Genomic DNA, 228,202 nt, shown 5'->3' with positions numbered 1-228,202 from the left:
CCCCGTCGGGAGGAGAGCCCGGCGGGGCCCCGCGGCCACAAACCTGAACACAGTGCCGCGGCACCACCGCTGAACTGCGCAAACAAGCCGCAAGAACGCGAGTTGTCAGCCGCGGTCCGTGGGCCCACGATCGAGGTATGGACATCGACCAGTACGCCGCGTTCCTGCCCGCCGCCCGTCACCACGCCACGGTGCCGCCCGAGTCGACGTGGTTGCCGTGGCGAGGCCGCCGGGTCCACATCGCCCGCGCGCTCGACCCGACGGCCCCGATCCGGATGATCGTGGTGCACGGCGGCGGCGGGTATTCCGGCGCGCTGTGGCCGCTGGCTCGGTTGGTCGCCGAGCAGGGCGTCGAGGTGCTCTCGCCGGACATGCCGCTCTACGGGTACACCGAGGAACCCAACCCGGGGGCGGTGCGCTACGGCGACTGGGTCGACCTGCTCTGCGACATCGTGACCGAGGAGCATCGCCGCGACGACCGGCCACTGGTGTTGTTCGGCGCGAGCATGGGCGGGATGCTGGCCTACGAGGCCGCGGCCCGCACCGGCGACGTCGCGGCGGTGCTGGCGACATGCCTGCTCGACATGTCCGACCCGGCCGCGCTGTCGGCGGCCTCGCGCTGGAAGGTCAGCGGTCGCCTGAGCGCCGCGGCGCTGCGAATCGCCGGGGCCGCACTGGGTTCCGTGCGTGTCCCGATCCGCTGGATCGCCGATATGTCCGCGATGAGCAACAACCCCGCGCTGGCGAAGCTGTGCGCCGACGACCGACGCGGCGGGGGCGCCAAGGTGCCGCTGGGGTTCCTGTCGAGCTGGGTGAACTACCCGCACACGGCTCCCGAGCAGTACCGCGGGGCGCCGGTCACGCTGGTGCATCCGGCCGCGGACGCCTGGACCCCACCGCAGCGCAGTATCGCCTTCCTGCAACGGATCTCGGCGCCCACCCGCACGGTCCTGCTGGACAACTGCGGGCACTACCCGATCGAGGAACCCGGACTGACCCAACTCGAACAGACCGTCCGCGACACCCTCACGGCGGTGGCGGAGCAAGCCGATCGAAGATGAGCCGCAGCTGCGCGGTGGCATCCGGGCCGTAGCCGTGCCGGGGCAGCACCCGGTGCACCTGCGCGTCGACGGCGTGCACGATGGTCCGCGCGGTCAACTCGGGATCCCCGCCGCCGCGGTCGCACCGCTCGAGGTGGAAGGCCACCTCGGCGACGATCCGGTCCTCGAAGCCCACCAGTTCGTCGACGTCCCCGGCGGCGGTCGCGACCCGATGCAGCAGCGCGTGCAACCGCGGCCGGTCGCTGTGCAACTGCACCACCAACTCCAGCACCTCGGTCATGGCGTCGTCGAACGGCGGTTCCTCGCGGCGCAGTCGGTCGAAGACCTCCGTCAGCCGCTGCTCGGCGGTGTGCAGATGCCGGCCGGCCACTGCGCGTAGCAGCGCGTGCTTGTCGGGAAAGTACTGATACAGCGTGCCCACCGAGACCCCGGCGCGCTCGGCGATGCGGTTGGTGGTGGCCGCGATGCCCTCCCGCGAGAACACCTGGGCCGCCGCCTCGATCAGTAGGTCGAGGGTTTCCCGGGAGCGCTCCTGGCGGGGTTTTCGGCGTGACGTAACGATGACGCCATTGTCGCCCAGGCCGCGGTGTTGACCAAGTGCGTTGCGGGCGGCCAAGAGTTCCGACAGGCTGGACTCAACCGTCACGACCCGTGCCGAACTCGCCGACCAGGAGGTTGACCATGACCGTGTACGCACACCCGGGCGCCGAGGGCGCGGTGATGTCGTTCGAGGCCCGCTACGACAACTACATCGGCGGCCAGTGGGTGGCGCCGACGGCGGGACGGTACTTCGAGAATCCCACCCCGGTCACCGGCGCGGTGTTCTGCGAGGTGGCCCGCTCGGATGAGGCCGACATCGACAAGGCCCTCGACGCCGCCCACGCCGCGGCCCCGGCCTGGGGCAAGACCTCACCGGCCGAGCGCGCCCTGATCCTCAACAAGATCGCCGATCGCATCGAGGAGAACCTCGATTCCATCGCCGTCGCCGAGTCCTGGGACAACGGCAAGCCGGTCCGGGAGACGCTGAACGCCGACATCCCGCTGGCGGTCGACCACTTCCGGTACTTCGCCGGCGCGATCCGGGCGCAGGAGGGGGCGCTGTCGCAGATCGACGACGACACCGTCGCCTACCACTTCCACGAGCCGCTCGGGGTGGTCGGGCAGATCATCCCGTGGAACTTCCCGATCCTGATGGCCGTGTGGAAGCTGGCCCCGGCGCTGGCCGCGGGCAACGCGATCGTGCTCAAGCCCGCCGAGCAGACCCCGGCCTCGATCCTGTACCTGATGTCGCTGATCGGTGACCTGCTGCCCGCCGGTGTCGTCAACGTCGTCAACGGATTCGGGGTGGAGGCCGGCAAACCGCTGGCGTCGAGCCCGCGGAGCGCCAAGATCGCGTTCACCGGCGAGACCACCACCGGCCGGCTGATCATGCAGTACGCCAGCCAGAACCTGATCCCGGTGACGCTGGAACTGGGCGGCAAGAGCCCCAACATCTTCTTCAACGACGTGCTGGCTGCCAACGACGACTACCAGGACAAGGCGCTCGAGGGCTTCACCATGTTCGCCCTCAACCAGGGCGAGGTGTGCACCTGCCCGTCGCGCTCGCTGATCCAGTCCGACATCTACGACGACTTCCTGGCCTTGGCCGCCGTGCGCACCAAGGCCGTGCGCCAGGGCGACCCGCTGGACACCGAGACGATGATCGGGGCGCAGGCCTCCAACGATCAGCTGGAGAAGATCCTGTCGTACATCGAGATCGGCAAGAGCGAGGGTGCGACGGTGCTCACCGGCGGCGAACGCGCCGAACTCGGCGGCAAGCTCAACGGCGGCTACTACGTGGCGCCGACGATCTTCACCGGCAACAACAAGATGCGGATCTTCCAGGAGGAGATCTTCGGTCCCGTCGTCGCGGTGACGTCGTTCTCCGATTACGACGAGGCCATCAACATCGCCAACGACACCCTCTACGGCCTGGGTGCCGGGGTGTGGAGCCGCAACGGCAACACCGCCTACCGCGCCGGCCGTGACATCAAGGCCGGCCGGGTGTGGACCAACTGCTACCACCAGTACCCCGCGCACGCGGCGTTCGGCGGGTACAAGCAGTCCGGCATCGGCCGGGAGAACCACGCGATGATGCTCGACCACTACCAGCAGACCAAGAACCTGCTGGTCAGCTACAGCGAAAAGGCCCAGGGCTTCTTCTGACCGGCCCGTGACGCAACGCGACAAGGAGAACGTCACGTGAGGTTCCACCAACAGGTCGCGGGGGTCAACTACACGTTCGACGGCCTGGTCGAGGTGCTGGCCAAGGCCACTCCGCTGCGCTCCGGCGATCAGCTCGCCGGGTGCGCGGCCGAACACGACGCCGAGCGGGCGGCCGCCGCCTGGGTGCTGGCCGATCTGCCGCTGGACACCTTTCTCAACGACGTCGTGGTGCCCTACGAGACCGACGAGGTCACCCGGCTCATCATCGACGGCCACGACCGGGAGGCGTTCTCGGCGATCTCGCACCTGACCGTCGGCGGATTCCGGGATTGGTTGCTGGAGAACATCTCCGGGGACGACGGCGCGCAGCGGATCGCGGCGGTGGTGCCCGGGCTGACCCCGGAGATGGTGGCGGCGACCTCGAAGCTGATGCGCAATCAGGACCTGATCGCGGTGTCGGCGGGGTTGCAGGTGTCCGCGGCGTTCCGCAGCACCATCGGCGTCCCCGGGACCATGGCGACCCGCCTGCAGCCCAACCATCCGACCGACGACCCGCGGGGCATCGCCGCGGCGGTACTCGACGGTCTGCTGCTGGGCTGCGGCGACGCCGTCATCGGGATCAACCCGGCCACCGACTCCCCGCACGCCACCCGCGATCTGCTGCACGTGCTCGACACCATCCGGGAGCGCTACGACATCCCGGTGCAGTCCTGCGTGCTGTCGCACATCACGACGACCATCGGCCTGATCGAAGAGGGCGCACCCGTCGACCTGGTGTTCCAGTCCATCGCGGGCACCGAGGGGGCCAACAAGGCCTTCGGGGTGGATCTGGCGCTGCTGCGCGAGGGCAACGCGGCGGCGCGGTCGCTGCGGCGCGGGACCGTCGGCGACAACGTGATGTACCTGGAGACCGGGCAGGGTTCGGCGCTGAGTTCCGGTGCGCACCTGGGGGTGGGCGGCAAGCCGGTGGATCAGCAGACCCTGGAGGCCCGCGCGTACGCGGTGGCCCGCGACCTGGAACCGCTGCTGATCAACACGGTGGTCGGCTTCATCGGCCCGGAGTACCTCTACGACGGCAAGCAGATCATCCGCGCGGGACTCGAGGATCATTTCTGCGGCAAGCTGCTGGGCCTGCCGATGGGGGTGGACGTCTGCTACACCAACCATGCCGAGGCCGACCAGAACGACATGGACACGCTGCTGACGCTGCTCGCCGCGGCGGGGGTGGCGTTCGTGATCACGGTGCCCGGCGCCGACGACGTGATGCTGGGCTATCAGAGCCTGTCGTTCCACGACGCGCTGACGACGCGGCGCACCCTGGGCCTGCGGCCGGCACCGGAGTTCGAGGCGTGGCTGCAGACCGTGGGCATGATCGACGACGCGGGTCGCCTGACCCCGTTTGACACGCGCCGCTCGCCGCTGCGCGCGCTGGCCGCCCCCGGAGCGGAGCCGGCATGAGCACCGAAGACGTTGCCGTCCAGGAGTTCTGGGACGAACTGCGCAAGACCACCCGGGCGCGGATCGGCCTGGGCCGGGCGGGCACCGCGTTGTCCACCCACGCGGTGCTGGAGCTGTCCACCGCGCATGCCGCGGCCCGCGACGCGGTCCACGAGCCGCTGGACGTCGAGCGCCTGATCGCCGATGTGCGCGGCTGCGGTCTGGGCGAGCCCACGGTGGTGGCCAGCCAGGCCGCCTCGCGCGCGGAGTACCTGCGCCGGCCCGACCTGGGCCGGCTGCCCGCGGAGTCGACGTCGGTGTCGACCGGCGATCACGACATCGGCGTGGTGCTCGCCGACGGGTTGTCGCCGCTGGCGCTGGCCCGGCACGGCGCGCCGCTGCTGAGCGCCCTGACCGACCAGCTGGGGTCGCGGTACACGCTGGCGCCGCCGGTGATCGCCACCCAGGCGCGGGTCGCGCTCGGCGACCACATCGGCGAGCGCGCCGGGTTCCGGACCGTGCTCGTCATCATCGGCGAACGCCCCGGCCTGAGCTTCGCCGACAGCCTGGGCATCTACCTGACCCATCGGCCGCGGCCCGGCCGCACCGACGCCGACCGCAACTGCGTCTCCAACATCCACCCGCCGGACGGGCTGGGATACGCCGACGCCGCCCGGATCACCGCAGGCCTGCTGACCGGCGTGCTGGCGCTGGGCCGCTCCGGGGTCGACGTCAAGGACACCTCGCGGATGGCGCTGGACCCTGGCGCGGCGGGCCCGGAACTGCTCGGGTGAGCTCGGCGCGCCCGGCGCCGAGACCATCGTCACGGCTGTGCTCGGGCCCGCCCCGCAGCCCGCAGGGCATTTTCGACGGAGGCGACCCGGTCGGGGGCATTTTGACCTGCACGGACGTCGGCCGGTAAGCTCCTCCGTTGGTGTGCAACCGCCCCGGTGGGGCGCAGAACCCGGGTCAATGTCGGTCGCCGGAATTCATGAGTTTGCACATTGACCGGCACCCGGTCCATTCCGGGATCCATTCTCCGGGCTCCCCGCCCGGATAACCGAGAGGTAAGCGCTGTGCCTACGTACACGCCCAAGGCGGGTGACACCACGCGTCAGTGGTACGTCATCGACGCCACGGATGTGGTGCTCGGCCGCCTTGCCGTTGCAGCAGCCACCCTGTTGCGCGGCAAGCACAAGCCGACGTTCACCCCCAATGTCGACGGCGGTGACTTCGTCATCGTCATCAACGCCGACAAGGTCGCCATCAGCGGCGACAAGCTGCAGAAGAAGTTCGCTTACCGGCACTCGGGTTATCCCGGCGGCCTGCGCAAGCGCAGCATCGGCGAGCTGATGGACAAGCACCCGACCCGCGTGGTCGAGAACGCCATCCTCGGCATGCTGCCCCACACCAAGCTGGGTCGCCAGATCCAGAAGAAGCTGAAGGTCTACGCGGGCCCGGATCATCCGCACGCCGCGCAGCAGCCGATCGCATACGAGATCAAGCAGGTGAGCCAGTGAGCGAGACCGACGTGACCGAAGAAGTCACCGAAACCACCGAGGCCCCCGCCGCCGAGGTCGTGGAGACCACCGAGACCTACGAGACGGTCGCCACCGACGAGTCCGCCCCGCGCGAGCCCGTCTACATCGACCGCCCGATCCAGACCGTCGGCCGCCGCAAGCAGGCCGTGGTCCGGGTGCGTCTGGTGCCCGGCACCGGCAAGTTCATCCTGGACGGCCGCACGCTGGAGGACTACTTCCCGAACAAGGTGCACCAGCAGCTGATCAAGGCCCCGCTGGTGACCGTCGATCGGCTGGAGAGCTTCGACGTCTACGCCCACCTCGACGGTGGCGGACCCTCGGGACAGGCCGGCGCGCTGCGTCTGGCCCTGGCCCGGGCGCTCATCCTGGTGTCGCCCGAGGATCGTCCCGCGCTGAAGAAGGCCGGCTTCCTCACCCGCGACCCGCGTGCCATCGAGCGCAAGAAGTACGGCCTCAAGAAGGCCCGTAAGGCTCCTCAGTACAGCAAGCGCTGATACTGCGAGCAGGTCACTTTCTGGTCGCGAGCGTGCGTCGTTCCGCTGTTGCGGTCGCGTGTCGCACCGCGGACGCGCACGCTCGCGCCGGAAAGTGGAAACCGACCATCAAACCGGGAGGTTTGTCTGTATGGGTCGCCTGTTCGGCACCGACGGCGTTCGCGGCCTGGCCAACCGCGAGCTGACTCCGGAACTGGCCCTCGCGCTCGGGTCGGCCGCCGCTCGCCGCCTCGCGCGCACCGGCCCGGCGCGTCGCCGGGTCGCGGTGGTCGGGCGCGACCCACGCGCCAGCGGCGAAATGCTCGAGGCCGCGGTCGTGGCCGGACTGACCAGCGAAGGTGTCGACGCCCTTCGGGTCGGTGTGTTGCCCACCCCGGCGATTGCCTATCTGACCGGCGCCTATGACGCCGACTTCGGCGTGATGATCTCCGCCTCGCACAATCCCATGCCGGACAACGGCATCAAGATCTTCGGCCCCGGCGGCCACAAACTCGACGATGCCACCGAGGACCGCATCGCCGAACTCGTCGCCGCGGGTCCCGGTGAGCGCCCGGTGGGCGCCGACATCGGCCGTGTGGTCCCCGCCGAGGACGCCCTGGAGCGCTACCTGCGCCACGTCGGCAAGGCCGCCACCACCCGCCTCGACGGCCTGACGGTCGTGGTCGACTGCGCGCACGGTGCCGCCTTCGAGGCCGCCCCGCAGGCCTACCGGGCCGCCGGCGCCACCGTGGTGGCCATCAACGCCGAGCCCGACGGGCTCAACATCAACGACAACTGCGGTTCCACCCACCTCGACGAGGTCCGGTCCGCGGTGCTCGCGCACGGCGCCGACCTGGGCTTGGCGCACGACGGCGACGCCGACCGCTGCCTGGCCGTCGACGCGACCGGCGCGGTCATCGACGGCGACGCCATCATGGTGATCATGGCCCTGGCGATGCGGGAGGCCGACGAACTGGCCTCCAACACGCTGGTCGCCACCGTGATGAGCAATCTCGGGCTGCACCTGGCCATGCGCGAGGCCGGAATCACGGTGCGCACCACCGCCGTTGGGGACCGCTACGTGCTCGAGGAGTTGCGCGCCGGAGAGTTCACCCTCGGCGGCGAACAGTCCGGGCACATCGTCCTGCCGGCCTTCGGCACCACCGGCGACGGCGTGGTCACGGGCCTGCGGCTGATGTCCCGGATGGCCCAGACCGGGTCGACGCTGGCCGAACTCGCGGCCGGCATGCGGTCGTTGCCGCAGGTGCTGATCAACGTCGCGGTCGCCGACAAGACCACCGCGGTGCAGGCCCCGGCCGTGCAGACCGCGGTGCTCGAGGCCGAGGCCGAGCTGGGCGACACCGGCCGAATCCTGCTGCGGCCCTCCGGAACCGAACAGCTGGTGCGGGTCATGGTGGAGGCCGCCGACGAGGACACCGCGCGCCTGGTGGCCGGCCGGGTCGCCGAATCCGTCAGCCGACAGCAGTAGATTTTTCTTCCCCCACGGAACCGATGCCGTCCCGGCACCGTCTGAGTAGGCATGGGACGAGATGGGGTGCGAGTCGATGCCGCCGAATTGCGGGCGGTGGCCGGGAACTTCGAGCGGATCGCCGAGACCGTGGCGCGCGCCGCCCGGGTGCCGCTGAGCTTCGGGGCGGCGGTCGCCGGCCGCGACCACGGCGGCGACGGGGACGCGGTGCGGCGCGGGCTGGACCGCCTGGGCACCGACCTGACGCTGTGGGCGCGCGCGGCCGCGGAGATCGCGGCGGGTCTGCGCGCGGGTGCGGACCGCTACACCGACTCCGATCGCGGCGTCGCCGCGCGGCTGGGCTGAGCGGTGGACCACGACGTGGCGGCGCGGCTGGCCGACGGGCGGGCCGCGCTCGACGACGCGCAGACCTACGCCTCGGCGGCCCGCCCGCACACCTACGACGACCTCGAGACGTGGTACGGCGGCGAGCGTGGGCTCGAGCTGCAGCGGCTCGACGCCGACCGGGCGGCGCTGGAGGCCGCGGCCCGCTCCGCGGCCGACGCGCTCGAGTCGGCCCGCGCGCAGCTCGCGGCGCTGACCCGCGCATGGGACGGCCCCGGCGCCCGGGCCGCGTCGGATTTCGTTCGGCGGCACTGTGATTCGGCGATGGCCGTCGTCGACGCGCTGACGTCGGCGACGCAGGGCTGCGCCGATCTGCGCGACGAGCTGTGGGCCGCGGTCGACGCGAGGGTCACCGCGACCACGGCCATCGCCGACCGGGTCGGCGCCCACCGCGCGACCTGGCTGCCCGCATCGCGGAGCGTGTTGTCCGGCGCACCCGACGAGGCGGCCGCGGCCGTGGTGGCCGAGCAGGTGGCGCCGTTCGTGGACACGGCCATCGGCGGCGACTGGCTGCGCGCCATGCGGAGCACCGCCGACGCCGCGCGGCAGGCCTACCGCCACGCGATCGAACGACTCGACGCCTGGCCCGGCGCGCGCTTCGAGGTGCCGGGCGACCTCGGGCCCGCACCGGCCGTCCAGGTGCCCGCCCCGACACCGGTGACGACCGCCCCGCAGGCCGCCCCGGTCCCGGCCGATGTGCTCGCTGCACCGCCGGTCGCTGCGGCGCCGTCCGTTGCTGAGGTGCCGCCCGTTGCTGAGGTGCCGCCCGCGGCGGCGGTCTCACCCGTCGCCGAGGCTGCGCCGCCGCCCATAGCCGCCTCGCCCGGCCCCGCTGCGCCCATGCCCGCTGCGTCCCCACCGGGGGCGGGCCTGCCGAACCTCGGCGAGGCGCTGGGCGGACTGTTCGACGGTGTCGTGGGCCCGGCGCCGGGGGAGCCCTCGGGCGCGGTGCCCGATATCGCACCGCCGGACCTCGAACCGCCGGCGCTCGATGAGCCCGATCCGGCGGGGCTGGAGGGCCCCGAAGACCTCGAGGAACCAGCGGAAGGCTCCGAGGAGGACCCCGAGGAACTCGACGGGCCCGAAGAAGAAGCCGACGAAGGGCTGGATCCCGCGGAGCCCGCAGACGAACCCGCCGAACCCGGACAGTCCGAACGCACCGAAACCGATTCCCCCGCAGCCGAACTGGTGGAGGACGAGCCCGAACAGATCACCCCGCCGCCCACGCCCGAACCGGACTGCGCGACACCCGCGCCGCCACCGCCGCCGGAAGCGACACCGTGCGAGATGGCCGCCGACGAGCTACCGCAGGTCGGCGAGTGATCAGCGGGTCAGGGCGACGAGTTCCTCGACATAGGCGAGCGACTCGCGCTCGTTGCCCAGTGGATGGACCAGCAGGGTGGTGACACCGGATTCGGCGAACGCCGCGATCCGCTCCTTGACGTACCCGCGGGGACCGACCAGCGAGACGCTGCGCACCAGGTCGTCGGGGACGGCCGCGACGGCCTCCTCCTTGCGGCCCGCGAGGTAGAGGTCCTGAATCCGGTCGGCCGCCTCGCCGAACCCGTAGCGGGTGGCCAGGCTGTGGTAGAAGTTCTTGCCGCGCGCACCCATGCCGCCGAGGTACAGCGCGAGTTGTGGCTTGGCCCAAGCCAATCGGTCCTCGACGTCGTCGCCGATGGCCAGGCTGGCCGACACCATGATGTCGAGGTCGCCCAGGGCGGGGTCGCGCTTGGCGAACCCCGCGCGCAGCGCGTCGCCCCAGACCTCGTCGGCCTTCTCGGGTGAGTAGAACACGGGCTGCCAGCCCTCGGCGATCTCGGCGGTCAGCTGGACGTTCTGCGGCCCCAGCGCGGCGATGGTGATCGGAATCCGCTCGCGGACAGGGTGATTGATCAGCTGCAGCGGCTTACCCAGGCCGGTGCCGCGGTCGGCGGGAAGCGGCAGCTGGTAGTGACGCCCGTCGTAGGTCACCTTCTCGCGGCGCCACACCTGCCGGCAGATCTCCACGACCTCGCGGGTGCGGCCCATCGGCGCGTCGAACGGCACGCCGTGGAACCCCTCCACCACCTGCGGGCCGGACGTGCCGATGCCCAGCCGGAACCGGCCGTCGGACACGTAGTCGACACCGGCCGCGCTCATCGCCAGCAGCGACGGCGTGCGGGTGTAGATCGGCACCACGCCGGAGCCGAGCTCGATGGTCTCGGTCTTGGCGGCCAGGTAGCCGAGCTGGCTGATGGCGTCGAAGGAGTAGGCCTCCGGCACCAGCGCGATGTCGACGCCGAGCTTCTCGAACTCGACCACCTGCTCGGCCGCCTCGCGAAACCCGCCCGCATATCCCAGAAAGATGCCTGTGCGCATGGTCCTCAGTTATACCACCAACCAGTTGGTTGGAGTAGGCGGCCCCTAGTACTCGAACAACGATACCGGTGCGGCAAATGGCGCGGCCCCGCTATATTGAAATGCGAATAGAACACCGTAGCGGTGAACACAACAATGGCGGCGTGGCCGACGAATTTCACCGACGGTAATTCTCCAGAACCTGTCGGGCGGGAGTGGAAATATGAAACTGCGAATTGTCGTCGCGGTCACCGCACTGGGGGCGGTCCCCGCGATCGCGGGGACCGCGATCGCGACCGGCGACCCGGGTGCGCCCTGCGAGGCCTTCCACCCCGTCGGCGAGACCATCACCGGGGTCAGTCCAGATCAACTGGGTCACTGGACAGTTCGATACCAACGGGTCGCGGGCGGGAACCCCGCGATCGCGGACGCGATCAACGGGGTCATCGACGCCGAGGCCCGCGGGCAGGTGGCGACCTACGAACCGAGCGCGAGCAAGACCACCGCGTGGACCCTGGATGTCGACGGCAAGGTATTGCAGCGTCCGGTCACGATTTCGACGGTGTTCACCGGTGAATACGGCACGGATCTGCCGAATATGCCAATTCATGCGGTGGCGACCAGGGTATTCGACTGCCGCAGCGGAATTCTGATCGACTGGGACAATCTCTTCGTCGACAAAAAGGCCGGGCTGGCCCGCCTGTCCGAGCAGACCGCCAAGATCCTGCCCACCGTCTACGCGCCGCCGTCGAATCCGGGGCGGTGGCAGTTCGGCAGCGAGATCGCGCCCGTCGACGCCAACTACCGCTACTGGGTCCCCACCGGTCAAGGCATCGAACTGCACTTTCCGGACGGGCAGTTCGGCCGCGGCGTGGCGGTGATCACCGTGCCGTGGCCGGAACTCCGGGACCTCATCGCCCCGGAGTTCCAGGCGATCGCCGGGTAGCCGGCGATCAGTGCGGCCGGCCCACCCGCGGTGTGTAGCAGCCGTGGAAGGTCAGCGGCAGATGGTGGTTCAGGGTGCCGGTGTAGACCGGCCCGGCCTCGATGTCCCGGGCGTCGAACACCGACAGGTTGGCGATATTCGCGTTGCCGTCGAGGACCGGCCCCAGCAGCCAGCCGTCATCTTCGGCGGTGGCCCCCGGACGTTCGGCGAACACCACCTCGTGCGGGAGGAAACCGTCCGGAAAGCGGTAGACGGTTTCCTTCTCGGTCTCGTTGTCGATCTTGACCAAGCCGTTGGGATAGACGTTGCCGTCGAGGCCGGCCGAGAGGTAGGTGTACCGGTTGGGCCTGGCCATGTATTTGATGTTGTACATCGGGAATTCGCCCTGCCGATCGGAGAACTCCTCGATGCCTACGGATCCCGACGGGGAGATGCGCAGCCGGGTCGGCACGCCGCCGTACGGCATCGTCGAGGTCTCCAGCAGATCCTCGACGGCGGACAGCTGACCGTTGAGCTGGTCCCAGGTCGCGTGATAGTTGAGCAGATCGACCACCACATCCTCACCGTCGTCGTAGGAGTTCGACAGATGCAGGTGCAGCAGCGGATCGGTGTGGATGATCCGGGTCTTGCCGCCGTCGCGGGGGACCAGCGCGATCATCGTGCCGAGCGAAGCGTGGTGCTCGATGGCGTCGATGTAGTTGTTCAATCCGAACGCCGCCCCGAAGAACTTCTTCAGCGGGAACACCAACGGCGGGATGACGAACACCATGTACCGCTTCGTCAGGCCGACGTCGTGGTTGAACATCGGCCCGGGCAGTCGCACGCTGCCCAGCCGCTTCATCTTCCCGGCCCGGTCCACCCGGTAGCAGATCAGCTTCGGCACCGGCGCCATCGCCATCCCGAAGTTGAACATCTCGCCGGTGTCCCAGTCCCGCTTGGGATGTGCGGAGAAGGCGCCGAGCCATTTCAGCTCGCCGTCGAAGTCGTACTCGCCCCTGGTGCGCAAGGTATCCGGGTCCACCCGGGTGGGCCGGCCGCCCTCCCACAGCGCGAGCAACTTACCGGCATGCAGCACCACGCCGGTGTTGGCGACGTTGGCCGGGAACCGCAGCGCGTTGGCCAGCACGCCGCCGGGCCGCATCGTCCCCAACGCCCGGTAGGGGGCGGCGTCGGAGATGATCGACTTCTGGTAGTGCTTGGTCTGGATGAACCGGTTGCGGAAGTGCACGGCGCCCTCGGACATCGAGAACATCGACAGCATGCCGTCGCCGTCGAAGAGGTGGCCGAGCTTGGTGCCGCCGGCCTCCATCTTGCCCGGTCCGTTGCGGTACAGCGTGCCCCGCAGGTCCGCGGGCAACTCGCCGCTGACCTTCTCGATGGGGTAGTCGTACTCGTCGTAGAGCGGGGTGTAAGCCTTGATGCCGCCGCCGGAAACACTGGCGCTGCTCATCGGGGAACTCCAATCCTCTGGGGGTCAGTGTGCCCTGCGAACCCGCAGGGTGCAGGAAAGTCCGGGCAGGTGCGGATCGAACTCGAGCGGCATCGGACCCTCGGCGTGGAAAACCTTCTCGCAGGCGGCCTTGCAGCCCATCAGGCACGAATTGTCCTGAGTGGGAGTGGTTTTGGCCACCACATGCATGGCGCACTCCGGGATCTCGTAGACCAGGGTGCCGTCGGGATCCGTACCGGTCCGATGGATGGGCCCGACCAGGAACGTCGACATGCTCACGCCCAGGTCCATGACGGGCGCATACCAGCGCCGCGGCACGATCTTGACCGCCTTGAACGCCGGCAGCAGGAACCGCAGCCAGCGGCGCAGCCGCCCGGAGATCGCGTCCGAGACCAACTCCGAGACCGACTCGAACGGCAGATCCCGCAGCAATTCGCCCACCACCCACTCCAATTCGCGGACGAACTGCCCGTACTGGCGTTCCCAGGAGCTTCGGGGGCTCTCCAGCAGACCGCGGCGCCGACGCGAGGCGGCCACCGCGGCCCACCCCGCCTCGACCGCGGCGCGGTCGTCGCTGACCAACCGCAGCACCGGCAGGAACACCGTCTCGGGCAGGTCGCCGACACGTTTGAGCATCGAGTGGGTGAGCAGCTCGTCGCGCAGCGCCACCGGAAGCGGCGCCGGCCTCGTCGTCGTTCCTTGCATGCTGCTCCTCATCTCAGTACCGCCCACCTTGCCGGATGGGCTGCGACTCCGGCGGCAGAACCGGGCCGCCGTAGGGGGTGCGGATGGTGTGGTCGGTGATCGGGGTGGGGTCGGCGCGCCGCAGGGTGTCCAGGCCCTCCGGCGGCACAGCGGTGTCGTCCCCGGGGGGCCGCGGAGCGTTGCGCGCCCCGCGCACCAGCAGGTTCGGATCGTCGTTCTGGCAGTACGTGTACAGGTAGGGCTCGGGATAGTTCGGGATGAACGGCACGTCGCGCGGATGCGGATAGTCGCACAGCGGGCGCGGGTAGATGTCGGCGATCGCCCAGATGGCGCCGTCGTGCATGAGCGAACGGATGCCGTCGAGCAGCGGGGGTCGTTCGTCGTTGAACATCCGGTCCAGCGCCGGCACCCGCACATAGGACAGCTCGGCGACGGTGGTCAGATCCCCGAGCAACTGCACCATGGTCGGTGAGTTGTCGGCGATCACCTTGTCGACCGTCGTCAGGACTTGCGGTGTCTGGTCGAGCAACTGTCGGATACCGGCGTCCTTGGCACCGATGCCCTGCAGCGTGCCACCGAGATTCGCCGCCATCGCGTGCAGACCAGCCGACGACTCGTCGAGGATCCGGAACACTGTCCGGCTGCTGCGCAGCAAGGTCATGGTCTGCGGCAGCACCCCGTCGAGGGTGGACAACAGCATTTGCGCACCGTTGAACAGGTCCCGCAGCTTCTCCGGGCCCTGCTCGCTGACCCCGAGTTCGTCGATCACCGCGGAGATCTGCGCGGGGTCGGCCTGGGCCAGCACCCCGTCGACGTTCGTGAGCAGGCGCCACAGCGGGACCGGCGTCTCGGTGCGGTCCCGACCGATGATCGTGCCGTCCTCGATGAACGGCCCGTCGCTGCCGCGCGGGCTGAAGTCCAGATACTGTTCGCCCGCCGGGGACAGGGCCGACACCCGAACCGCGGTGTCGGCCAACGGGATCCGGACGTCACCGTCGATCAGCGCGGTGGCCAGCACCCCGTCGCCGGTGACCTCGACGGACTGCACGCGGCCCACCGGGATGCCGCGCAGCGTGACGTCCTGGCTGGCCAGCAGCCCGCCGGACTCGTCCAACTGCACCTGGACGGCCATCTGGGTGTCGAACGGGTTGACCCGCAGCGCGCCGAAAGCCAGGTAAGCGACCCCGACCGCCACCAGGGTCAGCTGCCCGACGATGGACAGCAGCAACCGGCGCGAGCTGGCGAAGCGCACCGCCCGGATCGCCGCGGCGGCAACCGGTTCGAACAGCCCGCTCAGATTCATTGCGGCGGCCCCCAGATCCGGCCGCGGTCCGGTCCCCACACCCGGTCGCCGAGTTGGGTGATCACGAACCGGATGGAACCGACCATGTTGTCCCAGTTCTCCCATTTGGGTCCGGTGAAGCCGGGGTCGGCCGCGTGGTTCATGTCCGGGATGTGACCGATGGCGATCTGCTGCAGATCCACATCCGCGGCCGCCGCGTTGGAACCGAACAGTTTCAGCGCCGCCGGCAGGAACCGCATGATGTTCGCCATCGTGACCCGCGGGTCGGTGGCGGTCTCGTTGAACGCCGACGACAGCGTGTTCAGATCTCGGATCCAGCTGCGGGTGTCGGTGCCCTGGATGGCCGGGAACTTCTGCAGCTGATCGGTCACCGCGCCGAGCTGGTTCACCAATTCGACGATGGCCGCGGTGTTGTCGGCCAGGGTCAGCAGCGCCGGCGCCGAGGAGTCCAGCAGATCGTTGATGGTGCCGCGGCGACTGTTGAGATCGTCGGCCAGCGCGGCGGTCCGCTCGAGCATGTCGCGGATCTCGTCGGAGCGGTCGGCCATCGTCGACACCAATCCGCGAGACTCCTGGATCAGGCTCGACAGGCCCTGACCGTCGGAGCCCAGCGCGCTGCCGACCCCGTTGAGCACCCGGGTCAGGTTGCGGATCACGCCGCCGTTGACGATCAGCGACGTGGTGGCCAGCACCTGCTCGACGGTGGCCGCCGCGGCCGTCGCCGCCAGCGGGATGACCGCGCCGTCACCCAGCATGGCCGTGTCGGCGGCCGGTAGTTCGGCGGGCGGGGTCAGCGCGACGAACACATCGCCCAGCGGGGTGGCCGACCGCAGCTCGGCGGTGGTGCCCGCGGGCAGCCGCACCCCGTCGAGGATGCGCATCTGCACCACCGCGGTGTACTCCTCGGCGGTCATGTCGACGACCTCGCCGACGTCGGCGCCCCCGACCCGGACCTTGGCCCGGTCCGGCAGGTTCAGCGCGTTGGCGAACTCGGCGGACAGTTCGTAGGTGGGCCCGCTGAGCCCGGGCGCGGGCAGCGGCAGCTGCTCGACACCGGCCGAGCAGCCGGCCACGACGGACGCGACGGTCGCGGCCAGGATCGGCGCAATCATCCGGTGGGTCCTGCCCATTCGCCGCGCGGTCATTCGCCCAACCTCGTCATCGCCTCGAGCACGGTGGTGACCCCGAAGTCCGGTCCGAGGTCGCGGATCGATCCGGTGCGGCAGCCCAGCTGGCGCAGGCCCAGGATGTTGCAGACCTCCTTGGTCATCGAACTGTCGAAGAACACCGAGTCGAAGTGCGCCCCGACGCGCAGCATCCCGTTCTCGGAATCGATTGCCGCGGCGGCGTTGTCGATGGCCAGCGGCGCGACGTCGAAGACCTCGGCGAGCTCGCGCCGGTAGTCGACCAGCGCCCGGGCCAGCCGCGAGGTGCTGCCCAGGGTGGCCTGCAGGTGCCCGCCGTTGTCGTCGAGCAACTCGTTGACCCGGGAGAGCAGGCTGTTGAGTCGCGCTCCGGTGCTACCCCGGCCGATGCCCTGTTCGTTCAGCAGGTCGGTGAGTTGACGGACGTAGCTGCCGAATTCGCGAACCTGGCCCTCGTTGCGGGCGGCGGCGTCCATCAGGCTGCTCAGGTTGGTGATGATGGTCTGGATGTTCTCCCGGGTGGCCGCCCCGCCGTCCGCACCGGTCCGCAGCGCCTCGGACAGCTTGCTCAGCGCCGTCTTGATCTGCGGACCGCTGGTGGAGGTGATCGCCGAGGTGGCCGTCATCAGATCGGTCACCGGGCCACCGCCGTGGCCGTCGCCGCCCATGGCGGTCCCGAGTTTGTCGACCATCTTCAGCACCCGGTCGAACTCGACGGGGGTGCGGGTGGACTCCGCGTCCAGCACCGCGCCGTCGGGCAGCATCGCCCCGCCGGTATAGGGCGGGGTCAGCTCGATGTGGCGGTCGGTGAGGATCGACGTGCCCACCGTGACGGCCGTGACGTCGGCGGGCACCTTGGTGCCGGCCGTCAGCTCGATGCCGACCAGGACGTGATCCCCGCGGGAGTCGATCGAGGTCACCCGGCCTACCGGCATGCCCAGCACGGACACGTCGTTGCCGACGTAAAGTCCGATGGCGTTGTCGAACTGGGCGGACAACCGCGTCGGCGGCGGGCTGCCCGGGCGCAACAGGTAGGCGCCGCCGACCACCAGCGCCACCGCCGTCAACAGCGCCGCCAGCGCGACGGTTCTCCTGGGCACGCGCATCACTCGCAATCCTTGAAGTACTGGTAGCGCTCGGGCCACTTCCACTGCTCGGCGCGGCCGCTGATGGCGCACATCCAGGAATCGACCATCAACCCGCCGGGCAGCATGAAGTCCAGGAACGGGCCCGTCCCGGTGGCGTTGGCCGCATTGCGCATGGCCACCGGCATGATCTGGAACAGGTTGCGCAGCAACGCATCGTGGTCGCCCAGCATCGCGGTGACCTCGCGCATGTCGGTCATCATCTGATCGAGATGGACGTGATCGGCGCCGCTGACCTCGTCGGCGGTGGTGATCAGGTTGGTGGCCGCGGCCAGCAGTCGCTCCACCGCGGCACGGCGGGCGACGATCTCGCCGGTGAGTTCCCGGCCCTGGGTGATCAGCGCGGCCAGATCGTCCTGCTGATCGCCGAGGACCGTGGCCACCGTGGCGGTGCTGCGCAGCAACTCCGCGATCTGATCCCGCCGGTCGGCGATCACCGTGGCCAGGTCCTCCACGTTGGCCAACGCCTCCGGCAGCACCGACGGCACGCCGTGCAGTTGTTGCGACAGCGTCACCATCGACTCGGCGAACCGCTCGGCGTCCACGTCCTCGAACGTCAGGGTCGAGTCGGTCAGCAGCTTCTGCAGGTCGTAGGGAACCGTGGTGTTGGCCAGCGGAATTCGGTCGTCGGCCAGGTGGCCTTCGCCCTGCGGGCGCAACTCCACGTACCGGGAGCCCAGCACGGTGGTCAGCTTGATGGCAGCCCGGGTTCGATCACCCAGCCGCACCCCGCCGTCGAGCTTCATGGTCACCAGCACCCGGTCGCCGGTCAGGTCGGTGGCGCTGACCGTGCCGACCGGGATGCCGGCGATGCTCACCTCGTCGCCCGGGCGCAGGCTGGCGGCCTGCAGGAACTCGGCGGTGTAGGAGCGCTTGCCCAGGTGCAGCGAGCTGAACACCGTCAGCGCCACCACCAGGGCGACCAACGACACCAGCGCCAGGGTGCCCAGCCACGCCTTGTTGAGGTCCTCCAAAACCCTTGGCCGCCGTTGCGTTTCGCTGACCTGCTTCACGTGCTTCACCTGCACTTCGCCGTGTATTTGCGCTTGCCGCCGGGGGTGGCGGCGTCGACGATGGTCGGGATGATCGGCTTCAGGAAGTTGAACAGGGTGAAGTTGAAGTCGCACGGCATCGCGCTCATCGCGGTGGAGTCACCGGTAATGCGGGACAGCCCCTTGAGCACCAGCGGCAGGTTGGACCCCAGGGTCGCCCAGCCCTCGCGGTTGGCGACCATCGAGGCCAACATCCCCGGCTGCCGGCGCAGCATCTCCTGGAAGTCCGGGCTGGCCTCGGTGGAGATGGCCGACAGCCGCGAGATCACCGTGTTGATCGAACCGGTGGAGTGCACCAGTTCGTCGCGGCGCGCGTTGAGGCCGGCGACCACCGTGCGCAGTTGGACCAGGGTGGACTCCAGCTGGGAGCCGCGGTCCGCCAGGTTCGCGGTGACCGCGCCGAGGGATTCGATGACCTCGCCGAGCACCTGATCCGGTCCGGCCATGGTCTGGGCCAGCCGCGAGGTCTCCGAGATCAGCACCACCACCGACTCCTGGTCGCCCTGCAGCGCGTTGATCAACGCGTTGGACAGGTTGCCCCGGTTGGTCGGATCCAACAGGGTGAACATCGGCTCGAAACCGTTGAGCAGGTTGGTGACATCGAACGACGGTTCGGTGCGTTCCACCGGGATGACCGCGCCGTCCGGCAGCCGTTCGGGTGCGCCGAAATCGGCCAGCGACAGCCCGATGTAGCGCTGCCCGATGATGTTCTGGTAGACCACCGAGGCCTTGGTGTTGCCGTAGAGCGGTTGTTCGCGCTCGACCCGGAACCGGACCTTGGCCAGTTCGCCGTCCAGCTCGACCGAGTCCACCCGGCCCACCCGCACCCCGGCCACCCGGACATCGGAGCCGGCCCGCAGCCCGGTGACGTCGGTGAACATCGCGGTATAGGCGTACGCGGGCCCGGACACCTCCCGGCGCAGGGTCACCAGGATGGTCCAGGTCAGGCTCAGGCAGACCACCAGGAAGACGGCCAGCCAGGCCAGCAGGCGGGCGCGGGCGATCATGGCGCCCCCGGGATGAACTCGACTGGCGGCGGCGGTGTTTCGAGCACGCCGAGAATGACCTCGTCGGCCGGGTTCGCCGCGGTGGGCAGGGTGATCCCCGGTGGCGGCGCATACGCGCGCGGGTCGGGCAGGCCCCGGGTCTCGACGACGGGGATGCCCTCGGGTGCGGTCTCGCAACTCGGTCCGCGCAGCGGCCCGTAGACCGGGCAGTCGGCCCGGTTGTACAGCCGCAGCGGCGTCAGCGAGACCACCAGCTTGAACGTGAAGGTCACCTTCTGGTCGGTGCGGGTCCACATCTCGTTGAAGAAGCCGTCGACGACGTTGTTCAACCCGACCGCCACGGCCGGGAACTTGGCCGAGCGATCGGCGAGCACCCCGATCACCGGCGTGAGGTTGGTGGTGATGCCGACCAGGTTGTCGGTGTGGTTGTCCATCGCCTTGCGCAGCGTGCCCATCGTGTGAGTGCCGCCGGTGAGCAGATTGCCCAGTGCGGCATGCTGTTCGGCGACGGTGCGCATCGGCTGCACGGCGTTCTGCAACGAATCCAACAACTCCGGGGCGGTGCTGCCCAGCGCGGTGATCGCCGAGGTCCAGGTCTGCAGGGTCGGCGGGCCGGACTCCTCGACCCGCAGCGCGTTCATCTCGGCGACGATCCGGTTGAGGCCCTGGGCGGCCGCGGTCAGTTCCGGTCCCTTGCCGGCGGTGGCGTCGGCGATCGTGCGCATGATGCCCAGGGTGTGGTCGGTCTCCGGACGCCCGGCCGCGTCGACCAACTCGCGCAGCTTGGCCAGGGTGGTCTGGAACAGCTGGGTGGGCAGGGTGGCGTCCTGCTCGATGACGTCGCCGGAGCGGATCGGCGGACCGCCGGCCCCGTCGTCGACCAGCTGCACCGTGGACACCGCGAACGCGTTGCCCGGGACGATGCGCGCGGTGACCGAGGCCGGGATGTTGTCGACGTACTGCGGCCGCAGATCGATCTGCACGATGTTGTCGCCGCCGTGCAGCGCGGGCTGCACCGAACGCACCATGCCGACCAACACCCCGCGGTACTTCACGTCGGACTTCATCGGCAGCCCGTCGCCGACGCTGGCCAGCTGGGCCACGACCGGCACCCGGGCGTCCAACGTGCCGTTGGACTTGGCGAACATCAGCGCCGCCGCGACGGCACACACCGCCAGGAATGCGATGCACGTCAGGATCAGCGAGCGGGTGGACGGTCCGCGGCCGTCGAGTTCGAACTGATTGCCCATCAGCCGCCGAGCCTTCCGCCGGAGTCGATGCCCCAGAACGCCATGGTGAGCATCATGTTCGTGATGACCATCAGGGTGATGCTGGCCCGCATCGCCCGGCCGGCGGCGATGCCGACCCCGCGCGGACCGCCGGTGGCGTAGAACCCGTAGTAGCACTGCACCGTCGACATGATCGCGACGAACACCGCGACCTTGATGACCGCGAAGATCATGTCGCGCCCGGACAGCATCAGGGTGAAGTAGTGCAGGTAGGTGCCGGTGGCCTGACCGCTGGCCAGGAACACCACGAACTGGCAGACCAGGAAGTTCAGCGCCAGGCAGACCACGAACAGCGGCACCACCGCCAGCGCGGAGGCCAACACCCGGGTGGTCACCAGGTAGGGGATGGGCCGGATGGCCACCGCGTCCAGCGCGTCGATCTCCTCGGAGATCCGCATGGCGCCGAGTTGGGCGGTGAACCGGCACCCGGCCTGGATCGCGAAAGCCAGCGCGGCCATCAGGGGCGCGAGTTCGCGGACCGTGGCCAGCGCGGTCAGCAGGCCGGTGGCCGGCCCCAGACCCAGAAGGTTCAGCGCGTTGTAGCCCTCGATCGCCACCACCGCGCCGGCCGCGGCGCCGACCACCAGGACCACGCCGGCGGTGCCGCCGCCGACGACGATCGACCCGTTGCCCCAGGTGACGTCGGAGGACAGGCGCAGGAATTCGCGCGGGTACCGCTTGAGCACGGTGGGGATGCCGGCCAGGGTGCGGAAGAAGAACGCGACCATGTGGCCGATGCGGGCCATCTGGAAGCCGGTGGACTCCGCGGCGTTCTGCACGGGACGCACGCCGCGGGGCAGGTAGACGCTGACGGCCATCGGTCAGAAACTCGTCTTCGGGAACAGCACCAGATACATCTGGCTGATCAGCACGTTGGTCAGCAGCAACAGCAGGATCGACTGCACCACAGCCGCATTCACCGAGTTGGCCACCCCGGCGGGTCCGCCGCGGGTGTCCAGTCCCTTGTAACAGGCGATGATCGCGACGATCATCCCGAACACGACCGCCTTGATCAACGTCAGGATCAGATCGTCGACGGTGGCGAAGGACGAGAAGGTCGCGGTGTAGCTGCCCGGCGTGCCGCCCTGGAGCATCACCGTGAAGGCGTAGCCGGCCAGGAACCCGATGAAGCACGTGAAGCCGGTCAGCGCGACCGAGATCACGACCGCGGCGGCCAGGCGCGGCACCACCAGCCGGCGGATCACCGAAACCCCCATCACCTCCATGGCGTCGGTCTCGTCGCGGATGGTGCGCGAACCGAGGTCGGCGCTCATCGCCGAGCCGACGGCGGCGGCCATCAGGATCGCCGCGACCAGGGGGGCGCCCTGCCGGATCACCGCCAGCCCGTTGGCCGCCCCGGCCAGCGCCGTGGCGCCGAGTTGTCCGGCCAGCAGGCTGAACTGCACCGCCAGGGTGATGCTGATCGGCACCGCGATGAACAGTGTCGGCACCACCGCGGTGCGCGCCATGAACACCGCCTGTTCGACGAACTCCCAGAACGGGAATCGGCCCCGCACGATGTCGCCGATCAGGTGCTGGAACACCCGCACGGCCAGCACACACTGACCCCCCACGGTGCGCAGCGAGGTCACGGGGTGGCGGTCGAGATATCCCCGCCACCACTGCGTGACCTCCTGTGTGGCAGTCATTCTCGCCGGCCCCCTCGGCTTGCCCCCCGCACGCTCAGTCGGCCTCGAACACCAGGGACAGGCGGGTGAAGCCCCGCAGCATGAAGCTGGGTTCGTAGGCGAAGTCGTTGTCGGGCCCGAACTGCACCGTCCGGAAGCGGCCGGCCAGGTTCGCCAACGCGATCCGGGCCTGCAGTCGCGCCAGCGGCGCACCCAGGCAGGCGTGGATGCCGGCGCTGAACGCCAGGTGGTTCTTGGCGTTGGTGCGCAACGGGTCGAACTCCTCGGGTTCGACGAACTGGGTCTCGTCGCGGTTGGCCGAACCGAAGTTGAGCACCACCATCGAACCGGCCGGGATCGTGGTGTCGCCGAGCGTGACGTCGGCCTTGGTGATGCGGAACATGCTCTGGACCGGGGTGAGGAACCGCAGCCCCTCCTCGACGACGGCCGCGGCCCGCTCGGCCGGGCTCTCCCGCAGCCAGTCCCACCACTTCGGTTGTTCCGCAAGCTGATACAGCATCCCGGTCATCAGCTTGGTCGAGGTCTCGTTACCGGCGATGAGGATCTGCTGGATGATGCTCAGCGCCGCGCCGGTGCTCAACGGTTCATCACCGTCGCCGACCTCGGAGGCCTGCACCAGTCCGGTGATCAGGTCGTCCTGGGGCGCGGTGCGGCGTTGCTCGAGTTGGTCGGCGAAGTAGCGCTGGTACTCCAGCAGGCTGCGGGCCTGTTCCAGCGCCCCGGCCTCGTCGATCTCGGCGCCGATGGTCAGCGCGAACTGATCCGACCAGCGCTTGAAGTCGTCGATGCGGTCGTCGGGAACGTTGAGGGTGTGGGCGATGATCCGCAGCGGCAGGGGCGCGGCGAAGGCCGAGACGAACTCCACCGGCGTCCCGATCGGGAGTTGCTGGGCAAGATCTTCGACGATGGCGTGAATGGCGGCTTCGCGCTGGGCGACGAAGCGCGGCGTGAACGCCTTGGCCACCATCCGGCGGTAGTAGTGGTGCTCCGGCGGGTCGGCCGTGAGCAGGGTGGGCACCGGGGGCCAGCCTTCGGCCGCGATGGCAGCAACCTCGGCGGCCACCGATTCCGGCGGCGGTAGCTGCGGCACGCCGAAGGCCGAGGAGAACACCTCGTGGTTGGTCAGCGCCTCGGTGACCAGCTCGCGCGACGTGACGAACCACATGCCCCGGCTCGCGACGAAGTGCACCGGGGCCTCCGCGCGCAGCGTCTGGTTCCACGGATGCGGGTTCTGCATGGTGTCCGGTTCGAGCGGATCGAACGCGTCGACTGGGTAGGTGGTGCGTTCGGTGGTGGTGTCGCTCAAGGGGTGACTCCCAGCTGCTCGTCGCGCTTGACTAATTAGTGGACTAATATAATAGTGAGCTAGATCATATGCAACCACGAGATCCGACGACGTCGGGATTGGGGAGGCGCAGTGCCGACTGCGGTGGTGACCGGTGCCGGAAAAGGTATTGGACGTGCGGTGACGCAGAAGTTAGCGGCGGGCGGCGCCACGGTGGTGGCCGTCGACCTCGACGGCGAGGCCGCCGACGCCGTCGCCCGGGAGGTGGGCGCGCGGGCTGTCCAGTGCGACATCACCGACCCGTCGGCGGTGGCGGAACTGGCCGCGAGTCTCGACTCGGTGGACGTCCTGATCAACAACGCCGGCATCTGGCGGTCCCAGACGCTGGCCGACTCCACGGTCGAGGACGTCGATGCGGTCTTGCGGACCAACGTGCTCGGCAGCTGGCTGGTCACCCGGGAGTTGGCGCCCAAGTTCGGCCCGACCGGCGGGGCCGTGGTCAACCTGACCTCGGTGCTGGCCGAACTCGGGGGAGCGGGTCGCGGCATCTACCCGGCCTCCAAGGCCGCCCTGGTGGCGTTGACCAAGCAAATGGCCACCGAGTACGCGCCGCGCCGCATCCGGGTCAACGCGGTGGGGCCGGGGCTGATCCTCACCGACGGTACGGAACCCGAGTTCGCCGATCCGCGGCTGCAACAGGCGATCGGCGAGGCGATGCCGCTGGGGCGCCTGGGCAAACCCGAGGACGTTGCTGAGGCGGTGGCCTTCCTGGCGTCCGACGCCGCGGGCTATGTCACCGGTCAGGTGCTCTACGTCGACGGCGGTTGGGCCATCAACGGCTCGGCGTTCATCGCGACCGCGGTCGGCACCTACCTCGAATCGCTCGCCACGGCCTGAGGCCACTAGGAGGACGAAGATGACGAATACAGTCGACCGCCCGGTGCAACCGGGTGAGGCACGTTCTGCGGGCCCGACCGTGCAGAGCCTGCTGGCCACCGACAGCCGGGAGGTGCCCACCCCGCTGCGGGAGGAGTCCTACGAGTACCTCGGCTCGGCGGACATCGACAAGGACCGCTACCTGACCCACGAATTCCACCGCCTCGAGGTGGAGAAGGTGTGGAAGAAGGCCTGGCAGTTCGCCTGTCGGGAGGAGGACATCCCCGAGGCCGGCGACTACCTGGTGTACGACGTCGCCGACCTCTCCCTGATCGTCGTGCGGACCGAGGGCGGCGACATCAAGGCCTACCACAACGCGTGCCTGCATCGCGGCACCCGGCTGTGTGACGACAGCGGCCACGCCAACCAATTGCGTTGTCCCTTCCACGGTTTCACCTGGAGCCTGGACGGCGCGCTGACTGACGTGCCGTGCCGGTGGGATTTCCCGCACGTGCGGGCGGAAGAGTTCGGGCTGCCCGAGGCCCAGACCGGCCTGTGGGCCGGGTTCGTGTTCGTCAACCCGGACCCCGGCGCCGAGTCGCTGGAGACCTACCTCGGTGACCTGGACAAGCACTTCGCGCCGTTCGCGTTGCAGGACCGCTTCAAGGCCATCCACGTGGCCAAGGTCATCGACTGCAACTGGAAGGTCGGCATGGAGGCCTTCCTGGAGTCCTACCACGTCATCGCGACCCATCCGCAGTTGCTCGAGTACCTCGGCGACTCGAACACCCAGTACGACGTGTACTCGCGCGCCGACGGGTTGCCCGGCTTCAACCGGATGATCACACCGCAGGCGACCAGCAGCCCGCACCTGGAACCGCTGGAACCCCAGGACGTCCTCGACGCGATGTTCCGGGACTTCTATCCCGACGGGGTGGGCACCTTCGAGGTCCCCGAGGGCGCCTCGGCGCGCCCGATCGTCGCCGAGGCCATGCGCGCGAACCTGGCCGCGGCCACCGGCGCGGACCTGTCGGGGGCCAGCGACTCGGAGATCTTGGACGCCATCCAATATTTCGTCTTCCCGAACATGGTGCCGTGGGCCGGCGTCGGGGCGCCGCTGACGTATCGATTCCGGCCCTACGGCAACGACCCGGATCGCTGCATCTTCGACATCATGATGCTCACACCGCTGCCGGCGGGCGTGCCGAAACCGAAGACCGGGCCCGTGCATTGGCTCGGGGCCGACGAGGATTACAGCGCCGCACCCGAACTCGGCGGCCTGTGCGCGGTGTTCAACCAGGACCTGGCGAACCTGCCGCGCATCCAACGCGGGCTCAAGTCGATGACCAAGCCGGGCGTGACCCTGGCGAACTATCAGGAGATCCGGATCCGGCAGTTCCACCAAGATCTCGACGCCTACCTTGACCGCTGAGGCGGACCCCCTGCTTGCGCTCGTGCGCGATGATAGGGGGGTGAGTGAAAACAAGGTGAGCAGGCCCGGGCCGGGACGTCCGGCCGGAATCGACAGCGTCGACACCCGGCAGCGAGTCATCGACGCAGCGTGCCGCTGCTTCGCGCAGTACGGCTACGGGCCGGCCACCAACAACCTCATCGCCGAAATGGCCGGTGTCACCGCGGGATCCGTGTACTACCACTTCGGCACCAAGCGCAAGCTGTTCGACGCGGTCTGCGACGACGTCTACGGCAAGATCGTCGCGCGGTCCTCGCAAGTGATGGCCGGTGCCCACACCGTGCGCGGCTTGTTGCGCGCGGTGCTCACCGAATCGATGCGGATCAACCACGAATCGCCCGAGTTGGCCGGCTTCGTGGCGACCGCGCCGATCGATGCGCGCCGCCACGAGGAACTGTCGGAGGCGTTCGGCAAGCAGGCCGCAACGATGGCCGAGGCCCTCGCGGGTGCCGTCGCCACCGGCCAAGAGGGCGGGCTGATCCCGACCGACCTGGATCCGGTCGAGGTCGCGGGCATGATCAGCGCCATCGTCGACGGCTTCGCCCACGCGGCGGCCTCCCACGATGCCGCCGCGATGGACCGGATGAACCAACTGATCGACACCCTGCTCCTGGAACCCGGCGCGGACCCGCCGGCCGACCCCTGAGGACCGAACACCATGGCAAGCACGGCGTTTCGCGAGAGCCCCTTCCTGACCGGCCATCACCGTCCCAACCGGATGGAGGTGGAGGCGCCCGACCTGTTCGTCGAGGGCGAACTGCCTGAGGATCTGGCGGGGGTGTTCTACCGCAACGGCGCCGAGCCGCTGTATCCGCCGACCCACGAGGACTACCACTGGTTCGACGGCGACGGCATGGTCTACGCGTTCTACCTCGCCGAGGGGCGGGTGGCGATGCGCAACCGATGGGTCCGCACCGACAAGCTGCTGCTGGAGATGAAGGCCGGCCGGCGCCTGTTCGGGGTGCACGGCAACCCGATGACCAGTGATCCGCTGGCCGCCGGCACCCGCTACAACACCGCCAACACCAACGTGATCCTGCACGGGGGCAAGCTGCTGGCGCTGATGGAGGGCGCCCCGCCGGTCGAGATGAACCCGCACACCCTCGAGACCGTCGGCGAACACCACTACGGCGGGGTGATCACCACGACGTTCTCGGCGCATCCGACCGTCGACCAGCACACCGGTGAGCTGATCAACATCGGCGTGCTCGCGCGACACGGCGGGCAGGCCCCCGAAATCCGGTACGACGTCATCGATTCCGCCGGCAACCCGACCAAGACCGAGTACATCCCGATCCCGCATCAGACGATGATGCACACGTTCTTCGTCACCGAGAACTTCGTGGTCTTCCCGGTCACCCCGCTGGACGTCAGTGTGCAGCGCGCGATCTCGGGTGGCCCGATGGTGGCCTGGGACACCGAGCGGCCCACCAAGCTGGGCGTCATGCCGCGCGACGGCGGCGCGGCCGACGTCCGGTGGTTCGAGGCCGAGCCGCGGCACATGATGCACCAGGCCAACGTGTGGGAGGACGGCGGCCGGATCGTCGCCGATGTCGCGGCCGCGGAGGGGACCGCGCTGTTCCCCGACATCGACGGCCGGCGCCGCTCCCACCGGGAGACCCGACAGAGCCTGCGCCGCTGGACCATTGACCCCGCCGCGCCCACCGACGTACTGCGCGAGGTCATCCTCAACGACCGCGACATCCAGTTCCCGCGCCCCGACGACCGATTGATGACCCGTCGGAGCCGGCACGCCTTCGCCAACTCCAACCTGAACTCCGTCGACGGCCGCGCCGACGGGATGGATGCGGTCGTGCGGGTGGACACCGAGACCGGGGCCGAGGACTTGTACCACTTCGGCGACGGGGCCGCGGCCGGCGAGCTGATCTTCGCGCCGCGTCTCGGCGGCACCGACGAACTCGACGGGTACGCGCTGACGCTCGTGCACCGGGCGGGGGAGGCCGAGACCGAACTGGCGGTGTTCGAGGCCGCCGCGCTGGCCGTCGGCCCGGTGGCGCGGGTGAAGGTTCCGTTCCGGATTCCCAGCGGATTTCACTGCAACTACTACAGCAGTGACAGCCCGCTGTATCGCCAGGCGCTCGGGGTGGGCTGAGGAATCCGTCAGTCGGGCAGCTTGATGACCGAGGTGTACATCTCGATCACCGGGCGGTAGAGATCGATGCCGTCGAGTTGGCTGCCCAGGATCACCGAGTCGCTGGTGGCCACCAGGGTCTCGGCGAAGAGCAGCGGCGGGATCGACAGCGTGGCGCCCAGCTTGTCCATGCTCTCGACGATGAAATCGGCGAGCTTGGTGACGACCTCGGAGCGTTTCGCCGCCACCCGGTCCCTGGCGTCGGGGTTGCGATGCAGATACAGCGTGAACTCCAGCCCGAGCGCGGCCTGCTGGGCGCCGCGGTCGAGGCTGAGCTGACGCCAGCGCTCGGCGATCTGGTCGAGTTCGTGGGCACCCACCCGGCTCGCCGAGGACATCACCTCGGCGAAGCTGTCGAAGTAGCGCCGCCAGTACCGGTCGCTGACCGCCAGGAACAGGTCTTCCTTGGTGGAGAAGTGCTTGTAGATGGCGCCCTTGGTGTAACCCGCCGCATACGCGATGTCGTCGAGAGTGGCTGCGGTGAAGCCCTTTTCGCCGAAGACCGCCTCGGCGGCATCCAGCAGCAGGGAGCGGGTGTGCTCGAGTCGCCGCTCCCGGGTCCAGCGCTCCGCCATGCGACGAGTCTGCCACAAGTTTCCAAGAAACCATTGAGTCACTGAGATACTTGTCGGTATATTCACGCTCCGTGAGTGAACTGGCGAACCAAAAGCCCGCGAAAACCGAGTCCCTGAGCAGCGTCGGCCGACTCGACGCGCCGGCGGCGCGGTCATCGAGACGGGTCAAGATCTGGGCGACCGCCGGCGGCATCATCCTGGCGTTCCAGATCTACGTGTGGATCCGGTGGATCACCGGGCCCTACTTCCAGCGGGTCGATCCGGGGCCGACGGATCCGCCGACCTTCATGAAGGTCGCCCTGATGGCCTGGCAGATCGGCTCGCCGGTGCTATTCCCGGTGGCGATCTGGTGGTTCATCATCCGGCCCTGGCGGCGCGAACGACGGATCACCCTCGACGGCATGATCATGGTGTCCACCGGGTTGTTCTTCTTCCAGGATCCGCTGCTGAACTACATCAACACCTGGTGCACCTACAACGCGTGGGCGTTCAACATGGGCTCGTGGGCCCCGTACGTGCCGGGCTGGATGTCGCCGGAGCGGCCCGGCGCGCAGGTGGCAGAACCGTTGGGCATCAACGTCTCCGGGTACGCCTACGGGGTACTGCTGTGCACGATCCTGGGCTGCTGGGTCATGCGCAAGGCCCAGCAGCGCTGGCCCAACCTGGGCACCAAGGGGCTGATCGCCGTCGCGTTCGCCTGGGGGTTCGTCTTCGACTTCGTGATGGAGGGCCTGGTCCTGATGCCGCTGGGGATGTACACCTTCCCCGGTGCCATCCAGTCGCTGTCGATCAACGCCGGCACCTACTACCAGTGGCCCATCTACGAGGGGCTGATGTGGGGCGGCGTGCAGGCCGCGCTGTGCTGTCTGCGGTTCTTCACCGACGACCGCGGCCGCACCGTCGTGGAGAAGGGACTCGACAACATCCGGGGCGGCTTCGCCAAGCAGCAGTTCGTCCGCTTCCTGGCGATCTTCGCCGCGGTCAGCGCCTCCTTCTTCGTCTTCTACATCATCCCGGCCCAGTTCATGGCGACGCACGCCGACCCGTGGCCCGAGGACGTGCAGAAGCGCTCGTACTTCACCTCGGGACTGTGCGGCGACGGCACCGACCGGCCGTGCCCCGACCCGTCGCTGCCGATCCCCACCCGGCACTCCGGCTACGTCAACGTCGACGGCGAACTCGTCCTGCCCGACGGGGTGGACCTGCCACCGGTGGTGCCGCACGAAGGGCGGGAGTGACCGTGTCGGACAACGGCGCCGGGACGCTCGAACAGACCCTCGAAAAACACTCTGCCGCACCGTTCTACCGTGCGGTCGGCGACGAGGTGGAGGTGTTCCGCGCGGCGGCCCGCCGCGGGTTGCCCGTGCTGCTCAAGGGGCCGACCGGGTGTGGCAAGACCCGCTTCGTGGAGGCCATGGCGCACGAACTGGGCCGTGATCTGGTCACGGTCGCCGGCCACGAGGATCTGACCTCGGCCGATCTGGTGGGCCGGTTCCTGCTCGAGGGCGGCGACACCGTCTGGGTGGACGGGCCGTTGACCCGGGCGGTGCGCGGCGGCGGCATCTGCTACCTCGACGAGGTCGTCGAGGCGCGTCAGGACACCACGGTGGTCATCCACCCGCTCGCCGATCACCGGCGGGAGTTGCCCATCGACCGCCTCGGCACCACGCTGGCCGCCGCGCCGGGATTCCAGTTGGTGATCTCGTACAACCCGGGCTATCAGTCGGTGTTGAAGAACATCAAGGAATCCACCCGGCAGCGGTTCGTGGCCATCGAACTGGACTTCCCGCCTGCCGCAGTGGAGACCGAGATCGTCGCGCACGAGGCCGGCGTGGACGCCGACACCGCGGCGGTGCTGGTGCGGATCGGCAATGCGATCCGCAACATCGACGGCTCACCACTGCGGGAGGCCTCGTCCACCCGGATGCTGGTGCTGGCCGGCGGACTGATCGCCGAGGGGCTCAGCGTGCGCCGGTCGGTGCAGGCGGCGATCGTCGAGGCGCTCTCCGACGACCGCGAGGTGATCGGCGCGCTCGGCGAACTCGTCGACGCCATCCTGCCGCGGACGTGACCGAGCCGGAAAGCCCCGGGCCGCAGCGGCTCCGGTTGCTGGCCGGTTATCTGGCCGGCCGCGCCGTCGACGTCGCCGAAGCCCCCGCGGGCCAGCCGGCGCACACCGACGGTCAGGTGGTGTTCGTCTCCCCGGGCGCCTCGGCCGAGCGGCAGCGCCGCGAGGTGCTGGTCCAGGCCGGGCTGCTCGGCGCCGGCAGCCTCGACCCGGCGCTGCTGCGCTCGCTGCGGGGCCGCGGCGGGACGGCCCGGCGCTATCTGTCGGTCGAGGGCCGGCGGGTGTTGGCCGAGCTGGCCCACCGGCTCCCGCTGGCCGCCGAGTGTTGTCCCGGCGGCGCCCCGCACAGTTCGTCGGCCGCAGAGTCACTTCAGATTGCCCGCAGCCGTGCGAAAGTCGACGATCCACCGCCGTGGTTCGGCGTCCTCAAGCCGTTGCGGGTGACCGGTCCTGCGGCTCCGGCCGGTACGCCGGCATCGGAGCAGGACCTGCACTTCGAGATCACCGCCGACGCCGACGCCGATGACGACGCCCCGGACGACGACGAGGGGCCCTCGGAGGAGAGCAAGATCCTCAAGCTCTTCGACAACCCGTTGTTCAACTCCGAAGCGGTGGGCGACTTCCTGCGCAAGCTGCTGGGTAGCTCGTCGGGGTCCGCCGACAACAAGTCCGGCGGCGGGGGACTGCGGGCGCGCGCGGCGCGTCAGGGCCGCGCGGCCGGGCCCCAGGCGCGCCCGCTGCCCACCCGCATCCGTTTCACCGATCAGGCCAATCCCGCCGCCACCGTCGGGGTCGGCGGCGCGCTGCACCCCGAATGGGATGCCGACAACGAGCGCTACCGGCCCGACTGGTGCCGCGTCATCGACTACCCGTTCACGGCGCCCGCGGAGTTCTCGGCCGCCGCGATCACGCCGGACGACGTGCTGCGGCGGCGGCTGTCCCGCATCGGGCTGGGCTTGAAGGCGTTGCGGCGCAGGCCCGATGGCGACGAACTCGACACCGAGGCGCTGGTGGAGATGTCCATCGACCTGCGCTCGGGGTACTCTGCGCCCGAACACATCTACGTCGAACACCGAAAGTCCGCGCGCAACCTCGGAGTCCTGATCCTGCTGGACGCCTCCGGTTCCGTCACGGACACCGACCCCGCCGGCCTGGCGGTGCACGACCATCAGCGTCGCGCCGCCGCGACCATCGCCGCGACACTCGAGGAACTCGGCGACCGGGTCGCGGTGTACGCCTTCTGGTCCAAGGGCCGCTCCGCGGTGCATCTACCCGCGCTCAAGACCTTCGACCAGCGGTTCACCGCGCTGAGCCGGGCTCGGCTCAACCAGCTTCAGCCGTCGAACTACACCCGGTTGGGCGCGGGTATCCGCGGCGCCGGCGAGATCCTGAAAACCCAAGCGGGCACGCCCAATCGGTTGCTGCTCGTGCTCTCCGACGGCCATCCCTACGACCACGGCTACGAGGGCCGCTACGCCGAAGCCGACGCGCACAAGGCACTCGACGAGCTACGGCGAGACGGCGTCGCGTGCCTGTGTCTGTCGGTCGGAGCCGACACCGACGGCGACGCGCTGGAGCGGGTCTTCGGGTCGGCCAGCCATGCCGGCGCCGCGACGCTGGCCGAACTGTCGCCGCGCATGGACGAGTTGTTCCTGGCCTCGCTGCGCGAACTGGCCGCACCGACGCCACGGGCCTGATCGGCCGCGGCTCAGAGCCGGAACATCTCCCGGGCCATCGCCGACTGTTCGAACACCGCGTCGCGCTGCGGGCCGTAGTACCGCTTCTTGGGCCTTTCCGGTGGCTGCTGCCCGACCCGCTCCATCGGCACCGCGAAGGTGCGCGGTTTGAACCAGCGCAGTAGCGCCGTCAGCGATCCGACTCCCGATATCGATCCCATGATTCACCTCTTCTCACGGACGGTGTGTCCACGATTCCGAATCTAACATAAGAAATAGAAGTGAAAAGTAGATAGTGAAGTTCGAAAACCAAACGGAAGTGAGGTGGGTACGATGTCGGGTATGGCCACGCGACGGAGTTACGGACAGTTCTGCGGTCTGGCGCATGCCCTCGATGTCGTCGGCGAGCGTTGGACGCTGCTGATCGTGCGCGAGCTGGCAATCGGCCCCAAGCGCTACACCGAGTTGGCCGACGCGCTGACCGGCATCGGGACCAGCCTGCTGGCAACCCGGATGCGGCAACTCGAGGCCGACGGCGTCATCGAACGCCGGCTGGCCCTGGACAAGCCGGGTTCCTCCGTCGTCTACGACCTCTCCGAGGCCGGCCGCGAACTGGCCAGAGCCGTCATCCCGTTGGCGATGTGGGGGGCGCGCCACCAGATGGCCGATGTCGAGTTCGACGAAGAGTTGTTCCGGGCCGAGTGGCTGTTGGCGTTCCTGGCCGCCGATGTCCGCAACGACCTACCTGAGGGCCTGGATGCGGTCTACGAGTTCCGCATCGGTGCCAGCGTCGCCGCCCTGCATCTGCACGCCGGGGGCACGCGCGTCACGCCCGGCCCCACCGAGACACCCGCCGACGCGACGATCGCCGCCGCCCCGGAGACGGTCGCCGCGCTGGTGGGCGGGCGCCTCGAACTGGGGGAGGCCCTCACCCAGGGCCTGCTGCAGGCCGACGGGGACTCCGCCGCCGTCGCCGCGTTGGTCGGTGTGATCGAGAAACGGCTCCGCGCGCTGGTCCCGGCCTGATTACCGTAAGAACATGTCAGACCAATCAGCCGCCATCGACGTGGCGCACCCGCCGGAACTCCTGATCAAAACGCTGAACCCGATCCTCGGCCGGATCCTGCGCACCCCGCTGGGCCGCCCGCTCGGCGAGTTCATGCTGGTGCGGTTCACCGGACGAAAATCGGGCCGCTCGTTCGCGGTGCCGGTCAGCGCCCACGAGCTCGACGGTGACCTCTACGCCGTGCTGGAGGCGCAGTGGAAGTTCAACTTCCGTGACGGCGCCGACGCCGTGATCCATCATTCGGGTCGGCGCCGCGAGCTGCGCGGGCGGCTGATCGCCGACCGGGCGGCCGTCGTGGACATCGTCAACCGGTTGGCCGTCGGGTATGGACCCAAGAAGGCGCAGCGCACCATGGGCATGGGCTTCCGCGACGGCCAACTGCCCACCGTGGCCGACTGGGAGGACGCGGTCGCGCGGTTGAACATCGCGGCGATCAAGTTCACACCGCGCCCCTGACCTCGTAGTCGGCACCTCGATCCACCCGGCGAATGGGGCTAGGCTAGCCTTTCCTAACTTGGCTACAGGCGTTGCACAGGCCGCGCAAAGGTGGAAGGTAGGGGCACGGTGGTTGCAGTCGGTGCCGCCCAGGGTGAGCAACCCGCCGCCGGAGCCCCGTCGCACCCGCACCGCCGCCTCGACATCCAGGGGCTGCGCGCGGTCGCGGTCCTGGTGGTCATCCTCGACCACGTCGGGATGCCGGGATTCCCAGGCGGTTTCGTCGGCGTCGACGTCTTCTTCGTGATCTCCGGCTACGTGATCACCCGCATGCTCCTGCACAAGCCCACGCGACCGCGCAGTGCCTGGTTCCTCGACTTCTACGCCAAACGCGCGCGCCGGATCGTCCCGGCCGCCACCGTCGTCATCGTCCTCACGGTGATCGCGACTTTCGAGCTCACCAACTTCCTGCGCGGCGCCCGGGTGCTACCGGATGCGACGGCCACGTCGCTGTTCCTCGCGAACTTCCACTTCATCGCGACCGGTACCGACTACGCCCGGCTCGGGGCCGATCCCTCTCCGCTGCAGCACTATTGGTCGCTGGCGGTCGAAGAGCAGTTCTACCTGGTGTTGCCCCTGGTGATCATCCTGGCGATCGCCGTGGCGGCGCGGCTGCGCCGAGCCACGACGGCGCAGGTGTTGGTCGGGCTCCTGGTCGCGGTCGTCGTCGCCAGTTATCTGTATTCGATTCTGTTGACCGCCGTGAACGGCACCGCGGCGTTCTTCTCGCCCCTGACCCGGGCCTGGGAACTGGCGATCGGCTGCCTGATCGCGGTAGCCGGGCCGTGGTTGGCCGCTCGGACCTCGGCGGCCACGGCGGCCACGGCGGCGGTGCTGTGCTGGTTCGGAATCGCGGCCATCGCCTGGTCGGTCGCCTTCCTCGACGACACCAGCAGTTTCCCGGGTTCGATCGCCGCAGTGCCGGTGCTCGGCGCCGCGGCGATCCTGATTGCCGGGGCGCGCTCGGAGCGCACGCTGCCCGCCGCCGTGCTGGGTAGCCGCATACCCCGCTACATCGGTGACATCTCCTACTCGCTGTACCTCGTGCACTGGCCCGTGTTCACGATCACCGCCGAAAGGAGGCGGTCGGTATGCCGTCGTGCGCACACATCTTGACCCCGCGCCGGGGCGCATCCGAGGGCTTCCAGCACGCCCAGAGCGACCGATCTGGATTGCCGGCACCAACCACTGGGACGGTGGCCCCGCCTAGTCGACGGCGCGCTAAGCGGCGCGCATGTGCCCGGCGCTTCCAAGGTTCGTATCTCGGCTCGGCCGCAGGAGGGCACCGGTCAGCTCGCGGCCAGACAATGCCGCGCCCCTTCGGCGTGTTGTCGACCCTTCGAACGCGCTGTGCGCGCGCACGGCGTGCAGTACCCGTTGATCGCGTGCCCGATCGTCTGGGGCGACCCGGCAGCAAGTCTGCGGGTAACTGGCAGAACTGCAGCTTTATTGGCAGGGGCGACAGTTGCTGGCGTGGTTCGCGTTGGCTGTCGGGTGGTTACCACAGTGCAGGAGCCGTCGAAGACGCCGAAATCGGCGATCGGCTACCGGGGAGCCGCAGTGCGATAACAAGATGGCGTCAAGTATCCGAGACGCGGGAGAGGTTCGCATCCGCTGTTAGTGTCAGCGCATTGTGACGTCGACCGCTAACGTAACTCGCGCGACGCACAGTGCCGCCATCGCGGCGCTGGCGCTGGCGCTGGGGTTGTTGGTAATGGTGATCGGCGTCGGGTGGGCATCGGGGAGCGCTGAGCCGTCGGGGTCTCATGGCCCGCACGCGACGGTCGCCGGCCCCTACGGCGAGTTTGCTGTCGCAGCTGACCATCCGCACTTCGAAAACGGGTCGCTGCCGGTGGTGCCTGACATCGTCGCCGAGGCCGTGCTGCCCCGAGCAGCAACCGCACTGGTGGCCCTGGGTCTGGCTGTCGCGATCGGCCTGGTGGCCTTGCTGTGGCGCCCCCGACTATGGCGGGGAGTGCGAGGGCCACCTCGCGGCAGGGGCGCCGTGTGGAGCGGTCGGCAGAGGTTGACCCGCATGTGCATCGCGCGCCGCTGACGGTGTCGCGCCAGATCGCCTTGCCTATCCGGCAGGGCCGTCGGTGACCGCTGCCAGTACCCGCAGCCGCGTCCCAACACATGCCGCGGCATCCTTTCGGAAGCGACGAAACCATGAACCACATTCTGTCCGCTCAGCCCCCACATCTGCACGCCTCCCGCCACCATTTCCTGGGCCGTTGCGACCGGCCTGCCACGATGGTCGGCCGGACTCCGGTGCTGCGCTTTGGCGCCCCGTTCACCACCGATGGCCGTGGCTTTTGGGCCAAGCTCGAAGGCTTCAATCCCGGCGGCATGAAGGACCGCCCGGCGTTGTACATGGTCGAGCGGGGCCGGGCTCGCGAAGAACTGCGACCCGGGGCGCGCATCATCGAATCGACCAGCGGCACCCTGGGATTGGGCTTAGCGCTGGCCGGCACGGTGTACGGCCATCCGGTCACGCTGGTCACCGACCCCGGATTGGAGCCCATCATCGCTCGGATGCTGACGGCTTTCGGTGCCCAGGTCGATGTGGTGAGCTCGCCCCATCCCGAGGGTGGGTGGCAGCAAGCACGGCGCGACCGGGTCGCCGAGTTGCTGGGCGCCGATCCGCACGCTTGGTACCCCGATCAGTACACCAACCCCGACAACGTCGAGGCGTACCGGCCGTTGGCGCTGGAATTGCAGGCTCAACTCGGCCACATCGACGTGCTGGTGTGCTCGGTGGGCACCGGTGGGCATTCGGCCGGGGTGGCACGGGTGCTGCGCGAGTTCAATCCCGAGCTGCGGTTGATCGGGGTGGACACGGTCGGATCGACGATCTTCGGACAGCCGTCCGGCACCCGGCTGATGCGCGGGCTGGGCTCGAGTATCTACCCGCGCAATGTGGATTACGCGGCGTTCAGCGAGGTGCACTGGGTGGCGCCGGCCGAGGCGGTGTGGGCCTGCCGCACGCTGGCGGCCACCCATTACGCCAGCGGTGGGTGGAGTGTCGGAGCGGTCGCCTTGGTAGCCGGCTGGGCGGCACGCACGCTGGGACCCGACGCCACCATCGCTGCGATCTTCCCCGATGGGCCGCAACGCTACTTCGACACCGTCTACAACGACGACTACTGCCGCGCCCACGGCCTGCTCGGAGTCGTCCCGCCTCCTGAGCCGGCCGTCATCGACGATCCGCGCATCAGAATTGTGTCGTCGTGGACCCGTTGCACCCACGTCGTCGACCCGGTGGCGGTGATGGGGTGATCGGCATTCTCACGCAGTTCCGCAGCTTTGGCTGGCCGAGCCGACTGTTGATGATCAACCAGTTCGGGATCAATCTCGGGTTCTACATGCTCATGCCCTATCTGGCCGGCTACCTCGCCGGCCCACTAGGGTTCGCCGCGTGGGCGGTGGGACTGGTGCTCGGCGTGCGCAACTTCTCCCAACAGGGAATGTTCATTATCGGGGGCACCCTGGCCGATCGGCTCGGCTACAAGCCGCTGATCGTGGCCGGCTGCCTGTTGCGCACAGCCGGTTTCGGGTTGCTGGTCATCGCCGAGTCGCTGCCGGGGCTGCTTATCGCCTCGGCGGCCACCGGATTCGCCGGTGCGCTGTTCAACCCCGCGGTTCGGGCCTACTTGGCCGTTGACGCCGGGCCGCGCCGCGTGCAGGCGTTCGCGGTGTTCAACATCTTCTACCAGGCCGGCATCCTGGCCGGCCCGCTGGTGGGGCTGGCGCTGATGATGCTCGATTTTCGCGTCACTGCCGCAGCGGCCGCGGTCGTATTCGCACTGTTGACCATCGCCCAACTGTTCGCACTGCCCCAGCACAGCACCGACGTGCCGGCAGGGACAACTTCGGTGTTGGTCGACTGGCGCACCGTGGCAGCCAACCGGTCATTTATATTGTTCGCCGCGGCGATGATCGGCTCCTACGTGCTGTCATTCCAGGTCTACCTTGCTTTGCCGCTGCAGGCCGGGATACTCGCCCCGAGCGACCAATCGCTCATCGTGGCAGGGATTTTCGTCGTATCAGGTGTGGTGGCTGTCTTTGGGCAAATGCGCATCACCCGCTGGTTCGCCGCACGCTGGCGGCCGGGGCGATCCTTGGTGGTCGGGTTGGCGGTCTTGAGCGCGGCGTTCATCCCACTGATGGTGATACCCGACAGCGAGCGCCTGGGCCACGGCGCGGCGGTGGCCGCGCTGCTGGTGGCAGCGGGGCTGCTGGCGGTCGGTTCCGCGGCGGTGTTTCCGTTCGAGATGGACACCGTCGTGTCGCTGGCGGACGGTCGCTTGGTCGGCACCCACTACGGCTTCTACAACACCATCGTCGGGATCGGAATCCTCGCCGGCAACCTTGCGACGGGATCGCTGATGCACGCTGCCCACCTCGCCGGCGTCGACGAACTCGTGTGGGTAGGGCTCGCACTGATCGGACTACTGTCCGCGACTGCTCTCTACCGACTCGACCGCACGGGCCGCCTGCAACCTCTACCGGCCACCGGACCCATCGCGACAGCAGACTGACCGCCTCCGACCGCCCGGTACAGCACTCCCATTGCGTCCTGACGACAGCACTTTGCTCTCAGCAGACTTGACACCGTTGTGCTTGCTTCCATCGTGCGCCGCACGGGCCGCGGCAGTCGTCGGTCCATCCGGTCCGGGCTCCGATCGCGCAGATCCCACGGCTTGAGCCTCCGCCGCTGAGCTGAAAAACGACGCCGACCAGCGAGGCCGGACGATTTGCGCCAGGTCACCGATGCCCTGGCTGGTGCGGCGACTCGGCGCTGCCGTCCTCGTCGGTCACGGCGGCAGGTGCAGGGAGGTCCAGCGCAACCGTGGGCGTGCTGGATCCCGGCGTTCGCGGTGAGTAGCTGATGCCGTTGGGTCCCTCGCCGACCGGGATGGTTACCGACACCGTCTGGCCGGCCAGGTCGACGACCGAGACGCTGTTGTCGTAGCTGTTGGTGACCCAGGCCAGCGTCCCCGCGGGGTCGATCACCACACCGTGCGGCCCAGCACCGGTCGCGACGGTGGTACGCACGGTCATCGTGGCCGTGTCGATCAGTGATACCGCATGCCCGGGGGCATCCGGGGTGCCCTGGTCAGCCGAGACCACCGTCGCGTTGTCGGGCGTGAGGTAGACCTGCACCGGGGCCGCCGACACCGCGACGCTGCCGGCCACCGTGCGCGCGTCGAGATCCACCTTCACCACCGCCGCCGGCTCGGTGATGCCGGTATAGGCGTAACGTCCGTCGGCGCTGACCGCTACCTGCGCCGGCCCGTCGCCCACCGGCACGGAGAACTGCATCTGATCGGTCTGGGCGTCGATCACATCCAGCGCCCCGGTCATGTGATTGGCGACGACGATCACCGAGCCGTCACTGGCCGCGCGTAGACCGTGCGGCATCCCACCCACCTCGATCAGGCCCAGCGGCTGCAGGCTTTGACTCTGGAATATCGACACCGTGCCGTCGTCGGCGTTGGCCACATAGACCTTGCCGTTGGGCGCCTCGATCACATGCGCCGGGTGGTGCCCGGTCTGGCCGGTCGCCCTGACCTGGTAGGTATCGGCGTCGATAGCCACCACGGTGTCGGTTCCGACGCTGGTTGCATACACCGTGGCGGCGTCCTGCCCGACCTGGACGTTGTGCGGTCCTTGGATGCCGGTCAGGGTGGTCACCACCGTGTTGGCCGCCGCATCGAGGACCGTCAGACTGTTGCCGATCTCGTCGGCAACCCACACCGACCCCGCTACCGGGGTCGGCTCCGGTGGGACGGGACTGGTTGGTGACTGCCCGGCCTGCCCGGTGTCACCACCAGAACAGCCCGCCAAAACCGCGGCCAGCAGCACTGTGGACAGAACGGCGATGAGTGTGGTGCGCGCCGACCCAGCCCGCCACCAGCCACCGCCCGGTGGCCGGATCCCAGACGACGTCGTAGTGGTGACCGATGACATGACCCGACCATACCCCCGGCAGGTATGTGCCCAAGCGGGGATTTGCGATGGCATACTGAACCCTTAGCTGACCGGACTGCTTCACTCAGTTGCGCGCGCTGATCCGCAGGAGGACCGCAATGCCACGGATGCACCTCGACCTCGACAACCTGGAATCGGCGTTGGCTCTCAAACCCATTGCCCTAGTGCACTTCTGGTCAGTGGGAAGCCCCGGCGGCGATGGTTTTGAACTGATCTACGACCGCTCGGCACGACGACATCCCGCGGTGCTGCACGCCGACGTCAATACCGATCAGCAACAGCACCTCGCTCAAATCGCCGGAGTAGCCGACGTTCCGACGACGCTGGTATTTCGTGACGGCGTATTGATCTATCGGGAACCGGGCGCGCTGTCGGCTCGCGTGCTCGAGGAACTTATCCAGCAAATCAAGCTGGTGGATATGGATAAATTGCGTGCCGCGACCGCCGTCCGGGATCCCAGCTCGACGCCACGTCCCTGGACTTGACCCTTCGATGTATAGAGTGCCAACGGCAGTTCGACCGACAGCCGACTGGTTCGGCAGTACCTGCTGACGGTACGTGCCGCTGACAGCGCCGGCCATGTAACCCGGGGTGGTCGAGTCGCACCGTCGCCGTCTTCGCTACGCGCGGCCGCCGCCGGTGCCGTCATTGAACATTTCAGTAAGTCCAACCAACTGCTTATTTGGTTATGCTGCTGCGAGTGTAGGTCGCCGAACTTGTCGAATCTGCGTTCCCGCGCCTGGGGTTTCTCAGAAACGCGTCGACCGGGTGATTCTCGCTACGAAGGAAAGCGGGCATCCATGTGTCCGCGCTGGCCGAATGGTCCCTGGATAAGATCCGTTAGCGGCAGCCGTTGGTTTCGCGAGTCTTTGAAGAGTTCCGAAGTCCGCACCGAATTCGTCTCCGCGACAGGGGCTTTCAACCTTTCCTTGAGGGCTGTCGGGGATGGTGTGCTACGCCGGTTTCGGTTGGCTTTCACGCCCGAGGACGCGCCAAACTGCGCGATGTGGCGCCACTACGCCCGGGGAGTGCCGGTGATGGGCAGGTCGATGGTGAACCGTGCGCCGTGGCCGGGGCCGTCGCTGTCGGCGCTGATCCGGCCTCCGTGGGCTTCGACCAGCGCGCGGGTGATCGTCAGACCGATGCCGCTGCCGCTGTGGCGACGGCTGCGGGCGAGGTCGGCTTGGTAGAAGCGGTCGAAGATGTGGCCGAGGTGTTCGGCGGCGATACCTTCTCCGGTGTCGGCGACCACGATCTCGGCGTGGGTGGGGTGGGTCTGCTGGCAGGTGATGGTGACGGTCCCGCCGGTGGGGGAGTGGCGCAGCGCGTTGTCGAGCAGGTTGCCCAGTACTTGCCCGAACCGGTCCGGGTCGACGGTGACCGGCACGGATCGGTGGATGCGGGCCTCGATGGTGACGCCCTTCTCGTCGTAGCGTGTCCGAACGGAGTCGACGGCGGCGGTGATCAGGGTTGTGGTGGTGGTGGGTACCGGGAGGATGCGGGTGAGATGTTCTTCGGCGCGGGAGACGGCGGTGATGTCCTCGGCGAGGCGGTCGAGCCGGTGGGTGGCGGCACGCAGGATCTGTACGGTGTCCTCGTCCAGGCTGCGGACGCCGTCTTCGAGGGCTTCGAGGTAGGAATCGAGGGTGGCGATCGGCGTGCGCATTTCGTGACCGAGGTCGGCGAGCATCCGGCGCCGGGTACTTTCGGTGGCTTCGAGGCGGCGGGCAACTTCGTTGACGGTGACGGTGAGTTCGTCGAATTCGCGGCCGAGTCCGGGGCTGTGTATGCGGGTGTCGTAGCGGCCTGCGGCGATCCGTGCAGTTGAGGTGGTCACGGCGGTCAGAGAGCGTTGCACCCGCCGGGTGATGTACCAGCTCACCGCCAGTGCCAACAGCACCGCGATCGCGACGGCCAGCCCCCACGCGAGGACGATCGACCAGGTGAAGGCTTCTTCAACGTGACTGGCCTGGCTGGAGTTGTGGTCGATGCCGGCCTGCCCGAGGTGATCTTGGAAGATTCCGGGCGCGAGTGCGGAGGCCACGAGCCAAGCACTGACGGCGCAGCCGATCACCACCACGGTCAGGGCGAGAAACAATCGGGTACCAAAGCTCGACCCGGCGAAGGTGCGCCGCACTGATCCTCGCGTAGCGGAGATCGGGGAGTTCATGTGCCGGTGCCCATCCGGTAGCCGACGCCGCGGACGGTGCGCACATAGCGACCGCGGGTGGCGTCGTCGCCGAGTTTGCGGCGCAGGTGACCGATGTGCACGGCGACAAGGTGTTCGTCGCTGATCCAGTTCGGCCCCCACACCGCGTCGATCAGCTGAGCGCGGGTGAGCACCACGCCGGGATCACGTGCCAGCGCCGCGAGAATGTCGAATTCGGTGCGGGTCAGGGCGACCGGCGTCCCGCCGACGGCGACCTCGCGGCCGTCGACATCGAGGCTCAGGTCACCGAAGGTTCGGGTGGGGAGGGCACCCGCAGGCCAGCCCGGTGCGGTGGTGCGAGGGCGAGGGCGGCGCAGCATCGCCTGGACGCGGGCCATCAGTTCGCGGGGACTGAACGGTTTGCTCATGTAGTCGTCGGCGCCGACGGACAGCCCGATGAGGGTGTCGATCTCCTCGGTGCGGGCGGTGAGCATCACCACGTACGCATCTGAGAACGTCCGCAGTTGCCGGCACACCTCCACCCCGTCCAGGCCCGGCAGTCCGAGGTCGAGGACGACCACGTCGGGATCGACCTGTCGGGCGAGAGCAACGGCGTCGACCCCGTCTGCGGTGATCGTGACCTCGAAGCCGTCGCGTTCGAGATATGAGCCGACCAGGTCTGCCAGCGGGGTTTCGTCTTCGATGATCATCGCCCGCAAGCCGGTGGGTGGGCGCTGCGCCGTCGCCGGGTCGCCGATCGGTGCGGGTATGCGAGCGGAGGAGGTCATGGCGTCCATCATCGCCAGCACCGTCCCGTCCCGGCGTCGGGACGGGCTTCTTGAGCAAATCTTCATACGACCTCCATCGAATCCTTGGGGTGGGCGCTCGAAGCTGAAGACACGAATCGAGGATGGAGGCGACGATGATGGCCTGGGTCGGTGACATCGGCTGGGCGGGATGGGCCGTCATGGTCGGGTGCATGCTCGTGTTCTGGATGGTGGTGATCTACCTGATAGCCACGATGTTCCGCACCGACCGCGCAGACGGTCCTGCTCGCCTCGGGCGACAGGGTGATCCGCTGCGGGGGCTCGAAGAGCGGTTCGCCCGAGGCGACATCGGCGCCGAGGAGTTCGTCGGCCGCCGACAGGTCTTGACGCAGATCGGCAACCCCGCTGCGAAAGCCGATCGGCGAGGGCAGGTTCGTGGTTAGGTTGCCCCGGCGCTCTTTTCTGATCGGTTCGTTGCTTGCCGGTGCTGGGGCGCTGGCGGCCTGCTCCGGGCCGGGAGCGGCCGCCGGTGCGCCGGTACGCGCAACATCACCCGTGGTGCGTCGGCTTGAGCAACAGCGCCGCACCCCCGGCCAGCAGGTGGTTTCGGCGCGGTTGACGTCGCGTCCGGTCGAGGTGGACTTCGGCGGCCGGATAGTGACTACCTGGGGATACGACGACTCTCTGCCTGGTCCGCTGCTGCGCGCCCGCGCCGGGGATCTGCTGCGAGTGGAGGTAGACAACCAACTGCCGGTGGAGACGAGTGTGCACTGGCACGGGCTTGCGTTGAGCAACGACATGGACGGGGTGCCTGGGCTGACACAGGACCCGATCGCCGCCGATGGTCGGTTCGTCTACGAGTTCACCGCCCCGGACGCGGGCACGTACTTCTACCACTCCCATTCGGGCGTGCAGCTCGATCGTGGTCTGTACGGCGCTCTGATCATCGACGATCCACACGAGCCGGGGGATTACGACCACGAATGGGTCGTGGTGCTCGACGACTGGCTCGACGGCACCGGCCGCACCCCCGACGAGGTGGCCCGCGAACTCGGAATCGGCGCCGGGAGCGGTGACGGTGCCGAAGACCTGGGCGGGATGGGCCACGGCAGCATGGGTGAGATGGGCCACGGCACCATGGGCGAGGAAACAATGCTCTCCCGACTGCTCGGTGGCGCAGGGGACGTGAGCTATCCCCATTTCCTGGTCGGCGGGCGCGTGCCCGACGATCTGATGGTCTTCACCGCGACACCCGGTCAGCGGGCAAGGGTCCGATTCGTAAATGCCGGCGCGGACACCGCTTTCAGGGTCGCATTGGGTGGGCATCGGATGACCGTCACCCACACCGACGGCTTCCCGGTCGTGCCGCAGGACACCGACGCGCTGCTGATCGGTATGGGCGAACGTTTTGATGTGCTCGTGACCCTCGGCGACGGCGTGTTCCCGTTGTTCGCCCAGGCCGAAGGCAAGACCGGGCACGGACAGGCCCTGGTGCGCACCGCCACCGGCGATCTTCCACCTCAACCCCGGCCGCGTGAGCTGGACGGGCGGGTGCTGCTCGGCACCGATCTCGCGCCCCGCGACCATGTGCGGTTGGCCGAGCAGGATCACGATCTTTATCACAGCGTCGACATGGGTGGAACCATGTCGCCCTACCGGTGGACCCTCAACGGCCGCACCCATCCGGACGTCCCGCCACTGAACGTCAACGCGGGACAACGGGTGCGCATGCGGATGCGGAACATGTCCGACATGTTCCACCCGATGCACCTGCACGGACACACCTTCGCGCTGACCGACACCGGACTGCGCAAGGACACCGTCACCATCAGGCCGATGCGCACCGTGGAGATCGAATTCGACACCGACAACCCCGGGCAATGGGCGCTGCACTGCCATAACGCCTACCACCAGGAAGCCGGAATGATGACCACCGTGTCCTACCTGGCCTGATCCCGGCAGTCGCCCAGCGGCGACCGGACTCGGTCGTCCCGATACCCGTAATTGTTCGAGAAAGGAACACACCCGATGAACAAGAAATGTCTCGCCGTCGGCGCCACCGCCCTGGCCGTGGTGTTCGCCGCCGCTGCCTGCAGTAACTCCGACACCGAAACCACCGCGGCGAGTTCCCCCGCGTCGCCCTCGGTGAGCACCTCTGTCGAGGAGGCGGCGGCGCACAATGACGCTGATGTGATGTTCGCCCAGATGATGCTCCCACATCATGCCCAGGCGATCGAGATGAGCGACATGATTCTGGCCAAAGAGGACATCCCCGTCGAGGTGACCACGCTGGCCGGGCAGATCAAGGCCGCCCAGGGTCCGGAGATCGAGCAGCTCGAGTCCTGGCTCGAACAGTGGGGTGCACCCACGTCGATGCCCGAGGGGCATCACGACATGCCCGGCATGGACGAGGAATCGGGCATGGGCGGAATGAAAGGGATGATGAGCGCAGAGGACATGCAGGCCCTCTCGCAGGCCCAGGGCACCGACGCTGCCCGCCTGTTCCTCGAGCAGATGATCGCCCACCACGAAGGCGCCGTCGAGATGGCGCAGACCGAGGTCGACGATGGGCAGTTCCCCGACGCGGTGGCGTTGGCCCGCAGCATCATTGATACCCAGCAGCAGGAGATCGAGACGATGCGTCAGCTGCTGAGCAGCCTGTAACGCCCCAGCTCACCACCGTCGGTCCGCCACAGTCAGGAGCTTTCGATGTCACACCCGGAACACGGACCCCCCCACTGGGAGCTGGCCGAACACGATCACGGTATCCCCACACAGAGCCCGCCCACCGACGCCCACGATGCACATGCCGGGCACGGGGAGCACCTCGCCCACCTCGGCGGGTCCGCAGAGCACGGCGGCCACGACCGGCACGCAGGACACGGCACGCACGGGGAGATGTTCCGCCGCCGCTTCTGGGTGTCGTTGATCCTGTCGATACCGGTCGTGGGTTTCAGCCACATGGTCGCCGAACTGCTCGGCTACCACATACCCGACTTCCCCGGCGCCATGTGGATTCCGCCGGTGCTGGGCACGGTGATCTTCGTCTACGGTGGCATGCCGTTCCTTACCGGCGGCTGGGCCGAACTCCGCTCACGCCGGCCAGGGATGATGCTGCTCATCGCGATGGCCATCAGCGTCGCGTTCCTCGCCTCGTGGGTCACCACCCTCGGCCTCGGCGGGTTCAATCTGGACTTCTGGTGGGAACTGGCGCTGCTGATCGTGATCATGCTGCTCGGGCACTGGCTCGAAATGCGCGCCCTCGGCTCGGCATCCGGCGCACTCGACGCGCTGGCGGCGATGCTTCCCGACACCGCCGAGAAGATCACCGACGACGGCACTCAGGAAATCTCGTTGTCGGAGTTGGCCCTCGACGACGTGGTGCTCGTGCGGGCCGGGGCTCGGGTCCCCGCGGACGGCACCGTTGTCAACGGGCGCGCCGAAGTCGACGAATCGATGATCACCGGCGAATCCAAGACCGTCACCCGCGAGGACGGTGACACCGTGGTCGCCGGCACCGTCGCCACCGACAGCGCCCTGCGCGTGCGGGTCACCGCCATCGGTGAGGACACCGCCCTGGCAGGCATCCAACGCATGGTCGCCGCCGCCCAGGCCTCCTCTTCGCGGGCGCAGGCGCTGGCGGACAAGGCTGCGGCGTTCTTGTTCTACTTCGCCGCCATCGCCGGTCTGGTCACATTCGTGGTGTGGGCGCTGCTCGGCAACATCGACGAAGCGGTGGTGCGGACGGTCACCGTGCTGGTCATCGCCTGCCCCCACGCCCTGGGATTGGCGATCCCGCTGGTGATCGCGCTGTCCACCGAACGCGCCGCCAAAGCCGGAGTACTGGTCAAGGACCGTCTCGCGCTCGAACGCATGCGTACCGTCGGGGTGGTGCTGTTCGACAAGACCGGCACCCTCACCCAGGGCCGACACCAGGTCACCGGCATCACGACCGCCCACGGGATCAACGAGTCGTATCTGCTGGCTCGCGCCGCCGCGGTCGAAGCCGACAGCGAACATCCCGTCGCTCAGGCGATCGTGGCCGCTGCCGAGGACCGCGTCCCGGCGACCGATCAGATCACCGCCACCAACTTCCGATCACTACCCGGACGAGGAGTACGCGCAGTCGTCGACGGCAGCGAGGTGACCGTCGGCGGCCCCGCCATGCTTACCGCGCTGTCGTTGTCGGTCCCAGCCGAGGTCACCGCGATCACCGAGCAGTGGGTGCGGCGAGGCGCCTCGGTCCTACACATCGCCGAAGGCGATCAGGTGCTCGGCGCGGTCGCGCTTGAAGACGCAGTCCGCGAAGAATCCCGCCAAGCGATCGACGCCCTGCACGCCCGCGGAGTCAAAGTCGCGATGATCACCGGCGACGCTCGGCAGGTCGCCGACGCGGTGGCCACCGATCTCGGCATCGACGAGGTATTCGCAGAGGTGCTGCCCGAACACAAGGACGCCAAGGTCACCGAGCTACAGCAACGAGGCCACAAGGTCGCCATGGTCGGCGATGGCGTCAACGACGGCCCAGCCCTGGCCCGAGCCGACGTCGGAGTGGCAATCGGGGCCGGCACCGATGTGGCGATCGAATCCGCCGGGGTGGTGCTGGCGGCGAACGATCCACGGGCGCTGCTGTCGATCATCGAACTCTCCCACGCCAGTTACCGGAAGATGTGGCAGAACCTGGTGTGGGCGACCGGCTACAACATCCTCGCCGTCCCACTGGCCGCGGGTGTGCTCGCCTTCGCTGGCATCGCGATCTCCCCGGCCGTCGCCGCAATCCTGATGTCCATCTCCACCATCGTGGTCGCCCTCAATGCCCAACTACTGCGCCGCCTCGACCTCGACCCGAACCGCCTGGCCCGTACCTGACCGATCCGAAACGAGTTCCGTATTTTGATGGCGAAAGTTCTCCTGCGCCGGTTGACGCCCGTCCTCGTCGCGGCTACTGCGGCGGCTGTGCTTGTCGGGTGCTCAACCAGCGAACCACCCACCACAACCGCCGAGTCGGTCTCGGCCACCGAGTCAACCGCGCCCAGTGTGACGTTGACCCCGGCACTCGATCACCTGCACGGCCTGCACCTCGGCGCCGACGGCACGGTACTGGCCGGCAGCCACACCGGCCTAGTCGCCATCGCCGCCGACGGGCGCACCACCCGCATCGGCACCTCTGACGATGACTTCATGGGACTGGCTGGTGTGCCCGGCACCGATCACCTGTTCGCCTCCGGCCATCCCGGACCGTCGAGTTCGGCCCCTAACCCGTTGGGGCTGATGGACAGCACCGACGGTGGCCACACCTGGACACCGACATCCTTGACGGGAGAAGTGGACTTCCACGCTCTGGCCACCGACGGGAAGGTGCTCGTCGGTTTCGACGGGACTACCGGGCTGTTGGTCTCCACCGATGTCGGCGCCAGCTGGAGCGCCGGAGCCCCACTGGCCGCAGCGGCCTTCGCCGTCACCGACGGTGGCGTCTGGGCGGCCACCGCTGAGGGGTTGCAGCACAGCACCGACACCGCTCGCACCTTTACCGCCGTACCCGGTGCCCCGAGATTGACGTTGCTCTCGGCCGCCAGTGACGGGTCACTGTGGGGTGTCGACAGTCACGGCGTCGCCTGGTGCAGCCGCACCGGGCAAACCTGGGTCCAGCACACCGTCGTCGGCCCCGTCGAAGCGTTACTGGCCGTCGATGCCGACACCGCCTATGCCGCCACCTCGCGACAGCTCTACACCATCGAATGACCCATGGCCAGGGATGGCGACACTGCACCGTCTCGTTACCGTGGCGGATCCGCCACGCTTCCGCCAACCCAAGTGAGATTCCGCCACGCCTACTGGGATCCCACAGCCGGGGCATTGACAGCGATCGTGACGGCTGTTACTAATTAATTATCTAGCCGACTAATACTGGGAGACGCCAATGACGTCCACCGCGGACGCCGCCGTCGGTCTCGGGGTTGCCGAGTTGACCGCGATCTTCACCACCGCAACCCGGATCAAGGTGTGCGACGAGAAGTTTCGCTCGCTGATCCTCACCGGTCAGGTCAGCGCGCAGTACTATTCGCCGCGCGGCCAGGAGATCATCTCCGCGTCCATCGGCGCGCTGCTCGAGCCGACCGACTACGTCGTCACCACCTACCGTGGCCTGCACGATCAGCTGGCCAAGGGTGTGCCGCTGCGCGAGTTGTGGGCCGAGTTCTTCGGCAAGGCGACGGGCACCTGCAAGGGCAAGGGCGGCCCGATGCACATCACCCATCCCGAGTCCGGCCTGATGGTCACCACCGGGATCGTCGGCAGCGGCCTGCCGATCGCCAACGGCCTGGCGCTGGCCTCGCAACTGCGGGGCGACGGCCGCGTCACCGTGGTCAACTTCGGCGACGGCGCCACCAACATCGGCGCCTTCCACGAGGCCTGCAACCTGGCCGCGCTGTGGAAGCTGCCGGTGGTGTTCTGCTGTCACAACAACCGGTACGCCGAACACACCTCCTTCGAGGGCGGCACCAGCGTGGACCGGGTCGCCGACCGCGCCGCGGCCTACAAGATGCCCGGCGTGCGGGTGGACGGCAACGACCCCGTCGCGATGTACGAGGCCGCCCGGCAGGCCATCGAACGGGCCCGCAACGGGGAGGGACCAACATTGTTGGAGGCCATGACATTCCGGTTCTTCGGCCATCAGATGTCGGATCAGAACGAATACATGCAACCCGGCGAGCTGGAACGGGAACGCGCGGCCGATCCGGTGCTGCGGTTCCGCGCCTGGCTGATCGACAACGATGTGCTCTCCGAGTCGGCCGTGGAAACCATTGAGGCGCAGGCCAAGGCGGACGTGCAGGACGCCTTCGAGTTCGCCGAAGCCAGTCCGGTGCCGGACCTGGCCGAGGGCTTGACCGACGTCTACGAGGAGGCACTGGCATGACCCAGACCCAGGTGGAAACCCAGCCGATGCTCGGCTTCCAGGCGATCGGCAGCGCACTCGACGACGCGTTGGGCCGCGACCCCTCGGTGTTCCTGCTCGGCGAGGACATCGCCGACCCCAGCGGTGGCGTGTTCAAGGTGTCCGCCGGGCTGTCCACCAAGTACGGCGCCGACCGGGTGCGGGCCACCCCGATCAGCGAACAGGCCATCGTCGGTGCCGCCGTCGGCGCGGCGGTCGCCGGAATGAAGCCGGTCGCCGAGATCATGCTGATGGACTTCCTGGCCGTGTGCATGGATCAGGTGTCCAACCACGCCGCCAAGCTGCGCTATATGTCCGGCGGGCAGACCACGGTGCCGCTGACCATCCGCTGCGCCGCCGGCGCCGGGATGCAGTTCGGGGCCCAGCACTCCGAGATGCTCGAGGCCTGGCTCACCCACATCCCCGGCCTCAAGGTCGTCGTACCCAGCAACCCGGCCGACGCCAAGGGCCTGCTCACCGCCGCGATCTTCGACCCCGACCCCGTGGTCTTCGTCGAGCAGAGCCTGCTCTACTTCGCGCCGCCGCAACCGGTCCCGGTCGGCCACCACGTGGTCCCGCTGGGCTCGGCGGCCACCGTCCGGGAGGGTGCCGACATCACGCTGATCAGCTACGGCCGGCAGGTGCACACCGCGCTGGCCGCCGCCGAGCGGTTGGCCCAGGACTCGATCGAGGCCGAGGTGATCGACCTGCGCACGCTGGTGCCACTCGACGAGCGCACCGTGCTGGAATCGGTGGCGCGCACCCGCCACGCCGTGGTCATCCACGAGGCGGTGCGCCGCAACGGATTCGGGGCCGAACTGGCCGCGCTGATCACCGAGCACCTGTTCGACGAACTCGGTGCGCCGGTGCAGCGCGTCGCCGGGCCCGACACCCCGATCCCGTACGCCAAGGTGCTCGAGGATGCGTTCGTGCCCGGCGAGGACGACATCGTGGCGGCCGCCAAGCAGGCGCTCTCGCGGTCCCGGGTCGGCGCCGGATCGAACGGCTAACCTTCGTGGTTCACGCGATCGAGCAGTACGCTCGCGAGGATCCCGGCGCGGTCGCACTCTTCGACGGCGCCACCTCCTGGACCTGGCGCCAACTCAACGACCGCCTCAACCGGGCCACCAATTGGCTGCTGGCCCAGGAGATTCCCGCGGGCCGACGGGTGGCGGTGCTGGGCGCCAACAGTGTGCACGTGGTGCTGGCGCACCTGGCCACCACGTACGCCGGGCTGTCGACGGTGCCGGTGAACTACCACCTGACCGCCGACGAGATCGGCTACATCCTGCGCGACGGCGCCGTGCACCTCGTGCTGTGCAGTCTCGACACGGCCGCCACGGTGCGCGCCGCCGACCCGGACGTGCAGGTGGTCTCCTGGCCGGAGTGGGACACCGTGCTGGCGGCTCACCCCGACACCGAACCGTCGGCCGACATCGCCCCGGCCAAGCCGCTGTACTACACCTCCGGCACCACCGGCCACCCCAAGGGCGTCGAACTGCCCGACCAGATGTTCCCCGGCGGGGCCTCGATGGTCGAATACGTGCAGCGCGTGATCGATTCACCGATCCGCACCCCCGGCAAGCACCTGGTGGTCGCACCCATGCACCACACCGGGCCGATGGCGGGGGTCCGCGGCATCCTGGCCGGCCAACCGCTGGTGATCCTCCCGCGCTTCGACGCCGAACAGGTGCTGGCCACCATCGACCGCGAGCGGATCCAGGCCACCATGATGGTGCCCACCCACTTCTCCCGGCTGCTGCAACTGCCCGCCGCTGTGCGCGACCGCTACGACGTCAGCAGCATGGGCAGCATCGTGCACACCGGCGCGGCCTGCCCCGTCGAGGTCAAGCGCGCCATGATCGACTGGTTCGGCCCCATCCTGATCGAGGCCTACGGCTCCACCGAAGCCGGCACCGTCACGCTGATCACCTCGCCGGAATGGCTCGAGCACCCCGGCTCGGTCGGCCGGGCCATGCCCGGCTACGAGCTGACCATCCGCACCGAAGACGGCGACGTACTGCCCACCGGCACCGAAGGTTTGGTCTGTGTGCGCTCCACCACCGGGCACCGGCCCGCCTACCACGGCGACCCGGAGAAGACCCGACGCAGCTACGTCGCCGACGGGGTCTTCGCCGTCGGCGAGATCGGCTACCTCGATGCCGACGGCTACCTGTTCCTCACCGACCGGGCCTCCGACATGGTGGTCAGCGGCGGGGTCAACATCTACCCGGCCGAATCCGAAGCCGTGCTGCGGGCGCACCCGGCCGTCGCCGACGTGGCGGTCATCGGGATTCCGCACGACGACCTCGGCGAGCAACTGTGCGCGCTGGTGGTCAGCACCGACCCGGACCTCGACCCCGCCGAACTGGTGACCTGGAGCCGGGACCGGCTGGCGCACTACAAATGTCCCCACCTGGTCGAGCTCGTCGATTTCGATCTGCGCTCGGTGATGGGAAAACTGAACAAGCGGCAACTGCGGACCCGGTACCTGGCCCGTCGCGACGCCGCAACGATGCCGGCAGGGAGGCCCTGATGGACACCGCCGAACTGACCCGCGACGCGCCCGCGGAGTTCGCGTTCACCGACGAACACACCGCGCTGCGCGGCATGCTCGCCGAGTTCTTCGTCGACCCCGGCGAAACCGGCTGGCGCCGAATGCTTTCCGAGGTCGGCGCCGACGAGATCGTGTTCGACACCGGTAACCCGGACGCCTCGGCCACCGCGATCGACCTCGCCATCCTGGCCGAGCAGGCCGGTGCCGCACTGTTCGGCGGCCCGCTGCTGCCCAGCGTCGCCGCGGGGGTGGTGGGCGGCGCCGTCGGCGACGCTGCACTGCTGGCCTGGCTGCGCGACGGGACGTGCACCGCCGCGTTGGCCACCGGCGCCTCGATGAGCACCAACGCCGCCGGCATCGACGTCACCGTCGCACCGGTGTGGCACGCCGCCGACGCCGACGTCGTCGTGGCCGCCGGCACCCTCGACGGGGCACCGGCGGTGGCGCTGTTCACGGACCTGGGCGGCGGCCTCGAGGTGCGGGACGGGCTGGACCTGTCCCGGTCGATCGGGCGACTCAACCTGCGCGGCGCGCGTCCCGCCGTCCTGTTGAGCGGTCCGGATGCCGCTGCGGTGCACACCGCGCTGGGCCGCCGGATCGACCTGGTGACCTCCGCCGAACTGCTCGGCGTGGCCCAGCACGTGCTGGACGGGACCGTCGAATACGTCGACAAGCGCATCCAGTTCGGCCGCAGCATCGGTTCGTTCCAGGCGGTCAAGCATCGGCTGGTGGATCTGCTGGCGGCCGTCGAACTGGCCCGCTCGGCGGTGTACGGGGCCGCCTGGCGGCTGGCCGGGGCGCCGCACGCGCTGGGCACCGACATCGACCTCGCCGTGGCGGCGGTGCTGTCCCGTAAGGCCGCGCTGGCGGTCACCAAGGCAGGCGTCCAGCTGCACGGCGGCATCGCGATCACCTGGGAACACTGGGCGCACCACTACCTGCGCCGCGCCAATTCGGTTGTCGCGCTGACCGGCTCGCCCGCCGAATACCGGCGCCGGCTGGCCGAGCTGATCGATCGGCGGGACGCATGACATCTTCCGACCAACTGCGCACCCAGGTCGACCGCTGGGTCGGCGAGCACTTCCCGGCGAAATTCCGCGGCGCGGGCGGTTCGGCGCTGCTGGCCGACATCGACCCGGCCGCGGCCGCGGGCTGGTACGCCGCGCTGGGGGAGCGCGGCTACACCGTGCCGCACTGGCCCCGCGAACACGGCGGACTGGACTGCACCGAGGAACAGGCCGCCGCGATCCGTTCGGTGCTGGCCGCCCACGGCGCCGGGCTGCCCGACCACTACTTCGTGCCGCTGATGCTGATCGGCCCGGCCATCATGGACTGGGGAACCCCGGAGCAGCAGCGGAAGTACCTGCCCGGCATCGTGTCCGGGGCCGACATGTGGTGTCAGCTGTTCAGCGAACCCGGCGCCGGTTCGGACCTGGCCAGCCTGGCCACCCGGGCCGTGCGCGAGGGCGCGTCGTGGCGGATCAACGGCCAGAAGGTGTGGAGTTCGTTCGCCACCGACTCGCGCTACGGGATGCTGTTGGCCCGCACCGATCCCGAGCGGCCGAAGAACGCCGGCATCACCTGCTTCCTGGTCGATATGGCCTTACCGGGCGTGACCGTGCGCCCGCTGCGCCAACTCACCGGCGACGAACACTTCTGCGAGGTGTTCCTCGAGGACCTGGTGCTGGGCCCCGAGACCATCCTCGGCGAGGTCGACGACGGGTGGCGGGTGGCGATGTCGACGCTGAACGCCGAACGCTCCGGGCTCTCGGAAACCTCGAGCGCCAGCGGCGTCCCGTTGGCCCCGGTGCTGGAGTTGGCCCGGCGCACCGGAGCCTGGGCGGATCCGGTGATCCGGGATCGGCTGGTCGACCTGTTCGCCGTCGAGCACGCGCTGGCGCTGACCAACCTGCGCTCCATCGCCGAGTCCCGCAACCCCGGGGGATCGCCGACCGGCTCCATCACCAAGCTGGTGCTCTCCGAATTGTCCCAGGAGATCAGCGAACTCGGGTTCGAGATCGGCGGGGCGGAGGCGGCTTACTGGGACGAGGAGATGCCGCCCGAGACCCACAACCTGCTCGACAGTCGCCGGTTCACCATCGCCGGCGGCACGTCCGAGGTGCAGCGCAACATCGTCGGGGAACGGGTGCTCGGCCTGGAACGCGAGATCGATCCGGGCCGGGGCAAGCCCTGGCGTGAGCTGCGGCGCAGCTGACATGCCGACCGTCACCGTCCAGCCGTCCGGGATCACGTTCGCCGCGGCGCCGGGCCAGACGGTGATGGCGGCCGCGCAGGCCGCCGGGCTGCGCTGGCCGACGGTATGCGGCGGCAACGGCGACTGCCTGGTCTGCCACGTCAGCGTCCTGGCGGGCCCGCAGCGGTTGTCGGAGCCGTCGGCGGCCGAGGCGGCGGCGGTGCGCAACCTCACCGGCAGCCAGGGCGGGCGCGGCGAGCACGTGCGGCTGGCCTGCCAGGCGGGGGTGCGCGGCGACGTGGTGGTGGAAAAACGTGGGGTGCGCAGGAAGCGAATCCCAACAGGACAGGAGGAGCCGGGTGGCTGAGGTCATCGATCCCGACATCATGGAGGTCAGCGACGGCCGGTTGCGGCTCATCGGTGGCCGCTGCGGTGCCTGCGGCGAGGTCGAATTCCCGCGCAAGCCGTCGTGTCGGGACTGCGGCGGTGCGGACATCAGCGCGATGCCGCTGGCCGATCGCGGGGTGCTGTGGAGCTGGACCGTGCAGCGCTTCCCGCCGCCGAGCCCGCCGTACTTCGGTGCTGCCGACGAGTTCGAGCCGTACGGGGTGGGCTACGTGGAACTGCCCGGCGAGGTGATCGTCGAGGCGCGGCTGACCGAATCGGACCCGCGACGGCTGCGCATCGGGATGCCGATGACGCTCACCACCGTCGACGTGGTCACCGAAACCGGGGAGCACAAACCGACTTTCGCCTTCGCGCCGGAACAGGAAGGGGATCGATGATGTCCGTGGCGAATTCCGTGGCGATTGTTGGCGTCGGCTGCCGGCCGTTCGGCCGCTACCAGGACACCACCGTGCGCACCGAGGCGGTGGCCGCCGCGCGCGCCGCGCTGGCCGACGCGGGCGTGTCCTGGCCGCAGATCCAGTACGCCGTCGGCGGCAGCATGGACGGCGGACCGGCCGACACCCTGGTCGCCGACCTCGGCCTGACCGGCGTGCCGTTCGTCAACGTGTTCAACGGCTGCGCCACCGGCAGCAGCTCGCTGATCTCGGCCGTGCACACCATCAGCTCCGGGGCCGCCGATCTGGCGCTGGTCATCGGGTTCGACTCCCACCCGCGCGGCGCCTTCGCCATCGACCCGACGGCGATGGGGCTGGGGCAGTGGTACGGCAGCTCGGGGCTGGCGCTGACCTCGCAGTTCTTCGCGTTGAAGATCCAGCGCTACCTGCACGAGCACGACCTGTCGCCGCAGCTGCTGACCAAGGTCGCCGCCAAGGCGTTCCGCAACGGCTCGCTGAACCCCAACGCCTGGCGGCGAAAGCCGCTGACCGAGGCCGACATCGAGGCCTCGATGATGCTGTCGGACCCGCTGCGCCAGTACATGCTGTGCTCACCGGGCGACGGCGCCACCGCGTTGGTGCTCTGTAATGCCCAGCGGGCCAAGGAGTTCAGTCCGCACCCGGTGTACGTCGCCGCGTCGGCGGTGCGCACCCGCCGGCCCGGCTCGTTCGAGGTGCTGGCCCCGTCGCTGTCGGTGCGACGCGGGGTCAGCCCGTCCGTCGACGCCGCCGCGGCGGCCTTCGAACTGGCCGGCATCGGACCCGCCGACGTCGACCTGGCGCAACTGCAGGACACCGACGCCGGCGCCGAGATCATCCACATGGCCGAGACCGGCCTGTGCGCCGACGGCGAACAGCAGGCGCTGATCGAGGCCGGCGAGACCGAACTGACCGGGCGGTTACCGATCAACACCGACGGCGGGGTGCTGGCCAACGGGGAACCGATCGGCGCCTCCGGTCTGCGGCAGATCCACGAGAACGTCCTGCAGTTGCGCGGCACCGCGGGGGAACGGCAGGTGCCCGGGCGACCCAAGGTGGCGTTGTCCCACGTCTACGGTGCCCCGGGCCTGAGCGGCTGCACCCTCCTGACGCGGTGAGGGCGGCGGCATGAAAGTGCGGGTGAACCCCGACCGCTGCGTGGGCAACGGGATCTGCGAGGCCGTCGCACCGGAGCTGTTTATCGTCGAAGACGACGGTCAGGCAAGGCTTTTGGTCGACGACATCCCGGCCGCACAACACGAACTCGCCACCGAGGCGGTGCAGTCCTGCCCGGCCCAGGCGCTCGACATCCTCGACACCGAAAGGCGACCCTGATGGAAATCAAGATGCCCAAGCTCGACGTGACCATGACCGAGGGCACCTTCCTCGGCTGGCTGGTGCCCGACGGCACCGCGGTGGACGAGGGTGAGGACCTCTACACCGTCGGCACCGACAAGGTGTCCACCGACATCCCCGCCCCGATCGCCGGCACGCTGCGCTATGGGCCGGTCGCCGAGGACGAGACCTACCCCGTCGGAACCACTTTGGGCACCCTGGACGCCTAGGTTCAGCCCCGCAGCAGGGCCACCACCCGTTCCTCGGCCGAGGCCGGGACCAACTCGAGCGGCAACTCGTCGGTGCCGGGCAACCGACCGTCGGGGTCGGCGAACTCCTGATAGGTCTTGTCACCGGTGAGCGCGAACAACAGGAAGCCGGTCAGCAGCGCGCGCACCGACTTCTGGGTGCCGCGATCCGAACCACCCGCGCCGACGAACTTCGCCAGCTTGCGCCCCTCGGCCAGGCCCGTCGACTCGGCCTTGCTGAGGATGTGCAGCGCGGAGTTCGGCCAGGCGCGGGCCAACTCGACCGCGTTGGACCGCAGATCCGTGCCGTCGCGCGGGGCGGTGAACACCACACCGGGCACTTTGAGGCCGGGGGCCGGTTCGGTGGCGTTGGGCTTGGTCACCGACGGGAACAGGGCCGCGACGGCCCTCGGCGGGGTGGGCGAGCCGCCCAGGCCGGCGGCCGCGAAGATCGCCGCCGCGGCGCCGAAGCCGTGGCCGACCAGGCCCAGCTTGCCCGGGTGGACGCTGATCTCCCCGGCGCCCAGCCGCACCCCGGTGACGATATCCAGGGTGGTGCCCAGGTCGAAGCCCAGGTTCAGCACCGACGGGGCCAGGCCGCGCTCGGTGTCCGGCGCGGCGGCCACAATGCCCCAGGACGCCAGATGCTCGAGGGTTCCGGAGTAGCGGTCGGCGCCTGTGACCCAGTCGTGCCCGAACGCCACCGCCGGCAGATTGAACCCGCTCGCGGGGGTGTAGACCAACCCCGGCAGGCCGGCAAACGCCAGGTCACCGCGGAGAACGCGGTGTGGACCCCGGCGGCTCAGCTTTGACACGAGCTTCTTGATACTGGCCACCCGATGACGTTAACTCACATCCGCCGACGAGGGTTCTTGCGGCGCTCTCCACTACCCTGATTACTCATGTGCGGAATCGTCGGTTATGTCGGGCATCGTCCTGCCCGTGGCATCGTGGTCGACGCGCTGCGCCGGATGGAATACCGCGGCTATGACTCCGCGGGCGTAGCGCTGCTCGACGGCAGTGGCCAGATGACCGTGCGGCGCCGCGCCGGGCGGCTGGCCAACCTCGAAGAGGCCCTGGCCGAGACCGATGACGCGGCCCTGGCCGGCGCCACCGGCATGGGCCATACCCGCTGGGCCACCCACGGGCGTCCCACCGACCGCAACGCGCACCCGCACCGCGACGCCGCGGGCAAGCTGGCCGTCGTTCACAACGGCATCATCGAGAACTTCGCCGTCCTGCGCGAGGAACTCGAGGCCGCCGGCGTGGAGTTCGCCAGCGACACCGACACCGAGGTCGCCGTGCACCTGGTGTCGCGGTCCTACAAGGACGGACCCACCGCCGGGGACTTCCTGGCCTCGGTGTTTTCCGTGCTGGGCCGGCTGGAGGGGCACTTCACCCTGGTGTTCGCCCACGCCGACGAACCGGGCACCATCGTGGCCGCCCGCCGCTCCACCCCGCTGGTCGTGGGCATCGGCGACGGGGAGATGTTCATCGGCTCCGACGTCGCCGCGTTCATCGAGCACACCCGGCACGCGGTGGAACTCGGTCAGGATCAGGCCGTCGTGATCACCGCCGACGGCTACCGGATCACCGACTTCGCCGGCAACGACGACGCCGCCAACGCCCGCGAGTTCCAGATCGACTGGGATCTGTCGGCCGCCGAGAAGGGCGGCTACGAGTACTTCATGCTCAAGGAGATCGCCGAGCAGCCCCAGGCGGTCGCCGACACCCTGCTGGGCCACTTCGTCGACGGCCGCATCGTGCTCGACGAGCAGCGGATGAGCGATCAAGAACTGCGCGAGGTCGACAAGGTCTTCATCGTCGCCTGCGGCACCGCCTATCACTCCGGGATGCTGGCCAAGTACGCCATCGAGCACTGGACCCGGCTGCCCGTCGAGGTGGAACTCGCCAGCGAGTTCCGTTACCGCGACCCCGTGCTGGACCGCAGCACGCTGGTGATCGCCATCTCGCAGTCCGGCGAGACCGCCGACACCCTCGAGGCCGTGCGGCACGCCAAGGATCAGAAGGCCAAGGTGCTGGCCATCTGCAACACCAACGGCAGCCAGATCCCGCGCGAATGCGATGCGGTGCTCTACACCCGCGCCGGGCCGGAGATCGGCGTCGCGTCCACCAAGACGTTCCTGGCGCAGATCGCCGCCAACTACCTCGTCGGGCTGGCGTTGGCGCAGGCCCGCGGCACCAAGTACACCGACGAGGTGGCCCGCGAGTACCAGGAACTGGAGGCGATGCCCGCGCTGGTCGCCGAGGTGCTCACCCGGATGGACGCGGTGGCCGCGATCGCCGGCCAGTTCGTCGCGTCGCCCACCGTGCTGTTCCTCGGCCGCCACGTCGGCTACCCGGTGGCGCTCGAGGGTGCGCTCAAGCTCAAGGAGCTGGCCTACATGCACGCCGAGGGCTTTGCCGCCGGCGAGCTCAAGCACGGCCCGATCGCGCTGATCGAGGACGGCCTGCCGGTGATCGTCGTGATGCCCTCCCCGAAGGGCACCGCGATGCTGCACTCCAAGCTGCTGTCCAACATCCGCGAGATCCAGGCGCGCGGCGCGGTGACCGTGGTGATCGCCGAGGAGGGCGACGAGACGGTGCGGCCCTACGCCGACTACCTCATCGAAATGCCCGCGGTGTCAACGCTTCTCCAGCCGCTGCTGTCGACCATCCCGCTGCAGGTGTTCGCCGCCGCGGTGGCCCAGGCCCGCGGGTACGACGTGGACAAGCCGCGCAACCTGGCGAAGTCGGTCACCGTCGAGTAGCCCAAGAGCGTAATGCCACCCGATCTCGCCGTCCCCGCCGTCAACATCGGCGGCGACCGCGAGCTCGGGCATTTCCGCAGTGCCGAGGGGTTCGAGGAGTACCTGCGGCTCTACCGCGCCGGCATGGCGGCGCTGCCGCCGTTCACGTTCCAGGACGTCGCGACGACGTTCGGCACCGTGCGGACCTACCGGTTCGGCGGGCCCGACGGCACCCCGGTGCTGCTGCTGCCCGGCCGCAACGCGTCCACCCCGATGTACGGGGGCAACCTGCCGCCGCTGCTCGCGCACCGCACGGTCTACTGCGTCGATCTGCTCGGCGAGGCGGGTCTATCGGTGCAGCGCCGCCGCATCACCGGCGCCGAGGACCAGGCCCAGTGGCTCGACGAGACGCTCGCCGGGCTCGGGCTGGACCGGGTCCATCTGCTGGGGGTGTCGTTCGGCGGCTGGAGCGCGACCAACGCCGCGGCCCGTCGGCCCGGGCGGGCGGAGTCGCTGGCGCTGCTGGATCCGGTGCTGACCTTCGCCCGGTTGCCGATCACGACCGTCCTGGCCTCGGTGCCGATGGCGGTGCCGGGGGTGCCCGAGGCGCTGCGCCGCCGGGCCCTGCGCTGGATCTCCGGCGGGGCGGAGCTCGAGGACGCCGAGCCGGTGGCCTCACTGATCGCCTCCGGCGGAAGAGATTTCGTGCTGCGCACCCCGATACCGCGCCGCATCCCCGACGATCGACTCCGCGGGCTCGACATCCCGGTGCTCGCCCTGATCGCCGGGCGCAGCGTGATCCACGACGCGCACCGGGCCGCCGAGCGCGCCCGGAAAGTGCTGGCGCGCGGGCAGGTCGAACTCTGGCCGCAGGCCTCCCACGCCATCAACGGCGAATATCCAGACGAGATCGCCGAAGTGGCCTCCACGTTCTGGGCGAAAACTGCCGGCTGACGACGCCGCCGATCGACCGCGATGGCCCGGCCCGGGGCGTTCGTCAGCCGAGTCGGGGCCCAAAGGCCCTGGTGAACGGGGCGCTGGGCGCCGACAATGAAGGCGCCACACCGGCACGCCCGTGTGCCGGACGGCTCGGACACGTGAAGGTGTGAGGAACATGTTCACCAACCGCGCGATGATCGCCGCTTCGGCCGCTCTGGCGCTGACGTCAGCGCTCGCCGTCGGGGGGTTGACCGCCGGCGCCACGGCCGACATCGCCGCACCGGTGACGGCGATCTCGATGAGCAGCGGTGTGCATCCGACCCACCCGTGGGGTCCCCAGTGCTGGGGACCGGACGGCACCTGGAACCCAGATTGCGGCCCGGCCCACGAACCGGGAATGGGGCACGGACAGTGGGGGCCGGGAATGGGGCACGGCCATGGTGGTCCCGGCATGGGACACGGCCACTGGGGGGCGATGGGTTGGTGACGGCCGAAGCCGCAGTCAACCCGTAGCCTGACTCGGATGCGGCACTACTACACCGCCGAGGTGATCCGCGACGCCGAGGCCCCACTGCTCGCCGCGCTGCCCGACGGCGCGCTGATGCGCCGCGCCGCCTACGGTTTGGCGGTCGCGACCGCCCGCGAACTGCGCGCCCGCACCGGCGCGGTGGCCGGGCGCCGGATCTGCGCCGTCGTCGGCTCCGGCGACAACGGCGGCGACGCGCTGTGGGCCGCGACCCTGCTGCGTCGCCGGGGCGTGGCCGCTGACGCGGTGCTGCTCAACCCGGACCGCGCCCACCCCGCGGGGCTGGCGGCGTTCCGCGCCGCCGGCGGCCGCGTGGCGCAAAGCATCGCCCCGACAACCGATCTGGTGCTCGACGGCGTGGTCGGCATCGGCGCCACCGGCCCGCTGCGCCCCGACGCGGCCGCGGTGTTCGCGGGCACCGACGCGCCCGTCGTCGCCGTCGACCTGCCCAGCGGCATCGACGTGCACACCGGGGCGCGCCCCGGACCCGCGGTGCAGGCCGCGCTGACGGTCACCTTCGGTGGGCTCAAACCCGTACACGCACTGGCCGATTGCGGACGTGTCGAACTCGTCGACATCGGTTTGCAGTTGCCCGACACCGACCTGCTCGGATTCGAGGCGGGCGACGTCGCCGCCCGCTGGCCCGTCCCGGGCCGCCGCGACGACAAGTACACCCAGGGCGTCACCGGGGTGCTGGCCGGCTCGCAGACCTACCCGGGGGCGGCGATCCTGTCCGCCGGCGCGGCCGTGGCCGCCCACTCCGGCATGGTGCGCTACGCGGGAAGCGCTGCCGCCGAGGTGGTTTCACACTGGCCCGAGGTGGTCGCCGCGCCCACCCCGGAGCAGGCCGGCCGGGTGCAGGCGTGGGTCGTCGGCCCGGGCCTGGGCACCGACGCGACCGCCGAGCAGACCCTGCGCTTCGCGCTCTCGGCCGACGTGCCGGTTCTTGTCGACGCCGACGGGCTCACGCTGCTGGCCCAACACCGCGAACTGGTGACCGACCGCGCCGCGCCGACCGTGCTGACCCCGCACGCCGGCGAATTCGAACGGCTCGCCGGGCGAGGACCGGGCGAGGATCGGGTGTCCGCGGCGCGCACACTGGCCGCCGAACTGGGCGCCGTCGTGCTGCTCAAGGGCCACGTCACCGTCATCGCGGCGCCGGACGGCCCGGTGTATCTCAACCCGGCCGGCGGATCCTGGGCGGCCACGGCCGGATCCGGCGACGTGCTCTCCGGGATCATCGGCGCGCTGCTGGCCGCCGGTCTGGCGCCGGTGGAGGCCGCCGCCGCGGGGGCCTTCGTGCACACCCGCGCCGCCGAACTGTCCGCCGCCGATCCCGGCCCCGCGCCCGTGCCCACCTCGGCGGCGCGCATCCTGTCCCATATCCGCTCAGCGCTGGCCCGCATCCTCTAGAAAGGTCGTTATGCCCAACGTGTCGCACACCTCGTCCCTGGAACCCGCCTACACCGGTCGCCTGTCCGCCGCGCCGGTGCCCGCGCTGCGGCTGCCCGATGAGGCGATGACGCCCGATCAGGCCTACCGCTTCATCCACGACGAGCTGATGCTCGACGGCAGCTCCCGGCTGAACCTCGCCACCTTCGTCACCACCTGGATGGACCCCGAGGCCGGTCAGCTCATGTCGGAGACGTTCGACAAGAACATGATCGACAAGGACGAGTACCCGGTGACCGCGGCCATCGAGCAGCGCTGCGTGTGCATGGTCGCCGACCTGTTCCACGCCGAGAACCTGCGCGACGACGACCCGTCGACCGCCATCGGGGTGTCCACCGTCGGTTCCAGCGAGGCCGTCATGCTCGCGGGCCTGGCGATGAAGTGGCGCTGGCGCCAGCAGGTCGGCGACGACCCGAAGACCGGCTGGAAGACCCGCACGCCGAACCTGGTGATGGGCTCCAACGTGCAGGTGGTGTGGGAGAAGTTCTGCCGCTACTTCGACGTCGAAGCCCGCTACCTGCCGATGGAGGACGGGCGCTACGTCATCACCCCGGAGCAGGTGACCGCCGCCGTCGACGAGGACACCATCGGGGTGGTCGCCATCCTGGGCACCACCTACACCGGCGAACTGGAGCCCGTCGCCGAGATCTGCGCCGCCCTCGAGGAGTTGGCCGGTGGGCAGGGCCCCGACATCCCGGTGCACGTCGACGCCGCCAGCGGCGGATTCGTGGTGCCGTTCCTGCACCCGGACCTCAAGTGGGACTTCCGGCTGCCGCGGGTGGTGTCGATCAACGTCAGCGGCCACAAGTACGGCCTGACCTACCCGGGCATCGGGTTCGTGGTGTGGCGCAACGCCGAGCACCTGCCGGAGGAACTGGTGTTCCGGGTCAACTACCTCGGCGGGGACATGCCCACCTTCACGCTGAACTTCTCCCGGCCCGGCAACCAGGTGGTGGGGCAGTACTACAACTTCCTGCGGCTGGGCCGCGGGGGCTACACCACGGTGATGCGGGCCCTGGCGGACACCGCGCGGTGGCTGGCCGCCGAGATCGCGGCGCTGTCGGTGTTCGAGCTGATCTCCGACGGCACGGCCATCCCGGTGCTGTCGTTCAAGCTCAAGCCGGGCGTCAAGTACACCGTCTTCGACATCTCGGCGATGCTGCGCAGCTACGGCTGGCAGGTGCCGGCCTACACCATGCCCGACGACGCCTCCGACGTCGCGGTGCTGCGCATCGTGGTGCGCGAGGGCTTCTCGGCGAACCTGGCCCGCGCGTTGCGCGACGACCTGGTGGAGGTGCTGGCCAAGCTGGACAAGGTCGGCGTCGGTGGCTTCTCCGACGAGGAGCATTTCGCGCACTGACCGCGCGCCTGGGACAATCGACCGCGGTGATCACAACATGAACCGTCCGGCCGCCGTCGTCGACCTGGGTGCCATCGCGCACAACGTCGTCAAGCTGCGGGAATGCGCGCAATCGGCACAGGTGATGGTCGTCGTGAAGGCTGACGGCTACGGGCACGGCGCCGCCCAGGTGGCGCGCGCCGCGCTGGGCGCCGGCGCCGCCGAACTCGGTGTCGCCACCGTCGAGGAGGCCCTGGCGCTGCGCGCGGCCGGCATCACGGCCCCGGTGCTGGCCTGGCTGCACCCACCGGGCACCGACTTCGCCCCGGCCGTGGCCGCCGATGTGCAGATCGGGGTGTCCTCGCGGCGCCAGCTCGACGAGGTGCTGGCCGCCGCACGTCAGACCGGCACCAGCGCCGCGGTGACGGTCAAGGCGGACACCGGACTCAACCGCAACGGCGTGGCCCCCGCGGATTTCCCGGACCTGGTCGCCGCGCTGGGCCGCGGGGTGGCCGAGGGCGCGCTGCACGCCCGCGGCATCATGTCGCATCTGGCCTGCGCCGATGAGCCCGAACATCCGACCAACGACCTGCAGGCCAAGTGCTTCACCGAGCTGATCGCGCTGGCGCGCCGCGAGGGGGTGGCGTTCGATGTGGCGCACCTGGCCAATTCCCCGGCCACGCTGACCCGACCCGACCTGGCGTTCGACATGGTCCGGCCCGGCATCGCCGCCTACGGCCTGAACCCGGTGCCGCAGCACGGCGACATCGGCCTGATTCCGGCCATGACGCTGACCGCGCCGGTGTCGATGGTCAAGAAGGTGCCCGCCGGCGCCGGGGTGTCCTACGGCCACACCTGGATCGCCGAGCGCGACACCACCGTGGCGCTGATCCCGCTGGGTTACGCCGACGGCATCTTCCGCTCGCTCAGCGGGCGCTTCGAGGTGGCGATCCGCGGACGGCGGCGCCCCAGCGTGGGCCGGGTCTGCATGGATCAGTTCGTCGTCGACCTGGGCCCCGGACCCACCGACGTCGCCGAGGGGGACACGGCGATCCTGTTCGGGCCCGGGAATTCCGGGGAGTTGACCGCCGCGGACTGGGCCGAGTTGCTCGGCACCATCCACTACGAGGTGGTGACCAGCCCGCGGGCCCGGGTCACCCGCGTCTACACCGAGGGCGAGGCGCAGTGAGCGCACGACGCTGGCTGGCCGGGGTCGCCGGCCTGGGCACGGTGGGTGCGGTGGCCGGGGTGTCGACCGCGCGTTCGCTGACCCGGCGCACACCCCGCGAAGATCCCTATCTCGGTGAGGATTTCACGCTGTTCGACACCGACCGCAGCAGCGTGGTCACCACGCCCGACGGCGTCGACCTCGCGGTGCGCGAGGTGGGGCCGGCCGACGCGCCGGTGACGGTGGTGTTCGTGCACGGCTTCTGTATGGGCATGGGCTCCTTCTACTTCCAGCGCCGCGACCTGGCGCCGCTGTGGGGCGATCAGGTCCGGATGGTGTTCTACGACCAGCGCGGCCACGGCCGGTCCGGGATCGCCTCCTACCGCACCTACACCGTCGAGCAACTCGGCCAGGACCTCGACACCGTGCTGACGCTGCTGGCGCCCACCGGACCCGTGATCCTGATCGGGCATTCGATGGGCGGCATGACGGTGCTCTCGCACGCCCGCCAGTTCCCACAGCACTACGGCAAGCACATTGTCGGCGCCGCGCTGATTTCTACTGCCGCCGAAGGGCTCTCGCGCTCACCGATCGGCGAGATCCTGCAGAACCCGGCGCTGGAGATGGCCCGGTTCGCCACCCGCTACGCCCCGAGCCTGCTGCACCGCGGCCGCGGCGCGGTGCGCACGGTGCTGGCCCCCATCCTGCAGGCCGCCTCGTTCGGTGACGACGAGATCAGCCCCACCGTCGCCCGCTACACCGAGGCGATGATCCACGACACCCCGGTGAAGACCATGGTGGGATTCCTGCACGCGCTGGGCACCCACGACGAGGCCGACGGCCTGACCACCCTGGCCGGCCTCGCGACCCTGGTGGCCTGCGGTTCCGGCGACGTGCTGACCACCCCGGAGCACTCCGCCGAGATGGCCGCGGTGCTGCCCAAGTCCGAGCTGTTGGTCATCGGGGACGCCGGTCACCTGGTGCAACTGGAGGAGCCCGAGGTGATCAATGACGCGTTGGCGCGGTTGGTCGACAGGGCCACCCCCGGCAAGCTGGTGGCGATGACCCGCCGGCTGCGTGATCGGGCCCGGTCCCGTGGCTGACGACGGACGGCTGAGCGCGGGTTCGGCCACGCTGGAGACCGCGCAGGACACCCTGGCGCTGGGGCAGCGCCTCGGGGCGCAGTTGCGCGCCGGGGACGTGGTGGTGCTCTCCGGCCCGCTCGGGGCCGGAAAGACCGTGCTGGCCAAGGGAATCGCGGCGGCCATGGACGTCGACGGACCGGTGACCTCACCCACGTTCGTACTGGCCCGGCTGCACCGGGCGCGGCGAGCCGGTGCCCCGGCGATGGTGCACGTCGACGTCTACCGCCTGCTCGATCACGCCGCCGCGGACCTGCTGGGCGAACTGGACTCGCTGGACCTCGATACCGATCTCGACGACGCGGTGGTGGTCGTGGAGTGGGGCGAGGGGCTGGCCGAGCGGCTGTCGGACCGCCACCTCGACATCCGGCTGGAGCGCGGGGTCGACTCCGAGGTGCGCACCGCGACGTGGACCTGGAGTGCGCCGTGACCAACGTTCTGGTGATCGACACCGCCACCCCCGCCGTCACCGCCGCGATCGTGGCCGACGGCGTCGTGCTGGCCGAGCGGGTGACGCGGGACCCCCGCGCCCATGCCGAATGCCTGACCCCCAATGTGCTTGGCGCGCTGGCCGATGCGGCGCTGACCATGGGTGACCTCGACGCGGTGGTGGTGGGCTGCGGGCCGGGACCCTTCACCGGCCTGCGAGTCGGGATGGCCACGGCCGCGGCCTACGGGCATGCGCTGGACATCCCGGTGCACGGGGTCTGCAGCCTGGACGGCATCGGCGGGCAGACCGCCGGTGAGGTGCTGGTGGTGACCGATGCGCGACGGCGCGAGGTGTATTGGGCGCGCTACCGCGACGGTCTGCGGGTGGCCGGGCCCGAGGTGGCCGCCCCGGCCGATGTGGCCCTCGACGGTGTGGTCGCGGTCGCGGGCTCGCCCGAGCACGCGGCCCAGTTCGGGCTGCCGGTGAGCGGCCCGGAGTATCCGATGCCGGTGGCGTTGGTGGCCGCGGTGCCGAATTGGGATGGCGTGCCCGAACCCTTGGTGCCGTTGTATCTGCGCCGGCCCGACGCCAAGACCCTGGCCGAGCGGGGACTGCAATGACCGGCGAGGTGGAGGCCGTGGCCATCGACGCGCTGCGCAGCGCCGACGCCGACCGCTGCGCGCAACTGGAAGCCGAGCTGTTCCCCGGCGACGACCCGTGGCCGGCGCGGGCCTTCCGGCATGCGGTGGCCTCCCCGCACAACCACTACATCGCCGCGCGCGCCGACGGTGGGCTGGTCGGCTACGCCGGGATCACCCGGCTGGGTCGGCGGGCGCCGTTCGAGTACGAGGTGCACACCATCGGCGTCGACCCGGCCTGGCGGGGCCGCGGGATCGGCCGCCGGCTGCTCGACGATCTGCTGGCCTTCGCCGACGGCGGCGTGGTCTTCCTGGAGGTGCGCACCGACAACGAGGCCGCCATCGGGCTGTACGAGAGCGCCGGCTTCGTCAGAATGGGAGTGCGTAAGCGTTACTACCCGGGCAGTGGCGCCGACGCCTACACCATGCGACTGGGACCGGGGGAGCCACGATGACCATTATTCTCGCGATCGAGAGTTCCTGCGACGAGACCGGAGTGGGCATCGCGCGCCTCGACGACGACGGCACGGTGACGCTGCTGGCCGACGAGGTGGCTTCCAGCGTCGACGAGCATTCCCGGTTCGGGGGCGTGGTGCCCGAGATCGCCTCCCGCGCACACCTCGAGGCGCTGGGCCCCACGATGCGCCGCGCACTGGCCACCGCCGCGGTGGCGCGCCCCGACGTGGTGGCCGCGACCATCGGCCCCGGACTGGCCGGGGCGCTGCTGGTGGGGGTGGCCGCGGCCAAGGCGTACGCGGCGGCCTGGGAGGTGCCGTTCTACGCGGTCAACCACCTGGGCGGGCACCTGGCCGCCGACGTCTTCGACCACGGTCCGCTGCCCGAGAGCGTCGGGCTGCTGGTGTCCGGCGGGCACACGCATCTGCTGCATGTGCGCTCGCTCGGCGAGCCGATCGTCGAGTTGGGCAGCACCGTCGACGATGCGGCCGGGGAGGCCTACGACAAGGTGGCCCGGCTGCTCGGGCTGGGTTATCCCGGCGGCAAGGTCCTCGACGACCTGGCCCGCACCGGGGACCGGGAGGCGATCGTGTTCCCGCGCGGGATGACCGGGCCGCGGGATGCCCCGTACGCGTTCAGCTTCTCCGGGCTCAAGACCGCGGTGGCGCGCCATATGGAAGCCCACCCGGACGCCTCGCCCGCCGATGTGGCCGCCGGTTTCCAGGAGGCCGTCGCCGATGTGCTGACCCGCAAGGCCGTGCGCGCGGCCACCGACCTCGGGGTCTCGACGCTGATCATCGCCGGCGGGGTGGCGGCCAATTCCCGGCTGCGGGAACTCGCCGAGGAGCGGTGTGCGGCAGCCGGTTTGACGTTGCGGGTGCCGCGACCCCGGTTGTGCACGGACAACGGCGCGATGATCGCCTCGTTCGCGGCCCATCTGATCGCCGCCGGCGCGCCGTCCTCGCCGCTGGGGGTGGCCAGCGACCCGGGCCTGCCCGTGGTGCAGAGCCAGGTCGCATGAGCGCCGGGGTGGCTGATCGTCTGGCCATCGCCGAATTGCTCTACCGCTATGCCGAATTGATCGATGCCGGCGACTTCGACGGCGTGGGACGGTTACTGGGCGGGGGCGCGTTCATGGGGGTGACCGGCGCGGAGCGCATCGCCGAGCTGTTCGCCGCCACCACCCGTCGCTTCCCCGAGCACGCCAACACCCCACGTACCCGGCATCTGGTGCTCAACCCGATCGTCGAGGTGGACGGCGCCGCGGCGGGCGCGCGGTCGACGTTCTGCGTGGTGCAGCAGACCGAGTCGGTGGCGCTGCAGCCCATCGTCGTCGGGCGCTACGCGGACACCTTCGCCCGGGACGAGGACGGGTGGTTCTTCACCGACCGCACCGTGGTGATCGAGATGCTCGGCGATGTATCGGACCATCTGCTGATCGATCCGAGCCAGTTCGGCTAGAGCGCCAGTCTGTTTAGAACGGTGGGGGTTTGGTGCGTTCGGCGACGTGGGCGTCGTTGAGTGCGCGTTCGGTTTTGATGCGGTAGGCGCGGGCTTTGGCGCGGGTTTGTGTGCGGCGCGGCATTTTCAGGGTCCGCCCGGGTGAGTCTTCCGGCGGTGGTGGTGGGGCCGCGGGGTCGGTGGGTGGTGCGGGGGTGTGGGTGTTCCAGTCGGGGAACAGCAGTGCGGCACCGGGTTTGGACCGGTAGGTGTGGCCGGTGGGGGTGGTGATGACGATGGTGCCGTCGGGCAGTTGTTCGTCGTGCCAGCCGGGCCAGAAAGTCTTGGCCAGGTGATGTTTTCGGCAGTAGCAGCCGAGGTTGGCGGGGTGGGTGGGGCCGTGTGGGTAGGGGCGGGTGTGGTCGATGTCGGTGGCGAAGGCCGGCCGTGGGCAGCCGGGGAAGCGGCAGGTCAGGTCGCGCAGGCGCACGAAGGTGGCCAGCGCGGCCGAGGGCCGGTAGCGGGGTTCGGCCGCGGTCGGGGTGGGCACGGGGCGCACGCGGGCGCCGCGGGCGATCAGGTCCTGGAGCAGCGGGGCGGGGATGATGCCGCCGCGGCCTTCGACGAGCAGGGCCGGCTTGGGCCGCGGCCCCGAGGGTGCCGGAGGGGCCGGGGGCGCTGGTTCTGGCTCGGCGGGTTCCTCGCCGTGCAGACTTTCTCCGGCATCGGCAGGGGTGGTGAGGGTGGCGTGTTCGGCGACGACGTGGACGATCACGTTGGTGGCGCGGCCGTCGTCGGCGGTCGCGGGGCACTCCGGCGACCCGCACAGGCAGGCGAGGTGGTCGGCCTTGTTAGCCAGGGCGCCGAGGGCATCGGCGCGGCGTTGGGCCACGGTGCGGGGGTCGCCGGTGCAGACGGCGGTGGCCATGGCGGTCAGGCGTTTGTCGAGGGCGGCGGCGTCGGTGGCCAGCAGCCGTCCCCATAGGGCGGTGGTGCCGCTTTGTTCGTCGGGGTCGGCGATGGTGATGTCGCGGTGGCGGGCGTTGCCGGTGGTGCGGCGGAGCGCGCCGGGGTCGATCTCGTCGACGAGCATGTCGAGGGATTGGATGAGTTTGTAGTCCGACAGTGGGCCCCAGGTGTGGGCTTGGTCGGCGATGCGGGCATCGAGGGTGGCGATGGCTTCGGGGTTGAAGACCAGGTAGGTGCGGTCGGCGATGAGTTGGGCGGTGTGGGCGGTGATGGCCCCGGCCAGGACCAGGGCCCCGACTTTGGGGAAGCGTTCGCGCACGGTGATGGCCAGGTTCATCAGGGTGGTGGCGCGGTGGTGGCTGATGTTCAAGGCGGCGGCGATCTCGGCGGCGGTGGCGTCCCAGTCGTCGCAGGCCCAGTCGGGGTGCTCGTCGGTGCAGCGGCGGGTGACGAATTCGGCGACCGCGGACAGTCGTCGTCCTTCGGCGGCCGCCGCAGCGGTCGACCAGCCGCGAATGGCGTCGATCAACCCGGCATCGGGACACGCGCGTAGCGCCCCAGGCTCCGGAAACGACCCATCGAACATATGTGCGAGTCTAGGTCGCGAAGGGCGGGGTCGGGGCTCGAAAGCTGGGCCCCTGTGGGTGAAGGTCCAACTGTGGATAACCGGGACGGTCCTTGTTCGCCGGCAGCGATTTCTTGCATAGGCACCAGGGCACCCTTGAGTGCTAGCACTCTCGTGTATAGAGTGCTAGGCGGCAGTCGGACCGCCTCGAGTCGGCACCCGCGACGACGGCGCGAGGGCAGGAACGAATGCCGACCACACATCAGAGTGAAACATGAGTGAAGGGGCTCCATCGTGGCGAGCGTGAACATCAAGCCACTCGAGGACAAGATCCTCGTTCAGGCCAACGAGGCCGAGACCACGACCGCATCCGGTCTGGTCATCCCCGACACCGCCAAGGAGAAGCCGCAGGAAGGCACCGTCGTCGCAGTTGGCCCCGGCCGCTGGGATGAGGATGGCGAGAAGCGGATTCCCCTGGACGTGTCGGAGGGTGACGTCGTCATCTACAGCAAGTACGGCGGCACCGAGATCAAGTACAACGGCGAGGAGTACCTGATCCTGTCGGCCCGTGACGTGCTGGCCGTCGTCTCCAAGTAGCGATAAGTGTGCCGCCCCGGAGGTCCCCAGAACTGGGTGATGTCCGGGGCGGTGCGCGTCGAGTGGGAATGACCCGTTAGGGAAAGACATCTATGAGCAAGCAGATTGAGTTCAACGAAACCGCGCGCCGCGCCATGGAGGCCGGCGTTGACAAGCTCGCCGACGCGGTCAAGATCACGCTGGGCCCGCGCGGCCGACATGTCGTGCTGGCCAAGGCCTTTGGCGGGCCCGCCGTCACCAACGACGGTGTGACCATCGCTCGCGACATCGACCTCGAGGATCCCTTCGAGAACCTCGGTGCGCAGCTGGTGAAGTCGGTGGCGACCAAGACCAACGACGTCACCGGTGACGGCACCACCACGGCCACCGTGCTGGCGCAGGCCATCATCAAGGCGGGTCTGCGCAACATCGCCGCCGGGGCCAACCCGATGGCGCTGGGCGTGGGCATCAGCAAGGCCGCTGACCTCACCTCCGAGGCGCTGCTGGCCGCGGCCACCCCGGTCGACGGGAAGAATGCCATCGCGCAGGTGGCCACCGTGTCCTCGCGCGACCCCGAGGTCGGCGAACTGGTCGGCGAGGCCATGACCAAGGTCGGCGGCGACGGCGTGGTGTCCGTCGAGGAGTCCTCGACGCTGAGCACCGAACTCGAGATCACCGACGGCGTCGGCTTCGACAAGGGTTTCCTGTCGGCCTACTTCGTCACCGATTTCGATACCCAGGAGGCCATCCTCGAGGACGCGCTGGTGCTGCTGCACCGCGACAAGATCAGCTCGCTGCCGGATCTGCTGCCGCTGCTGGAGAAGGTCGCCGAGGCCGGCAAGCCGCTGCTGATCGTCGCCGAGGACGTCGAGGGCGAGCCGCTGTCGACGCTGGTCGTCAACGCGATCCGCAAGACCCTCAAGGCCGTTGCGGTCAAGGCGCCGTTCTTCGGTGATCGTCGCAAGGCGTTCCTCGAGGACCTTGCCGTCGTCACCGGCGCGCAGGTGGTCAACCCCGACGTCGGCCTGGTGCTGCGCGAGGTGGGTCTCGAGGTGCTGGGTACGGCCCGTCGCATCGTGGTGGGCAAGGACGACACCGTGATCGTCGACGGTGGCGGCGCCAAGGAAGCCGTCGATGCCCGTGCGGCGCAGCTGCGTTCGGAGATCGAGACCAGCGATTCGGACTGGGATCGGGAGAAGCTCGAGGAGCGCCTGGCCAAGCTGGCCGGCGGCGTCGCCGTCATCAAGGTCGGCGCGGCCACCGAGACCGATCTGAAGAAGCGCAAGGAAGCCGTCGACGACGCGGTCGCCGCGGCCAAGGCGGCCGTCGAGGAAGGCGTCGTCGCCGGCGGCGGTTCGGCGCTGATCCAGGTGCGCAAGCAGCTCGCGGAGCTGAAGGCGTCGCTGACCGGTGACGAGGCCCTCGGCGTGGACGTCTTCTCGTCCGCGCTGACCACGCCGCTGTACTGGATCGCCAGCAACGCCGGGTTCGACGGGTCCGTCGTGGTCAGCAAGGTCGGCGACCTGCCGGCCGGGCACGGCTTCAACGCCGCCACGCTGGAGTACGGCGACCTGGCCGCCGACGGTGTCATCGACCCGGTCAAGGTCACCCGCTCGGCGGTGCTCAACGCCGCGTCGGTGGCCCGGATGGTGCTCACCACCGAGACCGCGGTTGTCGACAAGCCGGTCGAGGAAGACGAGGACGCTGGTCACGGGCACGGCCACCACGGCCACGCCCACTAGCTAGTCACGCAAAACACCCTCGGTCCGCAAGGACCGGGGGTGTTTTCGTTCCTGCGGGCGGCCCTTCGGTCAGAATGAGGCAACCGCCCCACGCGCACACGGCGTCGGCAGCGCACGCTGAGGCCATGAGCACACTGAAGAATCCCCGAACCGCCGCCGCAGATGTGGCGCGCACACCGACATTGCCCTCGGGGCCCGAGGAAACCGTCACCGGGTTCGGCGTCATGGGCCTACCCTTCGCCAGCGGCCATTATCTGGCCCTCCGTGATTTCCCGGCAGCATCGTTCCTGCCCGATTCGATACCGGGCTACCGTTCGGTGTGGCACCGCGACCCCACCGGAGCCTGGACGTTCTACGCCACCACCCCCGCCGAACACAGTTGCGCGCGCTACTTCAGCAGGGCCACCGCCAACGCGGCGGTGCAGTGCGCCATCGACATCACCTGGACCGGAGATTTCACGCTGATCGTCGAGATCCCCGGGGTCTTGAACTGGTCGGTGCAACTGCGGCACACCCCGGCCACGCGACTGCTGACCCGCGTGGGATGTCGTCTCCCCGAAACGCTTTGGACCCGGCGCGTGGTGCTGGCCGGTATCGGACGGATGGCCGGACCACTGCTGGACGCCGGGCAGGTCCGGTTGGCCGGAACCATGCCCAACGGACAGCATTTCCGCATCGCTCCCAAGCAGATATGGGCGGTCCACTCGTCGCGGGCCGTGCTGCACGGGCGCGACCTGGGCGACATCGCGCGACTGGCCGAGCAGGCTCGACTCGGCGACTTCCGGGCGCCGCAGCGCGGGCTGGCCGTGGTGGGGCAGGGGCGCTTCGATTCCTTTGATCCAACCAGGCATCACAGTGCCGCCGAGTTGGCAGAATCAGGGTGATGGACGCGGGGGCGGGTCCCACCCGGGCCGAATTGTTGGCGGCGCTATCGGTTGCCGTCGACCTCGGCCTGGGTCAACCCGCCGAGCACATGCTGCGCTCGGCGTTGATTGCCACCAGGATCGCTGATCGGCTCGGTCTTTCGGCTGGCGAACGCGATTGCGTGTACTACACCGCGCTGGTCATGTGGATCGGCTGTCACGCCGATTCGCACGAGTACGCACGCTGGTTCGGTGACGACATCGCCGTGCGCCACGACTCCTACCTGGTCGACTGGGCGGGCCTGCCGTACTTTCGGTTCTTGATATCGAATGTCGCGCGTGGAGAACCACTTTCACGCCGTCTTTGGGTATTGGCGGCATTGTTCGTCAATGCCCGCGGGCAGCTGTCGCGGCTGATCCACTCGCACTGCACATCGGCCGGGCTGTTGGCCGAACGAATGGGTTTGGGCGCCGACGTCCAACACGCCCTGAGCTTCACCTTCGAACGATTCGACGGTGGCGGGTTGCCCGCCGGCGTACGCGGCGAGTCCATCCCCATCGCCATCCGGATAGTTCAACTCGCCGACACGGTCGAGGTGCACCAGCGGACGCTGGGCATCCAGGGTGCCGCAGCGATGGTCCGCGCTCGCCGTGGTGGGCAGTTCGACCCGCGGATCGCCGACGTATTCCTTGCCGACCCCGAGCAGATACTGGCCGGCCCCGCCGCAGGCGACAGTTGGAACGCCGCGTTACGGCAGGCGCCTGATCGCGGTGAACACTTGGCGGGGCCCGCTCTGGAGGACATGTTGCAGGCCCTCGGCGACTTCGTCGACCTGAAATGTCCCTTCACCCTCGGGCATTCACGCGCCGTGGCCGAGCTCGCGGCATCGGCCGCGGGTATCGCCGGCCTTGCCGAAACCGAGGTCGCGACCCTCCGTCGTGCCGGCTATGTCCACGACCTCGGACGCATCGGCGTGTCGAACCGCGTCTGGTCCAAGCCCACGACCCTGTCAGCGGGGGAGTTCGAACGGGTCCGCCTGCATCCGTACCTCACCGTGCGGATCCTCAGCCAGGTCAACGGTTTACGTGAGGTGGCGACGTTGGCCGGCAATCACCACGAATGTCTCGACGGCACCGGGTATCCCCGCAATCTCACCGGGGGCGCGCTGACCCTGTCGGATCGGATCCTGGCCGCGGCCGTCAGTTACCAATCGGCGCTGGAGCCTCGGCCCTACCGGGCGGCGATGTCGCCCGCCGGCGCCGAGCGCAGGTTACGCGCCAGGATGACCGCCGGGGAACTGGACGCCACCGCGGTGGATGCGGTCCTCGACGCCGCTGCCCACCGCCCGGGGCGGGCACATGTGCGACCGGATCGGTTGACGCCGCGCGAGATCGAGGTGCTGCGCCTGGTCGCGACCGGGGCGTCCAACAGGGAGATCGCGACGGCCCTGGTGATCAGCGAGAAGACCGCCCGCAACCACGTCGAGCGCACCTACGCCAAGATCGGGTGTCCAACCGCATCGGGGCGAGCATGTACGCGTTGCAGAACGGGCTGGCCGCTCCGCAATGAGGTTGTGACGAGGCCGCGACGCCTGGCCCGTCAGCGGCGTTGCAACTCGATGACCGGGATCACCCGTTCGGTCTTGTCCTGGTACTCGCCGAATCCGGGGGCCTGCTCCACGACGCGGACGTACGCGGCGTCGCGCTCGTCGCGCGGCATCTCCCGGGCGCGCACATCGTAGGCGTCGGTGCCGATTTCGATATGGGCGTCGGGATTGGCGCGCAGGTTGTGCAGCCACGCCGGATCTTTGTCGGCGCCGGCGTAGGAACCGACGACGGCGAGTTTCCCGTCGACGTCGAATGCCATCACCGGGCTGATGCGTTGCTTGCCCGACTTGGCACCGACGGTGTGCAGCAACAGCAGCCTGGCCCCTTCGAACGGGCCGCCGACCTTGCCGCCGTTGGCCCGGAATTCCGCGATGATCTTGTCGTTCCAGTTGTCAGCCATGAGATCCCTTCGGTCCGGTCCACGTCGTGCCTGCCCTCCACTGTGCCCGACGCGACCACCTGGTTTTGCTTGAATCCAAACGCCGGTATAGCCTGGCTGTCGTGAACATCGGCGTGTGTGCCAGCTATTGGCGCTTTATCGAGGCTCCGGGCGGAGCCGATAAAGCGCAGCTTTAAGCACGCATCCACCCGGAGCCCAGGCAGTGACCCTCTGGTCGCTGCCTTTCGTCATTCAAGGGGCGCCGGACATTCGCAGGTGCCCCATATCAGGAAGGCACTGAAGAGATGAACCTGGCGCAGACCGCCACCCCACCGGTGACATCCGACCGGCGGGTCCGCAGTTTCAGCGAGATCCCCAGCCCGCACGAGGTGCTCACCGAGTTCCCGCTGGGTGCCCGCCGCGCCGAGCGCGTCGCCCGCGACCGCGACGAGGTCGCCGACATCCTCGCCGGTCGCGACAACCGGCTGCTGGTCGTGGTGGGGCCCTGTTCGGTGCATGATCCGGCGGCCGCCCTGGACTACGCGAGCCGGCTGGTCAAGGTCGCCGACGAGCTCCGTGACCGGGTCAAGATCGTCATGCGGGTGTACTTCGAGAAGCCCCGCACCACCGTCGGCTGGAAGGGCCTGATCAACGACCCGGGCATGGACGGCACCTTCGACGTGGCCCGCGGGCTGCGCGTCGCCCGCCAGCTGCTGCTGGACGTCATCGACATCGGGCTGCCGGTGGGCTGCGAGTTCCTGGAGCCGACCAGCCCGCAGTACATCGCCGACGCGGTGGCCTGGGGCGCGATCGGTGCCCGCACCACCGAATCCCAGGTGCACCGGCAGTTGGCCTCGGGGCTGTCGATGCCCGTCGGGTTCAAGAACGGCACCGACGGCAACGTGCAGGTCGCCGTGGACGGCGCGAAATCTGCTACCGCATCACATGTTTTCTTCGGCATGGACGACATGGGCCGCGGCGCGGTCGTCACCACCGAGGGCAACGAGGACTGCCACGTGATCCTGCGCGGCGGCACCGGCGGACCCAACTGCGACGCCGACGCGGTGACCGCGGCGGCGGCCCGACTGGAGGCGGCCGGGCTGCCCGGGCGGGTCGTGATCGACTGCAGCCACGCCAATTCCGGTAAGGACCACATCCGGCAGGCCGAGGTGGCCTCCGAGGTCGCGCAACTGGTGCGCGACGGGGCGCCGGTCAGCGGCGTGATGCTGGAGAGCTTCCTCGTCGGTGGGGCACAGGCGCCCGAAGCGCAGCCGCTCACCTACGGGCAGTCGGTGACCGACAAGTGCATGGACTGGCCGGCCACCGATCGGGTGCTGCGCGACCTGGCGAGGTAGCCGGTCGGGGAGTAGCCGTCAGAAGATGGTGTAACCCCCGTCGACAACCACCTCGTTGCCGGTGTGGAAGAGCTGGGTGGGATCGGCGAGGAACGCGGCGACTTGCTGATACTCGTCGGGTTCGGCCCAACGTCGCACCGGCGTGCGACCGATGGTGGCCGCCATGAACTTGGGGTTCTGTTGCCCATGGGAAGTGATGCTGGTCCTCGTCCACCCCGGGATCAGGGTGTTGCAGCGCACCCGGTGCCGAGCCAACTCGACGGCCAAGGTCCGGGAAAGTCCGAGGAGGGCGGTTTTGCTGGCCGCGTAGGAGGCGATGCCCGCGGCCCCGTACCGGCTGGAAGTCGAGGACACCACGATGATGGACCCGCCGCTGTCCTGCTCGACGAAACGTCGCGCGGCCTCGCGGGTGCACAGGAAGGCGCCGTCCAGATTGGTGCGCAGGACCCGCTGCCACGATTCCAACGTGGTGTCGACGATCGGGGCGGGCGCGTCGACCATTCCCGCATTGGCCACGAAACAACCCAGCGGACCCAGCTCGGCAACGGTGCGTCGCATCGCCTCGGCGACCGCCGCCTCGTCGGCAACATCGCACGACACCGACATCGTGTTCGCGCCCAGCGCGCGTAGCTCGTCGGTCACCTCGGCGTTGCGATCCGCGTTCCGCGACCAGATCGACACCGCGCCACCGGCTTTGGCGATACCAATTGCCATTGCGCGGCCGATCCCAGAGTTCCCTCCGGTGACCACGGCGGTGACTCCGGACAGATCGGTCATCGCGCGACTCCTCACAAGGATGGACGGGTGATTCAGAAGAGTCTCGCATGCAGCTCGCGGTGTGAATTAGCGTTGTCCCATGAAGTCACCCAAGCTTGCGGTGTTCGTGTTGGGACTGAGCGCTCTCGTCGTCCTGACGGGTTGCTCAGGCGGCCAGGGGCCGGTGCGCGGCAGCGCGCCGGAGGCCATGGACAGCGCACCGGCCATCGCCCCGGCACCGGAGAAGTTCGAGCCCGCGCCGGGTGACCGGACGGCGCCCCAGCGCGACGTCGTCAAGACCGCCACGATGCGAATCACGGTCGCCGACACCGTCGTCGCCGCCGACAAGGCCGTCGACATCGCGGCCGATGCCGACGGTCGCGTCGACAACCGGACCGACGACGCCGGCACCGGCGCCGGCCGCGCGCAGTCGTCGGTGGTGCTGCGGGTCCCGGCCGACAAGCTCGACGAGGTCATCGACGAACTCGGGGGACTCGGGTTCGTGCAGAACGCCAACACCCGCGCCGAGGACGTGACCGCACAGCGCGTCGACCTCGACGCCCGGATCACCGCGCTGCAGACCTCGGTGGACCGCCTGCTGGGCATCATGCGCGACGCGCGGGATCCCGAAGCGCTGATCAGCGCCGAGAACGCGCTGTCGGAGCGGCAGGCCGAACTGGACAGCCTGCGGGCTCAGCGCACGGCCCTCGGCGAGCAGATCGCCTACAGCACCGTCGACGTCACGTTCACCGCCGAGCAGGCCGGCACCTCGTCGCCGCAGCGTTATGAGGGCTTCTTCGGCCAGGTCAAACGCGGTTGGGACACCATGGTGGACACCGCGGGGGACCTGATCCTGCTGTTCGGCTACCTGCTGCCCTGGTTGGTGGCTCTGGCGGTGGTCGCCGCGGTGGCCATCGGCCTGGCTCAGGCGCTGCGGCGGATCCCGCGCTTGAGCAGCAACTCGCGCTCGGACTCCGACAAGCCGCCCCAGATTCCGTAGGGCTCTCCGACGGCAAGGGCGTGCGAACGGCACTGGACGATCACCGGGCAGCTGCGGCACATTTCCTTGGCGCGCAGTTCGCGCTGGGCACGGGCGCGGCCGCGTTCACCGTCGGGGTGGAAGAACACCGCGGAGTCGACGCCTCGGCACACCCCGTGCATTTGCCAATCCCAGATGTCGGCGTTGGGACCGGGCAGTTGCTGCGGCTGTGGCATTGAAGAACCCCTTGTCGCCCAGTTCCTTTGACTGGCAAAGGAAGGTGTAGTCCGAGTTCTGTCGCCGGTGACAACTCGAGTGCACTCACAAAGTATGGGTGTCCCGGAAAGCGAGTCAATAGTCGGACGCTGTGGTAAAGGGCATATCCGCAGCGTAAGAATTTACTTCATGTTCATCCTTTGGCCGGTTTCGCGCCATCGCGACGACTCGTCGAAACCGGCAGTCCCGCACCGATCTTGAATTTCCGCACGTCGTTGTCATCTCGGTGGCAAACTCGTTTACCCGCAATCTCGCAGCGATTTATGTGTTCGTAACGCGGCGGGCGTCAACTGTTAACTTGTGAATTGATAGCGTCCGGCCGATGTCGCACGCATTTCCCCGCCCGTCCGACGGGCCGGTGAACGGGCCGGTGAACGGGCCGTTGTACGCCGCGGCGTTCGGGGACATTCCCGAACGTTGGCCGCTGCCACCCGCGCAGGATTCGGTCCAGCGTTGGCTGCGCGCGGTGACCGCCGGCGGGCAGGGGCGCTACGGCGCCGCGCGCACCGAGTTGGCCCTGCTGCGCCGCGAGGCGCCGGCCGGTCCGCTGGCCTCCCTGGGGCACAGCACCGAGGCCTCGCTGTGGCGGCAGCTCGGTTGGCACGCGCGGGCCCGAGGCTGGGACGGCCGGGCGCTGTTGCTGGCCGGCGACGACCGCGAGGCCCGCACCGACGCGCTGGTCGGACTCGCGGCCGACGCGTTGGGGCTGGGCCGGTTCGCCCTCTCCGAGCGCCTGCTGCAGCAGGCCCGGTCCGAACAACCCACGGCGTCCGTCGACCGGCACGCGGTGCGCATCGCGTGGGTCAGCGCCGAACTCGCCATGGCGCAGGGCCACCCCGACCCCGCGCTGGATCACGCCCAGCGCGGGGTGGCGCTGGCGGCCGACGGGACCTCGGTGCGGCACCGCGTCAAGAGTGATGTGGTGCTGGCCGCGGCGCTGTGCTGCGCGGGGCGCGTCCCCGAAGCCACCGCGCTGGCCGACGGGCTGCTGGCGCGCACCGAGGCGCACGGCCTGACCCCGCTGCGATGGGCGGTGGCGAGTCTGCTTTTGGGGATCGGCAGCGCGGTACATACGGTGGAGCAGGTTCGGCTGATCAGGGATACCGCCGCCGACGTCGTCGGCCAGCGCGGAGGCGCATGGTGCGCGCGTTGACCACGGGACGGTCCCGCCGGGCCGTTATTGTTTAGCTGTGCCGCGCCGCCGGGATCTGTCCGGCCGTAACGTTGGAGATATCGCCGTCGATGACAATTCCAGGAGAACGTCTCGACGCCGTCGTTGCTGAAGCGGTGGCCGGCGACCGTGATGCGCTCCGGGAAGTGCTGGAGACTATTCGCCCCATCGTGGTCCGGTATTGCCGGGCTCGCGTCGGAACCGCGGAGCGCAGTGGTCTCTCAGCTGACGACGTCGCACAGGAGGTGTGCATGGCCGCCATGCTGGCGCTGCCGCGCTACCAGGATCAGGGTCGCCCGTTCCTGGCCTTCGTGTACGGCATCGCAGCTCACAAGGTGGCCGACGCGCATCGCGCGGCGGGGCGCAATCGCGCGGAACCGACGGAGTCGGTGCCCGAGCGTTACGCCCCGGACATGGGTCCCGAGCAGCAGGCGATCAACGCCGACTCGGCGGCCCGGATGGAGGAACTGCTCAAAGTGCTGCCCGAGAAGCAGCGCGAAATTCTGATCATGCGCGTGGTGGTCGGAATGTCCGCGGAGGAGACGGCCGCGGCGGTGGGCAGCACCGCCGGCGCGGTCCGGGTTGCCCAGCACCGTGCGCTGGCCAAACTCAAGAACGAGATCTCGGCTTCGGGGTACGACTATGCCTGACTTCCGCCCCGGCTCCGGCGCGTCGCAGGAACCCGAATCCCTGGCCGACATCGCCCGCACCGATCAGTTGCTCGACGCCCTGGCCGCACAGCGCCGGGTGCGCCCGGCCGACCCCCGCGACGCCGAGTTGTTCGCTTTGCTCGAGGACTGGCGCGACGGCATTCGCGGCCCCTCGGTCCGCCGATTCGTCTCCGAGGACGAGGCCGCCGCCGCGATCCAGGAGGGCCTGGCCGCGCAGACCCCGAAGCCGCGGCCGCGGCGCGGACTGACCGTCGTCGCGTCCCTGGCCGCCGGCGTGCTCGCCATCGGTGGCTTCGGCGCCCTGGTCGGCGGCGCGCAGCCCGGCGATTCGATGTACGGCCTGCGCACCGCGCTGTTCGGGGAGTCGCCGTCGGTGCGCGACGACCGCGTGACCCTGGCCGCCCAGACCGAGATGGCCGAGGTGCAGCAACTGATCGAGCGCGGCGACTGGGAACAGGCCCAGGCCAAGCTCGAGCAGGTCAGCACCACGGTGCAGACCGTCGACGACGTCGAGCACAAGACCGAGCTGGTCCAGCAGTGGAATGAGTTGAGCGTCAAGGTCGGTACCCGCGATGCGCAGGCCACCTTGCCGGCCGTCGCACCGGGGGCGCCCTCGGTGCCCCCGCCACCGGGCGTCACGCTGCTGGAGTTGCCCGCCGTCGTCGCGCCGACCACGACCGCACCGTCGGACGAGCCCACGGTTCCCACCGAGGACGACGCCACCACGACCGTCCCGGGCGAGACCACCGGGCCCAGCGAGCCCACCACGGAACCGACCGAGCCCGGCGAGACCACCGAGCCCGGTGCCGAGCCCACCGAGTCCGACGCCGCCGAACCGACCGAGGAACCGGGGACGCCCAGCACCGAACCGACGACCGAGCCCACGACTGAACCGACGACCGAGCCCACGTCGCCGCCCGCGACGCCGACCAGTACGGCCACCCCCACGCCGACGTCGGCGACCAGTTCACCGGCCCCGACCAGCAGCGCGGTCCGCACCACGACGTCGTCGGCCCCGCCGGTCGCCGAGGCGCCCGAGCCGACGACGGTGCCCACGACTGCGGTGGAGATCGAGACCTCGGCGCCGGAAGTGTCCGTGCCAGAGTCGGTCGAGGTCGACGAGGAAGTGGTCACGACGACGGCGGACAGCCCGCTGATCGAGCTGCCGATCCCGGACCTGAACTAGTCCGGACCTGAACTAGTTAGCGGTAGCCGTCGCTTTCGGAAGCCGCCTGATTCAGCGAGGCGTCGGCGTATCCGCGGCAGTAGTCCCAGGTGACGTAGGCGTCGGGTTCCGGGTCGTAGGCCGGCTCGTGCGGACGCACGGTGCCGTCGACGAGCAGCTGCAGCAGATTGGCCCGCAGCATGTCCCAGTCGTGGTAGTGGTCCTGCTGACATTCGTCGCAGCACACCACCAGACCGCGAAGTCCCTTGTGCGCCAACAGTGATTCGTACACCGCGAGATCGGCGAGGTCGGCCTCGACCGCGGACCGCTCCTGCGGGTCCAGCGGCTGCCCGGGCTCGATGGCGTCCAAGGCGGCCGAGGGGTCACTGGGGTCATCGGCGAACGGGTCTGGCGGCAATCCCGGAGGTAGATGGTCGCGCACGCCTCCACCCTACGCAGCCGCACTGGGGGAAGCCAGTGATACCCGCCGGGGCGGCGGCGTCGTCACCGGGAGCCGATAGGATGGCACTCTCGCTCCGTATGCCTTAGTGGAGGCCGCCCTGATGGCACAAGCAGTATCCCGACCCGTATCCGACGCCGAACGCACCGCCGTTCCGACCGGCGGCGATGATCCGCACAAGGTCGCGATGTTGGGTCTGACGTTCGACGACGTGCTGCTGCTGCCTGCCGCCTCGGACGTGATTCCCGCGACGGCGGACACCTCCAGCCAGTTGACCCGCAAGATCCGGCTCAAGGTGCCGCTGGTCAGCTCGGCGATGGACACCGTCACCGAGGCGCGGATGGCCATCGCGATGGCCCGCGCCGGCGGCATGGGCGTGTTGCACCGGAACCTGCCGCTGGCCGAGCAGGCCGGCCAGGTCGAGACCGTCAAGCGCTCCGAGGCCGGGATGGTCACCGACCCGGTGACCTGCTCGCCGACGAACACTCTGGCCGAGGTCGACGCGATGTGCGCGCGGTTCCGGATCTCGGGGCTGCCGGTCGTCGACGACGCCGGGCTGCTGGTCGGGATCATCACCAACCGCGACATGCGCTTCGAGGTGGACCTGAACAAGCCGGTCTCGGAGGTGATGACCAAGACGCCGCTGATCACCGCGCGCGAGGGCGTCAGCGCCGACGCCGCCCTGGGTCTGCTGCGCCGGCACAAGATCGAGAAGCTGCCGATCGTCGACGGCAACGGCAAGCTCACCGGGCTGATCACCGTCAAGGACTTCGTCAAGACCGAACAGCATCCCGATGCCACCAAGGACAGCGACGGCCGGCTGCTGGTCGGTGCGGCCGTCGGCGTGGGGGAGGACGCCTGGGAACGCGCCATGGCGCTCACCGACGCCGGGGTGGACGTGCTGATCGTCGATACCGCGCACGCCCACAACCGGATGGTGCTCGAGATGGTGGGCAAGCTGAAGGCCGAGGTCGGCGACCGGGTCGAGGTGGTCGGCGGCAATGTCGCCACCCGCAGCGCGGCCGCCGCGCTGGTCGAGGCCGGTGCCGACGCCGTCAAGGTCGGGGTCGGTCCGGGCTCCATCTGCACCACCCGCGTGGTCGCCGGTGTCGGCGCCCCGCAGATCACCGCGATCCTCGAGGCCGTCGCGGTGTGCGGGCCGGCGGGTGTGCCGGTGATCGCCGACGGCGGCCTGCAGTATTCGGGCGATATCGCCAAGGCGTTGGCCGCGGGCGCGTCGACGGCCATGCTGGGCTCGCTGCTGGCCGGCACCGCCGAGTCGCCGGGCGAGCTGATCTTCGTCAACGGCAAGCAGTTCAAGAGCTACCGCGGGATGGGATCGCTGGGTGCCATGCAGGGCCGCGGCGCCACCGGCGGCCTGGCCAAGTCCTACTCCAAGGACCGCTACTTCCAGGACGACGTGCTCTCCGAGGACAAGCTGGTGCCCGAGGGCATCGAGGGCCGGGTGCCGTTCCGGGGCCCGTTGTCGACGGTGATCCACCAGCTCACCGGTGGATTGCGGGCCGCGATGGGTTACACCGGCGCGTCCTGCATCGAACAGTTGCAGCAGGCGCAATTCGTGCGGATCACTGCGGCGGGCCTCAAGGAGAGCCATCCGCACGACATCACGATGACCGTCGAAGCACCGAACTACTACGCGCGCTAGGGGGACTTGTTCAGTGCGTGACATGGTTGAAATCGGCATGGGCCGCACCGCGCGGCGCACCTATGAGCTCGCCGACATCAATATCGTGCCGGCGCGGCGCACCCGCTCCAGCCAGGACGTCTCGACGGCCTGGCAGCTCGACGCCTACCGGTTCGAGATCCCGGTGGTCAGCCACCCGACCGACGCGCTGGCGTCGGTCGAATTCGCGATCGAACTGGGCCGCCGCGGCGGCCTGGGCGTCCTCAACGGCGAGGGCCTGATCGGCCGCCACGCCGACGTCGAGGCCAAGGTCGCGCAGGTGGTCGAGGCCGCCGCCAAGGAGCCGGAGCCGACGGCGGCTGTACGGCTGCTGCAGCAACTGCACGCCGCGCCGCTGGACCTGGACCTGCTGGGCGCGGCGGTGTCTCGGGTCCGCGAGGCCGGGGTCACCACCGCGGTGCGGGTCAGCCCGCAGAACGCCCAGGCGCTGACCCCGACCCTGGTCGCCGCGGGCATCGACCTGCTGATCATCCAGGGCACCATCATCTCCGCGGAGCGGGTGGCCTCCAACGGTGAGCCGCTGAACCTCAAGACCTTCATCTCCGAACTCGACGTGCCCGTCGTCGCCGGCGGCGTGCTGGACCACCGCACCGCGCTGCACCTGATGCGCACCGGCGCGGCCGGGGTGATCGTCGGCTACGGGTCGACCTCCGGGGCGACCACCAGCGACGAGGTGCTGGGCATCAGCGTGCCGATGGCCACCGCCATCGCCGACGCCGCGGCCGCGCGCCGCGAGTACCTCGACGAGACCGGCGGTCGGTACGTGCACGTGCTCGCCGACGGCGACATCCACACCTCCGGCGAACTGGCCAAGGCGATCGCCTGCGGCGCGGATGCCGTGGTGCTCGGGACGCCGCTGGCCCAGTCCGCCGAGGCGCTGGGCGACGGCTGGTTCTGGCCGGCGGCCGCGGCGCACCCGTCGCTGCCGCGCGGTGCGCTGCTGCAGATCGCGCTCGGCGAGCGGCCGTCGCTGGATCAGGTGCTCAGCGGCCCGTCCGACGACCCGTTCGGTTCGTTGAACCTGGTGGGTGGGCTGCGCCGGTCGATGGCCAAGGCCGGGTACTGCGACCTCAAGGAATTCCAGAAGGTCGGCCTGACGGTCGGCTCCTGAAGTTAGGCAAACCTAGCTAGAGGTTACTGGCCAGTAAGTACATACTGGCTGGCATGGAGCCGGATTACGACGTTCTCATCATCGGGTCGGGGTTCGGGGGCAGCGTCTCCGCGCTGCGACTCACCGAAAAGGGCTACCGGGTGGGCGTGCTCGAGGCGGGCCGCCGCTTCGAGGACACCGACTTCGCCAAGACCTCCTGGAACCTGCGCAAGTTCCTGTGGGCACCCAAGCTGGGTTGCTACGGCATCCAGCGCATCCACCTGCTGCGCAACGTGATGATCCTGGCCGGCGCCGGCGTCGGGGGCGGCTCGCTGAACTACGCCAACACCCTCTACGTCCCGCCGGAGCCGTTCTTCGCCGACCAGCAGTGGGCCCACATCACCGACTGGCGCGCCGAGCTCATGCCGCACTACGAGCAGGCCAAGCGCATGTTCGGGGTGGTCACCAACCCGACGTTCACCGACGCCGACCGGATCATGAAGGAGGTCGCCGACGAGATGGGCGTCGGCGAAACCTTCGTGCCCACCCCGGTCGGGGTGTTCTTCGGTCCCGACGGCGAGAAGACGCCCGGCCGACGGGTGCCCGACCCGTACTTCGGCGGCGTGGGCCCGGAGCGGACCGGGTGCATCGAATGCGGTGCGTGCATGACCGGCTGCCGCTACGGGGCGAAGAACACCCTGCTGAAGAACTACCTCGGGCTGGCCGAATCGGCTGGGGCGCAGGTGATCCCGATGACGACGGTGACCGGGTTCAGCCAGCGCGGCGACGGCGTCTGGGAGGTGAAGACCGCCGGCACCGGCCGGCTGCTGCGGCGCCGGCGCCGGACGTTCACCGCATCGCACGTGATCCTGGCCGCCGGCACCTACGGCACCCAGAAGCTGCTGTTCAAGATGCGCGACGGGGGGCAGCTGCCGCGGTTATCCGATCGACTCGGCGTGTTGACCCGGACCAACTCGGAGTCGATCGTCGGGGCGGGCCGCCTCGAGGTCGGCGACGATCTGGACCTGACCCACGGGGTGGCGATCACGTCGTCGATCCATCCCACGCCGGACACTCACGTCGAACCGGTGCGGTACGGCAAGGGTTCCAATGCGATGGGGCTGCTGCAGACCCTGATGACCGACGGCGCGGGTCCGCTGGGCACCGACGTGCCCCGGTGGCGGCAGCTGCTGGATCAGGCCCGGCAGGATCCCCGCAAGATGCTGCGGCTGCTCAACCCGACCCGGTGGAGCGAGCGGACCATGATCGCGCTGGTGATGCAGCATTTGGACAACTCGATCACGACGTTTTCGAAGAAGACCCGGCTCGGCTTCCGGGTGATGAGCAGCAAGCAGGGGCACGGCGAACCCAACCCGACGTGGATCCCGGCCGGCAACGAGGTCACCCGCCGGATCGCCGCCAAGATCGACGGCGTCGCCGGCGGCACCTGGGGGGAGCTGTTCAACATCCCGCTGACCGCCCACTTCCTGGGCGGGGCGGCCATCGGGGACGGCCCCGAGCATGGCGTGATCGACCCGTACCAGCGGGTTTACGGTTATCCGACGCTGTCGGTGATGGACGGGGCGGCGATCTCGGCCAATCTGGGGGTCAATCCGTCGTTGTCGATCACCGCCCAAGCCGAGCGCGCGGCCGCGCTGTGGCCCAACAAGGGCGAAGAAGATCTCCGTCCCACCCAGGGGCAGCCTTACCGTCGGCTGGACCCGATCGCACCGCAGCGTCCGGTGGTGCCGGCTGATGCGCCGGGGGCGCTGCGGCGGCTGCCCATCGAGCCGGTGAGCTCGGCGGGGTGACGGTGGGCAAACCGCTGGTTGGACCGCCACTAGACTGAGCCGGTGGATTCGCAGCCCTCACCCCGTCCCGTCCTCGTGGTCGACTTCGGCGCACAGTACGCCCAGCTGATCGCCCGGCGGGTCCGTGAAGCCCGGGTGTTCTCCGAGGTCGTCCCGCACACCACCTCGGTCGAGGAGATCAAGGCCAAGGATCCGCGGGCCATCGTGCTCTCGGGCGGGCCGTCCAGCGTGTACGCCGACGGCGCCCCGCAGCTCGATCCCGCGCTGTTCGAGTTGGACGTCCCGGTGTTCGGTATCTGCTACGGCTTCCAGGCCATGGCCCAGGCCCTCGGCGGCACGGTCGAGCGCACCGGCACCAGCGAGTACGGCCGCACCGAGCTGAAAGTCGCCGGCGGCGAACTGCATTCGGGGCTGCCGGACACCCAGCCGGTGTGGATGAGCCACGGCGACGCCGTCACTGCCGCGCCCGCCGGGTTCGAGGTGGTGGCCAGCAGCGCGGGTGCGCCGGTCGCGGCCTTCGAGGACCGTGCGCGGCGCCTGGCCGGGGTGCAGTACCACCCCGAGGTGCTGCACTCGCCGCATGGCCAGCAGGTGCTCAGCCGGTTCCTGCACGACTTCGCCGGGATCGATGCGACCTGGACGGCGGCCAACATCGCCGACGCCCTGATCGCCCAGGTGCGCGAGCAGATCGGCGACGGCCGCGCGATCTGCGGGCTCTCCGGCGGGGTCGATTCCGCGGTGGCCGCCGCGCTGGTGCAGCGCGCCATCGGGGACCGGCTGACGTGTGTGTTCGTCGACCACGGCCTGCTGCGCGCCGGTGAACGGGCCCAGGTGCAACGGGATTTCGTCGCCGCGACGGGGGCCCGGCTGGTGACCGTCGATGCCGAAACCCGGTTCCTGGAGGCGCTTTCGGGTGTGACCAACCCGGAGGGCAAGCGCAAGATCATCGGCCGCGAGTTCATCCGCGCCTTCGAGGGCGCGGTGCGCGACACCCTGGGCTCCACCGAGGCCGAGGTCGAATTCCTGGTCCAGGGCACGCTATATCCCGATGTGGTGGAATCCGGCGGCGGGACCGGAGCGGCCAACATCAAGAGCCACCACAATGTCGGCGGGCTGCCCGACGACCTGAAGTTCAAGCTCGTCGAGCCGTTGCGGTTGCTGTTCAAGGACGAGGTCCGCGCCGTCGGCCGGGAACTGGGTCTGCCGGAGGAAATCGTTGCCCGCCAACCATTCCCGGGACCGGGGCTGGCCATCCGGATCATCGGTGAGGTGACCGCCGACCGACTGGACACCCTGCGCCGCGCGGATTCCATTGCGCGCGAGGAACTCACGGCCGCCGGTCAGGATCATCACATCTGGCAGTGCCCGGTGGTGCTGCTGGCCGACGTGCGGTCGGTGGGGGTGCAGGGCGACGGCCGGACCTACGGTCATCCCGTGGTGTTGCGCCCGGTCTCCAGCGAGGACGCCATGACCGCCGACTGGACGCGGGTGCCCTACGAGGTGCTCGAGCGCATCTCGACCCGGATCACCAACGAGGTGTCCGAGGTCAACCGCGTGGTGCTGGATGTGACCAGCAAGCCGCCGGGCACCATCGAATGGGAGTAGTCCGAGCGCCCATGTTTGGAGTGTTTTCGGTCGCTGAAGGCTGCCCAAAACAGGTCTGATCCGTCACACGTGTCACGTGTGTCTCTGCCGTCTCGCTCGCTTGACGCTGTCGGTGGGTGGGTGTTTACTCGCTCTATCGAACAAAGTTTCGAATGCGGCGTAACTCTGACGAGCTGGAGGGCGGGCGATGACGGCGGCACTTTCTCTGAGTCGGCACGCCGAAAATCGCTCTGAACAGGTAGAACAGCTGCGACGGCAGATCGCCGCGGTCTCCGGGCGGGTGGGGGCGTCCCGGCGGGGGCCCGAGGGTGCGACGGACCCTTCGCCGACCTCGGAATCTTTGCTGCCGGTCCCGAAAGCGCTGGCGGACCTCTTGCCCCGGGGGTTGCCGCGCGGGGTGGTGGCGGTGCTGACGGGCGCGCGTTCCCTGCCGTTGAACATGGTCGCCGCGGTGACCGCGGGCGGTGGCTACGCGGCCATCGTCGGGGATCCGCGGGCCAGCCTGCTGGCCGCGGTCGAGATGGGGGCGGACCTGAGCCGGCTGGCGGTGATCCCCGACCCCGGCGCCGACCCGCTCGAGGTGACCTCGGTGCTGATGGACGGCCTGGATCTGGTGGTGCTCGACCTGACCGGACGTTCGGTCGCCCCGGCGCGGGCGCGGTCCATGACGGCGCGGGCCCGGCACAAGGGCTGCACCCTGTTGGTCACCGGAGCCGACTGGCAGGGGGCCCAGGTCCGGCTGGACGCCCGGGTCCGGGGTTATGAGTTGACGGGTGGGTCCGGGTCCGGACGGGTCGGCGAGGTCCGGCTGTCCCTGCGGGCCCGCGGCCGGTGCGCCCGAGCGGGTTGACATGACGGCAAGGGTGTTGGCGCTGTGGTGCATGGACTGGCCGGCGGTGGCCGCGGCGCTGGCCGGGGGACTGCCGGAGACGGCCCCGGTGGCGGTGACGTTGGCCAACCGGGTGGTGGCCTGCTCATCGTCGGCCCGCGCGGCCGGGGTACGGCGCGGGCTGCGCCGGCGTGAATCACAGGCCCGCTGCCCGCAATTGCATGTGGTGGCCGCGGATCCGGGTCGGGACGCGAGGCTCTTCGAGGCGGTGATCGCCGCGGTCGACGACCTGGTGCCGCGCGCCGAGGTGCTGCGACCCGGGTTGTTGGTGCTGTCGGTGCGCGGGGCGGCGCGGTACTTCGGATCCGAGCAGGAGGCCGGCGAACGACTGGTGGACGCCGTGGCCGCGGCGGGGGCCGAATGTCAGATCGGGGTGGCCGATCAGTTGCCCACCGCGGTGTTCGCCGCCCGCGCCGGACGCATCGTCGCCCCGGGCGGGGACGCGCGGTTCCTGTCCGACCTGTCGATCCGGCAACTGGCGGCCGAGCCGAGCCTGGCCGCCCCCGGCCGCGACGAGCTGGCGGATCTGTTGTGGCGGATGGGGATTCGTACCTTCGGCCGGTTCGCCGAGCTGCCCCGCACCGATGTGGCCTCGCGATTCGGTGCGGATGCGGTGGTGGCCCACCGGATGGCCCGGGCCGAGCCCATGCGGGCCCCCTCGGGTCGGGAGCTGCCACCCGAACGCGACGCGGTGCTGGACTGCGACCCGCCGATCGATCGGGTCGACGCGGCGGCGTTCGCCGGCCGGACGCTGGCCAGCGAGCTGCACCGGAACCTGGAGGCGGCCGGCGTGGGCTGCACCCGGCTGGCGATCCAGGCGGTGACCAGCAACGGCGAGGAGCTGGACCGGGTGTGGCGGTGTGCGGAACCGTTGACCGAGGACGCCACCGCCGATCGCATCCGCTGGCAGCTGGACGGCTGGCTGAACCGACGGCACCCCGCCGATCGCCCCACCGGCCCGATCACCACACTGCGTCTGCATCCGGTGGAACTGGTGTCCGCCGGGGCGCTGCAGCTTCCGCTGTGGGGCGGGGTGGGCGACGAGGACCGCCTCCGGGCCCGCCGCGCGCTGGTCCGCGTCCAGGGCCTGCTGGGCCCGGATGCCGTGCAGTTGCCGGTCCTCAGCGGCGGTCGCGGCCCCGCCGAACGCATCACGCTGACCCCGCTGGGCGACGAGTTGGTCCCGCGAGCGGAACCGGATCGGCCCTGGCCGGGTCGGCTGCCGGAGCCGGCGCCCGCGGTCCTGCTCGACGATCCGGTGGATCTGCTTGATGCCCAGGGAAATCCGGTGCGGGTGACCACCCGGGGGATGTTCTCCTCCGAGCCGGCGCGGCTGGCCGCCGGTCATCGCGCCCACAGTGGTGCGCTGCGCTGGTGGACGGGGCCGTGGCCGGTCGACGAGCGGTGGTGGGATCAGGAGTCGCCGGGCCGGACCGCGCGGGCCCAGGTGTTGCTCGAGGACGCCTCGGCCACCGAACTCGGTCTCGCGCTGCTGCTGTGTTACCGCCGCCGGCGCTGGTATGTGGAGGGGGCCTATGAGTAATCGTTAGCTCAGGCGCTGCAGGAACGGGCCGACCCGCTCGATGTAGTGGTCGAAGAACACCTCGGCCAGCGGTCGGGTGGTGTGCGGTGCGCCGCTGGTGACGACGGCGGCGTTCGGCTCGCGGCCCCAGTGCCCGGCCATGTCGGCGACCGTCATGCCGCGGGTCAGCGTCCCGTGCAGTTCCACGTCGATGGTCGCCGGCCGCGCGGTGACCAGCGTCGGGTCCAGCGCGACCGCCGCGGCGAACGGGTCGTGCAGGTGTGCGAGATACCCCTCGCCCTGGCGGAAGTGGAACTCGAAGTAGAACCGCATCGCATCCTCGAGCACCCGGATCAGCGGGTTGGTGGCCGTCGACCGGCGCCCGAGGTCGTCGTCGGGACCCATGGTGTGGGTCTCGGCGCCCGCGGCGGTCGCCAGCCGCGCCAGGATCTGCGGGGTCAGCACAATGCTCTCGGTGATGTTCAGGCCGCACACCAGCGGAAGTTCGCTCGCGTGCTCGGCGTGCCGGCCGAAGGCGGCGAACACCTCGGCGGCGGCCTCCGGGTCGACGTGGATGTTCCACTCGGTCACGGGGCTGGTGTTGCCCCGGTAGTCGAAGGATCCGCCCATGATGACCAGCCGCCGCAGCAGCTGCGGCAGTTCCGGGTCGGCGCGCAGCGCCAGCGCCAGACTGGTCAGCGGCCCGGTGACCAGGCCGATGAGTTCACCGGGGTGAGCGTGCGCGGCGCGGATCCAGGCCTGCGCAGCGTCGTAGGAGGTGGCCTCGGTGCTGGGTGCGGCCAGTTCGGCGTAGCCCAGGCCGGCGGGGCCGTGGGTGTCCTCGGCGGTGCGCAGCGGGATGCTCAGCGGCTGCTCGCTGCCCAGCGACACCGGGACCCCGGATACGCCGCAGAGCTCCAGCAGTGCCAGGTTGTTGTGGCAAACCTGGTGTGCGGAAACGTTTCCGGCGGTCGAGGCGATGCCGACGAGGTCCACTTCCTCGCAGGCGAGCAGGTACACCAGGGCCATGGCGTCGTCGACGCCGGTATCCAGATCGGCGAAGACCGCGGGCATGCGGCAATGCTATCGCCGACGTTTACCAGTGCACGCCGGGGATGACGCGGACCGTGCGCTTGATGGTGCGCGGCACGCCGAGACTGCGGGCCGCACGCACCGGCCGGGAGGGTTTCCGGGGCCGCCGTGTCGTCGTCAGGGGTGTCGTCGCCGCGGGTGCCGTCGTCGCGGGTGTCGATTCACCGCGGGCGGCCGCCGAATCCGGATATCCGAGATAGACCTGGTGCAGGATCCGCCGGGCCAGCTTCGGGGTGAAGTAGCGGCCGGCGTCGGCCAGCGTGCCCAGGGGAGTATCGATGCGCGCCGGCTTGTCCACCAGGGCGCGGACCACCATGGCCGCGGCGTGTTCGGGGCTGATCGCGGGAATCGGGTTGAGCCGCTTGGACGGAACGATCATCGGTGTGCGGACCAGCGGCATGTGGATCGTCGTGAACGTGACGTGATCGGACAACGTCTCGGTGGCCACCACGTCGGCGAACGCGTCCAGGGCGGCCTTGCTGGGCAGGTACGCCGAGTAGCGCGGGGAGGTGGCCTGCACACCCGCGCTGGAGACGTTCACGACGTGCCCGAACCGGCGTTCGCGCCAGTGCGGCAGCAGCGCGAGCACCATCCGCACCGCCCCGAAGTAGTTGACGGCCATCACGCGCTCGTAGTCGTGCAGCCGGTCGGTGGACGCCTCGACCGACCGGCGGATGGACCGGCCGGCGTTGTTCACCAGGTAATCCACGTGCCCGAACCGGCCGAGGATGTCCTTCACGGTGGCGTCCACCGAGTCGGAATCGGTGACGTCGCAGGCGAATGCGTGGGCCTGACCGCCGTCCGCGCGGATCTCGTCGACCAGGTCGTCCAGGGCCGCGCCGTTGCGGGCCAACACGAACACCGTGGCGCCGCGGGCGGCGACCGCCTGGGCCGAGGCGCGCCCGATTCCGCTGGAGGCGCCGGTGATGACCACATGCCGGCCGGCCAACGGGGCGCCGGGTTCGGTGCGGCGGGCGCGGTCGGGATCGAGATGCTGCGCCCAGTACCGCCACAGCGCCGGCGCGTAATCCGCGAACGCGGGGACCGCTATCCCGGTGCCGCGCAACGCCTCCCGGGTGTTATCCGCGGTGAAGGTGGTCGGCAGGTCGACGGCATCGAGGATCTCGGCGGGAATGCCGGCCTGGGTGACGGCCATGTTGCGCCAGACCTTGACGATGCCGCGGGCATCCAGGAAGCCGTCGGCGACCGCGCGCGGCAGCGCGGCGCGCACCCGCGGCAGTCCGGCCTCGGGCGCCAGCGCGCGGTAGATGCCGCGCAGACCGATCGTCGCGGGCGCGGTCAGGTGGAAGGTTTGGCCGTCGCGATGCTCGGCGTGCATGAGCGCCACCAGGGCGTCGGCGACGAAGTCGACCGGAACGATGTTGGTGCGGGCGGTGTCGGGCAGCGCGATCGGGGTAAAGCGCGGCAGCGCGGCCAGCTTGGCCAGCAGCCCGAAGAAGTAGTAGGGGCCGTCGATCTTGTCCATCTCGCCGGTGGCCGAGTCGCCGACGACCACCGCCGGCCGATAGATCCGATGGCGCAACCCCGCGGCGGTGCGCACCAGTTGCTCGGCCTCGAACTTGGTCTGGTGATACGGCGTCGGCAGGTCCTGCCCCAGATCGAAATCGTTCTCGGTGAAGATCCCGGCGTAGGTGCCGGCCACGGCGATCGAGGACACGTGGTGCAGGGTGGCATCGAGTCGCCTGGTCAGGTCGATCACCGCCCGGGTGCCCTCGACGTTGGCCGCGCGCTGCCGGGCGTCGTCGGCGGTGATGTCGTAGACCGCCCCGCAATGCACGACGTGGTCGACGGCGCCGAGTTCGGCGAGGTCGGCGAGCCCCAGATCGGCCGCGGCGAGATCGCCGACCAGCGGACGGGCGCGCTCACCCCAGTCGGCGGCGAGGCGTTCGAAGCGGCCCAGCGACTCCCGTCGTACCAGGACCCAGACGCTGGCGTGGGGGTCGGAGCGCAGGATTCGGTCGACGACGCGGCGGCCAATGAACCCGGTACCGCCGGTAACGACATAGTTCATGGGGAGCATCGTGGACCCGTCGCGGCCCGCGTGTCAACCAATCTTGACAAGTCGGGCGGGTGCGAGCGTGCGGAAACTACGAGAAATGTCCGGCGTGTCGGCCGGGGACGCGCACCTTCGCGGTTGGGGTTGGGCGCGCTAAAGCGAAAGGCCGTCCCAGCTGATCAGGCGCCAGCCGGTGGTGGGGTTGCCCTCGAGGACGACGACGCCGGTGTTGGGCAGCGGCCGGTTCACGATCAGGCTCTCCTGCGAGTTGGTCGCGTTCAGCTGCGTCCACAGCATGATCGACCCGGCGTGCGCCACGGCCACGGGATTCTTGTCGCCGCTGGCGTAGATCTCCTGCACCGCGCCGGTGAACCGGTCGTTGAACTCCTTGCCGCTGACCGATCCGGGGATCGTCGCGTCCATGTTGCCGTCGAGCCACTGGGCCGGGGCCAGGAAGTATGTCGTCGCGATCTGGTCCTCGGGCTTGCCCTCGAACCAGCCGGCCTCGATCTCGCGTAACCCGTCCAGCACCTGAACCTGTTCGCCCAACTCGGCTGCCAGCGGGGCCGCGGTCTGCTCGGCGCGCAACATGTTCGAGGCGTAGATGCCGTCGAAGTCCTTGCCGCGCAACTCATCCGCGAGGTCCTCGGCCTGCTGCTTGCCCTCCGGGGTCAGGCCGGGACCGGGCACCGAGGTGTCGACGAGCCCCGACGCGTTGCCCTCGGACTGCGCGTGCCGGACCAGGGTCAGCGTGATCGACGACGGTGGCGGGGGACCCGAACTGCACGCACCGACGACCGTCACCGCGAACAGTGCGGCCAGTGTTCTTGCCCCGAGCAGACCGATGCGCGGCATCTACAGTCGCCTTCCCACGAAGCCTTCCTGCGTCACGGTACAGACCAACGAGCCGTCCCGGTTGTAGATTGCGCCGGTGCCCAGGCCCATCCCGCCGGTGACGGTCCCGGTCCGCTGCTCGTAGAGCAACCAGTCGGCGAAGTCGACCGGCCGGTGCCACCACATCGCGTGGTCCAGCGAGGCCAACTTCTCCAGCTGCTGCCAGGTCTTGCCGAGGGCGATCTGCACCGGGTCCAGGATGGTCCAGTCGCTGATGTAGGCCAGCAGTGCCACGGCCAGCACCGGATCGGCGAGCAGTTCGGCCGGCGGATCCTCCTCCAGCCGCAGCCAGATCCGGGTGCGCGGATCCTCCCGCGGCGGGGCATCGACCGCGATGCGTGGCGGCAGGTCGACGTAGCGCATCTCGGCGACGCGGAACGCGACCATCTCGAGGTAGTCGTCATCGGCGGGCAGGTGCTCGCGCAGCTGTTCGTCCAGTGGGGTCAGCGATTCGGGGTCGGGCACCTCGGGCATCGGCTGCTGGTACTCGTCGCCGTCGACGTCGATGATGAACGACGCCATCGCCTCCATCACCACGACGCCGTCCTGGCTGGCGGTCACCCGCCGGGTGGAGAACGTCCGGCCCTCGCGCAGGGACACGACGTCGTAGCGCAGCGGGATCGTGGTGTCGCCGGGGCGCAGGAACGACAAGTGCATGCTGTGCGGCCGACGGGAGGTGGTGCGCGCCGCCGCCGCGATCGCCTGCCCGGCAACCTGACCGCCGTAGACGCGCAACCGCTCGCGGTCGTCGTTGGGTTGCGCACCGAGGAACGCCCCGTCCCCGAGATCTTCGACCTTCAGCAGGTCCAGCACGTTGTTCAGCCTGTCCGACACGACCTCTATGTAGCCATGCCGGGCAACGGCGCCGCGAGCCGGGTCGGCCCAGCGGTCAGCGGCAGACGTCCGGCGCCACCCACAGCAGCGGCCACAGCGCGGTCGTGTGGCCGAACGCCACCAGATTGGCCCCGGCGGGCAACTGGGTCTCGAGCCGCGACTCGAACATGTCGACGGTATCGGCGTGCAGGAACGTGAACACCACACCGGCGAGCAGATACGGGATGGCCAGCCACAGTGCCACTTCGATCAGTTGCTCGACGCTGACCCGGAAACTGAGCACCCGGCGCAGCACGCCCAGCATGGTTCCCCCTTCCGCCTGTCGCGAGCATCGCATAGGCGCCAAGGCAATTTCGGCGAACTGCCGATATCGATGGCGCCACGTTGTCAGGATTCATAGCGCTGGTAGTTCTCGCGGTTCGGACGGGCTATTCGGACAAGGCGCTCGGCGCAGATCGGCGGTAACGCGCTCATGAAACTGGTGATCGGATACCTGGCCACCCCCGGCGGTGCCGACGCGCTGGCACTGGGTCTGCGGTTCGCCCGCAGCATGGGTGCCGACGTGGAGATCTGCCTCATCCTGCCGCCGGCGCGCCTGCCCGCCCTGGGCGGTTCGCCGGCCGGCTACGAGAAGTTGATCGCCGAGCGCACCGACGCCTGGATCGCCGACGCGCTGGCGCAGGTACCCGACGGAGTGGTGGCGCGCGGGCATCGCTACATCGCGGAATCCTTCGCCGAGGGGCTGATCAGCGAGGTCGTCCGCCTGCAGGCCGATCTGCTGGTGGTCGGCGGCTCCGGCGGCGGGCTGGCCGGCAGTCGCTCGCTGGGCTCGGTGGTCAACGAACTGCTGTACTCCGCTCCCGTACCGGTGGCGGTGGCGCCGCGCGGGCTGCGCGAGTCCCGGGTGGACCGCGTCGGCGGAATCACCTGCGCCATCGGCGAACGCGCCGGTGCCGACCTGCTGCTCGACACCGCGGTGCGCTTCAGCGCCGCGGCCGAGGCACCGCTGCGGCTGGTGTCGCTGGTGGCCCTGGATCCGGTGTTCGGTTCGCTGCGCGGCGACGCCGACGCCGCCCGCGAACACGCCGTGGCCCACGCGCTGCGGACCCTGGAACAGGCCAAAGGCGAGCTCCCCAAAGGCTTTCCGGTCACCTCCAGCGTCTTGGAGGGGCAATCGGTGGAGGACGCGGTCGCCCAACTCACCTGGCACGACGGCGACATCATCATGGTCGGCTCGAGCCGGCTCAGCGCCCCGCGGCGGCTGTTCCTCGGCTCGACCGCGGCCAAGATGCTGCGCGTGCTCGACGTTCCGATGATCGTCGTGCCCCGCGACCAACTCAGCGAAGAGGACCTGCCGTGAACGAATCACTCGAGGCCGCCGAAGAGCGCAGCGGCCTGCGCGCCAAGGGTCTGGCCGAGGGCAAGGTCGGCACGGTGTCCGGCGCCATCCTCGGCATCTCCTGCGTGGCGCCCGGATACACCCTGACCGCCAGCATCGGGTTGATCGTCGCGGCCGTCGGCCTCAAGATGCCGGCCATCTTCATCGCCGGGTTCATCCCGATGTTCCTGACGGCCTACGCCTACCGCGAACTGAACTCCCGGGCACCGGACTGCGGGGCCTCGTTCACGTGGTCCACCAAGGCATTCGGGCCCTACGTGGGGTGGATGTGCGGCTGGGGCATGGTGATCGCCACCATCATCGTGCTGTCGAACCTCGCCGCGATCGCCGTGGAGTTCCTCTACCTGTTCATCGCGGAACTGTTCGCCAGCCCCGGCATCGCCGAGTTGGCCGACAACCTGCTGATCAACATCCTCACCACGGTCGCGCTGATCGTGCTGGCCACGGTGATCGCCAGCCGCGGGATCACCACCAGCGAGCGCGTGCAGTACGTGCTGGTCGGCTTCCAGATGGTGGTGCTCATCGCGTTCGCCGTCGTCGCGATCGCCCAGGTCAACCTCGGCGACGCGCCGGCCGGCCTGGCCTTCGACCTGGACTGGTTCAACCCGTTCTCCGGTCTGGCGTTGGGGGCCTTCGTCATCGGCGTCACGGGCTCGATCTTCGCGTTCTGGGGCTGGGACACCTGCCTGACACTCGGCGAGGAATCCAAGGATCCCACCAAAACCCCCGGGCGGGCCGGCCTGCTGTGCGTGATCTCGATCCTGCTGACCTACCTACTGGTCGCCGTGGCGGTGATGATGTACGCCGGCGTCGGCGAGACCGGCATGGGGTTGGACAATGCGGACAACGCCGACAACGTGTTCGGCGTGCTGGCCACGCCGGTGCTCGGGTCCTGGGGCGGGCTGCTGTTGTTCGCCGCGGTGTTCGCCTCCTCGGTGGCCAGCCTGCAGACCACCTTCCTGCCGGTGGCGCGGGCGATGCTGGCCATGGGTGCCTACGGCGCGTTCCCGGCGAAGTTCGCCGAGGTGCATCCACGGCATTTGGCGCCGGTGTTCTCCACCGTGGTCGCCGGGGTGGTCACCGCGGTCTTCTACACCGTGGTCAGCCTGCTGTCCGAATCCACCCTGCTGGATACCATTGCGGCACTGGGCATCATGATCTGCTGGTACTACGGCATCACGGCCTTCGCCTGCATCTGGTACTTCCGTCGCGAATTGTTCACCAGCGCACGCAATTTCGTGTTCAAGCTGCTGTTTCCGCTGTTGGGCGGACTGATGCTGGCCGCGGTGTTCGTGATCTCGGTGCAGGAGAGCATGGACCCCGAGAACGGCAGCGGATCCGAGATCGGCGGCATCGGCCTGGTGTTCTTCATGGGCTTCGGCATCCTGGCCTTCGGCGCGGTGCTGATGCTGGTGATGCGGCTGCGCAGCCCGGCGTTCTTCCAGGGGCACACCCTGACGCGCGACACCCCCGTCTCCGAGCAGACCGCCGGCCTCTGAGCGCCTACCGCCGGAACTTCAGGACGTCGGTCACCTGCCGGCGCGGGGTGGGTGCCGGCGCCTGCTCGAGCGCCGGGGCGCGGCCCACTCGCACCAGCGCCTGCGGCGACCGCGTGGACCCCAGCAGTTCGGCGATCACCGTGCGGCCGGCCTCGGTCTCGGTCAGATGGGTGACCGTGCAGGTCGCCAACCCGACCGCGGTGCATTCCAGCAGCACGGTCGACAGCGCCTCGCCCGCCAGCAGCGCGTCCTCGCGGCTGTCCTCCGGGGTCGAGAGCACCAGGATGCGGGCCTGATCCGGGCCGGTCGCCGCCCGGCGTTCGCCGGGGCCGTCGATGGGGAAGGCGCGGTTGATCCCCACCCGGTCGGCCTCGGGCACCGAGTTCAGGGCGCTGCGCGGAATGCCCTCGTCGAGTTCGAACGGCGCTGTCCACCAGTCGAGTTCAGACTGATAATCGGGGTCCTGCCGGCGCAGTGCCTCGGTGAGCCGGGACGCCTCGACCAGTTCGCCGCGCAGCGCGTCGTCGATGACGTGCAGATGCACCGCGTCGGAATCGACCAACTCGTGCAGCACCGGCCGCAGGATGTCCCAGTCGTTGGGCGGCGAAAACGGCAGCCGGTCGGTGCGCCGGCGCAGGATCGCGGTGGCCCGCGCCCGGGTGGCGTCGCTCACGTAGCCGGCGCGCTGGAAGTCCACCGAGGCCAGATGGCTCAGGTCGTTCGGGTTGGGGAACCGCTCGACGAAGGACTGCCAGCCGGCCGCGGCCATCGCGATCCGCAGGTGGTCCAGCATGGCCCCGCAGCTGATCAGCGCCTCCCGGCCCGCGGTGTCGGCCGCGCGCAGGATCCGGCTGCGATCGGCGAACAACTGCAGTTCGGGGCCGTCGGCCACCCACGTCCAGGGCTGGCTGTTGTGCAGCGACGGCGCCCGCGAGGCGACCGCGACGGCCTGCTTGATCACCTCGGCATCGACGATCGTCCGGGGCATCAGGTATCACCCGCTTCCGTTGACTGTCCTCCATCATCGGGTACGCGGCGCCCGAGTAACAGGGTCATTGGTCATCCGGGCCGGGGGCCAGCGCAACTAGCCAAGCCGTCGACCGGTAGGCAGTATCGAGGGTATGCACCGGGACTTCGACGCGCGCGCCGCCGACCAGCCCTACGCGCAGGTCCGCGAAACCCATACCGGTGTCGTGATTCTGGTGGGGGACCGCGCCTACAAGGCCAAGCGGCCCGTCGTCACCGACTTCCTGGACTTCAGCACGCACAGCGCGCGCGAACACGCGCTGGCGCGGGAACTCGAGCTCAACAACCGGCTGGCCCCGCACGCCTACCTGGGGATCGCCCATCTGGACGGCCCGACGGCCGGGGAGCGCGAGCCCGTGCTGGTGATGAACCGCTACTCCGACGAGGTCCGGTTGAGCACCCGGGTCCGCAATAACGTCGAGACCGTGCCCGCCGAGCTGGAACGCGTGGCGATGGTGCTGGCCGAGTTCCACGGTCGCGCGGCGCGGAGCCGGGAGATCGACGCCGAGGCGCGCGTGCTGGCCATCAAGGGCCGCTGGGACGACAACCTGGTGGAGCTCGAGAAGTTCGCCGCCGGCGATGCCCCCGTGGTCTCGGCCGACACCGTGCGCCGGGTCAAGGAGTTGGCGCACCAATACATCTCCGGGCGGGCCGTGCTGTTCGCCGATCGGATCTCGCTGCGCCGCATCGTCGACGGGCACGGCGATCTGATGGCCGACGACATCTTCTGCGTCGACGGCCATCCGAACCTGCTGGACTGCATGGACTTCGACGACAAGCTGCGCTACGTCGACGGTCTCGACGACGCGGCGTTCCTGGCCATGGACCTGGAGTTCCTGGGCCGGCCGGATCTGGCCGAGGCCTTCCTGGACCGCTATTGCGGGCGCGCCGCCGACGAGGCGCCGCGGTCGCTGCGGCATTTCTATATCGCCTACCGGGCCGGGGTGCGGGCCAAGGTGGACTGCATCCGGCATGCTCAGGGCCACCCCGAGGCCGCCGCGGACGCCGCGCGTCACCTCGAACTGGCGCTCGAGCATCTGCGCGCCGCGGTGCCGCGGCTGGTGCTCGTGGGCGGCGGGCCGGGCACCGGCAAGACCACGCTGGCCCGCTCGCTGGCCGAACGGATCGGCGCACGGGTGATCTCGACCGACGACGTCCGCAAGGATCTCGAGCGCGACGACGTCATCGCCGGTGCGCCCGGTGAACTCGACGCCGGCCTGTACACCCCGGAGAACGTGGCCACGGTGTACAAGGTGGTGCTCCGCCGCGCGCACAGCATGCTCGCGGCGGGGGAGACGGTGATCCTCGACGGCACCTGGCGTGACCCGTCGCACCGCGAACTCGCCCGCGCGCTGGCCGCCAAGGCTCATGCCATCCTGCTCGAAATGGCCTGCACCACACCGTTGGCCGAGGCGCAGGACCGGATCACCCAGCGCCGCAACAGCACCTCGGATGCCACCCCCGAGATCGCCCGCAGCATCGACGAGCAACAGGCCGGGGCGGTCTGGGACAGCGCCCACCGCATCGCCACCGACCGGCCCCTGGCCGACTCGGTGGCCGAAGCCCAGCAGCTGTGCTGTCTGGCGATCTGAGTACCGAGGACCCCGGGTTTTGGTGACCCGATGCCCTTACCTGACGGGTGCGGTACGGCTAACGTCGAAGGCAGTGCCGGTCGAAGGGACCTGCAGAGGAAGGGATGTGACATGTCCGCGCCCACGACGCATCGAGGGATTCTGGTCGGTGTCGACGGATCGCCGTCGGCCACCGTGGCGGTCGACTGGGCCGCGCGGGAGGCGGCGTCCCGAAAGGTGCCGCTGACCCTGGTGTATGTGCTGAGCCCGCCGGTGATGATGATGTGGCCGGAAGTGGCGATGCCGCCGAGCTACTCGCAGTGGCAGGAGGAGCAGGGCCGCGAAATCCTCGCCGAGGCAACCAAGGTCGCCCAGGCCGCGGCCAAGGCCGACGGCGGCGTCGAGGTGCGCACCGAGATGCCGACGGGCCCGTCGCAGTCGGTGCTGATCGAACTCTCGGCCGAGGCCGACCTGGTGGTCGTGGGTAGCCGCGGTCGCGGTGCGTTGGCGCGCGGCCTGCTCGGTTCGGTCAGCTCCAACGTGGTCCGGCACGCGCACTGCCCGGTGGCGGTCATCCACGACGAGGATCCGATGATGGACAACCCGTCGCAGGCCCCCGTGGTGGTCGGGATCGACGGGTCGCCGGCCTCGGAGGTCGCCACCTCGATCGCCTTCGACGTGGCCTCGCGCCGCGGCGTCGAACTCGTCGCGTTCCACGCGGTCAGCGACGCCGACGTGATCGAGATCCCCGGCGTGGACTACGAGACGCTGGAGGAACGCGCGCACGTCATCCTCGCCGAACGGCTGGCCGGGTGGCAGGAGCGCTACCCCGACGTCACCGTCCGCCGCGTGGTGGAGTGGGGCCGACCGGCAAACGCGCTGGTCAAGCAGGCCGAGAACGCGCAACTGTTGGTGGTCGGCAGCCACGGGCGCGGTGGGTTCACCGGGATGTTGCTCGGTTCCGTGGCCAACTCGGTGGCCCAGGCCGCGAAGATGCCGGTCATCGTGGCCCGCAAACCTTGACCGACCCCCACCGTCTATCGAACAATTGTTCGATAGACTGCGGGGGTGGGCTGGAGTAACGGGCCGCCGAGCTGGGGCGAGATGCAGCGGGTGCTCAGTGGCAAGCCCCGCCGGGCCGGCCTGCCGCTGGCCGAACCGACCCGCGACGGCGGCGACAGTCCGGCCTGGACCAGCAAGCGGGCCGACTACCGCCCGCCGGGGCATGCGGTCCGCCGCTCGACGGTCCCGTACGCCGAACTGCACGCGCACTCGGCCTACAGCTTTCTCGACGGCGCCAGCACCCCGGAGGAGCTCGTCGAGGAGGCCGCGCGGCTGGACCTGCGGGCGATCGCGCTGACCGACCACGACGGCCTCTACGGCGTGGTGCGCTTCGCCGAGGCCGCCGCCGAGCTAGCGGTGCGCACGGTGTTCGGCGCCGAGCTATCGCTGGGCAACGTCGCCCGCACCGACACCCCGGACCCGCCCGGGCCGCACCTGCTGGTCCTGGCCCGTGGGCCCGAGGGCTACCGCAGGCTGTCCCGGCAGCTGTCGGCCGCCCACCTCGCCGGCGGTGAGAAAGGGAAACCACGGTACGACTTCGACGCGCTGACCGAGGCGGCCGGCGGGCACTGGCACATCCTGACCGGGTGTCGGAAAGGGCATGTGCGCCAGGCCTTTTCTGAGGGTGGCCCGGAGGCCGCGGAGGCGGCGCTGGCCGACCTGGTGGACCGCTTCGGGCAGAACCGGGTCAGCGTCGAACTGAGCCGGCACGGCCACCCCGGCGAGCACGAGACCAACGCGGCCCTGGCGGGGCTGGCCCGTCGCTTCGGGGTGTCGGTGGTGGCGACCACGGGCGCGCACTTCGCCGAGCCGTCCCGCGGCCGGCTGGCCATGGCCATGGGTGCCATCCGCGCGCGGCAGTCCCTCGACGAGGCCGCCGGGTGGCTGGCCCCGCTGGGCGGCGCGCATCTGCGGTCCGGCGACGAGATGGCGCAACTGTTCACCGATTTCCCCGACGCCGTCACCGCCGCGGCCGAACTGGGCGAGCAGTGCGCCTTCGGCCTGCAGCTGATCGCCCCGCAACTGCCGCCGTTCGACGTCCCCGACGGCCACACCGAGGACAGTTGGCTGCGCGAGTTGGTGCTGACGGGCGCCGCCGACCGCTACGGCCCGCCGCAGGGCGCCCCGCGCGCCTACGCCCAGATCGACCACGAACTGGCGGTCATCGAGCACCTGTCGTTCCCGGGCTATTTCCTGGTGGTGCACGACATCACCCGGTTCTGCCGGCAGCACAGGATCCTGTGCCAGGGCAGGGGATCGGCCGCCAACTCCGCGGTCTGTTACGCCCTGGGCATCACGGCGGTGGATCCCATCGCCAACGACCTGCTCTTCGAACGCTTCCTGTCCCCGGCCCGCGACGGGCCGCCCGACATCGACATCGACATCGAATCGGATCAGCGCGAACTGGTGATCCAGTACGTCTACGACCGCTACGGCCGCGACTATGCCGCACAGGTCGCCAACGTCATCACCTACCGGGCGCGCAGCGCGGTCCGGGACATGGCTCGCGCCCTGGGCTTTTCGCAAGGGCAGCAGGATGCGTGGAGCAAGCAGATCAGCCGGTGGAACGGGTTGGCAGAGGCACCGGAGGTGGGCGACATCCCCGAGCAGGTGATCGAGCTGGCGACCGAGATCAAGAACCTGCCGCGGCACATGGGCATTCACTCCGGCGGGATGGTCATCTGCGACCGCCCGATCGCCGACGTGTGCCCGGTGGAATGGGCCCGGATGGCCAATCGCAGTGTGCTGCAATGGGACAAGGACGACTGCGCCGCGATCGGCCTGGTGAAGTTCGACCTGCTCGGCCTCGGCATGCTCTCGGCCCTACACTACGCGGTGGACCTGCTGGCCGAGCACAAGGGCATCGAGGTCGACTTCGCCAAGCTGGACCTGTCCGAACCGGCGGTCTACGAGATGCTGCAGCGCGCCGACTCCGTCGGGGTGTTCCAGGTGGAATCCCGCGCCCAGATGGCCACGCTGCCCCGCCTCAAGCCGCGGGAGTTCTACGACCTGGTGGTCGAGGTGGCGCTGATCCGGCCCGGCCCCATCCAGGGCGGTTCGGTGCACCCCTACATCCGTCGTCGCAATGGTCTGGAACCGGTCACCTACGACCACCCCTCGATGGAATCGGCACTACGGAAAACCTTGGGAATTCCGCTGTTTCAGGAACAGCTCATGCAGGTCGCGGTGGACTGCGCGGGCTTCTCCCCGGCCGAGGCCGACCAGCTGCGCCGGGCCATGGGATCCAAGCGGTCCACCGAGAAGATGCGCCGATTGCGCGGCCGCTTCTACGCCGGTCTGCGCGAACAACACGGGATCGACGGGCCCCTGGCTGAACGGATCTACGAGAAGCTCGAGGCGTTCGCCAACTTCGGTTTCCCGGAGAGTCACGCGCTGAGTTTCGCCTCGCTGGTCTTCTACTCGTCGTGGCTCAAGCTGCATCACCCCGCGGCGTTCTGCGCGGCGCTGCTGCGCGCCCAACCGATGGGCTTCTACTCGCCGCAGTCGCTGGTTGCCGATGCCCGCCGGCACGGCGTGCGGGTGCACGGCGCGTGCGTGAACGCCAGCCTGGCCCACGCCACGCTGGAGAACGGCGGGAACGACGTGCGGTTGGGCCTGGGCGCGGTGCGCCACATCGGCGAGGAGTTGGCGCAGCGCCTGGTGGCCGAGCGCGACCGGTGCGGCCCGTTCGGATCGCTGGTGGACCTCACCGGCCGGGTGCCGCTGACGGTGCCGCAGACCGAGGCGTTGGCGACGGCGGGTGCGCTGGACTGCTTCGGCATCAGCCGCCGCGAGGCGCTGTGGGCGGCCGGGGCCGCCGCCGCCGAACGGCCCGACCGGCTCCCGGGGGTGGGAACGTCGTCCCGCGTGCCGGCCCTGCCCGGGATGAGCGCGCTGGAGTTGGCCGCCGCCGACGTCTGGGCCACCGGCATCTCGCCGGACAGCTCCCCGATGCAGTTCCTGCGCGCCGAACTCGACGCGCGCGGGGTGGTGCCCGCGGACCGGCTGCTGTCCGTCCCGGACGGTACCCGGCTGCTGGTGGCCGGGGCGGTGACGCATCGGCAGCGGCCCGGGACCGCCCAGGGGGTGACCTTCATGAACCTCGAGGACGAGACCGGGATGGTCAACATCCTGTGCTCGCCGGGGGTCTGGTCGCGGTACCGCAAGCTGGCCCAGACCGCCCCGGCGCTGGTGATCCGCGGCATCGTGCAGAACGCCAGCGGCGCCGTCACCGTCGTCGCCGACCAGATGAACCCGATCGACATGCGGGTCGGTTCGCGCTCGCGCGACTTCCGCTGAGCCGTAGTCTGATACCGAGCGTGAGGGGGCGAGATGACGTGGGGGCGCGGCCTGGCGGCGATGGTACTGACCGCGGCCCTGGCCACCGGCTGCAGCAGCAGCGTTGCGGGCGAAGCGGTTTCGCCGCTGTACGACCCGTTCCGGGTGGGCGGGCTCCCCGCCGTCGACGGCCCCAGCGGGATACGCGAGGACGCCCCGGAACCGGTCGGCACGGTGGACAACACCGACGGCGCCGACGTCGACCGGTTGGCGGTGCTGGCAGTCGACGACGTCACCGAGTTCTGGTCGCAGCACTACGCAGACGCCCTGCCCGGCGAGTTCGAGCCCGTCGAGAAGCTGATGTCCTTCGACTCGAACGACCCGGCGAGCCCGTGGGTGTGCGGCGGGCGCACCTACCGTCTGGTCAACGCCTTCTTCTGCCCGCCCCTGGCCCTGTTGGCCTGGGACCGCGGCGTGATGGTTCCCGTCGCGCGGAAGTTCTTCGGGGACATGTCGGTGGTGGCGCTGATCGCCCACGAGTACGGCCACGCCGTGCAGCGGATGGCCGGCCTGATCGACAAGGACACCTCCACGCTGGTCATCGAACAGCAGGCGGACTGCTTCGCCGGTGCGCACCAACGCTGGGTGGTGGAGGGCAATTCGCCGCGGTTCACCCTCGACACCGGCGACGGGCTCAACCACGTGCTGGCCGCCGCGCTCACCGTCCGCGACCCGCTGATGCCGGCGATCGTCGCCGAACTGCTCGACGTCGACGAGCACGGCAACGCTCTGGACCGGATCAGCGCCTTCCAACTGGGCTTCATCAACGGCGCGCAGACGTGTGCGGCCATCGACGACCAAGAGGTGCGGCAGCGCCGCGGCGACCTGCCGCGCAGCCTCGAACTCGGCGACGACGGCACGGTGCAATCCGGCGACATGGCGATCGACGAATCGGTGCTCGCGGCGCTGATGGGCGACCTCGACGCTATCTTCCTGCTGTCCGACCCGCCGACGTTGTCGCTCGACCCGCGGGAGTGCGCCGGCCCGCAGCCCGGCACCCCGGTGGCCTACTGCCCGGACGGCAACGTCCTCGGCGTCGACCTACCCGCCCTGCAGCGGTTCGCGGCCCCGGCCAGCGAGCTGCGGAATCTGGTTCTGCTGCAAGGCGACAACACCGCGCTGTCGGCGCTGACATCGCGCTACGTCCTGGCCGTGCAGCGCGAGCGCGAGGTGGCGCTGGACACCGCCGAGGCGGCGCTGCGCACCGCATGCCTGACGGGGTTCGCGCAGCAGGCGATGGCCGAGCCGGTACCGGGCCGACAGCTGGTGCTGACCGCCGGCGACGTCGACGAGGCCGTGGCCGGGCTCTTGGTCAACGGGATCGTCGCCAGCAACGTCACCGGGGCCACCGTGCCCGCCGGCTTCACCCGGATCGTGGCGTATCGGTCGGGGCTGCTCGGCGACCCAGAACTGTGTTACACCCGGTTTGGCCGAGCCGGAAACGGATAGTCTCGGCAGCATGGCCCTGAATCTCTCCGTCGACGAAGTCCTGACCACCACCCGTTCGGTCCGCAAGCGCCTGGACTTCGACAAGCCGGTGCCCCGCGAAGTGATCATGGAGTGTCTCGAGCTGGCGCTGCAGGCGCCGACGGGGTCCAACGCACAGGGCTGGCAGTGGGTGTTCGTCGAGGACCCCGCCAAGAAGAAGGCCCTCGCCGACATCTACCGATCGAACGCGACGCCCTACTTGGATCTGCCCAAGCCCCAGCGCGGCGACATCCGCGACCAGCAGCTCGACGCGGTGCAGAGCTCGGCGAAGTACCTCAACGAGAACTTCGAGAAGGCGCCGGTGCTGATGATCCCGTGCCTGGAGGGCCGCGCCGACGGGGCGCCCGCCGGGATGAGCGCGTCGTTCTGGGGTTCGCTGCTGCCCGCGGTCTGGAGCTTCATGCTGGCGCTGCGCTCGCGCGGCCTCGGCTCGGCGTGGACCACGCTGCACCTGATCGGCGACGGGGAGAAGGAAGCGGCCGAGGTCCTCGGCATCCCGTTCGACCAGTATTCGCAGGGTGGGCTGTTCCCCATCGCCTACACCAAGGGCACCGAGTTCAAGCGTGCCCAGCGGCTGCCGGCCGAGCAGCTGACGCACTGGGACTCCTGGTGAGCGCGCGGCGCTAAACGGCGCCCGGGAAGCCGTGTTGGCGCCAGGCTTCGTAAACCGCAACGGCGGCGGCATTGGACAGGTTCATCGACCGTCGTCCGGCCAGCATCGGGATCCGCACCGTGTCGGTGATGTGCGGATCGGCGAGCGTCTGCGCGTCCAGTCCGGTGGGTTCCGGCCCGAACATCAAGACATCGCCGGAACGGTAGCCAACATCGGTGAAAGATCTCGTGGCATGCGCGGTGAATGCGTACACCCGCGCGGGCATCAGCGCCGCCCATGCCGCCTCGAGGGACGCGTGCACGGTGACCGACGCCAAATCGTGGTAATCCAGGCCGGCTCGGCGCAGCTTCGGTTCGGACAGGTCAAAGCCCAAAGGCTCCACCAGATGCAGTGCCGCGCCGGTGCCGGACACCATTCGGATCGCGTTGCCGGTATTGGGCGCGATGCGTGGTGAATAAAACAGCAACGCGAACATTCGGTAGCTTCCCTTCGGTGCTGTCCAGAGTTTGCTCGACATTGTCCATGAGGGCCTCCCGCGCCGGTCCGTTCGGTAAGAACCTTGGAACACCCAGGTGGGGACTGTCATACTTCTGCAATTGCCGTGCGAATTACGCCGGGTCGCGCACATCGCGGCCGGGTGGAAATGAGCAGGAAGTCTGATGAAGGCGGAAACACTGAATAACAGCGGTGCGATCGCGAGTGGGGCGAACCCGGCGTCGGCAGGGGGCGCTGCCCGGTGACGATGTTCGACAAGCCCCCGGCGTTCAATGAACCCCTGGGGTCCGATTTCAACGCGCTGCCCGCCGACCCCTACGCGTCGGCGTCGATCGAGCAGACCGAGCCGCCGGCGCCGGTGCAACGGCCCAACCGCTGGTCGCCGACGAACTGGCCGGTGCGCTGGAAGGTCTTCGCCATCGCGCTGCTGCCGCTGCTGCTGGCCGCGGTGTTCGGCGGGTTCCGGATCTACTCCAGCTTCACCGAGGCCCGGGACCTGCGGCTGGCCGCCGACCGCGCCGAACTGGTCCCGGCCATCATCGACTACATGGGCGCCCTCGAGGAGGCGCTGTTCACCGCGCCGGCCAATGCGGCCTCCGAGGAAGTCCAGAACAACTTCGAGGACCGCCGCTCGGCGCTGCTGACCCAGACGAACGACGACATCAGCGACGAGGTCCGCGAGGCCGTGACCACGCTGACCGATCAGGGCCAGGAACTCGTCGCCAACGCCGGCCCCAGCGCCGCGGAACTGCCGGAGCGGGTCACCGCGTTCGCACCGCTGCTGCTGACGTCGGAGACCGCGATCACCGGGTCGGTGCGCGTCGAGGACGAAGCGGTGCGCCGCCAGGCCGACGGCCTGGCCCGCGCGGTCGGCACCCACGGGCAGATGATGATCCAGCGCCTGCTGGTCGAGCGCGGCTCCGAGCTGCCCGAGCCCTACGTGCGGTCCTCGATGATCGCGCTGGCCGGCACCGAACCCTCCAACGTCACCGGCGTGTCCGCGCTGCTGGGCAACAACTCGGACGAGGCCGCCGAGCTGCGCAGCCAGATGGTCCGCCGACTGTCGATGATGGCCGACCCGGCCGTGCCGGTGGTCGGCAGCCAGGCGATGCTCACCTCGCTGGACGCCACCGACGCGATCGCCCAGAACGTCATCGAGACCGTCACTCCCGGCGTCATCGCGACGGTCGACGACGCCGCCACCGCCCAGCGCAACAACGCGATCCGCGACGCCGTCCTGGTGATCGCCGCGATCCTGCTGGCGCTGCTGGTGGTGTGGTGGGTGGCCCGGTCGCTGGTCCGGCCGCTGCGCACGCTGCGCGACGGCGCGCTCAAGATCGCCCACGAGGACCTCGCGGCCGGCGTCGAACGGGTCAAGGCCGGCGACGAACGCGAGCCCGATCCGCTGCCGATCTACACCACCGAGGAAGTCGGGCAGGTTGCCCACGCCGTCGACGAACTCCACACCCAGGCGTTGCTGCTGGCCGGGGACGAGGCGCGGCTGCGGGTGATGGTCAACGACATGTTCGAGACGCTGTCGCGGCGCAACAAGTCGCTGGTGGATCAGCAGCTGTCGCTGATCGACCGGCTGGAACGCAACGAGGAAGATCCAGAGCGGCTCGACAGCCTGTTCCGGCTCGACCACCTCGCCACCCGCATGCGCCGCAACGGCGCCAACCTGCTGGTGCTGGCGGGCGCGCAAGTCAACCGCGAGCAGGGACAGCCGGTGCCGCTGAGCTCCCTGATCAACGCCGCGGCCAGCGAGGTCGAGGACTACCAGCGGGTGGAGACCGGGATGGTGCCGGACTGCTCGCTGATCGCCGCCGCGGCCGGCGACGCGGTGCACCTGCTCGCCGAACTGACCGACAACGCGCTGCGGTATTCGCCGCCGACGGCACGGGTCCGGGTCACCGCCGTGCAGACCAGCGACTCCGGTGTGCTGATCGACATCAACGACACCGGGCTCGGCATGACCGACGCCGACCTGCGCATCGCCAACATGCGGCTGAACGCCGGCGGCGAGGTCAGCCCCGACAACACCCGCCACATGGGGCTGTTCGTCGTGGGCCGGCTGGCCCGCCAGCACGGCATGACGGTGCGCCTGCTGCCGGGAGCCACCGGCGCGGGGACCATCGCCCAGGTGTATCTGCCGCCCGAACTGCTCGAGGGTTACGCACCACGGGTCGAGGAACCCGCGCCGTTCGCGGAGTTCGACGCCTTTGCCGCCGAGCCGACCACCGACCCCGAGATGGCCGTCGAGGAGCCCGAGCCCGTCGAGGCCGAAGCCGAGCCCGAGCCGGTACCCGACGACGACTTCGACATCCGCTACGAACCCGACAGCGAACCGGCCGGGACCGAGGCGTCGGTGTCGGTGCTGCCCCGGCGCAACCCGGGTTCCACCGATATCGCCACCCCGCGCGACCACCTGTTCACCGAGATCGGCGCCGATCAGCAGGAGCGCCCGGCCGAGGAATGGTGGAGCAGTCCCGCCGACGAGACCGACGAGGCGGCCCCGCCCGAGATCCCGTCGAACACCTCGGGTTTCTTCGCCTCGCGGCGGCTTGCTCAGCAGCAGCCGGAGCCGGAACCCGAGGTCGAGGTCGACTTGGCGGCCCCGACCGAGGTGTCGGAGGAGGCCGACGTCGCGGAGGAGGCCGTTTCGGACGAAGCCGGCGTCGCGGAGGAAGCCGAGGCCCCGGAAGAACCGGAAGTCTTGGCCGAGCCCGAGGAGCCCGAGGTCGCGGAGGAGGTTTCGGCTGAGACCGAAGCGGTCGAGCAGGCCGAGGACACCGGATCGATCGACCTGTCCGACATGGATCGGCTGGCCGAGGAGATGGCGCCGGTGACGGGTCCGATCCCGGCGGGTTCGGTGGACCTGATCTATCAGAACATGGTCTCGGAGTGGCTCGATCCGTCGGAGGTGCAGCAGCTCGCGGTCCCGCAGGACTGGAAGTCGGTGTGGGACAACGGATGGGCGGCCGCCGCGGAGGCGGACAACGTACCCGTCGAGGAGCACACGGATCGCGGCCTGCCGGTGCGTGCGCCGGGGGCCCGACTGATCCCGGGCGGAGCAACGCCGCCCGGAGAGGCCGAGCAGCTGGGGGAGGAAGCACAGGACACGGAGGCCGGAGCAGATACGGACGACAGTTACCCGGAGCGCGATCCCCAGGCGATCCGCGCTTCGATGAGCAATCATTTCGGCGGTGTGCGCGCGGCACGTTCGCACGCCCGCAACACAACTCAAGGACTCGATGAGCAATGAATTATGCGCAAGGTTCACAGCACGAGAACCCGCTCGATTGGTTGGTCTCGAAGTTCGCGCGTGACGTACCCGGCGTTGCCCACGCCGTCCTGGTGTCGGTCGACGGTCTGTTGATCGCGGCCAGCGAGCATCTGCCGCCCGAGCGGGCCGATCAACTCGCCGCCGTCACGTCCGGACTGGCCAGCCTGTCCGCCGGCGCGGCACAGCTTTTCGACGGCGGCCGGGTGCTGCAGTCGGTGGTGGAGATGGACCACGGCTACGTGTTGATCATGCAGGTGGGCGACGGCAGCCAGCTCGCCACACTGGCTTCCAAATCCTGCGATATCGGCCAAGTGGGTTACGAGATGGCGATTCTGGTGGAACGGGTGGGTAGCACAGTGCAGTCCACTCGCCGCCGTGCGCCCCAGCACATGTGATCGAGACTGGAATGAATATGTTCGAACGGTCGGCGCCGGCGCGCGAGGCAAGCCTGGTGCGCCCGTACATGCTGACCGCAGGCCGCACCGAGTCCTCGGTGGAGCTGTCGCTCGAGGCGCCGGTGCGCACGTTGGAGTCGGGGCTGTACCATCGGTGGCCCCCCAATGACATGCGCGGCCGGATCGTCCAGCTGTGCACGAAAAGCCCTTCTGTGGCGGAGATCTCAGCGTTTCTGGATGTTCCGCTCGGGGTGGCCCGTGTCTTGGTCGGCGATCTCGTCACCTCGGGATACCTTCAGGTGCACGCCACCCTCACCGACCGCTCGACACACGATGAACGACGCGAATTGATAGGAAGGACCCTCCGTGGGCTACGCGCACTCTGAGAGGCGTGATGCTGTATCGACCAAGATCGTCATCGCGGGTGGGTTCGGCGCCGGTAAGACCACGTTCGTGGGCGCTGTCTCCGAGATCATGCCGTTGCGCACCGAGGCCATGGTGACCACCGCCTCGGCGGGCGTCGACGGCCTCGAAGCCACCCCGGGCAAGGGGACCACCACGGTGGCGATGGACTTCGGCCGCATCACGCTCGATGAAGATCTGGTGCTGTACCTGTTCGGCACGCCGGGGCAGCGTCGGTTCTGGTTCATGTGGGATGACTTGGTGCACGGTGCGATTGGCGCGATCGTGCTGGTGGACACCCGGCGACTGGAGGACAGCTTCGCCGCCGTCGACTTCTTCGAGAACCGCAAGATCCCGTTCATCATCGCGGTCAACGAGTTCGAGGGATCGCAGCGCTTCCCGGTCGAGGAGGTGCGCCAGGCCCTGGCGTTGCCGGAACGCGTTCCGGTGATCACGGTCGACGCCCGCGATCGCACCTCGGCGAAGAACGCCCTGATCGCGGTCAGCGAGTACGCGCTGGAATCGCTGACGGCCACCGGGTGAACTGGTCCGACCAGGAGTTCAGCGACCGCGATTTCCGCGACGAGGACCTCGCCGGGTTGCGGACCGAGCGGGTGGTGTTCGACAGTTGCGACTTCAGCGGCGTCAACCTTTCCGAGTCGGTCCACGCTGGTTCGGCCTTCCGGAACTGCCGGTTCGAGCGGGCCACCCTGTGGCACAGCACCTTTCGGCATTGCAGCCTGATGGGCTCGGTGTTCACGAACTGTCGGTTGCGGCCGGCGACCTTCGAGGAGGTCGACTTCTCCCTGGCCGTGCTCGGCGGTGCGGACCTGCGCGGCTTGGACCTCAGTGGGTGTCGGCTGCGCGAGGTGTCGCTGGTGGAGGCCGATCTGCGCAAGGCCGTGTTGCGCGGGGCGGACCTGTCCGGGGTGCGCACCCAGGGCACGCGGCTCGAGGAAGCCGATCTGCGCGGCGCGCGCATCGATCCGACGCTGTGGACCACCGCGGCGCTGCGCGGAGCCAAGATCGACGTGCCCCAGGCCCTGGCCTTTGCGGCTGCGCACGGGCTGACCCTCGCCGAGGGGTGACTTGTTTGCGGGGTTGCGGGCGGGATGGGTGCAACATGTCAACTTTGGACGTGTGGCTTGGCGGTGGCCTGGCCGTGGCCCTCGCCGAGGGGTGACTTGTTTGCGGGGTTGCGGGCGGGATGGGTGCAACAACCCAACTCTGGCCGTATCGGGCGGTTATACACAGGGGTGAATACCGGGATCCGCGGAATTCTTGCAGCATCTGCCGCGTGCCCAGACTGATCATGGCCACCGAGGCGTTGGCGTCAGGTGAGCTCACGCGTCGAGATCTGGCGCGCCGGTATACGAAGATCCATCGCAACGTCTATGTGCTGCGCGGCACCGTGTTGTCCCCGCGCGATCGTGCCGTGGCGGCGTGGCTGTGGTCGAACCGTACGGCCACGGTGTCCGGGTTGTCGGCCGCTGCGCTGTTGGGCAGCAAGTGGGTACCGCAGAACGCGCCGACGGAATTGGTACGCGCCCAGCACGGGTCCCCGGCCGGTATCCGCATCCACAAGGACGTCCTCGCTGACGACGAGGTGCAGGTGTTGGGTGGTATCCCGTGTACGACGGCCCCGCGCACGGTCTTCGACATCGGTCGGCGTCTGCCCCTGGATGAGGCCGTGATCCGGGTGGACGCACTGCTGAATGCCACTGCGATCGGTATCGCCGCAGCGGAAAAGGTGGCTGCGAAGTATCCCGGGGCCCGCAACATTCGACAGCTCCGACAGGTGCTCGACCTCGCCGACGCGGGAGCTGAATCTCCGCAGGAGACCCGGGTACGACTGGTCCTGATCCGCGGGGGGTTGCCGCGACCGGAGACGCAGATTCCGATCCGCAACGCGGCCGGTCGGATCGTCCGGCGGATCGACATGGGCTGGGAGAACTGGAAGGTGGGTGTGGAGTATGAGGGCGAGCAGCATTGGACCAACGCGGGCCATTACGCCGACGACATCGATCGGCTCGAGTACCTCGCGAGCCTCGGCTGGACGATTGTGCGGGTGTCGGCTGTGCACCTCGCGTACGACCAGCCGGGGATCGTGAATCGGGCGCGGGCGGCGCTGCTGGCCGCGGGGTGGTGTGCCGAGGGGTGACTTGTTGGCGGGCTTACTCGTGTTATGGGTGCAACATGTCAACTGTGGGCGTGCAGGGGTGGGGTTTGGCCGCGGGGTGGTGTGCCGAGGGGTGACTTGTTGGCGGGCTTACTCGTGTTATGGGTGCAACATGTCAACTGTGGGCGTGCAGGGGTGGGGTTTGGCCGCGGGGTGGTGTGCCGAGGGGTGACTTGTTGACGGGCTTACTCGCGCGATGGGTGCAACATGTTCACTCTGGGCGGGTGAGGCCTGGGGCGGGTGAGGCTCTGGGGCGGGTGAGGCCTGGGCGGGTGAGGCCCTGGGACCCGGGCGAGCGAGGCCCCACCCCTGGGAGACTCAGCCCTTGAGCCGGATCTTCCACCGCACGAAGGTCACGTAGGCGAAGCTCAGACCGGCCAGCATGGCCATGTCGAACCACCAGGTCGACGAGTTGTGCTCCCACAGCGCGTCCTTGGGTGTCAGCGGCCCGGGCACCAGATGGATCAGGTCCACCGTCGAGGCCGAGGCCGCAAAGCCCCAGCGCGCCGGGGTGATCCAGGACATCTGATCGAGCACCAGTCGGTCGGTCACCGGGATCATGCCGCCGGAGAACACCAACTGGCTCATCACCGCGACCACGAGCAGCGGCATGATCTGCTCGCTGGTGCGGGCCAGCGCAGAGAGCGCCAGGCCCACCATGGCCGAGGTCACCGTGGTCGCACCCATCACCACGAACAGGTCCAGCGTCGGGTTGCCCAGGCCGATCGAGCCCTGGGTGGGCGCGCCCTTGCCCATGATCGTGATGGCCGTGACGATGGTCGACTGCACGATCGCGAACACCGCGTACACGCAGACCTTCGCCAAAAGGTAGGCGGTGGTGGACAATCCGACCGCCTGCTCGCGGCGGAAGATGGCGCGTTCGCCGATCAGGTCGCGGATGGTCAGCGCGGTGCCCATGAAGATCGCACCGACGTTGAGCAGCACCAGGATCTGCCCGGGCTCGTTGGGCGCGTCGCCCATCGGGTCGGGGATGCCGAAGCCGACATCGCCGGGCACCGACAGCGACAGCACGCCCATGATGAACGGCAGCAGCGCGAGGAAGGCGAAATAGCCGCGGTCGGCGATGATCAGCCGCATCTGTCTGCGCGCGATGGTGGAGAACTGCCGCAGCAGACTGGTTTTCGCGGGTTTGCCCAAATCGCTCGGCTCGGCCGCGGCGGGTTGCACCGGGGTCGGCCCGGTGCGCTGCCGGTAGCGCTGATGGGCATCGTCGGGGTCGCCGGCCACCGAGCTGAAGATGTCGGCCCAGTTGGTGGTGCCCATCTCCGGACCGATCTGGCTGGGCGGACCGTAGAACGCGGTCTTGCCGCCCGGTGCCAGCAGCAGCACCTGATCGCACACGTCGAGGTAGGTCAGGGAGTGCGTGACCACCAGCACCACGCGTCCGGCGTCGGCCAGCTGGCGCAGCATCGTCATGACCTGCCGGTCCAGCGCGGGGTCCAGGCCGGAGGTCGGCTCGTCGAGGATCAACAGCGATGGGCCGGTGAGCAACTCCATCGCAACCGACGCGCGCTTGCGCTGACCGCCGGAGAGCTTGTCCACCCGGGTCTGACGGTGCTTGGTCATCTCGAGTTCTTCGAGCACCTGCGTGACGACCTGGGCGCGGTCGGCCTCGGTGGTGTCCGGGGGCAGCCGCAGTTCCGCGGCGTACATCAGGGCCTGGTCGACGGTCAGCTGACCGTGCACCACGTCGTCCTGGGGCACCATCCCGATCCGGGAGCGCAGCGAAGCGTACTCGGCGTGGATGTCGTGGCCCTCGAAGGTGACCGTGCCGCTGGTCGGATGGGTGAGCCCGGCGACCTGCTTGGCGAAGGTCGACTTGCCCGCCCCCGACGGCCCGATCACCGCGGTCAGCGTGCCGGGGCGCGCGTCGATGGAGATGTTCTCCAGCAGCGTCTTGTTGTTCTCGATGGTCCAGGTCAGGCCGCGGACCTCGAGCCCACCGGTGCGGGTGGCGGCCTCGGTCTCCGACCGGCGCGCGAGCGTGCCGCCGGTGAAGACGAGGTCGACGTTGCCGATGGTGACGACATCGCCCTCGGCCAGCGCCGCCGAGGCGACGCGCTGGCCGTTGACGAACGTGCCGTTGATGCTGCGGTTGTCGACGATCTCGGCGCCGCCGGGACTGGGCACCAGGGTGGCGTGGTGGCGGGAGGCCAGCACGTCGGGGATGACGATGTCGTTGTCGGTGGCGCGACCGATCTTGATCCCGCCGGCCGGGACCTCCGGGGCCCGGCCCGGCCGCAGGATCTTGAGCATGCTGGTGGCCAGGTTGCCGTCGCCGGACTTGGCCGCCGCCGCGACGGGGCCCATCTGAGTGGGCAGGTTGCCGGACTGCGGCTGCTCGCGCACCGGCTGCGAGGCGCTGGGCGGATACCCGGTCGGATACGTGCCGCTGGTCGGGTAGGCCGGCTGCGAGGTGCTCGGCGGGTAGCCGGAGGTGGGGCGCGGGCCGCTCGGGTAGGGCGGCCGCGGCGGCGGGGTGCTCGGCGGTGCACCGGTCGGGTACCCGGTCGAGTAACTGCCGCTGCCGGTCGGATACATCGGCTGGCTGGGGTGGCCGCCGGGGCCGGTGGCCAGGGGCGGGCGCGCCACCGGGACCGCCGCGGTCTGCGGGGGCATGCCCACCGATCCGGTCTGGCCGCCCAACTCGAAGCTGAGTTGCGGGCCGTCCGGGTTGCCGATGTTGATCGCCATGCCGTCGGCGATGTCGACGGCCGGCACGCGGCGACCGTGCAGGAACATGCCGTTGAGTGAGCCGTTGTCGATCGCCTGCCAGCGCCCTCGGTCGATGCGCAGAATCAGGTGAGCCCTGGAGATCAGGGGATGCGCGATGCGCACGTCAGCGCGCAGGTCGCGACCGATCACCACATCATTGCCCGCAGCGAAGGTCCGCTGGGACCCGTCGAACCGTACGGTCAGCGCGGGTGCCACTGGTCCAGTCATCGGGTCCAACTGTAACGGGCTACCGGTCCGGAGCGCCGGTCAGCACGCAGTAGGTGTGGCTGTAGATGGTCGGCATGCACAGGTTGCAGTGGTTGCACACCGACTTCACGGTGTGTGCGTCGCCGTCGGCCTCGATGCGGTTCAACAGATCGGGTTCGGCCAGCAGCGCGCGGCCCATCGCGACGAAATCGAATCCGGCGGCCATCGCGCGGTCCATAGTCTCGCGGTTGGTGATGCCGCCCAGCAGGATCAGCGGCAGCTTCAACTCGGCGCGGAACTGGCTGGCCTCGCGCAGCAGGTAGGCCTCGCGGTAGGGGTACTCGCGCAGGAACTTCTTGCCGGTCATCCGCATGCCCCAGCTGAGCGGCGGCTTGAACACCGCGGAGAACTCCTTGACCGGCGCGTCGCCGCGGAACAGGTACATCGGGTTGACCAGCGAGCTGCCCGCGGTCAGCTGCAGCGCGTCCAGTCCGCCGTCTTCCTCGAGCCACTTCGCGGTCTGCAGGGACTCCTCCATCGAGATGCCGCCGCGCACGCCGTCGGACATGTTGAGCTTGGCGGTGACCGCGATCTGATCGCCGACCGCCCGGCGCACCGCGCGGACCACGCCGCGGGCGACCTTGGCGCGGTTCTCCAGCGATCCGCCGAATTCGTCGGTGCGACGGTTGATCAGTGGGCTCAGGAACGAACTCGCCAGATAGTTGTGCCCGAGGTGGATCTCGACGGCGTCGAAGCCGGCGTCGATGGCCAGCCGGGCGGCGTTGGCGTGCGCCTCGGTGACCTCGCGGATGTCCTCGAGGGTGGCCTTCTTGGCGAACCGCATCGAAAGCGGATTGAAGAATCGCACCGGCGCGAGCGCGCGGGCCTTGTTGGTCCGGGCGTTGGCCACCGGGCCGGCGTGCCCGATCTGCGCGCTGATGGCCGCGCCCTCGGCGTGCACCGCGTCGGTGAGCCGCCGCAGGCCGGGCAGGGCCTCCGGACGCATCCAGATCTGCCAGCCGTCGGTGCGGCCGCCGGGTTCGACCGCGCAGTAGGCCACCGTCGTCATGCCGACCCCACCGGCGGCCGGGCGGCGGTGGAAGTTGATCAGATCGTCGGTGACCAGGGCATCCGGCGACGCCGCTTCGAAGGTCGCGGCCTTGATGATGCGGTTGCGCAGGGTCAGCGGGCCCAGGCGGGCCGGACTGAACACATCTGGGCTGGTGTTCACATCAGGAACTCAACACCGCGGCGTTCGGGTCTGTCAAAAGGCACCGATGCAACAATGTCGGACGTGGGTGCGACAGTTCTGGACGGTAAGGCCACGCGCGACGAGATCTTCGTCGATCTCGAGGAGCGGGTGGCGAAGTTGACGCAGGCCGGGATCACCCCGGGCCTGGGCACCATCCTCGTCGGCGAGGACCCGGGGTCGCAGGCCTACGTGCGCGGCAAGCACTCCGACTGCGCCAAGGTGGGCATCACCTCGCTGCGTCGCGACCTGCCCGCCGACATCACCCAGGCCCAGCTCGACGACACCATCGACGAGCTCAACGCCAACCCCGAATGCACCGGCTACATCGTGCAGTTGCCGCTACCCAAGCACCTGGACGAGAACGCCGCGCTGGAACGCATCGATCCGGACAAGGACGCCGACGGTCTGCACCCGACCAACCTCGGCCGGCTGGTGCTCGGCAAGGAGGCGCCGCTGCCGTGCACCCCGCGCGGGATCGTGCACCTGCTGCGCCGCTACGACGTCGAGATCGCCGGCGCGCACGTGGTGGTGATCGGCCGCGGCGTCACCGTGGGCCGGCCGCTGGGGCTGCTGCTGACCCGACGTTCGGAGAACGCGACGGTGACGTTGTGCCACACCGGAACTCGTGACCTCGCCGCGCTGACCAAGCAGGCCGACATCATCGTGGCCGCGGTGGGGGTGCCGCACATGGTGACCGCGGAGATGGTCCGTCCCGGCGCGGCGGTGGTCGACGTCGGCGTCAGTCGGGTCGACGGCAAGCTCACCGGCGATGTCCATCCCGACGTCTGGGACCTCGCCGGGCACGTCTCGCCCAACCCGGGCGGGGTAGGCCCGCTGACCCGCGCGTTCCTGCTGACCAACGTCGTCGAACGCGCCGAGTCGCGGCAGTGACGGTGCGCTCGGCGCTGCGTGCCCAGTGGCCGATCCTGGCCGTGTTCGCGACCTTCGCCGTCGCCTTCGTCCTGGTGGCCGCCGGCTTCTGGCGCCGCGGTGCGCTGCTCATCGGCATCGGGGTCGGCATCGCCGCGGCGCTGCGGTTGCTGCTCACCGACGAGCGTGCCGGGTTGCTCGGGGTGCGCACGAAGGGGATCGACTTCGTCACAACCGCATCGGTGGCCACAGTGGTCATGTACGCGGCCTGGACCATCGATCCGCTGGGCACCTCTTAGTCCATTCACAGAGAATTCCCGTCCCGCGCCCGACGGGTGCGTCACTAAGATGCCCCCATGGGGGCACTATTGGAGAATTCGGCGAGCGCATCGGGGGATGGCTCGCCTGCGACACTGCCGCGACTGCTGCGGGATCTGCACGCCGAGAGGCAATCCATCCATCGTCAGCAGGACGTCCTGCGACACTGGCTCGACGGCCACGATCCGAGTAAACCGCTACGGATTTCGCTGCGCGCCAACGGTTTCGGGATGTTGCTCAACGAGCTCGACGCAAAGCAGGGGCGGCACAACTAGTTTCGATCAACCCGCCAGCGTCGCGCGGATGCACACCGTCACGTACGGCAGTGCGACGCCGGTGGAGTTCGCCAGGGCCGGGTGGGTGGCCAGCAGCTCGCGTACCCGGGCCAGGGTCTGGGTGCGCACCTCGGCCGGCGAGGTGATGCAGTAGCTGCGCGAGGCCACCAGGTCCACCACCGCCTGCGGGGTCAGGTAGTTGGTCCACTCCACCTGATGGCGCTGCACGTCGGTGAACGGTTCGGGCAGCGGCACCGACTGGCTGAACGGGTCGTGCTCGGGGCCGATGATCGCGCCGAGGTCCTTGACCCAGCCGAGGCGCTCGTCGCGGGTGTTCCACACCAGCCCCAACCGGCCGCCGGGGCGCAAGACCCGGGCCACCTCGGGGATGGCGCGCGCCGGGTCCACCCAGTGCCACGCCTGAGCCACCAGCACCGCGTCGACGCTGTTGTCCGGCAACGGGATCTCCTCGGCGGTACCGAGCAGGGCCGGGGTGTCGGGCAGCGCGCTGCGCAGCACGTCGAGCATCTCCGTGATGGGGTCGACGGCGACCACGTTCAGGCCGCGCTCCACCAGCCGAGTCGTCAGCTTGCCGGTGCCCGCGCCGAGGTCCAGGACATCGCGGGCCCCCGGCGGCAACAGCCAATCGATGGCCTCCGGCGGGTACGACGGGCGCCCCCGTTCGTACGCCGCCGCCTGCGAACCGAACGACAGGGACCGCGGGGCGGTCACCGGGCGGCCAATTGCAGCGTGCGCCGGATCAGTTCGCCGATCGGCTCGGTCTCGATCAGGAAACCGTCGTGCCCGGTGGGGGCGTCGACCACGTCGAGGCCCTCGCAGCCCGGCAGCAGATCGGCGATCTCCTGCTGCAGGCGCAGCGGGTAGAGCCGGTCGGAGGTGATACCGCCGACCACCACGGGCAGCGGACAGGACCGCAGCGCGGCGGCCACCCCGCCCCGGCCGCGGCCCACGTCGTGGCTGGACAGCGAATCCGACAGCGCCACATAGGTGCCCGCGTCGAACCGGGCGACCAGCTTGCCGCCCTGATGCTCGAGATAGCTCTGCACGGCGTAGCGGCCCCCGGCCAGCGGATCCTCGTCACCCTGGGCGGCGTTGCCGAACCGGTCGTCGAGTTCTTCCTCGCCGCGGTAGGTCAGGTGCGCGAAGCGCCGCGCGACCTCCAGTCCGGCTTCCGGGGAGCGGCCGGTGTCGTAGTAGTCGCCGCCCTGCCAGTTCGGGTCCGCCTTGATGGCCGCGATCTGGTTGGACTGGGTGCCGATCTGATCGGCGGTGGCCCGCGCCCCGACCGCGAGCACCAGGCCGGTGCGCACCGTGTCCGGGTGCCCGACAAGCCATTCCAGCGCCCGCGCGCCGCCCATCGAGCCGCCCATCACCGCGGCGACCTCGGTGATGCCGAGGGCGGCCAGCGCGGCGAGGTCGGCATTCACCTGATCGCGAATCGAGATCACCGGAAATCGTGAGCCCCAGGGCTTTCCGTCGCGATGCAGGGAGCTCGGTCCGGTCGAGCCGCGGCAGCCGCCCAGCACGTTGGTGGCGACCGCGCACCAGTGATCGGTGTCGATCGGCGCGCCTGGGCCGGCGATGCCATCCCACCAGCCGGGGGTCGGGTGACCCGGTCCGGCCGGGCCGGTGATGTGGGAGTCGCCGGTGAGCGCGTGCAGCACCATGACGACGTTGTCGCGGGCGGGGGAGAGCTCACCCCAGCGCTGCACCGCGATGCTGACGTCGTCGAGCACCTGACCGCTCTCGAGGGTGAGCGCACCGATGTTGACGATCGCGGTCTCACCCTCGGCGGGCAGGGCCGTCGTCGCGCGCACGCGTTCTTCGGAAATCGTCATGTCAGGCTCACTCAAGACGCCGCCACGGCGGCGAAACCGCGTTCGAGGTCGGCCAGGATGTCGTCGATGCCCTCGATGCCGACCGCCAACCGCACCAGGCCCGGGGTTACCCCGCTGCTCAGCTGCTCCTCGGCGGACAGCTGCTGATGCGTGGTGGAGGCCGGGTGGATCACCAGCGAGCGCACGTCACCGATGTTGGCGACGTGGCTGTGCAGTGTCAGCGCGTCGACGAAGGCCTTGCCCGCCGGGACGCCGCCGGCCAGCTCGAAGGCCAGCACCGCGCCGGTTCCCTTGGGCGCCAGCTTCTTTCCGATCTCGTGCCACGGTGAGCTGGGCAGGCCCGCGTAGTTGACGCTGGTGACCTCCGGGCGGGCGGCCAGGAATTCGGCGACCCGCTGGGCGTTGGCGACGTGCCGCTCCATCCGCAGGCTCAGGGTCTCGAGGCCCTGAGCGACCAGGAACGCGTTGAACGGCGAGGCGGCCGAACCGAGGTCGCGCAGCAACTGCACCCGGGCCTTCAGCGCGAAGGCCGGCGCGCCGAGGTCGGCGTACACCACGCCGTGGTAGCTGGGGTCGGGGTTGGTGAAGCCGGGATGGCGGCCCTGGGTCCAGTCGAAGGTGCCGCCGTCGACGATCACCCCGGCGATCGCGGTGCCGTGGCCGCCGAGGTACTTGGTGGCGGAGTGCACGACGATGTCGGCGCCGTGGGCCAGCGGCTGGATCAGGTAGGGCGTGGCGATGGTGTTGTCGACGATCAGCGGCAGGCCGTTGTCGTGGGCCACCCCGGACACCCCGGGGATGTCGAGGACATCGATCTGCGGGTTGGAGATGGACTCGGCGAAGAAGGCCTTGGTGTTGGGGCGGACCGCGGCGCGCCAGGATTCCAGATCGTCGGCGTTCTCGACGAAGGTGACCTCGACGCCGAGCTTGGGCAGCGAATGCTGCAGCAGGTTGTAGGTGCCGCCGTAGAGCCGCGGCGAGGACACGATGTGGTCGCCCGCGCCGGCGATGTTGAGGATTGACAGGGTCGACGCGGCCTGCCCGGAGGACAGGAACAGCGCCGCGACGCCGCCCTCGAGGGCGGCGATGCGCTGCTCGACGACGTCGGTGGTGGGATTCATGATCCGGGTGTAGATGTTGCCCGGCTCGGCCAGGCTGAACAGCGCCGCGGCGTGATCGGTGCTGTCGAACGTGTACGAGGTGGTGGCGTAGATCGGCAGAGCCCGCGCGTTGGTGGCGGCGTCGGGTTGCTGGCCGGCGTGGACCTGTTTGGTCTCGAACGCCCAGGTGGCCTGGGGGTCGTCGGCGGTGGTGCTCATGTGATGGTTCCTTCGGTAGCTGGTATCAGGTGCTCGTCCGACAAAGTCGGTTCAACAGCAGTGACACATCTCGGGCCGCATCAGGTTTCCCTGTCTACTCTGGGGCCCGGCTGCCGGACCCGCGCTTGCCGTGTAACCCACTGGAGGTTCCAGTGGCTACTCAACCTGGTCATCACCCGGGGCACCCCACCGCGGTTGGAGGGTTGCCGGCCAGCAAGCCGGGGCTTGACGCTGGCGCTCATGACCGATCTGCAGAATATCCCAAGGCGTCGATGACGTGCCACCGGGCCGGTCCCGGGTGCGTCGCTCGCATCGAGGCAGCAGCCACGCCGGGGGCCACTCGCACTTTTGCTGCGTGAGGTCTGACTCGCCCCTGAGTCTCAGCCCGGGATCTCGGACCGGTGCGGCGGCACGTGTTCGTCGAGGAAGTCGATCAGCAGTTCGGCGACCAGGTCGGGGGCCTCCAGCATCGGGATGTGTCCGAGGCCGTCGAGCCGCACCACCCGGGAGGTGTCCGGCAGCTGCTCGAGGAAGTGGCGGTTGCCACGCGGCGTGGGGAAGACCCGGTCCTTTTCGCAGAGCACCAGCTGGACCGGGGCCTGCACGTCGGCCAACTCCAGCAGGCCCGGCAGCGTCAGGGTCTTGACCAGCAGCGCGAAGTAGGCCCGGCAGTGCGTGGCGTCCTCGACGAGGTTCACCAGGTCGGCCTGGGTGGGACCGTCGGCCGGGCCGCTGACCGGCAGCGTGGCGATGCGTCGCGCGAACGGCAGACCGAGAATGCGGGGTCCCAGCAGGCGCGCGGCCAGCAGCACGGGCCCGCCGCCGAGGAACTTCGCGACGGTCTCGAACTTCACCGGCGACCATTGGCTCCACCCGCCGGCCGGGGCGATCCCGGTCAAGGTGCGGGCGCGGCCGCGTCGCTCCAGTTCGAACGCCACCCAGCCGCCCAGGGAGTTGCCGACGATGTGGGCGGTGTCCCAGCCGAGTTCGTCGAGTTGACGCTCGACGTGATCGGCCAGCAGTTCGCTGTTCAGGAACCAGGTCCCGGCCTCGGGTCCGCCGTGGTGGCCGGCCATGGTCGGGGCGAACACCTCGAAGCGGCCGGTGTCGGCGAGTTTCGGGCCGACCGTCGACCAGACCTGCTGTGAGCACAGGAACGGATGGAGCAGCAGGACCGGTTCTCCGGAGCCCAGATGGATGGGGTCGCGACGGAACGTCATGGCCCGACCCTAACAATTATCCGGTACCAGCGGTACCGGCTGTTGGGGGCCGGGCGTCGTCGGCCCGGTTGGTTAGGGTGGGGCCTCGTGATCGTCACGACCGTCAACGTCAACGGCATCCGCGCCGCCGTCAAGGAGCGCTCCACCGACAATCTGGGGTTGCTGGCCTGGCTCAAAGAGACCCGCGCCGACGTGATCTGCCTGCAGGAGACCCGCGCCGACGAGGACCAGGTGGCCCAGGCGTTGGCGCCGGCCACCGCCGACGGTTGGCAGTTGGCCATCGCCTGCCCCGGCGACGGTGCCCCGAAGGGCCGCAACGGGGTGGCCGTGCTGTCCCGGACCCCCGTCGACGAGATCCGGATCGGCTGCGGCGCGGACGAATTCGCGCATCACGCCCGCTACGTCGAGGTCGCCACCGGCGGGTTGACGGTGGCCAGCGTGTACGTGCCCACCGGGGAGGCCGAGACCGACCGGCAGCGGGAGAAGGAACGCTTCATGGCGGCGCTGGGCGCCCGGATGGCCGACCTGCTGGACGAGGCGCGGCGCACCGGCCGTCAAGCCGTCGTGTGCGGGGACTGGAACATCGCCCACACCGAGAACGACATCAAGAACTGGAAGGGCAACCTGAAGAAGTCGGGTTTCCTGCCCGAGGAACGGCAGTGGGTCACCGACCTGTTGGCGACCGGCTGGGTGGACGTCGTGCGCGGACTGCACCCCGACGTGCCCGGCCCGTACAGCTGGTGGTCCTGGCGCGGCAAGGCCTTCGACAACGACGCCGGCTGGCGCATCGACTACCACCTGGCGACCCCGGAACTGGCCGCGCGGGCGGTGACCGCGGGCACCGAGCGACCCGGCGACTACGCGCTGCGCTGGTCCGACCACGCGCCGGTCACCGTCGAGTTCGCGGATGAAAAGATGGCCGCATCATGAGCGACAGCGCAGCGCGCCAGGTGGTCTTCTCCGGCGCCCAACCCACCTCCGATTCCCTGCACCTCGGCAACGCGCTGGGCGCGGTGAAGCAGTGGGTGGAACTGCAGGACGGCTACGACGCCTACTTCTGCGTGGTGGATCTGCACGCCATCACCGTGGCCCAGGACCCCGAGGTGCTGCGCCGGCGCACCCTGGTGACCGCGGCCCAGTACCTGGCGTTGGGTATCGACCCGGCCCGCAGCACCGTGTTCGTGCAGAGCCACGTCCCGGCGCACGCCGAGTTGGCCTGGGTACTGGGATGTTTCACCGGTTTCGGGCAGGCGTCGCGGATGACGCAGTTCAAGGACAAGTCGCAGAAGCAGGGCGCCGACGCCACCACCGTCGGCCTGTTCACCTACCCGGTGCTGATGGCCGCCGACGTGTTGGCCTACGACACCGACCTGGTGCCCGTCGGCGAGGACCAACGGCAGCACCTGGAGCTGGCGCGCGACGTGGCCGGCCGGGTCAACGCGCGCTTCCCCGACACCTTCGTCGTGCCCGAGGCGATGATCCCGAAGGCCACCGCCAAGATCTACGACCTGCAGGACCCGACGGCCAAGATGAGCAAGTCGGCGGCCTCGGACGCGGGCCTGATCTCGCTGCTCGACGATCCGGCCAAGACCGCCAAGAAGATTCGGTCGGCGGTCACCGACAGCGATCGGGAGATCCGCTTCGATCCCGACGGCAAGCCGGGGGTCTCGAACCTGCTGACCATCCAGTCGGCGGTCACCGGGACCGGCATCGACGCGCTGGTGGGTGGCTACGAGGGCCGCGGCTACGGCGATCTGAAGAAGGACACCGCCGAGGCCGTCGTCGAATTCGTCACCCCGATCAAGACCCGTGTCGACGAGTTGCTCGCCGATCCGGCCGAGCTCGAAGCGGTGCTGGCCGCCGGCGCGCAGCGTGCGCGGGACGTGTCTGCAAACACGCTGCAGCGGGTATACGAGCGGCTGGGGTTCTTACCGCAACTGTCCAGGTGATAGGAAAGAGGGCATGACCGAGCCGGCAGAACCGGACGCCAAGCCCGGACTCCTGGACCGCATCCGGGCTCGGATGCCGTGGTTCGACCACGTGATACGGGCCCAGCAGCGGTACAACGACAGCAAAGGCGACTTCTACGCCGCGGGCATCACCTACTTCACCATCTTCGCGCTGTTCCCGTTGCTCATGATCGGCTTCGCCGCGGGCGGCTTCGTGCTGGCCAGCCGGCCGGATCTGCTGGAGCAGATCGAGGCCGCCATTCGCCAGACCATCAGCGGCGACCTGGGCAACCAACTCATCGAGCTGATGGATTCCGCGATCGCCTCGCGCGGGGCGGTCGGCGTGATCGGGTTGGCCACCGCGGCCTGGGCGGGGCTGGGCTGGATGGCCAACCTGCGCGAGGCGCTGTCGCAGATGTGGGGCCTGTACCGGGACAAGCCGCTGGGATTCGTGCGGACCAAACTCTCGGACCTGGCGGCGCTGCTGTCGGCGTTCGTGGCGATCGTCATCACGGTCGCGCTGAGCACGCTGGGCACCGCGTCGGTGATGAAGAGTGTGCTGGCGCGGGTGGGGATCGAGGACGCCCCCGTGCTCGGTCCGGTGCTGGGGATCGCCTCGACCTTGTTGGCGCTGCTGGTGTCCTGGGGTTTGTTCACCTGGGTGATCGCCCGGTTGCCGCGGGAATCGGCGAGCTTCCGCAGCAGCGTGCGGGCCGGCCTGATCGCCGCCGTCGGCTTCGAGGTGTTCAAGCAGGTGGCGTCGATCTATCTGAAGTCGGTGGTCACCGGCCCGGCGGGGGCCACCTTCGGCCCGGTGCTGGGCCTGATGGTGTTCGCCTACATCACCTCCCGGCTGGTGCTGTTCGCCACCGCCTGGGCCGCGACGTCCAAGGACAACATGGGCGAGGACCTGATCATGCCGCCCGCCCCGGCGGTGATCCAGAGCCGGGTGATCACCCGCCGTGGCCTCGGCACCGAGCAGGCTGCGGTGGCCGCGGCGGTGGGCGCCTTTGGTGCACTTGGCCTTTCGCGGCTATTGCGACGCAAGACCGATCGCTGACATGGCACTGACGACATCCTGGTCGACGGCCCTGGGGCTGGACGTTCCCGTGGTCAACGCGCCGATGGGCGGGGCGGCCGGCGGCCGGCTGGCCGCGGCGGTGTCGCGCGCGGGCGGGCTGGGCATGATCGGGATGGGCAGCTCGGCCACCGCCGAGCAGTTGCGCACCGAGTTGGCGCAGCTCGGCGAGCTGGACCGGCCCTTCGGGATCGGATTGGTGCACTGGGTCATGGCGGGGGAGCCCGAGCTGCTCGACGTTGCGCTGGCGGCCCGGCCGGCGTTGCTGTCGGTGAGCTTCGGGGCGGACTGGGGCTGGGTCCGCACCGCACACGCGGCCGGCGTCCCGGTGGCGACCCAGGTGGCCACCCCGAAGGACGCGCGCGCCGCGGTGGACGCCGGTGTGGACGTAATCGTCGCGCGCGGCGCCGAGGGCGGTGGTCACGGGCGGCCCGCGGTCGCCACGCTGCCGCTGCTCGCCGAGGTCCTCGACCTGGTCGACGGCCCGGTGCTGGCGGCCGGCGGCATCTCCTCAGCCCGCGCCGTGGCCGCGGTGCTGGCGGCCGGTGCGGCCGCGGCCTGGGTGGGCACCGCCTTCGCGACCTGCGTCGAGGCGCTGACGCCGGCACCGGCGCGCGCCGAACTGCTGGCCGCCGAGGGCGCCGGCACCGAGCTGACCAGCGCCTACGACCTGGCGGCCGGATATCGTTGGCCGCCGGACATTCCCGAGCGCGTGCTGCGGGGCTCACCCGTCAACGCCGGGCAGGGGGTCGGAGCGGTGCGCGCCGCGGCGCCCGCGGCCGAGGTGCTGCGCGCGCTGAGCGACGGGGCCGAGGCGCTGCTGCGCCGCTGGTGACGGTCAGCGGGACAGCCGACAGGCCAGCGCGATTAGGGTGCGTGGACATGATCCGGCACAGCGCGCTCGGTGCCGTCGCCGCCGTCGTGAGCGCGCCCGCGGCGGCGGCGCTGCTGGCCGCGCTGTACCGGTTCCCGGTGCCGTTCCGCGGCTACGCCAGCGGGATCGCGGAGGCGCCGACGGCCGCGCTGGCGGCGCTGTTCTACCTGGCGCTCGGTGGGGCGGTGGTGGTCGGCGGGTTGGGCGCGCTCGCCGGTGCGCTGCTGGCGCGTCGCCGAGCCGGCCGGGCGACGGTGCCGATCCTGGTCGCGGCGTTCGCGATCGCCGTCGTCGGGGCCGCCGCGCTGGCTGTGCTCGAATTCTTCGTCGGGACGTGGTGAAGTCGGGACGTGGTGAATCAGTACTGCGGCCGACGGTTCATCGAACGGGCACCCATGATCAGTCCGAACACCACCAGGCTGCCGACCACGGCCACGCCGACGCGCACCGGGACGGTGTCGGCGTCGGGCAACACGCCGGACGCGTGCGAGGCGACCGCGGCATCGGCGGCGCGCTCGGGTGTCGTCAGCGACGGGTCGGGATCGACCAGCTTGCCCACCTGCGTGCCCTGCGGGGTGGCGAAGCCGTAGTCGAGGAGGCGCGCGGCCTGTTCCCACGGCGCGATCGGCACGCGCGTCCCGCGCATCAGCACCGCGACCAGGCGTCGGCCGTCGCGTTCGGCGGCGCCTACGAAGGTCTGTCCCGCATCGTCGGTATAGCCGGTCTTGCCGCCGAGCGCGCCCGGATAGTGCTCGAGCAGCTTGTTGTCGTTGTAGATCTCGTACGGCGGATTGCCGTCGCGGCCGGGGAAGTCGTAGGTCTTGGTGGCCACGATGTTCGCGAAAGTCGGGTTGTCCCAGGCGTATCGGTAGAACAGCGCCATGTCGTAGACCGAGGTGCTCATGCCGGGGCCGTCCAGGCCCGACGGGGTGGCCGCGCGGGTGTCGCGGCCGCCGAGCTTGCTGGCCAACGTGTTCAGCTTGCCGAGCGCGGTGTCCATGCCGCCGAGTTGGGTCGCGAGCGCGTAGGCCGCGTCGTTGCCGGAGTGCATGAGCAGGCCGTGCAGCAGATCGGTGACCGTGTAGAGCCCGCCGGGGGCCACGCCGACGCGGGTGCCTTCCTGGTTGGCGTCCTCCTGGGTGCCGGGAATCCGCTTGTTGACGTTGAGTTCGTTGATCGCGGCCATGGCGGTGAGCACCTTGACGATCGAGGCGGGCCGATGCCGGCCGTGCGGGTCCTGGGCCGCGATGACATCGCCGGTGTCGAGATCCGCGACCAACCAGGCCTCGGCCGAGATGTCACCGGGCACCGGCGGGGTGCCGGGCGCGGTCACCAGGCCGCAGCTGCCCAGGGCGTCGCCGCCGACGGGTTTGGCCGGTACCGGCAGCGGGGCCGGCGCGGGTTCGCCGGGTTTGGGCACCTCGGAGGCGTCCACCGCGGGCGGGGTGTTCACCTTGTACGGGCAGGCGTCCGGTTCGGCGACCGCGACCGCCGGTGCGGCGCCCAGGAGTAAGGCGGTAGCCAGAGCGGTACCCCGCAGCAAGGCACCCAGGCTGGTGGTTCGTGATCTGGCCATGGTGGGTGCAGATTAGGCCCGCGACGGCCCCGATTCGCGGAGGCGCGCTGTGACTGGTGTGGTTTCTGTTGCAGGTGTTACTGGCTCCCGGCGCGTGTCCGGGGCCGGTCCGAGGCGCTTCCGTGGTCTCGCCGGCGGCGAATTCCGGCGCCGGATCCGCCATATCTGAGAAATCGGCGCCGACAATTCCGGCGACGGTTCGCGATGGCGGTCGGACACAAATTCATTGCCGCTCTCGTCGCATTTTGTTAGGCTGCGGGCATCCTTCGACGCCGGTGCGCGGAGCACGCGCGACGCAACGACGTTTCCATTTCGCCGAGGATTTGTGGGTGACTGGGTTCAAAGGTCGGACGACGGTCGAGTGCCGCACCCGCGGTGCTGCCCGCGGGGGTCGGCATGGGTGACCACGTGGGCCTCAGCGAGAGTGAAAAGCGCTCGTGGGATGCCTTTTTGGAATCAGCGGCACTGGTCTACGACCGGATCAACTCGGCCCTGATCGAGGCGCACGACGTGACCTTCTTCGAAACGCAGGTTCTTTATATCCTGAACGGCATTCCCGATAGGGCCACGCGCATGGGAGTGCTATCGCAACAATTGTCGCTGTCGCCCAGTCGGATTACGCAATTGGTGCGCGGTCTCGAGTCCCGCGGATTTGTTATCCGGGTCCGGGGCGAGGCGGACAAAAGGGTCGTAATGGCGCAACTCACCCGGGCCGGCGGACTGTGTCTGCAAATGGCGTTGCGGACCTATTCGCGCGAGGTGCACAAATGGTATTTGGCGCCACTGTCGCGGCAGCAGATGACGGCACTCGGAGCCATCGGCAGGCAGGTTGTCGAGCGGCTCGGGTACCAGTGATTCGCTGACTCGGGTCGCGGCACCGCGCAGACAACGCCCGACCATGCGGGTCGGCGGGATCCGCGGTCGGCGGGCGTTGGCTGCACGGGTGCGTTTCGCAGGCGGACCTCCTCCAGGCGATCTTGGACGGGGGTAAAGCTACCGCCGAGTTTCCTTCCCGGGGCGCAAATTGGACAGCAAGCCCCGCAATGTCCAAAGTTGGCAACGTGGCGTGCGGGCCTGGTGTCGACTGCTGAGCAGATCAACGGCGGATACCGGCCCTGCATGGCAAAGAAGTGTCGGTGAGCGCAAATTTCAAAGCGCAACTAGTTGGGGGCCGCCGGGTGTGGGCGGGGGGCGGTACCGGCTAGTGCGATTGTCCAAGATCCCACCTGAAGGAAGCCGCCCCCCCCGCGAGTGACAGTAGCGGCTGCGCACCCCTCGCCGCGACCCCTGATGACAACATCTCAGTCACGACTTATCTGCCATGCGGGGGCGGCTTCCGCGGCCCGGTCGATGAACGCGTTGCAGTTCTCGACCGGCCGCGGGCATCCACTCGGCGGGGCATGGTCGTCGTGCGGGCGCCTATATCGCGGTCAACTGGGCGGACGGGTGTGGCCGAAGGCTGCGATGCCCGTCGGCGGTGTGCGCCGCCGGCGGTGGAACACGTTGCAGTTCGGGGCCGTCCAAGTACTTTCGGCTTGAAATAATGACGCGCTCGTCAACCCTTTGCTGCGCGGCGCCGAGCGCTGCGGTTTCCTGCGGATCGGTGGTGAACCGTGGTTGCCCGAGGTCGGCCGGGTGCGGTGCGGTTGGCCGAGATGGACCGAAACGGCGTCGGCCTCAGGTTCCTCTCAGGTAGCTTGACGCTCGTCCAAGATCCCACCTTTTTGAGGGGAAGCTCAACCATGCAAGTATCGGTTCGTTCCTATCTCACCGCCGGCGTCGCATTGGTCGGCGCCGGTACCATCGCGATAAGTCCAATCAGGCCAGCTGATTTCGCGGACGGCAGTATCCAGACCCTGAGCGGCGATGCGCACCTCTCGGCGCTGGTCAATCCAATTGAGCAGTGGGGCACCATCTTCGAGACGACGTTCGAGAACGCCGCCGGGATCGGTGCCAGGGTGGCCGCGGATCCGGTCCCGATCCTCGGCAACATCGCCGGCAACCAGCTCATCACCGCGCAGGTCCTCGCGGATGTCGCCACCACGTTCGGATCCGGATTCATCGAGGGCGCGGGACAGGTCCCGGCAAATGTCGCGGCGGCCGTCGACAAGATCGCGGCCGGCGAGATCGAGCAGGGCGTCGGCGATCTGGCGTCGGCCTTCTTGGCGCCGATCGTCGGGGCCGCGTTTCCGCTGTTGCTCGGCCCCGGATTCACCAATCTGCAGGCGGTGCTGCGCAATCCGCTCGCCAACGCCACCAACGTGGTGGAGGCGGTCGTCTCCATAGAAACGCTGGTCGGAGTTGGTCTTCCGCTGCTCTTCGAGGTCATCGCCCCGGTGCTACAGGTCGGCGTGACCGCGCAGGCCGTCTACGACGGCATCGAGGCCGGCGACTTCGAAGCGGTGGCCAATGCCCTCATCAGCTTCCCGGGGGACATGGCGAACACCATCCTGAACGGCAGCGACAACGCGTTCATCGGCAACGGCGGACTCCTCGGCGAGAACGGGCTGGTCAACAGCCTCTTGTCGGTGCGGGAGATCATCGCCGACGCGATCAAGCCGCCGGATGTCGCGCCCGCGATGGCGCTGCGCGCCCCCGAGGCCCTCGAGACCGAGGCCACCGAAGCCGAAGCCGAATCCGAGGTTGCCGCGGAACTCGTTGCCTCGGTGCCGGAGTCGGACGATCCGGGTCAGGCCCCGGCGGCGGTGACGGTGGCAACGCAGAAGGCGGCCGACACCGTCGTCCTGGATGTCGAGGTCGAAGCCACCGAGGCCGACGAACCGGCAACGGTCGCCGCCGAGGTTCCCACCGAAGACCTGGCGGTGGAGGTCGATGTCGAGGCCGGGACCGAAACGGTCGACGCCGCAGAGGACGGGCAGGCGCAGACCGCCACCGAGGCCAAGGTGGAGCGCAAGTCCGCCTTGACCGAGATTCGGGAGCGGCGCGCCGAAGCGCGGGCCGAGCGTCAGGCGCAGCGCGCCGAGGCCAGGGCCGAACGCCAGGCCAAGCGTGCCGAGCGCAAGGCCGAACGGGAGGCCAAGCGCGCCGAGCGCAGGGCCGAGCGTGCGGCGGCGAAGTCCGACAGCAGCGACTCGGAGTAACTGCTCCGAGTAGCAGCGCAGTGGCGGTGGGCCCCAGCGACTTTGCTGGGGTCCACCGTTACAGGCGGCGGCCGGCCTCGGTCAGCACGCCGTGCAGGATCTCGTAGATGGCGTCGAACTCGGCCTGCCCGCAGATCAGCGGCGGCGCGAGTTGCACCACTGGGTCGCCGCGGTCATCGGCGCGGCAGTACAGCCCGGCATCCCACAGCGCCGGGGTCAGGTACCCGCGCAGCAACCGCTCGGATTCCTCGTCGTCGAACGATTCCCGGGTGGTCTTGTCCTTCACCAGTTCGATGCCATAGAAGAAGCCCTCGCCGCGCACGTCGCCGACGATCGGCAAGTCGAGGAGCTTCTCCAACGTCGACCGGAAGGCCGGTGCCGTCTGTCGGACGTGGTCGTTGAGGCCCTCGCGTTCGAAGATGTCCAGATTGGCCAGCGCCACCGCCGAGGACACCGGATGTCCACCGAAGGTGTAGCCGTGCGGGAACACCGTCTGACCGTCGTTGAACGGCTCGAAGAGCTTGTCGCTGGCGATCATTGCGCCGATCGGGGAGTAGCCCGAGGTCAATCCCTTGGCGCAGGTGATCATGTCCGGCACGTAGTTGAAGTCGTCGCAGGCGAACATCGATCCGATCCGGCCGTAGGCGCAGATCACCTCGTCGGAGACCAGCAGCACGTCGTACTCGTCGCAGATCTCCCGGACCCGCTCGAAGTATCCGGGCGGCGGCGGGAAGCAGCCCCCGGCGTTCTGGACCGGCTCGAGGAACACGGCCGCCACCGTGTCCGGGCCCTCGAACTCGATGGCCTCGGCGATACGGTCGGCGCAATACTCGCCGAACGCCTTGATGTCGGTCCGGTACTGCTCCGGGGCGCGGTAGAAGTTGGTGTTGGGCACCCGGAAGCCGCCCGGGGTCAGCGGCTCGAAGGGCGCCTTGAAGGCCGGCAGCCCGGTGATGGCCAGCGCGCCCTGCGGTGTGCCGTGATAGGCGATCGCCCGCGAAACCACCTTGTGCTTACCGGGTTTGCCGGTGAGCTTGAAGTACTGCTTGGCCAGCTTCCACGCCGATTCGACGGCCTCGCCGCCGCCGGTGGTGAAGAACACCCGGTTCAGGTCCCCGGGCGCGTAGGTGGCCAATCGGTCGGCCAGTTCGATCGCCGGTGGCGTGGCGTAGCTCCAGAGCGGGAAGAAGGCCAGCGTCTCGGCCTGCTTGGCGGCGGCCTCGGCGAGTTCGGCGCGTCCGTGGCCCACCTGGACGACGAACAGCCCCGAAAGCCCGTCGATGTAACGCTTTCCGCTGTCATCCCAGATGTGCACGCCCTCGCCGCGGGTGATGATCGGCGGGGTGATCCCGGCGCCGTGCCGGGCGAAGTGGCCCCACAGGTGGCGGTCGGCCTTGGCGGACAGCTCGCCGGCCTGGGTTGACGTCATCGAGTGCCCCAATTGTATTGCTGTTTCACGAGTTTCAGGTAGACCAAGGTTTCGGTCCCGATGACTCCCGGCACCGCCCGGATCTTGGTGTTCAGCAGTTCGAGCAATCCGTCGTCGTCCTCGCAGACCACCTCGGCGATGGCGTCGAACGAACCCGCGGTGAGCACCACGTAGTCGACCTCATCGATGACCGCCAGTTCCTCGGCGACCTTGCGGGTGTCGCCGGTGCAGCGGATGCCGATCATGGCCTGCCGCGCGAAGCCCAGTTGCATCGGGTCGGTGACGGCCACGATCTGCATGACGCCCGCATCGGTGAGCCGTTGCACGCGCTGCCGGACGGCCGCCTCGGACAGGCCGACGGCCTTGCCGATCCCGGCATAGGAGCGACGGCCGTCCTCCTGCAACTTCTCGATGATGGCCTTGGAGAGGTCGTCGAGCTGCATCGCGGGCCCCGGGCCGGCGATGCGCGCGGATCCCGGCTGCGGAGGCGACGTATCGGACATCTGCTGATTGTGCACGGAATCAGTTGTCCGGGGCAACCAATTCGGTCAATATCCGAAGTTGGCGGTGCCGCGTCCAAATGAATACGTAGCGCTAGCTGTGGAAGGCGGCGCCCCCGTCGACTACGGTGGCGGCATGACTGCGACCGCCTCCGACAAGACCTCCACCGTGGCCGGCAGCTGGATCAACGGCGCGGTGGCCCAGACCACCGGGCCGACGCACCAACTGGTCAACCCGGCCACCGGCGGTGTCGTCGCCGAACTGGCGCTGGCCACGCCGGCCGACGTGGACACCGCCGTCGGCGCGGCCCGCGCCGCGTTGCGCGGGTGGGCCACGGCGGCCCCCGTCGAGCGCTCGGCCGTACTGGCCAAACTCGCCGAATTGATGGAGGCCAACGCCGAGGTCTTCATCGCCGAGGAGGTCAGCCAGACCGGCAAGCCGGTGCGGTTGGCCACCGAATTCGACCTGCCGGGCAGCATCGACAATGTCGCCTTCTTCGCCGGAGCGGCAAGGCGTTTGGAGGGCAAGGCCTCGGCCGAGTACTCCGCGGATCACACGTCGAGCATCCGGCGCGAGGCGGTCGGTGTGGTCGCCACCATCACGCCGTGGAACTACCCGCTGCAGATGGCGGTGTGGAAGGTGATTCCCGCACTGGCGGCCGGTTGCACGGTGGTCATCAAGCCCGCCGAGATCACCCCGCTGACGACCCTGACCCTGGCGCGCCTGGCCAAGGAGGCGGGCCTGCCCGACGGTGCGCTGAACGTGATCACCGGGGCCGGCGCCGATGTGGGCGCGGCCCTGGCCGGCCATCCCGACGTCGACGTCGTCACGTTCACCGGCTCGACGGCGGTCGGTCGCCGGGTGATGGCGGCCGCGGCGGTGCACGGCCATCGCACGCAACTCGAACTCGGCGGCAAGGCGCCGTTCGTCGTCTTCTCCGATGCCGACCTCGACGCCGCGGTGCAGGGCGCGGTGGCCGGCTCGTTGATCAACACCGGCCAGGACTGCACGGCCGCCACCCGCGCGATCGTCGCCCGCGAGCTCTACGACGACTTCGTGGCCGGGGTGGCCGAGGTGATGGGCAAGGTGGTCATCGGTGATCCGCACGACCCCGACACCGACCTGGGCCCGCTGATTTCGGCCGCGCACCGCGACAAGGTCGCCGGCATGGTGTCGCGGGCCCCGGATCAGGGTGGTCGCGTCGTCACCGGCGGCCGCGCCCCCGAGGGGCCGGGCGCGTTCTACGCGCCGACGCTGATCGCCGACGTCGCCGAGACCTCCGAGGTCTACCGCGAGGAGATCTTCGGACCTGTGCTGACGGTGCGGGCGTTCACCGACGATGACGACGCGCTGCGGCAGGCCAACGACACCCAGTACGGGTTGGCGGCCTCGGCCTGGACGCGCGATGTCTACCGCGCGCAGCGCGCCTCGCGCGAGATCAATGCCGGTTGCGTGTGGATCAACGACCACATCCCGATCATCAGCGAGATGCCGCACGGCGGCGTCGGGGCCTCCGGGTTCGGCAAGGACATGAGTGACTACTCCTTCGAGGAGTACCTGACCATCAAGCACGTGATGAGCGACATCACCGGCGTGGTCGAGAAGGACTGGCACCGCACGATTTTCACCAAGCGCTGACGGCGGCCGCGCGGGGAATCTCAGTCGCGCGGGATGACGATCACCGGGGCGTCGGTCCCGGCCAGGATGCGCGCGGCCGTGGAGCCCAGGAAGATCCGCCGCGGCGCGGCGAAGCGGCTCGAGCCCACCACCAACACGTCGGCCTGACTCCAGGTCAGCTTCTTCAGGGCCGATTCCAGCGTCATGCCCTCGGCCACCAGGGATTCGATATCGGGGGCGGTGGGCAGCGCGCGGGCCGCCACATCCAGGTTCTCCTCGGCAGCGGTGATCTGCAACGCGCGCAACTCGGCGATGTTCTCGGCCTCGGCGAGGTTCTCCGCCGAGACCAGCGAGACCATCCGGATTGGCAGGCCGGCGACCCCGGCCAGCTTGATCGCGAACGGCAACGGGTTGTCGTCGCCAGGTTTGGTGGGCACCGCCGCGGTGACCGCGGCCAGCGACGGCGGGGGATCCTCGGCGTAGCCGCGCGGGGCCAGGGCGACCGGGATGGTCGAACTGTGCAGCAGCGCACTGGAAACCGGGCCGATGACGTGTCCGCCGAAGAAGCCGTCGCGGGCGCCGCCGACGACGATGAGATCCGAGTTGTGCTCCTCGGCGAAACTCAGCAGCGACTCGGCGAAGGATTCGCCGACGAGCACGTTGGGGGTGGCGGCGATCCCGGCGGCCTCGAAGGCGGCCACCGCGCCGGCGATCCAGCGGTTCCCGCGCTCGAGTAGCAGCTCCTGGTACTGGGCGCGGCCCGGGCTGCCGTCGGGCAGTTCGTGGCGGATCACCAGCACCACGTCCACCTCGGCGCCGAACGTCCGTGCCAGCGCCACGGCCAGCGCAACGCCGTCGTCGCCGGTCGGGGTGGCCAGGTAACCAACGGTCAAATGCATTGCACGCCTCCGCGCTCTCAGTAGATGTCGGGCACCTTCACCGTGGTCTCGGGCGTCAGCGTCTCGCCGCGGAAGAACCGCTTGGTGCCGAAGGCGAAGCACAGCAGCATCAGCGGGATGCCGAGCACCAGCATCCCGACGCCGAACACGAACACGCCGCCGATGGACCCGAAAGCGGTGTAGCCGTAGTCGGGGTCGATCATGTCGTACGCGCTCTGGAAGAACGCCCACACCATCGCGAGCCCGCCGAGGAACGGGAGGATGCCGCGCATGAACAGGTTTCGCGTCGAGGCCAACAGCGTGCGTCGGAAGTACCAGACGCAGGCGAACGCGGTGATCATGTAGTAGAACGCCACCGCCAGACCCAGCGAGGCGATCGAGTCGGCCAACGCGTTCTGGCTGATGAAGCTCAGCAGGAAGAAGAAGCCGAGCGCGGAGATGCCCATCACGATGGTGCCGAACGTCGGTGTCATGTAGCGCGGGTGGACGAAGGCGAAACGCTTCGGGATGGCCTCGTAGACCGCCATGGACAGGGTGCCGCGCGCCGTCGGCAAGATGGTGGTCTGCGTCGAGGACAGCGCCGAGACCGACACCGTCAACAGCAGCAGCGCCGCGGCGACCCCGCCGGCCACCGGCCCGCCGAGCACGGTCAGCACGTCGTCGACGTTCTCCTCGTTGTTCAACCCGATCCCGGTGTCGCCGAACCCGGCGAACGACTGGATCGCGTAGGCCACCAGCACATAGGTGGCCACCAGGATCAGCGTCGTGATGATCGCCGCGCGGCCCGGGGTGTTCTCCGAGTCCTTGGTCTCCTCGCCGACGGCCAGGCAGGCGTCCCAGCCCCAGTAGATGAAGATGCAGAGGATCACCGCCGCCGCAATGGAACTGGCGTCCAGTCCCGAGGGCCACAGCCAACTCCACGACGGCAGCACCGCCTGTTCGCCGGCGGTGCCGGCGAACACCCGCACCAGGGCGATCACGCTGACGCCGATCAGGATCACGAACTGGATCACCATCAGGACGCTCTGGATCCGCTCCGACAGCACGATGCCGCGCGCGCTGACCACCGTCATCGCGATGATGAAGAACGAGCCGAGCAACACCTTGGCGGTCAGCGACTCGGCCAGCGAATCCAGCCCGACGAACCGGAACAGATAGATCGCCGCGATCTCGGCGACGTTGGCCAGCACGATGATCGCCGAGACGGCCAGACCCCAGCCGCCGATCCAGCCGATCCACGGCCCGAAAGCCTTGGTGCCCCACGTGAACGTGGTCCCGCAGTCCGGGGTGTCGCGCGCCAGTTCGCGGTAGGCGAACGCCACCATCAGCATCGGGATGAAGGCGAGCACGAACATCGACGGCGCCTTCTCACCGACCGCCAACACGATGTAGCCCAGCGTCGCCGCCAGGCTGTAGGCCGGCGCGGTGGCCGCCAGTCCGATGACGATGTTGCCCACCAGGCCCAGCGCGTCGGCTTGCAGGCCTTTGTCCGAGCGGGGACGTGCGGGTGGCTCCGCAATTGCCATGCTCAGGGATAGTACGGTCGCCGAGGGCGCGGCGTCGGTGCAACGACGGAATAGGCTGGACGGGTGACCTCGAGCGCGGGAGCCGTCGAATTCGAGGCGGTGCGGCCCCACCTTCTTGCCGTGGCCTACCGGCTGACCGGCACGGTCGCCGATGCCGAGGACATGGTGCAGGACGCGTGGCTGCGGTGGGCCGGACTGGGGGAGCGGCGCCGCGAGATCGCCGACCTGCGCGCATGGTTGACGACCGTGGTGAGCCGGCTGAGCCTGGACTGGCTGCGGTCGGCCGCGCACCGCCGGGAGAACTACGTCGGCAGTTGGCTGCCCGAGCCCGTCGTGGTGGAGCACGGCGCCGATGACCCGCTGGCCGCCGTCGTCGCCGCCGAGGGTGCGCGGTACGCGGCAATGGTTGTGCTGGAACGTCTTTCGCCAGATCAACGGGTTGCCTTCGTGCTGCACGACGGGTTCGGGATGTCCTTCCCGGAGGTCGCCGAGGTGCTGGGGACCAGCGCGGCCGCCGCGCGTCAGCTGGGTTCGCGGGCCCGGCGCGCGGTGGCGCAGGCACCCGCCCCGCCGTCCGACTCGCAGCATGACGAGGTCGTCGGGCAGCTGATGGCCGCGATCGCGGCCGGCGACCTGGCCGCCGTGGTGGCGCTGCTGCATCCCGAGGTGCGCTTCACCGGGGATGCCAACCGGCGGGCACCGACCGCCGCCCAGGTCATCATCGGGCCCGACAAGGTGGCCCGGTTCCTGCTCGGGCTGGCCCAGCGCTATGGGCCGGGATTCGTCACGTCGCAACGACTGGCGCTGATCAACGGCGAGTTGGGCTCTTTCACTGCCGGCCAGCCCGTCGAATCGGGTTTTGCCGAGATGATGCCGCGGATCGCGGCGATGACGGTCAAGGACGGAAAGGTGTGGGCGGTATGGGATATCGCCAACCCGGACAAGTTCACCGGGTCGCCGCTGGGCGGCCGCTGAGTCAGGCCCAGGGCACTCGGCAAGCGTCTCCGGAACTGAAGCCCTGCTCGGTGATGCCGAGTGCGGAGTACATCCGGGCGCGCATGTTCTCCACCCCGATCTGATAGGTCAGCTCGATCACCCCGTCGTCGCCGAAGCGGCGGCGCAGATCGCTGACCTGTTCGTCGGTGACGGTGTGCGGGTCGGTGGTCATGGCGTCGGCGTAGCCGATGGCGGCGCGTTCGTCGGCGTTGAACAGGGGCGAGGTGGCGTAGTCGTCGATCGACTTCAACCGGTCGACGTCCAGGCCGTCGAGGCGTTGCAACATGGACCCGAAGTCGACGCACCACGAGCAGCCGATGGTGCGGGCGGTCCAGAACACCGCGAGTTCGCGGACGGTGGCCGGCAGCGTCTTGGATCCGCTCTGCAGCAGGGATTCGTGCACGGCGTTGGCGATCAGCAGCCGCCGGTGGTGCGCGGCGACCGCGAACGGTTCGGGCACCTCGCCGAAGCGGCGCCGGGCGTAGCGGTACATCAGCCGGGTCAGCAGGCCCGCCTCGTTCGGCGGCACGGGTGGGATACGTGTTTGTGTCATACCCCTTGGACGAGACTGCCCGCCGAGGTGTGACACGGCGGGCTACCGCAGCGGCGGCGGGGGCGGCGGCGCGCCGACCGGGGGTGCGATCTTCGGATAGCTGCGACCGGTGCTGGCAACGGCTGGCTCACCATCACCGTCGGGTCCAGCCCCCGTCGGCGCCGGGCGTCCCGGCGAGGCGTCCCAACCGGTGTCCACAAGGCGCTTCTGCACCAGGATCGCCAGTCCCAGCAGCACGGCGCTGATCATCAGCATGACCACCACGCCCCAGACCTCGCCAAGTTTGGCAGCGTTGCCCATCAGGATTCCGTACCAAGCGAAGTCGGTGTCGCCGAAGGTGGTGTTCTCCTCGCCCAGGGCGCCGAGCACCCCCACCAGGATTGCCGGCAGGAAGGTGATCAGCAGGCCGTTGACGAAGCCGCCGGCGACCGCGCCGCGTCGACCGCCGGTGGCGTTGCCGTAGACCCCGGCCGCGCCGCCGGTGAAGAAGTGCGGCACCAGGCCGGGCAGCACCAGCACCCAGCCGAACGCCGGGCCCAGCCACGCCGCGAGCACCCCCAGGCCGATCAGGCCGGCGATGAAGCTCGAGATGAAGCCGACGAGCACCGCGTTCTGGGCGTAGGGGAACACGATCGGCGCGTCGAGGGCCGGAACCGCGCCCGGCACCACCCGCTTGGCGATGCCCTGGAACGCCGGCACGAGTTCGCCGAGGATGGTGCGCACGCCGAACAGGATCACCGCGACGGCGACGCCGAAGCCCAGCCCCTCGGTGACGCCCATCATCAGGTAGTTGCCCACGCCGGTGGCGGCCCCGGCGCCGGTGTCGTCGGCGAAGGCCGCAAACGCGGTGTCCTGGCCGACCCTGCTCAGGTAGAGCAGCGAGACCGCGAGGTAGATCAGCACCATCGACAGCGCGGTGGTGACCATCGAATCACGCAGGAAGCGCAGCGATTCCGGCAGCTTGAGGTCCTCGGTGGACTTGCTGTTCTTGCCGCCGACGACGCGTCCGGCGATGCCGGCGGAGATGTAGCCCAGCGTGCCGAAGTGGCCGATGGCGATGCTGTTGTCGCCGGTGATGCGCTTGGTCCAGGGCTGCGAGATCGCCGGCAGCGAGACCAGCACGACGCCGAGCAGGATGCCGCCGACCACGACGACCACCGTGGTGGAGAAGCCGGCGGTGGCCAGCACGATGGTCAACAGCGTGGCCATGAACAGCATGTGGTGGCCGGTGAGGAACACGTAGTGCAGCGGGGTAAACCGGGCCAGCAGCAGGCTGAAACCGAAGCCGAGGATCATCAGCCAGGCGACCTGTGCGCCGAACTGGTTCTGGGCGATCCCGACGATGGCCTCGTTGGTCGGCACCACGCCCTGGCTGCCGGTCGCACCCTGGATCATGACGCCCAGCGGTTCCAGCGACCCGGTCACCAGCACGGCGCCGGCGTTGAGCAATAGGAAGCCCAGGGTGGCCTTGAGTGCCCCGCCGATGACCTGGCCGACGTTCTTGCGCAGCGCGATCAGGCCGACGGCGGTGATGATGCCGATCAGATAGGCGGGGACCGCCAGGATCTCGTTGACCAGGAATTCGGCAATGGTGACCAGCCAGTCCATCAGGTCTCCTAGACGTCGTAGGAGTCGCGCAGTGCCGCGTCGACCTCGGTGGTGGAGCTGAAGTTCTCGATGACCTTGACCGGGATTCCCACGTCGCCCAGGGTTTTGGCGATCTCACCCGAGGTCAGGATCAAGTCGGCGCCGGCGGCCTTTCCCTTGGCCGAGATGGTGTCGGTGGCCTCGACGGCGATGTAGCGGTCCCAGCCCCAGGTCTGCAGCACCTGTTCGAGGGTGCTCTTCAGAAAGAGGCTGGTGCCCAGGCCGTTTCCGCACACCGTCAGGATCAGGTTCGTGCCCTGCTTGGCGGCGGCGGGCGCTGCGGTCGCGGAGCCGCCCAGGACTCCCAGCAACTCGGCCGGGGTGGCCGCGGTGTCCAGCGCGGCGCGCCGGGTCGGGTCGCCGAGCACCTTGGCCAGCTGCGCCATGGCGGTGTTGTGCGCCCCGGCGTCGGTGGCGGCCAGGGCCACCACGAGCGTCACCGGGTCATTTGTCTTGTGGCCGAATTCCACTGGGGCGCTCAAGCGCACCCAGGACATCCCGGTGCTGTGCACGGCCTCCGACGGGCGGGCGTGGGCGAACGCGAAGCCCGGCGCCACCACGATGTAGGGGCCGTTGTCCTCGACGTTGGTGATCATCGACTGCGTGTAGGCGGCCTCGGCGACGCCGTCGCGTTCGAGGAGCCCGCCGGCGGCGCGGATCGCCTCCTGCCAGCTGTCGGCAGCCACGTCGAGGGCGATGCGTTCTTCGGACAGCAGTTCGGACAGGCCGGCCATGCCTGGACCGTAACGTGTTTTCGCCGCGAGCGTCCACGGAGGACCACTTTTCCTGCTAGGAAGTGGTCCTCGGTGGCCGCCCGGCGAAGAACCGCAGGGGTCAGCGCGCGAACATCAGCGCGCGCTTGACCTCCTGGATCGCCTTGGTGACCTCGATGCCGCGCGGGCAGGACTCCGTGCAGTTGAAGGTGGTGCGGCAGCGCCACACCCCGTCGACCTCGTTGAGGATGTCGAGCCGTTCGGCCGCGGCCTCGTCGCGCGAGTCGAAGATGAACCGGTGGGCGTTGACGATCGCCGCCGGTCCGAAGTACGAACCCTCGCTCCAGAACACCGGGCAGCTGGTGGTGCAGCAGGCGCACAGGATGCACTTGGTGGTGTCGTCGTAGCGGGCCCGGTCGGTCTGGCTCTGGATGCGTTCCCGGGTGGGCGGATTGCCGCTGGTGACCAGGAACGGCTTGACCGCGCGGTAGGCGTCGAAGAACGGCTCCATGTCCACCACGAGGTCCTTCTCGACGGGCAGACCGCGGATGGGCTCGATGGTGATGGTCAGCTGCTTGCTGGCCTTCTTCGGCAGCATGTCGCGCATCAGCACCTTGCAGGCCAACCGGTTGACCCCGTTGATCCGCATCGCGTCCGAACCGCACACGCCGTGCGCGCAGGACCGGCGGAAGGTCAGCGTGCCGTCGAGGTAGCTCTTGACGTAGATCAGCAGGTTCAGCAGCCGGTCGGTCGGCAGGCACGGCACCCGGAAGCTCTGGAATCCGGCCGCATCCGGGTTCTCCGGGTTGAACCGCGCGATCTTCAGCGTGACCATGACGGCGCCGTCGGGGATCGGGGGCAGCGGTGGATCCCCGGCTTCGGGCTTGTCGATGACGGGTGCACTCATTGTCAGTACTTCCGTTCCATTGGCTCGTACCGGGTCTGGACCACGGGCTTGTAGTCCAGCCGGATGTCCGAAAGCAGGTCGGTGCCTTCCTTGTAGGCCATGGTGTGACGCAGGTAGTTGGTGTCGTCACGGTTGGGGTAGTCCTCGCGGGCGTGGCCGCCGCGGGACTCCTTGCGGTTGAGCGCCCCGACCACGGTCACCTCGGCCAACTCCAGCAGGAAGCCGAGTTCGATGGCCTCGAGCAGGTCGCTGTTGTAGCGCTTGCCCTTGTCGTGCACCGTGATTCGCGAGTAGCGCTCCTTGAGCGCATGGATGTCGGTGAGCGCCTGCTTCAACGTCTCCTCGGTGCGGAACACCGCGGCGTTGTTGTCCATCGACTGCTGCAGCGCGCCGCGGATGTCGGCGACCCGCTCGTGGCCGTGCTCGCTGAGGATGTGCGAAACCCAGCCGGTGACCATGCCTTCCGGCTGCGGCGGCAGATCCACGAAGTCGTTGTTGGCGGCGTACTCGGCCGCGGCGATGCCCGCGCGCCGGCCGAACACGTTGATGTCCAACAGCGAGTTGGTGCCCAACCGGTTGGCGCCGTGCACCGACACGCAGGCGCATTCGCCCGCGGCGTACAGGCCCGGCACGGTGTTGTTGTTGTCGCGCAGCACCTGCCCGGTGACGGTGGTCGGGATGCCACCCATGACGTAGTGACACGTCGGGTAGACCGGCACCAGTTCCTTGACCGGGTCCACGCCCAGGTAGGTGCGGGCGAACTCGGTGATGTCGGGCAGCTTGGCTTCCAGCACCTCCTCGCCGAGGTGGCGCACGTCGATGTAGACGTAGTCCTTGTTCGGTCCCGCGCCGCGGCCCTCGAGCACCTCGAGGACCATGGACCGCGCGACGATGTCGCGGGGCGCCAGGTCGACGATGGTGGGGGCGTAGCGCTCCATGAACCGTTCGCCGTCGGCGTTGAGCAGTCGCCCGCCCTCGCCGCGCACGGCCTCCGAGATCAGGATGCCCAGGCCGGCCAGGCCCGTCGGATGGAACTGGTGGAATTCCATGTCCTCCAACGGGAGTCCCTTGCGGAACACGATGCCCAGGCCGTCGCCGGTCAGGGTGTGCGCATTCGAGGTGGTCTTGTACATCCGGCCCGACCCGCCGGTGGCGAAGACGATCGCCTTGGCGTGGAACACATGGATGTCCCCGGTCGCCAACTCGTAGGCGACGATTCCGGTGGCCACCGGGCCGCCGGGGGTCTCGGTGAGGATCAGGTCCAGCGCGTAGAACTCGTTGAAGAACTCCACGTCGTGCTTGACGCAGTTTTGGTACAGCGTCTGCAGGATCATGTGGCCGGTGCGGTCCGCGGCGTAGCAGGCGCGACGCACCGGGGCCTTGCCGTGGTCACGGGTGTGACCGCCGAAGCGACGCTGATCGATGCGGCCCTCCGGGGTGCGGTTGAACGGCATCCCCATCTTCTCGAGGTCCAGCACCGCGTCGATGGCCTCCTTGGCCATGATCTCGACGGCGTCCTGGTCGGCGAGGTAGTCGCCGCCCTTGACGGTGTCGAAGGTGTGCCACTCCCAGTTGTCTTCCTCGACGTTGGCCAGCGCGGCGCACATGCCGCCCTGCGCGGCGCCGGTGTGGCTGCGCGTCGGGTACAGCTTGGTCAGCACTGCCGTCCGTGCTCGCGGACCGGCCTCGACGGCGGCGCGCATGCCGGCCCCGCCGGCACCGACGATGACGACGTCATAGCGATGCTCTTGAATCATGAAAACCTCACACTCAGGCGATGTTGGCGTCGAAGGTCAGCAGGACGTAGGTACCCAGTACCAGCGTGAAGATCATCGACAGCGCCAACAAGGCGTTCAGCCAGAATCGGGTGGAGTCCTTGCGGGTGTAGTCGGCGATGATGGTGCGCATGCCGTTGCCGCCGTGCAGCTGGGCCAGCCACAGCAGCAGCAGGTCCCAGGTCTGCCAGAACGGCGAGGCCCAGCGCTGGGCGACGTAGTTGAAGTCGATCCGGTACACGCCGTCCTGCCACATCAGCATGATGAACAGGTGGCCCAGGGCCAGGAAGACCAGCGCGATGCCGGAGAACCGCATGAACAGCCATGCGTACTTCTCGAAGTTCGGCATGCCGCCGGGCCGCCGCGGCGCGCGCGGGTTGTCCAGCGCCGCCGGACGGTCGAAGCTGGTCTCCAGGACCGGTGCCACCGGTCGGATGCGGGGCTGTTCGACGCTGCTCACAGGAACCTCTCCGCCATATGCATGCCCAGGACCACCAGGGCCGGGACCATGACCACCAACCAAATGATGCCGACTCCGGCGAGCATCTTGCGCTGATGGCGCGGACCCTCGGACCAGAAGTCGACCGCGATCACCCGCAGCCCGTTGAGGGCGTGGAACAGCACCGCGGCCACCAGACCGACCTCCATCAACCCCACCAGCGGGGTCTTGTAGGTCTCGATGACTTCGTTATAGGCCTGCGGGCTGACGCGGACCAGTGCAGTGTCGAGCACGTGCACGAACAGGAAGAAGAAAATCGTTGCACCGGTGATGCGGTGCAGAACCCAGGACCACATGCCTGGGTCGCCCCGGTACAGGGTGCGACGTCGCGGCCGGTCAGTGTGCGCCGGCTCGGCTTGTGCCGCTGTCGTCATCAGCGCCTCCAACGCCTTCGGTGGACGCCGGGGCATCTCGGCAACCCCGGCGTGGCGGTGTCTCGAATGTCGCTCGTTCGTACTGTGAACGTCGAGCGAGACCGTCGGATGGACTCTAATCCCATTCTCAGTAACGACCGAATTGCCGTCGACACGAAAACGGCGGTTTTCACTGAAAAGTTAGGGTGCCCTAAATGATTCGGGTTGACGAGAGGTGTGTGTTCGGAATGCATTCAGAGTGTGAACAGGGGTGTGCGAGTGCCTGCTGAGGTGGACTGGAAAGCGCTGCGGGACAAGGCTATCGAGGTAAGTGCGCGGGCCTACGCGCCGTACTCCGGCTTCCCGGTGGGCGCCGCGGCACTGGTGGACGATCATCGAATCGTCGCCGGATGCAATGTGGAGAATGTCTCATATGGCCTAGGTCTCTGTGCCGAGTGCGCTGTGGTCTGCGCCCTGCATTCCGGCGGCGGCGGGCGACTGGTGGCGCTGGCGTGCGTCGGTCCCGACGGCGAGGTGTTGATGCCCTGCGGGCGCTGCCGGCAGGTGCTGCTCGAGCACGGCGGGCCCGAGTTGCTCATCGACCACCCGCGCGGGCCGCGCACCTTGGGTGAGCTGCTGCCCGACGCGTTCGGGCCGCAGGATCTCGAGCGCAGCTGAGGCCGATTGGCGGATTCCTCCGCGGTTCGCTCCGCAGGCTCCGCGAACCGCTGCGTCATTCGCCTAGGATCACCGGCATCGACACCCCAACCTTCGACGCCCCCTCGGTCATCGCGACCAAGCGCGACGGCGGCGCGCTGTCCGACGCGCAGATCGACTGGATCATCGACGGCTACACGCACGGCCGCGTCGCCGAGGAGCAGATGTCGGCGCTGCTGATGGCGATCTACCTGCGCGGTATGACGCCCGCCGAGATCGCCCGGTGGACCGCAGCCATGGTGGGCTCCGGGCAGCGGTTCGACTTCACTGACCTGCGCCGCGACGGCAAGCCGCTGGCGCTGGTCGACAAGCACTCCACCGGCGGGGTCGGCGACAAGATCACCATCCCGCTGCTGCCGGTCGTGATGGCCTGCGGCGGGGCGGTGCCGCAGGCCTCCGGACGTGGCCTCGGCCACACCGGCGGGACCCTCGACAAGCTCGAGGCCATCCGGGGCTTCAGCGCCGAGCTGTCGAAAAACCAGATCCGCCAGCAACTTTGCGAGCAGGGTGCGGCCATCTTCGCCGCCGGCGAGCTGGCCCCGGCCGACCGCAAGATCTACGCGCTGCGCGACGTCACCGCCACCGTCGGCTCGCTGCCGTTGATCGCCAGCTCGGTGATGAGCAAGAAGCTCGCCGAGGGCGCCCGCGCGCTGGTCCTCGACGTCAAAGTGGGCCGCGGCGCATTCCTGAAGACCGAACCCGAATCGCGCGAGCTGGCCCAGACCATGGTGGACCTCGGCAACGCCAACGGCGTCCCGACCCGCGCGCTGCTCACCGACATGAACCGCCCGCTCGGATACGCCGTCGGCAACGCGATCGAGGTCGCCGAATCCCTCGACGTGCTCGCCGGCGGGGGACCGGCCGATGTCGTCGCCCTGACGTTGGAGCTGGCCACCGAGATGCTGGCCGCCGCCGGCATCGACGGTGTGGACCCCGCCGACACGCTGCGCGACGGGTCGGCGATGGACCGGTTCCGGGCCCTGATCGCCGCCCAGGGTGGCGACCTGAGCGTCGCGCTGCCCGTCGGCGCGGCCAGCGAGACCGTCACCGCCGACCGCGCCGGCGTGCTGGGCGACCTCGACGCGATGGGCGTGGCGATGGCTGCCTGGCGCCTGGGCGCCGGGCGGGCCAGTCCCGGCGAGCCGGTGCAGGCCGGCGCCGGGGTGCGCATCCACCGCCGGCCGGGCGAGCCGGTGGCCGCCGGGGAGGCGGTGTTCACGCTCTACACCGACACCCCGGAGCGGCTGCGGCCCGCGCTGGCCGAGCTCGACGGCGCATGGTCCGTGCGCGACACCGCGCCGCCCGAGCTGCCGTTGGTGATCGATCGCCTCGGTTAGCGGGCGCAGCGGGAGATGATGGGTCTATGAGTACGCCGCTGAGTCTGGACCGGATCCAACACGCCCCCAAGGCCCTGCTGCATGACCACCTCGACGGGGGACTGCGCCCCGCCACGGTGCTCGAGCTCGCCGACCAGTTCGGCTATGACGACCTGCCCGCCACCGAGCTCGACGCGCTGACCGAGTTCTTCCGCACCGCCGCGCACAGCGGCTCGCTGGAGCGCTACCTCGAACCGTTCGCGCACACCGTCGGCGTGATGCAGACCGCCGAGGCGCTGCACCGCGTCGCCTATGAATGCGTGGAGGATCTGGCCGCCGACAACGTCGTCTACGCCGAGATCCGGTTTGCCCCCGAACTGCACATCGACGGCGGGCTGTCACTGGACGAGGTGGTCGACGCCGTGTTGGCCGGGTTCGTCGACGGTGAACGCGCCGCGGCCGGCACCGGCCGGGCCATCACGGTGCGCTGCCTGGTCACCGCCATGCGCCACGCGGCCCGCTCCCGCGAGATCGCCGAGCTGGCCATCCGGTTCCGCGACCGCGGCGTGGTGGGCTTCGACATCGCCGGCGCCGAGGCGGGCTACCCGCCCACGCGGCACCTCGACGCGTTCGAATACATGCGGGGCAACAACGCGCGCTTCACGATTCACGCCGGCGAGGCGTTCGGCCTGCCGTCCATTCACGAGGCCATCGCGTTCTGCGGCGCCGACCGGCTGGGCCACGGGGTGCGCATCGTCGACGACATCACCGTCGACGAGGACGGCACGGCGAAGCTGGGCCGGCTGGCCTCGATCCTGCGCGACAAGCGCATCCCGCTGGAGATGTGCCCGACGTCCAACGTCCAGACCGGCGCGGCGGCCTCGATCGCCGAGCATCCGTTCGACAAGCTGGCGCGGTTGCGGTTCCGCGTGACCGTCAACACCGACAACCGGCTGATCAGCGACACCAGCATGAGCCAGGAGATGGCGCGGCTGGTCGAGGCGTTCGGTTACGGCTGGAGCGATCTGGAGCGGTTCACCATCAACGCGATGAAGTCGGCGTTCATCCCGTTCCCCGAGCGCCTCGCGATCATCGACGACGTGATCAAGCCGCGCTACGCCGTGCTCGTCGGGTGAGTTGGGCGTGATTTCCCATGCTGAGCGTGGACGATCACGCCGAAATCACTCGCTGCGCAAGCGGGATTCGACGAAGCGTTCCAGCTTCTCGAACTGCGTGACGGCCTCGGCGTAGGACGCGGGCTTGCGGCCGGTGCCGTCGAGCACGTAGTCGACGTAGCGGCCCAGCGGGGCGTCGGCGTCCAGCGCCTTGTCGACGGTGTCCTCCTCGGAGTAGTCGCCGAGGTCGCGCAGGAACTCCACCACCAGCTCCAGCTGATCGCGGTCGACGGCATCGGGACCGTCGGCCAGATCGTCGGCCAACTCGGTGAGCACGTAGACGTTGTCCTCGGTGATGTCGATGTCCAGCGAGCCGTCGGTGGCCGCGGTGCGGATGTCGTCGTAGGTGCTCAGGTCCGACAGGTCGTGGTCGTGCTCGTCGGCCAGGTAGCGGGCCAGGGCGCGCTCGGAGCCGAACACGCTGACCCGACCGTTGCGGCCCAGGAAGATCGGCCGGTCGTTGAAGTAGCAGCGCAGCGTGTAGAACGTGCCGCCGCTGGTCATCACCCGGATCGGGTCGATGCCCACCTTGGCCCAGAAGTCCTCGTCGTCGCCGAGCACCACGGTGTCGGCGGCGGCGCGCTCCGCGGGTTCGGCGGCCTCGGTCTCGGTTTCGGTCTCGGTTTCGTCGGCGGCCGCCACGGCGTCGTCGTCGAGCTCGTCCTCCGCCGGGGGCGCGGGCTCGGCGAGCTCATCGGCGGCCTTGGCCGAAAGCTTCGTGTCGACCCCGGGGGTGGTGACGATCTCGTCGATCGCGGCGATCACCTTTTCCCAGTTGCGCCCGACGATCGCGGCGATGTTGTTCCAGCGCTTGAGGCCGGCCTTGCCGGAGAACTCGTCGATGCCGCCGTTGACCGACGCCAGCGTGGGGTTGCCGTTGAAAAACTTGGTGACCGCGGGCAGTTCGCACACCGATCCGAGCGAGGACACCACGGCCAGCGTGCGGGCCAGCGAGTTGACGCTGTCCTCGGTGGGCTTCTCGGCGAGCAGTTCCTCGACCGCGATCAGCGCGAACTGCCGGTCCTCGGCCGGGTCCAGGCGATGCGCGTTGGCCTCGGTGAGCTTCTCCCACGCCGGATGGTCGGACAGATCGTTGTCCGCGCCGCTGCGGACGAACGCCACCAGATCGGCGACGCTGGTGAAGCCGTAGAGGTCGTCACCCTCGCCGAGGAATGCCTCCCACTCGTCTCCGCCGTCGCGCCAGCGCGGCGCCCAGAGGGTGTACAGGTCGCCCGCGGTCACGCCGAGGCGGATCGGCACAAGGTCAGCAGCCATGCGGCACAGAATAACGACGCCGCTTCGGCGGTGGTCGCGCCCTATCCCAAACGTGACGCCGAACGTGCGGCCAGAATGAACCCATGGGCTCCCTGACTTCGCGTCGAATCGCCGTGCTGGGCGTGGTCGCCGCCGCCGTCGCCGCGGTGCTGGTGCTGCGCCCGGCGCTGCACGCGTTCGGCTACGGCCAGCTGAACTGGGCCGGTGTGGCGTACGCGCTCGTGCCCCTGGCGCTGCTGTGGGCCGGCGGGTACCGGCATTACGGGGTGGTGCTCGCCGGGGTGCTCGCGACGGCGATCACCGGCCTGGCCGTGCTGGCCGCCGGCGTGTTGTTCGTGTTGGCGCTCGGCCTGTCGCTGAGCGGATCGCGCAGCGGCGCGCTGTTCCTCACGCTGCTGTGGGTGCTGCCGCCGCTGATCATCGGAGTCCTGGGTCTGGCCTCGGCCCGGTTCCTGCCGCGGCGCGCACCCGAGGCGCATTAGGGTTCTGCGCTATGCAGGTTCGCGTTGTCGATCACCCGTTGGCCGCCGCCCGACTGACCACCCTGCGCGACGAACGCACCGGCAACGCCGGCTTCCGCGCCGCGCTGCGCGACCTGACGCTGATGCTCGTCTACGAGGCCACCCGCGACGCGGCGTGCACCGACATCGCCGTGCAGACCCCGGTGGCCGCCACCACGGGGTGCCGGCTGGCCAACCCGCCGCTGCTGGTGCCGGTGCTGCGGGCCGGGCTCGGGATGGTCGATCAGGCCCACGCGCTGATCCCCGAGGCGCGGGTCGGGTTCGTCGGGATGGCGCGCGACGAGGAGACCCTGCAGCCGACGCCGTACCTGGAGTCGCTGCCCGCGGACCTGAGCGCCCAGCCGGTGCTGGTGCTCGACCCCATGCTGGCCACCGGCGGGTCGATGGTGCACACGCTGCAACTGCTGCGGTCCCGCGGCGCCTCCGACATCACCCTGGTGTGCGTGGTGGCCGCCCCGCAGGGGGTGGCCGCGGTCGAGGCGGCGGCACCCGAGGTCCGGTTGTTCACCGCCGCGCTCGACGAGGGGCTCAACGATGTCGCCTACATCGTCCCCGGCCTGGGCGACGCCGGCGACCGGCAGTTCGGTCCGCGCTAACCGGCGGTCAGCCGTTCCCCGAGCTGTCTTGCCGCGCCGACCAATTCGTCGAGCAGCGCCGCGGCGGCCCCACCGACGGGGGCCCGACTGACCTCCAGGTAGAACTTGAGCTTCGGCTCGGTGCCCGACGGGCGCACGACCATGCGCAGCCCGGCCTCGGCGCCGGTGGCCGAGATGATCAGCGCATCGGTGTCGTGCGGAGCGGGGCGCTGCCGCAGATCCTCGACGACGGTGGGCGCGCCCGCCAGCGTGGCCGGCGGGTCGGCGCGCAGCGCGGCCATCGCCGGGGCGGCGTCGTCGACGCGCACCGACACCGCCGAGGTCAGGTACACCCCGTGACGGGCGGCGAGGTCGTCGAGCGCCTCGAGCGGGGTGCGGCCGGAGGCCTTGAGCGTGGCCACCAGATCGCACGCGAGCACCGCGGCGCTGATGCCGTCCTTGTCGCGGACCGCCACCGGATCCACGCAGTGCCCGATGGCCTCCTCGTAGGCGTAGACCAGTTCCTTACCGGGCAGGTCGGCGTCGGCGCGGGCCAGCCACTTGAATCCGGTGAGCGTCTCGACGTGGGTGGCGCCGTACTGCGCGGCGATGGCCGCCAGCAGCCGCGAGGACACCACGGTGCTGGCCACCACGCTGCCAGCGGCGGTCTCGGCATCCAGCCCGGACAGCACGTAATCGCCCAGCAGCCAACCGGTTTCGTCGCCGGAGAGCATCCGCCAGCCGTCCGGTGTCGGGACCCCGACCGCGCAGCGGTCGGCGTCGGGGTCCAGCGCGATCGCCAGGTCGGCGCCGACCTCGGCCGCCAGGGCCAACACCGCGTCGGCCGCGCCGGGCTCCTCGGGATTGGGGAACGCGACGGTCGGGAAGTCGGGGTCGGGCTCGAACTGTTCGGCGACCACGTGCACGTCGTCGAAGCCCGCCAGGCGCAGCGCGGCCAGCGCGCTCGCCCCGCCCACCCCGTGCAGCGGCGTCAGCGCCACCCGCACCCGGTGCTCGCCGCGGCGCACGGTCGCGGCCCGCTCGAGGTAGCGCCGGACCAATTCGGTGCCGGCGGGCAGCACCGGCACCCGGGCGATGCCGGCGACCGGCGGCGCGGCCCCGATGGCGGTCTCGATCTCGACGTCGGTGGGGGAGACGATCTGGATGCCGCCGTCGAAATACACCTTGTAGCCGTTGTCGCTCGCCGGATTGTGCGAGGCCGTGATCTGCACCCCGGCCGCGGCACCCAGCTCGCGGACCGCGTACGCGACGACCGGGGTGGGCAACGGATCCGGCAGCAAGGTCACCGAAAATCCCTCGGCGGCAAACACTTCCGCGGTGGCCAGCGCGAACTCCGCGGAGTTGTGGCGGGCGTCGCGGCCGACCACCACCGTGGCTCCGCCCAGGCCGCGCTCGCTGAGCACCTTGGCGACCGCCCACGTCGCGGTGCTGACCGTCGCGATGTTCATGCCGTCCGGGCCCGCGCGCATCGGGCCGCGCAACCCGGCGGTACCGAACCTCAGCATGGGCCCGATTGTGCCCGCTCGGCGTCGGCGAGCTTGCGCAGGATCGGCGAGACCAGCATCAGCAGGTTCGTCTCGAGGTCGGAGAGATGCTCGGCCATCATGGTGTGCAGCCAGCGGTCGCGCTGGGCGCGGTCCTCGTCGAGGAACCGCCGCCCGGCGTCGGTCAGTTCGATGAGTTGACGACGGCGGTCCTGCGGGTCGGGCCGCCGCGACACCAGGCCGGAGCCCTCGAGGTCGTTGATGCTGTCGGTCAGCGACTGGGCGCGCACCTGCAGGCGTGCGCCGAGCACCGCGGGGGTAATCACGGTGCTGCGGCTGATCTCGCCCAGCACCTCGATCTGCGACAGGGTCAGGCCGCCGGCCCGGCGGTGCCGGCGCATCTGGCGGGCCAGCGCCATCACCGATTCGCGCAGGTCGGTGGCCGAGGGATTGGCGGCATCGGAGGACACATACAAAGTTATACCTTCGAATAACGCGGAATATAACTGGTTCGACGGGTGAGAAAACAAGGGCATACTTGGTAATCGTGACGATGAGGGAACGTGGACAGCTGGCGGCGCGCTGGCTGGTGCTCGCCGCCGTCACCGCCGCGGCCAGCGTGGGACTGACCCTGGCCGGGGTGCCCTCGGCGGCGCTGTTCGCCGCGCTGGTGGTCGGGATCGTCCTGGCGCTGTCGTCGTTCGCGCCGGCGGCGGTGCCGCGGCGGGCGGGCCTGGCCGCCCAGGCCGTCCTCGGCGTCTACATCGGCACCATGGTGGCCTCGGACTCGGTGGCCGCGCTCGGGTCGCACTGGCCGATCGTCGTCGGCGTCGTGCTCGCCACGCTGGTGATCAGCCTGCTCGCCGGCATGCTGCTGGGCCTGCATCGCGACGTCACCCCGCTGACCGGGGCCCTGGCCCTGGTCGCCGGCGGCGCCTCGGGCCTGGTGGCCATCGCGCGCGAACTCGGCGGCGACGACCGGGTGGTGGCGGTGGTGCAGTACCTGCGGGTGGGCCTGATCACCGCGTCCATGCCGATCGTCGTGACGGTCATCTTCGTCGCCGATCGCTCCCAACCCGTGCAGTTGCCCACCGACAGCCAGACCGCGCCGTGGTACCTGAGCCTGGCGATGGTGGTCGTCATCTCGGTGGTCGGCGCGACGCTGGGCCGCTGGGCCCGGATCCCCGGGGCGGGCCTGCTGGGCCCGATGGCGGTGACGGTGGGCCTCGAGGTCGCCGGCTGGTCGCTGGGGTTGGCGGTGCCCATGGTGCTGGTCCAGGTGGCCTACGCGCTGGTCGGTTGGCAGGCCGGGTTGACGTTCACCCGCGACGCGCTGCGGGCCATCGGACGCACGCTGCCGCTGGCGCTCGCGCTCATCGTGGCGCTGGGCGTGGCCACCGCGGGCCTGGGCCTGCTGCTGTCCCACGTCACCGGCCTGACCCCGCTCGAGGGCTACCTGGCCACCAGCCCGGGCGGCGTCTACGCGGTGTTGGCGACGGCGGTCGAGACCGGCTCCAACGTCACGTTCATCGTGGCGGCCCAGGTGCTGCGCATCCTGGTGATGCTGTTCGCCGCGCCGCTGCTGGCACGCGGCCTGGTGGCGGCCGGGCGGCGGTTCGGCCGTCAGAGCCGGGCGACGACCGCGGCCAGCAGGGAACCCATCGCGGTGGCGGACTGACGGCCCGCCTCGAGCACCTCGGCGTGGCTCAGCGGCGCGCCGGTCATCCCGGCGGCCAGGTTGGTCACCAGCGACACCGCCAGCACCTGCGCGCCCGCCGCGCGCGCCGCGATCGTCTCGTGCACCGTGGACATGCCGACCAGGTCGGCGCCCAGCGTGCGCAGCATCCGGATCTCGGCCGGCGTCTCGTAGTGCGGTCCCGGCAGCCCGGCGTAGACGCCCTCGGTCAGTGTCGGGTCGATGTCCTTGGCCAGCGCGCGCAGCCGCGGTGAGTACGCGTCCACCAGGTCGACGAACTGCGCGCCGATCAGCGGCGAGCGCGCGGTCAGGTTCAGGTGGTCGCTGATCAGCACCGGCTGGCCCACCGAGAAGTCCGCGCGCAGCCCGCCGGCGGCGTTGGTCAGCACCACGGTCTCGACGCCGGCCGCACACGCGGTGCGCACGGGATGCACCACGTGCTGCAGGTCGTGGCCCTCGTAGGCGTGGATGCGGCCCAGCATCACCAGCACGCGTCGGTCGCCGACCAGCACGGAGTGCACCTGCCCGCGATGGCCGGCCGCGCTCGGCGGGGTGAAACCCGGCAGCTCGGACATGGCCAGGGTGGCGGTCGGCTCGCCCAGCGTCTGCGCCGCGGCGGCCCATCCGGAGCCGAGCACCACCGCGACATCGTGCCGCTCGACACCGGTGTGTTGGGCAATCGCGGCGGCGGCGTCCTGCACCGACGGGAGGGGATCGACGGTCACGAGCGATGACCTTAACGGGCCAGTGCGATACTTCAACGATGTCCAGTGTCTCCGCATCGTCGTGCGCCGAGGCCGTCGAGGACACCGTGGGGCGGTACCGCGACCAGCTGATCGCGTTGTCGCACGACATCCATGCCGAACCCGAATTGGCCTTCGACGAGCACCGCAGCTGCGCCAAGACGCAGGCGCTGGTGGCCGAGCGGGGCTTCGCGATCGAGCCCGCGGCCGGCGGGCTCGACACCGCGTTCCGCGCGTCGTTCGGCAGCGGGCCGCTGACCATCGGGGTGTGCGCCGAGTACGACGCGCTGCCCGAGATCGGCCACGCCTGCGGGCACAACATCATCGCCTCGGCCGCGGTGGGTGCGGCGCTCGCGCTGGCCGACGTCGCCGACGAGCTGGGCCTGACCGTCGTGCTGATCGGCACCCCGGCCGAGGAGTCCGGCGGCGGCAAGGCCCTGATGCTCGACGCGGGTGTGTTCGACGACATCGCCGCGGCGGTGATGATGCACCCCGGCCCGCTCGACATCGCCGCGGCGCGCTCGCTGGCGCTGGCCGAGGTGACGACGACCTACACCGGCCGCGAAGCCCACGCCGCCGTCGCACCGTTCCTGGGGGTCAACGCTGCCGACGCGGTCACCGTCGCGCAGGTCGCCATCGGGCTGCTGCGCCAGCACCTGGCGCCGGGCCAGATGCTGCACGGCATCGTGACCGACGGGGGACAGGCGCCCAACGTCGTACCGGCCCATGCCGAGCTGCGATACACGTTGCGCGCCAACGACACCGACTCGCTGAGCGACCTCGAGGACAAGCTCTCCGGCTGTTTCCTGGCCGGGGCGGTCGGCACCGGCAGCGACTACGAAGTCCAACCGGTGTCCCCGGTGTACCGCGAGCTGCGCCCCGACCGCTGGCTCGCCGAGACGTTCCGCGCCGAGATGCAGCGCGCCGGCCGCAGCCCGGTGCCCGCCGACGTCGAGGCCGCGTTCCCGTTGGGCAGCACCGACATGGGCAACGTCACCCAGGTGCTGCCCGGCATCCACCCGATCGTGGGCGTCGAGGCCGGCGGCGCGTCCGTGCACCAGCCCGCGTTCGCCGCGGCGGCCGCGAGCCCCAGCGGTGACCGGGCCGTCATCGACGGAGCGGTGCTGCTGGCGCGCACCGTGGTCCGGCTCGCCGAGACGCCGGAGCAGCGGGACCGCGTGCTTGAGTTGCTGGAGAGGCGGGCGGCATGAACACCCCCACTGTCGCCGATGTCGCCGAGTCCTGGTTGGCCACCAACTTCGACGACCTGGTCGAGTGGCGCCGGCACCTGCACCGGCACCCCGAGCTGGGCCGCCAGGAGTTCGAGACCACGCAGTACGTCGCCGAGCGGCTGGCCGGCGCCGGCCTCAACCCCAAGGTGCTGCCCGGCGGCACCGGGCTGACCTGCGACATCGGGCCGGAGCATCGGCCCCGGATCGCGTTGCGCGCCGACATGGATGCACTGCCGATGGCCGAACGCACCGGCGCCGTCTACTCCTCCGTGGTGCCGAATGTCGCCCACGCCTGCGGGCACGACGGGCACACCGCGATCCTGCTGGGCACCGGGCTGGCCCTGGCCGCCGCACCCGAGTTGCCCGTCGGGGTGCGGCTGCTCTTCCAGGCGGCCGAGGAACTCATGCCCGGCGGCGCCATCGACGCGATCGCCGCCGGCGTGTTGAACGGGGTCTCCCGGATCTTCGCGCTGCACTGCGATCCGCGGCTGGCCGTCGGGCGGGTGGCGACCACACCCGGGCCCATCACCTCGGCGGCCGACTCGATCGAGATCACCCTGCACTCGCCCGGCGGGCACACCTCGCGTCCGCACCTGACCGGCGATCTGGTCTACGGACTCGGCACGCTGATCACCGGCCTGCCCGGGGTGCTGTCGCGCCGCGTCGACCCCCGGCACAGCACCGTGATGGTCTGGGGCGCGGTCAAGTCCGGCGTCGCCGCGAACGCCATCCCGCAGACCGGCACGCTGGCCGGGACGGTGCGCACCGCCAGCCGGGAGACCTGGCTGGAGTTGGAAGATCTTGTCGCCGAGACGGTTTCGGGACTGTTGGCGCCGTTGGGCATCGAGCACACGCTGCAGTACCGCCGGGGCGTGCCGCCGGTGGTCAACGAGGAGGTCTCGACGCGGATCCTGACCCACTCCATCGAGGCGCTGGGCCCGGACACCTTGGCCGACACCCGGCAATCCGGCGGCGGGGAGGACTTCTCCTGGTACCTGGAGGAGATCCCCGGGGCCATGGCGCGCCTCGGCGTCTGGAGCGGTGCGGGCCCGCAGCTGGATCTGCACCAGCCGAACTTCGATCTCGACGAGCGGGCGTTGGCCGTCGGGGTGCGCGTGATGGCCAACCTGGTCGACCACAGCGCCGCGTTCTAGACGTTCAGGTCCCCGGGTCGAGTCAGCCTCCACGCAGGTGCCTACTCGCACTTCGTGTGCGTGGCGTCTGACTCGATCAGTCAGGTCCCCGGGCCGATATTGCTGGCCGGGCGGGTCCGCAGATCGTGCACGTACTCCGCCGGGGCGCCGGCGATCTCGGCGGCCTCGGCCATCACGCCCAGATAGCGCGCCGAGGGGATGCCGCCCTCCCACGCGTCGACCACGTAGAGCCAGGCCAGCACCGGATCCGTCGTGGTGTCGGAGGTCTCGCGGTGCACCCGGCAGCGGATCTTCTTGTGCACGCCCAGTTCGGAGCCCTCCCAGCGGTCCAGGTTCTCCTCGTCCTCCCTGGTCATGTCGTAGAGCACGACGAAAACCTTGGAGGCGGGGTCCTCGACCACGGTCGCCAGGGCGCCCTCCCAGCCGATGTCCGCGCCGCCGAAGGTCAACCGCCAGCCGTACAGCCAGCCGGTGCCGGCCATCGGGGAGTGCGGTGCCCGTTCCAGCATCTGCTCTGGATGCATGTTGGACCCGTAGGCAGCGTAGAGCGGCACGGGGGAGATCTTAGACGGAGCGCGACGCGGTGGGCCGACATCGGCCGCCCAGGCGGCGTCCCGGTCCGGGTTGGCCTAGGTTGAAGCACGTGAGACGGATCGTGATCATCGGCGGTGGACCGGCCGGCTACGAGGCGGCGCTGGTGGCCGCCGGCTACGGCAAGGAGGCCAATCAGGTCACCGTCGTCGACTCGGACGGTATCGGCGGGGCCGCCGTGCTGGTCGACTGCGTCCCGTCCAAGGCGTTCATCGCCTCCACCGGGGTCCGAACCGAACTGCGGCGCGCCGAGGGCCTGGGCTTCGACATCGGCATCGACGCCGCCAAGATCAACGTCAGCCAGATCAACAACCGCGCCCTGACCCTGGCGGCCTCGCAATCCGCCGACATCGGCAGCCAGTTGCTCAACACCGGCGTGAAGGTCCTCAGCGGGCGCGCCGAGCTGGTCGACGACGTCAGCGGCATGGCGCACCACCGCGTCAAGGTGACCAGCCACGACGGCCGGACCGCGGTGCTCAAGGCCGACGTCGTGCTCATCGCGACGGGGGCGCAGCCGCGGGTGTTGCCCAATGCCGAACCCGACGGCGAGCGGATCCTGACCTGGCGGCAGCTCTACGGCCTCGACGAGCTGCCCGAGCATCTGATCATCGTCGGCTCCGGGGTGACCGGCGCCGAGTTCTGCCACGCCTACACCGAACTGGGCGTCACGGTCACCGTGGTCGCCAGCCGCGATCAGATCCTGCCGCACGAGGACAGCGATGCCGCCGCAGTGCTCGAGGAGGTGTTCGCCGAACGCGGTGTCACGCTGGTCAAGAATGCCCGCGCCGACTCGGTGGAGCGCACCGCCACCGGCGTGCGGGTCAACCTGCAGGACGGTCGATGGGTCGAGGGCAGCCACGCCCTGATGACCGTCGGGTCGGTGCCCAACACCAGCGGCCTCGGGCTCGAACGCGTCGGCATCGAGTTGGCCCCCGGCGGTTACATCCCCGTCGACCGGGTCTCGCGCACCCCGGCCGCGGGAATCTATGCGGCCGGCGACTGCACCGGCCTGCTGCCGCTGGCGTCGGTGGCGGCCATGCAGGGCCGGATCGCGATGTACCACGCGCTGGGCGAGGGGGTGTCGCCGATCCGGCTGCGCACCGTCGCGGCCGCGACGTTCACCAGCCCGGAGATCGGGGCGGTGGGCATTCCGCAGAGCGCGATCGACAACGGCAGCGTGCCGGCCCGCACCCTGATGCTGCCGTTCAGCACCAACGCCCGGGCGAAGATGTCGCTGCTGCGGCACGGTTTCGTCAAGATCTTCTGCCGCCCGGCCACCGGCGTGGTGATCGGCGGGGTGGTGGTGGCGCCGATCGCCTCGGAGCTGATCCTGCCCATCGCGCTGGCGGTGCAGAACCGCATCTCGGTGACGGATCTGGCGCAGACGCTGTCGGTCTACCCGTCGCTGTCCGGGTCGATCGTGGAGGCCGCCCGGCGCCTGATGGCCCACGACGACCTCGACTGAGGCCGGTTCCCCTTGCCGCGAATGTGCGAGTCCCCGGCGGACACGCCGTCGTCCACCCCGGTTCTGCGCACGCTCACGGGCCACACTCGGCGCGGACAGCACGTAACCTGAGTTGCGGTACTGCCCCGAGTAGCCCCCAGCAGCTAGGAGCACGCGTGAACGACGCAGCCGGGCCGGAGACGGCCGCCGCGATCAACCCCGCCCAGCGCGCCAAGGCGTGGGAACGCCTGGGCGCCGAGCAATTCGACGTCGTCGTCATCGGCGGCGGCGTGGTGGGCGCCGGGGCCGCGCTGGATGCGGCCACCCGCGGCCTGCGGGTCGCGCTGGTCGAGGCGCGCGACTTCGCCTCGGGAACCTCGAGCCGATCCTCGAAGATGTTCCACGGCGGGCTGCGCTACCTCGAGCAACTCGAATTCGGGCTGGTGCGCGAGGCGCTCTACGAGCGCGAACTGTCGCTGACGACGCTGGCCCCGCATCTGGTCAAGCCGCTGCCGTTCCTGTTCCCGCTGACCAACCGCTGGTGGGAAAGGCCGTACGTCGCGGCGGGCATCTTCCTCTACGACCAGCTCGGCGGCGCGAAATCCGTTCCCGCACAGAAGCATCTGACGAAGTCGGGCGCGCTGCGGCTGGCGCCCGGGCTCAAGCGCAGCTCGCTGATCGGCGGCATCCGCTACTACGACACCGTGGTCGACGACGCCCGCCACACCATGACGGTGGCCCGCACCGCGGCCCACTACGGGGCGGTGGTGCGGACCTCGACGCAGGTGGTGGCGCTGCTGCGGGAGGGCGATCGCGTCATCGGGGTGCGCATCCGCGACTCCGAGGACGGATCGGTCACCGAGGTGCACGGCCACGTCGTGGTCAACGCCACCGGGGTGTGGACCGACGAGATCCAGGCGTTGTCCAAGCAGCGCGGCCGTTTTCGGGTGCGCGCCTCCAAGGGGGTGCACATCGTGGTCCCGCGGGACCGCATCGTCAGCGAGGTCGCCATCATCCTGCGCACCGAGAAATCGGTGCTGTTCGTGATCCCGTGGGGGACACACTGGATCATCGGGACCACCGACACCGACTGGAATCTGGATCTCGCGCACCCGGCGGCCACCAAGGCCGACATCGACTACATCCTGGACCACGTCAACACCGTGCTGGCGACCCCGCTGAGCCACGACGACATCGACGGCGTCTACGCGGGGCTGCGGCCGCTGCTGGCCGGCGAGAGCGACGACACCTCCAAGCTGTCCCGCGAACACGCCGTGGCGGTACCCGCGCCCGGGCTGGTGGCGATCGCCGGCGGCAAGTACACCACCTACCGGGTGATGGCCGCCGACGCGATCGACGCGGCCGCCGAATTCGTCCCCACCCGGGTGGCGCCGTCGATCACCGAGAAGGTGCCGCTGGTCGGCGCCGACGGCTACTTCGCGCTGATCAACCAGACCGAACACGTCGGGCAGCGAAACGGCCTGCACCCGTACCGGATTCGTCACCTGCTGGACCGCTACGGCGCCCTGATCGACGAGGTGCTCGCGCTCGCGGCCGAGGACCGGGAACTGTTGGAGCCGCTGGCCGAGGCGCCGGTGTACCTCAAGGTCGAGGCGGCCTATGCGGCCGCCGCCGAGGGGGCGCTGCACCTCGAGGACATCCTGGCCCGGCGGATGCGGATCTCCATCGAATATCCGCACCGCGGCGTGGATTGCGCGCGCGAGGTCGCCGAGGTGGTGGCGCCGTATCTGGGCTGGACCGAGGCCGACGTGGAGCGCGAGGTGGCGACCTACATCGCGCGGGTCGAGGCCGAGGTGCAATCGCAGGCGCAACCCGACGACGAGTCGGCCGACGCGCTGCGGGCCTCGGCCCCGGAGGCGCGCGCCGAGATCCTCGAACCGGTACCGCTCAATTAGCCGCCGGCGCAATCCCGCGCCGCTGCCCGTGCGGGACGGTCTGGGGCCGGCCCGCGTGCGGCTGCGCGGCGGCGCCGTGCTGGTGGAGTTGGCCGACCGGTTCGGCGAGGCCGCCGCGGCCAAGGTGCTCGCCGGCGAAGTGCGCGCCGCCGACGGCAGTGTCGTCACTCCCGGCACGGTGCTGCCGCCCAATTCGCACGTCTACCTGTACCGGGATCTGCCCGAGGAGGTCGAGGTCCCGTTCGACATCCCGATCCTGCACCGCGACAACGACATCGTGGTGGTGGACAAGCCGCACTTCCTGGCGACCATGCCGCGCGGGGCGCACGTCGCGCAGACCGCGCTGGTGCGGCTGCGTCGGGAGCTGGGCCTCGACGAACTCAGCCCGGCGCACCGCCTGGACCGGCTGACCGCCGGCGTGCTGCTGTTCACCGCGCGCCGCGAGGTCCGCGGCGCATACCAGACGATGTTCGCCCGCGGCGCGGTGCGCAAGCGTTACCTCGCGGTGGCGCACGGCATTCCGCGGCGGCCCCTGCCGACGGTGATCCGCGACCGGATCGTCAAGCGCCGCGGGGAATTGCAGGCCGTCGTCGAACCCGGCGAGCCGAACGCCGAAACCCTCGTCGAAACCGTCGGCACCGACACCTACCTACTGACCCCGCGGACCGGGCGGACGCATCAGCTGCGGGTGCACATGGCCTCGCTCGGGGTGCCGATCGCCGGCGATCCGTTGTACCCGAACATCGAAGACGTTGCGCCCGGGGACTTCTCGACACCGCTGCGGCTGGTGGCGCAGTCGTTGGAATTCGAGGATCCACTCACCGGCCAGGTCCGCCGTTTCGTCACCGAACGGCGGCCGTGATCACTCGCCGCCCGCGCGCCATCCGATCACGCCCACGGTGATCATCCGCAACTGCCGGATGGCGGTGCGCCGGATCTCCTCGATGGCCGCGGGATCGGAGGTGTCCTCCAGAACCTCGGCGATGGAGATCATCGCGTTGACGAACAGCATCGCCAGGATGTTGAGATCCTCGCTGCTCCACTCCGACAGGCCGGGGAAGCGGGCCAGGTCGATGGCCAACTCCGAGGTGATCAACCGGATCTCGGTGCGGATCGCGTAGCGCAGCACCGCGACCCCGCTGGAGCGCTCGCGGGTGATGAACCGCCAGTGCTCGGGGCGTTCGGTGATGCCGCTGATCACGATGTCCACCGACGAGTCGATGGTGCGGGTCGGGTCCAGCTTGCCGGCGCGCGCCCCGCGCAGCATGTCGCGCAGGGTGCGGAAGGACTCGTCGATGAGGACCAGGCCCAGGGCCTCCATGGAGTCGAAGTGCCGGTAGAACGCCGTCGGGGCGATGCCGGCCTCCCGGGCGACCTCGCGCAGGCTCAGCGCGCTGAAGCTGTCCTCGGCGAGCAGTTTGAGCGCCGCGTCGACGATGGCGCGCCGGGTGGCCTCCTTGCGCTCGATCCGGGAGACGACGTCGCGGGATCGCGACCCGCGGGAGCGCCCGGACCGCGACGTATGTGATTTGGGAGTACGACTGTTCACTGAATGTGAAACCTACCACAGTGGGTTGATTTTTCATTGACGGGAGGCCGTCGACTGCCGCACGGTGTACACATGTTCACCGAAACACGTAAGCCCCGACTGCGGGACAAGCTGCTGCGATCGCCGCTGATGAGCGTGCTGACCGGGCCGCACGGCGTGGACAGCTACACCGAGCTCGTGGACCCGGCCTGGACGAATCGCGAGGCCAGGGCCACGGTGCTGGCGGTGCGGCGGCAGACCTCCCGCAGTGTCACCCTGACGCTGGAACCGAACCGGTTGGGCGAACGGATGTTCGCCGGATTCCGGGCCGGCCAGCACATCAACCTCACTGTCGAGATCGACGGCCGACGCCACACCCGGTGCTACTCGCCGGCCAACGGCGAGAACGCCGGGCTGATCGAACTCACGATGGGCCGCCACGAGGGCGGATTGGTGTCCTCGTACCTCTACGACCACGCACGGGCGGGCCTGGTCGTGGGCCTGGGCGCCCCGGCCGGCGACTTCACCCTGGACCCCGCCGCCCAGCGGGTCCTGCTGGTCTCGGGCGGCAGTGGCATCACGCCGGTGCTCTCGATGCTGCGGACGCTGCGGGCCCGGGGCACCGCGACCGACATCGCGTTCGTGCACTACGCCCGCGGCCCCGAGGACGTCAGCTACGCCCGCGAACTGGCGGCGATGGGCGATGTCCGGGTGCTGTTGGGTTACACGCGCGTCGAGGGAGGCGACCTGGTCGGTCGTCTCGACGCCGGACACCTGGACGCCGCCATGGCCGACCCCGATGCGGTGTACGTCTGCGGACCGCAGGGCCTGGTCGACGCGGTCCGTGCCCACCACCCGTCGGCCCGCTCGGAAAGCTTCGTGCCGCCGGTCTTCGCCGTCCCCGCGGAGGCCTCCGGCGGCCGGGTGTCGTTCACCGACAGCGCCGTCTCCGTCGACGACGACGGCCGCCCGCTGCTGCAACAGGCCGAGGACGCCGGACTGCAGCCGCAGAGCGGATGCCGGATGGGCATCTGCAACACCTGCACCCGCCGCAAGACCCGCGGCGCGGTGAAGAACCTGACCACCGGCGCGGTGTCCACCGCCGACGACGAGGACGTGCGGATCTGCGTCTCGGTTCCCGTCGGCGACGTCGACATCGCGCTCTGAGTACATCGCACTCTGAACACATCGCGCTCTGAGCAAGGAGGCTCATCATGACCATCGCCCTGACCACCCCCGTCGAACCCACCCCCGTCGAACGCACTCTCGAGAAGACCGTCGACGGCACGACCGTGCGCATGAGCGCCGAACAGGTCGAGGCCTTCGGCGCCGAACTCGACGCCATCAAGGAACGCGTGATCGCCGACCTCGGCGAGCGCGACGCCGACTACATCCGCCGCATGGTCAAGGCCCAGCGCGGACTCGAGATCGGCGGCCGCGCACTGCTGTACCTGCCGCCGCTGTGGCCCGTCGCCACGGCGCTGCTCGGCCTGAGCAAGATCATCGACAACATGGAGATCGGCCACAACGTCATGCACGGCCAGTACGACTGGATGGGCGATCCGGCGCTGCAGGGCCGCGTCTTCGAGTGGGACACCGCCTGCCCCGCCGAGCACTGGCGGCACTCGCACAACTACATGCACCACACCTACACCAACATCGTCGACATGGACCGCGACATCGGCTACGGCATCCTGCGGATGAGCAAGGACCAGAAGTGGAGTCCCTACTACCTGGGCAACCCGGTCTACGCGTTCCTGCTGATGGTGCTGTTCCAGTACGGCGTGGCGCTGCACGAGATGGAGACCGAGCGCATCCGTGCCGGGGAGATCTCCGTCGGCGACAAACGTGAAGTGCTCAAGGAGATCTGGCGCAAGACCAAGAAGCAGACGCTGAAGGACTATGTGGCCTTCCCGCTGCTGGCCGGCCCGTTCGCGCCGTTCGTCTTCGCCGGCAACCTGACGGCCAACCTGATGCGCAACGTCTGGGCGTTCATGATCATCTTCTGCGGGCACTTCCCGGCCGGCACCCAGGAGTTCTCCATCGAGGAGACCAAGGCCGAGACGCGTGGGCAGTGGTACTTCCGGCAGATCCTCGGCTCGGCGAACCTGACCGGCGGCAAGCTGTTCCACATCCTCAGCGGCAACCTGTCCTTCCAGATCGAGCATCACCTGTTCCCGGACCTCCCCGCGCACCGCTACGCCGAGATCTCCGGCGAGGTCCGCGACATCTGCCGGCGCTACGGGATCCCGTACAACTCCGGCTCGCTGCCCAAGCAGTTCGCCTCGGTGGTGCGCAAGATCGTCCGTCTGGCGCTGCCCTGACCCACCCCACCCGGCGGCCGACGACGGCACGTAGGTCTTGCCGCGCGGACCCCGAGGTGCTTGGGTGAGCCCGGACCTGACCAGGCGAGAGGTGTGTGGACGTGATGCGTGCGGCAATTGCGGCGATGGCGATCTTGGGCGCGGGCGCCTTCGGCGGAGCCGGGCTGGCCGCGGCCGACCCGGGCGCGCCGAGCGCCGATCAGCTGACCTCGGATCTGCAGGTGGTCCTCAACACCGGGGCCTCCGACGCCGAGCGTGCCGCCAAGCTGCAGGGTGGGCAGGCCGCCGTGCCGACTGCCAACAACATCGCCAACCAGATGAACCGCTACTCGGCGCTGTTCGACTGGCGGGTGCAGAACCCGACCGTCAATGGCGACCGGGTGGACGCCCAGCTGGCGGTGACGGTGCCGGTCATGGGAACCCGCACGCACGACATCTACTGGGTGCAGCAGGACGGCGACTGGAAGCTGTCCAACGCCTCGGCCTGCGTGATCGCCACCCAGGTCGCGGCCACCGAGTGCACCGTCTGAGTCAGCGGTCGATCCGCAGCACGTCGGTGTTACTGCGCGATACGCAGACGAACATCACGTCGTTGGCCGCGCGCTCGTCCTCTGTCAAGATCGAGTCGCGATGGTCCGGAGCGCCAGCCAATACGGCGGTTTCACAGGTTCCGCAGGTGCCTTCCCGGCATGAGACCGGCACGGTGATACCCGCTTCGTCCATGACGTCGACAATGGTCCGGTTCGCCGGCACCGTGAGGGTTTGCCCCGAGCGCGCCAACTCGAGCTGGAACGACGCGGCGCGGGCGGCGGGGTCCGCGACCTTGGGCGCGAACCGCTCCACATGCAGGGCTCCCGGGGGCCATAGTCGGCAGCGCTCCTCCACGGCCTTTAGCAGCCCCTCCGGTCCGCAGCAGTAGATGGCCACGCCTTCTCGGGGGGCGCCCAACGCAGTATCGAGGTCGAGTAGTCCGGCTTCGTCCTGCGCTCGGATGTCCACGTGGTCGCCATGACGGTCGATGAGATCCGCCAGGAACGGCATTGACGTACGCGAACGGCCGCCGTAGAACAACCGCCACGGCTTCTCGGACTGCGCAATCCCGCGCACCATCGGCAGGATCGGAGTGATGCCGATACCGCCGGCTATGAAGAGGTATTCGGCAGCGTCAATCAGTGGAAAGTGATTGCGGGGCCCGCGAATCCGGACGGAATCGCCGGGGAGCAACTTGTCGTGTACATACGCTGATCCGCCTCGGCTGCACGGTTCGCGGAGGACCGCGACTTCGAGGGTCGAGCGGTCTTCTGGGTCGCTACACAGCGAGTACTGACGGACGAGATCGGCTTCCAGCACCAGATCGACGTGAGCCCCCGGGAGCCACGTCGGGAAACGCCGGTCATCGCCACGCTTCAGCGTGATCCGCACGACCCCGTCCGAGAGTTCCTCCCGCCGGGCAATCGTGGTGTCCATCTCGGTTTCGCCCATCTTGTAACCTTACGCCATTAGATAAAGATCCGTCCACGCTTGAGTGCGGACTGATCTTCGGCGGCCCGGCCGTTCGGCGCAGGACGGCGGGCGAACGTCCAGTGAATAGCCGTGATCTGTCGCCTTTCACGGTGGGGCCGGCGGTGTTTCGGCGGGGTCAACGCTTGACCCGATAACCTTCAGTAGTTAGATTGCAGCCAGACGCCACCTTGACAACAGGTCCCGCCCAGCAGCGGACCTGGAAGGGTCGAGGCGGCGGGTTGCGGGCGAGGGCCACCGGTGCGTCTGGCGCTGCTCCCACCCGTATTGACGAAGTGTTTGGTGGCAACCGCTAACACACCGGGAGATGCGATGACAGACCTAGATGTGAAGCCGGGGACCGTCGCGGACGGAGTCCCACACGATCTCGTCCGACTGGTTCGCGAGCACAGTCGCGCCACGGTCGAGGGCGATAACCGAACCGTGCTGGACGATTTCCGGCCGGACCGCATCGGACAGCTGATTCGCATGGCCAAACTTCCGCCGAACCTGGTTTCCTCGGAACTTCTGAACATCGCCCCTGAGGGCAACGGCATCGTCGCGGCGGTGACCCGGTACATGGCGGCCGATGGGACTGGCACCGTCCTGCGCGCCCGGTGGATCGAGATCCCCAAGGGCTGGGTTGTCACCGAGGTGCGAAATCTGCCGGACACACCGCCGCAGATGGCCGATACCGGGCCGGCCGAGGACGGCTTGGATACCCCGTTCTGGGAAGGCCTGCGCGTGGGCGAGTTACGCGTGCCGCAATGCGAGGGATGCGAGAACTTCGTCTGGCCGCCGCGGCCCATTTGCCCGCGTTGTCACCGCTTCGCGCTCACCTGGACCCCAGTGGAACCAACCGGCACCATCTACTCGTGGACTAGGACCTGGCAGCCGTTCACACCGGAATTCTCGGGCCACCTGCCCTTCGTCACGGTGGTGGCCGAGTTGCCGCAGGCCGGCAATCGGCGCTTGCTCGGAGTGCTACTCGACGCCGACGGAGTTGACCCCAAGATCGGTCAAGGCGTGCGTGCAGAAATCGAGCCCCCCTGGTCGCCGGAGGGGTGGCCGGTGTTGCGTTGGCGGCTGACGTGACGAGCGCCGGCAATGGAGAACTCCGACTCGGAAGGCCTGGAAAGCGATGAGTACGAACCGGACACTGCGCGGTAAAGCTGCCGTTGTCGGCATCGGCAGTACGCCGTACCGCAAGCGGGGGGACAGCGACAAGTCTGCTCTCACGCTCATTCTCGAGGCCATTTTGGCTGCCTGCTCCGACGCCGGTGTTGATCCGCGTCAGATCGACGGGTTCGTTTCCTACGCGAATGATCGGTCCGAAGGTCCCGTCGTCGGTACTACCTTGGGCGTGAACGAGATTCGTTGGTCAACGATGGTGTGGGGTGGCGGCGGTGGGGGCGTGGCAGCCGCCGTCAACGCAGCGGCTACGGCCGTGGCCGCCGGACAAGCGGACTGCGTCGTCGTTTACCGCGGCATCACCGAGGCGGACGACGGCCGGGGCAGCTACGGCAAAGGGCATTTCCCGCCGTTGCTCAGTGCGCACGGTATTGTCGCTCCGGCGCAGGTCTGTGCGATGCGGACGCAGCGCCTATTGGAGATCGACGGGGTTCCGCCGTCGGCAATGAAGGCGCTGGTGATGGCGTCGTACCAGCATGCGCAGAACAATCCGGCAGCGGTGGCCTACGGCAAGCCCTTGGACTCCGAGACCTACGAGTCCTCACGCTGGGTTGCCGAGCCATTACATCTGTTCGACTGTTCCCGGGAAAATGACGCCGCCAGTGCGCTTCTCATTGTTTCAGCGGAGCGTGCCCGGGACTTTGCCAGCGTTCCAGCGTACGTCCTGGCCGGCGTACAGGGCGCCGGGCGCGGGTGGGGGGAGTCGATCGAGAACGAGGACAACTACACGAGCGCCGGTTTTCATCCCGCGATGGTGTCGCGGCTGTGGAATTCGGCGGAGGTGAAGGCCGGCGACGTCGACGTCGTGCAGGTCTACGAGAACTTCAGTGGACCCGCTGTGGCATCGCTGATCGATTTCGGTTTGTGTCCGGCCGGTTCGGCTGCCGGTGAGTTCATGACATTGCCCAATCTGCTGGCCGACGGCGGCAAGCTGCCGATCAACACCGCCGGCGGGAACATCGCCGAGGGTTTCGTGCACGGCATCGGCATGGCGGTCGAGGCGGTTCGACAGGTGCGCGGATCCTCACCCAACCAAGTCAAGGGCGCGGAGGTGTCGTTGTTGCTCGGTGGGCCGGTGGCACCCTTCGTCAGCGCCACCATGTTCGGTTCCGCCGCAACTTTGTGACGCGTTAGCAGAGAGGAATTGCCATGCCATCGATCGAGGTAGAGGAACCACGGCCCGGCATTCTGGTGCTGCGGCTCAATCGGCCCGAGGCGCTCAATGCCATGAATGCCGAGGTGATCGATGAACTCCACGACGTCCTGCGGGGGATCCGTGACGATGCTCGGATACGAGCGGTCGTGCTCACCGGGGCGGGTCGGGTCTTCTGTGCGGGGCTCGATCTGCGTGGCTACGGCACACCGCAGGGCGTACCCGAGGGCAGTGAGGGCCGGATACAGGCGAGCCTTCGGGTCCAGAAGCACATCGCCGAACTCAGTGAGGCGCTTCGCCGGGTGCGGGCTCCGATCATCGCCGCGGTCAATGGTGCGGCGGCTGGGGGCGGCATGGCACTGGCCTTGCTATGCGACATCCGAATTGCTGGTTCCTCCACCGTATTTCACCCTTCTTTCGTGAAACGTGGGCTGAGCAACTGCGATATCGGCGTCAGCTGGCTGCTGCCGCGGATGATCGGCTTCTCCCGAGCGGCGGATTTGCTGCTGACGGCGAAATCCGTCGATGCCGAGGAGGCGGAACAAATTGGCATCGTCTCTGCGGTGGTGCCCGACGACAAGCTGCTCGAGACGGCTCTGGACCGTGGCTCGGCGATCGCGGAGAACAGCCCCTTCGGTGTGTGGATGACCAAGGAAGTGTTGTGGGCCAATCTCGAGACCACGAGCCTGCGCGGTGGTGTGGAATTGGAGAACCGCACCCAGATTCTGGCTGCCTCGACCAAGGACCACCGCGAGGCCGTGGCCGCGTTCCTGGAGAAGCGCCCAGCGGAATACCAGAACCGATGACCGAAGCTGTATGACGCAGGACGCACGCGGCCGGCAAAGTGAGCTTGACCACGTTTACCTAATTCTATAAGGTTTGTCCAATGGCTCTGCTGCAAACCAGGGAAGGTTCCTGATGACCAAGAGCGTCACTCGGCCACCGCAACACCTCGTCACGGATTTCGACATCTACGATCCGGCCAACGCCGGGGCGGTGGACCGGTACAACGAGCTGATCGGGGACCTTGCGGCGCGGGGGCCGGTGGTCTACTCCACCGCCCATGGCGGGCACTGGATCGTGACCGGTTACGAAGAAGCGCACAGCGTTCTGCGCGACACGGCCACCTTTTCGAGCTATCCGAACAACCTGTACGACGCCGGCGACGGCAAATTCATCCCCGTCGAACTGGATCCACCGGAGCACACCGCCTACCGCCAGGTGTTACTGCCGCTGTTCAGCCCGACCCGGATGCGGGCCCTGGAGCCGGAGATCCGGACCACGGTGAACCGGTTGATCGACGGTTTCGCTGCGCGCGGTTCGGCCGAGTTCATCTCCGAGTTCGCCCACCAGCTGCCGGCCACGGTGTTCCTGAAACTGATGGGGTGGCCGGTCGAGGATGCGGAGCTGTTCAGCGAGGCCACTCACGTCAACATGTTCGGCAAGCCCGGCCTCACCGAGGAGGAAAACGTCGCCGTACGCCAGGAGGCGGCGCAACAGATGTTCGGCTACTTCGCCAACGTGGTGGCCGACCGCCGGGCCCGCAACGATCACGACGACATCACCACCCGGATCATCAACACCCCGCTGCCAACGGCCGACGGCACGCGTGCACTCACCGACGAGGAACTGTGCCGGATGTTCCTACTGCTGCTGATCGCCGGATTGCACACCGTGCAGGGCAGCTTGGCGTGGAGCGTGATGCACCTATCCGGCCGGTCCGATGAGCGGCAGCGCCTCATCGATGATCCCAACCTGTTGCCCCAAGCGGTCGAGGAGATGCTTCGGATCGAGGCGGCGGTCTCCGCGGGCCGGCGCGTCATGCGCGATGTCGAAGTCGGCGGAGTCCACATGAAGGCCGGTGATCAGCTGATCGTCAGTCTGGGCGCGGTGAACCGCGACACCCGTGAGTTCGACCAGCCCGGAGCCGTGCGCATCGACCGCAGCCCCAACCGGCACTTGGCCTTCGGCGCCGGACCCCATCGATGTATCGGTTCGCACCTGGCGCGCATCGAAATGTCGGTCACGCTTGAGGAACTACACCGCAGGATCCCCGACTACCGCGTCGAAACCACGAAGCCGACGATCTCGCAGGCCACCCAGATCCGTGGGGTGCTGCAATTGCCGATCGTGTTCACTCCGGAAGCGGTATGACGCAGGTTCCTGACCCGAGTACGACCGACCCGAATTCGATTGGGACCGGCCACCGCATCTGTCCGCTCTGCGAGGCCACCTGCGGTCTGATCTTCGAGATGCAGGGCCGCTCGGTGACCGGCGTGTGGGCCAACGACGACGACCTCTTCAGCCGTGGCCACTCCTGCGCCAAGGGGCTGGGCCTGGGCCGGGTGGAAAACGACCTAGATCGGATCCGGACCCCGTTGCTCAAGACCCCGGCCGGGGAGTTCCGGGTCGCCAGCTGGGAGGAGGCCTTCGCCGAGATCGACCGGCGGCTTCCGGCTTACGTCACCGACAATCCCGGCACCTGCGCGGTGTACCACGGCAATCCGGCCGCCCACCACCTCGACTCCACCTTCTACCTCGGCGAGTTGGTCGGCGCCCTGGGCACCCGCGCGGTGTTCTCCCCGGCCAGCATCGACACCTGGCCGAAGAACCTCGCGCACATCCTGCTTTACGGAACCGGGCTCGGTCTGACGCTGCCGGACCTCGACCGCACCGACTATCTGCTGATCCTCGGATCAAATCCGTTGGTATCCAACGGCAGTACGGTGACCGCCCCGGGCATCGCCGACCGGCTGCAGGCGTTGCGGGACCGCGGCGGCACGCTGGTGGTCGTCGACCCCGCGCGGACCCGCACCGCCGAGGCCGCCGACCTGCACGTGCCGATCCTGCCGGGCACTGACGCGCTGTTTTTGCTCGGGGTGCTGGCCGTCATCGCCGCCGAAGAGCTCAGCCGGCCGGACCGGATCCCGGACGTCGTCGACGGGGTGGGTACCGCGCTGGCACTGGCCCGCGACTTCTCTCCGGCGGCCGCTGCGGCCGCCTGCGGTATCGACGTCGAGATCATCTACCGGGTGGCGCGGGGCTTCGCCGCGGCACCGTCGGCGGTTGCGCACTCGCGCATCGGAACCTGTATGCAGGAGTTCGGCACGCTGGCCAACTGGCTGGTCGAGGTGCTGACGACGGTCACCGGAAACCTGGACCGGCCGGGTGGGGCGATGTTCGCGTTGCCACCGTGCGGCGGTCAGAACACCTGGCCGGTCACAGGGACGCCGCGGCTGACGTTCGACCGGTGGCGCTCCCGGGTGCGGGACCTGCCGGAAGCGATGGGTGAACTGCCGGCGTCGGTGTTCGCCGATGAGATCCTCACCCCGGGCGAGGGTCAGATCCGGGCGCTGATCACCATCGCCGGTAATCCGGCCCGCTCGGTACCCAACAGCGCCGCGGTCGAACGGGCACTCGCCGACGTCGAGTTCATGGTGTCGATCGACTGCTATCTCAACGAGACGACCCGCTACGCCGACGTCATCCTGCCGCCGCCACCACTGACCACCAAGGGCCACCACGACGTCACCCTGTCGCATTTCCAGATCCGCAATGTCGCCCGGTACAGCCCGCCGCTGCTGGGCCTCGCCGACGACGAAATGGCCGAATGGCAGATCATGCTGCGGCTGGCCGCCGCGGCGACCCGCACCACCGAGCTCACCATCGCCGACATGGACGACCGGGTGGCGGCCGTCGCCGTGCGGCGGGCCGCCAAACTCGCCGGCTGCGACACCGAACAGGCGCTGGCGGCAACCGCCGGCCGCACCGGACCGCTGCGCTTGCTCGACCTGCGGCTGCGCAGCGGCCCCTACGGCGACCGGTTCGGCGCCGATCCGGGTGGCCTGACGCTGGCGCTGCTCGAGGCGAATCCCAACGGCATCGACTACGGGCCGCTCAAACCCCGGCTACCCGAGGTGCTGCGCACCCCTACCGGCCGCATCGACCTGGCCCCGACCCTGATCACCGACGACCTACCGCGATTGCGCGAGCGGCTGAACCGACCGGCCGAAGGGCTGCTGCTGATCAACCGGCGCCAGACCCGCGGCATGAACTCCTGGCTGCACAACGCGCTGCCGCAACCCGACTCCGGGCAGTGCGCGCTGCTCATGCATCCCGACGATGCGCAGCAGCGCACCCTGGTCGACGGCGACCTCGTCGACGTCACGTCGCCGACGGCAACCGTACAGGCGGAGATCCGCATCGACCCGGTGGTACGGCCGGGCGTGGTGAGCATGCCGCACGGGTGGGGCCACACCGGCCCGGGTCTGGCGATCACGCAGGCCGCCGCCGCGCCGGGCACCAACTACAACGCGCTGATCGACGACACCGACGAACTCGAACCGTTGACCGGGTCGCCGATCTTCAACGGCGTTCGCGTCGAGGTCACCCGGATCGAACTCGCTTCCCGGCGCGGTCCCCGCCGCAGTGCCGCGGCAGCACTCGTCGGAAACTAGCGTTCGGCGGGAACAGGAGGAGATGGCGTGACCTACGTCGTGACGCAGAACTGCTGTAACGATGCGACGTGCGTGGCAGTCTGCCCGGTCGACTGCATTCACCCCCGGCCCGACGAGCCGGCCTACCACACCGCGGAGATGCTGTATATCGACCCGCAGACCTGCATCGACTGCGGCGCCTGCGCCGAGGTCTGCCCGGTGGACGCCATCATCCCCGAGGACGAACTCACCGCCGAAACCGCGCGCTATCTGGACCTCAACGCCGACTACTACGCCCGCGCCCCGCGGGGGACCGCACCCCAGGCGCCCTCGGCCGGCGAGCCGCCCGCCGGCGACGAACCGGCCGCGGCGCCGCTGCGGGTGGCGATCATCGGGTCGGGTCCGGCGGCCTGTTACGCCGCCGCGGATCTGTTGGCCCGTCCCGGGATCGAAGTCGAGGTAACCATGCTGGAACGGTTGCCGTTCGCCGGTGGCCTGGTGCGGTATGGCGTGGCGCCGGACCACGCCGGGACCAAACGCATCGCGCGGATGTTCGAGCGCACGATCCGTGACGACCGGGTACGGCTCTACCTCAATGTCGACGTTGGCCGCGACATGAGTGTCGACGACATCCTGGCGTATCACCACGCGGTGGTGTTCGCCACCGGAGCCGACCACGACCGGCGCCTCGACATCCCCGGCGAGCAGCTGCCGGGCAGCCACTCCGCGCGCGAGTTCGTCGCCTGGTACAACGGTCACTCGGACCATGCCGACCGCGACTTCGACCTGTCCGGCCCGCGCGCCGTCATCGTCGGCAACGGCAACGTGGCACTGGATGTCGCCCGGATACTTGCCCGGGGGGCAACCGCCCTGCGCCACACCGACATTGCCGATCACGCGCTGGCGGCGCTGGCCGACAGCGAGATCCGGGAGGTGCTCGTCCTGGGCCGTCGCGGACCGGCCGCGGCGGCCTGCACCACGCCGGAACTGCTCGGTCTGGCCGACCTCACCGGTGTCGATGTCACCGTGGCCGAAAGGGTGCCGATCGGCGATGACGCGACGGTCAAGGAACAGGTGCTGGCCGAATACGCCCAGCAGGAGCCCACGCCGGGCCGGAACCGGATTACGCTGCGGTTCCACACCACGCCAGTCGAGATCTTGGGGACCGAGCGCGTCACCGCCATCCGGGTACGCACCGCCGACGGCGGCACCGAGGACATCGAGTGCCGGCTCGTGTTGCGTTCCATCGGTTATCGCGGCACTCCCGTCGCGGATCTGCCGTTCGACGGGGCCCGCGGCACCGTCGCCAACGTCGACGGTCGCGTCGTCGCTGACCGCGTCCGCCCCGGCCGCTACGTCGCAGGCTGGATCAAGCGGGGGCCCACCGGGGTGATCGGCACCAACCAGGCCTGCGCGCAAGAGACCGTCGACGCGCTGCTCGCGGACTTCCGAGCCGGCTCACTGGTACACCCCGATGCCTACGCGGACGCCGAGCAGTTCGAGATGTTCCTCCGCGCCCGTCGGCCCGAGGCCATGACCGCGGCGGACTGGTTCGCCATCGACCGCCACGAACGCATCGAGGGCACCAGACAGGGCCGTCCCCGCGTCAAGCTCATCGATCCGCAGTCGGTGCTGTCCCCGACGCCGGCCTGATGCAAGCCGTGTTTCCCCAGCAGATTTGGAGCTATCCATGACCGGCACCGTGGTCGATGCACTGACCTACTGGGCCCGTGCCCGGCCCACCATGACCGCCATCGACTTCGCGGGGGACCAGATCACCTACGCGCAGTTGGCGGCGTGGGCCGACGCGGCGGCCCACGACCTCGCGGCCCGCGGTGTCGGGACAGGGGACCGGGTCGGCTTCCTGGGCGCCAACTCGTTGGAGTGGTGCGCCGCCGCGCTCGGTGCCTTCAAGGTCGGTGCTATCGCTGCGCCGTTCAACCCGCGCCTGACCGCCCGCGAGATCGGCGACCTGGTCGCCGATTGCGAACCCGTGGTGGTCTACGGCGACGCTGAGCTGCGCGCACGCCTGGCCGAAGTACCCGCCGGGCGACCGGATTTCACCATTCTGGGCTTCGAAGAGCACGTCCGCCCCCTGCGTGACGCGACCCCGCAACCGTTCGACTCACCGGTGGTGGACATGTCCGCACCCACCGCGATCGTGTTCACTTCCGGCACGACCGGGCGGCCCAAGGGCGTGGTCTTCACCCCGGCCACCATCGCCGGGGTGATGCGGGAATGGGAACTCGTGGAAGGCTTCCGCGCCAACGAGTTGCGGACACTGCTGGTGCTGCCGCTATTCTCGGCAGCCGGCATCATCTGGGGAATCAGCCGGATCATCCTCAACGGAGGCACGCTGTTCCTGCAGCCGCGGTTTGATCCGGCCACGGCCCTGGAGGTGCTGACCCGCGACAAGGCCAACACCTTCACCGGACCGCCGATCCTGTTCGAACAGATCGCCAGAGTCCCAGGTTTCGACGACGCCGACCTGAGCCACATGATCAGCGCCCATGTGGGCGGCGCACGGGTCCCGGTGGAGCTCCTGGCCCGCTGGACGCCGCGCGGCGTCGCGCTACGCCAGCTTTACGGGCAGACCGAAATCGGCGGCACCGCCACCGTGACGCCGCGCTGCGACGCCGCTACCAAACCCGAGAAATGCGGCTGGGGAACGATGTCCACCAAAATCCGGGTCGTCGACACGGCGGGCAACGACTGCCCGCCGAACGAACCGGGGGAGATCCTGCTGCGCGGCCCGGGCATGATGCCCGGGTACTGGCGCAACGACGACGCCACCCGGACCACGATCGTCGACGGCTGGTTGCACACCGGTGACCTCGGCGTGCTCGACGAGCACGGTTACCTGACCTTCGTCGATCGGCTCAAGGACATGATCATCTCCGGCGGGCTGAACATCTCACCGGCGGAGATCGAGAACATCATCGGCACTGTCCCCGGCGTCGAGGAGGTTGCGGTGTTCGGCGTGGACGATGACAAGTTCGGCGAAACCCCCGCCGCGGTGGTCAGGGCCGATCCGGGAGTGACCGCATTCGACGTCGTGCAGCACTGCAACCGGTTACTGGCTGACTACAAGGTGCCGCGGTATGTGGTCGTGCGCGACCAACCGTTGCCGCGGCAGGCCAGCGGCAAGATCGCCAAGCGCGATCTGCGGTCGGAATATGCCGACATCACGAGCCGATACGCGCGGGTGCGCTGACCGGAGCAATGGAGACGCTGAAGACGCGCACGCACGATGCGAGAAGGTGGCTGCGCCCGGCTCAGGAGGTCGGTTGAGCCGCCGCTCGCGCCTCGGCGAGGTAGTTGCTCGGCCAGGGCCGGCCGAGCGTGAGACCGCCGTCGACGCCCAACTCCTGTCCGGTGATGAACGACGACTGATCGGAGGCCAGGAACGCCACTGCATGCGCGACGTCGTCGCCCTCGCCGGCGCGCGGAAGCGGCTGGAACTTGTGCAGGCTATCGCGCACGGCTTCCACGCTGCGGTCCAGCTCGGCGCCGGTCAACCCGGCACCGTGCCCGACAATGCGAGTCGCCACGCCGCCGGGAACCAATGCATTGACCCGGATCATGTGTTCGGCCAGTTCAGCGGCTGCGGAGCGAGTCAGTTGCAGCGCAGCCGCCTTCGCGGCCCCGTACGGGTGCGGACCGAACCCCGTGCGCACCGCGGCAACGCTGGCGATGTTGACGATGCTGCCCGAGTGCTGATCCCGCATGACCCGCGCAGCGTGTTTGATGCCCAGAAACACGCTGCGGGCCAGCAACGCAAACACCTCATCCCACTCGGCTGCCGGGGTGTCAGGGAGGAAAGTCCAGCGGCCCACGCGACCGGCGTTGTTAACCATGCAGTCCAGCCGGCCGAACCTGTCGACCGCGAGATCGACGGCACCGGCGATGTCGGCTTCGCGGCACACATCGGTGTGCAGGTACACCGATTGCGAGCCAAGTTCGGCGGCAAGCTCTGCGCCGCGGACGTCATCGATGTCCGCGAGCACGACGCGCGCCCCGCGGGCGACCAACTCGCGCGCGGTTGCGGCGCCAATACCGCTCGCCGCTCCGGTGACAATGGCAACCTTGCCGTTGAGGTCGCCCTCGAGTCGTTCCACCGCTACCTCCTTCGATTGCCCCGGTGGAATCTATCGCAATTAGATTAATGGCGTGGGTGTGAAAGCGGAAGCGGTGGGGTCTTGGCCGGCTTTCCTGTCTAAAACCCCGCCTTGAAACCGGGGAGGTGATATGCGTCCCGCGGGGTGTCCTTGGTGAGCTTGACCACAATCGCCCTAAGGTCTTAAGGTTTATCTCCAAGGTCGGCCATCTGCTACGTATGGAAGGTTCCTGATGACCACGAGCGTTGCCCAAGCTCCCGAACACCTCGTCACCGACTTCGATTTCTATGACCCGGCTTTGGCTGGGGAAGTGGATCGGTTCAACGAGAAGATCGGCGAATTGGCCGCCAAGGGGCCGGTGGTCTATTCCACCGCCTATGGCGGGCACTGGATCGTCACCGGTTACGACGAGGCGCACACGATCCTGCGGGACCCGCAAACTTTTTCGAGTTACCCGAACAACCTGGTGAACGCCGGCGATGGCAAGTTCATCCCGCTGGAACTGGACCCGCCGGAACACACCTCGTATCGGCACGTGTTGCAGCCGCTGTTCAACCCCACCCGGATGCGCGCGCTGGAACCTGAGATCCGGGCCACGGTGAATCGGTTGATCGACGGCTTCGCTGATCGCGGTTCGGCGGAGTTCATCTCGGAGTTCGCCCACGAACTGCCCGCGGCGGTGTTCCTGACGCTGATGGGATGGCCGCTTGAGGACACGCGGTTGTTCAGCGAGGCCACCGACATCGTGGTGTTCGGCAAGCCCGGCGCCACCGAAGAGGAGAACGTCGTGGCGCGTCAGCAGGCTGCCCAGCAGATGTTCGCCTACTTCGCGGGCATCTTGGCGGATCGCCGGCAGAAGGACGATCACAACGACATCACCACTCAGATCATCAACGCTCCGTTGCAGACCGAAGATGGCCCGCGACCGCTCACTGACGAAGAGCTGTACCGGATGTTCTTCCTGCTGCTGATCGCCGGCCTGCACACCGTCCAGGGCAGCCTGGCCTGGAGTGTCATCCACCTGTCGCATCGGACCGACGAGCGCCAGCGACTCGTCGACGATCCGAGCCTGCTACCACAGGTGGTCGAGGAGATGCTTCGCATCGAGACTGCGGTGACCATGGGCCGTAAGGTGCTGCGCGACGTCGAGATCGGTGGCGTCCAGATGAAGGCGGGCGATCAGCTCGTGATCAATCTCGGCGCGGTGAACCGAGACCGCCATGAATTCGATTCCCCCGACACGGTGCGTATCGACCGTAGTCCCAACCGGCACTTGGCCTTCGGTGGAGGTCCGCACCGCTGCATCGGATCGCACCTGGCTCGCATCGAGATGTCGATCGCGCTCGAAGAGCTGCATCGCCGGATCCCCGACTACCGCGTCGACACCAGCAAACCGACTATTTCGCATGCGACTCAGATCCGCGGGGTCCTCCAACTGCCGATCCTGTTTACACCGGAGTCGGGGAAGGTGGAGTCGGTAACCAACGGCGGCAAGCTGTGAGCGGAACGGTCATCGACGCGCTCGCCTGGTGGGCGCGAACGAAACCCGATTTCGTCGCAATTGATTTCGACGGCGACGAACTCACCTACGGGGACCTGAACACCTGGGCCGACGGCGTAGCCGCGGATCTGATCAGCGTCGGGGTGACCGCGGGCGACCGAGTGTCGATCCTCGGGAGCAACAGCCTGGAATGGTGTGCGGCCGCGCTCGGTGCATTCAAGGTCGGCGCGATCGTGGCCCCGTTCAATCAGCGTATGGTCGCGCGCGAGTTGGGGGTGCTCGTCGGTGACTGTGAACCCAAAGTGGTGTTCTATGACGAGACGACCAAAGACCGCCTCGACGAAGTACACTCAGTGCAACCAACTTTCGCTGTGCGATCCCTGGACGACGAAGTCCGTCAACTGCGACGCGGCGGCCATCCGCCCAGCCCGGTCAGAGCCCCCGATCTGGACGAGGCGACGGCTATCGTCTATACCAGTGGTACCACCAGCGCACCGAAGGGCGTGGTATTCACCCACGGCACGATCGCTGGGGTGATGCACGACTTCCATCTCGTCGAGGGGGTTGAACCTGGCGGACCACGACAGCTCATGGTGTTGCCGCTGTTCGGTGCTCCCGGTCTGATCTGGGGCATTTGTCGAATTGTGCTCCACGGCGGAACTCTTCTGTTGCAGCCGGGGTTCGATCCTCGCCGCGCACTGGAGGTGCTGGCCACGAAGCGCGTCACCACGCTGATCGCGGTGCCGCTGTTGTTGGAACGGATGGCCGCGGAACCGGGGTTCGCCGCTGCTGACCTCCGTTCCATTGCCACCGCCCACGTCGGCGGTGCTCGGGTGCCGGCCGAGTTACTCAAGACATGGCATGCCAAAGGTGTCGTGTTGCGCCAACTTTATGGTCAGACGGAGATCGGCGGGACGGCGACCGTCATGCCGCGCGAGGAAGCATTGCAGTCCCCGGAAAAATGTGGATGGGGAAGCGTTTTCACCAAGATCCGGGTGGTGGACGAGAACGACGTGGACGTGCCGGCGGGGACCCCGGGCCAGATCCTGTTGCGCGGTCCGGGGATGATGCCGGGGTACTGGCGCAACGGAGTCGCCACCGAGGCCGCGCTCAAGGGCGGTTGGCTGCACACCGGTGATATCGGCGTCCTCGATGAGCGTGGCTACCTCACCTTTGTCGAACGGCAGAAGGACATGATCATCTCGGGCGGACTCAACATCGCGCCAATGGAGATCGAGATGGTGCTGCAGGACATGCCTGGTGTCGCGGAGGTCGCCGTTTTCGGGGTGAGCGACCCCAAATTCGGCGAGACGCCCGCCGCGCTGATCAACGCCGGAGCATCCGTCTCGACCGACGCCGTGGTTGATTGGTGCAATCAGCGTCTCGCCGACTTCAAGGTGCCTCGCTACGTCGTGTTCACAGAAGAGCCGCTACCAAGGTTGGCCAGCGGCAAGATCGCCAAGCGCGAACTGCGTGACACCTACGCCGACATCCCCGAGCGTCATCCCAAGGTTCGCTGACAGGGTGTGCTGTCCAGCGGACCCGCGCTGGCGTCGGTGACACACCGACTCAGTCATAGTGGTGCGAGACGGCCTCGGTGTCGGCCCTCCGCCAGACCAGCGTGGGCCACAGCGTCGTCGTCCGGAATACCAGCGGGTCCGAGGACAACGTCAGCACGTCTTGGTCGAGTTGGGCATAGCGCTTCTGCACGTCTCCGACCCAATTCGGGTAGAGCGAGACCGCGACTTCGTGCCACACGACGGACTCTGCTTCATCTACTCGGAAGGACCCGGAGTAGGCCAGGTATCCGGCCGCAGCGCTGTCCCGTTCCTCGACTGTGCCGCCATGCACCCGGGCGGAGCGATAGGCCGGTCGGTCCCGGGCCATGATCTGGGCTGACATGTGGCCGTCCGCGGTGTAGAGGATCAAACCCCGGGCGTCGGTGCCCAGCGGATAACCGATGTGGTTGTCGGCAGTACGGGTTGAGTAGCTAACCAGCTGCCACGAGCCGATCAGCCGCTGACGTAGCGAGAAAGAGGTCACGGGGGTCCATCTCTGTGCGGATCACGCCGACTGTGCGTGGCCTGGCTACAACACAAAATATCTTATTAGAATAGGTTAACTCCTAGTTTGATGGTTCTTGTGTGCTGGACCCCGGCGGTCGGGTAGGCGATCATGTAGCGAGGTAGCCTACGTTCTAGGTCGACCCCAATCGTTCGGACCCGCGTCTTCTCTCGCTGGTGACCTTGACCACAGCGTGCCTAATTGCATAAGGTTTACCAACCGGCTTGCGCGCCGATCCTGGAATGGTCGACCCGTCGTCCGTCGGACAGATTTCCGGTGTTCCGCAGTCGTCGATCTTGTTCACCCGGCAATGCCGGGGCATAGGAAGGGAGTTCGCCATGAGCGGCACCGTCGTCGATGCGCTGTCGTGGTGGGCGCGCACCAAACCCGATCAGGTAGCGATCGATTTCGACGGGGATGAGCTGTGCTATCGGGAACTGAACAACTGGGCCAACGGGGTGGCTGGTCGTCTTCGCGATGTCGGCGTGGCCGCCGGCGACCGGGTGGCGATCGTCGGGTCCAACAGTCTGGAGTGGTGCGCCGCGGCGCTGGGTGCAGCGAAGCTCGGGGCGATCCTCGCGCCGTTCAACCAGCGGATGGTGGCCCGGGAGTTGGCTGTCCTGGTCGGCAATTGTGACCCCAAGGTGGTGTTGTGCGATGAGAGCACCTGTGAGCGGGTCCAGGAACTGCGCACGATGGAGTCTGGCTTCACGGTGCAGTACTTGGAAACCGATGTGCGTCCGCTTCGCCACGGTGACCATCCGCAGGCAGCGCCTGGTTTACCCGATGTGGGCGCTCCGACCGCCATCGTCTACACCAGCGGATCCACGAGTACGCCCAAGGGCGTGGTCTTCACGCACGCGATGATCGCCGGTGTCATGCACGAGTGGCATCTGATCGAGGGCATCCTGCCCGACACGCCCCGGCAGTTGATGGTGTTGCCGCTGTTCGGAGCGCCCGGCTACATCTGGGGTGTGTGCCGCAACGTGATACACGGCGGGACATTGTTCCTACAGCCCCGATTCGATGCTCCCAAGGCGCTCGATATTCTCACCTCCAAGCAGATCACTGCGCTGATCGGACCACCGATCATCTTCGAGCAGATCGCCGCTGAGCCGGGGTTCGCCGATGCGGAGATCAGTTCGATCTCGACGGCACACGTGGGTGGGGCTCGGGTCCCGGTTGGGCTGCTTCGGGCGTGGCACGCCAAAGGTGTTGCGCTGCGCCAGATCTACGGTCAGACCGAGATCGGCGGCTCGGCGACTGCGATGCCCCGTGAGGAGGCCCTCAACCACCCTGAGAAATGCGGCTGGGGCGGCATCTTCACCAAGATTCGGGTGGTGGATGAGAACGACCGGGATGTGCCGGCCGGCGTCGAGGGGCAGATACTGCTGCGCGGCCCCGGTATGACGCCCGGCTATTGGCGGAACGAGGACGCCACCCGCGTCGCGCTGAGAAATGGCTGGCTGCACACCGGAGACATCGGCGTGCTCGATGCGCAGGGATATCTGACGTTCGTCGATCGACACAAGGACATGATCATCTCGGGCGGGATCAACATCGCGCCGATGGAGATCGAGATGGTGCTGCAGGAGATGCCCGCCGTGGAAGAGGTGGCGGTGATCAGCGTGGCCGACCCGAAGTTCGGTGAAACACCCGCGGCGCTCGTCTACGCTGGCGCCGCCCTGTCGACTGCAGACATCGTCGCCTGGTGTAACCAACGACTCGCCGACTACAAAGTGCCTCGCTACGTTGTCGTCCTCGACGAGCCCCTACCACGCTTGGCCAGCGGCAAGATCGCCAAACGCGAACTGCGCGACAGCTATGCCGGCATTCCCGACACCTATTCGAAGGTGCGCTGATGCGAATCGGACTTTCAGTCGGCTACTGGGGTGCTCGCCCGCCGAAGAACATCGAACGATACCTGGCCGAGGCCGAGGAGGTCGGGGTCGAAAGTATGTGGACCGCGGAGGCTTACGGCTCCGACGCGATCTCGACTTTGGCCTGCTGGGGTACGCGTACGGCTGCGATGAGACTGGGGACCGCGGTCTGCCAGATGTCGGCACGCACGCCGACCGCGATGGCGATGGCGGCATTGACCATCGATCATCTGAGTAGCGGGCGGATGATCGTGGGAATCGGTGCCTCGGGCCCGCAGGTTGTCGAAGGATGGTACGGCCAGCCCTACCCGCGGCCCCTGGAACGCACCCGAGAGTACGTCGACATCATGCGCAAGGTGTGGGCTCGGGAGGCGCCGGTGACCTACTCGGGCCGCCACTACCAACTGCCCTATAACGGCGAGCGGGGTGCCGGGCTGGGTAAACCGCTGTTGTCCACGGTGCATCCATTGCGTCCCGACATCCCGGTCTATCTGGGCGCGGAGGGGCCGAAGAACGTTGCCCTGGCAGCTGAGATTGCCGACGGCTGGCTACCGCTGTGGTTCTCGCCGAAGTCCGATGAATTCTATCGAAATGCGTTGGCAGAGGGTTTCTCTCGGCCGGGTGCGCGCCGCAGCGCTGACACGTTCGACGTCGCCGGCGTGGTGTGGGTGAGCGAGCACGAGGACGTCGAGGTCGCGGCATCGCGGATCAAGCCCGTGATCGCGCTCTACGCCGGCGGCATGGGGGCCAAGGACGTGAACTTCCACAACGATGTGTTCGTGCGAATGGGATGGGGAGACGTCTGCGCGAAGGTGCAGGAACTCTACCTGGCCGGACGTAAACAGGAAGCCAGCGACGCGATCCCGCTGGAGATGGTCGAGGACGTGGCTCTGGTGGGACCCGTCGACAAGTTGAGTGCGGATCTGAAGAACCGTTGGGGCTCAACGTGCCTGACGACCATGGTGTTGGGCGGTCGACTGAAACAGGAAACTTTGGCACAGTTGGTGCAGACGGCCGACGCTCTCTGAGCGCTGCTCTGCCCGGTTCTTGAACAATCGGCGCAGTCAGTTGGTGCGGAAACGCGGTCCACCCGCCCATACGCCGATCTCTTCGCCGGAGATGCGCGCTGCGGGGGCGGATACCAAGAATGCCACGGTGGCGGCGATGTCCTCCGGTGCGATTGCCGGCCAAGCGCGCACCATGGCGGCGCCGTCATCTCCGCTGGAACGGGTCATTTCGGTTTCCACGTAGCCTGGCAGTACCGAGTTCACGGTGATACCACGGTCGATCACCTCTTTGGCCAATGTGCGGACGAGCCCCATGACGCCGGCCTTGGCGGCGGAGTAGGCGGCAACCCCTGGGGTGATGGTGCGCTCGGCGATCGGACTCCCGAGCATGACGATGCGCCCATAACCGGCCTCATACATGGCCGGGAGCGCATGGTGGGTGCAGTAGTAAGCACCATTGAGGTTGACGCCGATCACCCGATCCCAGTCGGCGGGCTCTTGCTTGCGCACGGAGCCGACGACGTTGAGCCCCGCGTTGTTCACCAGAACCAGCGGCGGACCCAGCCGTGTCGTCGTCTCGGCCACGAGGTTTGCAGCGGCTGCGGGATCGCTGATGTCGGCTTGCAGGGCAATCGCGGATCCGCCCGCGGCTTCGATCTCCTTGACCAGTCGTTCTGCGGCGTCGGCGCTACTGGCGTAGTTGATAGCGACGGCGAACCCGTCCGAAGCCAACCTGCGTGCGATGGCAGCACCGATCCCACGTGCGGCGCCGGTGATGAGAGCTACCCCGGGGGAGGCGGAAAGCTCGGGCTGACTCAATTGGGGGCTCCTTGTCTGCGGCGACCGCGATTCTGGTCCACATAACCTTATGAAGATAGATTAATCGGGTCAATGCTGGGCGTCATTTTGTCGGGAACCTCAGTTCTGGATCAAAATTCGCTTGCCGGGGACCCAACTCCAACTGCTCAAACCAATGGGGTCTAGCCCGGAGGTTCTCCAGGTGTGATCTGGTCGTCAGACTGGGCTGCGCAAAATTTGACAGAAATAGGGGATACTGTTGCCATGGCACGTCCTCCCAAACCGTTGATTCTGCGTGAAGCAGTCGTCGAAGCCTCACTGCGCATCATCGACACCGAGGGGCTCGCTGCCTTCAGCCTGCCTAGACTCGCGCGCGAACTCAACGTGCAGGCGCCTTCCCTGTACCACCACTTCTCGGACAAGGCCGAGATTCTCGCGGCGGTCGCACGCGCGATCGTGCTCGATACCCGAGTGCCCGACCCGAAGTCGGTTCCCAACTGGATCGAGTGGTTTGTCGCTCTCAGCTTGGCATTTCGCGAGGCGATGCTGCGGCATCGCAACGCCATGCCGTTGATCCTGCAGTATCCGCCACGCGACGTGGTGTTGCGCAGTTATGGCAGTGGTGCCGAGTTCCTGCAGGAGCTGGGTATTCCTGAGGAGCAGGTGGTGGTGATCGTCGAGGGTCTGGATGCGCTCACTCTCGGCGCCGGAATCAGTGCGGCGGCGCGCGGAGGCGAACCGGGCCGGCCCTTTGCCAACGTCGACTCGACGGTCGATCCGCGCCTCGCGAAGGTGGCGAAGGCCAACAAGCGCTCGGCCACAGGCGTGTTCGCGGACGTCATCCGCGCCTTTTTGCGCGGCGCTGCGCCACAGGTTCCGGAGACGGCGGCGCCTCCGAGAGTGTGGGGTCGGGTCGCTTCAGGCGACGGCAAGGTGGCCCAACCCGCCTCGTAGGCAGTCAGCGAGACTGGAGCGACAAGGCCCGTTCCGGACAGATGCTCACGACGAGCCGGGCCTTGTCGAGCTGATCGTCGGGAATCGGATCGACCAGCAGGACCGGATCGCCCTGGTCATCACAGTCAAGAATCTCGGGGGCGCCCCCGTAACAGAGGCCGTGTCCCGCACACGCATTACGGTCGATGATGAGGTGCTCAGCCATGTGCTCCCAGCTTCCTGTCGATATCGCCGGGTTCGTCATCGACGGACTTACCTGGCAACAAGCTATCTATAAGTTATAGATTTAGCCTGTAGGCGTCAACGCCACCTCGTATCGGCCGTCCCGACGCCTGCTCTCGTCGACAGGAGTATTGATGACCGTACGAGCCGACCGGCCGAATTCGGTGGGGGAGTTGTTCGATCTGGCGGGTCGCGTCGTGATCGTCACCGGCGGAACTCGTGGCATCGGCTTTGCGATGGCCGAGGGGTTTGTCGCCGCTGGGGCGAAGGTCGTCATCGGCAGTCGGGATGTGGCCGCGGTGCAGTCTGCGACCGCCGCCTTGTCCCAACAGGGCGGCGAGGTGGCGGGCATCGCGGTGAACATGGGCGATCTCGCTGCCGGGCAGTCGCTAGCAGAGGCCGCCGTGGCCAACTTCGGCCGGATCGATGTCGTTGTGAACAACGCTGCGACGGGGGTGAGTCAGCCCCTCGGGGAGATCACCCCCGAGGCGTTCGAGAAGGTCTTCGCCGTGGACGTCCGGGGCCCGCTGTTCCTGGTCCAGGCCGCGTTGCCGCTGCTGCGGGCCGCACCGAGGGCAGCGGTGATCAACGTGATCTCGCCGGCCGCCTACATGTTCTCGGCCGATAACGCGCTCTATGCCGGCGCGAAGGCGGCGCTCCTGTCGCTGACCCGTTCGATGGCGGAGGCGTTCGCAGCTGACGGCATCCGGGTGAACGCGCTGTCTCCGGGGCCAACCGACACTCGAATGATGAGCACCCAGCCGGACGAGGTGCGACGGGAAACCGTAGAAGGGTTGTTGCTGCGTCGGATCGCAGATCCGCGAGAGATGGTGGGCCCGGCGCTATTCCTGGCCTCGCAAGCGTCCAGTTTCATGACCGGTCAGGTGCTGACCATCGACGGAGGGTTGATGCCGTGTTGAGTGATCCATTGTTCGACGTGTCAGATCGGGTCGTCGTGATCACCGGAGCCTCGAGCGGCATCGGCGAGTCCGCAGCCCGCTGCTTCTCGAAGCGCGGAGCGAAAGTGGTGCTAGCTGCGCGACGCAAGGAAGCGCTGGCGACTATCGCGGCGACGCTGCCCCATGCGCTTCCGGTCGTCTGCGAAGTCTCCGACCCGGCGAGTTGCCGGGACCTGGTGGCGAAGAGCGTCGACAGCTACGGCGCGATCGATGTGCTGGTCAACAATGCGGGGATGTCGCACGTCGGCCCCGCCGAGAATGAGTCGGTCGAATCTTTTCAGGATGTGTTGGCCACCAACCTGATCGGCACCTTCGTCTTGGCCCAGTCCGCAGCGCAGCACATGATCCGCGTCGGCTCGGGCTCGATCATCAACGTGGCGTCCATCTTCGGGCTGGCTGGCAGCGGTGCGATCAAACAGGCGTCGTACGCGGCCAGCAAGGGTGCCGTCGTAAATCTGACCCGCGAGCTCGCCGCGCAGTGGGCACGACGCGGCGTCCGGGTCAACACCATTGCGCCCGCCTTCTTCGCCACCGAGTTGACGACCGGAATGTGGAGCGATGAACGTTCCTTGGCCTGGCTGAGGCGGCGCACCCCGATGGGCCGGCCGGGAACGTTGGAGGAATTGCATGGGGCGCTGGTGTATCTCGCCAGCGATGCCAGCAGCTACGTCACCGGCTCGGTGCTGCCCGTCGACGGGGGCTGGACGGCGGTGTAAGGCTGACCGGCCGCTTTTGCGGCGCCGCCGGCCCGTCACTCGACGGAGAATGCGTTGTAACCCCGAACTGTCCAAGTGTGTTGCTGGTGAGGGCGCAAATTGACGGGCGCGGAAATCTCGTAAGACAGTTGGCAAAGCCGACGAAGGGTGTTAAATTCCTCTCATTAATCTACGAACATTAGGTAGATCACGGGTCGGACCGGTTGCGCAAGGAGTAGGGAAGAACCAATCGTGAGCGCACGACCCCAGGTGTTGCCAAGAGTGGCAATCCGCATGTTGGCGATCCAAAACCCCCAATCACAACCGGAAGGACGATGATGGGCCGTTTCGGCAGTGACGTCGCCGGATCCGCTGAGGCGGCGCCTGAGCGGCCGCCTTCGGGCGTGATCGCGTCGGAGAACGGCCTCGGCGAGAACCAATTGGACATAGGTTCGGACTTTCCGACCGGGCCTCTCGAGACATCGGCGCCGGTGAAACGTTCGCGGGCGGACCGCAGCTATGAGTTGATGACCCGGATCGGCTCGGCGCCGGCGGGCAAACCGTTCCGTGCACTGGGCGGATTCTTCGCGATGGCTCTGGACACCTTGCTGCTGATTCCGCGGAAAGGATTCCCCTGGCGGGAGTTTGTTCTCCAGTCCTGGTTTGTGGCGCGGGTGTCGTTGTTGCCGACCGTGATGCTGGCCATCCCGTTCACCGTGCTGATGATCTTCACGTTCAACATCTTGCTAGTGGAGTTCGGCGCAGCCGACTTCTCGGGCACGGGTGCTGCATACGGCACCGTCACCCAGCTGGGTCCGGTGACGACGGTGCTGGTGGTCGCGGGTGCCGCGGCGACGGCGATGTGCTCGGATCTGGGGGCTCGGACGATCCGTGAGGAACTCGACGCATTGCGGGTGATGGGGATCAACCCGATTCACCGTTTGGTGGTGCCTCGGGTGCTGGCGGCCACGATGGTCGCGACGTTGCTGTCCTCTGTCGTGGTGGTTGTCGGGATCACCGGGAGCTTCTTCTTTTCGGTGTACGTCCAGCACGTGACGCCCGGGGCCTTTGCTTCGGGCATGACGCTGATCACCGGCGCTGCCGACGTGGTGATCGCGTTGATCAAGGCGGGCTTGTTCGGTCTGACCGCAGGCCTGATCGCCTGTTATAAGGGCATTTCCGTGGGCGGGGGACCCGCCGGTGTCGGAAATGCCGTCAACGAGACAGTCGTCTTCACCTTCATGGCGCTGTTCGGAATCAACATCATCGCGACTGCGGTGGGATTGCAGGCAACGCTATGACCGTCGCGCAGGTGCCGCTGCCGAAACTTCGGGATTCCGCCCGCGACCTGGTCTACGGGCTGACCCGGATCGGCAACCAGTGGCGGTTCTACACCCAGACCATCAAGTCGATCGGCGATGCTCTCATCCACTACCGGGTGGAGCTGTTGCGATTGATCGCGCAGATGAGCCTCGGCACAGGTGCTTTGGCGGTGATCGGCGGGACGGTGGTGGTGGTCGGCTTCCTGACCATGACCACCGGTGCGTTGATCGCGGTGCAGGGTTACAGCCAGTTCGCCGAGGTCGGTGTCGAGGCCTTGGTGGGCTTCGCGTCGGCGTACTTCAACGTCAGGCTCGCGGCGCCGCTGGTGGCCGGCATTGCCCTGGCCGCCACCATCGGCGCCGGTGCCACCGCGCAGATCGGGGCAATGCGGATCAACGAAGAAATCGACGCGCTCGAGGTGATCGGTATCCGCTCGGTCGCCTACCTGGCGTCGAACCGGGTCGTGGCCGGGGTCGTCGTCGTCATCCCGTTGTACTGCGTGGCAATGATCATGTCATTCTTGGCGGCTCGCTTCGGAACCACGCTGATCTACGGCCAGTCCAGTGGCGTGTACGACCACTACTTCAACACGTTCCTCAACCCGGTCGACCTGCTCTGGTCGTTCCTGCTGGCGGTCACCATGGCGATCGTCATCATGTTGGTGCACACCTACTACGGGTACACGGCGTCGGGCGGGCCCGCGGGTGTGGGCGAGGCTGTTGGTCGAGCGGTACGGACCTCGTTGATCAGTGCAGCGTTTTTCACGATGTTCCTTTCCCTGGCCATCTACGGGCAGTCCGGCAACTTCAACCTCTCTGGATAGCGACATGGAACCAAGAAAAGGTGAGCGGAAGATCCATCCGCTGTGGTCGACGGCGTTCATGTTCACCACCATCATCGGGCTGATCCTGCTGTCGACGGCGTTGTTCGCCGGTACATTTCGTTCGTTCGTCCCGGTGACGCTGGCCTCGGACCGGGCCGGTCTGGTGATGGAGTCCGGGGCCAAGGTCAAGATGCGCGGTGTGGAAGTCGGCCGCGTCGCAGGGATCTCCGGCGGTCAGCAGACCGTGGAGCTGAAGCTGGAGTTGTTTCCCGACCAGGTCGCGCTGATACCCGCCAACGTGGATGCCCAGATCCGTGCTGCGACTGCGTTCGGCGCCAAGTACGTCGATCTCGTCTATCCCGACGATCCGAGCCCGCAGGCTCTCTCCGCCGGCGCTGTGGTGCGATCCCGCAACGTCAGTACCGAGGTCAACACGGTGTTCCAGAACATCGTCGGCGTGCTCAATCAAGTCGACCCGCCGAAGTTGAATTCCGTGTTGACCGCTTTGGCCGATGGGGTCCGTGGGCAAGGAGAGCGGATCGGGCGAGCCACTACTGACGCCAATACTGTTCTGTTGGAATGGAATCACCGCGCGGATACCATCCGGGAGGATTGGCGGGCTTTCCGGGACTTCAACGACGCCTACGGCGATGCCGCACCGGACATCCTGCGGGTGATGGACGCGGCAAGCACCACCAGCACCACTATCAGCACGCACGCCGAGGGCCTGGATGCCGTGTTGCTCAGTGTGCTGGGAATGACGCGCAGCGGTATCGACACGTTCGGACCGAGCCTGGGCGACCTCAACCGCGGTATCAACGTGCTCGAACCCACCACGAATACTTTGCAGACCTATAGCCCGACCTATACCTGCGTGATCCAGGGCGTCATTTGGTTCTTGGAAGATGCGGGCGGTTACGAGGCGATCGGGGGCAACGGCAAAAGCTTGGTCGCCGATGCCGGCCTTTTGTTGGGTGACGCGCCGTACCGCTACCCGGATCACCTGCCGATTGTGGGTGCCAAGGGCGGCCCCGGCGGCAAGCCGGGCTGTGGATCGCTGCCGGATGCCACCAAGAACTTCCCGGTGCGACATCTGGTGACCAACACCGGCTTTGGCACCGGCATGGATATCCGGCCCAACCCCGGTATCGGGTTCCCTGGCTGGGCAAACTATTTCCCGGTCACCCGCGCGGTGCCCGAACCGCCGAGCATCCGGAACAACTTCGGTGGGCCGGCCATTGGGCCGGTGCCCTACCCGGGCGCGCCTGCCTACGGTGCCGATCTGTACGCCGACGACGGCACACCGCTGTGGCCGGGCCTGCCCCCCGCGCCGCCACCGTCAGACCAGCCGCCACCGGACCCGAACAACCTGCCCCCGGGCACGGAACCGTTCGCTCCGACGGTACCGGCGATGGTGACCCCAACCCCGTTGCCGCCACCTCCGCCAACCCAGCCGTGACCGTCGCGAGGATTCGAGAAGGACTGTGAAAGAAAACCTGGTCGGCGCCCTGTGGCGCCTGGGCATCTTCGTGATGGTCTGCTTGCTGGCGATCTTCGTAACTCTGATGGTGTTCGCGCAGTTGCGTTTTCAGGATGAAGCCACCTTCAAGGCCGAGTTCTCCAACGTCAGCCTCCTGGAGAACGGCGACTTCGTTCGGATAGCCGGGGTCGAAGTGGGCAAGGTGAAGACGATCTCGCTGACGCCGGACGCCGTGGCGGTGGTTGAGTTCACCACCGACCACAGTGTCGTGCTCACCGATGGGACTCGGGCGGTCATTCGGTATGACAACCTCATCGGCGATCGCTATCTTGAGTTGCTCGAGGGTGCCGGCGGTATCGAGAGGTTGGCTCCGGGTGCGGTCATACCGATGGCCAGGACGGCACCGGCGCTCGACCTGGATTCACTGATCGGCGGCTTCCGCCCGTTGTTCAGGGCGCTGGACCCCGAGCAAGTCAACGCCCTGAGTGGGCAGTTGATACAGGCATTCCAGGGCCAGGGCGCCACGATCCGTTCCTTTTTGAATCAGGCGGCATCGTTCTCGAGCACGCTGGCCGACCGCGACGAGTTGATCGGCCAGGTCATCGTCAACCTCAACACTGTGTTGGGAACGCTGGGCGATGAGACCGATCAGCTGGACAAGATGGTGGGATCGCTGTCGGAGTTGGTGAGCGGCTTGGAGGCGCGCAAGGGCGAACTCTCCGATGGGCTGGCCCGGATCAGCGTCAACTCAGGCATCTTGGCTCCGTTCGTCGAAGAGATTCGTGCGCCGCTGCCCAAGGTCATCGAGGAGACCGACCGGGTGTCCAGCCTGGTACTGGCCGACTACGACTATGTCGATGAACTCCTGGCAACCCTGCCCGATGCCTACCAAGCGTTGAATCGGCACGGCATCTTTGGCGACTTCTTCAGCTTCTATCTGTGCGACATCATCCTCAAGGTCAACGGCAAAGGCGGTAACCCGGTGTACGTCAAAGTTGCCGGCCAAGACACGGGAAGGTGCACACCAAAGTGAAATCCTTCTCTGAACGCAATCCGTTCATGATCGGTCTGGTCGGGGTCTTGCTGACCACGGCGATCGTGCTGGGTGCCCTCAACTTCAAGAAGCTGCCCCTCTTCGGTTCCAGTGCACAACATTCGGCCTACTTCGCGGAGGCCAGCGGCCTGAGGTCCGGCGCCGGGGTGTTGATTTCCGGCTTCGAGGTAGGTGAGGTCACCGGCATCAGGCTCGAGGATGCGCGGGTTTTGGTGACCTTCGGCGTCGACAAGAATGTGCAGTTGGGGGATCTCACCGAGGCCTCTATCAAGACCAAGAGCATGCTCGGAGCCAAGGTGCTCGAGGTGACACCCCGCGGGGAAGGTGTACTGGCCGAGGCCATTCCGCTGGAGCGCACAGTGCCGGCCTATCAGCTGCCCGATGCGTTGGGCGATCTGGCCGACACGATCAGCGGTTTGGACACCAATCGGTTGAATGAGTCGCTGACCACGCTCGCCGACACCTTCAAGGACACGCCACCCGATCTACGCATGGCTGTCGAGGGAGTTTCTCGGTTCTCGCGCACCATCAACGAGCGTGACGAGCATCTGCGCGGTCTGTTGGCCGACGCCAACAAGGCGACAACGGTGCTGGCCGAGCGCAGCGAGCAGATCGGCGACATGATCCGCCACAGCAACATCCTCCTTGCGACGCTGCGCACGCAGAACAGCGCATTGGATCAGTTGGGTAACAACGTTTCCGCGGTGGCCCAGCAGCTCTCGGGTCTGGTTGCCGACAATCGTGCCGACCTCAAACCGGCATTGGAGAAATTCAACGGTGTGCTGACCATGGTCGACAACCGCAAGGCCGAGTTGCAGCGGTCGCTGAAGCTACTCAACTCCTACGCCCTGGCGCAGGGCGAAGCCGTGTCGTCGGGCCCGTTCTACAAGGCCTACATTGCCAACCTGCTGCCCGGCCAGTTCGTGCAACCGTTCGTGGATGCGGCGTTCTCCGACCTCGGCCTGGATCCGTCGGTACTGCTGCCGTCGCAGCTAGCGGACCAGGAGATCGGTCAGGAGGCCACTCCGCCGATGCCGGTGCCGTACCCGAGGACTGGCCAGGGTGGGGAACCGCGCCTGACGTTGCCCGACGCCATCACCGGCAAGCCGGGCGACGCCCGGTATCCGTACCGCGAGCCCCCACCGGCGCCCGCACCGGGCGGCCCGCCGCCGGGCCCGCCGGTGCCGCCGGCCCAAACCCCGCCAACCACCCACCCGCCGGTCTACCACGAGGCACCCGATGAGGTGCACGAAGGCTCTGCTTCGCATGGAGAGGGGCAACAGTGAGATCTCGTACGCTGCGCAACACACTGGTGTTGGTGTTGGCCAGTGTGCTGACCGCAGGGATCGCGGTGGTGGGCCTGCAAGCCGCGCAGCGCGCCAACCGGACGCACTACACGGCGTACTTCGCCAACAGTAACGGGATCTACCCGGGTGACGACGTGATGATCCTCGGGGTGACCGTCGGCAAGATCGAAACCATTGAACCGCAGCCCGAACGCGCCAAGATCAGCTTCTGGGTCAACGACGACCATCTGGTGCCTGAGGACGTGCGCGCGGTCATCCTTTCGCCGCAACTGATCACTGCGCGGGCCATTCAGCTCACGCCCGCCTACACCGGCGGCCCGACGTTGGCCGCCGGAGAGGTGATACCGGAAAGCCGCACCGCAGTACCGGTGGAATGGGATGACTTCCGCGAACAGCTCGAACGGCTCACCGAGAGCCTGCAGCCGACCGGCCCGGGGGAGACCAGCCCGCTCGGCGCGTTCATCAACACCGCGGCCGATAACCTGCGCGGGCAGGGTGCCACCATCCGGGAGGCGATCATTGAGTTGTCGCAGACGTTCTCGGCGCTCGGGGACCACAGCGACGACCTTTTCTCGAGCGTCAAGAATCTGTCCATCCTGGTCACCGCGCTTCATGACAGTGCGGATCTGATGCGACAGCTCAACGGCAACCTGGCAGCGGTCTCCGGTGTCTTGGTCGACGACGGCAGTGAACTCGGCGAGGCGTTCCGCGATATCGACCTTGCGACTGCGGATCTGGGTGACTTCCTCGCGGAGAACCGCGAATCGATCGGAGTCACCGGCGACAAGTTGGCTTCGGTCTCGCAGACGCTGGTGGAAAGCATTGACGAGGTCAAGCAGGCGCTGCACGTCATGCCGACCACCTTCGCCAATCTGCTCAACATCTACCAGCCGGCGCAGTCCGGGCTGACCGGTGTCATGGCGATCAACAACTTCGCTCACCCGATCCAGTTCCTGTGCGGCGCAATTCAGGCGGCGTCTCGACTGGGTGCCGAACAGGCGGCGAAGCTGTGCGTGCAGTACCTGGCACCGATTGTGAAGAATCGCCAGTACAACTTCCCGCCGCTTGGGGTGAACCCGTTCGTCGGCACCACGGCGCGCCCCAACGAGCTCACCTATAGCGAGGACTGGCTACGGCCCGACTATATTCCGCCGACTCCGGCCGATGCCCCAACGCCGGCCGCCGCACCACCGGCGCCCCCGGTGGGCGGCGCGTTGCCGGCCGAAGCTGCTGCCTCGACCAACCCGAATGACGGACTGGCGGGGATGATGACACCGCCGGGAGGTGGATCATGACTCGAAAGCCGCTGGGCAAGTGGGCGCTTCGTGCTGGGTTGGCCGCGCTGGCGCTGACCCTGCCGGCCTGTGGCTGGCAGGGCATCAACTCACTGCCGTTGCCGGGTACCGAGGGTGGCGGTCCCGAGTCCTTCGAGGTGCAGGCTCAGTTGCCCACAGTGCACAACATCGAACAAAACTCTCGAGTCCGAGTCGGCGATGTGACGGTCGGCAACGTCACGAAGATCGAGCGGCAGGGCTGGCATGCGTTGCTGACGATGACGCTCAACAGCGACGTGGAACTCCCGGCCAATGCCACCGCCACAATCGGGCAGACCAGCTTGCTGGGCACATTGCACGTCGAACTGGCGCCTCCGAAGGATGTTCCGCCGGAAGGCAAGCTCGGCGATGGATCGATGATCCCGCTGTCGGCAGGTGGCAGTTATCCTTCGACTGAGCAGACACTGTCGGCGATGTCGATGTTGCTGAACGGCGGTGGTCTGGGGCAGATCCAGGACATCACCAAGGCATTCTCCACGGCGTTCTCCGGCCGCGAAGAGGACCTGCGCAGCTTCATCGGGCAGATGGACCAGTTCGTCACTGACCTCAACGTGCAGAAAGACGACATCATCGCGGCCACCGACAGTCTCAACCGTTTGGTCGGCAGATTCGCCGACCAACAGCCCGTGCTCGACGAGGCGCTGCGGACCATCCCGGACGCGCTGGCGGTGTTGAACAAGGAGCGCGACCTGTTCGTCCAAGCGGTTCACCAGGCGGGTGAGTTCAGCGCGCTGGGCGCCGACCTGGCCAACCAGAGCAAGGAGGCACTGGTCAAGGAACTCAACGATTTTGGCCCCGTGCTCGAGGCCCTGGCCAACGCCGGACCTGATCTGACCCGTTCGCTGGGACATTTGGCGACCTTCCCCTGGCCCAAGGACACGCTGCTGAACTGGTTCCGCGGCGACTATGCCAACCTCACCGCGGTCTTCGATCTCACGTTGAGCCGCTTGGACACAGGCTTCTTCACCGGCACCCGGTGGGAGGGGGACCTGACCGAGTTGGAGATGCAATGGGGCCGCACCATCGGTCAGATACCCAGTCCGTCGACCGCCGGCAACCCGCTGGTGGTCCCCTACAAGATGGATCAAGGTCCGTAGAACATGCTGCACAGGCGAATCAAGATTCAGTTGGCCATCTTCGCTGTGGTCGCGCTCGTCGGCGGCCTGGTGATGGTGTTCGGCTATATGAAGGCACCGGGCAACTTCTTCGGGCTGGGGCGCTACAAGGTCACGGTCGAACTGCCGGCCGCCGGGGGACTGTACAAGACCGGAAATGTGAGCTACCGCGGCACCAACGTCGGCCGGGTACAAGAGGTACGTCTGACACCGACCGGCGTGGAGGCGGTGCTCTCGCTGACTTCTGGCATCGATATCCCGTCGGACCTGATTGCCGAGGTGCACAGCGTTTCGGCCATCGGGGAGCAGTACGTCGCGTTGCTGCCGAGCAACGGTGATTCCCCGCCATTGCAGGATGGGGACGTCATTCCGCTGGAGCGCGCTTCGGTGCCCCCGGACATCAACAGCCTGCTCGACGCCACCAACACCGGGCTGGAAGCGATTCCACGCGACAACCTGCGGACAGCCATCGATGAGGCGGCCCGGGCCGTCGGTGGTCTGGGCCCGGAGATCCGCCGGTTTGTCCAGGGCTCGACCGAGTTGGCGTTGGATGCTCGCGAGAACCTGGACCCGCTGGTGGCGTTGATCGACCAATCCCAGCCGGTGCTGCGGTCCCAGTCGGACAGCTCCGCCGAGATCCGCTCCTGGGCATCGAGCCTGGCTGCCCTCACTGAGGATCTACAGACCCATGATGCGTCGGTGGGATCAACGATGCAGCGAGCCCCGCAGATCGAGGAGATGCGGCAGTTGTTCGATCGGATTAAGCCCACGGTGCCGATCATCGCCGCCAATCTGGCCAGTACCGGTGAGGTGTTACTGACCTACCAGCCCGCGGTCGAGCAATTGTTGGTCCTGCTGCCACCGGGTGTCGCGATGTTGCAGGGCATCATGGTGCCGGGCTTCAACGTGAAGCAGAAGTACAAGGCCATCACGATGGACTTCAACCTCAACCTCAACCTGCCGCCGCCCTGCGCTACCGGTTTTCTACCGGCCTCGCAGCGTCGCACGCCCGCCGCGTTGGACTTCCCCGACCGGGTACCCGGAGCGCTGTACTGCCGGGTACCCCAGGACGCGATGCTGAATGTGCGTGGTGCTCGCAACCTCCCATGCTTCACCCGTCCTGGTAAACGGGCAGCGACTGTGGAACTTTGTGAGAGAGAAGAAGATTACGTGCCTCTCAACGAGGGGTACAACTGGAAGGGCGACCCGAACGCCACGCTCACCGGGCAGGATATTCCACAGGTGGTCGGGCCCGATGAGCCCGCGGAGGCGGCACCCGCGCCCGGGGTGGCCGCCCCGCCCCCGATCGCGATCGCCGAGTACGACCCCCAATCGGGCAGTTACATCGGTCCCGATGGTCAGACCTACACCCAGTCGAATCTCGGCCAAGCAGGCAAGGAGCAGACGTGGCAGGACATGTTGATGCCGCCGAACGAGAAGTGAACGGGCCGGAGGACATCGATGACGACGTCGCAACCGGGGTCGATATTGGCACCGATCAGCCGCACTCGCCGGTACGGGCGGCACTGGTTGTCGGACTCGTAGCCTTGACAGCCGTGGGGTCGGTGGCGGCATGGCTCGGCCATCAAGCCTACGAGTCCCTACGAGTTCAGCACGAGCACCACGTGTTTCTTCAGGCAGGTCGACAAACCGCGTTGAATCTGACCTCCATCGATCACACGACGGCTGAGCAGGACGTAGCGCGCATCCTGGAGTCGGCCACCGGTGCGTTCCGCGACGATTTCCAAAGCCGCACCGACTCCTTCGTCGAGGTGGTGCGGAAGGCGCAATCGAAGTCCGAAGGCACCATCGTCGAATCAGGTGTGGAATCGGCCACCGGCAACGAGGCGCAGGTGTTGGTTGCGGTGAACGTCTTGACCACCAATGCCGGGGCTCCAGAGCAGGAACCGCGGAGCTGGCGAATGCGGATGACCGTCCAGAAGTCAGCTGGTGACGCAAAGGTATCCGACGTGGAGTTCGTGGCATGACTGTAACGGCGACAGAGAAGAATGCCGGGGTCATCGACGAGGTGGCCGACGCCGACTCCACGGCGGTCGGGACCACCGACGATGGCCCCCGCCCCGATCCGGCAGCCGCCCGCGGACCGGGATCCGCACGGTGGCTGCGGGTGTGCGCGTTCATCGTGCTGCCCGCGTTGGTGCTGCTCTCGGGGTTGGGGGCCGGCTACGCAAAGTGGTTGGGCGGTTCGGCTGAGCGCAACCCGTCGGCGTCTATCGCGGCCGTACAAGCCGCCACCGACGGCACGATTGCCATGCTGTCCTATCAACACGACACAGTCGAGCAGCAACTCGGTGCCGTGGGCGACCGACTGACCGGAGACTTCAAGGACGGCTATGCCGCACTCGTCAACGACGTGGTCATCCCCGGCTCCAAGCAGCAGAAGATTTCGGCGGAGGTCACCATCCCGGCGGTGGCGCCGGTGACAGTATCCGATACCCATGCGGCGGTTCTGCTGTTTGTCAATCAGGCGACCACGATCGGCGACGATGCGCCGACCTCCACCACCTCATCGGTGCGGGTCGGTCTCGACAAGGTGGACGGCAAATGGCTCATCTCCGAGTTCCAACCGATTTGAGAGCGATGAAGAGCACATACCGAGGTCGGAGCGGACGTACCGGACCCCGCCGCTGCACCGGCATTGCGGGGGTCGTAGCGGCCGTCGCCGCACTTGCGGCGGTGACGAGTCCGCCGACCGCACGCGCCGACGAGTTGGCCTACCTCGTCAATGTGACTGTGCGACCCGGTTACAACTTCCCCAATGCCGATGAAGCACTTCGTTACGGTCGGTTCGTCTGCGACAAGGTGGCCCAGGGCCGCGCCTACACCGACGTGGTCGCAGAGACCAAGCACGATCTGCGTACCGCCGACGAGTACCAGGCCGCGTACCTGATCAATCAGGCCGTCAACGAACTGTGTCCGGCCCAGATCTGGCAGTTGCGAAACTCCGCCGCGCCCTACCGCCCGAACGAGGTGCCGTGATTCTTTATTCGAGCCCCCTACTGCCAGCGGTGGCTGCGGCGATGCTGATGGTCATCCCCGCGGTGACCGCCCCCAGCGCTCACGCCGACAACAAACGCCTCAACGATGGCGTCGTCACCAACGTCGACACAATCAAGAAAAAGGCGGGTTGCAGCGGCGACCTCAAAGTCAATCCACAGCTGCGATTGGCCGCCGAGTGGCATACCAGAGACGTGTTGAACAACCGCAACCTGCACGGCGAGTTGGGATCTGACGGGTCCACGGCGCAGGACCGGGCCCACGCCGCGGGCTACCGTGGCCGAGCCAGCCAGACGGTTGCCATCAACCCGGCGCTGGCGATCAACAACATGGAGGTACTGCGTCAGTGGTACTTCAACCCGGCCACGATGGCGGTGATCCAGGACTGTGCCTTCACCGAGATCGGGGTGTGGTCGGAGAACCATCTCGACCGCTCGGTGGTGGTCGCCGTCTATGGGGCACCGGCGTAGGGGAGGCGCTGGGGTGCTTAGCCGCGGTCGTCTGCGGCTCCGGCCTCGAATGCCACTGCGAGGCCCGCTCGGGCCGCGCTGTCCAACAAGGCCGGCGGTTTCCGGTCTGCGAGCAGACCGTCCATCAGGGCGATGTCTTTGGCGAGCAACCGCGCCCCGTGGGTGGTGCCCTCGCTGTGTCGCGGAAAAGCGCTGCGGCATCCGCCGGCGACAAACATCTGGTTGGCACGACTGGACCCGGTGGATGACGCGATCGCGGTCATCGACAGCGCGACGTCGAGTCCGAGTTCACGGCACAGCACGATCGCCTGCTCGGTGACCGCGACCTGGGCGGCGAACAGATAGTTGTTCACCAGCTTGAGCACCTGGCCGGAGCCCAGCGGGCCGACATGAAGGACCGGCGACCCGAAGGTCTCGAAGACCGGAAGTGATTGCTGCACCGGAAGTTCAGGTCCGCCGACCATCACGGTCAGTTCACCGTCGAAGGCCCGGGCCCGTCCGCCGGACACCGGGGCGTCGAGGACCTCGACCCCGTGCGGTGCGGCCGCGGCGAGACGAACGCACAATTGGGGAGCGACGGTGCTGTGCACCGCCAGCACCGACCCCGCCGTCATGTGGGGCAGTACAACATCGGCGACCTGCTGCACCTGGTCGTCCGTTCCGACGCATACGCCCAGCACTTCGCTATGGGCTGCCAGCGCGCCCAGGGAGTCGGCGGCTATGGCGCCGCGCATGATCAGCGGGCGCGCCTGCTCGGGTCGGCGCGCGTACACCGCCAGATGGTGACCGGCTTCCAGGATGCGTTGTGCCATCGGCTCACCCTGGTCGCCCAGCCCGACAAAACCAACTCGCACGCGCAAACCTCTACTGTCCCGATGACCCGTTAACGGGGGTCGCGCGCATCGGTACGGTCAGCAGGCCGCGGCCCTCACCGCCGTTGTACCGCAACGCGTAGTAGTCGGTGACCTCGAAATCGGAGAATGCCGCCAGGAACTCCTCCAGTCCGACCCGGACGCCGAGCTTGCCCAGATGGGATCCGACGCAGCGGTGCGGCCCGGCGCCGAAGCCCATGTGACGGTTCGGGAATCGGTCGAGCACCACCTCGTCGGGCTTGTCGAAGATGGTTTCATCGTGGTTCGCAGAACCCAGCCCGACCATCACCAGATCGTCCTTCGGGATCGGGCACCCGTCCAAGACGGTGTCTTTGGCGGCAGCGCGATTCATATGCGGTACCGGGGTGACGTAGCGGATGAACTCTTCGACGGCGGTCGGCATCAGCATGGGCTCGCGGTGCAACCGGGCTCGATCCTCGGGATGCCCCGCCAGCCACACCAGCGATCCTGCCATCACCGCACCGGTGGTGTGGAGACCGCCGAAGGTCGTCTGCAACAATAGGCTCTGCTGCTCATCCAGACTCAGCGGCCGGCCATCGACCTCGCCGTCGACGATCGCCGAGATGATGTCGTCGCGGGGCGGTTCGGAGGCTCGTCGCTGCAAGGTTGCGGCCAGGTGTCCGAAGAACTCCATCGACAGCCGAATGCCCTCTTCGTCGTCGCGGACGCCGGCGGCCAGCACTCCGGTCCAGTGATCAAGCTTGTCCAAATCTTCAGGCTCGTAACCGATGACGCGCAGCGAGACGCGTTTGGCGTAGGGCTCGCAGTAGTCCGTGCAAAGATCGAACTGGTCCGGGTTCGCAATCTGCTCGATCCACTCGCGGGCCAGTTCACGCATCCAGCCCTCGTGCTGTTTGACCACTTGCGGCGCCAACCGCGGGTTGAGAATGCGTCGGTACTCCCGGTGCAACGGCGGGTCGACCTCACCGGGCAGCAGGGTCATGTTCTGCCGAGGAATGTTGACCCCGAGAGTGGCGGTGTAGGTCTCGCAGTCGGTGAGCACCGCCTTGACATCGTCGTAGCGCGAAGTGAACCAGAAGCCGCCGTACCGTTCGCTGTGGATGACCGGGCACTGCGCACGCAACCGCCGCCACAGATCGTGCGGTGACACCACGATTCTGGAGTCGCGGTGGTCGTACTGCAGTTGCTCCCATCCGCTCGGTCGGGTCGGGCGTGTCTCGAGCATCTCCGGCATGGCGTTACTCCTCGTAGCTGGGCTGGGTCACCGGTTCAGGTGGCCGGCGTCGACAGGGAAAGTCACTCCGGTGACGTAGCGGGCTTCGTCGGAGACCAAGTAGGCAATGGCATTGCTGACGTCGATGGGTTCGATCAACGGCACCGGCATCGGATTCTGGTAGGCGGGAGCACCGGCGATCTCCGGGTTGGCGGCCGCCCAGGCGCCGTACTCTTCGTTGGCGACCATGGGGCTGTTGACTCCGGTGGGATGTACGGTGTTGACCCGGATCATGTGCTTCGCCAGTTGCGAGGCATACACCCGCATCAGTCCCACCACGCCATGTTTCGCCGCGACATAGCCGACCTGTCCCGGAAGGGTATTGAGGGCGAGGCTGCTCAGGCCGGCTGCCGAACTGGTGATGACGATCGCCCCGCCTTTGCCACGCTCGATCATGCCCGGGATCACCACTTCGAGGGTGTGCCAGACTCCGGTGAGCATGGTGTCGATCGCGTCATACCAGGATTGTTCGCGGTCACCGGGTTCGAGGACTGGCATGATGCCGGCGTTGGGCAACGCGATGTCGACGTGTCCGAACTGGCGGACCCCGGCGTCATAGGCGGCCTGCACATCGGCGCGCTTGCGCACGTCACCCACGAATGTGACGATCGATCCGCCCGCCGCGGTCACCAGCGCCTCGGTCTCGGCCAGATCGTCCTTGGTGGCCATCGGGTAGAACACCGACTCGATCTGGTCGCAGATGTCCATCGCGATGATGGCGGCGCCCTCCTCGGCCAACCGCACCGCATGCGAACGGCCCTGTCCGCGTGCGGCTCCGGTGATGAAGGCGACCCGGCCGTCGAGTTTGCCCATGGCGTTACACCTGCTTTCTGTCTTGTCTGGTGGGGCGGTCAAGCGCCGGAGTCCACGATGACGATGGCGTTCTCCGGGCAACATGCGACGGCGTCGTCCAGGAGATTGTTGTGCAGGAGATTGTTGTCTTTGATCGTCGCGTCGGGGCGCACGAGCCCGTAGCCCTCCTCGTCGGGTTCGAACATCTGCGGGAACAACTGGTAACACTGGCCGTGTCCCTGGCAACGTTCGTCGATCTTGACTCCGGTCACGTCGCGGCTCCTCTCGCGCACGATCCGGGCTGCGGACCGGCGTCGAAAATCGTTGTGATGCGGCTTACAAGTGAACGTAAGGCGTGACCGCGCGCGGGTCTATGATCAAACAGCGCACGGGCAGGTGACCGCGATGGTCATCGGTTGGGGGTCAATGATGTCCGTTCGCGGCGAGCTCGTCCCACACGATTGCAGTCAATTGATGCAGGGCCTCGTGGTCGCGGGCCCGATCGTCCCGCCAGACCGCATAGGTGACCAGCCGGACGTCGTCGTCGTCGAACGGCAGGAACAGCACCGGTTCGTCGGCGAACGCCTTACGGGTGGCCCCGAATTCGGCCCCGCAGATCGTGAACGCCTGGCCTGCCGCGACCATCGGGACCAGTTGGGACTGATTATTCGACGGAATAGCGACTCGCCCGTGCACACCGTGGCGAATGAGCAGCTCGTCGGTCACGCGGTAGACGAACGGAGCGGCCGCTTCGCGCAGCGAAACGTACGGCAGATGAGCCAGCTCATGGATGCGCACGCTGGTGCGGTCGTCGAATCCGGTGCCGCGACCGATCACCACGGCGACCCGTTGGTCCTCGACCCGCACCGCGACCAGCTGCGGGTCGACTACCCGTCCGTGGACGAACGCCAGGTCGACCTCGCCCCTGGCGACGGTGCGCAACAGCGGTGCAGTGGAGGCGGATTCGTGGCGGACCCGGATCCTCGGGACGGCGTCGTTGATCAGTTGCAGAAACCGCGAACGCAGCCGGGGTGACACCTCAGGAGCCATCCCGACTGTAGCCGACCGGATGGCCGGTTGGCGCACGCCTGCGGCGATCTCGCGCAACGCATCGAACTTCTCCACCACCTCGATCGCCGACGGAAGCAGCCTCCTGCCCACCTCGGTCAACGAAATGTGGTGGTAGTCGCGCACGAACAGCTCGGCGCCGAGTTCCCGTTCGAGATCCTTGATGCGCCGGCTCAGCGGCGAGGGCGCCATGTGCAGCCGTTCCGCCGCGCGGGAGAAACTCAGCTCCTCGGCAACCGCAACGAAATACCGCACATGGTGCATTTCCATGTCTCCAAGCATGTCGCCGGGGCCTGCCGGTGTCCATCACCAGATGACCGATTCGATCACCGGCCGTTGCCTGAGTTGATCGTGGACGACCGCCGCCGCGCGTTCCTACCCTGAGCGAACATCTTGTGCTGATAATTGTCCCCACCCGAACGGAGTAGCCGGTGGTCAATATCGTGTCACCGATAGCGGCTTGGGCTCGCCGCGAACCTGCGGCGCCCGCATTGGCGTGCGACGACGTGTCGCTGACGCGGGTGCAACTCGACGCCGCCGCCGGCGCCGCGGCGACCGCACTTGCGGCGCAAGGCGTCACCCGCGGGGATCGGGTGGCGTGCGTGGGCGGCATCAGCGCGGGCTGGGCTGTCCACGCACTGGGGGCGTTGCGTCTGGGTGCCGTGGTGGTGCCGATCAACGAGCGCTTGACCGCCCGCGAGGTGGCTCAGATCTTGCACACGACCGAGCCCCGGGTGGTGCTCTGCGACGAGCAACGCGCCCGGACCTGCGCCGACGCCGTGTCCGCCCTGGAAGACGCCCCAGTGGTCACCGCTATCCTCGGGTCGCTGCCGCCCCCCAGCGGCGTGGTGCCGGCGGGCGAGGTCGACGTTACCCGCGACGACTGTGCGCTCATCGTGTTCACCTCCGGCTCTACCGGCCGGCCCAAGGGGGTGCCGCTGACCCACGGCGCCATCCTCGAAGCGTTCTTCGAGTGGGTACTGCAAGAACCCACCCTGATGCGCGCACACGCGCTCAACGTGACTTCGCTCGCGTTCCTCGGCGGCCTGTTCAACGGCTTTCTGGCCCCGCTGATCCTGGGCGGGCGCACGACGATGCTGTCTACTTGGGATCCCGCCCGCGCGCTTGCAGTTCTACGTGAGGAGGCGATCACCAGCATGGCCAGTACGACGATCTTCTATGAACAGATGGCGGCGCTGCCCGCCTTCGGCTCCTCCGAACTGCCCGAACTGCGCATCGCGATCGCCGGGGGAAACCCGGTGTCGCGCAGGGTGCTCGAGGACTGGCAGAGCCGCGGTGTGTTGTTGCGTCAGTCCTATGGGCTGACCGAGGGATGCGCGGTCGTGAGCATCCCACCTCCGCTGATCGCCTCTGAACACCTCGATTCGGCGGGACTCGGTGGCATCCTGCGTCAGGTCGCCGTCATCGACAGTGCGGGCAGGCCGGCGGCCCCCGGAGAGCCGGGTGAGATTGCCATCAAAGGTGCCGGTCTAGCGCGGGAGTACTACCGCAATCCCGAGGCGAGCGCCGCGGAGTTCGTGGACGGCTGGTTGCGGACGGGAGACATCGGCACCATCGACGAGTCGGGTCTGCTGCGCGTCGTCGGCCGCCTCAAGGACATCATCATCTCCGGCGGGTTGAACATCTACGCCGCTGAATTGGAACGCACCATCGCGTGTCTTGCCGGCGTCGGCGAGGTCGCGGTCATCGGTGTGGCAGATGACCGGTACGGAGAAACGCCGGCCGCGCTTGTCTACGGCGCTGACGACCTCACCGAGGTGTTGGTGATCGCGCATTGTCGTCGGGAGCTAGCCGCCTACAAGGCGCCGCGCTATGTCGAGTTCGTCGAGAAGCCGCTGCCGCGGACGACTTTGGGGAAGATTGACAAAGGTGTCTTGAAAGAGCTTTACCGAGACCTACCGGCCCAGCGAGCTGCCTCGGCATGAATGGGTCCGGTGGTGGCCGTTGCTATCCGAGGTCGTGGAGGAATTTCAGGACCGCCGCGGTGAAGGCGTCGTTGTCGTCGCCGCTGACCATGTGGCCGGTACCGCCGACCTCCACGTAGGTCGCGTGAGGGATCAACGTCCGCAGTTCGAGTACCCCTTCGGCGGTCACCACGTCGGACTGTGCGCCCTTGACCAGAAGAGTTGGGACGTCGACGTTGCGGGCGGCTCGCCGACCCCGGGCGCGTCGGTGCTGGTGCGTTTCACCGCCCGGGCCCCTGTTGCCGATGAACGCCGGATCCCAGTGCCAGTACCAGCGACCGTCACGCTGCCGTAGGTTACGAGCGAGACCGTCCGGCTTCGGTGGCCGGGCCCGGTGCGGGTTGTAGGCGGCCACGGCCTGGGCGGCCTCCTCGAGGGTGGTGAAACCCGAGAGGCCGCTCTGCAAGAACTCCCGCACCCGCTCCACTCCCGGCAGGGAAGGCGACACCGCGATGTCCACCAAGACCAGGCCGGAAGCGATTCCGGGGTTCTCCCCGATGGCGACCAGTGCAGCCTGTCCGCCCATGGAGGCTCCGACCAGGATCGGCGGCATCGCCCGAGACTTCGCCACCGCCACCACGTCCCGGACCATCGCCTCGCTGCTGTAGTCGCCCTCGCCGGACCAGTCGCTGTCGCCGTGTCCACGTGCATCGACGGCATAAGTCGTCCACCCTGCCGCCGCAAGCCGTTGCCCGGTGCTCTTCCACGACCCGCGTGTCTGACCGCCCCCGTGTAGCAGTACCACCTCCGGACGGTCCGGGCCGGCGAGCGGAGACGACCAATGGTCGGTGGCCAGGTTGAGGCCGTTTCCGCGCAGGACCATGGGCTGATGGTGACGCACGATGCTCTCCCGGGATCAATGGGCCGGCCTGTACAGGGCCATGGCGTGTGACATTATCTAATGGTCATAGGAAAAGTTTTCTTGGGTCGATATGGCCGGGTCTGACGCGACCGGATCGATTCTCGAACTCGACGAAGGACGACTCTGATGGTTCGCAACCCGATGCGCTTCGGCGTGCACGTCTTCCTGACCGAGGAGTCGATGGGCGCGGCGGAAATGGCCACAGCGGTCGAGGACCGCGGCTTGGATGCGCTGTGGCTGCCCGAACACACCCATATTCCCACCAGTCGACGCACCCCGTATCCGCCCGGCGGAGAGTTGCCGGACGAGTACCGCCGCTGTGTCGACCCATTTATCGGACTGGCCGTTGCGGCCGCTGTCACGAGCCGGATCCGGTTGGGAGCCGGTGTCATTCAGGCCGCCCTACGCGATCCCATCGTCACGGCCAAGGCGGTCGCTTCCCTGGACCTGTACTCGAACGGTCGTGTCGAGGTGGGCGTGGGCGTCGGCTGGAACGAAGATGAGATCGCCGACCACGGCGTGAACTTCACCCGGCGGCGCGAGGTCGCCCGCGAGCACGTACTGGCAATGCAAGCCCTGTGGGAACACGACGAAGCCGAATTCCACGGCGAGTTCGTGAATTTCGACTCGTCGTGGTCATGGCCCAAGCCGCAGCAGACCGACGGACGGGGGCGTCGCGGAGTGCCCGTGCTGCTCGGTGGGGCGGCCGGCCCGAAGCTGTTCAGCCAGATCGTCGAATACGGATCGGGCTGGATGCCGTTGGCCGGTGGCGGCCTCACCGCCGGGGTGCAACGGTTGCGAGAGCTCGCCACCGCCGCCGGCCGTGACCCCGACGAACTCGCGGTGATTCCGTTCGGTTCGACGCCTGGCCACGACAAGTTCGACTACTTCGAATCCCTGGGCATCGGCGAGGTGATCTTCAATCTGCCCTGGGGGTCGCGGGACGTCGTCCTGCCCGCCCTGGACCGCCTGGCGGGGTTCGTCGCCGAGCGCCGCGGGACGGCGGCGTAGCCACCGCGCGAGCTGATAGCGCGGTCAGCTCGTGTACATGCGGATGAATGCGCCGACGGTCTCGAGTGCCTGTTGCGCCTCGGGCAACTGAGCGGCGAACATGTGGAACACGTGGAACAAGCCGTCGGCGATGTGGAGCTCGACCTGACCGCCCGCGGCCTTGGCGGCCTCGGCCAGCCGCACCGAATCGTCGAGGAGCAGTTCGCAAGCCCCAACTTGCACCAGCAGCGGTGGAAACCCGGCGAAGTCGGCGAACACCGGCGACACCCGGGGATCCCGCGCGTTGTGGCCGGCCAGGTATGTGCCGGCCATCTGTTCGGCTGCCGTGCGTGAGATGAGGGGGTCGACCTCGCCGAACCGCGTCATCGACTCACCCGACAAGGTCATATCGGTGAACGGGCTCAGCGCCACCACAGCGGCCGGCAACGGTTTCTTCTCGGCGATCACGGTGGCGATCGTTGAGACGGCCATCCCGCCACCGGCAGAATCCCCTGCCATTACCAGCTTTTCGGTCCTACCGCCCAACTCCTGCACCAGTGCGTTGTAGGCGGCGCGAGCGTCGTTCAGACCGGCGGGGAACGGATTTTCGGGTGCCAACGCGTAGTCCGGGACGAAAACCCTGGCACCGCCGGACCGCGCAATGCGCGAGGCGAGGTCACGGTAGCCGTAAGACGAACCCAGGATGCCACCGCCACCGTGTAGGTAGAGCACGGTCGCCTCGCCGGATTCGGGCACCGATACCCAGCGTCCTTCCACACCTCCGATGCTGTCCTCCGTGACCGACACGTCGGCGGCCGGTTCGGGCAGCATCCGGTCGAATCCGCGGCGCCTGGCCGCCACATCAATGTCCGGCCGGCGCCATGGGGCATAGGCCTCCACTGCAATGGCAGTGGCCGCCTCGTTGGGGGCCGGAAGATTGGTGTCCGTGCTACCCAGGTTTCCTATGGTCACGAACTTTTGTCTACAACAGCGAAGATGGCCGGTCAACAGCGTCGACGCGAACAGGATGATATGCAGATCGAGGGAACCTCGGCAGTAGTGACTGGGCGAGCGCCCGGCCCGGGTGCAGTGACGCCTGTGTGGGGAGAGCATTGGAGGCACAATGGCGCAATCGGACGCACCCCTTGGCCAGTTTACCTAAAGGTTGTAGGCTGGCGGCCGGAACACGACCCGGGTCCGAAGGGAAGACGGATGACCAACCGCGAGGAACTGCTGATCGACGGTCAATGGCGCAAGCCGAAGAGCACCGAACGGCTTTCGGTGATCAGCGCTTCCACCGAAGAAGTGATCGGATCGGTGTCCGACGCCGGCGGCGAGGACGTCGACGCCGCCGTCACCGCGGCGCGCCGGTCGTTCGACGAAGGGACCTGGCGGCGACTGGGCGTCGACGAGCGTGCTGAGATCCTCGAGCGCGCGTTGCAGATCCTCGAGCCGAAACTCGATGAGGTCGCCAACGTGGTGACCTCGGAGATGGGATTGCCCACTTCCATTGCCCAAGTTCAGATTCCGAGTGCTCTCGGTACCGCCCGCTTCTTCATCGACGTAGCCAAGAACGAACCGATCGCCGAACTGCGTCCGGGCCAGACGACCGCCGCAGTGGTCAAGGAACCGGTCGGTGTGGTCGCCTCGATCGCCCCGTGGAACGGGCCGTTCAACATGGCGGTCAACAAGATCACCGCGCCCTTGGTGGCGGGATGCAGCGTCGTCTTCAAGCCGGCGGCGGAGACGCCGCTGGATGTCTTCTACTACGCCGAGGCGCTCGCCGAGGCGGGCGTGCCCGCTGGGGTGTTCAATCTGATCACCGGCCACCGCGACACCGGCCGCGCCCTGGTCAATCACCCGGGGGTGGACAAGGTCAGCTTCACCGGTTCGACCGTGGCCGGCCGCGAGATCGGCGAGGTCTGTGGGCGCAGCTTCAAGCGCATGCAGCTGGAGCTCGGTGGGAAGTCGGCCGCGATCATCCTCGAAGACGCCGACATCCCGACCACCATGCAGGGCCTGGCGGTGGGCTCCTTCTTCAACACCGGCCAGGTCTGTGCCGCCTACAGCCGCGTTCTCGTCCCGCGGACCCGCTATGACGAGATCGTCGATGCTCTGGTCGCCACCGCGGAGTCGTTCGTCGTGGGGGACCCCTTCGACCCGGCAACGACCATGGGGCCCTTGGTGTCTCAGCAACAGCGCGAGCGGGTGGAGGGCTACATCTCGATCGGTGTGGACGAGGGCGCGAAGATCCTCACCGGCGGCGGCCGGCCCGCGGGGCTGGACCGGGGCTGGTTCGTCCAACCGACCGTGTTCGGATCGGCGGACAACTCCATGCGCATCTGCCAGGAGGAGATCTTCGGACCGGTCACCACCGTGATGACCTACGACAATCTCGAAGAGGCCATCGCGATCGCCAACGATTCGGACTACGGATTGCACGGCGCGGTGTTCACTGCCGACGACGAAGCCGCACTGCGGGTGGCCCAGGCCGTTCGCACGGGCACGTTCAGCGTGAACAGCTTCAACTACAACACCGAGGCGCCGTTCGGCGGGGTGAAGTGTTCCGGTGTCGGGCGTGACACCGGCCGTGAGGGCCTGACCGCCTACTACGAGCTCAAGACGATCAACCTCACACCGGGAATGGAAAGGCTGTTCAGCTGATGACGGACCGCGAGAACTTCTTCATCGGCGGCGGCTGGGTGGCTCCGGTGTCGTCCGGGGTGGTCGCCGAAGTCGGCGAGGCCGCAACCGGTTCGGTGTTGGGGCGCTCGCCGCTGGCCGGCACCGCCGACATCGACGCGGCAGTGACGGCGGCGCGGGGCGCGCTGGAAGCATGGGGTGCGCAACCGGCAGCGGACCGGGCCGCCGCGATGCGTCGCCTCGGGGCCGCGCTGAAGAGCCGGGCCAAGGACACAGCCAAGCTCGTCAGTCGCGAGAATGGGATGCCCGCGAAGCTGTCGATCGGTGCGAACGGCTACAGCCCGGCACTCATGCTCGACTACTACGCCGATCTCTGTGAAAGCCTGGACCGCGACGACCTGCGCTCGGGAATGCTCGCGCAGGTACGGGTGCGCAGGGACCCCGTCGGCGTGGTCGCAGCGATCATTCCGTGGAACTACCCGCAGGCACTGGCCGCGATGAAGATCGCCCCCGCACTGGCGGCTGGATGCACGGTCGTATTGAAAGCCGCTCCGGAGACGGCGCTCGACGCGTTCGTCTGGGCCGACGCGGCCCTGGAGGCCGAACTACCGGCCGGGGTACTGAACATCGTTCCCGGTGGCCGGGACGCGGGTACGCACCTGGTCAGCCATCCCGACGTCAACAAGGTCGCGTTCACGGGTTCGACGGCGGCCGGACGCGCGATCGGCGAGGCGTGCGGTCGGCTGCTGCGACCCGTCACGTTGGAACTCGGCGGCAAGTCCGCCGCGCTGGTCGCCGCCGACGCTGACCTCGACGTATTTCTCGCCGGGTTGCTGGACGTGTGCCTGCCCAACAACGGTCAGACCTGTCACGCCGGTACGCGCATCCTCGCGCCCCGGGCGCGGTACGACGAAGTGGTCGATGCGGTCACCGAAACCGTGCGTGGGCTGCGGGTGGGTGACCCTCTCGATCGCGCCACCCAGATCGGCCCACTGGTCAGCGAGGCGCAGCGCAAGCGCGTGCTCGGCTACATCGATGAGGGCCGACGCAGCGGCGCCCGCCTGACCACCGGCGGTTCGGTCCCCGCCGATCAATCGGTCGGCTGGTTCGTCGAACCGACCGTGTTCGCCGACGTGGACAACGCCAGTGTGATCGCCCGGGAGGAGATCTTCGGGCCGGTGCTGTGTGTACTGCCGTATGCCGATGAGGAGGAGGCCGTTGCGATCGCCAACGACTCGGACTACGGCCTCGGCGGCACGGTGTGGACCACCGACGTCGAGCGGGGACAGCAGCTGGCGGACCGCATCCAGAGCGGCTCGGTGGGCGTCAACCACTACGCCCTCGACGTGGTCGGCCCGTTCGGTGGCGTGAAGGCCAGCGGGTTGGGCCGTGAGCTCGGACCCGAGGGTCTGGCGCCCTACCAGGTCCTCAAGTCGGTTTATCTGCCGCCGGCCGGAACCGCTTGAGCATGAGAGCCGAACTACCGCTGGACGGGCTGCGGATCCTCGACCTCAGCCACGGCGTCGCGCAGTCCTGTGGTCGATACCTGGCCGATCTCGGAGCGGAAGTGGTCCGCGTCGAGCCTCCGGGGGGTGACCCGGCACGCCGCAGCCGTGGGGCGGTGAGCGTGCCTTGGGCGCTTCGCAACGCCAACAAGCTCGGCATCACTGTCGACCTCGACGCGGTCGAGGGGCAGGAGCGGTTGCGCGACCTGGTTCGGTCGGCAGACGTTGTGCTCGAGTCGTTTTCGCCCGCCGAAGCTGTCGAACGCGGGCTGGCCCCCGACGATCTGCTCGCCGTAAATCCGACGTTGGTCGTCACCTCCATCACGCCGTTCGGCCGGACCGGCCCGTACCGTGACTGGTCTGCCACCGAGCCGGTGTTGACCGCAATGGGGGGTGTGCTGTGCCGTTCTGGCTTGCCGGGCCGACAGCCGGTGCTCCCGCCCGCCGGCATCGTCGAGCAGACCGTGGCCGTCCATGCCGCCTGGGCCACACTCGTGGCTTATGTCAAACGGTTGCGCACCGGGGTGGGGGAGACGGTCGACGTCGCGGCGTTCGAGGCCGTTGTGCACGGCTTCGATCCCGGCTTCGGGGCTCAGGGATCGGCGGCGGCAGGCCGGGCCGAGTCCTTCCCGCGGGACCGTCCCGAGGCGGCCAGTTTTTACCCGTTCTTCCCGTGTGCCGATGGCCATGTCCGGATCTGTCTCTTGGCCAAACGTCAATGGCGAGCGATGTTCGAATGGCTCGGGGAGCCCACGGAATTCGCCGATCCGCGTTACGACACCGTCGCGGCCAGGTTCCAGGCCGCAGATCGGCTGCACCCGCTGATAGCCGCGTTGTTCGCGGACAAGACCCGTGACGAACTGGTCGCCGAAGGTAGCGCCAGGGCCATTCCGGTCTCCGGCGTCCTGACCGTCGACGAGGTCCTCGAGACCCCGCACTTTCTTGAGACCGGATCGCTGATCGATGCGGAGCTTGCCGACGGACTGCACACGCGCGTGCCCTCCGGGTACGTGTCGGTTGGCGGCATGCGCGCCGGGTTGCGGAACCGGGCGCCGAATGTCGGCGAGCACAACGACACGTTGCCGGACAGGTCAAGGGCGGCCGGCGAGGACCAACACCGTTCGGCCGGGGCGACGATGTTCCCGCCGGATCCCGAGCGGACCGGACCGTTGGCCGGGATGCGGGTACTCGACCTCGGAGTCATCGTCGTCGGTGCGGAATTCGGCAGGTTGTTCGCCGACCAGGGCGCCGACGTCATCAAGGTGGAGAACACCACCTTTCCCGACGGACTGCGGCAGACCCGCAGCGGCAGTGGGATCAACCCCTCCTTCGCCTGGGGACACCGGAACAAGCGGAGCCTCGGGCTGGACCTGCGCCGTCCGGAGGGTGCGCGACTGTTTCGGCAACTCGTGGCCCACGCCGATGTGGTGGCGGCCAACTTCAAGCCCGGAACCCTGGAAGCGCTTGGGCTTTCGTTCGACGACTTAACGGAGATCAACCCACGCATCATTGTCTCCGACAGCAGCGCGTTCGGCGCTCGGGGCCGATGGAGCACGCGCATGGGATATGGGCCGTTGGTGCGGTCGTCCTGCGGAGTTTCGGTACTGTGGCGGGATTCGCAGCTCACCGAGGAGGATCCGAGCGCGTACTGCGACGGGTCCACGGTCTACCCCGACCACATCGCGGGACACGTCTCGGCGATAGCTGTACTGGCCGCAGTGATCGGCCGGGAGCGCACCGGTCGAGGCACCCTCGTCGAAACCGCTCAGGCCGATATCGCGATCGTGCACCTCGGACCGACGCTCACCGCCGCCGCGCAAGGTGCTGAGGCACCACAAGAGGGTGTGTACGGGGTGTTTCCGTGTGCCGGCGACGACGAGTGGTGCGTCGTGGATGCGCGGGATCCCGCGCACGTCGACCGATTGGCTCAGGTGTTCGGCGAACCGGACCTGCCTCGAGCGTCATCCGGTGCCGTCGTGGATGCTGTGCGCTCGTGGACTGCCAGGCGCACCTCCGCTGACGCGGCGGCGATGCTGCAGCAAGCGGGGATTCCGGCCGGCCCGATGCTCCGGTTGCCCGAGCAACTGATGGATCCACACCTGATGGCGCGCAACAGTTTCCAAACCATGGCGCATCCACATCTGAAACAGCCCGTGCCGACCAACGCCCGAATCGCGCACTTCTCGACGATTCCGGATCCGCAACTGAATCCGGCACCGCTGGCCGGCGAGCACACCCGGGAGATTTGCGCGACACTGCTGGATCTGACGTCGGAGGAGCTCGAGCGCCTGGTGGCCGATAACGTCCTTCAACCCCCGGTCATCGACCCGGTGACGATCGAGTCGGTCCCCATGCCACCGCGCCGACCTGCGCAGACGCCGAGATGAAACATCTGGTGGAACTATTGACGGCATATAACCTAACAGCTTAAGGTTTCTTCAAAGAGTTTCAGTTCCGTCAAGGCGGCTCGCGTACGCCACCGCATCGCTGATGTGGACGTCAATTAAGGAGGATTCGTCATGTCCAGGCTCGAGAACAAGGTCGCGGTGATCACCGGTGCCGGCTCCGGATTGGGGCGAGAGGCCTCCCAGCTGTTCGCTGCGGAAGGCGCCAAGGTCGTCGTGATGGACATCTTCGGCGACCGCGCTGAGGGTACCGTCAAACTGGTCAGCGACCAGGGTGGCACCGCCGTCGCAGTGGAGGCCGACACGACCAAAGAGGCCGACGTCCAGCGCACCATCGAGACCGCGCTCAAAGAGTTCGGCCAGCTCGATATCGCCTGGGCCAACGCCGGAATCGTGTCCCGCGGCGGGGTCCCGACCGTTGCCGGCGGCGAGGAGTTGGCGTTCGAGGACTTCCCGCTCGAAGACTGGGAAGACGTCGTCTCGGTCAACCTCACCGGGCCTTTTCTGGTCGCCAAGCATTCGATCAAACCGCTGCGCGAGAACGGTGGCGGCGTCATCCTGATGACCTCGTCCGCATCGTCATTCGCCGCCTACCACAGCATCGCGCCGTACATGGCCACCAAGGGTGGGGTGAACTCGCTGGTACGCGGGCTCTCGCTCGACCTCGGCCGGTTCGGCATCCGCGTGAACGCGATCGCCCCGACGCACGGCATGTCGCCGAACTTCCTGATGGAGCGCGGCGCGCCCGTCGTGGGGCAGTCCTATGAGGAATCTGCCGGTCCGTGGGACAAGGGCATCACCCCGATCCCGCTGAAGCTTGACCGGGCACCGAACCTGCGGGACAACGCGTACACGGCGCTGTTCCTGGCTTCCGACGAGGCTGCCTATACGACGGGGCAGACGATCTCGTCGTGCGACGGTGGGACGCTGGCCCGCGTGGCGATTCCCTTCCCGGAGGATCAGGGGGAGCCGACGTTGTAACCGAACGATCAGCATCGACGCCGCCGTGCCTGTGGTACGGCGGCGTCGCCGTTTCGGAACTGCGACGGCTTCATCAAAACCGTGGGGAACGACTTGCCATATTTACCTAATGGCTTTAGGCTAACGGTAGATGAGCCTTGAAGACCAGGAGGTCTAGATGACGCAGTCAATCGCGCCGCGAGCGGACCGGATTCGCAGGTTGCTCGAGCACCTGCGCAACGAGACGACCGACGAGTTCGCGGACGTCCAGACATTCGACACCAAGCGCTACGTCGACCCCGAGATCGCCGCCCGCGAGCGCGAGCGGGTGTTCGGGCGGGTGCCCTCGATCGTCGCGCATGGCAGCGAGGTGCCCAGGCCCGGCGACTTCATCACGCTGCGATTGCCGAACAACAACGTGATCATCGTTCGGCAGAGCGACGGCAGCGTAAAGGCACTAGTCAACATGTGCCGTCACCGCGGCGCGCTCATCGAGAAGGAGGAGAAGGGCCGGTGCCGCATCTTCTCCTGCGGTTACCACCGCTGGTCCTACGACACCGACGGAACGCTGCGGACGATCACCCGGGACAACACCTTCGGTGATATCGACCGCTCCGTCCAGGGCCTGGTCGAGTTGCCCTGTGAGGAACGCGCCGGCTTCATCTGGGTGGTCGACGACGCGAGCGGGGAAATCGACGTCACCTCGTGGCTCGGACCGGAAATGGACGGCATCCTTGAGGGCTACGAACTCGACAAGCTGATCACGTTCCGGGCTGAGGGCTTCGACGAGCCGGTCAACTGGAAGATCATGCAGGACGCCTTCCTCGACGGCTACCACGTCCAGTACGCGCACCCCAACACCGCGGCCAAGCACATTCATACCAATGTGATGGTGGTCGAGGACTTCGGTCAGCACGCACGTTTCATCGCGCCGCGCAAGACGATCGACAAGTGGCTCGAGGAGGACCCCGGCGATCGCGACCTGTCGAAGAACATCACCGAATCGCACTACCTGGGACCCAACAGCACGCTGCTGCGGCAGCCGGACCACTTCCAGCTGTTGACGTTCCGTCCGCATCCGAAGGATCCGGGGCGGTGCCGGATGGAGATGCGGCTCATGGTGCCCACGCTCGAGGACAGCGGCCTCAGCGAGGAGAAGTGGAACCACAACTGGGAGAAGAACTGGAAGATCCTGTTGGCCGTGCTGCACGAGGAGGATTTCCCGTTGCTGCGCGGCGCGCAGTCTGCGGTCGAGAGCACCAACAGCGGATCACTGCTGCTGGGGCGCAACGAGGTGATCAACCAGATCTTCCACCGCGAACTGGCCAAGTTGCTGGCATGATCGATTTCGAGTGGCGAACTGAGCTGACGGCCGCCGATGAGCCGGAACTGCAGCACCTGCTCCGCTCGGCTGCGGCATACGACGACGAGGCGGGTTTTCCGCAGCTGCACCTCGACGACCTGATGAGCGAGGGCACCTCGCACCTGCTGGTCTGGTTGCGTGCCGACCCGCGACTGGACGACACGGAACTCGCCCTGGCTCATGTCCTCGCCGCCTACCTACGGGTGCAACCCCGCCCCGGAGGCATCGGTGAGGTCTCCTACGTGGTACGGCCCGAGTTCCGCTCGCGCGGGATCACGACGTTGCTGCTGGAGAAGATCGGGCTCGAGCTGAATGTAGACGGCGGTTGGCAGGGCACCGGCGTCACTGCGCTGCGTGTGTGGGCGCGCGGAAATCACCCTGCGGCACACCGGGTTTCGATGAGGTTTCACCATTGCGGCATTTCGACGATCGCCCTGGAGTGGCGGCTGTTGATGCCGGTGCGGGATCTGCCGGCCATCGATCCAGACGCACCGGCGGTCCGCCGGGCCGCTACCGACGCCGAGCGCAGCGCCGCGGACCAGCTATGGCAGGAGCACGGCGGACGAGAGGCGATTCCGGCCGGGGCGGAGCTCTTCGTGGCCGGTGACGGAGCCGAGCTCACCGGGGCGGTGTGGGTGGCACCGCAGGCCGGCGAGCAAACGGAGTATGGAACGGCCGGCCGGATCTACGGGCCCGTCGTGCCCCCCGGCAATCAGGAAGCCTTGCGGACGCTGCTGATCACGGCGCTGCAGCCGCTGCGCGATGCCGGCCTGAGGGTGGCGTCGACGGTGGTCGACTCGGCCGACTGGCCGGTGGTGCACGAGGCGAGGCTCTTGGGTTTCATGCATGATCGCACCGATGTGCAGTACGCCGTCGGTGCCACCGGCGACACCCGATCGCTCCCGCTCCCGGCAGAGGTTGACTAACCGGATTTCTCGAGGAGAGAGATGAGCCTGCCGCAGTCGGCGGAACGCGATCTGGCATCGCTGCCACCCGACCAGATCCTCCATGCCGAGGATCTGGTCGCCGGGGACTGGATGGACCTGGGTTCGGTCGAAGTGACCCGTGACGAAATCATCGAGTTTGCAAAGCGTTTCGACCCGCTACCGATTCACCTGGATGTCACCAACCCGGTGTTCGGTGATGTGATCGCCAGCGGAATGCACACCCTGTCCCTGTTCTCCAGTATCGCGTCGCCGAACTTCATCTCGCGGCTGGCGCTGGTGGCGGGCAAGGGAATCGAACGACTGCATTTCCCGCGCCCGGTCCGCCCCGGCGCGGTGCTGAGCGGGTCGGTCCAGATCGTCGACATCAGGATGGGCGCGCGACGGGCGGATGTGCACTGCCGGTACGACATGGCCGACAGCGGGGGCGAACTTGTGATGACGATGGTGGGCGTGCAGGTCGTTCGGCGTCGCCACCCCGTCGCCGACTGATCGTCCACCGACACGAAGGAAAGCGCGCTGATGAATTCTGCATCCGGCCGGGTGAACGGCAAGGTTGTGCTCGTCACTGGTGCCGCGAGCGGGATGGGTGTCACCCATGCCCAGTTGCTCGCGCGGGAGGGCGCCAAGGTCATCATGACCGACATCAACGAGAAGGACGGCGCACCGATCGCAGAGGAGATCGGCGAGAACGCACTCTTCGTGCGCCACGATGTATCTGATCAGGAGTCCTGGGAAGCGGTGGTGACCCGCGGCGTCGAACGGTTCGGTCCGATCGACGTGCTGGTGAACAACGCTGCGGTGCCGGGGACACGAGTGCGGACCCACGAACTGGCCGTCGACGAGTATCTGCGGATGGTGGAGGTGGACCAGCACGGCGCGTTCTACGGCATGCAGGCGGTCCTACCGGGAATGCTCGAGGCCGGCGGTGGATCGATCGTGAACATTTCTTCGATGGCCGGCATCACCCATGCGCAGGGTGCCCCCAATGTCGCCTACACCACCGCAAAATTCGCAGTGCGCGGTATGACGAAGGCGGCTGCGATCGAGTACGCACCCGACAACATCCGGGTGAACTCGGTGCACCCCGGGCCGGTGCTCACCGGCATGGCGCGGGAAACGGTCGGCACCTACGGGCCGGAACGACTCGCGGCCTATCTGGAAACCATTCCGCTGCGGCGGTTGGCCGAGCCGATCGAGGTTTCCTATCTGGTGCTGTACCTCGCCTCCGATGAGTCGGCGTTCTGCACGGGTTCGGAGTTCATCATCGACGGCGGGATCCTGGCCAAATAGGACTCGGCTCCCGCCTGGCCCCGACGCCTCCGGGACGGACTTCGTGTCCGGTCCTCCCGGCGTCAGTAGATCGTGTATCCGCCGTCGACGATGATCTCGTTGCCCGTGTGGAACGTCAGCTTCGGATCCGCGAGAAACGCTGTCACTTCGTGGAATTCGTCCGGGTCGGCCCACCGTCGCATCGGGGTCCGCGCGATCGTCGCCGCCATGAACCTGTCGTCGGCCTGCCGGTCGGCGTTGATGTTGGTGCGGGTCCAACCCGGGATCAACGTGTTGCAGCGCACCCGGTGACGCGCGAGTTCCACCGCGAGGGTTCGCGCGAGACCGAGCACGCCGGTCTTACTGGCGGCATAGGACGCCAAATCCGCGCCGCCATAACGGCTGATGGTCGAGGACAGCACGATGATCGACCCGCCGCTGTCCTGAGCGACGAACCGTCGCGCGGCTTCCCGGGTGCACAGAAACGCCCCGTCGAGATTCGTGGCCAGGACCCGCCGCCACGACTCTAGCGTCAGGTCGACGATCGGAGACGCCTCCACGATCCCGGCATTGGCGACGAAACACCCCAGCGGCCCTAGCTCGGTGACGGTGCGCTCCATCGCGTCGATGACGGCGGTCTCGTCGGTGATGTCGCACGGGATTGCGATGGCCCTGCCACCCAGGGTGGTTACCTCGTCGACCACCTCGGCATTGCGATCGGCGTTGCGCGACCAGATCGACACGGCGCCACCGGCTTTGGCGATTCCGATGGCCATCGCGCGGCCGATGCCGGCGTTGCCGCCGGTGACGACGGCGTTGAGGCCGGTCAGGTCGGTCACTGGTCCGCTCCGTCCAGGTCGATGAGGGTGCTCAACACCCCGCGATGGTATGCCGGGCCGCCGAGTGCGAGCGCACTGCTCTTGGCACGCTTGAGGTACAGATGGGTGGGATGTTCCCAGGTGAACCCGATCCCGCCGTGCAATTGCAGGCATTCCTCGGCCGCCTGCTGCACGACCTCCGAGCAGTGTGCCTTCGCCAACGCAGCCGCCACCGGCAGGTCGGCCGAATCGGTCGCGGCGCATTCGGCGGCGTATCGGGCGACGGCCTTGGCCTGCGTGATCGCCACCCAGACGTCGGCCGCTCGGTGTTTCAGTGCTTGGTAGGAGCCGATGGTCCGGGCGAACTGGCGGCGAACGAGCAGGTATTCGACGGTCATTTCGAGGCACTTCTCGGCGGCCCCGAGCTGCTCCGAGGCCAGCAGCGCCGACCCGATTTGCCGGGTCCGCGTCAGCGCCGCCGCGACGTCGCGGTTGGTGGTCGCCGGTGTGGCGGCCACTCCGTCAAGAACGAGATCGGCGAGCGGGCGGGTCATGTCCAGCGACACGATGGCGTTGCGTGACAGACCGTCGGCGTGGGCGGCCACCACGTACACCGCATCCGCGACCGGGACCAGAAGCACATCCGCGACCAGGGCGTCGGCGACCGTCCGGATGGTTCCGGACAGTCGACCGTCGGTGACTTCGATCTCGGCGCCCGGCACGGCTGCGGGCGCACCGAACGGGATCGCGACGGTCGCAGTCAGCTCGCCGCGCGCCAGCCGTCCCAACAGCTCGGTCTGCTGCAGTTCCTGCAGCAACGCGATCGCCAGGCTATGCCCCAGGAACGGCACCGGGGCGACTGCGCGGCCCAGCTCCTCGGCGACCACCGCCACCTCCCGCCAACTGGCGCCGCCCCCGTCGAACTGTTCGGATACCGACAACGCGGTGCACCCCACCTCGTGGACCAGTGCGCGCCACAGGGCGCTGTCGGTCGTCTCCGGGGATTCGGTGCGGGCCAGCACCGCGTCCCACGGTGCGGATTTCGTCAGCAGTGCGCGCACGCTCGCCCGGAGTTCGTCTTCGGTATCGGAGTACAGCAGATCGCCGGTGTCCGGCGTTGCGATCCCGCTCATCGGGGCAGGTCCTTCCAGGCGAGGTCGCGGTCCAGTCGGGGCTCCGCAGGTAGTCCGAGCACCCGTTCGGCGATGATGTTGCGCATGATCTCGGAGGTTCCGCCCTCGATCGAGTTGCCCTTGGCTCGCAGATACTGCCAGGTTGGCGGTCTGTTGTCCTGCTCGCTCATCACTGGGCGGCGGTGGGTGTAGTCGCTGTGTCGCAGGGCCTCGTCGTCCATCAGATCCAGCTCCAGCGACGAAATCTGTTGATTGAGGCGGGCATACGTGAGCTTGGCGCCCGATCCCTCTGGACCGGGCAGACCGGCGGCTTGTTGTTGGCGCAGCCGTTCTGAGGTCAACCGCGCCGCTTCGGCCTGCACCCACAGCCTGAGGACGTGGTCATGCAGCATCGGTGTGCGTAGCTGTGGTCGAGTCCGCCAGAGGTTGGCCAACTTACCGATCGCGCCGCCTTCGCGAGGGGCGGTGCCGGCGCCGATGGCCATGCGCTCGTTCATCAGGGTGTGTTGCGCGACCGTCCAGCCCTGGCCGACCTCGCCGAGCCGATGCGCGTCGGGGATCCAGACGTCGTCGAGGTAGACCTCGTTGAATTCGCTTTCGCCGGTGATCTGCCGCAGCGCGCGCACGTCCACGCCGCTTTCCCGCATATCGCACACCAAGAACGTCATTCCGCGATGCTTCGGCACGGTCGGATCGGTACGGGCCAGCAGGATCGCCCAGGTCGCGTTGTGCGCCATCGAGGTCCAGACCTTCTGGCCATTGATCCGCCAGCCCGCGCCATCGGGCGTGGCCCGGGTCGAGACGTTGGCCAGATCCGATCCGGCACCCGGCTCGCTGAACAGCTGGCACCAGATCTCCTCGGAGGTCCACAGCGGCCGCAGCCAGCGCTGCTGTTGTTCGGCCGACGCGAACCGCAACAACGTGGGCGCCGCCATCCCGAGCCCCACGATGTTGCCGACCGGATCGTTATCCGGTGCGCCGGCGGTCGCGAACACGTGATCGACACCGGCCTGCAGCCCAGGCTCCAGCCCCAGCCCGCCCAGACCCTCGGGGTAATGAACCCAGGCCAACCCCGCGTCGAACCGCGCCCGCAAGAACGCCAACCGGTCAGTGCTTTGCGGAGGGTGTTCCGACAAGAAGTCGGCGACCTGATCGGCCAGCCGGCTCGCGGTCAGGGGTGCGGTCGTCATACATGTCCTCTCAGCGACGGGCGAGTAGAAACTGTCGTGCCCAGCATCGCGGGGCCGATCCAGGATGATCGACCGCGCCGGTGAAACTGGTTGTCCGATTTGCCGTTAAGACTCGGGCGTGAACAGGATCGGCATCTTCACAACGCCACGTGTCTGGGCCGGATGCCAGACCGGGGGATCGCTCGGGTCAAGTCGGTAGTCGGGGATGCGGCGGTGGATCTCCTGCATTGCCACGACCAACTCGATCCGCGCGAGGTGGGATCCGATGCAGCGATGCGGTCCCGATCCGAAGGACAGGTGCCGGTTGGGCTTACGCTCGATCTCGAAGCGGGTGGGGTTGTCGAATTCGTGCGCGTCGCGGTTGGCGGCGGTCAGGCTCAGCAGGAGTTGATCGCCCGCTTTGATCGGGACACCAGCGATGACGGTGTCTCGCCTTGCGCTGCGGCCCATCGAGACGGCCGCCTCGATGCGAAGAATCTCCTCCACGGCGGCGGGGGCCAAACCGGGGTTGTCGATGAGCTTCTGTCGTTGTTCGGGATTGTTGGCCAGGTACAGCAGGCCCCATGCCAGGGAGCCCTGCACGGTGTGTAGGCCACCGAGCAGCAGCAGGAAGAACATGTTGCTCAACTCGGCGTCGGTGAGAAGGCGCCTTTCGCCCTGGAGCTCGATCGGTGTGTGGATGATCTGGCTCGTGACATCGCTGCCGGGCTCCGGCCGGTTCCTGCGTTCCTCGACGACACCGGCGAAGTAGCCATGCATCTGCATCATGGCGTCGATGGTGGCCTGGCGCGAAGCTTCCTCGCCGAGTTCGGGTTTTCCTTGCAGGAAGGTGTCGCTGGCCTCGGTGAACAGCGGGGCATCTCGCAGCGGCAGGTCCATCAGACCGAGGAACATCCGCGTCGGTAATTCGTGGGCGAATTCGGCAACGAACTCGGCGGATCCGCGCATGGCAAACCCGTCGAGCAGTTCCCCGGTCGTTTCCCGGATGATTGTCTCGAGGGCCTTCATCCGGCGGGGGCTGAACAGCGGCTGCATCGCCTGGCGGAAAGCTGTGTGCTCGGGCGGGTCCAATTCCAGTGGCACGATCTTGCCCTGGTCGTTGGGCCGGATGTCGTTGGGATAGCTCGAGAAGAGGTCGGCATCGCGCAGGATCTGCTGAATCTCTTCGTAGCCGGTGACGATCCAATGGCCGCCGTAGGCGCTCGAGTAGACCACGGGCCCGATCCCAGCGAGCTTGGCGATCTCCTCCTGGAATCGGTCGGCGGGGCTGGTCAACGCGGGGTCGAAGATGTCGAAATCAACCCGCAACCGTTCGGGAATGTCAGTGGTAGTAGCCGTCATCTCTCAATCCTGTGGTCGTCGATCACCGGGACGCCGATTGGTAGCGAACAGAGTGTGGTGGGTATCACCTACGATAACCTTATTCCATTAGATATGGGGTGTCTGTAGTTTTTGCGATGTTGTCAGGCCGGCGTGAACCGGAGTGGCATCTTGACGACGCCGCGCACCTGGCTGGGGTGCCAGATCGGCGGATCGTCCGGGTCGAGCCGGTAATCGGGAATCCGACGGTGGATCTCCTGCAGCGCAATGCTCAATTCGAGGCGGGCCAGATGCGAACCGATGCAACGATGGGCCCCGACGCCGAAGGACAGATGCCTGTTGGGGATCCGCGCGATGTCCATCGAGTCCGAATTCTCGTACTGACGCTGGTCGCGGTTGCCGCCGGCGAGGACGAGCAGCAGTTGGTCGTCGGCCTTGATCGGCACGCCCCCCAACGTGGTGTCCCGCGTGGCGCGACGTCCAGGGGAGACAGCGCCCTCGAGGCGCAGGATCTCTTCGATGGCCGACGGGAGCAGGTCGGGGTTGTCGATGAGTTTCTGGCGCTGGCCGGGATTGTTGGCCAGGTGCTGCAGCGCCCAGGCCAGGGAACCCTGCACGGTGTGCAGACCGCCGAGCAGGAGCAGGAAGAACATGTTGCACAGCTCGGCATCGGTGAAGTTGCGGGTCTCGCCCAGGATCTCCACGGGGGTGCGCACGATGTGACTCGTGATGTCGGTGCCGGGTTCGGGGCGATTCTTGCGTTCTTCGACAACCCCGGCGAAGTAGCCAAGCATCCGGTGCAGAGCCTCCTCCATCGCCTTCCCCGATTCTTCTCTGCCCAACTCGGGTTTGCCCTGGATGAAGATGTTGGTGGCCTCGGTGAACAGCGGCGCGTCCCGAAGTGGCAGGTCCATCAGACCTAGGAACATGCGGGTCGGCAGTTCGTGGGCGAATTCCGCGACGAACTCCGCCGAGCCCCGGTGGGCGAAGCCATCGATGAGTTCGTTGGTCGTGTCGCGGATGACGGTTTCGAGCGTCTTCATCCGGCGGGGACCGAAAATCGGTTGCAGCGCTTGGCGATAGGCCGTGTGCTCGGGCGGGTCCAGTTCGAGCGGCAAGGTCTTCTCGTCGCCGTGCGGCATGATGTTGGTGGGCCAGGCGGAAAACCGCTCGGGGTCGAGCATCCCCCCTTGGATCTCGTCGTACCCCGTCACCACCCAATGTCCGTCGTGGGCGGTGGAATAGACCACCGGACCGATCGCGGCCAACTTCGCGACCTCGGACTGAAATCTATCGGTCGGCGCGGTCAGCGCTGGGTCGAAGACGTCGAAGTCGACCCGCAGGTGATCGGGAACGCCGGTGGAGCTAGCGGGCATGTCTCTCATCCTGTCGTTGTGCGGTGGTGGAAATCCGGTCGCGAAGGCACGAAGACGATCCGGCGGTGTCGCCGCCGGTGCGGTTGGTCCTGCGGGCCGCAGTTCAGACTTAACCTTATATCTATAGGTAAGTTGGTCAAGACGTGATCGGCCTGTTCGCATTGAGGGATGCCTGCAACCCTTGGCTGCCGGAACCTCCCGTCGCGTAAGGTATAAAACTTATGACGATAGATAAAGGCGCGCCTGATGTGGCGACATTCGGTGTCGCGATGCCGTTCTTCGACCATCAGCTGGCCTATGACGCGATCGCGGGCTTTGCGATCAGCGCGCAGCGGGCAGGATTCGACGGACTCTGGCTGTCCGACCACCTGGTAGTGGGTCCGCCCCCGCAGCTGTCGCGGACGTGGTACGACGCGCCCACCCTGCTGGCCGGTCTGGCTGGGGTCGTGCCAGGGATGGCTCTGGGCACCGACGTCCTGATCGCCGCCTATCGTCATCCGGTCGCCGCGGCCAAGGCGCTGGCCACCGTGGACATCGTCAGCGGCGGGCGGCTGACCGTGGGGGTGGGTACCGGCCATTCGGAGCACGAGTACGTCACGGTGGGTGCGGACTTCCGGAACCGCGGTGCGGTGACCGACGAGTACATCCAGGCATGGAAGCAGATCTGGACTCCGGGTCCGGCAGTGTTCCGCGGCGAATACATCGTCCTCGATGAGCCCGAACTGGGCCCCCTGCCGGTCCGGCAGCCACACCCACCGATCTGGGTCGGCGGGGACAGCCCGGCGGCGATCCGGCGGACCGTTCGCCTTGGCGACGGGTGGCACCCGCTCAGCCTCACTCCGCAGCGCTACGCCGACGGCGTCGCACAGCTGCGCCGCGAGTGCGATCGGTTGGGTAAGTCGCTGCCGACGTTGTCCTACAGCGGATTCTTCGGTGACATCGTCACGCGAGCGGTGGAGGAAACCACTCGCGTGCCGCTGACCGGCGGCGTCGAGCAGGTCATCGATGACGTGGGTCGGCTCAGTGAGATCGGGGTGCGCAACTTCGTCTTCCGCCTCGGCGCGGCCGAGCACAACAACGCCCAGAATCTCGAGCAGTTGGCCCTTGTGGCCGAGATGGTCCTTCCTGCTGTACGCGAATGACAACGAGGTGAGGGTGAGCGGCCCGAAGACGGGGGAGTCGGGCCGCCCACGGTCCTCAGCGTGGGAACTGACCGTCGTCGGCCTTGATGACCGTCCCCGTCACGACCTCGGACGACGGACCCACCAGGAACAGCAACGTGCTGTCCAGCTGGGCCGGCTCCCCGAACCGTTTGCGCGGCAGGCGCTGCGAGAAGTCGCCGACCCGCGCGACCATGCCGTCGTGCATCTCCGAGGCGAATGACCCGGGCGATATCGCGTTGACGTTGATTCCGTAGCGCACCCACTCCACGGCGAGCGCCTCGGTCATCCGGTTGACCGCAGCCTTGGTGGAGGAGTACAGGGCCGCGCCGTTGCCCGTGTAATTGAAGGCCGCCATCGAGGAAAGGTTGACGATCCGTCCGGGTAGTCCCGCGGCGATCAGTCGGCGCGCCACCTCGCAGGACAGCACGAACGGGCCGCGCACGTTAGTCGCAATGACGGCGTCGATGGCCTCGAGCGACATCTTGTGTGCCCGCTGCGCATCGGGGATGCCGGCGTTGTTCACCAGGATCGTGACGGTGCCGAATGCCGACTCGGCGTGGTCGAGAGCGCTCACGCAGTCGGTCGCGTCGGTGACGTCCATGGTGAACGGCTCGCACTGTCCGCCGGTCGAGACGATCTCGTCGGCAACTTCTTTGAGTCGGTCGCCGCGGCGGCCGGTGACGACCACGCGCGCACCGGCGGCAGCCAGCGTCTGGGCGAAGCGTCTGCCCAGGCCCGAACTCGCACCAGTCACCAGGGCGACCTGACCGCTCAGGTCGGTCGAGGCGTAGGGGAGGGGGAAGTCCTGCGCTTC

212 protein-coding genes, 3 pseudogenes and 1 riboswitch (1 of these 216 cut by a window edge) are annotated in these 228,202 nt (G+C 68.5%); of the genes and pseudogenes, 142 read left to right on the top strand and 73 right to left on the bottom strand.

Features of this window, described 5'->3' with window-relative positions:
- Nucleotides 1–137 precede the first annotated feature (137 nt).
- Nucleotides 138–1,061, top strand: a complete 924-nt coding sequence (locus tag EL338_RS18740) for an alpha/beta hydrolase (protein WP_126335126.1) — start codon at nt 138–140, stop codon at nt 1,059–1,061.
- On the opposite strand, the gene EL338_RS18735 is transcribed toward EL338_RS18740, so the two are convergent.
- On the bottom strand, nt 1,027–1,707 hold the full coding sequence (locus EL338_RS18735; RefSeq protein ID WP_308213121.1) for a TetR/AcrR family transcriptional regulator: 681 nt from the start codon (nt 1,705–1,707) through the stop codon (nt 1,027–1,029). The genes EL338_RS18740 and EL338_RS18735 overlap by 35 nt on opposite strands.
- Before the next feature lie 35 nt (nt 1,708–1,742).
- Here EL338_RS18735 and adh point away from each other — a divergent pair, with 35 nt between their 5' ends.
- The 8 genes from adh (at nt 1,743) to EL338_RS18695 (ending at nt 9,913) form a co-directional block, all read left to right on the top strand.
- Nucleotides 1,743–3,266, top strand: a complete 1,524-nt coding sequence (gene adh, locus EL338_RS18730; protein WP_126335125.1) for an aldehyde dehydrogenase — start codon at nt 1,743–1,745, stop codon at nt 3,264–3,266.
- A gap of 36 nt (nt 3,267–3,302) precedes the next feature.
- Complete coding sequence (locus tag EL338_RS18725) at nt 3,303–4,724, top strand: ethanolamine ammonia-lyase subunit EutB (RefSeq protein WP_126335124.1); 1,422 nt, start codon at nt 3,303–3,305, stop codon at nt 4,722–4,724.
- Complete coding sequence (gene eutC / locus EL338_RS18720) at nt 4,721–5,497, top strand: ethanolamine ammonia-lyase subunit EutC (RefSeq protein WP_126335123.1); 777 nt, start codon at nt 4,721–4,723, stop codon at nt 5,495–5,497. Before EL338_RS18725 ends, eutC begins: the two co-directional genes overlap by 4 nt.
- 282 nt (nt 5,498–5,779) lie before the next feature.
- A complete protein-coding gene (gene rplM / locus EL338_RS18715) occupies nt 5,780–6,223 on the top strand; it encodes a 50S ribosomal protein L13 (protein ID WP_126335122.1) in 444 nt (147 codons plus the stop codon).
- Nucleotides 6,224–6,234: 11 nt separating this feature from the next.
- Complete coding sequence (gene rpsI, locus EL338_RS18710) at nt 6,235–6,738, top strand: 30S ribosomal protein S9 (protein WP_372940094.1); 504 nt, start codon at nt 6,235–6,237, stop codon at nt 6,736–6,738.
- A 130-nt stretch (nt 6,739–6,868) separates the two neighbouring features.
- Nucleotides 6,869–8,206: a phosphoglucosamine mutase gene (gene glmM / locus EL338_RS18705; protein WP_126335120.1), complete on the top strand. Its 1,338-nt coding sequence runs from the start codon at nt 6,869–6,871 to the stop codon at nt 8,204–8,206.
- Between the two features lie 66 nt (nt 8,207–8,272).
- Nucleotides 8,273–8,551, top strand: coding sequence for a type VII secretion target (locus EL338_RS18700; RefSeq protein ID WP_235666204.1), 279 nt, complete (start codon nt 8,273–8,275; stop codon nt 8,549–8,551).
- Nucleotides 8,552–8,554: 3 nt separating this feature from the next.
- Nucleotides 8,555–9,913 carry an ICP22 family protein gene (locus tag EL338_RS18695; protein ID WP_126335118.1) on the top strand — a complete coding sequence of 453 codons (1,359 nt, stop codon included), beginning with the start codon at nt 8,555–8,557 and terminating at the stop codon, nt 9,911–9,913.
- Here the strand turns inward: EL338_RS18695 and EL338_RS18690 are convergent, their stop codons facing one another.
- The gene (locus EL338_RS18690) at nt 9,914–10,951 is read right to left on the bottom strand and encodes an LLM class F420-dependent oxidoreductase (RefSeq protein ID WP_126335117.1); all 1,038 of its coding nucleotides are present in this window, start codon (nt 10,949–10,951) and stop codon (nt 9,914–9,916) included.
- Between the two features lie 202 nt (nt 10,952–11,153).
- On the opposite strand from EL338_RS18690, the gene EL338_RS18685 reads away from it, so the two are divergent.
- Nucleotides 11,154–11,876, top strand: a complete 723-nt coding sequence (locus tag EL338_RS18685) for a DUF3298 domain-containing protein (protein ID WP_235666203.1) — start codon at nt 11,154–11,156, stop codon at nt 11,874–11,876.
- 7 nt (nt 11,877–11,883) lie between these two features.
- On the opposite strand, the gene EL338_RS18680 is transcribed toward EL338_RS18685, so the two are convergent.
- The 11 genes from EL338_RS18680 to EL338_RS26785 are packed head-to-tail and all read right to left on the bottom strand — an operon-like array spanning nt 11,884 to nt 23,927.
- On the bottom strand, nt 11,884–13,326 hold the full coding sequence (locus EL338_RS18680; RefSeq protein WP_126335116.1) for a carotenoid oxygenase family protein: 1,443 nt from the start codon (nt 13,324–13,326) through the stop codon (nt 11,884–11,886).
- A 24-nt stretch (nt 13,327–13,350) separates the two neighbouring features.
- Entirely contained in the window at nt 13,351–14,031 is a 681-nt protein-coding gene (locus EL338_RS18675; RefSeq protein ID WP_126335115.1) for a hypothetical protein, read from the bottom strand.
- A gap of 13 nt (nt 14,032–14,044) precedes the next feature.
- Nucleotides 14,045–15,334, bottom strand: coding sequence for an MlaD family protein (locus EL338_RS18670; protein ID WP_126335114.1), 1,290 nt, complete (start codon nt 15,332–15,334; stop codon nt 14,045–14,047).
- On the bottom strand, nt 15,331–16,479 hold the full coding sequence (locus tag EL338_RS18665) for an MlaD family protein (protein ID WP_126335113.1): 1,149 nt from the start codon (nt 16,477–16,479) through the stop codon (nt 15,331–15,333). Before EL338_RS18665 ends, EL338_RS18670 begins: the two co-directional genes overlap by 4 nt.
- Nucleotides 16,476–17,585 (bottom strand): MCE family protein, encoded by a 1,110-nt coding sequence (locus EL338_RS18660; protein WP_235666548.1) that lies wholly within the window; start codon nt 17,583–17,585, stop codon nt 16,476–16,478. The genes EL338_RS18665 and EL338_RS18660 overlap by 4 nt, the downstream gene beginning before the upstream one ends.
- On the bottom strand, nt 17,585–18,637 hold the full coding sequence (locus EL338_RS18655; protein WP_235666202.1) for an MCE family protein: 1,053 nt from the start codon (nt 18,635–18,637) through the stop codon (nt 17,585–17,587). The genes EL338_RS18660 and EL338_RS18655 overlap by 1 nt, the downstream gene beginning before the upstream one ends.
- A gap of 5 nt (nt 18,638–18,642) precedes the next feature.
- On the bottom strand, nt 18,643–19,683 hold the full coding sequence (locus EL338_RS18650) for an MCE family protein (protein ID WP_126335110.1): 1,041 nt from the start codon (nt 19,681–19,683) through the stop codon (nt 18,643–18,645).
- Complete coding sequence (locus EL338_RS18645) at nt 19,680–20,933, bottom strand: MlaD family protein (protein ID WP_126335109.1); 1,254 nt, start codon at nt 20,931–20,933, stop codon at nt 19,680–19,682. The genes EL338_RS18650 and EL338_RS18645 overlap by 4 nt, the downstream gene beginning before the upstream one ends.
- On the bottom strand, nt 20,933–21,790 hold the full coding sequence (locus EL338_RS18640; protein ID WP_126335108.1) for an ABC transporter permease: 858 nt from the start codon (nt 21,788–21,790) through the stop codon (nt 20,933–20,935). Before EL338_RS18640 ends, EL338_RS18645 begins: the two co-directional genes overlap by 1 nt.
- Nucleotides 21,791–21,793: 3 nt before the next feature.
- Nucleotides 21,794–22,621: an MlaE family ABC transporter permease gene (locus EL338_RS18635; protein ID WP_126335107.1), complete on the bottom strand. Its 828-nt coding sequence runs from the start codon at nt 22,619–22,621 to the stop codon at nt 21,794–21,796.
- Nucleotides 22,622–22,655: 34 nt separating this feature from the next.
- Nucleotides 22,656–23,927 carry a cytochrome P450 gene (locus EL338_RS26785; RefSeq protein ID WP_126335106.1) on the bottom strand — a complete coding sequence of 424 codons (1,272 nt, stop codon included), beginning with the start codon at nt 23,925–23,927 and terminating at the stop codon, nt 22,656–22,658.
- Nucleotides 23,928–24,086: 159 nt separating this feature from the next.
- On the opposite strand from EL338_RS26785, the gene EL338_RS18625 reads away from it, so the two are divergent.
- The 4 genes from EL338_RS18625 to EL338_RS18610 are packed head-to-tail and all read left to right on the top strand — an operon-like array spanning nt 24,087 to nt 28,366.
- Nucleotides 24,087–24,803: an SDR family NAD(P)-dependent oxidoreductase gene (locus EL338_RS18625; protein WP_235666201.1), complete on the top strand. Its 717-nt coding sequence runs from the start codon at nt 24,087–24,089 to the stop codon at nt 24,801–24,803.
- Nucleotides 24,804–24,822: 19 nt separating this feature from the next.
- The gene (locus EL338_RS18620; RefSeq protein ID WP_126335104.1) at nt 24,823–26,214 is read left to right on the top strand and encodes an aromatic ring-hydroxylating oxygenase subunit alpha; all 1,392 of its coding nucleotides are present in this window, start codon (nt 24,823–24,825) and stop codon (nt 26,212–26,214) included.
- Between the two features lie 40 nt (nt 26,215–26,254).
- Nucleotides 26,255–26,899 (top strand): TetR/AcrR family transcriptional regulator, encoded by a 645-nt coding sequence (locus EL338_RS18615; protein ID WP_126335103.1) that lies wholly within the window; start codon nt 26,255–26,257, stop codon nt 26,897–26,899.
- A 12-nt stretch (nt 26,900–26,911) separates the two neighbouring features.
- Nucleotides 26,912–28,366, top strand: coding sequence for a carotenoid oxygenase family protein (locus tag EL338_RS18610; RefSeq protein WP_126335102.1), 1,455 nt, complete (start codon nt 26,912–26,914; stop codon nt 28,364–28,366).
- 8 nt (nt 28,367–28,374) lie between these two features.
- On the opposite strand, the gene EL338_RS18605 is transcribed toward EL338_RS18610, so the two are convergent.
- Nucleotides 28,375–28,980, bottom strand: a complete 606-nt coding sequence (locus tag EL338_RS18605) for a TetR/AcrR family transcriptional regulator (protein WP_126335101.1) — start codon at nt 28,978–28,980, stop codon at nt 28,375–28,377.
- A 71-nt stretch (nt 28,981–29,051) separates the two neighbouring features.
- Here EL338_RS18605 and EL338_RS18600 point away from each other — a divergent pair, with 71 nt between their 5' ends.
- The 3 genes from EL338_RS18600 to EL338_RS18590 are packed head-to-tail and all read left to right on the top strand — an operon-like array spanning nt 29,052 to nt 32,745.
- Nucleotides 29,052–30,218, top strand: coding sequence for a spirocyclase AveC family protein (locus EL338_RS18600; protein ID WP_126335100.1), 1,167 nt, complete (start codon nt 29,052–29,054; stop codon nt 30,216–30,218).
- A gap of 2 nt (nt 30,219–30,220) precedes the next feature.
- Nucleotides 30,221–31,051, top strand: a complete 831-nt coding sequence (locus tag EL338_RS18595) for a CbbQ/NirQ/NorQ/GpvN family protein (protein ID WP_235666546.1) — start codon at nt 30,221–30,223, stop codon at nt 31,049–31,051.
- Nucleotides 31,048–32,745, top strand: a complete 1,698-nt coding sequence (locus tag EL338_RS18590; RefSeq protein ID WP_126335098.1) for a nitric oxide reductase activation protein NorD — start codon at nt 31,048–31,050, stop codon at nt 32,743–32,745. The genes EL338_RS18595 and EL338_RS18590 overlap by 4 nt, the downstream gene beginning before the upstream one ends.
- Before the next feature lie 11 nt (nt 32,746–32,756).
- Here EL338_RS18590 and EL338_RS18585 read toward each other — a convergent pair whose 3' ends face one another.
- Nucleotides 32,757–32,945 carry a hypothetical protein gene (locus tag EL338_RS18585; RefSeq protein WP_126335097.1) on the bottom strand — a complete coding sequence of 63 codons (189 nt, stop codon included), beginning with the start codon at nt 32,943–32,945 and terminating at the stop codon, nt 32,757–32,759.
- A 121-nt stretch (nt 32,946–33,066) separates the two neighbouring features.
- On the opposite strand from EL338_RS18585, the gene EL338_RS18580 reads away from it, so the two are divergent.
- The 6 genes from EL338_RS18580 (at nt 33,067) to EL338_RS18555 (ending at nt 38,826) form a co-directional block, all read left to right on the top strand.
- Nucleotides 33,067–33,750: an HxlR-like winged helix-turn-helix transcriptional regulator gene (locus tag EL338_RS18580; protein WP_308213134.1), complete on the top strand. Its 684-nt coding sequence runs from the start codon at nt 33,067–33,069 to the stop codon at nt 33,748–33,750.
- Nucleotides 33,751–33,763: 13 nt separating this feature from the next.
- A complete protein-coding gene (locus EL338_RS18575; protein ID WP_126335095.1) occupies nt 33,764–34,246 on the top strand; it encodes a hypothetical protein in 483 nt (160 codons plus the stop codon).
- A gap of 108 nt (nt 34,247–34,354) precedes the next feature.
- Nucleotides 34,355–35,401 (top strand): acyltransferase family protein, encoded by a 1,047-nt coding sequence (locus EL338_RS18570; protein ID WP_235666200.1) that lies wholly within the window; start codon nt 34,355–34,357, stop codon nt 35,399–35,401.
- Nucleotides 35,402–35,918: 517 nt separating this feature from the next.
- Nucleotides 35,919–36,341: a putative copper homeostasis (lipo)protein LpqS gene (lpqS, locus tag EL338_RS18565; RefSeq protein ID WP_126335094.1), complete on the top strand. Its 423-nt coding sequence runs from the start codon at nt 35,919–35,921 to the stop codon at nt 36,339–36,341.
- Between the two features lie 113 nt (nt 36,342–36,454).
- A complete protein-coding gene (locus tag EL338_RS18560) occupies nt 36,455–37,564 on the top strand; it encodes a PLP-dependent cysteine synthase family protein (RefSeq protein WP_126335093.1) in 1,110 nt (369 codons plus the stop codon).
- 50 nt (nt 37,565–37,614) lie between these two features.
- A complete protein-coding gene (locus EL338_RS18555) occupies nt 37,615–38,826 on the top strand; it encodes an MFS transporter (RefSeq protein WP_276005827.1) in 1,212 nt (403 codons plus the stop codon).
- A 226-nt stretch (nt 38,827–39,052) separates the two neighbouring features.
- Here EL338_RS18555 and EL338_RS18550 read toward each other — a convergent pair whose 3' ends face one another.
- Nucleotides 39,053–40,258: a YVTN family beta-propeller repeat protein gene (locus EL338_RS18550; protein WP_126335091.1), complete on the bottom strand. Its 1,206-nt coding sequence runs from the start codon at nt 40,256–40,258 to the stop codon at nt 39,053–39,055.
- A gap of 128 nt (nt 40,259–40,386) precedes the next feature.
- Here EL338_RS18550 and EL338_RS18545 point away from each other — a divergent pair, with 128 nt between their 5' ends.
- Complete coding sequence (locus EL338_RS18545; protein ID WP_126335090.1) at nt 40,387–40,764, top strand: thioredoxin family protein; 378 nt, start codon at nt 40,387–40,389, stop codon at nt 40,762–40,764.
- 530 nt (nt 40,765–41,294) lie between these two features.
- Here the strand turns inward: EL338_RS18545 and EL338_RS18540 are convergent.
- Together EL338_RS18540 and EL338_RS18535 are read right to left on the bottom strand one after the other, a co-directional pair.
- Nucleotides 41,295–42,449 carry a sensor histidine kinase gene (locus EL338_RS18540; protein WP_126335089.1) on the bottom strand — a complete coding sequence of 385 codons (1,155 nt, stop codon included), beginning with the start codon at nt 42,447–42,449 and terminating at the stop codon, nt 41,295–41,297.
- The gene (locus EL338_RS18535) at nt 42,446–43,138 is read right to left on the bottom strand and encodes a response regulator (protein ID WP_126336958.1); all 693 of its coding nucleotides are present in this window, start codon (nt 43,136–43,138) and stop codon (nt 42,446–42,448) included. Before EL338_RS18535 ends, EL338_RS18540 begins: the two co-directional genes overlap by 4 nt.
- A 212-nt stretch (nt 43,139–43,350) precedes the next feature.
- Between EL338_RS18535 and EL338_RS18530 the strand changes: the two genes are divergently transcribed.
- From EL338_RS18530 to EL338_RS18460, 15 genes are all read left to right on the top strand, one after another.
- Complete coding sequence (locus tag EL338_RS18530) at nt 43,351–43,638, top strand: SHOCT domain-containing protein (RefSeq protein WP_235666199.1); 288 nt, start codon at nt 43,351–43,353, stop codon at nt 43,636–43,638.
- The gene (locus tag EL338_RS18525; protein WP_126335087.1) at nt 43,631–45,148 is read left to right on the top strand and encodes a multicopper oxidase family protein; all 1,518 of its coding nucleotides are present in this window, start codon (nt 43,631–43,633) and stop codon (nt 45,146–45,148) included. The genes EL338_RS18530 and EL338_RS18525 overlap by 8 nt, the downstream gene beginning before the upstream one ends.
- Before the next feature lie 75 nt (nt 45,149–45,223).
- Entirely contained in the window at nt 45,224–45,859 is a 636-nt protein-coding gene (locus tag EL338_RS18520) for a DUF305 domain-containing protein (protein ID WP_126335086.1), read from the top strand.
- Between the two features lie 45 nt (nt 45,860–45,904).
- Nucleotides 45,905–48,064: a heavy metal translocating P-type ATPase gene (locus tag EL338_RS18515; protein WP_372508227.1), complete on the top strand. Its 2,160-nt coding sequence runs from the start codon at nt 45,905–45,907 to the stop codon at nt 48,062–48,064.
- A gap of 27 nt (nt 48,065–48,091) precedes the next feature.
- The gene (locus tag EL338_RS18510; protein WP_126335085.1) at nt 48,092–48,937 is read left to right on the top strand and encodes a F510_1955 family glycosylhydrolase; all 846 of its coding nucleotides are present in this window, start codon (nt 48,092–48,094) and stop codon (nt 48,935–48,937) included.
- Nucleotides 48,938–49,115: 178 nt separating this feature from the next.
- A complete protein-coding gene (locus EL338_RS18505) occupies nt 49,116–50,111 on the top strand; it encodes a thiamine pyrophosphate-dependent dehydrogenase E1 component subunit alpha (RefSeq protein ID WP_126335084.1) in 996 nt (331 codons plus the stop codon).
- An 11-nt stretch (nt 50,112–50,122) separates the two neighbouring features.
- Nucleotides 50,123–51,139, top strand: coding sequence for an alpha-ketoacid dehydrogenase subunit beta (locus EL338_RS18500; protein WP_435404944.1), 1,017 nt, complete (start codon nt 50,123–50,125; stop codon nt 51,137–51,139).
- Between the two features lie 5 nt (nt 51,140–51,144).
- A complete protein-coding gene (locus tag EL338_RS18495) occupies nt 51,145–52,665 on the top strand; it encodes an AMP-binding protein (RefSeq protein ID WP_197721900.1) in 1,521 nt (506 codons plus the stop codon).
- On the top strand, nt 52,665–53,717 hold the full coding sequence (locus tag EL338_RS18490; RefSeq protein ID WP_235666198.1) for an acyl-CoA dehydrogenase family protein: 1,053 nt from the start codon (nt 52,665–52,667) through the stop codon (nt 53,715–53,717). Before EL338_RS18495 ends, EL338_RS18490 begins: the two co-directional genes overlap by 1 nt.
- Nucleotides 53,714–54,901, top strand: a complete 1,188-nt coding sequence (locus EL338_RS18485) for an acyl-CoA dehydrogenase family protein (protein ID WP_126335082.1) — start codon at nt 53,714–53,716, stop codon at nt 54,899–54,901. Before EL338_RS18490 ends, EL338_RS18485 begins: the two co-directional genes overlap by 4 nt.
- 1 nt (nt 54,902) lies before the next feature.
- Nucleotides 54,903–55,247, top strand: a complete 345-nt coding sequence (locus EL338_RS18480) for a 2Fe-2S iron-sulfur cluster-binding protein (RefSeq protein WP_126335081.1) — start codon at nt 54,903–54,905, stop codon at nt 55,245–55,247.
- Nucleotides 55,240–55,665: a Zn-ribbon domain-containing OB-fold protein gene (locus tag EL338_RS18475; protein WP_197721899.1), complete on the top strand. Its 426-nt coding sequence runs from the start codon at nt 55,240–55,242 to the stop codon at nt 55,663–55,665. Before EL338_RS18480 ends, EL338_RS18475 begins: the two co-directional genes overlap by 8 nt.
- A complete protein-coding gene (locus EL338_RS18470) occupies nt 55,665–56,819 on the top strand; it encodes a thiolase family protein (RefSeq protein WP_126335080.1) in 1,155 nt (384 codons plus the stop codon). Before EL338_RS18475 ends, EL338_RS18470 begins: the two co-directional genes overlap by 1 nt.
- 10 nt (nt 56,820–56,829) lie before the next feature.
- Nucleotides 56,830–57,036 (top strand): ferredoxin, encoded by a 207-nt coding sequence (locus EL338_RS18465; RefSeq protein ID WP_126335079.1) that lies wholly within the window; start codon nt 56,830–56,832, stop codon nt 57,034–57,036.
- Nucleotides 57,036–57,266: a lipoyl domain-containing protein gene (locus EL338_RS18460; protein ID WP_126335078.1), complete on the top strand. Its 231-nt coding sequence runs from the start codon at nt 57,036–57,038 to the stop codon at nt 57,264–57,266. Before EL338_RS18465 ends, EL338_RS18460 begins: the two co-directional genes overlap by 1 nt.
- Before the next feature lie 2 nt (nt 57,267–57,268).
- Here the strand turns inward: EL338_RS18460 and EL338_RS18455 are convergent, their stop codons facing one another.
- Complete coding sequence (locus EL338_RS18455) at nt 57,269–58,120, bottom strand: dienelactone hydrolase family protein (protein ID WP_126335077.1); 852 nt, start codon at nt 58,118–58,120, stop codon at nt 57,269–57,271.
- Between the two features lie 66 nt (nt 58,121–58,186).
- Here EL338_RS18455 and glmS point away from each other — a divergent pair, with 66 nt between their 5' ends.
- From glmS to EL338_RS18395, 12 genes are all read left to right on the top strand, one after another.
- A complete protein-coding gene (glmS, locus tag EL338_RS18450) occupies nt 58,187–60,055 on the top strand; it encodes a glutamine--fructose-6-phosphate transaminase (isomerizing) (protein ID WP_126335076.1) in 1,869 nt (622 codons plus the stop codon).
- A 12-nt stretch (nt 60,056–60,067) separates the two neighbouring features.
- Complete coding sequence (locus EL338_RS18445) at nt 60,068–60,988, top strand: alpha/beta fold hydrolase (RefSeq protein WP_126335075.1); 921 nt, start codon at nt 60,068–60,070, stop codon at nt 60,986–60,988.
- A 160-nt stretch (nt 60,989–61,148) separates the two neighbouring features.
- On the top strand, nt 61,149–61,460 hold the full coding sequence (locus EL338_RS18440; protein ID WP_126335074.1) for a hypothetical protein: 312 nt from the start codon (nt 61,149–61,151) through the stop codon (nt 61,458–61,460).
- Between the two features lie 36 nt (nt 61,461–61,496).
- Complete coding sequence (locus EL338_RS18435) at nt 61,497–62,912, top strand: NAD(P)H-hydrate dehydratase (RefSeq protein WP_126335073.1); 1,416 nt, start codon at nt 61,497–61,499, stop codon at nt 62,910–62,912.
- Between the two features lie 10 nt (nt 62,913–62,922).
- On the top strand, nt 62,923–64,311 hold the full coding sequence (gad, locus tag EL338_RS18430; RefSeq protein WP_126335072.1) for a glutamate decarboxylase: 1,389 nt from the start codon (nt 62,923–62,925) through the stop codon (nt 64,309–64,311).
- A 37-nt stretch (nt 64,312–64,348) separates the two neighbouring features.
- Nucleotides 64,349–65,479, top strand: a complete 1,131-nt coding sequence (alr, locus tag EL338_RS18425) for an alanine racemase (RefSeq protein ID WP_126335071.1) — start codon at nt 64,349–64,351, stop codon at nt 65,477–65,479.
- Nucleotides 65,476–66,561, top strand: a complete 1,086-nt coding sequence (locus EL338_RS18420) for an alpha/beta fold hydrolase (RefSeq protein WP_126335070.1) — start codon at nt 65,476–65,478, stop codon at nt 66,559–66,561. The genes alr and EL338_RS18420 overlap by 4 nt, the downstream gene beginning before the upstream one ends.
- Nucleotides 66,554–67,030 (top strand): tRNA (adenosine(37)-N6)-threonylcarbamoyltransferase complex ATPase subunit type 1 TsaE, encoded by a 477-nt coding sequence (gene tsaE, locus EL338_RS18415; protein WP_126335069.1) that lies wholly within the window; start codon nt 66,554–66,556, stop codon nt 67,028–67,030. Before EL338_RS18420 ends, tsaE begins: the two co-directional genes overlap by 8 nt.
- Nucleotides 67,027–67,650 carry a tRNA (adenosine(37)-N6)-threonylcarbamoyltransferase complex dimerization subunit type 1 TsaB gene (gene tsaB, locus EL338_RS18410; RefSeq protein WP_126335068.1) on the top strand — a complete coding sequence of 208 codons (624 nt, stop codon included), beginning with the start codon at nt 67,027–67,029 and terminating at the stop codon, nt 67,648–67,650. The genes tsaE and tsaB overlap by 4 nt, the downstream gene beginning before the upstream one ends.
- Nucleotides 67,647–68,123 carry a ribosomal protein S18-alanine N-acetyltransferase gene (gene rimI, locus EL338_RS18405; protein ID WP_126335067.1) on the top strand — a complete coding sequence of 159 codons (477 nt, stop codon included), beginning with the start codon at nt 67,647–67,649 and terminating at the stop codon, nt 68,121–68,123. Before tsaB ends, rimI begins: the two co-directional genes overlap by 4 nt.
- Nucleotides 68,120–69,145 (top strand): tRNA (adenosine(37)-N6)-threonylcarbamoyltransferase complex transferase subunit TsaD, encoded by a 1,026-nt coding sequence (tsaD, locus tag EL338_RS18400; protein ID WP_126335066.1) that lies wholly within the window; start codon nt 68,120–68,122, stop codon nt 69,143–69,145. The genes rimI and tsaD overlap by 4 nt, the downstream gene beginning before the upstream one ends.
- Nucleotides 69,142–69,585 (top strand): nuclear transport factor 2 family protein, encoded by a 444-nt coding sequence (locus EL338_RS18395; RefSeq protein WP_126335065.1) that lies wholly within the window; start codon nt 69,142–69,144, stop codon nt 69,583–69,585. Before tsaD ends, EL338_RS18395 begins: the two co-directional genes overlap by 4 nt.
- Before the next feature lie 13 nt (nt 69,586–69,598).
- Here EL338_RS18395 and EL338_RS18390 read toward each other — a convergent pair whose 3' ends face one another.
- On the bottom strand, nt 69,599–71,119 hold the full coding sequence (locus tag EL338_RS18390; RefSeq protein WP_126335064.1) for an HNH endonuclease signature motif containing protein: 1,521 nt from the start codon (nt 71,117–71,119) through the stop codon (nt 69,599–69,601).
- 273 nt (nt 71,120–71,392) lie between these two features.
- Between EL338_RS18390 and groES the strand changes: the two genes are divergently transcribed.
- The 4 genes and pseudogenes from groES to EL338_RS18370 all read left to right on the top strand — a co-directional run bounded on the left by groES (nt 71,393) and on the right by EL338_RS18370 (nt 75,849).
- A complete protein-coding gene (gene groES / locus EL338_RS18385; RefSeq protein WP_003929249.1) occupies nt 71,393–71,695 on the top strand; it encodes a co-chaperone GroES in 303 nt (100 codons plus the stop codon).
- 92 nt (nt 71,696–71,787) lie between these two features.
- On the top strand, nt 71,788–73,416 hold the full coding sequence (gene groL, locus EL338_RS18380; RefSeq protein WP_126335063.1) for a chaperonin GroEL: 1,629 nt from the start codon (nt 71,788–71,790) through the stop codon (nt 73,414–73,416).
- A gap of 125 nt (nt 73,417–73,541) precedes the next feature.
- Complete coding sequence (locus EL338_RS18375; protein WP_126335062.1) at nt 73,542–74,300, top strand: hypothetical protein; 759 nt, start codon at nt 73,542–73,544, stop codon at nt 74,298–74,300.
- Nucleotides 74,300–75,849, top strand: a pseudogene (locus tag EL338_RS18370) (HD domain-containing phosphohydrolase). Before EL338_RS18375 ends, EL338_RS18370 begins: the two are co-directional and overlap by 1 nt.
- Nucleotides 75,850–75,879: 30 nt before the next feature.
- Here the strand turns inward: EL338_RS18370 and EL338_RS18365 are convergent.
- Nucleotides 75,880–76,287, bottom strand: coding sequence for a nitroreductase family deazaflavin-dependent oxidoreductase (locus EL338_RS18365; RefSeq protein WP_126335061.1), 408 nt, complete (start codon nt 76,285–76,287; stop codon nt 75,880–75,882).
- A gap of 284 nt (nt 76,288–76,571) precedes the next feature.
- On the opposite strand from EL338_RS18365, the gene EL338_RS18360 reads away from it, so the two are divergent.
- Entirely contained in the window at nt 76,572–77,621 is a 1,050-nt protein-coding gene (locus EL338_RS18360) for a 3-deoxy-7-phosphoheptulonate synthase (RefSeq protein ID WP_126335060.1), read from the top strand.
- 18 nt (nt 77,622–77,639) lie between these two features.
- On the opposite strand, the gene EL338_RS18355 is transcribed toward EL338_RS18360, so the two are convergent.
- Nucleotides 77,640–78,398 carry an SDR family NAD(P)-dependent oxidoreductase gene (locus tag EL338_RS18355; RefSeq protein WP_126335059.1) on the bottom strand — a complete coding sequence of 253 codons (759 nt, stop codon included), beginning with the start codon at nt 78,396–78,398 and terminating at the stop codon, nt 77,640–77,642.
- A 79-nt stretch (nt 78,399–78,477) separates the two neighbouring features.
- Between EL338_RS18355 and EL338_RS18350 the strand changes: the two genes are divergently transcribed.
- A complete protein-coding gene (locus tag EL338_RS18350) occupies nt 78,478–79,377 on the top strand; it encodes a DUF4349 domain-containing protein (RefSeq protein ID WP_126335058.1) in 900 nt (299 codons plus the stop codon).
- Here the strand turns inward: EL338_RS18350 and EL338_RS18345 are convergent.
- Nucleotides 79,302–79,592: a WhiB family transcriptional regulator gene (locus EL338_RS18345; protein ID WP_126335057.1), complete on the bottom strand. Its 291-nt coding sequence runs from the start codon at nt 79,590–79,592 to the stop codon at nt 79,302–79,304. The two genes, EL338_RS18350 and EL338_RS18345, sit on opposite strands and share 76 nt — an antisense overlap.
- 362 nt (nt 79,593–79,954) lie before the next feature.
- Here EL338_RS18345 and EL338_RS18340 point away from each other — a divergent pair, with 362 nt between their 5' ends.
- The 3 genes from EL338_RS18340 (at nt 79,955) to EL338_RS18330 (ending at nt 82,660) form a co-directional block, all read left to right on the top strand.
- A complete protein-coding gene (locus tag EL338_RS18340; RefSeq protein ID WP_235666197.1) occupies nt 79,955–80,785 on the top strand; it encodes a tetratricopeptide repeat protein in 831 nt (276 codons plus the stop codon).
- Nucleotides 80,786–80,874: 89 nt separating this feature from the next.
- Nucleotides 80,875–81,453: a sigma-70 family RNA polymerase sigma factor gene (locus EL338_RS18335; RefSeq protein WP_126335056.1), complete on the top strand. Its 579-nt coding sequence runs from the start codon at nt 80,875–80,877 to the stop codon at nt 81,451–81,453.
- On the top strand, nt 81,446–82,660 hold the full coding sequence (locus tag EL338_RS18330; RefSeq protein WP_126335055.1) for an anti-sigma-D factor RsdA: 1,215 nt from the start codon (nt 81,446–81,448) through the stop codon (nt 82,658–82,660). The genes EL338_RS18335 and EL338_RS18330 overlap by 8 nt, the downstream gene beginning before the upstream one ends.
- 16 nt (nt 82,661–82,676) lie before the next feature.
- Here the strand turns inward: EL338_RS18330 and EL338_RS18325 are convergent, their stop codons facing one another.
- On the bottom strand, nt 82,677–83,081 hold the full coding sequence (locus tag EL338_RS18325; protein ID WP_126335054.1) for a DUF5319 domain-containing protein: 405 nt from the start codon (nt 83,079–83,081) through the stop codon (nt 82,677–82,679).
- 121 nt (nt 83,082–83,202) lie between these two features.
- Here EL338_RS18325 and guaB point away from each other — a divergent pair, with 121 nt between their 5' ends.
- The 6 genes from guaB to EL338_RS18295 all read left to right on the top strand — a co-directional run bounded on the left by guaB (nt 83,203) and on the right by EL338_RS18295 (nt 91,742).
- Nucleotides 83,203–84,765, top strand: coding sequence for an IMP dehydrogenase (gene guaB / locus EL338_RS18320; RefSeq protein ID WP_126335053.1), 1,563 nt, complete (start codon nt 83,203–83,205; stop codon nt 84,763–84,765).
- Between the two features lie 22 nt (nt 84,766–84,787).
- Complete coding sequence (locus EL338_RS18315) at nt 84,788–85,915, top strand: GuaB3 family IMP dehydrogenase-related protein (protein WP_126335052.1); 1,128 nt, start codon at nt 84,788–84,790, stop codon at nt 85,913–85,915.
- A gap of 53 nt (nt 85,916–85,968) precedes the next feature.
- Nucleotides 85,969–87,705 (top strand): FAD-dependent oxidoreductase, encoded by a 1,737-nt coding sequence (locus EL338_RS18310; protein ID WP_126335051.1) that lies wholly within the window; start codon nt 85,969–85,971, stop codon nt 87,703–87,705.
- Between the two features lie 42 nt (nt 87,706–87,747).
- Complete coding sequence (gene guaA / locus EL338_RS18305; protein ID WP_126335050.1) at nt 87,748–89,310, top strand: glutamine-hydrolyzing GMP synthase; 1,563 nt, start codon at nt 87,748–87,750, stop codon at nt 89,308–89,310.
- A gap of 187 nt (nt 89,311–89,497) precedes the next feature.
- Complete coding sequence (gene imuA' / locus EL338_RS18300) at nt 89,498–90,160, top strand: DnaE2-dependent mutagenesis accessory factor ImuA' (protein WP_126335049.1); 663 nt, start codon at nt 89,498–89,500, stop codon at nt 90,158–90,160.
- A 1-nt stretch (nt 90,161) separates the two neighbouring features.
- A complete protein-coding gene (locus tag EL338_RS18295; protein ID WP_126335048.1) occupies nt 90,162–91,742 on the top strand; it encodes a DNA polymerase Y family protein in 1,581 nt (526 codons plus the stop codon).
- A 3-nt stretch (nt 91,743–91,745) separates the two neighbouring features.
- Here the strand turns inward: EL338_RS18295 and EL338_RS18290 are convergent, their stop codons facing one another.
- The 5 genes from EL338_RS18290 to EL338_RS18270 all read right to left on the bottom strand — a co-directional run bounded on the left by EL338_RS18290 (nt 91,746) and on the right by EL338_RS18270 (nt 96,862).
- The gene (locus EL338_RS18290; protein ID WP_126335047.1) at nt 91,746–92,795 is read right to left on the bottom strand and encodes a nucleoside hydrolase; all 1,050 of its coding nucleotides are present in this window, start codon (nt 92,793–92,795) and stop codon (nt 91,746–91,748) included.
- Between the two features lie 22 nt (nt 92,796–92,817).
- Nucleotides 92,818–94,845, bottom strand: a complete 2,028-nt coding sequence (locus EL338_RS18285) for an SDR family oxidoreductase (RefSeq protein ID WP_126335046.1) — start codon at nt 94,843–94,845, stop codon at nt 92,818–92,820.
- 138 nt (nt 94,846–94,983) lie between these two features.
- Nucleotides 94,984–95,685 carry a histidine phosphatase family protein gene (locus EL338_RS18280; protein WP_126335045.1) on the bottom strand — a complete coding sequence of 234 codons (702 nt, stop codon included), beginning with the start codon at nt 95,683–95,685 and terminating at the stop codon, nt 94,984–94,986.
- A complete protein-coding gene (locus tag EL338_RS18275; RefSeq protein WP_126335044.1) occupies nt 95,686–96,558 on the bottom strand; it encodes an acyl-CoA thioesterase in 873 nt (290 codons plus the stop codon). It abuts the gene before it with no gap.
- A 55-nt stretch (nt 96,559–96,613) separates the two neighbouring features.
- Complete coding sequence (locus EL338_RS18270) at nt 96,614–96,862, bottom strand: hypothetical protein (protein WP_170217461.1); 249 nt, start codon at nt 96,860–96,862, stop codon at nt 96,614–96,616.
- 168 nt (nt 96,863–97,030) lie between these two features.
- Between EL338_RS18270 and EL338_RS18265 the strand changes: the two genes are divergently transcribed.
- Entirely contained in the window at nt 97,031–97,918 is an 888-nt protein-coding gene (locus tag EL338_RS18265; RefSeq protein ID WP_126335043.1) for a universal stress protein, read from the top strand.
- Complete coding sequence (locus tag EL338_RS18260; RefSeq protein WP_126335042.1) at nt 97,915–99,456, top strand: APC family permease; 1,542 nt, start codon at nt 97,915–97,917, stop codon at nt 99,454–99,456. The genes EL338_RS18265 and EL338_RS18260 overlap by 4 nt, the downstream gene beginning before the upstream one ends.
- Nucleotides 99,457–99,460: 4 nt before the next feature.
- On the opposite strand, the gene EL338_RS18255 is transcribed toward EL338_RS18260, so the two are convergent.
- On the bottom strand, nt 99,461–100,447 hold the full coding sequence (locus EL338_RS18255; RefSeq protein WP_435404943.1) for an Acg family FMN-binding oxidoreductase: 987 nt from the start codon (nt 100,445–100,447) through the stop codon (nt 99,461–99,463).
- Between the two features lie 130 nt (nt 100,448–100,577).
- Here EL338_RS18255 and EL338_RS18250 point away from each other — a divergent pair, with 130 nt between their 5' ends.
- The 5 genes from EL338_RS18250 (at nt 100,578) to EL338_RS18230 (ending at nt 108,555) form a co-directional block, all read left to right on the top strand.
- On the top strand, nt 100,578–102,074 hold the full coding sequence (locus EL338_RS18250) for a bifunctional aminoglycoside phosphotransferase/ATP-binding protein (RefSeq protein WP_126335040.1): 1,497 nt from the start codon (nt 100,578–100,580) through the stop codon (nt 102,072–102,074).
- 111 nt (nt 102,075–102,185) lie between these two features.
- Entirely contained in the window at nt 102,186–103,076 is an 891-nt protein-coding gene (locus EL338_RS18245) for a universal stress protein (RefSeq protein ID WP_126335039.1), read from the top strand.
- 45 nt (nt 103,077–103,121) lie between these two features.
- Nucleotides 103,122–106,415: an error-prone DNA polymerase gene (locus EL338_RS18240; protein ID WP_126335038.1), complete on the top strand. Its 3,294-nt coding sequence runs from the start codon at nt 103,122–103,124 to the stop codon at nt 106,413–106,415.
- 33 nt (nt 106,416–106,448) lie between these two features.
- Complete coding sequence (locus tag EL338_RS18235; protein WP_126335037.1) at nt 106,449–107,903, top strand: neutral zinc metallopeptidase; 1,455 nt, start codon at nt 106,449–106,451, stop codon at nt 107,901–107,903.
- A gap of 10 nt (nt 107,904–107,913) precedes the next feature.
- On the top strand, nt 107,914–108,555 hold the full coding sequence (locus EL338_RS18230) for a nitroreductase family protein (RefSeq protein ID WP_126335036.1): 642 nt from the start codon (nt 107,914–107,916) through the stop codon (nt 108,553–108,555).
- Between the two features lie 10 nt (nt 108,556–108,565).
- Here EL338_RS18230 and EL338_RS18225 read toward each other — a convergent pair whose 3' ends face one another.
- Nucleotides 108,566–109,030: a tRNA (cytidine(34)-2'-O)-methyltransferase gene (locus EL338_RS18225; protein WP_126335035.1), complete on the bottom strand. Its 465-nt coding sequence runs from the start codon at nt 109,028–109,030 to the stop codon at nt 108,566–108,568.
- A 267-nt stretch (nt 109,031–109,297) separates the two neighbouring features.
- Here EL338_RS18225 and EL338_RS18220 point away from each other — a divergent pair, with 267 nt between their 5' ends.
- The 6 genes from EL338_RS18220 (at nt 109,298) to EL338_RS18195 (ending at nt 115,291) form a co-directional block, all read left to right on the top strand.
- A complete protein-coding gene (locus EL338_RS18220; RefSeq protein ID WP_126336951.1) occupies nt 109,298–112,312 on the top strand; it encodes an ATP-binding protein in 3,015 nt (1,004 codons plus the stop codon).
- Complete coding sequence (locus EL338_RS18215; RefSeq protein ID WP_126335034.1) at nt 112,309–112,728, top strand: roadblock/LC7 domain-containing protein; 420 nt, start codon at nt 112,309–112,311, stop codon at nt 112,726–112,728. The genes EL338_RS18220 and EL338_RS18215 overlap by 4 nt, the downstream gene beginning before the upstream one ends.
- Before the next feature lie 17 nt (nt 112,729–112,745).
- Nucleotides 112,746–113,114 carry a DUF742 domain-containing protein gene (locus EL338_RS18210; protein ID WP_126336950.1) on the top strand — a complete coding sequence of 123 codons (369 nt, stop codon included), beginning with the start codon at nt 112,746–112,748 and terminating at the stop codon, nt 113,112–113,114.
- Nucleotides 113,095–113,673, top strand: a complete 579-nt coding sequence (locus EL338_RS18205) for a GTP-binding protein (protein ID WP_126335033.1) — start codon at nt 113,095–113,097, stop codon at nt 113,671–113,673. The genes EL338_RS18210 and EL338_RS18205 overlap by 20 nt, the downstream gene beginning before the upstream one ends.
- Nucleotides 113,670–114,218 carry a pentapeptide repeat-containing protein gene (locus EL338_RS18200; protein WP_126335032.1) on the top strand — a complete coding sequence of 183 codons (549 nt, stop codon included), beginning with the start codon at nt 113,670–113,672 and terminating at the stop codon, nt 114,216–114,218. The genes EL338_RS18205 and EL338_RS18200 overlap by 4 nt, the downstream gene beginning before the upstream one ends.
- A 209-nt stretch (nt 114,219–114,427) precedes the next feature.
- Entirely contained in the window at nt 114,428–115,291 is an 864-nt protein-coding gene (locus tag EL338_RS18195; protein ID WP_126335031.1) for a hypothetical protein, read from the top strand.
- Between the two features lie 336 nt (nt 115,292–115,627).
- Here EL338_RS18195 and EL338_RS18190 read toward each other — a convergent pair whose 3' ends face one another.
- Nucleotides 115,628–118,273 carry an ATP-binding cassette domain-containing protein gene (locus EL338_RS18190; protein WP_126335030.1) on the bottom strand — a complete coding sequence of 882 codons (2,646 nt, stop codon included), beginning with the start codon at nt 118,271–118,273 and terminating at the stop codon, nt 115,628–115,630.
- Between the two features lie 19 nt (nt 118,274–118,292).
- Nucleotides 118,293–119,483 carry an NADH:flavin oxidoreductase gene (locus EL338_RS18185; RefSeq protein WP_126335029.1) on the bottom strand — a complete coding sequence of 397 codons (1,191 nt, stop codon included), beginning with the start codon at nt 119,481–119,483 and terminating at the stop codon, nt 118,293–118,295.
- A 63-nt stretch (nt 119,484–119,546) separates the two neighbouring features.
- On the opposite strand from EL338_RS18185, the gene EL338_RS18180 reads away from it, so the two are divergent.
- From EL338_RS18180 to EL338_RS18170, 3 genes are read left to right on the top strand one after another with little or no spacing between them, the layout of a single operon-like run.
- Nucleotides 119,547–120,395, top strand: coding sequence for a bifunctional methylenetetrahydrofolate dehydrogenase/methenyltetrahydrofolate cyclohydrolase (locus EL338_RS18180; protein WP_126335028.1), 849 nt, complete (start codon nt 119,547–119,549; stop codon nt 120,393–120,395).
- Nucleotides 120,392–120,673, top strand: coding sequence for a DUF3017 domain-containing protein (locus EL338_RS18175; protein ID WP_126335027.1), 282 nt, complete (start codon nt 120,392–120,394; stop codon nt 120,671–120,673). Before EL338_RS18180 ends, EL338_RS18175 begins: the two co-directional genes overlap by 4 nt.
- 57 nt (nt 120,674–120,730) lie before the next feature.
- Nucleotides 120,731–120,967 (top strand): hypothetical protein, encoded by a 237-nt coding sequence (locus EL338_RS18170; RefSeq protein WP_126335026.1) that lies wholly within the window; start codon nt 120,731–120,733, stop codon nt 120,965–120,967.
- A gap of 6 nt (nt 120,968–120,973) precedes the next feature.
- Here the strand turns inward: EL338_RS18170 and EL338_RS18165 are convergent, their stop codons facing one another.
- From EL338_RS18165 to EL338_RS18150, 4 genes are all read right to left on the bottom strand, one after another.
- Nucleotides 120,974–121,699, bottom strand: a complete 726-nt coding sequence (locus tag EL338_RS18165; protein WP_126335025.1) for a class I SAM-dependent methyltransferase — start codon at nt 121,697–121,699, stop codon at nt 120,974–120,976.
- Nucleotides 121,696–122,826 carry a homoserine O-acetyltransferase MetX gene (gene metX, locus EL338_RS18160; protein WP_126335024.1) on the bottom strand — a complete coding sequence of 377 codons (1,131 nt, stop codon included), beginning with the start codon at nt 122,824–122,826 and terminating at the stop codon, nt 121,696–121,698. Before metX ends, EL338_RS18165 begins: the two co-directional genes overlap by 4 nt.
- An 11-nt stretch (nt 122,827–122,837) precedes the next feature.
- Nucleotides 122,838–124,145, bottom strand: coding sequence for a bifunctional o-acetylhomoserine/o-acetylserine sulfhydrylase (locus EL338_RS18155; protein ID WP_126335023.1), 1,308 nt, complete (start codon nt 124,143–124,145; stop codon nt 122,838–122,840).
- Nucleotides 124,146–124,261: 116 nt separating this feature from the next.
- A riboswitch (SAM riboswitch) is annotated at nt 124,262–124,391 on the bottom strand.
- Between the two features lie 134 nt (nt 124,392–124,525).
- Nucleotides 124,526–125,365 carry an epoxide hydrolase EphH gene (locus tag EL338_RS18150; protein WP_126335022.1) on the bottom strand — a complete coding sequence of 280 codons (840 nt, stop codon included), beginning with the start codon at nt 125,363–125,365 and terminating at the stop codon, nt 124,526–124,528.
- An 87-nt stretch (nt 125,366–125,452) separates the two neighbouring features.
- Between EL338_RS18150 and EL338_RS18145 the strand changes: the two genes are divergently transcribed.
- Genes EL338_RS18145 through EL338_RS26195 form a run of 5 tightly spaced genes read left to right on the top strand, consistent with a single transcriptional unit; the run spans nt 125,453 to nt 129,607 of the window.
- Nucleotides 125,453–126,295: an exodeoxyribonuclease III gene (locus tag EL338_RS18145; RefSeq protein ID WP_235666196.1), complete on the top strand. Its 843-nt coding sequence runs from the start codon at nt 125,453–125,455 to the stop codon at nt 126,293–126,295.
- Nucleotides 126,292–127,314, top strand: coding sequence for a tryptophan--tRNA ligase (trpS, locus tag EL338_RS18140; RefSeq protein ID WP_126335021.1), 1,023 nt, complete (start codon nt 126,292–126,294; stop codon nt 127,312–127,314). Before EL338_RS18145 ends, trpS begins: the two co-directional genes overlap by 4 nt.
- A gap of 13 nt (nt 127,315–127,327) precedes the next feature.
- Nucleotides 127,328–128,374, top strand: coding sequence for an inner membrane protein YhjD (yhjD, locus tag EL338_RS18135; protein ID WP_126335020.1), 1,047 nt, complete (start codon nt 127,328–127,330; stop codon nt 128,372–128,374).
- 1 nt (nt 128,375) lies between these two features.
- Complete coding sequence (locus EL338_RS18130; protein WP_126335019.1) at nt 128,376–129,227, top strand: nitronate monooxygenase; 852 nt, start codon at nt 128,376–128,378, stop codon at nt 129,225–129,227.
- Nucleotides 129,228–129,274: 47 nt separating this feature from the next.
- Nucleotides 129,275–129,607 carry a hypothetical protein gene (locus tag EL338_RS26195; protein ID WP_163792231.1) on the top strand — a complete coding sequence of 111 codons (333 nt, stop codon included), beginning with the start codon at nt 129,275–129,277 and terminating at the stop codon, nt 129,605–129,607.
- Between the two features lie 17 nt (nt 129,608–129,624).
- Here the strand turns inward: EL338_RS26195 and EL338_RS18120 are convergent, their stop codons facing one another.
- Nucleotides 129,625–130,842: a D-alanyl-D-alanine carboxypeptidase family protein gene (locus EL338_RS18120; protein ID WP_126335018.1), complete on the bottom strand. Its 1,218-nt coding sequence runs from the start codon at nt 130,840–130,842 to the stop codon at nt 129,625–129,627.
- 408 nt (nt 130,843–131,250) lie between these two features.
- Between EL338_RS18120 and EL338_RS18115 the strand changes: the two genes are divergently transcribed.
- Entirely contained in the window at nt 131,251–131,697 is a 447-nt protein-coding gene (locus tag EL338_RS18115; RefSeq protein WP_163792229.1) for a MarR family winged helix-turn-helix transcriptional regulator, read from the top strand.
- 887 nt (nt 131,698–132,584) lie between these two features.
- Nucleotides 132,585–133,943 carry a hypothetical protein gene (locus tag EL338_RS18110; protein WP_126335016.1) on the top strand — a complete coding sequence of 453 codons (1,359 nt, stop codon included), beginning with the start codon at nt 132,585–132,587 and terminating at the stop codon, nt 133,941–133,943.
- A gap of 58 nt (nt 133,944–134,001) precedes the next feature.
- Here the strand turns inward: EL338_RS18110 and EL338_RS18105 are convergent, their stop codons facing one another.
- Nucleotides 134,002–135,372, bottom strand: a complete 1,371-nt coding sequence (locus EL338_RS18105) for an aspartate aminotransferase family protein (protein ID WP_126335015.1) — start codon at nt 135,370–135,372, stop codon at nt 134,002–134,004.
- Nucleotides 135,369–135,875: an Lrp/AsnC family transcriptional regulator gene (locus tag EL338_RS18100; RefSeq protein WP_126335014.1), complete on the bottom strand. Its 507-nt coding sequence runs from the start codon at nt 135,873–135,875 to the stop codon at nt 135,369–135,371. Before EL338_RS18100 ends, EL338_RS18105 begins: the two co-directional genes overlap by 4 nt.
- A 133-nt stretch (nt 135,876–136,008) precedes the next feature.
- Between EL338_RS18100 and EL338_RS18095 the strand changes: the two genes are divergently transcribed.
- Entirely contained in the window at nt 136,009–137,511 is a 1,503-nt protein-coding gene (locus EL338_RS18095; protein WP_126335013.1) for a gamma-aminobutyraldehyde dehydrogenase, read from the top strand.
- 20 nt (nt 137,512–137,531) lie between these two features.
- On the opposite strand, the gene EL338_RS18090 is transcribed toward EL338_RS18095, so the two are convergent.
- Together EL338_RS18090 and EL338_RS18085 are read right to left on the bottom strand one after the other, a co-directional pair.
- Nucleotides 137,532–138,389, bottom strand: coding sequence for a universal stress protein (locus tag EL338_RS18090; RefSeq protein WP_126335012.1), 858 nt, complete (start codon nt 138,387–138,389; stop codon nt 137,532–137,534).
- 17 nt (nt 138,390–138,406) lie between these two features.
- Entirely contained in the window at nt 138,407–139,915 is a 1,509-nt protein-coding gene (locus tag EL338_RS18085) for an APC family permease (RefSeq protein WP_126335011.1), read from the bottom strand.
- Nucleotides 139,916–139,978: 63 nt separating this feature from the next.
- Between EL338_RS18085 and EL338_RS18080 the strand changes: the two genes are divergently transcribed.
- On the top strand, nt 139,979–140,890 hold the full coding sequence (locus EL338_RS18080) for a sigma-70 family RNA polymerase sigma factor (protein ID WP_126335010.1): 912 nt from the start codon (nt 139,979–139,981) through the stop codon (nt 140,888–140,890).
- Between the two features lies 1 nt (nt 140,891).
- Here EL338_RS18080 and EL338_RS18075 read toward each other — a convergent pair.
- The 7 genes and pseudogenes from EL338_RS18075 to sdhC all read right to left on the bottom strand — a co-directional run.
- A pseudogene (locus EL338_RS18075) lies at nt 140,892–141,497 on the bottom strand (carboxymuconolactone decarboxylase family protein); the annotation flags it as partial.
- A 9-nt stretch (nt 141,498–141,506) separates the two neighbouring features.
- Nucleotides 141,507–143,072 carry a PTS ascorbate transporter subunit IIC gene (gene ulaA / locus EL338_RS18070; RefSeq protein WP_126335008.1) on the bottom strand — a complete coding sequence of 522 codons (1,566 nt, stop codon included), beginning with the start codon at nt 143,070–143,072 and terminating at the stop codon, nt 141,507–141,509.
- 8 nt (nt 143,073–143,080) lie between these two features.
- On the bottom strand, nt 143,081–143,845 hold the full coding sequence (locus EL338_RS18065; RefSeq protein WP_126335007.1) for a PTS sugar transporter subunit IIAB: 765 nt from the start codon (nt 143,843–143,845) through the stop codon (nt 143,081–143,083).
- A gap of 100 nt (nt 143,846–143,945) precedes the next feature.
- Nucleotides 143,946–144,731 (bottom strand): succinate dehydrogenase iron-sulfur subunit, encoded by a 786-nt coding sequence (locus tag EL338_RS18060; RefSeq protein WP_126335006.1) that lies wholly within the window; start codon nt 144,729–144,731, stop codon nt 143,946–143,948.
- Between the two features lie 2 nt (nt 144,732–144,733).
- On the bottom strand, nt 144,734–146,488 hold the full coding sequence (sdhA, locus tag EL338_RS18055; protein ID WP_126335005.1) for a succinate dehydrogenase flavoprotein subunit: 1,755 nt from the start codon (nt 146,486–146,488) through the stop codon (nt 144,734–144,736).
- Nucleotides 146,489–146,501: 13 nt separating this feature from the next.
- On the bottom strand, nt 146,502–146,966 hold the full coding sequence (locus tag EL338_RS18050) for a succinate dehydrogenase hydrophobic membrane anchor subunit (protein ID WP_126335004.1): 465 nt from the start codon (nt 146,964–146,966) through the stop codon (nt 146,502–146,504).
- Entirely contained in the window at nt 146,963–147,379 is a 417-nt protein-coding gene (sdhC, locus tag EL338_RS18045; protein ID WP_126335003.1) for a succinate dehydrogenase, cytochrome b556 subunit, read from the bottom strand. The genes EL338_RS18050 and sdhC overlap by 4 nt, the downstream gene beginning before the upstream one ends.
- A gap of 258 nt (nt 147,380–147,637) precedes the next feature.
- Here sdhC and EL338_RS18040 point away from each other — a divergent pair, with 258 nt between their 5' ends.
- From EL338_RS18040 to EL338_RS18030, 3 genes are all read left to right on the top strand, one after another.
- Nucleotides 147,638–148,036, top strand: a complete 399-nt coding sequence (locus EL338_RS18040) for a cytidine deaminase (protein ID WP_163792227.1) — start codon at nt 147,638–147,640, stop codon at nt 148,034–148,036.
- 77 nt (nt 148,037–148,113) lie between these two features.
- On the top strand, nt 148,114–149,412 hold the full coding sequence (locus EL338_RS18035) for a thymidine phosphorylase (protein WP_126335002.1): 1,299 nt from the start codon (nt 148,114–148,116) through the stop codon (nt 149,410–149,412).
- A 26-nt stretch (nt 149,413–149,438) separates the two neighbouring features.
- Nucleotides 149,439–150,527 (top strand): adenosine deaminase, encoded by a 1,089-nt coding sequence (locus tag EL338_RS18030; protein ID WP_126335001.1) that lies wholly within the window; start codon nt 149,439–149,441, stop codon nt 150,525–150,527.
- Between the two features lie 45 nt (nt 150,528–150,572).
- Here EL338_RS18030 and satS read toward each other — a convergent pair whose 3' ends face one another.
- Nucleotides 150,573–151,841: a protein export chaperone SatS gene (gene satS, locus EL338_RS18025; protein WP_126335000.1), complete on the bottom strand. Its 1,269-nt coding sequence runs from the start codon at nt 151,839–151,841 to the stop codon at nt 150,573–150,575.
- 83 nt (nt 151,842–151,924) lie between these two features.
- Between satS and EL338_RS18020 the strand changes: the two genes are divergently transcribed.
- Nucleotides 151,925–152,323 (top strand): hypothetical protein, encoded by a 399-nt coding sequence (locus tag EL338_RS18020; RefSeq protein ID WP_126334999.1) that lies wholly within the window; start codon nt 151,925–151,927, stop codon nt 152,321–152,323.
- An 11-nt stretch (nt 152,324–152,334) separates the two neighbouring features.
- Nucleotides 152,335–152,958: a uracil phosphoribosyltransferase gene (gene upp, locus EL338_RS18015; RefSeq protein ID WP_126334998.1), complete on the top strand. Its 624-nt coding sequence runs from the start codon at nt 152,335–152,337 to the stop codon at nt 152,956–152,958.
- Here upp and EL338_RS18010 read toward each other — a convergent pair.
- Nucleotides 152,955–154,577, bottom strand: a complete 1,623-nt coding sequence (locus EL338_RS18010; protein WP_435404942.1) for a phospho-sugar mutase — start codon at nt 154,575–154,577, stop codon at nt 152,955–152,957. The two genes, upp and EL338_RS18010, sit on opposite strands and share 4 nt — an antisense overlap.
- Nucleotides 154,475–154,861: pseudogene (locus tag EL338_RS18005) on the bottom strand (MarR family winged helix-turn-helix transcriptional regulator); the annotation flags it as partial. The pseudogene EL338_RS18005 and the gene EL338_RS18010, both read right to left, overlap by 103 nt.
- Before the next feature lie 134 nt (nt 154,862–154,995).
- Here EL338_RS18005 and EL338_RS18000 point away from each other — a divergent pair.
- Entirely contained in the window at nt 154,996–156,120 is a 1,125-nt protein-coding gene (locus EL338_RS18000; RefSeq protein ID WP_126336947.1) for an AbrB family protein, read from the top strand.
- Here the strand turns inward: EL338_RS18000 and EL338_RS17995 are convergent.
- A complete protein-coding gene (locus EL338_RS17995) occupies nt 156,066–156,863 on the bottom strand; it encodes a purine-nucleoside phosphorylase (protein WP_235666195.1) in 798 nt (265 codons plus the stop codon). The genes EL338_RS18000 and EL338_RS17995 overlap by 55 nt on opposite strands.
- A 38-nt stretch (nt 156,864–156,901) precedes the next feature.
- Between EL338_RS17995 and EL338_RS17990 the strand changes: the two genes are divergently transcribed.
- A complete protein-coding gene (locus EL338_RS17990) occupies nt 156,902–158,092 on the top strand; it encodes a M20 family metallopeptidase (RefSeq protein WP_126334994.1) in 1,191 nt (396 codons plus the stop codon).
- Nucleotides 158,089–159,267: a M20 family metallopeptidase gene (locus EL338_RS17985; RefSeq protein ID WP_126334993.1), complete on the top strand. Its 1,179-nt coding sequence runs from the start codon at nt 158,089–158,091 to the stop codon at nt 159,265–159,267. Before EL338_RS17990 ends, EL338_RS17985 begins: the two co-directional genes overlap by 4 nt.
- A gap of 80 nt (nt 159,268–159,347) precedes the next feature.
- Here the strand turns inward: EL338_RS17985 and EL338_RS17980 are convergent, their stop codons facing one another.
- Nucleotides 159,348–159,821 carry a gamma-glutamylcyclotransferase family protein gene (locus EL338_RS17980; RefSeq protein ID WP_126334992.1) on the bottom strand — a complete coding sequence of 158 codons (474 nt, stop codon included), beginning with the start codon at nt 159,819–159,821 and terminating at the stop codon, nt 159,348–159,350.
- Between the two features lie 89 nt (nt 159,822–159,910).
- Between EL338_RS17980 and EL338_RS17975 the strand changes: the two genes are divergently transcribed.
- The 3 genes from EL338_RS17975 to EL338_RS17965 all read left to right on the top strand — a co-directional run bounded on the left by EL338_RS17975 (nt 159,911) and on the right by EL338_RS17965 (nt 164,080).
- Nucleotides 159,911–161,323, top strand: a complete 1,413-nt coding sequence (locus tag EL338_RS17975; RefSeq protein WP_126334991.1) for an NAD(P)H-quinone dehydrogenase — start codon at nt 159,911–159,913, stop codon at nt 161,321–161,323.
- A gap of 155 nt (nt 161,324–161,478) precedes the next feature.
- Nucleotides 161,479–163,218, top strand: coding sequence for a glycerol-3-phosphate dehydrogenase/oxidase (locus EL338_RS17970; RefSeq protein ID WP_126334990.1), 1,740 nt, complete (start codon nt 161,479–161,481; stop codon nt 163,216–163,218).
- A gap of 28 nt (nt 163,219–163,246) precedes the next feature.
- Nucleotides 163,247–164,080 carry a pseudouridine synthase gene (locus EL338_RS17965; protein WP_372943234.1) on the top strand — a complete coding sequence of 278 codons (834 nt, stop codon included), beginning with the start codon at nt 163,247–163,249 and terminating at the stop codon, nt 164,078–164,080.
- Here EL338_RS17965 and EL338_RS17960 read toward each other — a convergent pair whose 3' ends face one another.
- Entirely contained in the window at nt 164,081–164,767 is a 687-nt protein-coding gene (locus tag EL338_RS17960) for a TetR family transcriptional regulator (RefSeq protein ID WP_126334989.1), read from the bottom strand.
- A gap of 72 nt (nt 164,768–164,839) precedes the next feature.
- Here EL338_RS17960 and EL338_RS17955 point away from each other — a divergent pair, with 72 nt between their 5' ends.
- The 3 genes from EL338_RS17955 to EL338_RS17945 all read left to right on the top strand — a co-directional run bounded on the left by EL338_RS17955 (nt 164,840) and on the right by EL338_RS17945 (nt 167,600).
- Nucleotides 164,840–165,913 (top strand): ferredoxin reductase, encoded by a 1,074-nt coding sequence (locus tag EL338_RS17955; RefSeq protein WP_126334988.1) that lies wholly within the window; start codon nt 164,840–164,842, stop codon nt 165,911–165,913.
- A gap of 47 nt (nt 165,914–165,960) precedes the next feature.
- Complete coding sequence (locus EL338_RS17950) at nt 165,961–167,070, top strand: fatty acid desaturase family protein (protein ID WP_179967218.1); 1,110 nt, start codon at nt 165,961–165,963, stop codon at nt 167,068–167,070.
- Between the two features lie 104 nt (nt 167,071–167,174).
- Nucleotides 167,175–167,600, top strand: coding sequence for an MTB12 C-terminal domain-containing protein (locus tag EL338_RS17945; RefSeq protein ID WP_126334987.1), 426 nt, complete (start codon nt 167,175–167,177; stop codon nt 167,598–167,600).
- 1 nt (nt 167,601) lies between these two features.
- Here the strand turns inward: EL338_RS17945 and EL338_RS17940 are convergent, their stop codons facing one another.
- Nucleotides 167,602–168,552, bottom strand: a complete 951-nt coding sequence (locus tag EL338_RS17940; RefSeq protein ID WP_126334986.1) for a PDR/VanB family oxidoreductase — start codon at nt 168,550–168,552, stop codon at nt 167,602–167,604.
- Nucleotides 168,553–168,903: 351 nt separating this feature from the next.
- Here EL338_RS17940 and EL338_RS26600 point away from each other — a divergent pair, with 351 nt between their 5' ends.
- The 7 genes from EL338_RS26600 to EL338_RS17905 all read left to right on the top strand — a co-directional run bounded on the left by EL338_RS26600 (nt 168,904) and on the right by EL338_RS17905 (nt 178,564).
- The gene (locus EL338_RS26600) at nt 168,904–169,665 is read left to right on the top strand and encodes a Zn-ribbon domain-containing OB-fold protein (protein WP_126334985.1); all 762 of its coding nucleotides are present in this window, start codon (nt 168,904–168,906) and stop codon (nt 169,663–169,665) included.
- Nucleotides 169,666–169,711: 46 nt separating this feature from the next.
- Nucleotides 169,712–170,887 carry a thiolase C-terminal domain-containing protein gene (locus tag EL338_RS17930; RefSeq protein ID WP_126334984.1) on the top strand — a complete coding sequence of 392 codons (1,176 nt, stop codon included), beginning with the start codon at nt 169,712–169,714 and terminating at the stop codon, nt 170,885–170,887.
- Between the two features lie 23 nt (nt 170,888–170,910).
- Nucleotides 170,911–171,720: an enoyl-CoA hydratase/isomerase family protein gene (locus EL338_RS17925; RefSeq protein ID WP_126334983.1), complete on the top strand. Its 810-nt coding sequence runs from the start codon at nt 170,911–170,913 to the stop codon at nt 171,718–171,720.
- A 112-nt stretch (nt 171,721–171,832) separates the two neighbouring features.
- The gene (locus tag EL338_RS17920; protein ID WP_126334982.1) at nt 171,833–173,068 is read left to right on the top strand and encodes a cytochrome P450; all 1,236 of its coding nucleotides are present in this window, start codon (nt 171,833–171,835) and stop codon (nt 173,066–173,068) included.
- Nucleotides 173,065–175,371, top strand: coding sequence for a molybdopterin dinucleotide binding domain-containing protein (locus tag EL338_RS17915; protein WP_126334981.1), 2,307 nt, complete (start codon nt 173,065–173,067; stop codon nt 175,369–175,371). Before EL338_RS17920 ends, EL338_RS17915 begins: the two co-directional genes overlap by 4 nt.
- A 27-nt stretch (nt 175,372–175,398) precedes the next feature.
- Entirely contained in the window at nt 175,399–177,003 is a 1,605-nt protein-coding gene (locus EL338_RS17910) for an FAD-dependent oxidoreductase (RefSeq protein ID WP_126334980.1), read from the top strand.
- A 37-nt stretch (nt 177,004–177,040) separates the two neighbouring features.
- Nucleotides 177,041–178,564, top strand: a complete 1,524-nt coding sequence (locus EL338_RS17905) for a class I adenylate-forming enzyme family protein (RefSeq protein ID WP_126334979.1) — start codon at nt 177,041–177,043, stop codon at nt 178,562–178,564.
- A 61-nt stretch (nt 178,565–178,625) separates the two neighbouring features.
- On the opposite strand, the gene EL338_RS17900 is transcribed toward EL338_RS17905, so the two are convergent.
- Nucleotides 178,626–179,468 carry a glucose 1-dehydrogenase gene (locus EL338_RS17900; RefSeq protein WP_126334978.1) on the bottom strand — a complete coding sequence of 281 codons (843 nt, stop codon included), beginning with the start codon at nt 179,466–179,468 and terminating at the stop codon, nt 178,626–178,628.
- 232 nt (nt 179,469–179,700) lie between these two features.
- Here EL338_RS17900 and EL338_RS17895 point away from each other — a divergent pair, with 232 nt between their 5' ends.
- Together EL338_RS17895 and EL338_RS17890 are read left to right on the top strand one after the other, a co-directional pair.
- Nucleotides 179,701–180,969: a cytochrome P450 gene (locus EL338_RS17895; RefSeq protein ID WP_126334977.1), complete on the top strand. Its 1,269-nt coding sequence runs from the start codon at nt 179,701–179,703 to the stop codon at nt 180,967–180,969.
- Nucleotides 180,966–182,489 carry a class I adenylate-forming enzyme family protein gene (locus tag EL338_RS17890; protein WP_126334976.1) on the top strand — a complete coding sequence of 508 codons (1,524 nt, stop codon included), beginning with the start codon at nt 180,966–180,968 and terminating at the stop codon, nt 182,487–182,489. The genes EL338_RS17895 and EL338_RS17890 overlap by 4 nt, the downstream gene beginning before the upstream one ends.
- A gap of 49 nt (nt 182,490–182,538) precedes the next feature.
- On the opposite strand, the gene EL338_RS17885 is transcribed toward EL338_RS17890, so the two are convergent.
- Nucleotides 182,539–183,012, bottom strand: coding sequence for a lipocalin-like domain-containing protein (locus tag EL338_RS17885; protein ID WP_126334975.1), 474 nt, complete (start codon nt 183,010–183,012; stop codon nt 182,539–182,541).
- 359 nt (nt 183,013–183,371) lie between these two features.
- On the opposite strand from EL338_RS17885, the gene EL338_RS17880 reads away from it, so the two are divergent.
- Both EL338_RS17880 and EL338_RS17875 read left to right on the top strand, forming a co-directional pair.
- Nucleotides 183,372–184,895 (top strand): class I adenylate-forming enzyme family protein, encoded by a 1,524-nt coding sequence (locus tag EL338_RS17880; protein ID WP_126334974.1) that lies wholly within the window; start codon nt 183,372–183,374, stop codon nt 184,893–184,895.
- Nucleotides 184,895–185,941, top strand: a complete 1,047-nt coding sequence (locus EL338_RS17875; RefSeq protein ID WP_126334973.1) for an LLM class F420-dependent oxidoreductase — start codon at nt 184,895–184,897, stop codon at nt 185,939–185,941. Before EL338_RS17880 ends, EL338_RS17875 begins: the two co-directional genes overlap by 1 nt.
- A gap of 36 nt (nt 185,942–185,977) precedes the next feature.
- On the opposite strand, the gene EL338_RS17870 is transcribed toward EL338_RS17875, so the two are convergent.
- Nucleotides 185,978–186,739, bottom strand: a complete 762-nt coding sequence (locus tag EL338_RS17870; protein WP_126334972.1) for an SDR family oxidoreductase — start codon at nt 186,737–186,739, stop codon at nt 185,978–185,980.
- A 243-nt stretch (nt 186,740–186,982) separates the two neighbouring features.
- On the opposite strand from EL338_RS17870, the gene EL338_RS17865 reads away from it, so the two are divergent.
- Nucleotides 186,983–187,672, top strand: coding sequence for a TetR/AcrR family transcriptional regulator (locus EL338_RS17865; RefSeq protein WP_126334971.1), 690 nt, complete (start codon nt 186,983–186,985; stop codon nt 187,670–187,672).
- A gap of 4 nt (nt 187,673–187,676) precedes the next feature.
- Here EL338_RS17865 and EL338_RS17860 read toward each other — a convergent pair whose 3' ends face one another.
- Nucleotides 187,677–187,877: a ferredoxin gene (locus tag EL338_RS17860; protein WP_126334970.1), complete on the bottom strand. Its 201-nt coding sequence runs from the start codon at nt 187,875–187,877 to the stop codon at nt 187,677–187,679.
- Between the two features lie 151 nt (nt 187,878–188,028).
- On the opposite strand from EL338_RS17860, the gene EL338_RS17855 reads away from it, so the two are divergent.
- From EL338_RS17855 to EL338_RS17790, 14 genes are all read left to right on the top strand, one after another.
- The gene (locus tag EL338_RS17855) at nt 188,029–188,814 is read left to right on the top strand and encodes an SDR family NAD(P)-dependent oxidoreductase (RefSeq protein ID WP_126334969.1); all 786 of its coding nucleotides are present in this window, start codon (nt 188,029–188,031) and stop codon (nt 188,812–188,814) included.
- Nucleotides 188,808–189,569 carry an SDR family NAD(P)-dependent oxidoreductase gene (locus EL338_RS17850; RefSeq protein WP_126334968.1) on the top strand — a complete coding sequence of 254 codons (762 nt, stop codon included), beginning with the start codon at nt 188,808–188,810 and terminating at the stop codon, nt 189,567–189,569. The genes EL338_RS17855 and EL338_RS17850 overlap by 7 nt, the downstream gene beginning before the upstream one ends.
- 506 nt (nt 189,570–190,075) lie before the next feature.
- Complete coding sequence (locus EL338_RS17845; protein ID WP_179967293.1) at nt 190,076–190,849, top strand: MlaE family ABC transporter permease; 774 nt, start codon at nt 190,076–190,078, stop codon at nt 190,847–190,849.
- Nucleotides 190,846–191,694: an ABC transporter permease gene (locus EL338_RS17840; RefSeq protein WP_126334967.1), complete on the top strand. Its 849-nt coding sequence runs from the start codon at nt 190,846–190,848 to the stop codon at nt 191,692–191,694. Before EL338_RS17845 ends, EL338_RS17840 begins: the two co-directional genes overlap by 4 nt.
- A 4-nt stretch (nt 191,695–191,698) precedes the next feature.
- Nucleotides 191,699–193,153 (top strand): MCE family protein, encoded by a 1,455-nt coding sequence (locus tag EL338_RS17835; protein ID WP_126336943.1) that lies wholly within the window; start codon nt 191,699–191,701, stop codon nt 193,151–193,153.
- A gap of 25 nt (nt 193,154–193,178) precedes the next feature.
- Complete coding sequence (locus EL338_RS17830) at nt 193,179–194,207, top strand: MCE family protein (RefSeq protein WP_126334966.1); 1,029 nt, start codon at nt 193,179–193,181, stop codon at nt 194,205–194,207.
- Nucleotides 194,204–195,514, top strand: a complete 1,311-nt coding sequence (locus EL338_RS17825) for an MCE family protein (RefSeq protein WP_163792225.1) — start codon at nt 194,204–194,206, stop codon at nt 195,512–195,514. Before EL338_RS17830 ends, EL338_RS17825 begins: the two co-directional genes overlap by 4 nt.
- 32 nt (nt 195,515–195,546) lie before the next feature.
- Nucleotides 195,547–196,830, top strand: a complete 1,284-nt coding sequence (locus EL338_RS17820) for an MCE family protein (RefSeq protein ID WP_235666193.1) — start codon at nt 195,547–195,549, stop codon at nt 196,828–196,830.
- Nucleotides 196,827–197,966 (top strand): MCE family protein, encoded by a 1,140-nt coding sequence (locus EL338_RS17815; protein WP_126334963.1) that lies wholly within the window; start codon nt 196,827–196,829, stop codon nt 197,964–197,966. Before EL338_RS17820 ends, EL338_RS17815 begins: the two co-directional genes overlap by 4 nt.
- A 3-nt stretch (nt 197,967–197,969) precedes the next feature.
- Complete coding sequence (locus tag EL338_RS17810; protein ID WP_126334962.1) at nt 197,970–199,427, top strand: MCE family protein; 1,458 nt, start codon at nt 197,970–197,972, stop codon at nt 199,425–199,427.
- Complete coding sequence (locus EL338_RS17805; RefSeq protein WP_126334961.1) at nt 199,391–199,972, top strand: Rv1363c family protein; 582 nt, start codon at nt 199,391–199,393, stop codon at nt 199,970–199,972. The genes EL338_RS17810 and EL338_RS17805 overlap by 37 nt, the downstream gene beginning before the upstream one ends.
- Entirely contained in the window at nt 199,969–200,580 is a 612-nt protein-coding gene (locus tag EL338_RS17800) for an Rv1363c family protein (protein WP_126334960.1), read from the top strand. The genes EL338_RS17805 and EL338_RS17800 overlap by 4 nt, the downstream gene beginning before the upstream one ends.
- Before the next feature lie 101 nt (nt 200,581–200,681).
- On the top strand, nt 200,682–200,984 hold the full coding sequence (locus EL338_RS17795) for a DUF732 domain-containing protein (protein ID WP_264002701.1): 303 nt from the start codon (nt 200,682–200,684) through the stop codon (nt 200,982–200,984).
- 41 nt (nt 200,985–201,025) lie between these two features.
- Nucleotides 201,026–201,472 carry a CAP domain-containing protein gene (locus EL338_RS17790; RefSeq protein WP_126336942.1) on the top strand — a complete coding sequence of 149 codons (447 nt, stop codon included), beginning with the start codon at nt 201,026–201,028 and terminating at the stop codon, nt 201,470–201,472.
- 17 nt (nt 201,473–201,489) lie between these two features.
- Here EL338_RS17790 and EL338_RS17785 read toward each other — a convergent pair whose 3' ends face one another.
- From EL338_RS17785 to EL338_RS17765, 5 genes are all read right to left on the bottom strand, one after another.
- Nucleotides 201,490–202,284 carry an NAD(P)-dependent oxidoreductase gene (locus EL338_RS17785; protein ID WP_145965902.1) on the bottom strand — a complete coding sequence of 265 codons (795 nt, stop codon included), beginning with the start codon at nt 202,282–202,284 and terminating at the stop codon, nt 201,490–201,492.
- A 52-nt stretch (nt 202,285–202,336) separates the two neighbouring features.
- The gene (locus EL338_RS17780; protein ID WP_126334957.1) at nt 202,337–203,560 is read right to left on the bottom strand and encodes a cytochrome P450; all 1,224 of its coding nucleotides are present in this window, start codon (nt 203,558–203,560) and stop codon (nt 202,337–202,339) included.
- Between the two features lie 27 nt (nt 203,561–203,587).
- Entirely contained in the window at nt 203,588–204,412 is an 825-nt protein-coding gene (locus EL338_RS17775; protein ID WP_126334956.1) for a mycofactocin-coupled SDR family oxidoreductase, read from the bottom strand.
- Nucleotides 204,413–204,450: 38 nt separating this feature from the next.
- Complete coding sequence (locus tag EL338_RS17770) at nt 204,451–204,663, bottom strand: ferredoxin (protein ID WP_163792224.1); 213 nt, start codon at nt 204,661–204,663, stop codon at nt 204,451–204,453.
- Between the two features lie 151 nt (nt 204,664–204,814).
- Nucleotides 204,815–205,729 carry a LysR family transcriptional regulator gene (locus EL338_RS17765; RefSeq protein ID WP_163792222.1) on the bottom strand — a complete coding sequence of 305 codons (915 nt, stop codon included), beginning with the start codon at nt 205,727–205,729 and terminating at the stop codon, nt 204,815–204,817.
- A 161-nt stretch (nt 205,730–205,890) separates the two neighbouring features.
- Between EL338_RS17765 and EL338_RS17760 the strand changes: the two genes are divergently transcribed.
- On the top strand, nt 205,891–207,405 hold the full coding sequence (locus EL338_RS17760; RefSeq protein WP_126334953.1) for a class I adenylate-forming enzyme family protein: 1,515 nt from the start codon (nt 205,891–205,893) through the stop codon (nt 207,403–207,405).
- Between the two features lie 22 nt (nt 207,406–207,427).
- Here the strand turns inward: EL338_RS17760 and EL338_RS17755 are convergent, their stop codons facing one another.
- Nucleotides 207,428–208,267: an alpha/beta fold hydrolase gene (locus EL338_RS17755; RefSeq protein WP_126334952.1), complete on the bottom strand. Its 840-nt coding sequence runs from the start codon at nt 208,265–208,267 to the stop codon at nt 207,428–207,430.
- 165 nt (nt 208,268–208,432) lie between these two features.
- Here EL338_RS17755 and EL338_RS17750 point away from each other — a divergent pair, with 165 nt between their 5' ends.
- A complete protein-coding gene (locus EL338_RS17750) occupies nt 208,433–209,317 on the top strand; it encodes a TIGR03619 family F420-dependent LLM class oxidoreductase (protein ID WP_197721898.1) in 885 nt (294 codons plus the stop codon).
- A gap of 24 nt (nt 209,318–209,341) precedes the next feature.
- On the opposite strand, the gene EL338_RS17745 is transcribed toward EL338_RS17750, so the two are convergent.
- Nucleotides 209,342–210,409 (bottom strand): alpha/beta hydrolase, encoded by a 1,068-nt coding sequence (locus EL338_RS17745; protein WP_126334951.1) that lies wholly within the window; start codon nt 210,407–210,409, stop codon nt 209,342–209,344.
- A gap of 99 nt (nt 210,410–210,508) precedes the next feature.
- Here EL338_RS17745 and EL338_RS17740 point away from each other — a divergent pair, with 99 nt between their 5' ends.
- The 8 genes from EL338_RS17740 (at nt 210,509) to EL338_RS17705 (ending at nt 220,409) form a co-directional block, all read left to right on the top strand.
- Nucleotides 210,509–211,960, top strand: a complete 1,452-nt coding sequence (locus EL338_RS17740) for an aldehyde dehydrogenase (protein ID WP_126334950.1) — start codon at nt 210,509–210,511, stop codon at nt 211,958–211,960.
- A complete protein-coding gene (locus EL338_RS17735) occupies nt 211,960–213,405 on the top strand; it encodes an aldehyde dehydrogenase (RefSeq protein WP_126334949.1) in 1,446 nt (481 codons plus the stop codon). Before EL338_RS17740 ends, EL338_RS17735 begins: the two co-directional genes overlap by 1 nt.
- 2 nt (nt 213,406–213,407) lie before the next feature.
- Nucleotides 213,408–215,831: a CaiB/BaiF CoA transferase family protein gene (locus EL338_RS17730; RefSeq protein ID WP_126334948.1), complete on the top strand. Its 2,424-nt coding sequence runs from the start codon at nt 213,408–213,410 to the stop codon at nt 215,829–215,831.
- A 132-nt stretch (nt 215,832–215,963) separates the two neighbouring features.
- Nucleotides 215,964–216,830, top strand: a complete 867-nt coding sequence (locus tag EL338_RS17725) for an SDR family NAD(P)-dependent oxidoreductase (RefSeq protein ID WP_126334947.1) — start codon at nt 215,964–215,966, stop codon at nt 216,828–216,830.
- Between the two features lie 157 nt (nt 216,831–216,987).
- Nucleotides 216,988–218,151 (top strand): aromatic ring-hydroxylating oxygenase subunit alpha, encoded by a 1,164-nt coding sequence (locus tag EL338_RS17720; protein ID WP_126334946.1) that lies wholly within the window; start codon nt 216,988–216,990, stop codon nt 218,149–218,151.
- Nucleotides 218,148–219,098, top strand: coding sequence for a hypothetical protein (locus EL338_RS17715; RefSeq protein WP_126334945.1), 951 nt, complete (start codon nt 218,148–218,150; stop codon nt 219,096–219,098). The genes EL338_RS17720 and EL338_RS17715 overlap by 4 nt, the downstream gene beginning before the upstream one ends.
- 21 nt (nt 219,099–219,119) lie before the next feature.
- Nucleotides 219,120–219,608 carry a MaoC/PaaZ C-terminal domain-containing protein gene (locus EL338_RS17710; protein ID WP_126334944.1) on the top strand — a complete coding sequence of 163 codons (489 nt, stop codon included), beginning with the start codon at nt 219,120–219,122 and terminating at the stop codon, nt 219,606–219,608.
- 30 nt (nt 219,609–219,638) lie between these two features.
- A complete protein-coding gene (locus EL338_RS17705; RefSeq protein WP_126334943.1) occupies nt 219,639–220,409 on the top strand; it encodes a glucose 1-dehydrogenase in 771 nt (256 codons plus the stop codon).
- 62 nt (nt 220,410–220,471) lie between these two features.
- Here EL338_RS17705 and EL338_RS17700 read toward each other — a convergent pair whose 3' ends face one another.
- The 5 genes from EL338_RS17700 to EL338_RS17680 form a co-directional block, all read right to left on the bottom strand.
- Nucleotides 220,472–221,227, bottom strand: coding sequence for an SDR family NAD(P)-dependent oxidoreductase (locus EL338_RS17700; RefSeq protein ID WP_170217404.1), 756 nt, complete (start codon nt 221,225–221,227; stop codon nt 220,472–220,474).
- Nucleotides 221,224–222,339, bottom strand: a complete 1,116-nt coding sequence (locus tag EL338_RS17695) for an acyl-CoA dehydrogenase family protein (RefSeq protein ID WP_126334941.1) — start codon at nt 222,337–222,339, stop codon at nt 221,224–221,226. Before EL338_RS17695 ends, EL338_RS17700 begins: the two co-directional genes overlap by 4 nt.
- Nucleotides 222,336–223,529 (bottom strand): acyl-CoA dehydrogenase family protein, encoded by a 1,194-nt coding sequence (locus EL338_RS17690; protein ID WP_126334940.1) that lies wholly within the window; start codon nt 223,527–223,529, stop codon nt 222,336–222,338. The genes EL338_RS17695 and EL338_RS17690 overlap by 4 nt, the downstream gene beginning before the upstream one ends.
- Nucleotides 223,530–223,634: 105 nt before the next feature.
- Nucleotides 223,635–224,870 carry a cytochrome P450 gene (locus EL338_RS17685; RefSeq protein ID WP_126334939.1) on the bottom strand — a complete coding sequence of 412 codons (1,236 nt, stop codon included), beginning with the start codon at nt 224,868–224,870 and terminating at the stop codon, nt 223,635–223,637.
- Between the two features lie 122 nt (nt 224,871–224,992).
- Nucleotides 224,993–226,225 carry a cytochrome P450 gene (locus EL338_RS17680; RefSeq protein WP_126334938.1) on the bottom strand — a complete coding sequence of 411 codons (1,233 nt, stop codon included), beginning with the start codon at nt 226,223–226,225 and terminating at the stop codon, nt 224,993–224,995.
- Between the two features lie 248 nt (nt 226,226–226,473).
- On the opposite strand from EL338_RS17680, the gene EL338_RS17675 reads away from it, so the two are divergent.
- Complete coding sequence (locus EL338_RS17675; protein WP_163792220.1) at nt 226,474–227,367, top strand: TIGR03619 family F420-dependent LLM class oxidoreductase; 894 nt, start codon at nt 226,474–226,476, stop codon at nt 227,365–227,367.
- Nucleotides 227,368–227,422: 55 nt separating this feature from the next.
- Here EL338_RS17675 and EL338_RS17670 read toward each other — a convergent pair whose 3' ends face one another.
- Nucleotides 227,423–228,202: the 3' portion of an SDR family NAD(P)-dependent oxidoreductase gene (locus EL338_RS17670; protein WP_126334936.1), read on the bottom strand. Its footprint extends 12 nt past the window's final position; 780 of the gene's 792 nt are visible here — the last part of the coding sequence; its start codon lies beyond the right edge, outside the window; the stop codon is at nt 227,423–227,425.

The organism is Mycolicibacterium chitae (assembly GCF_900637205.1).
Lineage (GTDB): Bacteria > Actinomycetota > Actinomycetes > Mycobacteriales > Mycobacteriaceae > Mycobacterium > Mycobacterium chitae.
This window is presented reverse-complemented; position numbering and strand designations above follow the sequence as displayed.

What these genes read in the sequence shown, in the direction of transcription:
- EL338_RS17785 (WP_145965902.1), bottom strand. Translation starts at nt 202,284, where the DNA reads ATGGCACAACGCATCCTGGAAGCCGGTCACCATCTGGCGGTGTACGCG.
- EL338_RS18350 (WP_126335058.1), top strand. Translation starts at nt 78,478, where the DNA reads ATGAAGTCACCCAAGCTTGCGGTGTTCGTGTTGGGACTGAGCGCTCTC.
- EL338_RS17710 (WP_126334944.1), top strand. Translation starts at nt 219,120, where the DNA reads ATGAGCCTGCCGCAGTCGGCGGAACGCGATCTGGCATCGCTGCCACCC.
- EL338_RS17690 (WP_126334940.1), bottom strand. Translation starts at nt 223,529, where the DNA reads ATGACGACCGCACCCCTGACCGCGAGCCGGCTGGCCGATCAGGTCGCC.
- EL338_RS18445 (WP_126335075.1), top strand. Translation starts at nt 60,068, where the DNA reads ATGCCACCCGATCTCGCCGTCCCCGCCGTCAACATCGGCGGCGACCGC.
- EL338_RS18555 (WP_276005827.1), top strand. Translation starts at nt 37,615, where the DNA reads ATGATCAACCAGTTCGGGATCAATCTCGGGTTCTACATGCTCATGCCC.
- EL338_RS17740 (WP_126334950.1), top strand. Translation starts at nt 210,509, where the DNA reads ATGACCAACCGCGAGGAACTGCTGATCGACGGTCAATGGCGCAAGCCG.
- EL338_RS18650 (WP_126335110.1), bottom strand. Translation starts at nt 19,683, where the DNA reads ATGATCGCCCGCGCCCGCCTGCTGGCCTGGCTGGCCGTCTTCCTGGTG.
- EL338_RS17985 (WP_126334993.1), top strand. Translation starts at nt 158,089, where the DNA reads ATGAACACCCCCACTGTCGCCGATGTCGCCGAGTCCTGGTTGGCCACC.
- EL338_RS18285 (WP_126335046.1), bottom strand. Translation starts at nt 94,845, where the DNA reads ATGAACTATGTCGTTACCGGCGGTACCGGGTTCATTGGCCGCCGCGTC.
- EL338_RS18270 (WP_170217461.1), bottom strand. Translation starts at nt 96,862, where the DNA reads ATGCTGGGCGTGCTGCGCCGGGTGCTCAGTTTCCGGGTCAGCGTCGAG.
- EL338_RS17880 (WP_126334974.1), top strand. Translation starts at nt 183,372, where the DNA reads ATGAGCGGCACCGTCGTCGATGCGCTGTCGTGGTGGGCGCGCACCAAA.
- EL338_RS18020 (WP_126334999.1), top strand. Translation starts at nt 151,925, where the DNA reads ATGGGCTCCCTGACTTCGCGTCGAATCGCCGTGCTGGGCGTGGTCGCC.
- EL338_RS17840 (WP_126334967.1), top strand. Translation starts at nt 190,846, where the DNA reads ATGACCGTCGCGCAGGTGCCGCTGCCGAAACTTCGGGATTCCGCCCGC.
- imuA' (WP_126335049.1), top strand. Translation starts at nt 89,498, where the DNA reads ATGACGGCGGCACTTTCTCTGAGTCGGCACGCCGAAAATCGCTCTGAA.
- EL338_RS18310 (WP_126335051.1), top strand. Translation starts at nt 85,969, where the DNA reads ATGGAGCCGGATTACGACGTTCTCATCATCGGGTCGGGGTTCGGGGGC.
- glmS (WP_126335076.1), top strand. Translation starts at nt 58,187, where the DNA reads ATGTGCGGAATCGTCGGTTATGTCGGGCATCGTCCTGCCCGTGGCATC.
- EL338_RS18295 (WP_126335048.1), top strand. Translation starts at nt 90,162, where the DNA reads ATGACGGCAAGGGTGTTGGCGCTGTGGTGCATGGACTGGCCGGCGGTG.
- EL338_RS18545 (WP_126335090.1), top strand. Translation starts at nt 40,387, where the DNA reads ATGCACCTCGACCTCGACAACCTGGAATCGGCGTTGGCTCTCAAACCC.
- EL338_RS18530 (WP_235666199.1), top strand. Translation starts at nt 43,351, where the DNA reads ATGATGGCCTGGGTCGGTGACATCGGCTGGGCGGGATGGGCCGTCATG.
- EL338_RS18095 (WP_126335013.1), top strand. Translation starts at nt 136,009, where the DNA reads ATGACTGCGACCGCCTCCGACAAGACCTCCACCGTGGCCGGCAGCTGG.
- EL338_RS17875 (WP_126334973.1), top strand. Translation starts at nt 184,895, where the DNA reads ATGCGAATCGGACTTTCAGTCGGCTACTGGGGTGCTCGCCCGCCGAAG.
- EL338_RS18440 (WP_126335074.1), top strand. Translation starts at nt 61,149, where the DNA reads ATGTTCACCAACCGCGCGATGATCGCCGCTTCGGCCGCTCTGGCGCTG.
- EL338_RS18330 (WP_126335055.1), top strand. Translation starts at nt 81,446, where the DNA reads ATGCCTGACTTCCGCCCCGGCTCCGGCGCGTCGCAGGAACCCGAATCC.
- EL338_RS17945 (WP_126334987.1), top strand. Translation starts at nt 167,175, where the DNA reads ATGCGTGCGGCAATTGCGGCGATGGCGATCTTGGGCGCGGGCGCCTTC.
- EL338_RS18355 (WP_126335059.1), bottom strand. Translation starts at nt 78,398, where the DNA reads ATGACCGATCTGTCCGGAGTCACCGCCGTGGTCACCGGAGGGAACTCT.
- EL338_RS18485 (WP_126335082.1), top strand. Translation starts at nt 53,714, where the DNA reads ATGACATCTTCCGACCAACTGCGCACCCAGGTCGACCGCTGGGTCGGC.
- EL338_RS18575 (WP_126335095.1), top strand. Translation starts at nt 33,764, where the DNA reads ATGTCAGACCAATCAGCCGCCATCGACGTGGCGCACCCGCCGGAACTC.
- EL338_RS17955 (WP_126334988.1), top strand. Translation starts at nt 164,840, where the DNA reads ATGTTCACCGAAACACGTAAGCCCCGACTGCGGGACAAGCTGCTGCGA.
- EL338_RS18340 (WP_235666197.1), top strand. Translation starts at nt 79,955, where the DNA reads ATGTCGCACGCATTTCCCCGCCCGTCCGACGGGCCGGTGAACGGGCCG.
- EL338_RS17735 (WP_126334949.1), top strand. Translation starts at nt 211,960, where the DNA reads ATGACGGACCGCGAGAACTTCTTCATCGGCGGCGGCTGGGTGGCTCCG.
- EL338_RS18740 (WP_126335126.1), top strand. Translation starts at nt 138, where the DNA reads ATGGACATCGACCAGTACGCCGCGTTCCTGCCCGCCGCCCGTCACCAC.
- EL338_RS17835 (WP_126336943.1), top strand. Translation starts at nt 191,699, where the DNA reads ATGGAACCAAGAAAAGGTGAGCGGAAGATCCATCCGCTGTGGTCGACG.
- EL338_RS17730 (WP_126334948.1), top strand. Translation starts at nt 213,408, where the DNA reads ATGAGAGCCGAACTACCGCTGGACGGGCTGCGGATCCTCGACCTCAGC.
- eutC (WP_126335123.1), top strand. Translation starts at nt 4,721, where the DNA reads ATGAGCACCGAAGACGTTGCCGTCCAGGAGTTCTGGGACGAACTGCGC.
- EL338_RS18580 (WP_308213134.1), top strand. Translation starts at nt 33,067, where the DNA reads ATGGCCACGCGACGGAGTTACGGACAGTTCTGCGGTCTGGCGCATGCC.
- EL338_RS17815 (WP_126334963.1), top strand. Translation starts at nt 196,827, where the DNA reads ATGACTCGAAAGCCGCTGGGCAAGTGGGCGCTTCGTGCTGGGTTGGCC.
- EL338_RS17800 (WP_126334960.1), top strand. Translation starts at nt 199,969, where the DNA reads ATGACTGTAACGGCGACAGAGAAGAATGCCGGGGTCATCGACGAGGTG.
- EL338_RS18480 (WP_126335081.1), top strand. Translation starts at nt 54,903, where the DNA reads ATGCCGACCGTCACCGTCCAGCCGTCCGGGATCACGTTCGCCGCGGCG.
- EL338_RS18290 (WP_126335047.1), bottom strand. Translation starts at nt 92,795, where the DNA reads ATGCCCGCGGTCTTCGCCGATCTGGATACCGGCGTCGACGACGCCATG.
- EL338_RS17940 (WP_126334986.1), bottom strand. Translation starts at nt 168,552, where the DNA reads ATGGGCGAAACCGAGATGGACACCACGATTGCCCGGCGGGAGGAACTC.
- EL338_RS17930 (WP_126334984.1), top strand. Translation starts at nt 169,712, where the DNA reads ATGAGTACGAACCGGACACTGCGCGGTAAAGCTGCCGTTGTCGGCATC.
- EL338_RS18065 (WP_126335007.1), bottom strand. Translation starts at nt 143,845, where the DNA reads ATGGCCGGCCTGTCCGAACTGCTGTCCGAAGAACGCATCGCCCTCGAC.
- EL338_RS18640 (WP_126335108.1), bottom strand. Translation starts at nt 21,790, where the DNA reads ATGGCCGTCAGCGTCTACCTGCCCCGCGGCGTGCGTCCCGTGCAGAAC.
- EL338_RS18130 (WP_126335019.1), top strand. Translation starts at nt 128,376, where the DNA reads ATGGCACTGACGACATCCTGGTCGACGGCCCTGGGGCTGGACGTTCCC.
- EL338_RS17695 (WP_126334941.1), bottom strand. Translation starts at nt 222,339, where the DNA reads ATGAGCGGGATCGCAACGCCGGACACCGGCGATCTGCTGTACTCCGAT.
- sdhC (WP_126335003.1), bottom strand. Translation starts at nt 147,379, where the DNA reads ATGACGACAGCGGCACAAGCCGAGCCGGCGCACACTGACCGGCCGCGA.
- EL338_RS18460 (WP_126335078.1), top strand. Translation starts at nt 57,036, where the DNA reads ATGGAAATCAAGATGCCCAAGCTCGACGTGACCATGACCGAGGGCACC.
- EL338_RS17925 (WP_126334983.1), top strand. Translation starts at nt 170,911, where the DNA reads ATGCCATCGATCGAGGTAGAGGAACCACGGCCCGGCATTCTGGTGCTG.
- EL338_RS18120 (WP_126335018.1), bottom strand. Translation starts at nt 130,842, where the DNA reads ATGGCCAGATCACGAACCACCAGCCTGGGTGCCTTGCTGCGGGGTACC.
- EL338_RS18000 (WP_126336947.1), top strand. Translation starts at nt 154,996, where the DNA reads ATGAGGGAACGTGGACAGCTGGCGGCGCGCTGGCTGGTGCTCGCCGCC.
- EL338_RS18535 (WP_126336958.1), bottom strand. Translation starts at nt 43,138, where the DNA reads ATGATCATCGAAGACGAAACCCCGCTGGCAGACCTGGTCGGCTCATAT.
- EL338_RS18090 (WP_126335012.1), bottom strand. Translation starts at nt 138,389, where the DNA reads ATGCATTTGACCGTTGGTTACCTGGCCACCCCGACCGGCGACGACGGC.
- EL338_RS17950 (WP_179967218.1), top strand. Translation starts at nt 165,961, where the DNA reads ATGACCATCGCCCTGACCACCCCCGTCGAACCCACCCCCGTCGAACGC.
- EL338_RS18690 (WP_126335117.1), bottom strand. Translation starts at nt 10,951, where the DNA reads ATGCGCACAGGCATCTTTCTGGGATATGCGGGCGGGTTTCGCGAGGCG.
- EL338_RS17775 (WP_126334956.1), bottom strand. Translation starts at nt 204,412, where the DNA reads ATGGGCAAACTCGACGGCCGGGTCGCCTTCATCACCGGAGCCGCACGC.
- EL338_RS18520 (WP_126335086.1), top strand. Translation starts at nt 45,224, where the DNA reads ATGAACAAGAAATGTCTCGCCGTCGGCGCCACCGCCCTGGCCGTGGTG.
- EL338_RS18210 (WP_126336950.1), top strand. Translation starts at nt 112,746, where the DNA reads ATGTTCGAACGGTCGGCGCCGGCGCGCGAGGCAAGCCTGGTGCGCCCG.
- EL338_RS18635 (WP_126335107.1), bottom strand. Translation starts at nt 22,621, where the DNA reads ATGACTGCCACACAGGAGGTCACGCAGTGGTGGCGGGGATATCTCGAC.
- EL338_RS17810 (WP_126334962.1), top strand. Translation starts at nt 197,970, where the DNA reads ATGCTGCACAGGCGAATCAAGATTCAGTTGGCCATCTTCGCTGTGGTC.
- ulaA (WP_126335008.1), bottom strand. Translation starts at nt 143,072, where the DNA reads ATGGACTGGCTGGTCACCATTGCCGAATTCCTGGTCAACGAGATCCTG.
- EL338_RS18620 (WP_126335104.1), top strand. Translation starts at nt 24,823, where the DNA reads ATGACGAATACAGTCGACCGCCCGGTGCAACCGGGTGAGGCACGTTCT.
- EL338_RS18225 (WP_126335035.1), bottom strand. Translation starts at nt 109,030, where the DNA reads ATGTTCGCGTTGCTGTTTTATTCACCACGCATCGCGCCCAATACCGGC.
- glmM (WP_126335120.1), top strand. Translation starts at nt 6,869, where the DNA reads ATGGGTCGCCTGTTCGGCACCGACGGCGTTCGCGGCCTGGCCAACCGC.
- satS (WP_126335000.1), bottom strand. Translation starts at nt 151,841, where the DNA reads ATGGCTGCTGACCTTGTGCCGATCCGCCTCGGCGTGACCGCGGGCGAC.
- EL338_RS18680 (WP_126335116.1), bottom strand. Translation starts at nt 13,326, where the DNA reads ATGAGCAGCGCCAGTGTTTCCGGCGGCGGCATCAAGGCTTACACCCCG.
- EL338_RS18465 (WP_126335079.1), top strand. Translation starts at nt 56,830, where the DNA reads ATGAAAGTGCGGGTGAACCCCGACCGCTGCGTGGGCAACGGGATCTGC.
- EL338_RS18265 (WP_126335043.1), top strand. Translation starts at nt 97,031, where the DNA reads ATGAAACTGGTGATCGGATACCTGGCCACCCCCGGCGGTGCCGACGCG.
- trpS (WP_126335021.1), top strand. Translation starts at nt 126,292, where the DNA reads ATGAGCGACAGCGCAGCGCGCCAGGTGGTCTTCTCCGGCGCCCAACCC.
- EL338_RS18375 (WP_126335062.1), top strand. Translation starts at nt 73,542, where the DNA reads ATGAGCACACTGAAGAATCCCCGAACCGCCGCCGCAGATGTGGCGCGC.
- EL338_RS18360 (WP_126335060.1), top strand. Translation starts at nt 76,572, where the DNA reads ATGAACCTGGCGCAGACCGCCACCCCACCGGTGACATCCGACCGGCGG.
- EL338_RS18220 (WP_126336951.1), top strand. Translation starts at nt 109,298, where the DNA reads ATGTTCGACAAGCCCCCGGCGTTCAATGAACCCCTGGGGTCCGATTTC.
- EL338_RS18390 (WP_126335064.1), bottom strand. Translation starts at nt 71,119, where the DNA reads ATGTTCGATGGGTCGTTTCCGGAGCCTGGGGCGCTACGCGCGTGTCCC.
- EL338_RS18550 (WP_126335091.1), bottom strand. Translation starts at nt 40,258, where the DNA reads ATGTCATCGGTCACCACTACGACGTCGTCTGGGATCCGGCCACCGGGC.
- rimI (WP_126335067.1), top strand. Translation starts at nt 67,647, where the DNA reads ATGACCGGCGAGGTGGAGGCCGTGGCCATCGACGCGCTGCGCAGCGCC.
- EL338_RS17765 (WP_163792222.1), bottom strand. Translation starts at nt 205,729, where the DNA reads ATGGAAATGCACCATGTGCGGTATTTCGTTGCGGTTGCCGAGGAGCTG.
- EL338_RS17790 (WP_126336942.1), top strand. Translation starts at nt 201,026, where the DNA reads ATGCTGATGGTCATCCCCGCGGTGACCGCCCCCAGCGCTCACGCCGAC.
- EL338_RS18490 (WP_235666198.1), top strand. Translation starts at nt 52,665, where the DNA reads ATGGACACCGCCGAACTGACCCGCGACGCGCCCGCGGAGTTCGCGTTC.
- alr (WP_126335071.1), top strand. Translation starts at nt 64,349, where the DNA reads ATGAACCGTCCGGCCGCCGTCGTCGACCTGGGTGCCATCGCGCACAAC.
- EL338_RS18280 (WP_126335045.1), bottom strand. Translation starts at nt 95,685, where the DNA reads ATGCCGCGCATCGGTCTGCTCGGGGCAAGAACACTGGCCGCACTGTTC.
- EL338_RS18150 (WP_126335022.1), bottom strand. Translation starts at nt 125,365, where the DNA reads ATGACGTTCCGTCGCGACCCCATCCATCTGGGCTCCGGAGAACCGGTC.
- EL338_RS18190 (WP_126335030.1), bottom strand. Translation starts at nt 118,273, where the DNA reads ATGACTGGACCAGTGGCACCCGCGCTGACCGTACGGTTCGACGGGTCC.
- EL338_RS17725 (WP_126334947.1), top strand. Translation starts at nt 215,964, where the DNA reads ATGTCCAGGCTCGAGAACAAGGTCGCGGTGATCACCGGTGCCGGCTCC.
- EL338_RS18170 (WP_126335026.1), top strand. Translation starts at nt 120,731, where the DNA reads ATGGGGGCACTATTGGAGAATTCGGCGAGCGCATCGGGGGATGGCTCG.
- EL338_RS18105 (WP_126335015.1), bottom strand. Translation starts at nt 135,372, where the DNA reads ATGACGTCAACCCAGGCCGGCGAGCTGTCCGCCAAGGCCGACCGCCAC.
- EL338_RS18585 (WP_126335097.1), bottom strand. Translation starts at nt 32,945, where the DNA reads ATGGGATCGATATCGGGAGTCGGATCGCTGACGGCGCTACTGCGCTGG.
- EL338_RS26600 (WP_126334985.1), top strand. Translation starts at nt 168,904, where the DNA reads ATGACAGACCTAGATGTGAAGCCGGGGACCGTCGCGGACGGAGTCCCA.
- EL338_RS18605 (WP_126335101.1), bottom strand. Translation starts at nt 28,980, where the DNA reads ATGGCGGAGCGCTGGACCCGGGAGCGGCGACTCGAGCACACCCGCTCC.
- EL338_RS18540 (WP_126335089.1), bottom strand. Translation starts at nt 42,449, where the DNA reads ATGAACTCCCCGATCTCCGCTACGCGAGGATCAGTGCGGCGCACCTTC.
- metX (WP_126335024.1), bottom strand. Translation starts at nt 122,826, where the DNA reads ATGACGATTTCCGAAGAACGCGTGCGCGCGACGACGGCCCTGCCCGCC.
- EL338_RS17685 (WP_126334939.1), bottom strand. Translation starts at nt 224,870, where the DNA reads ATGACGGCTACTACCACTGACATTCCCGAACGGTTGCGGGTTGATTTC.
- EL338_RS18335 (WP_126335056.1), top strand. Translation starts at nt 80,875, where the DNA reads ATGACAATTCCAGGAGAACGTCTCGACGCCGTCGTTGCTGAAGCGGTG.
- EL338_RS18100 (WP_126335014.1), bottom strand. Translation starts at nt 135,875, where the DNA reads ATGTCCGATACGTCGCCTCCGCAGCCGGGATCCGCGCGCATCGCCGGC.
- EL338_RS18510 (WP_126335085.1), top strand. Translation starts at nt 48,092, where the DNA reads ATGGCGAAAGTTCTCCTGCGCCGGTTGACGCCCGTCCTCGTCGCGGCT.
- EL338_RS18660 (WP_235666548.1), bottom strand. Translation starts at nt 17,585, where the DNA reads ATGCGCGTGCCCAGGAGAACCGTCGCGCTGGCGGCGCTGTTGACGGCG.
- EL338_RS17865 (WP_126334971.1), top strand. Translation starts at nt 186,983, where the DNA reads ATGGCACGTCCTCCCAAACCGTTGATTCTGCGTGAAGCAGTCGTCGAA.
- EL338_RS17920 (WP_126334982.1), top strand. Translation starts at nt 171,833, where the DNA reads ATGACCAAGAGCGTCACTCGGCCACCGCAACACCTCGTCACGGATTTC.
- EL338_RS17780 (WP_126334957.1), bottom strand. Translation starts at nt 203,560, where the DNA reads ATGCCGGAGATGCTCGAGACACGCCCGACCCGACCGAGCGGATGGGAG.
- EL338_RS17990 (WP_126334994.1), top strand. Translation starts at nt 156,902, where the DNA reads ATGTCCAGTGTCTCCGCATCGTCGTGCGCCGAGGCCGTCGAGGACACC.
- EL338_RS18645 (WP_126335109.1), bottom strand. Translation starts at nt 20,933, where the DNA reads ATGGGCAATCAGTTCGAACTCGACGGCCGCGGACCGTCCACCCGCTCG.
- upp (WP_126334998.1), top strand. Translation starts at nt 152,335, where the DNA reads ATGCAGGTTCGCGTTGTCGATCACCCGTTGGCCGCCGCCCGACTGACC.
- EL338_RS17680 (WP_126334938.1), bottom strand. Translation starts at nt 226,225, where the DNA reads ATGCCCGCTAGCTCCACCGGCGTTCCCGATCACCTGCGGGTCGACTTC.
- EL338_RS18235 (WP_126335037.1), top strand. Translation starts at nt 106,449, where the DNA reads ATGACGTGGGGGCGCGGCCTGGCGGCGATGGTACTGACCGCGGCCCTG.
- EL338_RS17845 (WP_179967293.1), top strand. Translation starts at nt 190,076, where the DNA reads ATGACCCGGATCGGCTCGGCGCCGGCGGGCAAACCGTTCCGTGCACTG.
- EL338_RS18365 (WP_126335061.1), bottom strand. Translation starts at nt 76,287, where the DNA reads ATGGCTGACAACTGGAACGACAAGATCATCGCGGAATTCCGGGCCAAC.
- EL338_RS17745 (WP_126334951.1), bottom strand. Translation starts at nt 210,409, where the DNA reads ATGCTCTCCCCACACAGGCGTCACTGCACCCGGGCCGGGCGCTCGCCC.
- EL338_RS18030 (WP_126335001.1), top strand. Translation starts at nt 149,439, where the DNA reads ATGAGTACGCCGCTGAGTCTGGACCGGATCCAACACGCCCCCAAGGCC.
- yhjD (WP_126335020.1), top strand. Translation starts at nt 127,328, where the DNA reads ATGACCGAGCCGGCAGAACCGGACGCCAAGCCCGGACTCCTGGACCGC.
- EL338_RS18665 (WP_126335113.1), bottom strand. Translation starts at nt 16,479, where the DNA reads ATGACCGCGCGGCGAATGGGCAGGACCCACCGGATGATTGCGCCGATC.
- EL338_RS18610 (WP_126335102.1), top strand. Translation starts at nt 26,912, where the DNA reads ATGGCAAGCACGGCGTTTCGCGAGAGCCCCTTCCTGACCGGCCATCAC.
- EL338_RS18245 (WP_126335039.1), top strand. Translation starts at nt 102,186, where the DNA reads ATGTCCGCGCCCACGACGCATCGAGGGATTCTGGTCGGTGTCGACGGA.
- gad (WP_126335072.1), top strand. Translation starts at nt 62,923, where the DNA reads ATGCCCAACGTGTCGCACACCTCGTCCCTGGAACCCGCCTACACCGGT.
- EL338_RS17855 (WP_126334969.1), top strand. Translation starts at nt 188,029, where the DNA reads ATGACCGTACGAGCCGACCGGCCGAATTCGGTGGGGGAGTTGTTCGAT.
- tsaD (WP_126335066.1), top strand. Translation starts at nt 68,120, where the DNA reads ATGACCATTATTCTCGCGATCGAGAGTTCCTGCGACGAGACCGGAGTG.
- groL (WP_126335063.1), top strand. Translation starts at nt 71,788, where the DNA reads ATGAGCAAGCAGATTGAGTTCAACGAAACCGCGCGCCGCGCCATGGAG.
- EL338_RS18345 (WP_126335057.1), bottom strand. Translation starts at nt 79,592, where the DNA reads ATGCCACAGCCGCAGCAACTGCCCGGTCCCAACGCCGACATCTGGGAT.
- EL338_RS17715 (WP_126334945.1), top strand. Translation starts at nt 218,148, where the DNA reads ATGATCGATTTCGAGTGGCGAACTGAGCTGACGGCCGCCGATGAGCCG.
- EL338_RS18060 (WP_126335006.1), bottom strand. Translation starts at nt 144,731, where the DNA reads ATGAGTGCACCCGTCATCGACAAGCCCGAAGCCGGGGATCCACCGCTG.
- EL338_RS18670 (WP_126335114.1), bottom strand. Translation starts at nt 15,334, where the DNA reads ATGAATCTGAGCGGGCTGTTCGAACCGGTTGCCGCCGCGGCGATCCGG.
- EL338_RS17905 (WP_126334979.1), top strand. Translation starts at nt 177,041, where the DNA reads ATGACCGGCACCGTGGTCGATGCACTGACCTACTGGGCCCGTGCCCGG.
- EL338_RS17750 (WP_197721898.1), top strand. Translation starts at nt 208,433, where the DNA reads ATGGTTCGCAACCCGATGCGCTTCGGCGTGCACGTCTTCCTGACCGAG.
- EL338_RS18315 (WP_126335052.1), top strand. Translation starts at nt 84,788, where the DNA reads ATGGTTGAAATCGGCATGGGCCGCACCGCGCGGCGCACCTATGAGCTC.
- EL338_RS26195 (WP_163792231.1), top strand. Translation starts at nt 129,275, where the DNA reads ATGATCCGGCACAGCGCGCTCGGTGCCGTCGCCGCCGTCGTGAGCGCG.
- guaB (WP_126335053.1), top strand. Translation starts at nt 83,203, where the DNA reads ATGGCACAAGCAGTATCCCGACCCGTATCCGACGCCGAACGCACCGCC.
- EL338_RS18560 (WP_126335093.1), top strand. Translation starts at nt 36,455, where the DNA reads ATGAACCACATTCTGTCCGCTCAGCCCCCACATCTGCACGCCTCCCGC.
- EL338_RS17705 (WP_126334943.1), top strand. Translation starts at nt 219,639, where the DNA reads ATGAATTCTGCATCCGGCCGGGTGAACGGCAAGGTTGTGCTCGTCACT.
- EL338_RS17720 (WP_126334946.1), top strand. Translation starts at nt 216,988, where the DNA reads ATGACGCAGTCAATCGCGCCGCGAGCGGACCGGATTCGCAGGTTGCTC.
- EL338_RS17755 (WP_126334952.1), bottom strand. Translation starts at nt 208,267, where the DNA reads ATGGTCCTGCGCGGAAACGGCCTCAACCTGGCCACCGACCATTGGTCG.
- EL338_RS18675 (WP_126335115.1), bottom strand. Translation starts at nt 14,031, where the DNA reads ATGCAAGGAACGACGACGAGGCCGGCGCCGCTTCCGGTGGCGCTGCGC.
- EL338_RS17860 (WP_126334970.1), bottom strand. Translation starts at nt 187,877, where the DNA reads ATGGCTGAGCACCTCATCATCGACCGTAATGCGTGTGCGGGACACGGC.
- adh (WP_126335125.1), top strand. Translation starts at nt 1,743, where the DNA reads ATGACCGTGTACGCACACCCGGGCGCCGAGGGCGCGGTGATGTCGTTC.
- sdhA (WP_126335005.1), bottom strand. Translation starts at nt 146,488, where the DNA reads ATGATTCAAGAGCATCGCTATGACGTCGTCATCGTCGGTGCCGGCGGG.
- EL338_RS18470 (WP_126335080.1), top strand. Translation starts at nt 55,665, where the DNA reads ATGTCCGTGGCGAATTCCGTGGCGATTGTTGGCGTCGGCTGCCGGCCG.
- EL338_RS18215 (WP_126335034.1), top strand. Translation starts at nt 112,309, where the DNA reads ATGAATTATGCGCAAGGTTCACAGCACGAGAACCCGCTCGATTGGTTG.
- EL338_RS18505 (WP_126335084.1), top strand. Translation starts at nt 49,116, where the DNA reads ATGACGTCCACCGCGGACGCCGCCGTCGGTCTCGGGGTTGCCGAGTTG.
- EL338_RS17915 (WP_126334981.1), top strand. Translation starts at nt 173,065, where the DNA reads ATGACGCAGGTTCCTGACCCGAGTACGACCGACCCGAATTCGATTGGG.
- EL338_RS18395 (WP_126335065.1), top strand. Translation starts at nt 69,142, where the DNA reads ATGAGCGCCGGGGTGGCTGATCGTCTGGCCATCGCCGAATTGCTCTAC.
- EL338_RS18230 (WP_126335036.1), top strand. Translation starts at nt 107,914, where the DNA reads ATGGCCCTGAATCTCTCCGTCGACGAAGTCCTGACCACCACCCGTTCG.
- EL338_RS18515 (WP_372508227.1), top strand. Translation starts at nt 45,905, where the DNA reads ATGTCACACCCGGAACACGGACCCCCCCACTGGGAGCTGGCCGAACAC.
- EL338_RS18435 (WP_126335073.1), top strand. Translation starts at nt 61,497, where the DNA reads ATGCGGCACTACTACACCGCCGAGGTGATCCGCGACGCCGAGGCCCCA.
- EL338_RS18110 (WP_126335016.1), top strand. Translation starts at nt 132,585, where the DNA reads ATGCAAGTATCGGTTCGTTCCTATCTCACCGCCGGCGTCGCATTGGTC.
- EL338_RS18155 (WP_126335023.1), bottom strand. Translation starts at nt 124,145, where the DNA reads ATGAGCACCACCGCCGACGACCCCCAGGCCACCTGGGCGTTCGAGACC.
- EL338_RS18085 (WP_126335011.1), bottom strand. Translation starts at nt 139,915, where the DNA reads ATGGCAATTGCGGAGCCACCCGCACGTCCCCGCTCGGACAAAGGCCTG.
- EL338_RS18685 (WP_235666203.1), top strand. Translation starts at nt 11,154, where the DNA reads ATGAAACTGCGAATTGTCGTCGCGGTCACCGCACTGGGGGCGGTCCCC.
- EL338_RS17895 (WP_126334977.1), top strand. Translation starts at nt 179,701, where the DNA reads ATGACCACGAGCGTTGCCCAAGCTCCCGAACACCTCGTCACCGACTTC.
- EL338_RS18250 (WP_126335040.1), top strand. Translation starts at nt 100,578, where the DNA reads ATGCACCGGGACTTCGACGCGCGCGCCGCCGACCAGCCCTACGCGCAG.